This is a genomic window from Campylobacter concisus (assembly GCF_003048615.2).
Classification (GTDB): domain Bacteria; phylum Campylobacterota; class Campylobacteria; order Campylobacterales; family Campylobacteraceae; genus Campylobacter_A; species Campylobacter_A concisus_C.
On sequence record NZ_CP049263.1, the window covers coordinates 574,355 to 805,040 of the forward strand.

Consider the following 230,686-nt stretch of genomic DNA (forward strand, 5'->3'; position numbering starts at 1 on the left):
ATAACGGCGCGCGTAACGCTTTGGTACTCGTTTTTTATCATCGTTATCGTGGCAGCTCTCATTGCTATCTCGGCGGTCGTGGCGGATGAGGTTTTTGAGGACGTGAGCCAAAAAAAGTTAGCCAAATCAGTCACCAAAATAGCCAATGACATGGATGAGTTTGAGCCATACGATGATGGGATATTTTTTATAAAATATAACGCAAAAGGCGATGTGATCGGTGGTTTAGCACCAAAACACTTTCAAATTTCACTTAAAATGAATAGCGGTGCAGTGCGCCTTTTTGAAAACGGCGAAAACCGCTTTTACTACTACGATATCGCAGCTAGAGGCAAAGGGGTCTGGGTCAGAGGCGTGATAAATGCGGAGAAATTTTTTAAAAAAGAGGGGCTATTTTTACTGGCTCTTGGCGTTTTTGTGCCGGTTTTGTTTCTCTTCGTGCTTTACGGCGGCTATAAAACGATAAAAAACGCGATGAAGCCAGTCGCCACGATGTCAAAAACTGCGCTTGAGATAGGTAAAAGCCTGGACTTTTCAAAGCGCATAGACCTGCCTGCTGGCAAAGACGAGCTGCACGCGCTTGCAAGCGTTTTTAACCAGATGCTCGACTCCCTAGAAAAGGTCTATCAAAGCGAGAAACAGCTCACCTCAGACGTCTCGCACGAGCTGCGAACGCCACTATCTGTCATCATGGCTGAGAGCGACTACGCTAAAAATTACTCACAAAATTTGGGTGAGGCCAAGGAGTCGCTGGAGGTCATCTTTAGACAGTCAAGAAAGATAACCTCGCTGATAGATCAAATTTTGGAGCTCTCAAGACTGGAAGCTGGCAGAAATTTGGAGCTAAAGCGCATAAATTTAAGCTCTATCTTGCAAAATTTAGCTACCGACTATGAGAAGTTAGCAAACGCTAGGGGGCTGAATTTTAGCTACTTGATAGCGTCAGATGTCCAAATTTTAGGCAATGAGCTGATGATATCAAGGCTGGTGGATAACTTTTTAAGTAACGCACTAAAATTTGCAGAAGCTAAGATCGAGCTAAATTTAACCCTCACAAAAACGCACGCACTTTTGTCTGTAAAAGACGATGGCTTAGGCATCTCTAAAAAAGATATCGAGCTAATCTGGAATAAATTTTATCAAGTTGAAAGCTCAAGAAACAAAAGCCAAAACAGAGGCAGCGGCCTTGGTCTTGCCATCGCTGCAAATATAGCTAAAATTCACGGCGCAAAGCTAGGTGTAAAAAGCGAAGCAGGAGCTGGAAGCGAATTTTGGGCTGAATTTGAGCTTGTAAATTTAAAGCAAGCATAAATTTAGGTGGTTTGCTAAGACAAAATTTATGCAAGAGCAAAACTAATATAAGAACGAATTTAAATTTCATACAAAACGGCGTCTATTCATAAGCATAAGACTATCAAAGATACAAGATAGATTAAGCTAAAGCATTAAGATGTGTAATTTAATGTCCATTTAAATGGCTTTTAAAAGAGTTTGTAAAATAATGTAAAGAAAATTTCGCTACCTTGTTTTTGAGCAAAACTCACTTCAATTACGAATTAACCACACTTTTCTATGCCTTTTTATAACTTTGCTATCCAACATAACTTTACAAAATTTAACCAAGAGCTGCAAGACACACAAGCCACGAGCCACACAAGAAAAACCAAAGGTCGAAAAACCAAAAAGACACTAAATTTAGTGTCTTTTATCGTTATCTTTCGCTAAGCTTCCCGCATGCATCAGCGCGGCACCTACTGCAGTGCGTCATCTGGTCTATATCGCTAGCTATTGATCTTCGTATGCGGTGGATCTCCTCGGTTGAGGGGGACTTTAAATTTTCAAAAGGGGTGTCATGCACCGGTATCATCGCCATGCAGTTCATTATGTCAGCTCCCCACTGCTTTGCCTTTGCTGAGATGCTTTGGACGTGGTCTATATTGACCCCAGGGATGACTACGGTGTTTATCTTTACTAGCATGCCAGCCTCTTTTAGCTTGCGGATGCCCTCGTCCTGGCGTGCTAGCAGTATCCTAGCAGCCTCTTCGCCGTAGTAGTTTTTACCCTCATATCTCACCCACGAATAGACCTTCGAGCCAACATCTGGCGTCACGGCATTGACCGTCACTGTCACGTGGCTCACGCCAAGGCGCACGATCTCATCCACATGCTCAGGCAGTGCTAGGCCATTAGTCGAGAGGCAAAGCAGGGCGTTTGGGAAGTGGGACTTGCACTTTTCAAAGGTCGCTAGCGTCTTGTCAGCATCGCACATCGGATCGCCAGGTCCAGCGATGCCGATGACTGAGATGTCTTGTCTAAATTTAAAGAGCTTTTCTAAAAATCTCACCGATTCATCTGGTGTTTGCACCTTTGCCGTTACGCCAGGGCGATTTTCATTAGCGCAGTCATATATGCGGTTGCAGAAGTTGCACTGGATGTTGCAGTGAGGTGCTACTGGCAGATGCACGCGTCCGTAGCTAGCGGAGGCCTTTTTGTTAAAGCATGGGTGGTTATCTAGATCAGCTTTAGTGCGAAAGATCATTAGCTCTTTTTCCTTCCAAATTTAATGGCATTTGCATGGCAGACATTGAGGCAGTCTCCGCAGTTTGTGCAGTTTATCTCATCAGGTCTTGTCCCCATTTCGCACTTGCGCAAGCATGCGTCACAGTCGTCACAGGCACTTGTTTTATAGACGCGAAAGATCGAAAATTTACGCAAAATTTCAAGCACGCCACCTGATGGGCAGACGAAGCGGCACCAAAGGTTGGCTATGATTAGCGAGGCTAGCATGACTGAGATGATGACTGCTGTGCGAGTGACCCACTCCCACTCGCCAAAGCGAAGTGACAAAGTAACGGCTGTTAGGTACTCATCGCTCGTTCTTATAGGTATCATCATGCGTGGATTGCCCCAGACGAAATATACCCAAAGGCTGAGCGCTATGGCAATTAGCATGCCTATTTGAGCGATTACCAGCTTTTTGCTGCGAATTTTTAGCTTGAAAAAGGCAAATTTACCAAGCATTTGATTGACAAAGCCTGCTGGACATACCCAGCCACAAAATGCCCTGCCAAAGAGGATGACAAGTGCTGGGATAAATAGCCAAAATCCAAAAAACAGCGATGTGATCCGCCCCCAACAGGTGATGATAGGGCAGTTTTGGCAATTCACAAAAGGCACTACAAAAGGGCATCTAAAAATGCCGTAATACGCCCATTGCCCGATGCCTGCTATAAAGATGAGCTGCACTAGGCGTCTTATCTTTGTTGTGGGTGAGTTTTTGCTTCTCTTTTTTAAATTTACATTGCCGCATGCACTGCTATTAGAGCATGCGCTATTACAGCTACTACACATCTTTTACACCAAACCTTTCTATAAGCTCTAGCCCACGCGCTGAATAAATGGAGGTAAAGCCATGTTTTTCAAAAATTTCTTGTCCTTCGGTGCCGCAAACAAAGTCTGCAAAGTCATTTGCTAGCCTTTCATCTTTTACATATTTCATTATATTTAGCGTAAAAGTGAGCGGTCCAGGTGGGATGAGCTTTTCATCGATGGGCATATACTCGATCTTGTCTTTAAACCTATCGTGCGTTGTTAGGCGCTTTTCGATGATCGAAGCGTCGCCCTTGCCATCAACTAGCTCGCACATCATATTTATGACGCATGATCCATTTGCGACCATGTTTTTCATCACAGCATCAGTTAGGTTTGAGTTTTTTAAGATCCCTTTGACTGGGCCACTGCCAGGGGGCGATGATCTAAGAGGCAGCATCACTCTAACACCTGGCTCTGCAAGGTCTTTTAAGTCACGAATGCCTGCTGGATTGCCTTTTGGCACGACTAGGACGTAGTCGGTAAAGCATAGCGGCCTAAAGTGGAGGCTAAGACCAGCTTTGCGAAGTTTTTTAGAAAGCTCTAAAACCCTTGCTCCAAAGAGCTCGGTCGTGCTTTGAAGTGCTAAAAGCGACTTGCCAAGAGCGCCAGCAAAAGCGCCTGTGTATTGGATGTTGTGCCCTGTTCTTGACTCGTAAATGGCATTTAGCTCGTTAAAAGCTTCAGATAGGCCACCACACGACCAAACTTGAAGCGAGTCAGACTTAAATGGCGTAAAGCCAGCCAGCATCGTTTGTGGCGTGGCAGCAGCAGCTGTGGCTAAAGCACCTTTTAAAAAGCCACGGCGTGATATACCGGTTTGTTTTAATTCCACGAAATCTCCTTTTGGGATTTAAGAAATGTAAATTTGATATTTTCGGCACGCGAAACTTGTGAAATTTGACTTTTGTAATTTGCAAAAATGGTAGTTGAAGATAAATTTATGCAAATGTAAATTGCGACCGCAATCTAGATTTGAGTGATTATAGCCAAATGCTAGCTTAAAAATCGAGATAAATTTAAAAAACGCAGGGGTAAATTTGCTAAAGTAAATTTATCGTTTAAAGAATAATTAAGATTTTAGTCGTCACAAGACTTAAAAAGGTATATAATGCCTTTTGCGATTTAAATGGAATTTATCTTAAAAATGGAGGTTTATCTTGAAAAATAATCTTAGCATTTCTCTTGTTTTATCTAGCATTTTATGTAGTTGCTTAGACGCTCAGGTCATGGATATAGGGACAAATTTTTATAGAGATTACCTTGATCTTGCGCAAAACAAAGGCATCTTTAAAGCCTCAGACGTTCCACTAGAATTTACGCAAAGAAACGGCACTAAATTTACGTTTGATAAGATCCCAAACAACAACGCAAGAAACAATAAAGGCAACTTTACTGCGCTTGGACGAAGTTTTGTAGTTACGGCAAATCACACACTTCTTGCCTCAGCTGCTACAAATTTTAATGAAAATAGAGGCTGGTTTGGCAACACACTTTATGAATACGCGACAAATTCTACGCAAAAGCTTTATGGCGCAGACACAACGTATCTTCGCACTTCAAAATACATAGTCGAAGGGCAGATCGATCCTTTGGATGTGCCAAATTTGGAGATATCTAGCCAAGATCAAGCAAAAGATGAAGCTAATGCAAACAAGATAGAAGATCGTTTTAGAGATATAAAAAATAGCGGCGGAGCTAGTGGCGAGAACATCCTTGCATACGAGGCTGGCACAGGCTCACTTGCCCTTGAAAAGCCAAAAAGCGATTCAGATGGCTTTGCTGAGGTGATGAGTGCTACTGAGTTTGAGAACCAAAATATAGTAAATAACGCACTTGGTGCAAGCGTAAATGAGATAGGAGTGGCGTACTCGGCAGTTTATAAGAGCCATTACTCAAGTGTAAGCAAACCCGGGGTTTATCTATTTATGACTTCAAACAGAGACTTTAGAAATAGGCTTTTGCCAGGAGATAGCGGCTCTGGGTTTTTTGTCTATGACACGGTAGCTCAAAAATGGGTCTTAGTAGGCGTTTTAACCGGAGTTGAGGACAATAAAAACTACGCTTCTATCGTTACTGCAAGAGATTTTAACGACTATAAAAAAGAGTATGAAAACTTAGTAAGTGGCGTAAATGTCCTAGGCAGCGCGCTAGTGCAAAATAAAGATAATATATTTAGCAGCGCAAATGGCTCAAACATCACGCTAAACTCTAATCTAGACTTAGGACATGGCGGTATCGTCGTAAATAGCGGAGATCTTACGCTAAATAGCACAAATGGTAGCAAGATAGCAAAATTTGCAGGTTTTGACATAGCTGGGGGTGCAAGTTTAAATTTAAACGTCGTTTCAGACACAAGCGTGCATAAGCTAGGCAAAGGCAGCTTGATAGTAAGCTCAAGTGGCAACAAACCACTAAGGCTAGGCGAGGGCGTGGTTGAGTTAAGAGCTTTAAATGCCTTTGATAAAATTTATCTAACAAGTGGCAGGGGGCTCTTAAGGCTTGGCGTGAATGAAAATTTAAATGACAAAATTTTCTTTGGCAATGGCGGTGGAGTGCTTGATCTAAATGGCTTTGATCAGACTTTTGACAACATATCAGCCAACTCAAGCGACGCTAAGATAACAAATGAAAACTCGCAAAGAGCGATCCTTAAAATAAACGGCGAGATTGGCAAAGATACGATATTTCACGCAAGCATCGATAAAAATATAGAGCTAAAACATAGCGGGCAGGGCAAGGAGCTTGTTTTTGACGGAGGATTTGACATTGATGGTGCTTTGAGCCTAGAAAATGCCAAAGTTACGCTCCAAGGACATCCAAAGACGCACGCCATTGGCGATGCTAGCGTTTTAACTTCCCTAGCAAAGAGCAAGATAGCCGCAGCTGGCCTAAGTGAGCCAGCCTATATGGATCTCGCTCGCCCATCCACACTCTATCAGCCTGACTGGGACGAGAGAAAATTTAGTGCAAAAGATGGCATAAAGCTTAAATCATCAGAGCTTACCATAGGTAAAGATGCTAAGCTAAATGGTGACATCACGGCTAAAAACTCGGTCATAAATTTAAGTGGCGAGCTAACTCACTATATCGATAAATTTGATGGCTCAAATACCTATGATGACGGCTTAAAGTATCGCCAGGATATTGAGAGTGGAAATTTGCTTGTTAAAGACGTTAAATTTGACAATAAAATCGTCATGGATAGCGATAGTCTGCTAAGAGTAGGAGGCGGCACAACTAAGCTAAAAGAGCTAGTAATAAATGGCAAAGATACGCCTTTAGCTAAAGATGTGCTCTTAGGGGATGGTAAATTTGAGGTAGAAAATTTAGAGATTAGTGGTGCGCAAAAGCTTGGCTTTGAGCCTGATAGTGTCGTAAAAAAGAGCCTAAAGATAAAGAGCTTTGGCAGTGAAAATGAGCCGGTGCTTGACTTTAAAAAGGTCTTAACCCTTGGTGCTGGGATGAAATTTGATGTTGATTTTACTGCGGCACTTAAAGGCGGCATGGCGCTTGATAAAACATATACCTTAGTAAGCGCGCAAAATATCATAAATGAGGGCGCTATCTTTAACAACGAGCAAAAACTTGGGGATTTGTTTATGACTTACGCCATAAGTGACGGCAAGATCGTGATGAAGCTAAGCGACAAAAAGGGAGAAAATCCAGCCGTTTCGTCCAATGTAGTGCAAGAGAGTGTTTCTAAATTTAGCCAAAGAGAAAATAAAATCCTAAGCATGCTAAAAGGCACGCCTGAATTTGTGCAAGCAATCTCAAGCGGTGACGATGAGGCGCTAAGAAAACTAGCACAAAAAGCAGATAAGGATATGAAAGAAATTTCTACTTCTTCGCTCAAAATGAGCATAAAAGCCTTGCAAAACAGCAATGAGCTGATGAACTCTAGGCTATTTCAGGTCACGCAGCTAAGGGCAAAGGCTGATATCTCGCAGTTTAAGCTAGCTGGACTTGAAAGTGACATCATGCCAAGCGCGAAGATGGCTTACGAAGCAGCAGAAGCTAGCAGGGAGAGAAACAACTTTTGGGCAAATGTAAATGGTGCTTATTTTAAAGATAAAAAAAGCGATGGCGACCTTAAATTTTATGGTACAAATATCGGCTATGACAGAGGTTATGACGAGTTTATCTTAGGCGTGAGCACTGGAGTAAGTAAGGCTAAATTTAGCTCAAATGTATTAAAAGATGATGCTAAAATTTATAGTTTTGGTGCGTATGGGCTTTTTGAAAGAGGAGCTCACGAGATACAAAGTAACTTAAATTTTGCCTTTATAAACTCAAAACGCAGCCTAGATGAGGCGCAAAAAGCTAGCGTAAAAGGCAGAGGCATCCTATCAAGCAACTACTATAAATATAAAATTTCACTCTCTAAAAGTGGTGAGTTTGAGCAAAGCATAAAGCCACTACTAGCACTAGAGCTTGGCGCTAACGGCATTGATGGATTTAAAAATGACCGATATGATCAAAAGAGCATCAATGACTTTAATGTGGCTGTAGCAGCGGGAGTAGAATACGCTTTATACAGCGATAAAAACGCATTTAGTGTGCAATTTTTAGTAAAGCAAAGTATATATAACTCAGAAGATAAATCTTATGTTTCGCTTAATAATTCAAGTGAGTATGTTGATTACAAACTTGATAACAATAAGCTAAGCTACAAGCTTACTTTAAACTCAGACACCAAGCTTAGCGAAAATTTAGTTCTCTCTTCTCAGCTAAGCGGGATGCTTGATAATGATAAAAACTACGGCATAAGTGGTGGTTTGAAGATCGAGTATAAATTTTAAATTTATGTCAAAGTGGATTTAAATTTCACTTTGACGTTGGTAAAAAACAGATTGTTTTAAATTTGGTAATTTTGAAATCTAATGAAAAATGGTGAAATTTAAACTTGAAAGTAGGTGGTGGGTTCACCAGGACTATTGTATCAATAATATTCAGCAAATAATAGAGCCTTATGATCTAAAGTAAATATATTATTACTCTATAAAATACTTTTTTATCATCTAATAGGTCTTTATGATATTTACTATATATTAATTATATAAGACTTATAATTAGTTGTTCATTATTGTTAAAAAATATATTACACTTACGAAAGTATAAAGGAAGGGATGCTATTGTCTTTTTGAAAAAAGAGCTAAAAACAATAGACAATAGGTAAACCAAATTTTGCTAAAGCAAAATTTGGACTTTTATTTAAAACATGGGGGCAAGCCCCCAAACCCCAGACAAATAAAGAGAAAATAATTTTTTAAAATCACTCTTCAATATATTTAGGTTGATAGTTCTTAAAAATGTTTATGACGTATCCTAAAATTTCTATTTTATTAAGTTCATTTTGAGAAAGTTCAATATTGGAGAAATCATCTTTGCTTGAAAAAAACTTAAGGTTTTGATTAAAAGGGTTTATACGGCAATACTTAATTAATACCTCATTATTAACTCTTAAAACCAAGAGGGCATTATCTCTTGGGATGTTATCTCTTACAATAATTAAAATATCTCCATCTGTTGCGAATGGAGCTGCCTTATTGTTTGTTACGGTAATAAAATTATAGTCATATGGCTTTGATAGATTAAATAGTTTTGAAAGAATTTTAATACTTTGTAAGTAAGGATCAATGCTTTCTTTTTGGTTTGCAAAATCGTATAGATCATCATAAATTGTGCAAATGCTTTCAGAATTAGCTCTTATTTGAAGCTTACCATTGTCAGTTTCAATATTATATTTGCTAATTGCAGTAGCTATATCGATATCTGTATCAAAGTAGTCAATTCCAAAACCAGTAGCTTCAGCAATCTTGTATTTGACTTGTATGGGAAGTGGGTTTATATTATTTTCATAAGAATTTACCCTAACTCTACTTATTCCGATCTTATCACCAAACTCACTCTGAGTAAGTCCATAGGCATTGCGTAATCTTCTTAGTTTGTCCCCGCATCCATTTGTTTTCATAAATTTCCTTTTTTTATTTATTTTAGCAAATCTAAAATTATTTGTTAATGTATTAAGAGTAGTATAAGGTTGTGAGATATAAAATGATATTAGATTTTTTAGGAGGTTATCTTTTTATGATTGATGTAGTAGATGAAAAAATAGAAAAAAAGAATGAATTTATTACTCCAGAGCAGTTCGAGGAATTATTTGGAATAAGCATAGATAAACAAACTAGGCTTAGATTTAGTGTAAATTATACTGAGAAACGTAAAGCAAAGATCCCTCCTTTACCATATATCAGAATAGGTAAAAGAATATTGTATAGACTAGAGAGTGTAAAAGAATGGTTAATAGAACAGGAAAGAAGATAATGATTTGCAGTAAAAGAAAAAAGGTTGTGATATGAAGCGGAACCACCACCATAGCCATAGCACAACCCACAAAAGCACTGATATTCTATCAAATAAAATCATAAATGTCAAGGAATTCACTGCTTTGGATATTGAAAATACTAATTTTGAATGGCTGATACCGAATTTCCTTTCAAAACAGAGCTTAAACATGGTATATGCTGGCGCTGGTGCAGGCAAGAGCATGTTTGCTATCCATCTTTGTAATTACTTAGTGAAAAACAATGTCAATCTAGATGAAATCGTTTATATGGATGCTGATAATGGCATTGATATATTACAGAGTAGACAAGTCGATAAAATTATGGATAATAGCAGTGGAAAAATAAAATATATTCTCTCTAACAGCTCGCATAGATTTACTATATTCAAAAAGTTAAATAGAGAATTTAAAGCAGGTGAAATAAAAAATCGACTTATTATTATAGATAGTATTAGAAATTTTATAAAAGGTAGTCTAAGTAAAGATGATAATATAACAAGATTTATGGCAGACCTGCAAGGATTGAGAGACAAGGGTGCTACCATTATATTCCTCCACCACCAACCTAAGCAGGGAATGGATAAAAACGATGAGAATTATAAAGGCGCTACAGCCTTTATGGATAGTGTAGATGAAGCTTACTATTTACAAAACGAAAGTGACAGCTCGATTTCTATCAACGACAATGAAATGATTGTTAGCTTAAAACCAAAGAAAAAGAGAAGCCATACAAAAGAGATGGTTGCTTTAATCGATACCAGGGAATTAGATCTAAAATTTATTGAAGATGATTTTATTGGGCTAAGCGACAAAGAAAAGATATCTTTGCAACTGGCACAAGAAATTATTGATCAAAAAGGTGAAATTTGTCAAAGCGATCTTGCAATAGCCATACAAAAACTTGCAAATAAAAACTACTATGAAACGGTTGGACGTAATACGCTTTGGAAATTATTTGACAAATTTGATGGAAAACTTTTTGATATTAAACGATTAAGAGGATATCAAAATTGTAATAAAAAGGTATTTGTGAGCAGAATAATGAATAAAACACCAAAATCAGAACAAGTAAATTTCGACGTTCATAAAGTCGAAGTATCAACCAATTATTTTGAAAGCGCAAAAGTAGCCAATAGCAACCAACTCTCTATAAACAAGAGCAATTTAAAGTTTTTAAACGCCATTCCTGTTAATATTGAGCCTATATCTAATGTTGATCAACATGGGTATTCAACGATACGAGCATCTGTAGGAAGCTATTGTGTAGATATTGAAATAATAAATAACGATCTTGATCCGCTCGTAAATGAGTTAAAACAATGTATAAAGGACTATGATAAGGAAAATTCGTATCCGACGTTTTTTGGCGGCGATGAACTATTAAATATTTTATTAAAGATTAAGACTATTAATGAATTAAAAATAGTTTTAAGAAGTGATGGCTAATGAATGATAGTTGATATCTTTTTTATTGGTTTTCTAATGGTCGTAATAGTATCGTTTTTAACCTTACTTACTTTGGGTTATTTTGATACAAGTAAAGAATAAATCAAGAAGGTTATTTAAAAATGATTAAAATTAGATATTTTTATAAAATATGCTCAACTATTTTATCCATTACTTATTCTTGTCTTGCAGTTTGTGGAATGTTTTTTCTTGTTCAAAAAACAATCAATATATTGGAGATTAAAAAGATATATCAAGAAACTGGACAATACCCTATTGAAGTTATTAATCCAGTAAGCTTGCAGCAGTTACACGATATAGTTAAGGATTTCAACGGAACAATCATATTTTCCGAAAAAGGAAAAATAGTTTTAAATAAATAGTGGATACTTATAAATTTTTTAACAACATTTTTCTTTAACTTCTAAATAATTTAAATTAAGTTCGTGGCATTTTTCAATTAAAGAACAAATCTTTATAATGATGCCTTTTAAATCTAGCATATTACTTATGGCGGTTTCATGGCTTACATTTAAATTTTCTTCTTCTCTCAAAATATTTTTTGCACACTCATTATTGATATTAGTTAGAATCATCTCCTTTTCTTTGTAGATTTTTTCTATATCATCAAAAACCTCTACATGACCTTTAGAAACATATCGCAATAAATAACCAAATTCATGCACAACAAGGTTGTTGACATTAAATCCTCCAAATCCATTAAAATCAATTCTATTATCAGATAGGAATTTTTTTATTTCTCTATATTTTAGAAAATTGTCGACAGAAGTTAACATTGACTCTCCTTTTATTCATTATTTTTTATTCTTTTATTTTTTTCATATTCTACTCTTTCCTTAATTATATCAGTGCATTCTATGAAAAAATTTCCATATGTATTTTTATTTAAATATTTTAAATCAAATAAATCATCTAGCATATAAGAAGGCTTGCTATTTTTCATAATGTTTCCAATATAATAATTTGATGAGTTTAATTTATCATAGTCTTTGCGTTCTAGAACCCTAAGTGATATTTTATGCTCATGTTTTATGTAAAATTTATACAATTCATAAAGATCATAACATTCTGGACCACTCATTATAAAATCTTCTCCTATGCAATAAACATTTTTAAAAATATCAAATTTACCTGTTTGATATTCAACGACTATTTCAGTATATGCTTTATTGTCACTACTATGGATAATGTAAATTTTCTTAAAATCTTCTACTTCTTCACTTAGCTCATCAAGAGTATTGGATTTTATAAACTTTACATCAAAAGGATATCTTTTACCAGTTTTAAGCCATTCGTTATTTATTGTAAAAGTGTTAGAAAATTTGTTCAAAAAGTCAAAATCAGGAATAATCTGTAATTTTAAAATTTTATATAATTTTTCAAAGCTTGTTTCGTTTAATTTTTCGCTTGCCGAAATAGTATTTAAATTAAATTCGTCTAAAATATATTTTATACGCTCAACCAGCATCATTTGGTCATCTTCCCATTTTGATATTATATGAGTGTTTTGGGTATTAAAGGTGCTAATTTTTGAAATTAGTTCGCTAATATCGGATAATAAACTTGATTTATAGTGATCGTCTAATATAAGTTCAAGAGCCAGACGAGTTTTCTTTGGCATTTTATTTTCATTAGCCCAACCATCCAAAGTGGCTTTTGAAATACCTAACATATTGGCAAGTTCGCACTTGGTAATTCCGTATATGTTACAAACATCTTGAAGTAAAGGCATTTTAATAAATCTCCTAAATTTTTTAATTTTACAAGTAAGTATAGTATAAAATTTAATATATTTATGTTTTTTTATATAACATCTTTAATAATTTGTAAAAATCAATAAAAGATTAAAAATATTTGAAAATCTTAACATTGATAAAAATTTAAAATTCTATTCCTATATTGTGTTCTTTGACAAGGTTTAAAAAATCAATTTTAAACTGCTCATTTGTTTCAACTGCTTTTATGATCTTTATACCTATGTCCTTAAATTTTTGCTCTTTTTCTTCTTTGATAGCATTTAATAATTGCTTTCTTTGCTCTGAAAGTTTCTTAAGTTGTTCTTCATTCTTTAGAAGTCTTTCTGCTGCTGTAAGTTTTGACATTGTATAGCTCCTTTTTATGCTTTGATAATTTTTGATGTTTATATTTAAAAACAGAATATCAAATTCATGTATAACCTTTTTCTTCTTATTGGTTATTTTATTTGTCTGATATTTTTTGTTATTATAACATATTCTTGGTATTTTTTGATAAAAGCTGTGTTATAATCTAAAATGAATAAAGAAATAAAAGCAAAAAAAGTTACATAAAATAGTAGATTGCAGGATAGCCTTTTTCTCCTATTTTGTAATACAAAATATTTGAGAAAAAGGCAAATACTCTGCGAGGCTCTTGTAATTTTTGCTTTGCAAAATTTTTGGTAAATAGGAAATGGAGGGTTTTTGAATTATGGCTAAAGAATTAAAAACTTTTAGATTAGATGTTGAGAATTTAAATTTTTTACAAACCTTAAAAGAAAAAATGGGGGTAAAATCATTAAATGAAGCAATCAATTTACTTTTGTTCTTTTTAGAGAGAGATAATAAAATTATTGATGCCGTAAAAGAAAATTATCCACTTTTAAAAATAAAAAGGTCTGAGCTTACTAGAGAAAATATCAAAGAGGTTAAAAATTTTTTTACCGATGTTGAATTTAAAAAATTAAAACAACTTGCAAAGGATAATGGTTTTTCTAGTGTAAATAAGTTTTCAAAATTTTTGGTTTTGAGCCACCTTTACGATGATAAAATTTTAAGTAACGATACAATAAATGAATTTGCAAAAATGAATTATTTGGTTAAACGCATTGGTATAAATTTAAATATTTTTGTAAAAGCAATTCAACAAAATACTTCTGCTTCTTTTGAAAAAGATGCTATTGATAATTTAATAAATAGAATAAATAAACAAGTTCAAGAGACTGACAATTTTATAAAAGAACAAAAAATGTTTTTACAGGCTAAATTAAAATGAGTCATAAATTAAAATCATATTTGGATGATGAAAATTTTTTAAAAGCTAAAAAAATCTGGAGCGAGTTTGAAAAAAAACAGAGAAAATATTTCGCTTCTCCTCAAAGTTTTAAAGATAAGATTTGGAATAAGTATCTTTTAAGCAAAGGTTTTATTTCTCAAAAATTTACTAAAAATGAAAGAGAGCATACAACTAAACTTTTAACTAAAAGACGTGGATATAATTCTCAAGTCTTGATAAAAATTACTGGCAAGGATCAAAATTTTAATCAACTTAAAAGCCATATAAAATATATTAGCCGAGACGGCTTACTTGATGTTTTTATTAATGATCCTTTAGAAAGTGATAATGAAATTTTTATTAATGATATAAATGAAATAGCTGCAACATTCCAAGATGGGGTTTATGATATTCCCAATAAACATGATGTTGAAAAACTAAAATTAAAAGAAAAAAACGAGGTAGTGCATATGGTTTTTTCTATGAAAGGTGAAAATAATATCCCTGTCGAGGAAATTAAAAATGCTGCAATAAAAACCATTAAAGAAAGATTTTTAAATAATCATTTTATATTAGCAGTCCATAATGACACAGATAATCCTCATTGCCATTTGGATTTAAAAAGTGTTGATTGTAATGGAAAAAGAATTAAAATTTCTCCAGCTGATTTGGATATGATGCGTGATGAGTTTGCAAAGAATTTAACCGATTTGGGATATAAAGCAACAAATTTTTCTTATAAAAATAAGAAATTTTCTAAGAATAAATTTCCAGACGTTTGGGATGGACATAAGCCGCATCATTACAAGATAACTGGATATGGTGAAGCAAAATATAATTTTTCACTAGATGAGCATACCGAAGAGTCGTATTATGTTAAATTTGAGACAAGTAAAGGGAAAGAAACTATTCTTTGGGGCAAGCATTTAAGGCAGTTAATGGAAGATTATAATATTACAAATGGAGATTATGCTAGGTTTGCAGTAACTGCTCAGGAACCGATTGTAAAGAAAATTTATGATAAAAAAACTAAACAATGGTGCGAAAAAACTCTTTATAGGAATGTGTGGGATTGTTCTGTAGAAGGAAAGAGAGAAGTTGAATTGACTCCCCTCAGTGAAGCTGAAAAGAAAAAGACTGAATATAAAATTCTTTCCAGAAGTGACACAAAAGTTGTTGCTCCATCCTCGCAAACAAAAGATGTTAATCCAAAACAAAATAAAACTGACTCAAGCAAAGCTCAAATTTTACAAGCCAAACAAAAGGTTGTGGAAAATACAACAAATATTGATAGCAAAAAAGCTAATAGTCTTAATAAAAAAGATTTTAACAGATAGACACATCTGCTTGTTATCTTTGGGGATTGTTTTAATTATCTCTATTTCTTTACGGTATAGCCATAACCTACATGTAGTCATGCTAAAATTTTCAATTTTAGATACCCAGACAAGCTCATAAACTGAGCTTTCGCTTCATTTTCTAGTCTTTCTTTTTCGCTTGGCATAAGATATATTGCAACCGATACCGGTTTTTCACCCACTTTTTTGGGACGTCCAGCATTGCTTTTTTTCTTTTCATTACTATCTGCAGCACCAGAGTTTATAAATTCTTCCACATTGCTACTTGCTGCAATGTTGGCATTGTTTACAAATGCAAATCCATTTTTCTTATCCAATATTCCCATTATCTTTCCTTTTCTTTTGTATTCTTGGTTTCTTTTATTTTTATGACTCCACTTTCTACTTTTTTGACATATGCTATACCAAGTCTAGACAGAACGGCTTTTGAACTATCATTTTGCTGTTTTTGAGATTGTGTTGCATCTCTTTGTATTACTGGCTCTAGTAGAGTATTGATACGCCTTAATACATCTTGAGTATAAGTATCAGTTATGTGAATTTTGTCTTGTGATATAAGTTTATGTTGCAAACTTTCATCTTTTAAAAGTAAATTTAGTTCATCCTCGCCACAGTAAAAGATCTTTTCTCGTATTCCAAAAAGATTTTCTTTGCTAAATTTGTCAGGATAAGTTTGTAGTAGATACCCTAGATCATAAAAATCTCGAATTTTATCTCTGCCACTAAAAGCAACTCCTTTCATTTTTATAAGCTCATCCACACAATAGACGTTAACACCATTTATATTTTCAAAATTTAAAGTCTTGGATCTCAGTAGGTCTTTGTTTCTGCTACTAACTTCTATTTTTAGTGGATAGCTGCCGTAATGAGAGGTTGCACCATAATCTATCATTGCTCTAAAAACAGTGTCGGTATCTTTTTTAATATTTATATTCCAATTACTAAAATCTTTATGGCGCTTTAGCTTGTTTATAAAATTCATATTGTTGGTTGTGCAATCCAAATCAATGTCTTCTGAATATCTATTTAGCCCATAATATAAACTAAGTGCCGTTCCACCTTTTAAAACAAAGGTATCCCCAAGATATGGCAAAATTTCTTTTATAAGTTTAATTCTATCTTTTTGATATTGCTCTAGCATCTTTTATCCTTAAAATATAGCTTTGTTAATTCAAATTTCATAAAATCATCAACTTTTTTGTTTTTATTTATAAGCTTTAAATAGTTGAAAAGTTCGCTTTCCTCGTTATCATCCAAGTAATCTTGCACGCAGTTCTTGAGACCAGCTGTTTCGCCTTTATAGACTAAATCAGCTATCGCTCTTGCATAATTTGCTACATACTCTTCTTTATCAAGCATCTTTACATATCGCCTTTGTATCCCCAAAGAACCTAAAATTTCATTATTCTCGTAAGTTTTTATATTGTTTTTATTGGCAAAATAAAGCAGTGGATGCCAGTCGGCGATTGAACCATCAAGCCTAGGTATATTTAAAGCTTCCCAGCCAGATATGTATGCCATTATTTTTTTCTTCCTTTGATTTTAGCCTTTTAATTCAATATATTATATTATTTTAAACTTTATAAAATAATATAATATTGTTTTTAATTATTAGCAAAATTGACAAGTTCGTTAAAGAAGCCTTCGAAATCAAGCTTTGCGTTTTCGTTATCTTTGCAATATTCGCTCACACCCATTCCTGCTGAAAAGGCATTTCTATATGCCTCACGTTCATAGATTATGCTATTTGCTAGAAAAATATCTTCTAACTTCTTTTCGCTAATATATTCACGTAGTGCTTCTACCTTTTTAGCTAGAAAAGGATTTGGTGAAGCTTTAGAGATAACTATTAGTGCTTTTGAATTCGGATTGTAAATTTTCGCTTGATTAAAAACTAGTATCATTTTGTTCAAAACGGCAATATCAAGATCGCTCGGAATAACTGGGATAATAGCAATATTGCAAACCGCTAACGCTTGTCTCATTTCTTGGCTATCACGTCCACCAGTATCAATTACTACACTATCATACTTTTGCTTTAAGCTTTGTATCTCTTTTAGCATCGATGATCCAAGTTTTGAGACAGCATTAAATAGTAGTGGTAAATTTGCATCAGCTCTAATATCAGTAAAAACATCTATACTTCTTTGAGGATCAGCGTCTACTAAAAGAGTGTCATCTTTCATAAGACCTAATTTTATGGCTAAATTTATAGCAATATTTGTTTTTCCGCTACCACCTTTTTCATTGCAGACTGCTATTACCATTTTTTATCCTTTAGACTATGCTTATTGTTTTTTAGTTCCGTATTTCTCGACTAATTTTTCCCATTTACTTGGTTCATTTCCCCATTTTTGAGTCAACCTTGATTTTCTGTCATATGCAGTTTGGCAGTTTTTCATTTGTGTTGTATTTAAATTTGCATTTTTGTTTAACTCACACCACTGAACCAATTCTACTAGCAATTGTTCATTATCCCTTAAATATTCAAATGTATATTCTTTATCGCCATACTTAGATCCTTCGCCACAACCAATAAGCATGATTGTTGCTGCTGCACCAAGTGCAATTTTGCCTAGTAATCTCATCTTTTTTTCCTTTGTATTAAATTATTTTTTACTATATTAAATTATTTTAAAATTTAATATATTAATAGTCACCATCTGTGACAAACTCATATTCTATTTGCCATTTTCCACCACCAAAGTGTAGATCGTTTTTAACTAATGGACAAGGTAAAAATGCTCCATCCCCTTGTGCTACCATTTCACTAAAACGAGGTAGTTTTTTTTCATCAAAACCATTCTCTAAAGCTTGATTTGAAAACATTAATCCCTCTCTTATTCTTTTTAAGAAATATTTATATCCCAACATATTGTTAAAGCCATGATGACTTAATACCTCATTTTTGGTAGCATTATTTTTTAGCCATTCAATGCTATCCTTTTTAACTAAAATTTGTAACTCAAAAAATTCTTGATACAAGATACCTTCATAAAGAAGTTGTTCTAAATCACTTTTTGCAATTTTTGCGACCTCTTTAAGCGAGTTAGCAAACTTACTGTCGGCAATTTGTCTAAACCATATTAGTGGAATTATCCTACGATTGCCTACGCCTAAAGACTCTTCAATGCCGCCATTACTGCTATAAAAAATTCCCCAAAATATTCTTTGACTAAAAAAATTAGCTAGTGCTTGATCTTGTTTTGCTACTAAGGCTTTTGTTGTGTCAAGCAGTCTTTCGTTTGGATAAAAGCCAAGCTTTTCGATAGCTTCTTCACCGATTTCTTCTATAAGGTGCGTATACCATACTCGAGCTGGAAAACTATTAGGATAATCTTGCGGTTTATTCGGCAGCATCTTTTCTCCTTTGTTTTAAATATAAAAGAATTCTAATATAAAAAAGTTTAAAATAATATTAAATAATATAATATAATTTAATATTGTATATAATTATTTACTTCTAGATTATTGAGAAATTTATTTTTTTTATTGTTTAATACTATATTAAATAATTTATAATTGTATTAAATTATTTAATACAATTATAAAATGTGCCATATTAAAGACTGATGCCAGTATCTATTGATCTGCTTTTTTCTTCTGTTTGTTTGGATAATTTATATTGTGGTTGCGTAAATGCTGGTCGTTCTACTTGATCATTATTGTTTCGCTCTTTTAGCTTTTCAAGCAACTTCTCTTTTTGAATTTTGTCCCAATTTTTATATTCCTCTAGTGCTGAACTTTTAAACTCACTTTTATACTGCCTGTCTACAATCATCTTCTCATTTTCGGAATTACAAATTTCAAGGTCTTTTTGAAGTTTGTTTAAAAGTTCTTGCTTTGGATAAACTTGGTTGCTTGCTAACCATTCTTTTAAAGTAATATTTGATTCTTTTAATTTTTCTAGATCATTTTTATTTTTCTCTAGCCTCTTTTGTAGGGCTTCATCACTTAGGACATTGTTTATTCTTGTAAAAAAGCCTCTAAGGCTAATTTGTTCTCTTGCGCTAATACCTTTTGATATATCGTCATTATATTCAAGAGATCTTGGTTCTAACTCTATATCGTATTCTTTGTTTACGAGCTTAAAAAATATAATATTTCCATTAAATGCTGTATTTGTAACTTCTCCAATAACTTTAAAGCCCTTATATTCTGCAACCTCTCTTGGCGTCTCTTTTTCTGCAAATAGTAAATTTATATTATCTTGCAAGATGTCTGCCATTTGATTTTGCTTTATTTCTATTTCGTTAGTATCTGTGCCATTTTTATCTTTTGGTATATTAAAGTCATGCACTATTGGCTCAAAACCACCAGTTGCAATAGAGGCTTTATATTTGTTCATTTTACAAGTAAAGTTTTCGCTTGTATTTTGTTTTACTATATCTTTAATGATATCTATTTTAGATATTTGTATCTCTATGTTAGCCATTCTAATGTTGTTTTTCTCTTGCTCCTCACCATTAGAAAAAACTTGTTCTTTATATCGTTTGAGCTCATTTCTCTCTTTTTTTATAGCTTCATTTAATTCAAACTCTGTAAAGATGAGAGGATTTTCGCTGGCGACCGCACGTGCCTCATTTGAATTTAATAAATCCTCCTCAAAGCCATTTAAACTACGTTCTCCGACGACACCTCTTCTGAAATTTAATATAGCCTCGTTCTTTTTGCTCTGCAACTCCCAGTTCCTTTCATCAAACGTTCCAGGAGTAATATGTCTAAATTCTTTGATTATAAAGTTTTCTGGGTCGTTCTCATAAAAGAGATTACCTTGTCTAATCGCCCTTCCATTGCTTTGTGTTATATCACTTGGTCTCCATGGACAATCTATGTGGTGAAGTGCTGTGATGCGTCTTTGGACATTTACTCCTGTTCCCATTTTTGCACGGCTGCCCAAAAGAACTCTAACTTCACCATCATTAACTTTTTTAAAAAGATCCGCTTTTTCTTCGTTGCTAACTGCATCATGTATAAATGCTATTTGTTCTCTTGGTATTCCTTTATCAACTAGCTTTTTATAAATATCTCCATAAAGAAAAAATCTACTATCATCAAATTCATCCTTTTTTAGAACCTCTCCATTTTCATCAAGATCATCTACTGATACCTCGCTGTTTTCTAAAGTATCATTTATATTCTCGAATTCATCAACATATTCTGTTTTTTGCTCTTCTCTAGCTAATATCTCGTCTAGTTTTAAGTTAAATGATTTATCACTAGTGCTTTTTGGTGTTCCAACATCTAAGAATACAAGCTGAGTCCCCTTTTTATCACCCCAAGTTTGCCATTCTTTAAATATCTCATCAACCGCGATATTTATTTTAGAATTTGGGTAATCAGGGGCTGTTGGATCTATTAGTCTAAAATCAATACTTGCTTTTTTTGCGTCGTTTGTTACTTTTAGTGGGTTATCGATGCTTGGATCATATCCTCCACCTTCCATACTAATAAGTCGCCCAGTAATTGAGTATCTAGGGTAAATTCCATTTTCATCAGCTTCCCCTATATAATCTGATATACGTTTAGATTTTTCACTTTTTACGTAAATCACTTCTTTATTTGGAACAAATGTCTTTGAAAAGGCTTTAATATCATCATTTGTGATAGTGTCTGTTGTTTGGCTTAGTATATTTGATAGCTCAGGTAAGTTTGTAAGTGATGAAAACCTTGCTTCCATTTTTATGCGACCGCTAGCATCTCTTACAGGGGCAATATCTATACCAGCAAAATTACTAGCCCAATTTGAAAAGCTATCTATGCCTAAATTTTCAAGCTCTTTTGGCTGCAAATATCTCTGCATATTATAAATTTCGCTAAGTGAGTTTGATACTGGAGTTCCAGTTAAAAACATTACTTTACCATCTTTTTTGTCGTTAATATAGGTAGTAAGTGCAAGCATATTTAATGCTCTCTTGCTTGAAGTATTAGCTCCTTTGCCTTTTGCATTCATCGGAGAGATTACGCCTAAATTTTTAAAGTTATGTGCCTCATCAACCACTATACTATCAACACCAAGCATTGAAAAATCCATTGTCTTGGATTTTGCTTTATCGTCAAATAGTTTTTCCACTTTTTTTTCAACTCTAGCTATCATTTTTTCAACTTGACGTGCAGAACGTCTGTTTGTTGATTCATCACGTTCCTCGTAATATCTAAGAGCTTCTTTTAGCTCATAAATTTCTTTGTCAAGTATCTTTTTTTGTGTTTCAAAAGGAACTGGTAGTTTTTCTACTTGTGTATATTTTATAACAACGGCATCCCAGTCATTATTTGCTACTTTAGCCAAAAACTCATCTCTTTCTTTTGGGCTTAAAGAGTTTTCGTCTGCCACTAGCACATTAGCATTAGGAAATGCATCAAAAATACTTTGATCCCATTGGGTTACAAGATTGTTTGGAACGATGATTAGAGGTTTTTTTACAAGCCCAAGCTCTTTTTGCTTCATAACAGCAGCTATTGCTGCATATGTTTTGCCAGCCCCAACTTCGTGATCAAGTAAAATATTTTTTTGAACCATGCTTCTAAAAATAGCATCTTTTTGGTGCTTTCTAAGTTTTATATTGCCATCAAGCCCTAAAATTTCTAAACCATCTCCATTAAATTTGGCTTTAACGTAGCAGTTAAATTTGTCGTTGTAAATACGTTCTAGTTCTTTTGCTCTAGCTCGGTCGCTATATATCCATTCATTAAATTTGCTTTTTAGCATTTCAACTTTCGCATTTGCTTCAGCTGTTTTTTCTGGATTTATTACTTGTTTAAAGACTATGTTACCTTCTTTATCTCTCTTAATATTACCTTCTTTATCTAGCAAAGGCTCATTTGTTTTTTCCATAATCTTTATAGGTGTATTATTTAGAGCACTTTCTATAATGTCATATACGCTTTTATTGTTACCTACATTTTGGTGTATTTCATAATTTCCATTAATTAGTCTTTGTGTGGTAAGTCCTTTGACTTCAACGGAATAGTTATAAGTTGCATATTGTGAAAGATGATATTTATCTCCGTCTATTTGCCAACCCATGGAACCTAAATTTTGAAGTTTCCATGCATCATTATTATAGTTTGATGTCTTTAGCTCGTTCTTTAAAAAATCATCATAGTATTTTATTGGTATCCAAGAACTGCCAAACCTCGTGTCTATATCAACAAAGCTAATATCTTGTGGTATGACCTTGCTAAGTTCTTCTATATTGTTTTGCATTAAGTCCGCATAAATGTCTTGTAGATTTTTTGCTGATTTTAATTTTTCCTTGACATTTCCACTAAGATAAATTGGAGTAAAAATTAGCTCTCTTTCGCCTTTTGATAATTTTTCTGGATCGTAAAAAGCCAGTTTTTCTGCAATAATTTGATCTTCGACTTCGATATTTGATTTTCCTAGTTTTTTTGAAATATAGTTTATATCGATCTTTCCAAACTGATACATGCTTACTAATGCACCATCCTTTTCATTGTCAAACAAAATTTCAGGAGTAAAGCCTATTGTTCGGCGAAGTAAAATATTAGCCTTTTCGCAGCTTTCCTTTATGGCTTCTTTGCCATCTCTTGCACGTTCAGGTTTTTTATAGTTTTTTTCTAGAGCTTTGACTTTGCTAAACTCTACATCTAGATTTTTAAATGATGCTGCCTTATTCCCAGATAAAAATCCTTCGCTAATATGATAGTTGTCTAGTAACAAATTAAGCTGTTCTCTTGTTTGCTTTAGTTTTATATCATCGTCTTTGATATCTGTCTGCTCTAGTGCAATGAGCTCTTTGAGTTTGTCTCTTAAAGGTATATACTTTTTAATTCTATTTTGGATGGTGGGGCTTAAATCTTCAATTTTTGATGCTCTTATTTCTCCGTTTATCGACGAGGTTATTTTGCAAATTTGATCATTATAGATTAAAAGGCTATTTTCTTTTAAATCCTTAACATAGTCATAGGCATCGTCGTAACTTTCTATTGCAAAGTCGATAATAGATGCCGGCTCTCTCCACTTATATACGTTAGCAGGAAGTTGATTTTCTATAAAATTTTCTATTGCTGTATCAAGACTAAAATTTATATCGTCTTTTGGATCATAAAAAATTGCTTTTCCAAATTGCCCATTTCTCAAGACAGGCTTAGCAAGTATGTTTTGGGGATTTTCAATAAAATAATGGTTTATGCTTTGATTTAATTCTGTGCCATCTTGTGCTACTTGAGTTGATTTAATATTGGATATTTCTTTGTTATACTCAGGATGCTTGCCTTTTTGTAGAAAAATGATATCTGTTTCAGCCTCTGTGTGCTTAAAAACATTGTTTGGCAAACGCACTGCACCTAAGAAAGTATGATTTTGCGCTATCTCATCTCTTGCTGAATTGTATTTAGCATCCATAAAGTGACGACTTACTACAAAAGCACTTATTCCATCTTCTTTTAAACTGTATTGTGTGGCTTTTTGTATAAAGAAATTATGGGCTGAACCATATAAATCTTGATGCTTATTATCAAAAAGTGGGACATCTAAAAATGGAGGATTGCCAACAACTGCGTCAAACTGCTCATCATAAGTAAATTTTTCGTAGCCAATGTTATTATTTTTTTGATTCGGATATAAAATTTTGTTCATTTTAATTGTAAGAGGTTCAATATCAAGACCAGTAAAATGAAAATTATCGTTTTTGTTAAACGTAATAAACGAACCATTTCCTACACTAGGCTCTAGAATTTCTTTGTTCAAATCTGCTCTATCGGCATTAATACCAAGTCTTTCGAGACCTTTATACATTGCCGAAACGATATTTTTAGGCGTATAATATGCAGTTAAATTTGAGCGTTTAGCAGCATCATATTCACTTTCGCTAAGTAGCTTCTTGAGCTCTTCTCTTTCATCTTTCCATTTTTCATTGCGTTCATCAAATAGTCCATTTATTCCTCCCCAGCCTGAAAAGTTAGCTATTGTTAGCTGTTGCTCTCTTGTAATATTTAGTTCTATTTCGCCTTTCTTAGCAAGATCTAATTTTGGGTAAATTTCGTTAGTAGTTTTAATTGCTGCAATATTTTTTCTAAATCTATCCTTTTCCCCACCTAGTTCTAGGGCATCGCTTAGTTTTAGGTCCTCAAAGGTATTATTGAATTTTTTTATAGGATTAATTATGGTTTCTTCATTTGGTGTAACATCTGTTGTGTTTATAGTTTCAAATAAGCTATTTTCTATCTCATTTATCTGTGTATCTATATCAATCGTTTTTTCTATAATTGAATTGAGATTACCTCCAAAGTATTCTGGATGAGCATCTGCCATACTAAATAGATCAAGACTATCATATAGATTATTATCATTTTTCTGTTTTGCCATTTAAAATCCTTACAAAAAAATAAAATTTTAAAATAAAATTTTATCTAAATTTATGGCAAATGCCGATTTTTACATACTTTTATAACAATATATTATTATGTGAAATATTAAATATTTTTATACAATATTAAAATATTTAATATTTTTAATAGCCATTCATTTCTTTGTCTTCATTAATAAGCATTCTAATATATGCGGCACGAGTTGGAAAGAATTTTTTATTATAGATATAGTCTAAATATTTTAATTCATCTTCTTCTAAATAAATTACAACCTGTCTTTTCTTTGGTTTATATTGGCTATTATCTTTTTCTTTGTTGTCTGTCATCTATTAATTCCTTGTTTTTTTCCCTCTCCTTGGCACTAAGTTTTAGAAAATCAGTGAAATCAAATCCTTTCTTTAGCTCTTTTTCTAATCCGTTTTGTTTGAGTATCTTTTCCCATTCTATTATTTCTACAACTTTACAAGAGTTATTTAACTGCTCTTTTAAAGCCTTTGCACCATTTTTCCCTGCCTCGTCATAATCATATGCTACAACAATGTAACTATCTTTTAACATATCAATTTGAATTTGTTTTAAATGAGTGGCAGCACTCCCAAAGCTTATAGCCTTATATCCACGTGACAACATATTTAAGCAGTCTTTTTCACCTTCAGCTATGAATATAGGACTATCATCTCTTGTATATTCTTTTAATGCTTGGATATTAAAGGCGCAGCGTGGTCTATTTTTGCTAAAAGTGTATTTGATATTTAAATTTGGATTATATTTCCAAAGCGTTACGATCTTGCCAGTCTCATTTCTTAATGGCATTACCAACCTATCTTCTTCTTTGGAGTAACCTATTTGAAATTTTTGAGCTATTTCTTTACGTTGATTATTGTCGCAAACTGGAAGCAGTTTATGTAAAAGTTCTTGATAGCGTGTAAAATTCTCACGCCTTTCATTTTCGTATTTTTTTACTATGTCGTCATCAAGATAATCTATTGTGGGTTCTTCTTTAATTGGTCTAGCATTTATAGCTTTTTTATGAATAGCAATATTTGTCTTTTGCCCATGATTTAGATCATGATCTATTTTTAAGTTGTCTAGAATGCCTGCTACTTCTAAAAATGCACTTCTTTCGTCGCAATTCTTTATTTCCTTATAAAATGCTATTATATCACCCCTAAAACCACTGCCAAAGTCTTTAATATAGCCATTCTTTGGATCAATAGAAGCAGAAGCGGTATGCTCATCTTCTCGCATCCTGAATTTATAGTGGCTATCCACGTCAAAACCAAGATATTCTAAAAAAGCCCTTGTATCATCTTTGTGTAAGTTCATTTAATTACTCTTCTTGCTTGTTTTAAAGTTCTTAAATTTGCAAAAACTTTACGAGAATATGGATTATTTTCAACTTTTCCGTTATAGCAGTTTAGTGCTTTATAATCCCAACCATGTTTATTAATGCAATTTCTTAGTATCATTGCTCCCATTTGAATGTTTGTTTCTGGCTTATATAGGTCATCAATGCTTAAATTTTTAGCTTTTAACGTTGTTTCATGAATTGAATTAATCTGCATCAACCCATAATCTATTGAGCCATTGTTGTTAATATTCTTTGCATTATTGGTAAAGTTACTCTCTGTTTTTGCTATAGCCCAAAGAAGTATCGGAGGGATATTAAACTCTTTGCCAAATTTATAAAAGAGCTTATTGTATCTACTTTCATTAGCATTGGGTATAGCTGAAACATTTGTCGCTATTATAGATAATGATAATATAATAATAAATAGTTTTTTATAGTATTTTATTATTTTAAATTGTTTTAAAAATTTCATCTATTAGCGCCTAAACTCTTTTGATTTGAGTGTTCCATAACTTTTTCTTTTGGAAGTTTTATTGCACCACTTTTGACCTTTTCTGTGTATGCCTTGCCTAATCTATTTATTACCTCTTTGTTATTTTGTGCTGATACAATATTATTTATATGTTTACCTATACCAGATATGCCAGCAACACGATTTAAATTTTGAGTAAAAGCTGTAATACTTTCATCTCCTATGCTTTCAGCCAATGCTGCAGTTGCTTCTATGCCACCTTTTAAACATTTTTCAAAATTATCAATTGTTGCAGGATTTTTAAAATTTAATCCTTTGCCCCTCTCTTTGCTTTGTTCTTCATTTTGATCTAAAATTAGATCGTTTGTTTCAGTGGATTTTATAAAAATTTTATTAGCTATTTTGCTGACACTACCTATACCACAATCATTGCAACCTATCTTTACCAAATGATCTAAGTCTTTTTGAAAGTGTCCTTCGCCAAGTCTTGCATTGATATGAATAGTTTTTCCATTAATATCAGTAAAGTTAAAGCCTATTTTTTCATGTATAGCTTTAAAATCCTTATTGTTTTCATCCATTAATGCTTTATCCATCATTTTTAGAGTTTGGAATAGGGCGATATTTTCATCTCCTCTAAACTCTTTGTTGGCAGCTAGCAACTTACTAAATTTATCTATTTGATAATTTCCATCTTTGTTTGTATCAATATCAATGCGTGAAGTTATATTTTTAGATAATGTTTTACTAAGAGCTAGTTCGGCTTCGTTGTATACTGATTCATGCTCTATTTTGTTGTAAAGTTCTCCATTGAGTTCTAGAAATTTACTAGCAACATTATCTATTATCTTATCATGAGGTGTATTCTTGTCAAAAATTTGATCATACTTTTCGAAAAAGCTCTCAAGTTGGTAGTTGCTTTGTGCTTTATTGTTCCTATCAATAATACTTGCGATTATGCCACCTTTTATATCCTTAAATTTTTCTTTATTTTCTTTTAAGTATTTTGGATCGAATTCATCCATGTTGTAATCAACATTTGAATACATTTCATTTAAAAATTCTGAAATTTGTTGGTTTTTATCCCCCATTTTTTCAATCTTCGACCTAACCTCATTATTGTAGAGTTCGTTTAGATTTTGATCTAGGTCACTGGCATATTGTTCTTGTAAATTGTTATCTAAATTACTTAATATTGAATTTTTGCTTTCATTGATATATTTTAAATTTTTGTAAGTTGGCATGTTATTCCTTTATTAAGACTCTATGGATGCTGACCTTTGGTGAGTGATACTCTTCTTCGTGATCATTCCAGTGTATACAAGCAAATTTTGTTTTATAGTTCGAGATGTGGTATTTTTTGTCGATAATATTTACAAGCTCTTCTAGTTTTTCGTATTCATCAGCATAGATGTATTGTGAATTTTTATCAAATGCATCAAAATAAATAACATTAGCTTTTATGTTTTCGCAGCCGCATTCATTTATTAATCGTTCTAAAGACAAACTAGCTTCTTCTCTAGTTTGTTCGTTCCTGCAAAGATCATATTTGGAATTTTTTTCTTCAATATTTTTTAGAATATTATTTTGTAATTTATAATAACTATTCCAAAAGCTGTGGCTGTTATCATGAATGCTATTTGGCTTATTGATTAAGAAATCACAATAACATTTGAAATCCTCTGGATCTTTAAAAGTTAATAAAATATCATTAAACCTTACCGTATTGATAATCTTTTTTAGGTCTTTTGCTTGCACTCTACTATCCTTATTTTTTCTCAAAAACCATCTCTTCAAGTTCGCCATTATCGTTTGTCTTAAATTTAGCATTGCACCAATTGCCATTTTTTAACTTGCCGTTACATGCAAAATAATTAAAACCTTTCGCACTGGTTCTAGGTAGTAGCTTACCACTCTTGCATTTTGGACATATAGGTGCATCACTTGGTATTTCTTGTTTTGGTTTGGTTTCAAGCTGTGGCTTGCCATCGTTATCGTAATAAAATGCTTTACAACCTTCACGCCATTGACTGCAACCCCACCAAAATACGCCTTTTTTATTTTGGCTTTCATGTCTTATTAAATATCCATTATTGCAAATAGGGCAAATTTGAGCATTATCTGGTTTTGTTTCAAAATTTCCCATATCGCTATCTTTTACCTTTGCTATCTCTTCCTTTATTTGTTGATTTATTTCTGTTAAAAAGTCATCCAAGCTTAAGTCGCGGCTTTCGATCATTTTTTGTTTTTCAAACCATAAAGCAGTCATATCAACGCAGGTTAAAATTTCAGGTGCAACTGAAATTAAGTCTTTACCTTTTTGTGTTGCATGTATTATTTGCTTTTTGTCATTGCTAACACTGATAAATTCATTATCTATCAAGCTTTTTATATGATTTGATCTAGTAGCTGGGGTTCCGATACCTCCATTTTCTCCTTTTTTGCCTTGATCTTTTTCAAGGAGTAATTTCTTAATGTTCGGATCTTTAGCATATTTGGCTACGCCAGTTAAGTCGGTGAGAAGTGTTGCCATGGTGTAAAATGGCTTTGGTTTAGTTTTTTTTGGCTCAAGTTTAATCTTTAAACACTCAGCCATAGAGCCTTCTATTAAATTATCCAACTTTGAAGTGTTTTCTATTTCATCATCATCATTACCATCTTTTTCATCTTTTTGCGGTTTAAGATAGAAAGTAAAACCTAGATCAGTTGTGGTATTTTGTGAGGCTGTAAATTTATATTCGTTAAGTTCCAAAACTATATTTGTTGACTCATATTCTCTTGCTTTAAAAAATTGCAATGCAAATCTTTTTGCTATAAGTGTAAAAATATTTAATTCATCCTTACTTAGTTCATTTAAACACGCTTTTGCTCCAGTTGGGACAATGCCATGGTGAGCCGAAATATTTGCTGAGTTAAATGCTGCACCTTTTATAGTAAGGTCAGCATTGTCCAAAATCCCTTTTAACTCAATATCGTCAGAATTTTTAAAAATTTCTTTTAGACTTTGTATAATAGCTGGCGACTCATCATACATTGTATCAGGTAGGTATTCGCAATCACTTCTGTTATAAGTTATTAAGTGAAATTTCTCTCTTAAGTTTTGAGTAATAGCAAGAACTTTATCAGGTTTTAAGCCAAATTCTTTTGCGCATTGAGCTTGAAGTTTTAATAAATTGTAAGGAAGTGGTGGTAGCTCTTTCTTTTTTTCGGTTTTCTTGATTGTAATTCTTGCGGATTTGTTTTCGCACTCTTTTAATATGTTTTGAGCTAAATCCTTATCTGTAATTTTATCATCAGTTTTTAGATTTGCACGAAAATCTATGCCATCAAAGCTTTTAAATTCACCACTAATTGCAAAGTATTCCAGACTTTTAAAATTTTCATTTTCTTTATCTCTATTTACCACTAAGGAGAGAATAGGGGTTTGGACACGTCCTAAATTTAAAACACCATTTTGATACCCTTTATTTCTAGCCACAACGGTAAATGCTCTAGTTAAATTTAGTCCGACTATCCAATCAGCCAAGCTTCTTGCAAAACCACGTTGAGAAAGCCCATAAAAGTCATCATTTGACTTTATATTATTTAACTCTTTCTTGATGCCAGCTTCACTAAGGTCATTTATTAACATTCTTTTTACTGGTAACTTATTATTTGCATAAGCTAAAATTTCATCAACTAAAATTTGTCCCTCATCGTCCGCATCACCACAATGAATAACTTCTGTTGTATCTTTTTCTTTTAATAAGTTTAAAATTATTTTAAGTTGATCTTTGCTCTTGTCAATAGGCTTATATTTAAATTTCTCTATTTCAAAGGGTAGATCTTCTAAATTCCATTTTTTATATTTTTCTGCATAATCGTCAGGCTTAAAAAGCTCCAAAATGTGTCCAAAAGCCCAAGTTATGGTATCGTTACCTTTTCTAATGAAGCCATTACCTTTACTTTCATTGCCAATAAGCCCTTTAGCTATTGCACGTGCAAGTTCAGGTTTTTCTGCTATAAATAATCTACCCATTTTGTATCCTTCATTAATTTTTTAAATTGTTTTAAATTGTTTTTTATATTTTTATACATTTTAAAATTATTTTTTATTATAATTTTTGAAGGGCTAAAAGTAGTAGTTTTAGCCCTAAATACAGCAAAAAAGTTGAAGTGAGACTATCTATCAAAACCTTGACTTTTTTGCTCTTGCTTTAATTCGCCATTTAAAATTTCAGCACCTTTGCTTACCGATTTTGTGACTGCTTTCATGGTTTCTGGCAATACGACTATGCCTTGTTGCTTAACAAAGTCATAATTCATTGTTACGGCTGATCTGTCTGGAATTTTATTAACGATTTCCATAAGTTTTGGATTTTTAGCCAATGTCTCATTTTTTTCAGCGACCAGACCCAAGTTAAAGCCTTTGGAAATATTGCTTAAAAATTCTTTCTCGAGGGCACTATCATTTGTAACGTCAAAAGAGTAACCTTTTACGCCATTTCTATTTTTTGTAGCAAAAATTCTCTCTTGCTGTTGAACTATTTCGCCAGCTTCGTTTTTAATCTCTGGGCGAATTGTGATTGCCATTTTATGAAGACTATAAGCTTGACCAGTCTTATCGTTTATGCCATTGTGTATCCAAGTAGATGCCGTATAGAAAGTGTGCTTTTCGTTTTGTAAGCCGCACTCTATTTTTACTGGGTGATTGCGACAATCAACACCATTGAGAAAATTTCTAGCATTTTCTATAGCATAAAATGCTTTTACTGCACCAAGTTCTATTTCTTTTCCATCTTTTTCGTATGGACGCTCCATGCCAAAGCCAATTAATGTTTTGTTTTGTTCTGGTAATTCAGTTTTGCTTATGAAAATTGTTGCAAGGTTCTTTTCGTTGCCGTTTTCTGTTCTGTCAAAATCTGCCATTGTTTTATCCTTTTAATTTAAAATTTTTATAACGCTATTTGATTAAGAAAATAGCGTAACCGATAATTCCACCAAGTGCCAAGCACATCATAAAAAGTAATCCTGTTAGTGCGTATCCTCCTTTTTTTAAATTTTTTAGTATTTTTGTTTCATTTTCTCTAATTTCTTTATACTCAGCTAGATTTACCTCAAAAACTTTTAACTGATTGTTTAAATTAGCGATCATATTCTCACTAAATCTTTTATATTCATCTCCAGTATCATTTAGCCTTATGTTTATCTTGTCCTTAAAAACCTCAATTTTATTTAGCTCTTCTTCAAAGAATTTGTTTTGATTTGCAGCAAAATTATTAAACTGCATAGTCATCTCGTTAAAAGCATTTTCTTGATCTTGCATGGTTACCTTGACTTTAGTGATGTCTGCGATGCTTTCAAATTCTTTATAGTCTTGAGCTATTTTCCTAATAGCAAGTGTATTATTCATAAGAGCCATAAATTCTTTACTAGGAGGATTTAGCATAAATTCATTTAGGTATTCAAAGAGTTGTTTAAGCTTTGCACTCTCATCCATAAGCGATTGAACCATTTTAACGTATCTACTGTAATCTGCATTATTTTCTGTTGCAAATCTTTCAAAGGCTTGTTGAACCAAATTTAGCTCACTATTAAACATGTTGAAACTCATGTCAACTCTTTTTTGGTAGTTGGAATAATCCAAGACAGAGACAACGCCTTTTTCGCTTATTTTCAATCCAGCTTTTTCAAATTTAGAATTTAGCTCTGCCACTTCATTCTTTAAAATATCAGCTGTTGTATTACGCTCATAAACTAGTCTTTCAAGTCTTTCTTGCAATTCTTTTTTGCCTTGCTCTACATCATCTAGCTCGTTTTTGGCATTTTCTGCCTCTTTTTGAAGCCTAGCTATGATTTCATCTTTGCTTTCGAGTTTTCTTATTGGTGCAACTTCAGATGAGCCAGTGCTATCAAATAGATTTTCATTTTCCATCAGTCTACCCAGCATGTTTTACTAAAATACTTCTTCTCAAAGAATAGGTATTGAGATATATGTTGACGACAACTCTGTCGCCAATGGTAACTTTTATTTATGTCGCCACATTTCGAAAATTCTGGATTTGGTTGAATTTCTTTTTTATCGCTACTTAAAGCGTTGTATTGAGCTTGACTTATAGTTTGTAGCTCATATCCTCTTTTCCATATACTCTCGTCATAAAACTTGGTGTCGCAAGTATATTTCAAGTCCTTAATATTTGTATAATTATGACGAGCAAGTCTTTTACAATATTCAGGCATGTTTGGGCTTATTCTAATTTGAGTTTGATATAGTCCTTTCTCACTATCCCAGACACGACGTTTGTCCAAATTCTTGTTAAGATCGCTAGCATCACATCCCCCACCTATCTCTGATATAGTATCAATCAAACTTGCGTAATCTTGGTCTGTTTTTATAGCAGTATCGGTTGGACAAAGCTTTAAGAAATTTTTCCTCTTTTTTGCCGTTTCATGTGCCTTTTTTGCTCTTATTGAAAAGTATTTACTTAAACTTGCCGAACACTCACTTGGTCTTTCGCTACTTGATAGGCACAAAATAGCTTCGCATGCTAGTTTTGTATCCCCAGTAAGCTCGTCAGCCCCATATACGGCACTATTAAAAATCAAACAAGTTAGTAAAGCTTTTGATATAATCTTCATCGTTTTTTCCTTTCATTCCAAAAAATAAGATATTTACGCGTTTTTTAGATTGTCCAATACTATCTACTGGATGAATAGCAATATTCTTACAACCATTGCTTGCCAAGTAATCTTTGTAGTCTTGGGCTATCTTTTTATTTCCAATAACTATGATCTTATCAGCATTGTGTGCTACATAGAATGTTTTAACAATCATATTATTTGGTATATACTCATCGCCACTTTTTTCAAACATTAAGTTATATGTCCAGTTGTTTTGTTTTAAGAATGGGTCTAACGGAATATTGTGCCTTTCTTGCCTAATTAGTTCTTGGTTGATAGTGATTTGGCTACTACTATCAAGTTCTATTGGCTTTGGTATGCTTGAACATCCAAAAAATAAAAAGGATATAGCCGCTATACTTGCTAAACTCGTAAATTTAATCATTTTGTCTCCTTAGAAATTACTTTTGTTCTATGTCTTCTAGCCATTGTTTGATGCTATCAATGTTGTATAAAATACGGTTGCCAATTTTTAAAAATGGCAAAGGTAAATGTTTTTGTCTATTCTCATCCGTATAGTTCTTTTGCATTCGTAACTTATTTTGAAGTCCTCTACTAATGCCAAACATCTCTTCCAGTTGTGCTGGTGTTATATATTTTTCATAAAAGCTTGTATCTTTCATTATCTACTCACTATAGTCTTGTCTTTCATCGTCTAATTCATCAAAATTTGGGCAACTAGCATTTTGAGCCATTAATTCTTCTATGCTATCGCTATCGTTGATTGTTTCTTCTGCTACCGGATCAGTATCGATATTTTCTACACTTTTATTTGCATTACTCGATTGTTCGACTATTTGTTGCTCGTAAAGCTTTTGAGTCTCTTCTTTTATTGCTTCATCTTTATCCCTTTGAAGTCTAAGTTTTTTTTCATATTCTTCTTGAGTCTCATCTATTTCATGAACTATTTCAGGTAAATTTTTATATCTAGAACTTTCATCATTATAAAGCTCTTTAAAGTATGCTTTTATATTTGCTATGTTTTGAATAGGGACTTCTATGTTTGTCTCACCATTTTGAATAGCTTTCTCTAATTGATTGCGATTTGGTATCTTTCCATTTTCTTTCACTTTTATCTTATATTTATCTCCATCGATCGCTCTAAGGCTTGGACTTACTTCTTTGAATTTGTTCATAAAGTAGCGATCTGAGTAGTAAAATGCCTTTTTTGCCATAATAGGCTTGCCATTATCAATCGTAATTAGCTCGTTTTCAAAAGGCATTTCTCGTAATTCTTGCGCAAGCATTAAGGCTCTACTTGTGTCACTTTCACTTCCTCCACCGCCTTGTCCCAGATTTCTACTCCTATTTTTAATGGTTTTTGTTCCTAAAATTTCGCTAATCTTTTTAGCATCCTCTTGTTCTCTTGGTGTATAAAAAATTTGACAAGCATGGTTTGTAAGCAGTGTTTTAGCGCCTTCTCTACCATATCCATCAGGTTGATTTGCTTCAAGTTGTGAGTTTGATTGATAGATCATTAGGCTTCTTAGCCAATATCCAGCTATAAAGCTAATTGACTTTAAATATATTCCTAAAAAGCCTGGTGCAGTAAATTCATCCATTACTAAAAGCACTTTATATTTTAAATCGGGATTAGCTTGCGGTAACTCTTTTGTATTTACCAAGATTAATTGCTGCCAAAATATGTTTAAAATTAGCTTCGCATTTGCCAATTGATCCGGAGTAATACCTACATAAATAGTCATTTTTTCTTTACGAAGATCTCTAAAATCAAAATCATTTGCTGAAGTAGCAAGCCTCATATTGTCATTTCTAAAAATCATCAAAGGAGCATTGAAGCTTGACATAACGCCACTTTTTGTGTTATCGCTATCAATCTTGAAATAGCTTTGGCAACGCATTTGAGCTTTTTTACCAATTAGTCCAAGCTCAGATAAAACATTATATGTATCATCAAATGCCTTGAATATAATTTTTCTATTGCCGTCTATATCAACTTCACCTTTAAAACCTTCGCTCATTTGCAAAATACCATATAGTGTAAAATCTATCTCCATATTTAGTGCTTTTAGGAGCGAAATGCCACCTTTTGAATTTAAAAGATCATGAACGATATAACAAATTCCTATAAATAAGTTTTGAGCTAGTTGGTTAAAAAACTGCGTAGTGCTATCGCCTGTCATGGGATATAAAATATTTGCAAAATCAGTTAGCTGTCCATCTGCATTATCGCTTGCCATATCAATATAAGCTAGTGGATTATATCTATGAGTGCGTTTATTGAACGGATCAAATAAATATACTTTTTGCCCTAGTATTTTTTCTCTATATCCGCTAGTAAAGTCAAAGCACTCTTGTTTAATATCTTGAACAACTGCACTCTCTCTCCAGTCAAGTAAATTTGGAATAACAATACCAACGCCTTTTCCGCTACGTGTTGGAGCGCCAAGCGATACGAACTGCTGACCGCCAAATCTTAAGAGGCGGTTTTGAAATTTACCAATGATTATTCCATCTCCATAAAGATCCATTTTCTTTACATCATTGGCATTTGCAAATCTTGCATCTCCGTGTAGGCTTTGTTTCTTTGGTAAAAATGGTAGTAAAAAAGCTAGAGTGAAACTTATTAAATTTGCAATAAAGTAAGCCAAATATGCTTTTGACCAGCCGTTTATCAGCATATCAAAAGTAAGCCCTAAATACCATATTTCTGGAAGCTTTTTAAAACTGTGATTTAGTCCAAAAAATAATACACTAGCCAAGAAATAGCCTATAATTAAGGCAATTGCAATTAAAAAACCAATCTGCATTTTTTTCATTGCTTAGCGTTCCTTAAGCTAGACTCAACAAAAGCATTACCTTCATTATTTCTTATGAAATATTCGCCATTAGCCAAGTATTCTGTAACTTGACGTTTCTTGCCAAGACGCTTAAAAACTACGATGTAGTCAATTGTATTTGAAACAATATCAAGCAACATATCTTTACCTAGAACTTGGGCTTGAGTATTTTGCATGCTCATCATTACAAGACGATCTATGGCTGACTTAACACTACCAGCATGACAACTTGTCATACTGCCATTATGACCACTTGAAATCACATTTAAAAAATCATATGTTTCACCACCCCTAACTTCTGCTAGTAGAATTCTGCTGGGTTTCATTCTCAAGCAGCTCTTTAAGAGAGTTGTGGCATTTACTAGACTATCGCTTTTTGCCTCACTTGGATAAAAGAGTTGAACAAAATTTTTATGATCCCAAAATTTAATTTCCTCAACATCTTCTATAGTAATAATTCTTTCATCTAATGGTATAAAATCGATAAGTGTTTTCATAAAAGTAGTTTTTCCGCTACCAGTTTCACCACAAATAATAATATTCTTGCCATTTTCGATAGCTATTTTTAGTTCATTTGCCATTTTTGCATCTATTGAACCATTATTAATGTAGTCATCTATCGTATAACGAACCTTACTAGGTTTTCTAATGGTGATTGATATATGATTTTCTTTTGTAGCATTTGGTATAACTATTTGCACTCTCTCTCCAGTTGAGAGAATGCATGATAAAATAGGTTTTTGTCTTTCTATCTTATCGTTTTTATAAGCGGCACATGCATTAGCAAAAGATTGGGCAGCATTAAAGTTTAATTCACTTTCGTGACTAGACCAATTACCGATTATATCTTCAGTCCAAATTAGATTTCCGCCGTTGTAAGCTATTTCATTTATACTTTCATCATCTAGATACTTGCCAAAATACTTTTTGACGTAGCCATCTAGCATAGCAGATTTGTCTAATCCCATTGTGCTCATTTTCTTCTACCTATTGTAAGCTTATACACCTTACTAAAGTCTATATCGCGATTGACGTAAACACCAACTATATCTCCTTGATTTCTATAAAGGACTGGTTTTATTTTTATAAATTCCTCAAGTGCAGTATTTGCCATTTGTTGTGTAGAGTCTCTTGTGTTTTCACTATAGTCATAGCTATTGTCACGTTTGCCATTTGCAGCATAATTAAAAACGTCATCTACCATTGAAAGCAATATGCTAGCACCAAATCTTTTTAGCCATTGATGATCAACGTATCCTTGTAGACCGCTACCGCCTAATTCATCACTAGCACCACTTTGAACTGGAATGTTAATATTGTTTGGTGTTCTGATCTCGCTCCAAATAACAAAAATTCTATTCATTCCATCATTCATCTCTCCGCTTCTGAAGCTGCCAAAGATTTTGCTTCCCTTTTCAATTAAGAGAGTTACGCCATCTTTGCTATATACGTCTTCGCTAGTTGTGCAAGATATTCCGCCTTTAATTTGAGACACAAGTCTAGTGTCGAGCGAACAACCAATATATGTGCCTTTTTGAAGCAAGAGACTAGGGTTAAATTTGTCTTTTACGGCAATTTTTGGAGTGTATGTATTGCCTTCATAATCCTGGTCTTCTTCAAAACGTTTGGCTTGTTCTGCCCAAGATATGTTTTGGTCGGCAACATATATATCTTTTTTGCTTGAACTACTTGTTGCAATCGCCAAACTACTACCAGTTTTAAAAACTTTAGGCTTAAAAATAGTTTTTTGAACTACCGTAATATTTGATAAAGGGTCTGGCTTGCTCGCTACTTGCACAGGCGTTTGTTGTGGTGCTGAAGCAGCTTGAAACTCTTGAAAATTCTTTTGAGACACTTCTTGCTGAGGCAACTCAAAATTTTTATTCTTTACTTCAGTTCCTATTTGTTGAACTTGTGATTTTACAGCATCATTTGCCTCTCTATTTTTCCCTAAAAAACTAAGACCAACCATAACAAAAACAACCAGACATAAAACCATGACCGCAATAACCATTAATTTTTTGCTTGGCTCATTTTCGACTTCTGGATGCTCATATTCAATTCTTTCAACTTGAGACTCTTGATTATTCATATTTTCATTACTTCTATTTTTGCTCATTGTCTATAATCTCTCTTTGAATATTGTCTTTATTAGTGCTGTAGGTTTTATCAAGTGGATTTTGACCATAGCCATTATTTATGATTCCGACTAACTTATTGCCACTTCTTAGTAAAATTTTTTTAGCTGTCTTGTGGATCACAACTACGTCATATTTGCCGTCTTTTTTGATATGAGTATTGAGGATGCTTTCTTTATTAGCATCATCAAAGAGAAAGACACTTGGTATAGTTTTAGTTGAGCTAAAACCAAGATATGTAAAGACACCATCATCATATGCATAATCAGGTGTTATAGTTTCACTATCTTTATTTACATGCATTGCAAAGTTCCAATTTCTAGGTATTGTATTTCTATCGATCTCTTTTTTATATAGTGCCTTTTCTTTTGCTGCTTTTTCGGCGAGTTCTTTTTCGGCTTTCTCTTTTTCTATCTTTTCTTTAGGGGTTGCATAATTAAAAGTTAGTTTGTAATTAATCTTGTTAGTCTCTCCTAGTTCCAAATCAAATGTATAAACTTTATCTTTATTTGTTGTGATGATTAGATTTGTCTTCCAATCAGCTGCATTTGGTTGAATAACCGAACTACCATAAAATTCTATTTGCTCACCACTTTCATTGGTCATATTTTGTTCTTCGGATTTTATGGTGTAACTCTTTGGTTTAATAAATAGATAGTTATCTTTATCCATTACTTCCCAACCATCGCTAAAACCAGTTGCTATATTTACGATGCGTTCATCTTTTTCAAATTCTATAATACTCACAAAACCCTCTTTACACTTAACTAAGACAACGTCATCGGCATTGTATGTTGCATACGTGATGCGTTTGTCAAATTTAGATAGCCTTGGAGTATTTACTGCGTGTAAATTTGCTATTGCTAAGAGTAAAATTATTGCAATATTAAATAATTTTTTATTATTTTTTATCATTTAAAATCTCCCAGTATTGTTTAAATATAAGCCACGATCTAGCTGTAATGTGTTGCTTTTTCTCGCCTTAGAACTTGTTTGTGGTGTTTGTGTAATGACTTGATTACTCTTCATGGGATAGCTTTTTCTTAAACCGTCTATTAGACTATCACAACGTGCTCTCATCGTTTCAAATTGTTTAATAGCTGTATTTATTCGCTCTAATGGCGCCATTTCCTTTAGATATGCTATAAATTCATCATTTTTGCTATCTATAAAAAAGTCATAAATTTCACTATTGCCAAAGACTCGTCTTTGTTTTTTGTCTAACTCATATTCTTCTTGTTGTGCAGTGCGTTGCATATCAAGGATCATGTTGTAAGAATTTTTTGCCATATCTTCTAAATGAAAAATTCTAGCCCTAAGGGCTTTTAGTTTTCTCTCTGCTTCTTGTCTATTTTTAGAACTATTGAAAATAAATTTTAAAAAGCTATGCGTGAGCTCCTTATCTGAGAAGCATTGTTCGGCTTGAGTAAGCAAATCGTGCGTATATGCTGTTTTAAAATCCATTTTTTACTCCGAAATGTCAAATTTTGGTGCAATGGAGTTTGCTGCTGCAATTTCTTCATCTGTTACAAAATCTGGAACAAATTTCTCATATACTTTCAAAACTTGATCACCGATATTTGAAGTCCCTACTACTTCAAACAGATCCTTCTGCTCATATAATGCGAGTTTTCTTTCTAAGGTTTCGACCTCTTGCACCAGTTCTGCAATGTCAGTATTTTTTTGAGCTAAAAGCTCAGTCATAACATCAATTAACTTTGTGAAATCATCATAAGTAATCATTTCTATCTCCTTATTTCGTCATCAACTCTATACGTGCTAACTTTAAATCCAAGTGGGTTTTTAATACGCTCTTCCTCTGTTGTGAGTGTATTTGGTTGGTAGTCATATGAAAGTGTCACAATCTTTGCTTTGTTTGATACAGCTATTTTTTCGCCTTTTTTTCTGGTAATTTGATTAAATCTGATAGTTGCAGTAGGTGCTCCAGCGCTATTTCCCAGTGTAACCGAAACAATATCAACCTCTACTTCGTAGTCATCTTTTAAAACTTTGTCTCTAGAATTTTCACCTTCATAAATTCTCAAATAATCACTGGCAACGCTTGGATAGCTTAAAATTTGAACTAATTCATAGTCGCTTTGCAAAATATCATAATAGTATCCCTCTCTCGCTTTTACATATGTTGTTGCAAAATACTTATCGAGTGCTTCATTACCTGTGAATTCGGCTTTATTTACGCTTGTTATTATGTCAACCATTCCGGTTGTATTATCAACCCTAATAACATAAGGCTCAACCGATTTTAATGGTGTCAATAAGCAAACAGCGATAACGCTGATGATAGCAATAAGTAGAGCCACACCTGATATAAAATAAGCCCTCTTGTTAGCTTGTTCTGCTATGTATCTAATGCTTGCTTCATAGCTAATTGCTACATCATCTGGATTATTAGAAGCCAAAAAATCATTTTTATCATTAGCTCTTTTCATTTTACATTGCCTTTTTTATGCTTTGTTTGAGATCTAAATTTTCTCTATTTTCATTTACTGGCTTGTATTCATTACTATCAAAATAATCTTCCCATTTTTGATTACTGCTATTTTCAAATTTAGGAGAATTATGAGCGGCACAACCGCTCATAAAGCTTGTGCCTACAAGTAAAGATAAAAATATTAAAATATAATTTAATATTTTTTTAAAATATTTTTTATAGTTTAAAATATTATTTAATTTCATTTTATTTCCAACCTTGACCTTTTGTAAAATTGTTAATTTTTGAACCTATGTTTTTCGCTTGGTTAAGTCGTGATCCAACGGCTTGGGCTGCTGAAGAATTTTTAATCGTGTTTATTCCAGAGTTGATGCTTTGACCGAGTTTTGAATTGCCAACTTCTTTTGCTGCAGATGTGGCTGCGCCTAAAAGACGAGAGCCTATAAAACCAGTTGCCTTGCCAGCACCCATTGCCTGAGCACCTCTTACCGCCAACATTGCACCACCTATTGCACCACCCCCAACAGCACCTGCAAGACCCATTGCACGTCCAACGCCTGTTCCTGCTAATCCATCAAGGCTAACATTAGTGAGTTTTTCGGCTATTCCAGTAGCCATACCGCACATTATATTTGCAAGAATTCCATAAAATACCATTGCTAGAGCCAATACAAATACTTCATCCTTAAAATCGTGACTGCTGTTGATTTTTGGAAACATGTAATCAAATAAAATATTTAAGAATAATGATAGGCAGAGCAACGCAATAATATTTGCTAAAACCATTTGGAACCACTGTGCAAATGAATTTTTAGTTGTTTTAAAGATTAAAAAATAAAATGCCAATGGAGCTAAAATCATAAGCAATAGAAATGATAGTGTATTTACAAACAGCGCTCTCAAAATAGGGACTGCACCAATAAAAAAGCCAATAAAAGCTATAATAATTATAAAGATAATGTATGCTAGCTCTAAAGTGCTTGACTGATCCCATACCACATCGTAGTAGTCACCCATAAATCCAGCCCATGTTGCGATTTTTGAGTATAAGCCTTTGCCGTCATATGACAAAAAGGTGTTTGCATATTCTTTTGCACCATTGAATGCTTCAAAAACAAGATTTATCCAGTTTCCAGCATTCATTGCTAAGACTATGAAGACAAACTTAATGGTTGCATCAAAAGCAAAATTTTGAAAAGTTTGTTTGCCATTACCCCAAAGAATTTTATATCCCTCGATCATTATCCAAGCGGTAAGATATACAGCTAGAATATTTCCAGTTGTATTAATTAACGATTGAAGTGCTCCCACTCCGTTTGAATAATTATTTTGAAAGAAACTATCAACATTCTCTGATATATCTATGACTAGATCGTGTAATCCTCGACCTGAATCAGTTGTTACTTTATACATACTATGAGCCTATTTTTGTAAAATTTTAAATGCCGCTCGCTGCCTATCTTTAGTCATCTTAAACTCTGCGTCTTGTAATCTTTTTCTTTCGTTTTCTAACTGATCCATGTCTCTTTGATAGGCACGCCAGTTATTCTCTTGTCTAGCACGCAATAGGGCTATTTGATTTGAAGTATCTATAGAACCTTTTAGATCCTCTTGTTTACCTTTATTTCTAGCTACTTCTTTGCTTATTTTGTCGAGATCGTTAATTTCGTGCTTAAGACGATCAAATTGTCTATTTACGACTTCAAATTCTTTAAAAGCACTTGTGGTATTCTTTTTGCAGATATTTCTATGTGTAATATCACTTATTGATGAACATTGGTCTGTTCCACCAAATTTTAAAAACAAATCCCATGCCCTTTCATCAAAGCTATCGAGACTAAAACCTGTTGCTTGTGTATATATTGAATAACCAGTATCGTAGACTTCATTATAAAGTTCGTTCATTTCTTTTGTAAAATTGACAATATCCCTAATGCCTGTTTTGGTATATAGGTCATTTGCCCATTGCACTCTTTCATCAGCCCATTTTTTAACTTCTTGGACTCTATGCGAAGCTTCTTCGCCCCATACTTTGACTTTTTCAGCGTAGTCCTTCAGTGTTTGCATCCATTCCATCGTAAATGTTGCTTGATTTTGTGCTATAGCAGCACCATCAACTACTGGAATACCAGAGGCTAATAGATTAGATGATAGAATTACTACAGAAGTAGCTATAACCGAAGCTTTCTTTGCTCTATAAACGAGACTATTTTTCATATGTCTTCTCCTTAAAATTTATATAATTTTTTGATGAGTTGGTATTTTTCTTCACGACTGATATCCAAGGCATTAATATTTGTAATTTCATCAACATAGACTTTGGCTGTTGATAAAACTTTTATCATGTTTCCCAGATGTGATAGATTGATCTTGGCAATCGCCCTATAATCAACGCCTTTTCGTATTAAAAATTCATATTTCTCTGGATCTGTTGTTTTAACGAATTGATATTCTGCTTCACTCATACCCAAGGAACCGCAAAAATCAGTTTCTTTTGCTTTTGGGTTGCTTAGTAGCAACACTGTTTCGCTTTGTTCCATGATTGCCGTGCCAATACTAGATTTTGCGATATCTTCGACACTTTGAGTGCCAAGAAACAAAAAGCCGTTTTCTTTTCTAATGGTCTTTTCTTTGTTGAAGACCTCTTTTGACACTACTGGATTTTTGAGCCAATCCCATGCTTCATCGACAAATAAGCCAAACCTGCGTCCATCAACCATATCGATAATTCGCCAAAGAATATAATATGCAACATATGGAGAAATTTCATCGTCTTTTAAGATCGTTGTGCCGTCTATACCATATACAAGAATACTCTCGTCGCTAAAATCTAAAGTATCCATTTCATTGTCGAATACCCATCCAAATTCATTACCGATAGTCCAAGCCATCAATCTAGATTTTAATGAATTTGACTCATTTTCGCCTTCTTGAAGCAATTGCCAAACCCTACTGATGCCATGAGTTCTTTCGCTTTTTTCCAGTCTCATGACGCTATCTACTGCTAGATTGAGTTGCTCTTCTTCTCTAGTTGTTAACATTAAATTATTTTGATTGCCTTTGGTGACTAACATTTTTAAAAGAACCTTCAAGCGACGTATATTTTCAGGTGTTGCGTCACAACTAAAAGGATTAAATCCGGTCGGTTCTCCACTTGTTATGGTTAAATACTTTCCGCCAATGGCAATAATATTGCCGATAGCTCCTTTATCCTTGTCTAAATAGAAATAGGTAGCCTTACGTTTTTCTTTTGGAGTGTTTTCTGCAAAAGTATCTGGCTCATTAAATTTGCAGAGCATATTTAGCGTGAAATTCATTAAAACAGTTTTGCCTCCACCGCTTTGACCTAAAACGAAGGTATTTGCTAAAACATCGTTTTTACCAAATTCGTCTTTATCGAAAATTGTTTGGTGTATGTTAAAAAAATATGGCTGCGCATTTGGCGTTTGCAATATTGCAATGGCATCTCCCCATGGATTGCCATATTGTTTTCCTCGTGGAAAGTTGTGAAGTGCTACAAAACTAGCAAAATTTTTACTCGAAATGGTGTGAAGTCTAGGGCGTAACGTGAAATTTGCTGGAAGCTGTGCAAAATATGTAGCTTCTAGAGCTATATTGGCTTGTGTTGCTAAAAATCCTAAATCTTGCAATACGACCGCAATTTGGTTTGCAATGTGCTCGCACTCGTTTTGTGTATCAGCGTATATGACAATAGAAAAGTGATACTCTCCAAAGATTATGTCATTTTGTAATTCATCTAGAGCGGTGCCAAGTTCTGCAATTTGACTCAATGCATCATCTTCTGCTGCTACTAATCTTTTTTGTTGCTTTGTAAGCTCATCTCTCGCCTCTTTTTTTGAAAGTGGCGTAAAGCTTTGAGTTATGGTATATTCGACATTAGCATACATTAGACTATCAAATATTCCACTAAAACTTACATTTGGATAGTCTTTTAATTCAATTGCTTTTACGAATTTCTTAGTTCCATCATTATAATTTAGCTGTAAAGTATGCTGTGAAGGAAAAATTTCATTTAAGTTACCATTAAGGTAAAAGTCTAGGGGTGCATTTGGAACACGAACTTTTGTAAATTTACCACCTATCAAATAGTTGTAAAATTCTAGTTGAGAGCTAAAAATTACACCATCTTGCTCATATATGCCAAGTCTATGTGGCTTAAAATGGTTTAAATTTTGTTCAATAGTTATGCATTTTTGGTGAAAACTTTTCAAATGAGCTTTGATCTGTTTCTTTTTCGTATCTATGTTTTGATTTCTAAAGTGTAGTTTCTCAGCCTTACTAAATGGTGAATATATCGCAGTTAGATAAAGTCTGTTTTCTTTTAAATTTTCAGAGCTAAAAATCTCATAATACTTTTTTGAGAAACTTTTTAAAAATTCATTTGAAAAATAATCGTTCAAGCCAACTTGTGTATTAATTCTAGCATTGTGAAAATAAAAACTAATATTTTCACCAGCAAATTGCCTAACAAGCATATTAAGCTTGTTTTTCGCAAGATCTATTAATTCGTCATCTTCTACTTCAAAAGCTATACCATCAACTCGCCATGTGGCTAAATAATCTCTATCTTTTGTGATGACAACATTATTTATATATGTTTGATACGGAATTAAATTCTCTAAATTTGCGAATTCACTTAGTCCAACAACGCTAAGTCTTGGATAAAAATTGCGCATAGATTGCTTGGTATATGTCGAATTCGCCATATAACTTTTCCGACCATTATAAAATTTATTAATGGCAGGGGATCTAAAAAATCTAAGTTTCAACCCCCAAAGCCTAAACGCCATATCGTCTTTTTTGACTATAAATTGGAAAACAAAGGTGGTAGGAATAATCATAACTGCTAAGAGCAAATATTCGTTTCCAAATAGCACTTTAGCAAAAATTGCAAATAAAGCCCAACTAAGTGCCATAATCATAAATGGCACCATAGGAACACCAAATACCATAGGAGGACGGGTCAAGGCTTTAAAGATAGGCTCAGGAGTTAACATTGAGTATCTTTTAAAGGAGCATGCCAGCGATCATCGCTGCACCGCCAATAAGAATACCACCAAGAACTATAGGTGTAACTTCCCTAATTGCTTGACCGCCGAACATTACTTTATAGCCTGCAACCATGATCGCACCAGTCATGATCAAGACACCAGCAGCACTCAGCCAACCATTCACAGTTGAAAAAAAGTTATCCACTTTGGTTAAGCCAGTTCCACCAGCAGCAAACAAAAAATTTGGGAAAAAGAATAAAAACAGAAAAGCAGAAAACTGCTTGAAATATGAGATTGAAGTAGAGCTAGATTTTAGAAAGCGATTTTTATTCTCTCTCTCTCTCTCTCTCTCTCTCTCTCTCGACGATTAGAGCGGAAATGTTGTTTGTCATTTTATGTCTCCTTTTAAATATTGACACGCAAGTGTAACATATTTTTGAATAAAATGATATAAAAATATGAAAACTCTAATCAATTTTTTATCAGTAGCCTACAATTCATCCTAGAGCATAGCTAATTTTTTTGAAATTTTGATTTTATGATTTGCAAAGCATTAAAAAACCGATAAAAAACCCATCAAGACGATATTTCAAAGTATTTTTTATCTTTTAGTAATATATTTTTTGCTTAAATGCTCTCTAAGCACCTAAAAATAGACTTTTTTAAGTTAAAAAACCAGTAAAAAACCGAAAGAAATTTTTATATTCTTAAGAGATTTTAGATAAAAATACCTCTTTTTAAACAAAAAATGGTCTTAAAATAGGTTTTTTACCTTAAATAAAAACATGAATTTTTACTTTTTTAATGCCTTAAAATATCGTTATTACCGAGCTTGGAAACGATTTAAGTTTTCTCATACACGCGCTGAAAAAGTTAAAAAACCGAAAAAAATAGCTATGCAAATGGCTATTTAAAGGGCTTTATCGGTTTTTTAAGCTGTATTAAAAAACCAGTAAAAAACCGATGAAATAGCATTAAAAAAACGATATAAATTTTTAAAAAACCGAACCTTTTACTGATGCTTTATATCGTATGACTTTAAGATATTAACTTTTAAACAAATTGAACTAGATTGTTTAGGTAATCTGCATACCATTGCATTAAAATTCTATTTTGATCAATAGTTGCTGTCTGTCTTTCGTAGGCATATTTAACTGCATTGCTTTCTGTGTGCGCTAGAGCATTTTCTATTGTTTTTTCGCTTATGCCCAATTGTGTCAGATCCGTAAGATGTAAAGAGCAAATTGTTTTAAACGTGGCTCTAAAACCATGAGCAGAAGCTTTAGAATTATATTTTTCTCTGCCACCTATATTTCTTATGGCATTACTAATGCTATCTCTGTTAATATGACCTGTTTTTGTAAGAGACGGAAATACAAAATTACTTTCTAATGGTGTATATTGTTTTTGCTCTAGTAAAACTGATAAAGCTTGCTTTGAGAGTGTTATTTGGTGTGCATGCCTCATTTTCATTTGGATAGGCGGAATAGTCCAAATTCCTTTTTTAAGATCTATATCTTTCCATTCAGCACTTACGGTGTTAATGGGACGATTAACGCATAAAATTTGGAGCATTACGGCTCTTTTGACTTGTAGATCTAATTTGCTGTCATTTCGTAAATCAGTCAAAAACTCCTTTAACTCATTTTCATCTGTAATAGCTGGGTATCTTGTGTCGATGCCATTTCTAAGGCTAAAGCTGTTGGAAGTTGGAAATTCATCGTGTAAAGCCTTGCAAGGGTTATAATCTATATATCTATCTTTAATGGCATTTTCATATAGCGAATTTAGCGTATTTATAATTCTGTGTATAGTCTCAAGTCTTGATTTCTTTGGATTATATGGATTAAATAATGGTGTTAATATGGTTTTTAGATCATTAAAATTTATATCTTTAATATCAACATTACCAAATTTAGGCAAGATGTATTTTTTTATCCTAGATTTAATTTTATCTATATAAACCTTGTCTAGCTGGTCTATTTTCTCTTTTTTGTCAATATATCTATCAAATAGCTCTGAAATTCGATATTTATCTTTGGATCTTACAAAACCACTTTCAAATTTTCTTATAATTTCTATCGCATCTCTTCTTGCCTCAGCAACTGAGTAAATTCCCTCCCTAAACTCTTTCAATTTAAAATGTGTAGTGTTTTTATATTGTATAAAAAATGTTTTCATACCACTTGGATACACTTTTATATAAAGTTCTTTTGGGTTGCCCACAGCCTTTTTATATACTTTATTGGCTGGCAACATTGCCCTTATATCTTTATCAAACAAATTTGCGGTAGAAACTCTTGGCATCTTTTACTCCTTTTTTAAAAGTTACCTTTATGCAGTAAGAATTACCTTATATGTAACTAGAATTATCTGGAAGTAATTGTATATAAAAAAGAAGTAAAAAGAATTAGATAGCTACTTTTAGCCCATGAAATCGGAATTATAAAGAAATAAAAAGAATTAAAAAGAAGTATAAGGAATTATAAAAAGCATAAAATGGTGGGTTCACCAGGACTCGAACCTGGGACCATCCGGTTATGAGCCGGATGCTCTAACCAACTGAGCTATGAACCCACAGTTGAAAGAAAATCGTATTATACAAGAAAAAGCTTATCTAAATATAAAAATAGCCTTTTTAGTATGGCGTATAAAACGAACAAAATTTAAAAAGAAAAAGCCCTAAAATAGGGCTTATAAATTATTTATAATTTTTTATCGCAGCGTCTAAAATCTCTTTTGCAGCGTTTGCGTCTTTAAATTCTTTCACCTTTACCCATTTGTTTGGCTCAAGAATTTTATAAGTTTCAAAGAAATTTTTGATCTTATTTAGTGTCGCAGTTGGCAAGTCTTCGTAGCTTTTTATCGCCTCATATCTTGGATCGATCTTTGTAACTGGCACAGCCAAAAGCTTCTCATCCATGCCTGCTTCATCCTCCATCACTAAAACGCCTATCAAACGGCAAGGGATGACGCTACCAGCTTGGAGTGGATACTCGTTTAACACCAAAATATCAGCTGGATCGCCGTCGGCTGCTAGTGTGTTTGGCACAAAGCCGTAGTTTGCTGGGTAGAACATCGCTGAGTAAAGCACGCGATCAACTACGACTGCGCCGCTATCTTTGTCGATCTCGTATTTGATATTTGAGCCATAAGGTATTTCGATTACGGCATTGATTTTATCTGGGTTTGAGCCAAATTTGATCTTTGAAACGTCCATATATTCGTCCTTTTTATTAGAAATTTTCGTGATTTTAGTATTTTTTGCATTAAATACTCGTAAATTTAACTACTTTACAACCTCTACCTCTACGCTATCTACGTCGATCTTCGTTTTTGTAAGGTCTTTATCCACCTCACCTATTATTCTTAAAGGCGTGTCCTCGTTAGCTATTACATTGCCCCACTTGTTATTGTCAATCTCAACAACGATAGTGTCGCCATTTTTATCGGCAAATTCATACTTATCTGATTTGATGTGTGACTTTATCTTGCCCTCAATCACGACTTTGGTGTCGTCATTCAGCTTTAATGCCTCTTTTACGCTTATAACATTTTCGCTTTTGTGCTTTGAGGCAAAGCCTCCAGCCATTGCGATGTTAGCAGCCAGTGAAGCGATGAAGATTTTTTCATTTTTATCCTTTTTGGTTGGTTGTTAAATTTAAAGGATATTACATTTTTGGTGTTAATAAATGGTAAGTTTTAAAACCTTGCACCTTTTGATGCAAGGTCTGTGAATTATATAAGTTTAGCTAGTAAATTTTTGATGTCAGCTACGATCTCGTCGATGCCGCGTTCGCCATTTACCACGTGAAGTAGCTCTTTTTCGCTGTAAAATTTGCGGATAGGTTTGATCGGATCTAGATATACTTTCATGCGGTTGTTAAAGACTTCGTTATTGTCGTCAGCGCCTCTTGCACGGCCAAGTACTCTAGCCCTTGCCACATCTTCGCTAACATCTACTTCGATGACGCCTTTTAGAGAAATTTCATCTTGCTCGCTTAAGACTTTGTCAAGCTCGGTCATTTGCTCAACGCTTCTTGGGTAGCCGTCGATTATGATGTTTGATTTATTTGAGCTTTTGATAGCTGAGACGATCGCATTTACGACAACGTCAAGTGGGACTAAATTTCCTTTTGATATAAAGCCGTCTATAAGCTTGCCAAGCTCGCTACCGCTAGCTACTTCAGCTCTTAAAAGATCGCCAGTTGAAAAGTGTGCAAATTTCTCATCTTGCTGTGCGATGAGTGATGCGTCTGTTGTTTTGCCGCTGCCTGGAGCGCCTATGATTAAAAATAAATTCTTCATTTTTTCCCTTTTATTGCCTTTGTCTTTTGAGCGCTTTTTGTGGAGCTAGTAAAATTTAGCTTGTTGAACTAAGTGTTCTATCTGCGCAAAATTTTACGTCGCAACCACAAAAATCATATCAAACTACTTAGGCAAGTTTTGATTTAATTAGCCACCAAGTCGGAGGCGTCTTTTTATAAATTTAAATTTAGGATGGAATTTTGTCTAAGAAAAATATCTAAAGACAAAATCCCATCTCTTTTTAAAGGCAAATTTTAAGCCTTTTGCTCTTTTTCTCTTATCCTTAGCCCTAGCTCTCTAAGTTGTTCGTTGCTAGCGTAGCTTGGTGCCTTTGTGAGTGGGCACTGAGCGCGCTGCGTTTTAGGGAAGGCTATGACGTCGCGGATCGAGCTTGCTTTATTTACAAGCATATTTAGTCTGTCAAAGCCGATCGCGATACCACCATGTGGAGGCGCACCAAATGTCAAGGCATCAAGCAAGAAACCAAATTTCTCACGCTGCTCGGCTTCATCTATGCCAAGAAGCTTAAAGACTTTTTGTTGGATGTCGTTTTTGTGAATTCTTATACTTCCGCCGCCAAGCTCAAAGCCGTTTAAGACGACGTCGTGAGCGATAGAGAGGATATCTTCAAGATCAGGCTCGTCTATATTTTTTGGCATTGTAAATGGATGGTGCATCGCAGAGTAGCTGCCATCGTCATTTTGCTCAAACATTGGGAAGTCAAGCACCCATAAGAACTCAAGTCTATCTTGATCGATGATACCCATTTGCTCAGCCAAGAAAATTCTAAATCGTCCCATATAATCAAGCACGATCTTTTTCTTGCCAGCACCGAAGAATACGACATCGCCAACTTTTAGCTCACATCTTGAGACGATCTCGTCAAGATCGCTTTGCTCGAAAAATTTGCAAAGTGGGCCTTTTAAGCCATCTTCTTTCATCTGGAAGTAGCCAAGACCTTGTGCGCCAAATTTACGCACAAATTCTTCAAATCTATTCATCTCGCGCTTACTAAAGATGTTGTCGCCATTTGGCACTTTTAGCGCTTTTATGCGGTTTTTCTTCTTATCTTTTGCGATAGAGCTAAAAATTTCATTGCTTGATCGCTCGAAAATATCGATCACATCGATCATTTTTAGATCATATCTGAGGTCTGGCTTGTCTGAGCCGTAAGTCTCAGTCGCCTCTTTGTAGCTCATGCGTCTAAATGGCGTTTTGATGTCGTGTCCGCAGGCTTTAAAGATATCTTTTAGCATCGTCTCAGCCATATTTATGATATCTTCTTGCTCAACAAAGCTCATTTCGATATCTATTTGAGTAAATTCTGGTTGGCGATCAGCCCTTAAGTCCTCGTCGCGGAAGCATTTTGCTATCTGAAAATACTTATCAAAGCCAGAACACATCAAAAGTTGTTTAAATAGCTGTGGGCTTTGTGGAAGCGCATAAAATTGGCCTGGATACACGCGGCTTGGTACTAGGTAGTCTCTCGCACCTTCTGGAGTTGCGCGTGTTAAAACTGGAGTTTCAAACTCGATAAAGCCCATTTTATCTAGGCTGTTTCTAGCTGCGATCGCCGCGCGAGAACGCATTTTAAAGATATTTTGCAAGCGCTCGCTTCTAAGGTCTAAAAAGCGGTATTTCAGCCTGATGTCCTCATTTACGCTCTCATCACCTATCATAAATGGTAGTGGCTCGCTTGGATTTTCGATGATGAGCTCGCTTACTATTACTTCTATCTCGCCAGTTTTTAGCTTTGGATTGGTTAGTCCTTCGCCTCTAGCCCTTACTTTTCCTTTTGCTTTTAAGACATATTCATCTCTTACTTTTGCAGCCACATCGTGTGCTTCTTTGCTGTCAGCAGGGTCACAAACTAATTGTATAAGCCCGCTAACGTCTCTTAAGTCGATGAAAACAACGCCACCGTGGTCTCTATATGTGTTTGCCCAGCCACAAAGTATTACTTCTTTGCCGATATCAGCTTTGCTAAGATCGGTGCAATAATGACTTCGCATAAAATGCTCCTTTGCAATGTTTTTTAGGCAATTATAATCGCTTTTTTCTTTTGAAAAGCTTTGTTAAAATAAAATATGTTACAATCATTTCTATGAAAAATGAACAAAAATTTAATACCACAAACGCCAAAAAAGTGGGACTTATCGCGAAAGATTATCCATTATTTAAGCAGGATTTAGCAAAGCTAGAAAAAATTTTAAAAAAGTATAACGCTGAAATTTTGCTTGAAAAAAACTGTGCAAAACAGGTAGAAAAAAGTGGCTTTGAGCTGATAAAACTAGCCAAAGAGTGCGAATTTCTTATTACGCTTGGCGGTGATGGCACGATCATTTCAACTTGCAGAAAGCTAGCTCACATCTCGCCACTCATCCTTGGCATACACGCTGGCAGACTCGGCTTTTTGACAGATATCACGATAAATGAGAGTGAGAAGTTTTTTAAAGACTTTTTTGATGATAAATTTGAGATAGAAACGCCTTTTATGCTTGATGTTACGCTTCACAAAAATGATGGCAAAACTGAGAAAAAGATAGCATTTAACGATGCAGTCATCGTTAGTAAAAATGGTGGCTCGATGACGCATATCGAGGCACTTTTAAATGAAAAGTATTTTAACTCATATTATGGCGATGGCGTCATAGTGGCAACTCCAGCTGGCACCACGGCATATAACATGAGCGCAAATGGCCCGATCATCTATCCGCTAAGCGAGGTCTTTGCGCTAACTCCCATCTGCTCACACTCGCTCACGCAGCGTCCAGTCGTGCTTACCAAAAATCACACGGTTAAATTTAGAACAAAAAGCGACGCCATTTTGGTTATAGACGGACAAGACCGCTTTGATATGAGTAAAATTTCAGCCGTTAGCATGAGTCTGAGCGAGAAAAAAGCGAGGCTGATACGCCATATTGGTAGGGATTATTTTCAAATTTTAAAAGAGAAACTTCACTGGGGTTATAATGATTGATCGAATTTTGATTAAGGATTATCTAAATTTTAAAAATGTCGAGCTAAATTTCAAAGAGGGTCTTAGCGTATTTACGGGCGTTAGCGGTGCTGGTAAATCGGTACTGATGAGCGCGATAATGGCTGTTTTTGGGCTAAAAGATAGCGAGGCAAGGCTGATAGAAGCTGACGTGGAGCATAAATTTGAGCTTGATGAGTTTGGCATAGAAAACGAAGAGGTCAATATTTTCAAGCTTTTAAAAGATAAGAGCACGAGGTATTTTATAAATCAACAAGCCATCTCAAAGAAAAATTTAGCCCAAGTGGCGCGCGAGCACATCAAATATCTCTCTGCAAAAGAGGCAAATGAATTTGAAAATGAGAAATTTCTAAATTTGCTTGACAGGCTTGAAATTTCAAAAAATGAGAAATTTAAAGAGATAAAGCAGGAATTTGAAGAGGCGTTTTTAGAATTTTCTAAAATTTCAAAAGAGCTAGCCACTATAAAAGAGGAAGAGAAAAAGGTCGAGGAGCTAAAGGAGCTTGCTAGCTTTGAGATCGAGAAGATAAGAAGTGTCGGGCCTAAAAAAGGCGAGTTTGAAGAGCTTATGGAGACTAAAAAAAGGCTTAGTAAAAAGGATAAGATAAATGAGGCGTGGGCTAGGGCTGAGCGGATATTTGAGCTAGAGCACAGCGTAAATGAGGCGCTAAGTATCAGCGATCTTGACAACGGCTTTTTTGAAGATGCGATGAATGAGCTAAGGGTCGCAAGAGATAGCCTAAATATGGAGGAGCTTGACGATATCGACGTGGAGAGCGTGCTTGATAGGATAGAAGCTCTTAATGCCATCATCAGGCGTTATGGCAGCGAAGAGGAGGCATTAGAAGCGCTTGATAAAAAGGAAAAAGAGCTTGCTAGATATGAAAATTTAAGCTTTGAAAAGAGCGAGCTTGAGAAGAAATTTGAAATTTTAAGCAAAAAGGCAAATGAGCTAGCCAGCACTTTAAGCAAGGCAAGGGGCGTAAATTTAAAAGAGCTTGAGGCGATGATAAATTTATACCTAAAAGAGCTTTATATGCCAGATATCACGCTAAGGATTGATGGCAAAAAGCTTGATATTTTGGGAGTTGATGAGGTTTGTTTAAATTTAAATGAGACCTCGCTTAAAAATTTAAGCTCAGGCGAGCTAAACCGCTTAAGGCTGGCCTTCATAGCTGCCTCTAGTGAGATCACAAAAACTGGCGGAGATGTCATCATTTTAGACGAAATAGATGCAAATTTAAGTGGAAAAGAGGCGATGAGTATCGCAAATGTCTTGCTTAAGCTTGCAAATTTCTATCAAATTTTTGCCATTTCGCACCAGCCGCAGCTTAGCTCAAAGGCAAATTCGCATTTTTTAGTAGAGCGTCACGGCGAGAGCTCAGTCGTAAGAGAGCTTGACAAAGAGGAGCGTGTAAATGAGCTTGCACGCATGATAAGCGGCGAGCATATCAGCGAAGAGGCAATAAATTTTGCAAAAGGACTTTTAAAATAGCTTGAAATTTAAGTTTTAAATTTAAGCTTTGTGATTAGGTTTATTTGTTAAAATCCGAGCTAGTTTAATAAAAAATCGCAGGAATAATATGGAAAGAATTCTAGTAGTTGATGATAATAAGGCACTTGCTAAGCTAATCGTCATGCAGATGGAAAAGAGCATTGAGGATATGGCGATCGACGTTGCGTACGATTTTGCCGAAGCCCAGATGCTAATTAGCGAGCACGGCAAAGATTATTTTATGACTATCTTGGATCTAAATTTACCTGACGCACCAAATGGTGAGATCGTTGATTATGTCCTTGCTCAAGGGCTCTGTGCTATCGTTTTAACTGGTAGTATCGATGATAAAACGAAAGAATTTTTTATAAACAAAGACATAGTTGATTACGTCTATAAGGGCAACATGGATGATATCAACTACATCTTTCAAATGATAAACAGACTAAGCAAAAATAGACAATACAAAGTCCTAGTCGTGGAGGATTCACTGCCTTTTAGAAATATGATAAAAAAAATCTTAACTAGCCTTCAGTTTAAGGTTTTAGCAGCGGCTCACGGCGAAGAGGCGATGAGCTATTTTGCTGATAATCCTGATATAAATTTAATCATAACTGACTATAGAATGCCTGTTAAAGATGGTTTAGAAGTCTTAAAAGAGGTGAGAAAAGAGAAAGATAAAAACCACCTTGGCGTGATCGTGATGACATCTCCTAGCGAAAAGACTGATGCTTCGATATTTTTAAAAAATGGAGCTAGCGACTTTATAGCAAAGCCATTTTCAAAAGAAGAGCTCATTTGCCGTGTAAATAACACCATTGAGGCGATGGAAAATATAAATAAGATAGCAAATTTTGCTAACCGCGACTTTTTAACTGGCGCTTACAATAGAAGATTTTTCTATCAAGATATAGAAGAGTACGTTCAAGCAGCTGAAGAGCTTGATGAGCCTTATGCGTTTGCTATGCTTGATATAGATCACTTTAAAAAGATAAATGACACATACGGGCATGATGGTGGTGACAAGATACTAAAATCACTCGCAAAGATACTAATTGACAATACAAAAGGAAGAGATGTAGTCGCTAGGTTTGGTGGTGAGGAATTTTGTGTTGTTCTTAAAAAGATAGCAAAAGAAGAGGCGATTAAATTTTTTGTAAATTTAAGAGCAAAAGTGGCTGAAAATGAGGTAATTATAAAAGATAAGATCATAAGAGTGACTGTCTCTATTGGAGTCTCTTTTGGAAAAGGTCACTGTGAGATAGATGATATGCTTGAAGCTTGTGATTCAGCGCTTTATGTCGCTAAAGAAAATGGTAGAAATAGGGTAGAAATAGCTTTATGATTATAGATACGCATTGTCATTTGGATAGCAAAGTTTATGATTTTGACCTAGAGCAAATTTTATCTGAAGCCAGAAATTTAGGGCTAAAAGGCTTTATTATCCCTGGAGCTGATATTAATGATTTACCAAAAGCGGCTAAAATAGCGCACGAAAAAAGTGATATTTTCTTTGCCGTTGGAGTTCATCCCTATGATAAAGAGAATTTTAATATAGAGACTTTAAGAGAATTTGCCAAAGATAAAAAGTGCGTGGCTATCGGTGAATGTGGGCTTGACTACTACCGCTTGCCAAAAGATGAAGAAGAAAAGCTAAGAGAAAAAGCTGATCAAAAACGTGTTTTTTTAGCTCAACTAGATTTGGCAGTTGAGTTAAAAAAACCCGTTATCCTCCACATCAGAGAGGCTAATGAGGACTCTTTTAACATCTTAAAAGAGTATGCGCCAAAGCTTGAAGCTGGAGCGGTTTTGCATTGTTATAATGCTTCGCCACTTCTTTTGGAGCTTTGCAAATTTGGGAATTTTTACTTTGGCATAGGTGGCGTTTTGACATTTAAAAACGCTAAGAATTTAGTTGAAATTCTGCCAAAAATTCCTTTTGATAGGGTATTGATAGAGACTGACGCCCCTTATCTCACGCCAGAACCAAATCGTGGCAAGAGAAATGAGCCGGCGTTTACGACATTTGTTGCTAAAAAGATAGCTGAAATTTTAAACCTTGAATTTGAAGTAGTTTGTAAAACGACTTCAGATAATGCCAAAAGGTTATTTAAGTGCTTTGCCTAAATTTTGGGCATTGTGCTTGCTTAAGATGCTAGCATCATTAAGCTTTGACACGAAAAAGGATAGAAATGAAAGCAATGCTTAAGATATTTTTATTATTTGCATGTAGCACCTTGCTACTAGCAAACGCCCCTGAGAAGAGCTCTTACGACACTCAGGTTAAAATTTTAAAGGAGCTAGACATCGATGCTAGCTTTATGAAAACTTCTCACTATGCAAAGATGAGACAAGGCATACAAAACTCACAGGTAAGAACATTTACAGATGCCTTGAAAAATGGCTATATGTATATACCAATGATAAAAGAGCAGATCAAAAAATCAGGCGTGCCTGAGTCGTTTTTCTATCTAGCGATGATAGAGTCAGGCTTTTCAAATCACACTGTCTCAAACGCTAAAGCTACTGGTATGTGGCAGTTTATGGAGCAAACAGCAAAAATTCACGGCCTAAAAGTAGGGCAATACACCGATGAGAGAAAAGATCCAGTCGAATCAACTGTCGCAGCTACAAACTATCTAAGATCACTTAAAAATCAATTTGGGAAATGGTACTTGGCGGCAATGGCATATAACTGCGGCGATGGTGCATTAAAAAAAGCTATACAAAAAGCTGGTACAGACGATCTTGTAACACTTCTTGATGCTGAGAAAAAATACCTCCCAGTTGAGACTAGAAATTTCATCATTAAAATTTTAAGAGCGGCATATATAGCAAAAGATGCGGACTTTTTGATATCTAAAGAGTCATCTTTGCTAAACATAAATGGCGGATTAAGACTTACGAAAGTAAAAGTGCCAGGCGGTACAAATTTAGCTCAGATAGGCGACAGCATCGGTCTTAGCACAAAAAAGATGAAAAGTAATAACCCACATTTAAAATTTGTATTTACACCTCCAACTTTAAAAGATTATTACGTTTATATCCCTGAAAATAAAAAGCAACTTTTCTCAGATAATTTCAAGCCATTTAATGGCAAAAATAACTTCTACGCATACACTGTAAAAAAAGGCGAAACCTTACTTTCTATCTCTAAAAAAACAGGCGTTAGCCACAGAGCGATCAAGGACTACAACGAGCTTAGCACAAATGCAGTAAGCTATAATCAAAAACTAATAATCCCTTTTTCTACTCAAAATAAATCTCACAACTACGTAGTTCAAACAGGCGATACAATCGCATCTTTATCAAAGAAATTTAATGTAAGTGAAAAAGATATAAAAGATGCAAATTCTTTGGCTAGTTCAAATTTAAATGTCGGAGCAAATATTGTCATACCGTAAGAGCCTAAATTTCTACTTAGGACTAAGTTTTACACTTCTAATCACTGGCTGTTCTTGGAGTGGGGCTCCATTTACTCCAAGTGGCCCAACTAATGTAAGAGGCAACAACTCCGCCTCAGTTCAAAAAGCAACAATGAGACCATACACCATAAATGGCAAAACATACTATCCGACCGTCGTAAGTGTCGGCGATAAGGCCAGCGGAACGGCAAGTTGGTATGGTCCAAATTTTCACGGCAAAACGACCTCAAATGGTGAAGTTTATAATATGTATAATATGACTGCGGCGCATAAGACTTTGCCGATGAATACAATACTTAAAGTAACAAATTTAAGAAATCAAAAAAGTGTTATCGTGCGCGTAAATGACAGAGGACCTTTTGTGGCTGACAGGGTGCTTGACCTTTCAAAAGCAGCTGCGATGAAGCTTGATGTCATCGGCACCGGCACAGCTCCAGTTAGTATGGAGGTTATCGGCTTTAATGAAGACATTAACGCTGTTACAACCGCTAGCGCGCAACCAACAAAACCAACAAGCACTGGCATAAAAGTGCCAAATCCAGTCTCTCCAACAGCTCCAGTTGGCGGCATCGTGATCTCATCAGAGCAACGCGTTGTGGGTGGAGATTTTATGGTACAAATTGGCTCGTTTAAGAACCTTGAAGGCGCAAATAGATACCAAAGAGAGCACAAAAGCATAGATGGTTATAGATCAGTCGTTAAGACATTTACGATAGATGGCTCAACCATTTATAGGGTATTTTTAAATGGCTTTAGAAGCGAGGACGAGGCTAGGGATTACGCAAGAAGCGGTAAATTCCAAGGTGCATTTATAGTAAGAGGTTAGGGCGTGAGAGAGGAAATTTTAGAACTAACTAGAAACACAAAAGAGACGCAAATTTCAATGAAGCTTAAAATTTACGGCTCTGGGGTTGCAAAGATAAGCACAGGCATTGGCTTTTTTGACCATATGCTTGAAGCTTTTACCAAGCACTCTTTGCTTGATCTTGAAATTTCATGCAAGGGCGACACGCATGTGGATTTTCACCACAGTGTCGAGGATGTAGGCATAGTTTTGGGACAGCTTTTAAAAGAGGCTTTATATCCATTAAGCGGTGTTGAGAGGTTTGGCGAGGCGAGCGTTGTTATGGATGAGGCGGCTGTTTTTTGCGCACTAGATCTTAGCAACAGAGCTTACCTCGTATATGAAAATTTTAATGAAAATGCCAAAGTTGGTGAGTTTGACACTGAGCTTGTGGAGGAGTTTTTTAGAGCAGTTGCCATAAATTCAGCCATCACTCTTCATCTAAATCAAATTCGTGGCAAAAATACTCATCACATCATCGAAGCAACGTTTAAATCATTTGCCGTAGCACTCCGCAGAGCGCTTGCTAAAAACGCAAGGATTGGCACTCCAAGCACTAAGGGCGTTTTATGATAGAAATTATATTTTTAGACGTTGATGGGTGCCTCACTGATGGCAAGATCATCTACAATGTAAACGGCGAAGAGCTTAAATTTTTTGATGTAAAAGATGGCTACGCGATAGAGAGCTGGCTAAAACTTGGCAAGAAAGTGGCTATCATCACTGGCAGAAAGTCGGCTATCGTTGAGCGAAGGGCTGAGGATCTAAAGATAAATCACGTCTATCAAGGCGTTGGCGATAAATTTGAAGTAGCAAGCGAGATATTAAAATTTGAAGGGCTTAGCTTTAAAAACGCAGCAGCTATCGGCGATGACTATAATGACTATAAAATTTTAGACGCAGTTGCTTGGAGCTTTAAGCCAAAAGATGCCATTAAAGAGCTTGATGTAAAGACAAAGCTAAAGCACAAAGGTGGCAATGGCGCTGTTAGAGAGATGATCGAGATGATCATAAAATCAGAAAATTTATATGACGAGTGGTCTAAGCGTTGGTTGTAAAAATTTTCTACTTCGTCGTGGCCATTTTTAGTGCTGTGATGATATTTTTAGCGGCTCAAGACCCATACTTAGCAAACGTGCTAAAGGTTGATACAAAGATATCAAATATGCAGGTAAATGATGTGGTTGATTACGAGATAAACTCGACTAAGATAAGCGGAATTTACGAGGCTGACGAGCTAAACAGATATAGCGACAGGGATGAATTTTTAGACTTTAAAGCGAGAATTTTAAGGGGAAATTTAAGACATTTTCTAAGCTCAGATAAGGCTATCTCGCAAAACGATGAGATAATCTTTCAAAAAAATGCAAACTATGAAAATAATGATAGTTTGAAATTTAAAAGCGATGAAGTTATATATAACACAAAGACAAAAATAGTAAGATCAGAGGCAAATTTCACCATCACTAGAAATGGCGACAAAGTACTAGGCGATAGTGGAAGCTACGATCTAAATAAAAAACAAACGCAGATAAAAGGGTTAAGGGCATGGGTAGAAGAAAAGCAGCGATTTTAGCGATGATTTTGGGCTTTACATTTTTAAATGCAGAGCAGGTTGAGATCACTTCAAACGATTTTTTTGCTGACGAAAACAAGCAGATCAGCGAATTTGTAGGCAATGTAAATATCAAAAAAGGCTCATACGATGAGCTAAAGGCAAACAAAGTCGTTGTGCATTTTGATAAAAAGCGCCAACCAGTAAAATATGTAGCCACAGGCAACGCTAGAGCTAAAATTTTCATGAAAGATAAGCACTATGAAGGCAAGGGCGATACGCTCACATATGAGCCTGCAAAGCAGATATACACAGTAACTGGCAACGGCTATTTGCACGAGGTAGAGACTGATAAAAATGTCTATGGTGACAAGATCGTGGTCAATCAAAAAGATGGCACATATAGCGTAAATAGCGATGAGAAAAAGCCGGTTAAATTTATCTTTCAAATAGAGGATAAAACCAAGTGATAAGAGCTTTGAGCGCTAAATTTATCACTTCAAGCCCAAGCATAAAGGAGGCTCCAAGCTTTGTGACAAGCGAAGTGGTCTTTTTGGGCAGGTCAAATGTGGGTAAAAGTAGCCTCATAAACGCACTTGTAAATCAAAAAAATTTAGCCAAAAGCTCATCAACTCCTGGCAAAACGCAGCTTATAAATTTCTTTGAGGCTGAGTTTTGTGAGGAAAAGGAAGAGAGTGAAAAAGAGAAATTTAAGCTCATCTTGGTCGATCTACCAGGCTTTGGCTACGCAAAAGTTGCAAAGTCAAAACATGACGAGTGGCGCAAAAATTTAGATGAGTTTTTGAAATTTAGAAGCGACATCAGACTTTTTATACATCTAATCGACGCTAGACATTTTGACTTAGACATCGACGTAAACGTGGATTCTTACCTAAAAAGCTTTTTAAGAGCTGATCAGAAAATCTTAAATTTATACACAAAAAGCGACAAGCTAAATCAAAGCCAAAAGAGTGCGATAATAAAATTTGACCCAAGTGGCATTTTGGTCTCGACACTCAGCAAAAGCGGCATCGACAAGGCACGGGAAGCTATCATAAACCACGCTCTTGGTAGGTAAAATGCAAACCATAAGCAGCTTAGACATTAAAATTTTTAAAGGCTTTTGGTGGGTCATTTTTTTGCTCTCTTACGAGATCGCAACTACGCAGTTTGGCTTCTTGCCGCCACTTATTGGCATCTTTTTTACATATATGATTTTGGAGTATTCAAGAAAGCAAAAGCAGTATAATGAGTTTAAGCCCTCGTGGTATTTTTCACTCGTTTTCTTGGTCTTTGCTGAGCAAATTCATGGCTTTTATCTCTTCTCAACCATCATTGCATTTTTGCTATTTTACAACTTCGTGCTGGACTGGCTCTACACGACGATGAAGTGGCGAAACTGCCTGCTTGTAATCTTTGTCGCCTCTGGCTATGTGTTAACCTTTCTTGTAAATAACCTTTTTGCCTACGTCTTAAACGAGCCAAATTTGACTTTTAGCGCAGAGTATCTGTTTTTCATAGCGCTTGAAAGTGTGCTTGCTATAGTGCTTTTTAGGGACAAAGTGCTATGAGGATGCGTATCGTTTTTGGCGTGATCGCTCTTTTTTGGATCATGCTTTTGGGGCGGATTTACCACCTAAGCGTTAATTCAAATACCTACTACAACGAGATCGCCGAGCAAAATGCGATAAAAACTATCTACATCCCGCCAGTTAGAGGCATCATCTTTGATGCGCACGACAAGCCTATGGCGGTCAATCGTCTTGGCTTTTCTATCTATGTAAAGCCGCACCTTAGCGCAAACAAAAAGGTGAAAATTTTAGACGATGAGCTAGCCTATATCGGCTCGCTATTTGGTGATCTAAACGTCACCAAGCTTAAAAATGAATATATCAAAAACGACTCAGCTTACAACCAAGACTTCATAAACGTGGTCGAATTTGTTGATTATGATAAATTTTTGCCATTTTTTGCGCCTCTTTCTCTGCGTGAAAATTTAGAGATAAGACCCGCTTCAAAACGCCACTATCCATACAACGACTTAGCTTCTCACATCATCGGCTATGTCGGCAGGGCAAACCAAAAAGATATGGAAAACGACCCTTTAACAAAGCTCACTAACTACATCGGTAGAAGCGGTGTTGAGCGCTTTTATAACCCGATCTTGCAAGGAATTCAAGGCTTTAAAAAGATCAAGGTAAATGCGCTAAATGAGGAGATCGAGCAGGTGAGCTATCAAGCGCCACAAAGTCAAAACATAAAGCTCGCCGTTGATCTTGAGCTTCAGCAGTTCGTTGCTGACGTCTTTGGTAAGGACGCAGGAAGCGTCATAGTTATGAGCTTAAAAGATGGCGCCATCATCGCAGCAGGAAGCTTTCCTGAGTATGATCTAAATCCGTTTGTGCTTGGAATTTCTCAGGCTGAGTGGGAAGAACTTGTAAAAAACGTCGATCACCCATTTACAAATAAGCTGATAAACGGCCTCTATCCGCCAGGATCTGTCGTAAAAATGGGTATGGCGCTTGCTTTTTTGGACAATGGCATGAACAAATATGATAGCTTTTTTTGTAGTGGATCTTATGAGCTTGGAGGGCGTAAATTTCGCTGCTGGAACTCGCATGGTCATGGCACAGTTAATATGAACACAGCTATTAGAGAGAGCTGTGATGATTATTTTTACAAGGGTAGCCAAAAGATCGGCATAGACGCCATTGTGCCGATACTTGAGCGTATGGGCTTTGGCAGAAAAACAGAGGTTGATTTGCCAAATGAATTTGTGGGGACCTTGCCAAGCAGGGAGTGGAAGATGAGGAAGTATGGCAAGGCGTGGTTTCAAGGCGAGACGCTCATCACCTCTATCGGACAGGGAAATTTCCTAGTCACGCCTATGCAGGTGGCTAAATACACAGCAGGCCTTGCAACTGGGCTAAATGTGACGCCGCATTTTTTAAAGAGCATCGATGGCAAGGATGTTGATTTTACGCCAACAGATGATGCTTTTACGCCGTTTGAGAAGTCGCAGCTACCTGCCATTAGACATGCGATGTATGAGGTGGCAAATCACCCAAGAGGCACGGCAAATAGGCACTTTGTGGGAAGTCTTGTAAAGGTTGCGGCAAAGACTGGAACAGCTCAGGTCGTTGGTATCTCGCAAACTGAAAAGAAGCGCATGAAAGAAGAAGATATGGCGTATCTGCAAAGATCTCATGCGTGGATGACGACCTATGCGCCTTTTGAGGATCCACAGTACGTCATAACGATGGTTGTCGAACACGGTGGTCACGGCGGTAGCGCTGCTGGACCAAAAATCTCTCAAATTTATAACAAGCTAGTTGAAATGGGATATATAAAGCTAGATAAAGTCCAGACTGAGAAAGATAAAAAAGAAGAAGAAAAGAAGTAATAAAATTTGATAAATATGCTAGCAAAGTCGCTAGCATATTATATCTACTCACCTAAGAAGTATTTTAGATCAGCTTGCGCGTCGCCGCTAATTGGTCTAACGTTAAATTTATCCACTAAGAAATTTATGATCTCTTCATTGAAAAATTTAGGCAAGCTAGGTCCTACGTTGATGTTTTTGATACCAAGGCTAAATAGCGCTAGCAAGATGATGACCGCTTTTTGCTCCATCCACATTAGCACGATAGAAACTGGTAGGTCATTTACTGCGATGCCTGTTGCCTCGCTTAGAGCAAGGGCTATTTTAACCGCGCCGTTACTGTCGTTGCACTGGCCAAGGTCGATGTAGCGTGGTAGCTCGGTGCCTGGGACGTTGCCAAAGTCGATGTCGTTAAATCTAAATTTACCGCAGCTTGAAGTAAGTATCACACAGTCTTTTGGAAGGCTAGCAGCTAGCTCTCTATAGTACTCACGTCCCTTGCCAGGCGCGTCACAGCCAGCTATCACGAAAAATCTGCGGATCTTACCAGTCTTAATCGCATCTAAAATTTGTGGGGCTAAAGTTAGTATAGTCTTGTAATGTCCGCCAGTTACTAGGCTCTCGTCGCTATCAAAGCCGCTAACATCGCCACAAGCTAGTGCGCACTCGATAAGTGGTGTGAAGTCGTCGTTTTCTATGTGTTTTACGCCGTTTGTGCCAGCGATCGAGTAGCCAAATAGCCTATCAGCATATGTGCAGTTTGAGCGTAGTGGCACGATGCAGTTTGTTGTCATTAGTATCGCGCCCTTAAATTCGTTAAATAGCTTAGTTTGGTCAAACCACGCCTTGCCGACGTTGCCTTTTAGGTGGCTATACTTGCGTAGTTCTGGGTATCCGTGAGCTGGGAGCATCTCTGAGTGAGTGTAGATGTTGATGCCTTTGTCTTTTGTCGCCTCAAGTAGCGCTTTTAGAGCGTGCAAGTTGTGACCACTTACCAAGATCGCCTTGCCCTCAACCTTATTTTGGCTCACTCTAACTGGTGTTGGGATGCCAAATTTAGCTGTGTGAGCCTCGCTTAATAGGTTCATCACCTCAACGCCAGCACCGCCTACTTCAAGAAGTTGTTTGATGTGCTCGTCGAAGTTAAAATTTGAGTTTGTAAGCGTAAAATAAAGCGTATCAGCCATAACGCGGTCGACATTACTAGTATCAGCGCCAAGCTCGTGTGCGTGATGGCGGTATGCGCTAAGGCCTTTTAAGCCAAAAACCATCGTATCTTGCAAAAGTGCTAGCGTGTCGCTCTTGCCACAGGTGCCCATAGGCTGGCCCTTTGCACCGCATCCATCCTCAGCGCTCATCTCGCACTGATGGCAAAACATCTTCATATCTTTCATCTTTTCTCCTTGTGAATTTAAAAATTTAAGCGGATTTTATCCTAGGTGGCTAGCCATTTTGGTTGATAGCAGTCAAGAAAAGTTAAATTTAAATTTTAGTTATTAAATTTAAGATTTTATGATTATGGATATCAAAATATAAATTTGAAATTTGTCATAAAGAGTTAAAAAAATTTACAAAAAAACGATTTACATTTGAAATTTATTTAAAAGGATGAAAATGAAAAATTTATTACTGGCGATATTTGCCGCCTTTATGCTTTGTGGCTGCGCTCCAAAGGGGGTATTTGTGAGTTTGCCAGACGAGCAAGCACCTTCAAGCATTAGCAAAAAGACAAAAATTTACATCGAAAGCGTCAAAGATGTGAGAGCCTTTGAAAACGACCCAAAACAAGCAAGCACCCCATCTTTATATAAGCACAATGTAAATGAAGTTAGCGCAAAAGAGAAGCAAAAATACATCGGCAGGACGAGAAATGGCTATGGCAAAGGGCTGTGGAACGTTATCTTAGAAAACAACCAAAACGTGAGCTCAGTGCTAAGGTCGCGCATAGAGGAGGCCTTTAAGGAAAACGGCTATCAAGTCGTAAAAGACAAAAGCCTAATCGATGAAAACACGCTCACCGCAAGCGCAAGGGTAGTCAAATTTTGGTCGTACATATCGCTTGGTTTTAGCAAGGTTGGGCTAAATATGGATATAGACACGCTTTTAAGCGTCAAAGACAAAGAGATAAAGACCGATCTTAAGCGCTCTGAGTTTTATTTTCTAGTGACAAATGATGACTTTTCAAACATCATAAAAACGTCTTTAAAAGAGTACAAAGAGAAGCTTGCAAAACAGATAAGCGAGCTAAATTTAGAGTAAATTTTAGGCTAGCTGCTAAATTTATAGTGGCTAGCTTTTAAATTTCAAGGCAAATTTCACTTTTTATAAGGGATCTTATCAACGGCGTTTGCTTTTTTAAAGCCATTTAGCCTTAGCCTGCAGCTATCACAAAGCCCGCACGCCTCATCCTCGCTCTCGTAGCAGCTCCATGTGAGCTCTATTGGTGAGCCAAGCTCAAGCGACTTTGAGACGATATCAGCCTTGCTTAAATTTACAAGCGGCGTGATGATCTCGCAAGAAAAATCAGCCGACGTGCCTAAATTTATTGCCTCATTTATGCTTTTTATAAAGCTCTCTTTGCAGTCAGGATACCCAGAGCTATCCTCCTCGACCACGCCTATGTAGATCGCCTGCGCCCCCTCTTTTTCGGCAAGCGCTGCGGCGATTGAGATAAATACGCCATTTCTAAACGGCACGTAGGTGTTTGGCACGTCCTTGCTAACGCCATCTTTTCTTATATGCATGCTCTTATCGGTTAGCGAATTTCCGCCTATTTGAGCGATGAAGCTAACGTCTAAATTTATCTTTTTAACCACGCCCAGTCGCTCACAGATCTCGTCAAACGCGCGCTTTTCTCGCTTCATAGTCCTTTGGTTATAGTCAAAATGAAGTGCGACCACATCATACCCAGCCCTCTTTGCCATCACAGCGCAAAGCGTGCTATCCATGCCACCGCTCATTATACAAACTGCTTTTTTCATATTTTGCCCTTTAAATTTGCTAAAATTATACAAAAATTTACTAAGGACAAGCCAAAAATGATACTTTGCGAAGAGAGTTATCCAGAAATTTTAGATCAAATTTGCTCATATCTAACGCCTGGAGAAGTTGAGCTTCTCTTTATCAATAAAGATGAGATGAGAGAGTTAAACAGCTCTGAGCGTGGCATAGACAAAACCACTGACGTCTTAAGCTTCCCCCTTGAGCTTGTTATCCACGCCCCACTTGGCTCGGTAGTCATAAACAAAGATATGGTAAAAGAAAAAGCAGCCGAGCTAAATCACAGCGAAGAGGCCGAAACTGCACTACTTTTCACACATGGCTTGCTGCATATCTTAGGATATGATCACGAAAAAGATGATGGACAGATGAGAGAAAAAGAGTGCGAAGTGATAGCTAAATTTGACCTGCCAAAGAGCCTAATTGTAAGAAGTGAAAATGTTAGGCTCATTGATCTAATAAATTCTAATAACAAAGATAATCTAAAAAAGTAAACTTTCTTCAGGTATTTTATGTAGTTCTTCTAAAAGTTCATTTTTTTGACATAGAACTAATATATATATGAAATTTTTTAGTTTTTTTATTTCGCTTAAATTTTTAAAATAGATCGCGTTTTCTATTTTAAGTAGAGAATTTTCTGGTAGACAAAATTTTATTTCACTATGGTTAAAGTTTTTTCTTAAAAATATACTTTGGCTTAGATATAAATCCTCGTCGCTTTCTGTGATTATAGCCCTAAAACTATTTCCAAAATTTGTAGGCATAAAGTTTTTATCTATAAATACTGGATCAAAATGCCCTTGAATTCTTCCTTCGTAGGGCTTAAATGAAATTTTATGAGTATCAAGAAATTTTAAAAGTCCATAAAACATACCAGCAAAAACACGTGGAATATTTAGGTTTTGATAGTAAGTTTGTTTAAAAACTGTGCTTGTGAAAAATATTGAACTCGGATTTATCTCATGGATTGAAGTGTCTGTATAGATCGTGTCAAATAGAGGAGATATGCGCTGGAGAGTCCTGATGTCTTCTCCAAAGAAAGTATCGAAAACTTTTGCATGAAATATTTGATTAAAAAGCTCCGTGATACTTTTTGACATAACGTGCGCATTGGATCCTAATTTTGATTTTTCTAAAAGATCGTTTATAAAAGGATTAACAGCGCAAAATTTCAAATCTTTATGTGTTGATTCAAACCTCATTAGTTTTATCATGGCAGTTTGAAGACTGCTTACTTTTAAAAAGGCTACCTCATTGTCGGTGATAGCCATTTCTTCTTCGCCAATGATGGCATAAGCACCTTGCTTGATCGCTGATTCTATGTCACTATCATTTGCGTTCAAACAGATATAGGCAAAACCTCGCCTCACATGCTTTAGCTCAAATACAAATTCGCTAACACTGGTTATTGTAGGTGTATTTAGCGCCTGAGCATTTATAAGGCGGGTTAAATTTTCTATCGTCATTTAGCCAACGATCGCGCCGTTTTTGACCTTGCCCTGCGTGCCAAGAAGCGTTAGCGAGCCGTCTGATGCGCTTAGAATCATGCCTTGTGAGACATATTTTTTCATCATCGTTCGCTCTTTTAAATTTGCTAAAACGCAAACTTGCTTGCCCACAAGTGAGCTAGGCTCGTAGTATTTGGCGATGCCTGATAAAATTTGACGTGGCTGCTCCTCGCCAAGATCTATCTTAAATTTAAGCAGCTTGTCGCTCCCCTCAACCCTCTCGCACTCGAGAACTTCGCCTACTTTTATCACAATTTTGGCAAAGTCATCGATGCTAATGATATCTTCTTCTTTTTTCTCATCTTTTGGCTCATCTTTTGCCTCTACTTTTGGCCCTTCTTTTAGGTCTCTTGCCTCGCCCATTAGCTCTTTTTCTATCCTTGGGAAGAGTGGCTCAGTAGCTTTTGCAGTAAAATTTGAAATTTCATTTTTTAATACAAGGCTCTCATAAGAGGCCGTATCTATGCTAAAGCCAAGCGTATCAGCTATCTTGGCGCAAGTTTTTGGCATAGCTGGGCTAAGCAGTATCGCCACTTTTGCAAGTAAATTTGCACAAAGTGCCACAAGTGCGTTTGCCTCGTCACTTTTACCAGCTTTTACAAGCGACCATGGCTCATACTTCGCAACGGCTGCGTTTGCAAGCGTTACAACCTTCCAAAGATCCTCTAAATAGCGGTTTGTGGCTAAATTTTCTAAATTTTTAATTGCCTCATCAAGATAGCCCTTCGCCTCATCAAGCTCGGCTTTATGAAATTTGATCACATCTTTTGAGTCGATCTTGTAGTCGCTATACTTTGCGCTCATGCCCACAATTCGGCTTAGTAAGTTGCCAAGTCCGTTGCCAAGCTCTGAGTTTATGCGCTCGATCAAGGCTTTTTGGCTGTAGTCGCCATCTTGTCCAAAAGGTACCTCTCTAAGCAAAAAGTATCTGAAATTTTCAAGTCCATAAGCGTTTGCGACCTCTCTTGGGTTTATGACGTTGCCCTTGCTTTTGCTCATCTTTTCGCCATCTATCGTCCACCAGCCGTGCGCTGCGACGTGTTTTGGTAGTGGCAAGCCAAGGCTCATCAAAAATGCCGGCCAATAAACTGCGTGAAAACGCAAAATGTCTTTGCCAACGATGTGCGTCGTATGCGGCCAAAAGTCCATTCTAGCGTTATCTCTTGAGTATCCTAGCGTTGTTAAGTAGTTTATGAGCGCGTCAAGCCAGACGTACATAACGTGTTTGTCATCGTTTGCGCTCTTTGGTAGCTTTATGCCCCAGTCAAAGCTCGTTCTTGTGACTGAGAGATCTTTTAATCCGCCTTTTACAAAGCTTACGACCTCATTTTTCTTGCCCTTTGGGATGACGCAAAGCTCGTCGTTTTCATACCATTTTAAAAGTGCGTCTTCGTATTTTGAAAGCTTAAAAAAGTAGCTCTCTTCTTTAACCAAAGATGTCACGCGGCCGCAGTCTGGACAGCGGTTGTCTTCAAGCAGGTCTCTTTGGTTGAAAAATGTCTCACAGCTAACGCAGTAAAAGCCCTCGTATTCGCCCTTGTAGATATCGCCGTTTGCTTGCATCTTTTCAAAGACATTTTGCACGGTTTGCTTGTGCTCTTCGTCGGTTGTCCTTATGAAGTGGTTGTAGCTTATCTCAAATTCATCCCAAAGCGATCTAAATTTCGCACTGATCTCGTCTGCGTACTCTTTTGGCGTCTTGCCTCTAGCGCGAGCTGCTTGCTCGATCTTTTGACCATGCTCGTCTGTGCCAGTCATGAAGTAGGTCTCTTTGCCTTGCAAGCGGTTAAATCTAGCAAGCGTATCAGCGATGATAGTCGTGTAGGCGTGGCCGATGTGTGGCACGTCATTTACGTAATAAATCGGAGTAGTTATATAAGCTTTTTCTTTCATATTTTTCCTTTAAATTTAAAAATCAAATCCGCCGTCACTGCCGGTGTTGCCTTTTGACATCGAGTTGTAGCAGCTATTTACATACTCTATCCTCGTCTCGCAGTCAAAAAATGCCTCGCAGTTAAAACAGCTTTTGCGACCTTTTTGCTCTTGGCACTCTTGCATGATTTTAGCCTTTTGTTTTAGGGCTAGCTCAAATGCGTCAAGTGGCTCGTTTACTTGTGCTTCTTGCATTATTTTTGCTCGTAAAATTTATGCAAAAGAGAAATTTCATCACGCGAACCAAAGAAGCATGGCGTAGTTTGGTGAATTTTTTCTATTTTTATATCAAAGAGTGTTTGGTTTTTGCCGTTTGAGGTTGCGCCCTTTGCGTTTTCATATATAAAGGCAAAAGGGAGCACCTCAAAGACAACCCTTAGTTTGCCATTTGGATGATCGCTCGTTGCTGGGTAGCTAAAAAGACCGCCGCCTTTTAGTAAAATTTGATGCAAGTCGCTCACCATCGCACCTGAGTATCTTAGCCTGTAACCCTCGTTAAATAGCTCGTTTATGAAATTTCTATGCGTTTGGCTCCAGCCTTTTTGTGTAGCTCCTGTGGCGTTTAGCTTGCCTTTTTCTTTTAGCTCAAGCTCTTTTACAAATTTAAACTCGCCATCTTTGCCAAGTCTATAAAATTTAGGCAAAGCGCCCTTTTTCTCAGCAATTACTAGCTCAAGCCTTGGACCATAGATGCTGTAAGCTGCGGCTATTAAATTTTCTGGTTTTACCTCGTCTTCGTAGATGCCAAAGATCGAGCCAACGGCGAAATTTACATCAACTAGGCTTGAGCCATCGAGTGGATCGTAAGCGATGATAAATTTAGCGTTTTTATTTATCTCAAGCTCGTCCTCTTTCTCTTCGCTAATTAGCGCTTTTACGCACTCTAAGTCGCTAAATTTAGCCGTAATGATCTCGTCGCTTTTAACATCAAGCTTTAGCTGGGTATCACCAGTCGCGTTTTCGTGAGTTGTGTAGCCAAGATCGGCGTATTTTATGACCTCGCTTATCTCTTTTGCGATATCTTTAATGGTGTTAAAAATTTGGTTTAGTTCTTGCATTATACAGCCTTTGCATTTTTGATTATCCACGCACAAATGGCGTCTATATCGTCTAAATTTAGATTTGTGATCTCGTAGGGGATCTGCTTTTTATAAGTGGCGATCGCGTCTGAAAAGCTAAGATAAGCTTCATCGATCTCGCCTCTAAAGACGCTTAGTCTTGGTAGTGGCAGTGTCTTTAGCCCCTCTACTAAGAGCATGTCAAACTCGCCGATCATCCTTATGACCTCGTCTATGCCTTGCGAGCTTTGTGAAAAATAAGTCGTTCTAGTAGGACTCATCACAACTACGTCAGCTCCTGCCTGAGAAAATTTAAAGCTATCCTTGCCTTCAACGTCAAATTTGGCCTTGTCGCCTGGGTCGTGCTTGACTACAACGACCTTTAGCCCATCATCTATAAATTTTTTTGCGACTTTTAAGATAAGCGTCGTTTTTCCGCTATTTGAAGGGCCAGAAAAAGCAATGGCAAGTCTTTTCATAAGAGCCTTTTTCGTTAAAATTTCTTGCGATTATAGCTCATATTGGCTTTAAAATTTATGAGTGAAATTTAAAAAATAAAATGCTAAAATGCGAGAAAATTTAATATTTTAAGAGTTTTTGATGAGAAAATTTACACTATTTTTTGCATTTATTTTGATGATATTTGGTTGTGCTGATCAAAAAGTGATCGTGCATGAGCCACTAAAAAATGAGCTTTTAGCCTACACAAGCAAGAGCGAGATCATCGATGGCACCGATAGAACGCTCATAATCGCAACCTATCTAAATCCAATATATAACTCAAATTTAGACGAGAGCAAAGAGCACTTTTTAGTAGCTATAAACCCAAAAGAGCATGCGCAAAATTTGAGCAATATAAAGGTAAATGGCGACTCAAATGCCACAAATGCAAGACTGCTTGATGAAAGTGACGAGATGCTTAAATTTGCTGGATTTTCTATGCCTTGGGCGGTCTATTATGAAGTGACCGCACCAAGTAAGCAAAGCGACGATCTCGCGCTTAGTTTCGAAATTTATCAGTCAAAGCCGGTTTTGTTAAATTTTCGAAAAGTTGCGAAATCTTTATACTGGAACCATTAAGCGCCATATAGATCACGTAGTTTGCAAGCACCTTCTTGCCGTAGTTTCTAGTCTCAGCCACTGGGACTAGCTCGATCGATAAAAATGGCTCAAATTTCCCCTCTTTAAACATATCATCTCTTGTGATGACTTTTTTGGTAAAGCCGATACCGCCGTTATACGCGTAGGCCGTAAAGAGCGGATGGTAAAGAAATTTATCAAGGTAGTTTAGGTGGTGATTTGCAAATTTAAAGGCGACATCAGTTTTAAAAAGATCGTCTTGGTCAAAATTTGGGATTTTTAGCTCTTTTTTGCCGATCGCATTTGCAAGAAATGGCATAAACTGCATCATACCAAGGGCGTAAGAGGTAGAAACGACACTTGGGATAAAGAGGCTCTCTTGTCTTGCTAGTGCGTAGATCATCGACTTTCGCTCAGTGCTGATGCCTTCAAGCTCAGGCGAGTTTGGCATCAAAAAGTACTGCTTCTCCCAGCCATGCGCCTTTTGCATGAAGTATGCGTATGCGCCGATGCTCTCGTTTGTGTAAAATTTCATCGCAAATTCGCTTGCTTGCGTGGCGTTCATATCTTTTGCAAGAGCTGCGGTTTTGTTCCATAAAAACGGATCGCTCACGTCAAAATTTTCGATATTTTGCTTGCTAGGTCTTGGCACGATCACCTCAAGTGGCTCGCCACCGACCAAATCTCTTGCGTAAAGTGAGTAGATATTTGCATCTTTGCTAGCACTTAGCTCTTTTAAAAAGCTCTCATCGCCGCTTAGCTCATACTGCCAAAAGGTCGCATTGTCCCTTTGCCAAGCCCTATCAAAGGTGTTTTTGGCTCTTGTGAAAAAGCTAAATGCAACGTCATTTTGACCAAGCAAGATGGCGTTTAGCCCAAGTATAAATGCGTCACTTTTTTCAGTGACAGCTGGGTTTATATTTAGTAAATTTCTTCTAAAGCTTTCGTATTTTTTATTAAATACGACATCGTTTAATAAATTTGTAAAGCCCTTTTGCATGTAGAGCTTGTTCATAAAATTTGCTTCAAAATTTACGCTAAAAAGCGCACTTTTACTTTGCGGGCTTGAAGCGTTAAAAAGCTCCAAAAAGCTCTTTGCATCGTTTGCATTTGCAAAGCTAAGAGCTGGGTTTGGCTCGTTTAAAGTGCGTAAAATTCTAGCTTTTTCTGGATTTGTATTTGCAAGATTTGCCGCTAAAATTTCACGAGTTTTGCTATCAAGTTTTAGAGAAAAGCTCATCGTTGTTAGTAAATTTTGGCAAGCCAAGCTAGCAGTTGTGATGTTGTTTGCGCTTATGCCAGGACACTTGCTAGGGGCTGCTTTGGGAGGTAAAATTTTATTGATTGATTTTTGAACTAAGCCACTTTTTCTAAAAACGTCGCGTGAAAGCTCAGCTATCTGCTCCTTTGTATAGCTGCCCTCGTTTATAAGGCGGTTTATGTAGTAGTCTTTTGCAAGGCTTTTTGGCTCGTTTTTTAGCTCCTCGTAGGTGTAAATTTTAGCTAAAAGAGCAACGCAGGCTAAAGAGAGGATACTAAAGTGACGCAGCAAAAACAAATAAAAGCCTTATTAAAAATTGATCTATGAGTTGAAGTGCTAAAAGCACGATGAGTGGGGCAAAGTCGATGCCGTTAAATTCTGTTTTGATGTAACGTCTGATAAAGCTATAAACAGGATCAGTCAGCCTATAAAGTAGCTGCACGACTGGCGAGCTAGGATCAGGCTTGACCCAGCTAATGAGAGCTGCTGCGATGACGATCCACGTATAGACCGTGATGATAAGGTGCAAAATGTTTGCGACCGCTGAAAATAGGGTGGAAAGTATCATTTTTGCTCCTAGATTAAAATTTTGCCTAGATCATCTTTGATGAGTGGATAGAGTTCGCTAAGCTCAGGGCCGTGAAGGTCGTTTGTAAGAAGCGCACGTAGCGGTATGAAAAAGTTTTTGCCTTTTAAATTTGTAGCACTCATAAGCTCTTTTTTAAACTCATCAAAGCTCTCGCACGGTTTTAAATTATGAGCTGCTTTTTTTATGATCTCAAATTCGCTCTTATACTCATCTGGAGCTATTTTTGGCGAATATATAGCCTCAACTTTTGCCTTTATCTCAGGCACTAGAGAGCTCTCTTGAGTGTAAAATTTAACTAGATCAACCTTGCTCTCATCCACGCCAAAGATCTCTTTTATGCGCTCTTTTGAAGCAAGCTTGATGTGCTCTCTATTTATCTGCTCAAGTTTTTTCACGTCAAATCTAGCAGGTGAGCGTGAAATTTTAGTTATATCAAACCACTTTACCGCATCTTCAATGGTAAAAATTTCAGTTGGAGTTTTGTTGCCAAGAAGTATCAGATAGTTTGCGATTGCCTCAGGTAAAAATCCCTGCTCAAAGAGCCATTTGACGCTTGATTCGTTCTCGCGTTTGCTCATTTTTTTGCCCTCTATATTTAAAAGGATAGGCAAATGCGCGTAGTTCATCTTGCCAGTGTAGCCAAGCCCCTCGCGTATGAGGTCTTGCTTTGGTGTGTTGCTCACGTGATCCTCGCCGCGTATGACAAAGGTCACGCCCTCAAGCATATCATCAACTGCGCAGGCGAAGTTGTAAGTCGGAGTCTTGTCTGCTCTCATGATGACAAAGCTATCAACAGCGTCTGGCTCAAAGCTTAGCTCGCCCTTGATCGCGTCTGTAAAGCTCATCGTGCGTGTTGGTTTTTTCATGCGGATGACAAATGGCTTCTCGCAGTTTAAAACTTCAGCGTCGCTTAGCCTCTCGCAGGTGCCGTCATATCTATATGCCACGCCTTGCTCTTTTGCTTTTTGTTTTTTTGCTTCGAGCTCTTCTTCGGTGCAAAAGCAAGCAAAGGCCTTTTTATCGATGAGAAGCTTTGATGCAAGCTGTCTGTGGAATTTTAAATTTTCACTTTGGATGTAAATTTGCTCTGGTTTTATGCCAAATTTGCTCAAAATTTCTAAGATATCTTTCTCTTTTCCCTCGATATTTCGCTCTTTGTCGGTATCTTCTATGCGTAAAATAAAGCCACTTTTATCTTGCAAAGAACAAATATAGTTAAAAATAGCAGCACGTAAATTTCCTATGTGCATATCTCCTGTTGGAGAGGGTGCAAAACGATACATAAGCTCATTCCTTACGTTAAATTTGAAGTTTGGATTATAACACTAGCTTGATAAATTTAAAGTTATGTAATTTTAAATTTTTAGGCCAAGCAAAGCATATTTTTTATAAAATCCGCACGAAAATTTAACTATTTATAGGAGAAAGAATGAGTTTTATCAGCGAATTTAAAGAATTTGCGATGCGCGGAAATGTCATAGATATGGCAGTTGGTGTTGTTATCGGTGGGGCATTTGGAAAGATCGTTTCATCGCTAGTTGGTGATATTATCATGCCAGTAGTTGGCGCTATAACAGGCGGTGTAAATTTCACTGATCTTAAGCTAACACTAAAAGAAGCAGTTGATAGTGCGCCTGCTGTTACGATAAACTATGGCTCATTTATACAAACAATGGTTGATTTTTTAATCATTGCGTTTTGTATTTTTTGCGTCATCAAAGCTTTAAATACACTTAAAAATAAACTACCAAAAGAAGAAGAGACAGCTCCTGCAGAGCCTGAAACTCCAGCTGATATAGCACTTCTGACTGAGATCAGAGATCTTCTAAAAAAATAAATTTTTTAATCAAAGGGAGAAAGCTCCCTTTGAAATCCGTTAAATTTTGTCCTATTTTTTATGCTAAAATGCTTTTTCATCTTAAAAGCGAGTGAAACATGATAGAACAAATCCCATTTTTTCAAGGTCTTAGCGCCGATGACCTAGCCAAACTTGAAGCCATAAGTGTTGTTAAAAAATATAAAAAAGGCGAGTTTTTATTTATAGAGGGCGAGGAGCCAAAGTGGCTTACATTTTTGATAACTGGCTCGGTTAAACTTTATAAAACTACGGCAAATGGTAAAGAAATTTTTATCCATCAGCTTGCACCTATGAATTTTGTAGCTGAAGTTGTAAATTTTGAAAATATCCCTTATCCAGCGAGCGCCATTTTTACTATCTCTGGCGAGGTTTTAAAGATAAATTATGAAAAATTTGAAGCACAATTTTTAACAAAGCCAGAAATTTGTATGAAATTTCTAAAATCAATGGCTCAAAAGATAAGAATAACTACAAATTTACTCCACCAGGAACTAATACTTAGCTCCGAAGAGAAGGTGGCTAGATTTATTTTAAATCACGAAGATCTATTTAATGAACTAAAGCATACAAAAATTTCATCGATACTCAATATGACTCCAGAAACTTTTTCGAGAATTTTAAATAAATTTAAAACAAATGGTTTGGTTAAACTTGATGAGAAGAACCAAATTTTGGAAAAAGATGTAGATGGCCTACAAGAAATTTATTCTTATTGAAAGTTAATATCAAATAAATATTTTCATTTACTTAAAGAAAAAATTTATATTTTTTTGGATAACATTCACCTAAAATTTTCGTAAAAATTTACGATATATTGATAAATTCAGGAGGAAATTTTGGCTGAAGTTAAGAAGAAATTTTTTGTTTGGTCATCTGTGATAATAGGCATCGTAATCGGCCTTATCGCTTCTATGGGTATAGCTGATGCACTTCATGCAACAGGTAGCGGCTACATCTGTACTATTTGTCACACGATGGATCCTATGAATGCTGCATATCATGAAGATGTACACGGCGGCAATAACAAGCTTGGCATAAAAGCTGAATGTTCAGCCTGTCACCTAAACCATACAAGTGCCTATACCTATGTACTTACAAAACTTAAAGTATCGATAAATGATGGTTATAAGACATTTTTTACAGATACAGACAAGATCGACTGGCGTAAAAAACGCGAGCATGCATCTCACTTTGTCTATGATAGTGGATGTTTGACTTGCCACTCAAATTTAAAAAATGTTATTCAAGCTGGTAAATCATTCTTGCCACATAGAGATTATTTCGTTCTTGGAAATCCTAATAAGAAATCATGTGTTGACTGCCACGAGCATGTTGGTCACAAGAATTTAGGACTACAAATCGATAAATTTGAAGCAATTAAAAAACAAGAAAACAATAAAACCAAGTAAGGAGGAGAGATGTTTAAAAAGTCGCTAATGTTATTAGCCTGTCTAATGTCTTTTGGCTTTGCCGCAAACATGGATGCAAATAAATCTGACGCTTTAAACCTTAATGTTGTAAAAAACATTAAAGTTGCTCACAAAATGTCAGACTTATCAAAAAGCTGTGTTGAGTGCCACGCTAAAGAGACACCCGGCATAGTTGCCGATTGGAAAAATAGTCGCCACGCTCACGTTGGCGTAAGTTGTATGGATTGCCACTCTGTAAATGCAGATAATCCTATGGCTTCAGTTAAGGTGCATCCAAAAGATTCTAACAACCATGTTTCAATGCTAGTTAGCCCAAAAACTTGTGCTAAGTGTCACGAAAATGAGGTTGAAGAATCTGTTAAGAGTGGTCACGCAAGAGGTGCTATGCAAATGTATGCTAACCCTGCGATGGTAAAACTAATGTATCACTATGAAGGTATGGATCATCCAGAATACAAAATGGCTCCAGACGCTACTGGTTGTACACAGTGCCACGGAACCGTCATCAAACTAGACGCTGATCACAAACCTACAAAAGAGACTTGGCCAAACTATGGTATAGGCAATGTTTATCCAGATGGTGGCGTAGGTAACTGTAAATCATGTCACAGCGCGCACACATTTAGCATAGCTGAGGCTAGAAAACCAGCTGCTTGTGCGTCTTGTCACCTTGGACCTGATCACCCAGATATTGAGATCTTTAACAACTCAATGCACGGACATATCTATAATAGCGAAGCTCACAAATGGAATTTTGATGCTGCTCCTGATACATGGGATGTACCAGACTTTAGAGCTCCAACTTGTGCAGCTTGCCACATGAGTGGTGTTGGTGAAACAACAACAACTCACAATGTTTCAAGAAGACTAAAATGGAACCTATGGGGCGTCAGCAGTAAGCTAAGAACAGCTGGTGATGAACAAGCTGCTGTTGTTTACGAAAAAACTGGCAAACTAACCATAGGAACGCCACTTGCAGGTCATCCAAATGGACCAGAAGCAGCAAGAGCTGAGATGAAGCTAGTTTGTAAAGTTTGCCATACATCAACTCATACAGATAACTTCTTCATTATGGGTGATAAGCAAGTAGAGCTTTATAACGTTTACAGTGCTGAAGCAACTAAGATGCTTGAAGAGTTGAAAGCTAAAAACCTACTACTAGAAGATGCTTGGTCAGATGAATTCCAAGATGTCTACTATCATATGTGGCACCATGAAGGTCGTCGTATGAGACAAGGCGCTCTAATGGGTGGTCCTGACTACTCACACTGGCATGGTGTATTCGAAGTTAAGAACGACATTAGAAAACTTCGCAAAATCTATAAAGAAAGAATTGAGTCTGGCAAAGTCCAGTAATTCTTTTTAAGGTGGGAGTTTTCCCACCTTTTTATTTTTAAATTTCAAATTTTATCTTTTAGTTATTATCCCAAAACAAACATTTTTAACGACCATTTCTATAAATTTAAATCATAAAATCATACGGCTTAGCACTACAAATTGTTCTAAATAATTAATAAAATCTATAATGTAAATTTAAAAATATAAAATATAATCTTTGTTTTTAAGGAGATATTTTGGGACTTTTTCGGATCATTATCGGGGCATTTATCTTTAGTGTTCTTACAAATTTATACTCATACAAACGTTTTATCAAAAAGGTATCGTTTTTTACACCGCATCTTAAAAAAATTCGTATATTTTTCTATATTATTAGTGTGCTTGAGTTTGTATTTGTTCTTCAGCTAAGATTTTCTTTTTTAAATATAGAGCTCTATCTGATAGCAGGAACGCTCATTGGTTTTTCACTATTTTTATTTGGCATTAGTTTGTTTTATGATGTTGTTAGATCCATTTGCTCAAAAGCTCATTTTAATCCCACAAGACGAAAATTTATTAAATTTTGCTTTGATGTGACATTTGTTGTTTTTATAGTTGCTTGCTTTTTGAAAGGAATTTTTAATGCACTTACTCCGCCAAAAATTAGACAAATTAGTATAAAAATAAAAAATTTACAAAATGATCTAAAAATAGCCATGATAACTGATGTGCACATTGGCGAGTTTTTGCAAAAGGATTTTGTGGCTGAGCTTGTGAAAGAGATAAATTTAGCTAGACCAGATCTGGTGGTGATAGTTGGCGACTTGGTTGATATGAGAGCTGAGCTTATAGGCGATTTTTTAGATCCATTAAAAAACCTTAAAAGCACCTATGGCACTTTTTATGTCCCTGGCAATCACGAATACTACCACGGAGTTGATGGGATACTAGAAAAAATTCGCACTCTTGGCATTAGGATACTTGGCAATAAAAATGAAAAAATAGCTGGTATAAATTTGGCAGGGGTTTATGATCTAGCTGGCATAAGGTTTAAAAATTTAGAGCCAAATTTAGACGAAGCACTAGCTGGACGCGACCCAAATTTGCCGACCATCCTACTATCTCATCAGCCAAAATTTATAAAAACTATGCAAAAAGATGTTGATCTAGTTCTTTGCGGACACACGCATGCTGGGCAAATTTTTCCTTTTAGTATCCTTGTTTTGCTGGATCAAGGTTTTTTACATGGGCTTTATAAGATTAATGATAAAATGCAAGCTTATGTTAGTAGCGGTGCAGGGTTTTGGGGGCCGCCGGTTAGGATATTTGCTCCAAGTGAGATCGCTATTTTAAATTTAAGCAAGGACTAAAATGAACAAGGACAATCTCTTTTCTCAAATTTTTGGCAAGGTTGCTAAATTAAACTTTTTCAAGCCGCTTCAAGAGCTTATCAACTCCTTTTATGTAAAGCTATTTAAGATCGATATGAGCGAGTTTAAGCCAGCAAGTGAGTATAAAAATTTAAACGAACTTTTCACCAGGGAGCTTTTGAAGCCAAGAGAATTTGACGCAGCAGATGAGATATTTATAAGTCCTGTTGATGGTACCTGCCTTAGTTTTGGCACCACAAAAGAGCTAGAAGCTTTTAGCATAAAAGGCATGAGCTACGGGCTAAAGGAGCTTTTAGGGCAGGGCGAGCTTGAGGGCGAGTTTGACTTTGCCAACATCTATCTTAGCCCAAAAGACTATCATCACTATCATGCGCCTTGTGATATTACGATAAAAAAAGCGGTCTATATCCCTGGCAAGCTTTACAGTGTGGCAGTAAAATGGCTTAGCAAGGTTGATAGTCTTTATACCAAAAACGAGCGTGTGGCGCTACTTTGTGAGATGAAAAATGGCAAAAAACTTTGGCTAGTCTTCGTGGGTGCGCTAAATGTTGGTAAGATGAAATTTTGCTTTGATGAGCGTATCCAGACAAATGCGATGGCAAATTTTACACAAATTTATGAGTATGAAAATTTACACATCAAAAAGGGCGAGCGTCTTGGAAATTTCGAGCTTGGCTCAACTATCGTCATACTTAGCGAAAAAGATGCGATCGAGTACAATCTCTTTGAAAACAAAGAGCTAAAATTTGCTGAAGCGATCGGCAGGATAAAAGAGTAATTATAAGAATTTTACAAGGTAAAAACCTTGTAAAATTTAGACATTAAACCTAAAGTGCATCACGTCGCCATCTTGCACGATGTAGTCTTTACCTTCAAGTCTCATCTTACCAGCCTCTTTGGCTCCGTTTTCGCCGCCATGTGCGATGTAGTCATCATAGCTTATCACTTCAGCTCTGATAAAGCCTCTCTCAAAGTCATTGTGTATGACGCTTGCTGCTTTTGGCGCTTTCCAGCCATTTGTGATCGTCCAAGCCCTTACTTCTACGACGCCAGCGGTGAAATAGCTTATCAAATTTAGCTTAGCAAAAGACGTTTTGATGATCTTCTCAAGTCCGCTCTCGCTCGTGCCAAGAGATGCCAAAAACTCGTGAGCCTCCTCATCGCTTAGACCTATTAGCTCCTCTTCAACCTTGGCGCAAAGCTTGATCACCTCGTGATCTGAGGCTTTAGCATACTCTTTTAACGCTTTTACAAATTTATTATCTTCGCTAAGTCCCTCTTCATCGACATTTGCGCCATAAACTACCTCTTTAGCACTTAGAAGCCTTAGCTCTTTGTTGAGTGCTAAAAACGCCTCACTATCTCTTTGCTCAAAGCTGCTTGCGCTTTTGCCATCATTTAGATGAGCTAAAAGCAAATTTGCTATCTCAAGCGCCTCTTTAGTGCCTTTTGCATTTGCTTTTGCCTCTCTTGTGAGCTTTTCTATCTTTTTATTTAGCTGCTCGATGTCAGCTAGTATCAGCTCGGTTTGGATGATCTCGATGTCTCTTACTGGATCGACGCTACCCTCGACGTGAGTGATGTTTTCGTCTTCAAAGCAGCGAACGATGTGTAAAATAAGCTCGGTTTCTCTGATGTTTGATAGAAATTTATTGCCAAGCCCCTCGCCAGAGCTAGCCCCTTTTACAAGACCTGCGATATCGACAAATTCGATGGTTGAGTATTGAATTTTATTAGGACTTACTATCTTTGCAAGCTCGTTTAGGCGTTTATCAGGCACTGGCACGATGGCTTTGTTTGGCTCGATAGTGCAAAATGGATAGTTCGCGCTCTCAGCATTTTGTGCCTTTGTAAGTGCGTTAAATGTTGTTGATTTGCCCACATTTGGTAGGCCTACTATTCCAACTGAAAGTCCCATCAATTCTCCTTGCTAAGTGCTTGTAAAAAGTATAAATTCATCCTCACACCAGCCCCGCTCGCACCTGCTTGGTTGTATCCCCAAGCCTTTTCGCGGTATGCTGGACCTGCGATATCAAGGTGTAGCCACTTGTCTTTATACTCATCTCTGATAAATTTGGCCAAAAACATGCCAGCTGTGATCGCGCCGCCATATCTGCTTGAGGCGCAGTTGCTAACGTCTGCGATCTGGCTTTTGATGAGCTCGCTAAGATAAGGGTTAAAATCAAGCGTTGTCGCTAGCTCGCCGCTATCTTTTATCTTGCTTTTAAACTCGCTTTTTAGGCTCTCGCTGTTGCCCATGATACCTGTTGTGTATTCGCCAAGTCCCACCACGCAAGCGCCAGTTAAGGTTGCCATGTCGATTAGGATGTCTGGCTTAAAGTCTTGTGCGTAGCTTAGGCAGTCAGCCAGCACCAAACGCCCCTCTGCATCGGTGTTTCTCACCTCTATGCTAACGCCGCTTCTTGAAATAAGCACGTCATCAGGCTTGTAGGCATTTCCACCGATCATATTTTCAGTGGCACCCAAAATGGCGTGAATTTCAAATGGTAAATTTAGCTCCGCTGCACCTTTTATGATGCCAAGAGCTGCTGCTGCGCCGCTTTTGTCTGATTTCATAGTAAGCATATAATCAGCCGGCTTTAAGCTAAGGCCGCCACTATCGTATGTTAGCCCTTTGCCAACAAAGATGATGCGTTTTTTAGATTTTTTAGGCTTGTAGGTTAGGTGGATGAGCCTTGGTTTATGCACGCTTGCGCGATTTACCGCCAAAAATGCATTCATATTCTCTTTAGCTAGAAATTTCTCGTCATAGACCTCGCACTTGATACTTGCGTGGCTTTTGGCTAAATTTTGCGCGTCCTCGGCCATCTTTTGTGGTGTGTAAATTTCTGGGATTTCATTTACGATATCTTTTGTGAAATTTGTAGCACTTGCTATTATCTCTGCCTCTTTAAAGCCCTCATTTGCAGCTTTTAGATCGACCTTTTTGCCAGCAAATTCTTCAGTAGAAAAGATGATCTCCTTAAGGGTGTATTTCTCTTTTTTTTCTTTATACTTGTTAAATTCATAGCTTCCAAGCAAAAAGCCCTCAGCTAGCGCTTCAAAGCCTAGTTTCTGGCACTGCGCTACGTAAGAAGCTAGCTTTATACTCTTAATATTTAGCGATTTTAGCGCATTATAAGCTTTAGCGGCTGCAACTCTGAGCTCGTCAAGATCAAGCTTAGAAAGTGGCACGTAAGCCCTTTTTGACTCGCTTAGGATAAGGACGCTCTCGCCTTTGTAATTGTTAAATTTAATAGCCTCTTTATCGCTTATAAATTTATGTTTTAAGTCCTTATCAACTACGAAAATTAGTTCAATATCAGCTTTTATATCTTTTAATTTTTTATCAACTATTTGAAACTGCATGTCTTCTGTCTCTCCTTTCGTTTAAAATTTTATTTTCGATGCGCTTAAATGCATAGATCAAAAGCCCCATAAATATAGCAACGACTGGGATAGCGACGTACCAGTGCTCTTTTGCTTCTTGCAAAAGCACAAGTATATGCTCGCCAAGTATCCAAGCAGGTATGGTAGTGATCGCCGCCCAGCACCAAGCGCTAATTAAATTTATAAAGGCGTATTTTTTAGCGTCATAGCCGGTAAGTCCTATGCAAAGCGGTATGATTACACGAAAGCCATACATATAGCGTTGCAAAAAGATGATCGGCCAGCCGTATTTTTTCAGCATTATGTGCGCCACTGCAAATTTTCTCCGCTGCGTGTGAAGCCTTTTTGCGATGTATTTTTTATTGTAACGGCCAAGGTAGAAGTAAATTTGATCTCCCACAAAGCCTCCAAGTCCAGCCACAAAGATAGCAAGTGCGATGTGCATGTGCGTGGTGTGAGCGAGAATTCCAGCCATTATTAAGGCCATCTCGCCCTCCATGATACACCAGACAAAAAGTATGATGTAGCCGTACTCTTTAAGCAGTTCTATAAAAAACTCTTCCATTCTAAACCTCTAAAACGCTGTAAATTTTAGTAAGCGACTTTAGCTTTTCGCTACCTTTTAGATCGACTAGATCTATGAGAAAGCACGCTTCTACGCAGGTTGCGTTAGTTTGATTGATAAGCTCAACTGAAGCCTTTGCAGTGCCTCCAGTAGCTATGAGATCGTCCATCAAAAGCACTCTAGCGCCCGCTTTTTCTCCAAAGGCATCGATGTGAATTTGCACTTCATCGACGCCATACTCTAGGCTATATTTTTGAGAAAGCGTGATAAAAGGCAGTTTTTTTGGCTTGCGAATAGGCACAAAAGGCAGCCTTAGCCTTGCTGCAAGCGCCGCGCCAAAGATGAAGCCACGAGACTCGATGCCAGCTATGTAGTCAATCTTTGCGTCCTCATATCTAGCCACCAAATGATCTATCAAAAAGTTAAATGCCTCTTTGTTATTTAGTAGCGTCGTGATGTCGCGAAAGACTATGCCAGGCTTTGGAAAGTCATTTATGCAGCGAATAGAGTTTAGTAAAAATTCTTTGCCTTTTTGATCTAAAATTTTCATAAATTTCCTTAAATTTGAGGTTATAGTAGCGCTTCGATCTTGCCTTCAAGCTCACGAATGCGTTGTCTTAGCTTGTCGTTTTCTAAGCGGTACTGGGAGTTTCTTGTGCGAAGTGAGGTTACGTCGTTTTTAGTTTTGTTTAGCTCGTCTGTCAAGATGTCGATGTTGCCTAGACTTCGTTGGAGTTGGATCTGAAATTTTCTTATGACGACCTCGGTATCTTGGAGATTATTTTTCATAAAATCTTTTGTCGCACGCTCTTTTTTTAGAAGCGTTTTGAAGTAAAAAACCATGACTGTTAGGTAGATCGCAGCACAAACAAGAGCGGTAAAAACGATCCACTCGCCTATCATTTGCCTGCCTCAAGCTCTATTTTTTTGACTCTTCTTTCGTGTCTGCCGCCTGCAAACTCAGTCTTTAAAAATGCTTCAACCGCCGAGATAGCTACACCTGCGCCAATAACCCTTGCGCCAAAAGCGATCACGTTTGCGTCGTTGTGCTCTCTTGCAAGTCTAGCGGTAAATTCGTCGTGGCAAAGGGCACATCTTACGTTTTCGTGCCTGTTTGCAGCTATTGATATGCCTATGCCTGTGCCACAAACTAGCACGCCGTAGCAGTTAGGCTCAAGCTTGCTCGCTAGCAAATGCGCATAATCAGGGTAATCAACGCTATTTTTATCGTTTGTGCCAAGATCAACTACTTCGTATCCAAGCCCTTTAATAGCCTCTTTAAGCTCGTTTTTTAGCTCAAAACCAGCGTGATCGCTAGCTAAGAAAACTTTGTCTATCTTCATGAAAAGTCCGTTAAATTTTTTGTTGATTATAGTCAAAGTTGCATTAAAATAAAATTTTACTCTCAGCCAAAATGAAGCTATAATTTACCAAAAATTTAAAGGAGAAAATGTGAAAAAAGTGCTCTTTTTAGTGGCTTCTACGCTAGCCTTTGCAAATGAAAATCTAATAGAGATCTACACAGATCAAACCATCATCACTCAAAAATTTAGCGACGCAAATAGCTCTTTTAGCGCCTTTGTGCCAGAGGGCGTGCAGAGTGAGAACATCACTATAAACGGGGATTGTGACGCGAATGCTTATCTAAAAAAGATCAGCGAAGAAAATAGCCCAAGTTACATAAAATGGAAGCAAGAAGTTGCAAATTTAAATAACAAGCTTGAGGCGCTAAATGCTAGAGGTAGGTTTATAGAGCAAGCTTTGGTAGGAGAAAATAAAAGTAACGATGTGACAAAAAGAGCTGATGAGTTTTATAAATTTAGCCTAGAAAATATCGAGAAAATTTCAGCTGCTAAAAGTGAGCTTGAAGCGCTTAAAGAAAATGAGCCAAAGAGCGAGATGGCTGGATTTTTGCAGCTTGATATGAAATTTGCTTGCGACCCAAAAGAGGCGACGCTTTCATATATGGATGATGAGGCCCCAAAGACGCTAAATGAAATTTATGCAGACACAAAAAACAAAAATATCTTGATAAAACAAGAAATTTTACTAACCAACCCATTTGCCAGCGATGTTAAAAATTTAAAGCTCGCCATCTATCCGACCAGATATCAAAAGGCGCTTGCTCCAAGCAAGTTTTACCCTTGGTACGAGGAGAGCGAGGCGGAGGCTGATGATGGTTACGGCGCTTCGAAAAATATGCTAAGAGCCGCGAAAGTCGCCGCTGAGGTCGCTGATATGCGTGTGCAAAGAGATGAGAATGAGTTTGCCAAAATTTGGAAGATAGATGGGATAAATTTAGCAAAAGGCGAGAGCAAATATATAACTTACGACACGCAAAAAATGGATGCAAATTTTAGCGTTTTTGCTGATTTTTACGGCTCGCTAAAGGCATATAACGTAGCTAGCTTTAAGCTAAATGATGATCTAACTCCAGCTAAAACGCAGTTTTATGTTAATGGTGTGAGTGTTGGCAGTCCAAGCGAATTTGAGATGAAAGCTAAAGATGAGCCCGTGCAGTTATTTTTAGGACAAAATGAGCTAATCGAGCTTAAAAAAGAGCGCTTAAATAAATTTAAAAAGAGCTCGTTTCTTGGCAAAGAGCGCATAAGCGAAGAGGGCTATGAGATAAGTGTCAAAAATAACTCAAGTAAAAGTGTCGATGTCACCTTGGTCGATCGCGTGCCAGTATCTGCCGACGAGGCAGTAAAGGTCGAGATAAAGGGCTTTGATAAAAAAGATATCGGCAAAGATGGCAAGGTGGAGCTTAAATTTAGCCTTGCGCCAAAAGAGGAATTTAAAAAAGAGTACTCTTATAAGATCACAAAGCCAAAAATTTAGAGCAAATTTGCTCTAAATTTAGCCATTTATAAAGGCGCTTGCGATATCTAAAACGTATCTTGTCGGATAAAAGATAGTATCTTTTAAAGGCGAGACGAGGATGATGATAAGGATGACAAAGCCATATCGCGAGATGCCCTCAAGCTTCTCTGCCAGTGCGTGAAAACCAAAATTTCTAAGCGCGTACTGGGTCGCGTGAAAGCCATCGAGTGGCGGTATCGGATAGAGGTTAAAGATAGCTAACATCAAATTTAAAAGCGCAAGCGTAAATAAAAACTGAAGTAAAATTTCAAAGGTTTCTATATTTAATAAAGCCTTTAGCACAAAAAGTGACAAGATGCCTAAGATGACGTTGTAGCAAATGCCAGCTAGACTTACGTAGATAGCTGCCTTATAGCCGCCATTTCGCACGACTGTGTAGGTATTTACAGGCACTGGTTTTGCCCAGCCAAACATCATACCAGTGCTTAGATAAAGCACCAGTGGCACGATGATAGTGCCAACAAGATCGATGTGTTTTATGGGATTTATGCTAAGTCTGCCAAGATTTTTTGCTGTGTTGTCGCCAAATTTATAAGCGACATATCCGTGCGCGATCTCGTGACCGACTATGGCGATTACTAAAGAGATGACGATAGTGGCGACTTTTATGGGATCAAAATTAGTGAAGTCCATCAACTTCTCCCTCTTTTAGAGCTTGTTTTGTGAAAAACTCATCATTTTCTATCGTATCTACAAAGCGTCCGATACGCTCCCAGCGCACATTGTAGTTATTGTCCCAGCTAAAATATATAAACCAAGGCTGACCGACTATGTCCTTGTAAGCCACGCTTCCCCAAAAACGGCTATCGTTTGAGTGGTCGCGGTTGTCGCCTATCATAAAGTACTCATCTTTTGGCACTTTGACGTAAAAAGCGTTAAAGTTAAAATTTGGATTTTGCGGTAGTGAGCTAATTAGCGCTGGCTTCATAAAGACGTTTGATTTGTTTGTATTTAGCATGAAAACCATCTGCTCAAATAAATTTACATTTTCATCGTAGTGGATGCCGCTAAATCTATATGGCTCTTTTATGAAAAGTTTGCCATCAAGCTCGGCTATATCGCTACATGAGTAACCAAATTTACTCTCTTTGCCATTTAAATTTTCACGGCAGTTTGCCTTTATGAAGCTATCTCCCTCTTTTGGGCGTAGATAGAGGGCTTTTTCAGTAAAAACGATCTCGTCCTCGCTAGTTGCAAAGCAGCGCTTTACAAAGTGAGTTTTATCATCGTTTGGATAGCGAAATACGACTATATCGCCCCTTGCAGGACCATCGCCTGTGATGAGATGCCCATTGTCATTTAGCTCAGGTAAAATTTTTACCTCAAGCCATGGAATTCTTGGTGTTGGTATGCCATAAACATACTTTTTAGCAAATAAAAAATCCCCAACCAAAAGCGTGTTTTTCATCGAACCAGACGGGATCACAAAGGCCTGAGCTACAAAGAAAATGACAAGCAAAACGATGATAACCGTGCCTGTCCAGCTCGAGCAAAAGTCATAAAATTTAGTAAAAGCTCTCTTCATTATCTCACTCTTTAATTTTTAGCTATCTTTGCTTGTGCAGCAAGGATTGTGTTGTTTAAAAGCATGGCTATGGTCATCGGACCAACGCCGCCAGGAACAGGCGTGATATATGAGCATTTTGGTGCGACCTCGTCAAAATCCACATCGCCCACAAGCCTGCCATCATCAAGTCTGTTTATGCCCACATCAACGACTACTGCGCCATCTTTTACCATATCAGCCTTTAAGAAAAATGGCTTACCGATGGCAGCAACGATGAGGTCGGCATTTTTGCAAATTTCTTTTAAATTTTTAGTCTTGCTATGTGTCACAGTAACCGTTGCAGAGGCATTTAGGAGTAAATTTGCCATAGGTTTGCCAACGATGTTGCTTCTGCCGATCACCACCGCATTTAGCCCAGCTACATCTATGCCATACTCTTTTAAAATCTCCATCACGCCAAGGGGTGTGCAAGGCACGAAGCCGTCAAGCCCGCTAACAAGCTTGCCAACATTTACAGCGTGAAAGCCATCTACATCTTTTCGTGGATCGATCGCTGCTAGCACGACGTTTGTGTCGATGTGCTTTGGCAGTGGCAATTGAACCAAGATGCCATGGATGCTATCGTCTAAATTTAGCACGTTTATAAGCGCAAGTAGCTCGTTTTGGGTTGTATTTTCACTTAGACGGTGAGCCACGCTTTTTATGCCGTATTCGTTGCAGGCTTTCTCTTTGGCTCTAACGTATGTTTGAGATGCCTTATCTTCACCGACCAAGACGACGGCTAAGGTTGGCTCGACACCAAATTTCTTTAGCTCATCAGCTCTTACTTTTACGCTTTCTTTGACCTTTAAAGATACGGCTTTTCCGTCTAAAATTTTCATATTCGATCCTTACTTAAAAGCTTTTTTAATCACAAGGGTGGTATCATACCTAAAAATAAATTAAATTTTTAAAAGAGAGGTTTATGAGGTCTGTTTTTTTGATTTTGTTTTTTTGCGTGGCGATTTTTGGAGCTGATTTTATCACAAAGACCGAGTACGCCAAGATGCTCTACCTAAATCCGCGTGGCATAGGCTGTGATAAATGTCACGGCGCAAAGGGCGAGGGCAGCCTAATCTCTAAATACAAGCACTTTGACAAAAAGGCAAACAAAACGGTCGATGATGAGCTTAGAGCGCCAAAGATAAATGATATAGATTTTGAAAGCTTTAAAGCAGCTCTTACAAAGCCAAAAGGCGTCATGCCAAGCTACTTTTTGACAGACGAGGAGACAACCATCCTTTATGAATACATCACAAATCAGATGAAACCTCCTGCAAAAGCGGCAAAAGTAGCACCAAAAAATTTAGCTAAGCCAGCTGCACCTGTCGCTACGCAAAAACAGCCAGAACCTGCCAAAACAGCCCCAAGCGCAAAAGCAGTAGAGCCAGCCAAGAGCGCTCCTGCAAAACCAGCTGAGCCAGCAAAGCCAGCTAGCACGCAGGCACCAAAACCGCCAGTAAAACCAGCAACAAATCAAAAAGATAATCAAAAGACAAATTTAAAAACACAAAATCAAAAGGATAAAAAATGACAAATAAAGAGGCATTTAGTGAAGCTAAAAAATATATCCCAGGCGGCGTAAATTCACCTGTTCGTGCATTTGGTAGCGTTGGAGGCGAGCCTGTGATGATAGATCATGCAAAGGGCGCTTATCTATACGACGTCGAGGGCAAAAAATACCTTGACTTCATCCAAAGCTGGGGTCCGCTCATCTTTGGTCACTGCGAAAAAGATATCGAAGAAGCGATCATCTCTGCTGTAAAACAAGGCGTTTCTTACGGCGCTCCCTCTCCAAAAGAGACCGCTCTAGCAAAGCTAATATGTGATGAGTTTAAACAAATAGATAAAATTCGCTTCGTTAGCTCTGGCACAGAGGCTACTATGAGCGCTATCAGAGTGGCTAGAGGATATGCCAAAAAAGACGGACTTATCAAATTTGAGGGCTGCTACCACGGACACAGCGACGCACTTCTTATCAAGGCAGGAAGTGGTGCTACTACATACGGCAACGCTTCAAGCGGCGGTGTGCCACAGGATGTTGTGAAAAATACATTTTTAGCTATCTACAATGATATAGAGAGTGTAAAAGCCATTTTTGAGAACAATAAAGACAAAATAGGCGTCGTCATAATCGAGCCAATCGCAGGAAATATGGGGCTTGTGCCAGCTGATAAGAAATTTTTACGTGAGCTTAGAGAGCTTTGCGATAAATTTGGCGCCGTACTTATACTTGATGAGGTTATGAGCGGTTTCAGGGCTTCTCGCCTTGGCTCATATCCATTTCACGAAGTAGATGCCGATCTTGTCACATTTGGCAAGGTCATAGGCGGAGGCATGAACGTCGCTGCATTTGGTGGCAAGGCCAAGATAATGGACTGCTTAAGCCCAGATGGTGCTGTCTATCAAGCAGGCACGCTAAGTGGCAACCCAGTGGCGATGAGCGCTGGCATAGCGGCAATTTCAAAGATAAATAGCGACGTAAATTTATACGCTAGACTTGAAAAACTAGCGAAAAGACTAATGGAGGGCTTCAAAGAGGCAGCAAAAAGCGCTGGCATCACTATCCAAACTGAGGTTCGCGGCTCTATGTTTGGCTACTTTTTTACTGATCATGCTGTAAAAAACTACGATGATGCGCTAAAGAGCGACACAAAACTCTTTGCTAAATTTCACCAAGCGATGCTTAGACGCGGAATTTATCTTGCACCTAGCCAGTTTGAGACTGGATTTATCTGCGATGCGATGAGTGAAGCGGATATCGATCTAGCGGTAAATGCAGCTAAAGAAGCATTTTTGGAGATAAAAGCTTAATGGCAAAATTTAAGATAAAAGATATCGTAGCAGGGGCTGAGCAGCTAAGCCTTGGCATTTCAATCGTAGTTGCGATCTTGCTTGGCACTGGGCTAGGCTATCTTGTAAAAAAGGCTACAAATTTCACGCCAGCACTTTGGATAGGCTTTGCTATTGGCATCGCAGCTGCTATTTTAAATGTCTATAAAGCCTATAAAGCGCAGGTTAAAAGCCTAGATGAGCTAAAGGACGAGACTAGATATAAAGGCTACACAAAAGACGATGATGACGAGGACGATTAGCAGGCTTTTTATTTGCTACTTTGCGCTTTGGCTAGCCCTTAGCGTGGTTGGCAAATTTATATCAAATCAATTTTTTATAAGCTCGCAAATTTCATTTTTTGCCTCGCTTATCATCCTAACGGCTAGCTTTTTTGCCTATAAAAATCGCATAAACTCAAGGCTAGAAAATGCAAGAGAGGAAATTTTAGCCAAGATAGAAGAGGACGAAGAAGATGAAGAAATTTTGCCCCAGAATGAGCCAAAAGAATTTAGCCTAAAAGATGAAAAAGCAAGGCTAAAAAAGCAGAAATTTTCATTTAAAGATAGGAGTTTTGTAGCGGCTTTTATGCCATATCGCTTGGTTGCGTATGCGATGCTTTTTTTTGGATTTATATTTTTAAAAAATGAAAATTTACTAAACGTGCCTGGCTTTTTAGTGGGGCTTGCTCCGATGCCAATTGGAGCTTTTATCTTTGGGATAATGCAAAATAATTTGAGAAAGGACGCAGATGGCAAGTAGCTTTAGGATCATTCGCTCGATGGGGCCGCTATTTTTAGGCATGAGCCTACTTTTTATAGGCAATGGCCTAGTCATCGCATCTTGTAGCGCGCTTCTTAAGCAAAATGGCGTAGGCGAGCTTGCGATTGGAGTAATTAACACTGGATTTTTCATAGGAGCGTTAATTAGCACGATCACAGCGCACAGGGTCATCTCAACCACTGGCCACATCAGAGCTTTTGCTATCTTTTCAGCTATATTTGCAGTCTCAGCCATGCTTCACGCCATAAGCCAAAATTTGATCTTTTGGGCGATACTGCGAGCCTTTTTGGGATACTGCTACTACGCACTTTTGATGGTTATAGAGAGCTGGCTAAATGCTAAAATTCCAAACAAGATAAGATCGCGCGTCATCGCCTTTTACGAGTGCGTTTTCTACACGAGCTTTGGACTTGGAATTTTGATCTTAGCGCTTGATCTTAGCGCATTTGAAATTTTCATCATCAGTGCAGCTTTTATCATGCTCTCAAGCATACCTTTAAATTTAATCCGCATCAACCAGCCTCAAATCCCGCAGCGCCAACCCATAAACATCCCTAAAATTTTTGGCATCGTCCCGCTAGCCCTTGTGGGAGCGCTTGTTGCGGGGTTAGCGATAAATGGCTTTTTTTCTATGGCAAGCCTCTTTGTCTTGCTTCAAGGATATAGTGCAAAAGAGGCGTCATTTTTCATGACTATAGCGATGGCTGGAGGCTTTTTGGCTCAAACATTTATCGGAGGCTTTTCAGATAGATATGGCAGACGCCCAGCGCTCTTGCTTTGCAGCGCTGTGGCATTAGTTAGCGCAGCACTCTTTTTGCTAAATGGCTCAAATTTGATCATTCAATACATACTTTCATTTTTCTTTGGCGGCGGAATTTTTTGCACATACGGACTTTCGCTTGCTAGGGCAAATGATGAGATCACAGACAAGACAAAGAGCGTCCAAGTGGCACGCGCGCTACTTTTTAGCTACTCTTTTGCCTCGCTTTTCTCGCCGCTTCTTATGAGCTATGCGATGAAAATTTTTGGCGCATTTGGCTTTATCTATGTCTATTTGGTGCTTTATGTTGGGCTTATTTTGTTTGCACTAACGCAAAAGACCATACCACAGCACATGAGGAAAGAGTACAACGACAGGCTCGTTGCAAGGACGGCTGGCATCGCGACTATTCAGCAAAATGGCAATTTTGCCGATAGAGAAAATAAAAAGTAGAAAATGGACGTAGTAAATTCTCTAAACATATCAAACACCTCGGTTCAAACTGGGCAAAACGCCGCTCAAAACGCGCCTGTCCGTAAAAACGAGGGTTCGCTTTTTAAAAATCAGCCAGCTCAGCCAGCTGGGACGCCAAGCGAGCAAACCGTCTCAAATGCCCTTGATAACGTTGGCAAGCTAGTTGCAAGGGTACTTGATGATCTAAAAAGTGCTTCAAGTCTTAGCAGGGCTGAGCAAATTTTATCTCAGGCAAAAGACACCAAGATCGCTCCAAATTTAGCTAGCGAGCTCTCTGACCTTGCCAAAAGCTTAGAGGCTGAAGCTGCGCAAAACGAAAGCCCTGAGATAAAGAGCCTTGCTCTAAAACTAAAAGAATTTCTAAAACCAATAGCTGATCTTAAAGCTGGCTCACTAAATGATCAGATCAAAAACTCTGGCGTCATGCTTGAAGCAAATTTAAAAGATGCACTTACTCCAGAGAAGCTGCCAAGCTCGATACAAAAGCTACTAAGCGATATAAAAAATCTCTCAAATCAAAATTTACTTAGTCAAATTTTAACCCTAAATGATGAGAGCTTGGATAATCAAAACTCATTTATGAAGCTTACTTCTATGCTTGAAAAAGCGAGCAGTGACGCTAAAAATGTCCTTGATAACTCAAGCATAAAAACACTTTTAAAAGATGTGGATAAGCTTGATAATGTGGCTAAATTTCTTGATAAAAACTTCTCAAAAGAGCAAAGCGGCGATATGATAAAAAACCAGATCGGCAAGATGGATAAATTTATCTCAAATTTAAGCGAGAAGGTAGCAAATTTAGCTAGCGAAAAGCTAAATCAAAGCACGGCTTTTAGCTCAAACCACAAGGAACTAAAAGCTATCCTTGACAGCCTAAAAAACGATCTAAAAATGCTAAATAACATAGGCGATGAAGCTGGGCTTGTAAAGGCGTTTAATGGGGTTAGTGACGTCTCAAAAGAGGGCAGCTTGCAAGATAAGCTCCAAAGTGCTGCAAGACGCCTAGCTCACAGCCTTAGCCTAGCAGACCCAGAAGCAAGCACAGCCAAAAGCGAGCTATCCGAGAGCAAGGCACTTTTAAAGCAGCTAAAACTAGCCACAAGCGACATAAATAACATCACGACAAAGAGCCAGAGTGAAATTTCAAAGGTGCTAAATCAAGATGTAAAAAGCACGCTTTTAAACATAAGCGAAAAGAGCCAAAACGCCCAGACCGTAAATGCTGCAAATAAGATGATCTCGCAAATAGAGATGCACCAGATGGTCTCAAGCTTGCAAGGAGGCATACAAACCTATATGCCTTATATCTGGGACGGCGTTGAGGGCGGAAATGTCGCATTTAAGCAGGGTAAAAAGGATAAATTTTATGCCCAGATCGATCTAAATTTTAAAAAATTTGGGCAGATAAATGTGATGGTTGGACTTGTTGATAAACGCTATATCGATCTATCGGTGGCAACGCAGACAAATGATTTTAAAGAGCTCATAATATCTAGCTCAAGCGAGCTAAAGCAAGCGATCTCAAAGCTTGGACTAATCGTTTCAAATTTTAACATCAAAACCTTGCCAAAGGTGAAGCTAAACGATAGATTTAAAAATTTTGGCGGCCTTGATGTGGGCTTTGATAAGAAAATTTGATGCAAGTAAATAAGAAAAAAGCCGTCGCTCTTGGCTACAACAGATCGCAAGATAACGCTCCAAAGGTGCTTGCAAGCGGTGCTGGCGAGATAGCAAATAAGATAATAAGCCTTGCAAAAGAGCATGACATACCGATCAAAGAGGATCCTGATCTCATTGAAATTTTAAGCAAGGTCGAGGTCGATCAAGAGATACCGCCAAATTTATATAAGGCGGTAGCTGAGATATTTAGCTTTTTATATAAGATCACAAATAAGAAATCATAAAAATACATTAAGCATTCATAAAAAAACACCATGCATTTGCTAATTATTATTGATATTTAGCAGTAAAAATTTATACAAAATAGACGATATAGTAAGCACAAAATAAAATAAAAGGTAATTTGTGGCACAAAAATTAATATTAATTGGTGCATCTACTGGCGGTCCTGGGCATATTAAGAAGCTATTAAAAGACATCAAACTAAATGGCGCTATCGTTGTGATAGCTCAGCATATGAACAAGATGTTTATACATTCTTTCGCAGTACAAATAGGAAAAGAGTGCAATATAAATGTTGAAATTTTGACCGAAAAAACAAATCTGAAAGAAAATATTGTCTATATATGTGAACAAAATACCTTAGTGGCGCCAACTTTGCCAATAAGTGCAAAACCTAATCCTGAAGAAAAGACAATATATACACCAAATGTAGATGTTTTGTTTAGCTCTGGAGTTGGAATTTGTAAAAGCGCAAATGTGCTAGCTATTTTACTAACTGGCATAGGAGATGATGGAGCGGCTGGACTTGATAAGCTTTATAAAGCAGGTGCAAAATGCATAGCTGAAAATGAAGAGAGTGCGATAGTTTATGGTATGCCAAAGCGTGCTAAAGAACTAAATCAAAATTTAAAATCGTTAAATCTAATGATGATAAGAAAAGAATTGGAGGATTTTTTAAATGCTTTTTAACAAAGATACAAAGGGAAGTGAAGCTTTGGAAGTAAAAGCACCAAGCGACATGGATGGATTTAACGAATTTATGAGTACTATAAAGACACTTTGTGGGGTCGATCTAGAGCCAAAGAGAGATATTACACTTCAAAGAATTAGCATTTTTGCTAAAAACCGCCAGATAAAGAGCTTTAAAGATCTAGTTTCGATGATAAGATATGACTCAAATTTGCGCCAAGATATCTTAAATCTAGTAACTGTAAATGAGACATATTTTTACAGAGAGCTGACACAGCTTAAAGATGTTATTTACTATGCTAAAGATCTCGGAGAGGCTAGAATTTTATGTGCGCCATGTTCAACTGGTGATGAGCCATATTCACTAGCTATGCTGGCCTATGAGCTAGGTTTTAAGCAAAATGAAATTTCAATCGTTGGCATCGATATAAACTCAGAAGCTATAACGAGCTGTCAAAAAGGTATTTTTAGTGAAAGAAGTCTAAATAGACTAAGCGATTTTCAAAAAGAGAGATTTTTTACAAAAATTGATGACAAATTCCAGATAAAAAAAGAAATTTTACCAAGGTGTGAGTTTAAAATTTTAAATGTTTTTGATGATGCGATATTTAATCTTGGAAAATTTGATATCGTCCTTTCAAGAAATATGATGATATATTTTGACGATGAATTTAGACTAAAGTGTGTCGAAAGGCTGCACAAGCTACTTAAACCAGAGGGCAGGCTCTACGCAGGACACGCTGATCTTGTGCCTTACACTCCGATTTATGAAAAGTGCTTTTCAAATGGTACCACGTACTATCAGAAAAAATAAAAGCCAATAAGTCGTCTTTAAACAAGGCGACTTAAATCAAATTTTACCTTATCTCATACCTTTTTGAAACTACGTGGTAGTAAAAGGCTCCAACGAAAAAGAGGCTTCCCATAAAGGCTGCGATCATCTCCACGCTTAGTCCAAGCTCGTATAAAAAGCCAATCGCAAATGAGATAAGCGCGCTAAATCCAAGAAAAATCATATCATTATACGCGATCACTCTGCCGTAAAACTCTTTTTGGCAGTTTTGCTGAAGTAGTGTGTAGGTGTAACTCCAAAGGCTTGACGTGCAAAAGCCTGCAAAGATGATGCCAATGAGCGAGAGATAAAAATTTCGCAAAGAGAGCGCCCAGATGATGATGCCAAGACCTTGACCGATGTAGATGTAGATGAGAGTTTTTTTATTCATAAATTTACTAAGCAAGGCCGGTGCAAACATAAGTGAGATCGACCTTGAGGCGTTTAGCAGGCCAATAACCAGCGAGGTTGAGAGTAAATTTGCGTATCTATAGTCAGCCAAAAGTGCGATCAATGCGTCATAGGCAGTGATACCAACAAAGGCGTGCAAAAATATAAGATGCACGATGAGCCTATTTTCTTTTAGGTATTTAAGCCCGTTTTTTAGCATTTTTAGAGGCTTTTCTATAAATTCTGGCTTTAGCTCGTCTAGCTTTAAAAGATATAAAAAGCCAAAACTGCAAAGATAAAGAGCTCCGTCGAGCAAAAAGGCGCTTTTGATGCCAAAAAAATGTATATAAACCCCAGCAAGCCCCATGCCAGCGGTGTATGAAACTGCCCAGATGATCGAGTGGATCTCGTTTGCAAGCTTTAGGTTCTCTTTGCTTAAAATTTTTGGTAGCACGCTCATCTCTACTTGAAAATACATCCCGCCAACGCCGTTTCTGATAAAAATGATAAGCAAAAGCAGCCATAAATAATCAAGCGAATTTATAAAAAGCAGCATAAAAACGCTTATGGTCTCAACCGCCATCATGATCACAAGCATCGGTTTTGGGCTAAATTTATCAACCAAAATGCCACTAAACGGAGCGATGACAACGCCTGGGATAAACGCCATCGCCGCACTTAGTGTAAGCGCCCAAACAGGAGCATCAAGCGAGATAAGTAGCGTAAAGATGCCGGTGTGCGAGAACCACACACCAAAGTAGCACATGAGCTGGACGGTGCTTAAAAGGCGGAAATTTCTCTCGTCCTTTAAAAGCTTAAGATACTCTTTCAAGCTACTGGTTCCACATCAGAGTTATCTGCTCTATTTGCGCCTCGTCTGGGATCTGGCTTAAGTTTGTTATCTCTTGTGCAAGCGGATTTTTAAGCTTTATTAGCATATCGTGGCTATCTATTTTTAGATAGATATTGTTTGCATCGCTTTGAAATTTAGAGATGACAAGGGCGTTTTTTATATCTTTGAAATTTGATTTTAGACTGATGTTTTCTGGAGTTTTAAACTCGTTTGAGTAAATTTCAATGCTTGTGATGATGCCATTTATCAAGGTGTATTCAAAAATTCTCTCGTTTTTGCTTGTGACGATGTAGCTATTTTCTTTTTTAGTATTATCTCTTTTTATGTTTTTTGCGCCATAAAATTTCATCACATCAGCATTTGCTGACTCGTTTGTAAGTTTCGCAAAAAAGCCCTTGCCAAAGAGGCTAGACCTGCCCTTTTCTCTTTTGTAGTGTCCGCTTATGTGAACATTTTTGCAAATTTTATCGTTTGCGATTATGAAGATGTCGTTAGCAGTTTTATGCACGCTTAAAGCCACACCTTTTTCATCCAAAAGGTAAAAAATGCCTTTGTCATAAAGCAGCTCTGAGTTAAATTTACAAAGTGGCGAGCCATCTTTTAGCGATGAGTAAAAGCTTATCTTTGCGCCGTTTTTGCTAGGCACAAGCACAAGCTCTAAAAAGCCATTTTTGTCTTTAAATTTAGAAAATCTAGCAAAAAAACTATCTTTATAAGCCTTATTTACTGGCTCGTAGTTATAAATTTGAGCTAGCACGCCAACTCGCTTATTTTTCTTATCATCAAGCTGAAGAAGTGAGTTTTTGTTTGGCACAAAGTAGCTAAGTGCGCCACTTTCATCTTTTAGCACGATAGCGCTCTCATCGACATCAAATGTGCCACCTTTTTCTACCAAAGTAGCAGCCTTATCCATCGTAAGCATAGTTTTTGTGTAGGTTTTGTCTTTATTTAGAGTTAAGATAGTCTTTATGCCCTCACAGTTTGAGCATGGCAAGGTGGTGTAGTAGCTCGTGTAGATAGAGTTTGAAAGTATTAGTTTTTCTGGTTTTTTGGGTTTTTCGTCTCTAAGAAGAGGTTTTTCTTCTTTTGATTTTTGTGTTTGCTCTTGGTTTTGTGGCTTTAAATTTTCATTTTTCGCGCAGCCAATGATAAAAAATGAGATAAGTATGGCAAAAAGATATTTCATTTGCAACTCCTTAAAAATTGCAAAATTATATCATTTTGCCTTTAAAATTTATTTTACGCGTTTGAAGATGTATTTGTCTTTTAGCTCGCCAGTGACCTCTTTTTGATCCATGTCAAGCATCTTTAGGCTCTCTCCCTCGATCTTATAAAAGCTCTTCTCTTTATACTCATCAACGGTTGTGATAACGCCGTTTTTGACTGAGTATTTGCCCTTGCTAACGGCTTTGTAGTTGTCTTTTGACTTGTAGTTCATTACACTTTCAAATGTGCCGTCTTTTTTAAGTGTAAGGGTTGAGTCTATGCCCATGCAACTAGCGCAAGGTAAAAACGCCTTGTAAGTGCCCTCGACGCTGCTTACTGGAGCCATGCAGCTACCTTTTACTTCACATTTGCCTTGTGGGACGCTTGCGCTTTGGTTTGACGTAGCGCAACCTGCTAAAAGTAGAGCCGCACTTAGTGCAAAGATAAAATTTTTCATGCTGATCCTTTTTGAAAATAAAATTTAAAATGTATTATAATACTTGAGAAAATAACAAATTATAAATTAAAGGAGAGAAGATGCAAGTTGAGACATTTGGCGTTTTAGTCGTTGTTTTGGTTATTTTTGCATTTTTGTTTTTAAAAGCTGGCATCAAGATCGTATCGCAAGCAGATAACTTGCTGATCGAGCGACTTGGTAAATTTCACAAGGTGCTTGACGGAGGATTTCACATTATCATCCCATTTGTCGATCAGATAAGGGCGATCATAACTATAAAAGAGCAGCTTGTTGATATCACAAAACAGCAAGTCATCACAAAAGATAATGTTAATATAAGTGTTGATGGTATCGTCTTTTTAAAGGTATTTGACGCAAAAATGGCGGTTTATAATGTCGATAACTACAAGCGCGCCATTGCAAATTTAGCCATGACAACGCTTCGTGGCGAGATAGGAGCGATGAACCTTGATGATACGCTAAGCTCACGTGACCGCCTAAATGCCGCACTTCAAGTAGCCCTTGGTGACGCTGCTGGCAACTGGGGCGTAAAGATCATGCGTGTGGAAATTTCTGAAATTTCTGTCCCGCTTGGCATCGAAGAGGCGATGAATATGCAGATGAAAGCCGAGCGTGAAAAGCGCGCGATCGAGCTAAAAGCCTTGGCTGAAAAAGAGGCACTAATCCGCAACGCAGAGGCGCTAAAACAAGAAAAAGTGCTTCAAGCAGAGGCGATCGAGCGTATGGCTGATGCGAAAAAATATGAGCAAATCGCCATCGCAACGGCTCAAAAAGAGGCTATGGATATGATAAATGACAGCATGAGTAAAAACGCAAATGCGGCTGAATTTTTGCTTGCGCGTGACAGGGTCGGGGCATTTAGCGAGCTAGCTAAAAATAGCTCAAAAGATAAAATTTTAGTCCCTTATGAGGCGGCTGAACTCATCGGCTCGCTTAGTGTTTTAAAAAATTTCTTAGCTAAGGATAAGGCGTGATAAGTCCTTTTATAATGATAGCCATAGGCGCGCTCTTGTGCGTGGCTGAGCTTATGCTATTTTCATTTTATCTGCTCTTTTTTGGCTTAGCTTTTATCATCGTTGGGGCGATAAATTTTGGCTTTAATTTTGAGTGGCCATATCAAATTTTAGGTGTTGCAGCACTTGCCATTATTTTGCTTGTGCTCTTAAAAGCGCCGTTAAAGAGTAAATTTATGGCTAAAAAAGAGAGCTTTAACGAAGAGTTTTTAGATGAGCCAGGCGTTGGTGAGATCAGAGAAAATATGGTCTATTTTAAAGGCACTCTTTGGAAGTATGACGGAGGGCTAAAAAATGGCGAGAAAGTGCAGGTTTTAGGCACTAAAGGCGACAAAGTTATATTAAAATAAAGTGCCATTTGGCACTTTATCTATTTTGCGTGGGCTGGGCAGCCTGCTGGCATTTGCCCATGCATCGCCCCTTGCATGCCGTGATGAGGGCAGTTTGGCATATTTCCTTGCATCATTTTTTGATGATGAACACATCCGTAGCTTGCACCTTGTGGCTCAGCTGGCTTTGGCTCATTTTTGGTACAACCCACTAAAAATAGGCCTACAACTACGGCTAAAACGATCTTTTTCATATTTACTCCTTCAAAAAAGTATCATATTTTATCTGCTAAAGGTTAAAATTTGGTAACGACATGATTTATCAGATTTAAAAGCATTTTTGGCTAAACTCTCGCCCAAAAATAAGCAAAATAAAAGGTTAAATTTGAAAAGACTTAGTGTAAATGAAGCCATCGATCTTATAGAAAATGCACCGCTTCACGAGCTTGGCAAGATGGCGCTAGCTAGAAAAAAAGAGCTTCATCCAGAAGGCATTACGACCTTTATCGTAGATCGCAACATCAACTATACAAACGTCTGCTGGGTGGATTGTAAATTTTGCGCATTTTACCGCCACGCAAAAGAAGAGGACGCTTATGTGCTAAGTTTTGAGGAGATCGGCAAGAAGATCGAGGAGCTTATAGCCATTGGCGGCACGCAAATTTTATTTCAAGGTGGCGTTCATCCAAAGCTAAAGATCGAGTGGTACGAGGAGCTAGTGAGCTACATCAGCAAGCACTATCCAAGCATCACGATACATGGCTTTTCTGCCGTTGAGATCGACTACATCGCAAGAGTTTCAAAAATTTCTACAAAAGAGGTCTTAAGACGCCTAAACGAAAAGGGCTTATACTCGATGCCAGGGGCTGGAGCGGAGATTTTAAGCGATAGAGTGCGTGACATCATCGCCCCTAAAAAGTGCGACACCGCAGACTGGCTTCGCATACACAAAGAGGCACACGAACTTGGTATGAAGACGACTGCTACGATGATGTTTGGCACGGTTGAGAGCACTCGCGAGATCGTGGAGCACTGGGAGCATATCAGAAATTTACAAGATGAAACGGCTGGATTTAGGGCATTTATACTTTGGAGCTTTCAAGGGCTAAACACAAAGCTCATGCAAGAATTCCCAGAGATCAAAAAGCAAAGCTCAAACGTCTATCTAAGGCTTCTTGCAGTTTCAAGGCTCTTTTTGGATAACTTTAAAAATATCCAAAGCAGCTGGGTCACGCAGGGCAGCTATGTAGGCCAGCTAGCGCTTCTTTTTGGCGCAAACGACCTTGGTAGCACAATGATGGAAGAAAACGTCGTAAAAGCCGCAGGCGCTAGCTTTAGGATGAATCAAGACCAGATGATCGAGCTTATAAAAGATGTCGGAGAAATTCCAGCTAAGCGCAACACAAACTACGATATTTTGGAGAAATTTTAGATGAAAATTTTAGATATCAATGTAAAAAATGTAAAAATCCCAGTCGTTTTTGAAAGCTCAAAAGCGATGCCAGTAGTGAGCCTAAAACTAGTTTTCAAAGCAGCTGGTAGCTCGCAAAATGGCAAGCTAGCAGGCCTTGCAAGGCTAAGTGCAAATTTGCTAAACGAGGGCGACATGAAGCTAGGCTCGGCTAAATTTGCCAAAGAGCTTGAAGTAAGGGCGATCAGCCTAAATGCAAGCTGCGGCTTTGAGACATTTTGCATCGATATAAATTGCTTAAAAGAGCACTTTGCCTTTGCGTGCGGCAAGCTAAAAGAGCTTATAAGCGCTCCAAATTTGACAGAAGAAATTCTAAATAGGTGCAAAACCGTCACACTTGGCGAGATCGCAGCAAATGAAAACGACTTTGACTACGTGGCAAGGCAGGGACTTTTTGAGCTTTTATATCCAAAAAGCGTGCTTTCAGAGCCTAGTATCGGCACTAAAAAGAGCATAAAATCTATCACGCTTGAAGATGTAAGCAAATTTTTAAACGAGCATTTAGACCTTTCAAATTTGCTTTGCGTGCTAGGTGGCGACATCGACGAGAAGCAGGCAAAAGAGCTTGCTAGTGTTTTGGAGATCCTAAAACCTGGCAAGGTGCGAAAACTAGAGCGCTTTAGCCCAAGCAACAAGTGCGAAAGCAGCGAGATCATCAGGCAAAGCGAGCAGGCCTACATCTATTTTGGCGCGCCATTTGATGTAAAACCTGAAGAAAAATACAAGGCCGCGGTGGCGACATTTATCTTAGGCGAGGGTGGCTTTGGCTCGAGGCTCATGGAGGAGATCCGCGTGAAAAGAGGGCTTGCATATAGCGCCTACGCTAGAAATTTGCTAAATCTCTCTTACAACCAGCTATACGGCTACATGCAGACAAAAAATGAGAAAAAAGATGAAGCGATCGCCGTTATAAAAGAGGAAATTTTAAAATTTAGTAAAAAAGGCGTTAGCAAGGCCGAGCTTGAGCAGGCGAAGAAATTTTTACTTGGCTCGTTGCCGCTTAGACTTGAGACGCTATTTAAGCGCCTTGATATCGCGCAGGGCGAGTTTTATGAGCATGGCGAGCTTGGGGCATTTTTGAAGGACCTTGATAAAATTTCAGCCCTTTCGCTAAGCGAGCTAAATAGCTTTATAAAAGCCCACGCAGAGATCAATCAGCTAAGTTTTTGCGTCTTAAAAAATGAAATTTGAAGCAAGCGACAGAGCAAAACTTCTAAAAATAGGCGTGCTTAGCCTGCTTGACCTTGCTCTCGTGCTACCAAAGGGCTTTGAGGATACGACGATCGCTAAGAGCCCAAGAGAGGGGCAGGTCTGCATAAATGTAAAGATCACCTCACTCGCCTCGCGCCCTGGCATGCTAACAGCGCTTGCCTTTTGCGAGCAGTGGCAAAGTAGCGTAAAGATCGTCATTTTTAACGCAAAGTCTTGGCACTACGGCGCTTTTAAGGTGGGCAAAGAGATGGCGATATATGGGCTTTGCTCCTACGCCTTTGGCTCGTGGCAGATCGTAAATCCAAAAATCACCACAAAAATAGGCCAGATCGTGCCTAAATTTAAGACCGAGCTAAAAGATGAGGAGCTAAAAAAACTCATCTTAAAATATCTAAATTTGCAAAATCTACTGGCCGAGGGCTTAAACGAAAAAGAGGCTAAATTTCTAGCTGATCTGCAAAGGCTAGATGAGCAAAGCGTGCAAATTTTATACCGCCTAAAAAACGAGGGCGAGGGCTTAGAAATCTTAAAATTTGTAGAAATTTTTAACTACATAAAAAAGCTAAGTGCTAAAAAAACCTACTTTAAAAGCCCAAAAATCAGGCTTTTTGACATAAGCTCTTGGCTTAATGGCTTGCCATTTACGCCGACAAACGACCAGCTAAACGCCATAAACGACATCAGAGACGACCTTAGCGCCGTGCAGGCAAAAAGGCGCGTCATAATGGGCGATGTGGGAAGTGGCAAGACGCTAGTGATCCTAGCAGCTGCGCTTAGCGTCTATCCGCAAAGTGCCATTTTGATGGCGCCAACAAGCATCTTGAGCGAGCAAATTTATAATGAAGCAAAGAGACTGCTGCCGCCTTTTATGAACGTGATGCTGGTGCGAAGCGGGGAGAAAAAGATAGACTTTAGCGGGGCAAATTTGATCGTTGGCACGCATGCGCTACTCTTTCACGAGCTGCCAAACTCGCCGCTTGTCATGGTCGATGAACAGCACCGCTTTGGCTCAAACCAGCGCAAAAAGATAGAGGAGCTGGCTTCAAGCGAGGACGAGCGAGCAAATTTCGTGCAGTTTTCAGCTACGCCAATACCAAGGACGCTAAGTTTAATCCAGTCTGAGATCGTAAATTTTAGCTTTTTAAAGCAGATGCCGTTTAAGAAAAATATAATGAGCCAAATTTTAGGCGCTAGCGAGTTTGGCTTTTTGCTAACTCACATCAAAAAGCAGCTTGCGGGCGGCTTTCAAGTAGCCATCATCTATCCGCTAGTTGAGAGCAGCGAGAGCTCAAACTACCAAAGTCTAAGCGAGGCGCAGGGCTTTTGGCTAAAGAATTTCAAAAATGTCTTCGTCACGCACGGCAAGGATAAAGAGAAAGAGGAAATTTTAAGGCGGTTTAGAGAAGAGGGCGAAATTTTGCTCTCAACCACCGTTGTTGAGGTGGGTATCTCGCTACCAAGGCTAAATACGATAGTGATCGTGGGCGCTGAGCGGCTAGGGCTTGCCACGCTTCATCAGCTGCGAGGTAGAGTGGGGCGAAATGGCGGCGATGGATACTGCTTTTTATTTACCAAGCTAAAAGAGGCGCCAGCTAGGCTAAAAGAATTTTGCGCGACAAATGACGGCTTTAAGGTGGCTGAACTTGATCTGAAAAACCGCCAAAGCGGCGATATACTAAATGGCTTTTTTCAGCACGGAGCGACCTTTAACTTCTACGACTACGAGGATGATATCACGCAGGCTGCAAAGGCCAGAGTGGCGGAATTTAAAAATAAAGCTCAAATTTGATCTTGTGGGTAGCATTTTAAATCTAGGGTGGATGATTGCTTTTGGCTAAGAGGATTTAAATTTGCGTCAAATTTAAGATGAGGGCGAAAGCTTTTATGGCTAGCTTTAAATTTGATAGAAAATGGCAACTATTATGCGGTTGATTTGGTTTTGTTGCGACTGATCTTGTTTTTTTTAATATCGCTGTTAAAAAAAGGTTGCTAACAAACTTGTCTAGGCTCTGTGGCAAAATGGCTCAGGGTTTTAAAAAGGTCTTTGCTTTTGCGCTATATCTAAATTTATCTTACCTAGCAAAATTTAACCTTTTGCAGGCTCTTTTTAAAATTTACATGAAAATTTGATATGGCAGGATAAATTTGCTCTTTTTATCGCTCACTCCCAAACTCCCATTTTCTCTCTTTTAAACCTTGCTACCATATCCTCATTTCCGCATCGCTCGCTAATGCAAATCCACTCTTTGATATTCTTTGTTAGCCATTCGTTCTCTACCGCGTATCTACACATAAACAGACCCAAATTTGCCAAGTCATTTTCATCACCTTTTGCGTGAAAGGTATTTTTATCAATCTTGATCAAGTTACACTGCTTGGCAAGCTTGTCTAGATATTCATAGATCACGTCTAGCTTATACTTTTTCTCCCTTATAACCTTTTCTTCATCGATCACGATCTTAGTGCCTAGTAGTGGGTAAGCCATTGTTATCCTTTTAAATTTATTTTGCATTTTAGCATTTATGGTTAGCAAATTTAAGTAGAATTTTTTAGATAAAACGAGTGATCTGCCCTTAAAAATTAAGAGCAGATAAATTTATAGTGGATAAGTGAGGCAGCAGTTTCTTTTTACTTCGTCGATGTAGCTCACGTTTAAATTTAGTCCGTAAAGCTTGCTTAAATTTTCGCTTCTAATGATCTCATCAACCGTGCCAAATCCAACCTCGCCATCACCTTTTACAAGTGCCACATATCCGCCAAGAAGCACGGCAAAATCAGGGTTATGAGTGGTTAGCACGACCGAGTAGCCAAGCTCTTTTAGCCATTTGACGGTGCGTAGGAATTTATACTGGTTGCCAAAATCAAGCGCGCTCGTTGGCTCGTCAAATATAATCATCTTTGGCTGCGCAGCCATCGCACGAGCGATCATACACATCTGCTTTTGACCGCCACTCATCTGCGTGATAAAGCGATCCTCAAGATACTCGATCTCAAGCTTTTTTGTGTAAATTCTAGCGATCTCTTCGTCTTCTTTGCTAGGTCTTGCAAAGATGCCAAGGTGCGCCGCGCGTCCCATCGTGATAAACTCAAGTCCGGTGTAGTCATACTCTGTAACCTCGCTTTGAGCCACGTACGCCATGATCTTAGCGCGCTCTTTGTTGCTTAGGCTATCTACGTTTTTGCCATCAAGAAAGATCTCTCCTGAAACTGGCTTTAGCGAGCCGCTTATCAAGCCTAAAGTTGTTGATTTGCCAGCTCCATTTCGACCAAGAATGGTTAAAATCTCACCTGCGCCTATCTTTAAATTTACATTTTCTAGTTTGCCAGCCCCATTTGGGTAGCTAAAGTTTAAATTTCTAACTTCAAGCATCATGCAACCTTTTTATTTCGCCATAAAACCCAGACGAAAAATACCGTGCCGATAAAGCCAGTAAGTACGCCAAGAGGCACTTCGCTCACGCTTATGCTACGCGCTAAGGTATCGACAAATAGCAAAAATATTGCACCCATAAATATGCTTGCAGGCATGCTTTTTATGTTATTTGCGCCAACTAGCATACGCGCTAAGTGAGGCATGAGAAGTCCCACCCAAGCGACTATGCCGCTTATGCAGACGCTGCATGCTGTAAGAAGCGTAGCGCAGATGATGATGACGGCGCGCTCAAAAGCCACATTTACGCCTAGTCTTGCCGCACTCTCGTCGCCAAGAGAGAGCAAATTTATACGCCAGCTCATGGCTATTAGCAAAATGGCGCAGATGATCATCACTGGGGCGATGTATTTTAAGTTGTCACTATCAAGCTTAGCAAGGCTACCAAGCTGCCAATAAACAATGTCAGGTAGCTTTGTCTCAGGGTCTGCGACATATTTTAAAAAGCCGATTATTGAGCCCATGAGGCCACTTACGATGATACCAGAAAGAACTAGCATAAGCGTGCTCGTGCGTCCCATCATCTTAGGTATGGCTAGTGTGATAGCAACGGCTGCTAGGCCAAAGCCAAAGGCAAAAGCCTGCACCCAAAATAGCGATAGATCAAAGATGATAGCAGTGGCTGCTCCCACGCAAGCGCCCGCTGAGACGCCAAGAAGATCAGGACTAACTAGCTGGTTTTTAAAGACGCCTTGATAGGCTGCACCACTCACGCTAAGAGCAGCTCCAACAAGGATGGCTGCGATGATGCGTGGGATGCGTAAATTTTCTATCACATTTGTGATGTTGCTAGCTGCGCCATCTCCAAAACCAAAGCTGTGAGCTAGCACGCTAAAGACGTCGTTAAAAGGTATGTAAAATCTACCAACGCCAAGTGCGACAAAGGCGCAAGCTAGCGTTAGCAAAGCTAAAAAGATAACAACTATTGAAAAATTTGCGTTTTTCATATCTTACTTGCTGCTACCGTCTGGATTTAGACCTTTTATGATATAGCCGTACTCTGTATCGCTAAGATCGTGATTTAAGAACTCTTTATAAAACTCTTTTGTTTTTGCTTTTATATCGACATCTTTAAATAGATCTGGTTGGATAGTCTTTGCTGCCCATAAAATTTGAAGCACGTTTTCAGCGCCGTATCTATCCCAGCTAAATACACCTTTTGGGTTGCCGTAAATTTTGCCGTTTTTAACAGCGTTTGAGCCAGAGAATGCAGGGTGCTCTTTTATCTTTTTGATCTGTGCATCTGTGTCATTGCCGCCAACGATGATGATATCAGGATTTGCATTGATGATCTCTTCTGCGCTAACTTCGATCATTGAACCTTCAGTTTGGATAGCATTTACACCGCCACCTAGCTTGATCCAAGTGTTTTGGATAGTGTTTGTACCATCAATTTTTAGCAAATTCGCTCCGCCAAGAAGGTGAAGTACTTTTGGACGTTTAGCGTCAGGGATGTTTTTTGTTCTTGCTGTTACAAACTCAGAGTTATCGTGGATTTTATTAGCAAGTTTTTCAGCTTTTTTTCTAGCGTCATCAGTGCCTATGACTTCGGCTGTTGCGTAGATGCTTTTCTCCATATCTGGATAGTCTCTAAAGATCAAATTTACCGCGCTAAAGCCGTTTTTGATAAGTTCATCTTGGTAGTTTTTGCTTGATACCACGATAACATCAGGAGCAAGTTTAACAAGCTCTTCGATCTGAAGGTCTTTGCCGTTTAGTGCAGCTGGTAAATTTTTAAGTTTTGGATAGACGTGCTCAAACCACTTGTTGGTTTTGATCAGATCAGTTGTGGCTACAACCTTATCCATACCGCCAAGTGCTAGGATGATCTCGTTGTTTGCATTCCATAATGCAGCGATCTTCTCAACCTTCTCAGGCACGCTTACTTTGACGCCTTTCATATCTGTGATGCTTCTAGCAGACTCAGCTGCGCTTAGGCTAAGAGCTGCAAAAAGTGAAGCAACAAGGCCTATTTTAGCCACTTTGTGCATGAAATTCATTTGCATATTTTTTCCTTTTTTCGTGTGAAATAGTTTGGTTGATATGTTACTGCTATTTACATTAATATTGTGTAAAATTTGCATGTTCATTGTGAAAAAATTGCATATTTTGTAAATTCATATAAAGCTAATAGGATAAATATTCTCCTTTTATTGACATATATCATTAGTCACTATTTTGAAATGAGATAAACTTTCTCCTAAATTTTAAAAAAGGAGAATCAATGCGTGAATACAAAAGATACTGGCTCGTACTTGTTGCTGTGCTGGTGGTTTGCTTTAGTATTTTAGGCTACTACGGCGTTGAGGTTTATAGAAATTCGCCTCCAGTTGTAAATTTCACTGACGAAAATGGCAAGGTCGTGATCGACAAAGAGAGTATCTATAAAGGTCAAGAGGCTTGGCAAAGCATAGGTGGTATGCAAGTTGGCTCTGTTTGGGGGCACGGGGCATATCAAGCGCCTGATTGGAGTGCGGACTGGCTTCACAAAGAGCTAGTTGCCTTTTTAGAGATCAAAGCTGATGAAATTTATCATCTAAAATACGCCGATCTAAACGACGAGCAAAAGGCAAATTTAAAGGTTTTACTTAAAAAAGAGTATAGAGAAAATAGCGTAAAGGACGATAAATTTGTGCTAAGCGCCGATAGGCTAAAAGCGATAAGCCAAGTAGCTAGCGAGTATGCTGCTCTTTTTGGAGATGATCCTAAGTTTAAATCTTTAAGAGAAGCTTATGCGATGAAAGAAAACACGCTCCCAGGTGCAAGCGACAGAGCTGATCTAAACAACTTCTTCTTCTGGTCAGCCTGGGCGACAGCGACAAACAGACCTGGTAGCGAGGCAACCTACACAAACAACTGGCCGCACGAGCCACTAATCGATAACGTGCCAACAAGCGAAAATATCTTTTGGTCGATCGCAAGCGTCGTGATACTTCTAACAGGAGTTGGACTTCTTGTTTGGTTTAGCTCATTTTACGGCAAAAAAGATGACGAAAAGCTTGAGCCTATCAGTGAAGATCCGCTTAAAAAGCTAAATTTAACACCGTCACAAAAGGCGCTTAAAAAGTATCTCTTTGTCACATTAGCTCTTTTTGCGTTTCAAATTTTAATAGGTGGCTTTACGGCTCACTACACAGTCGAAGGACAAGAATTTTATGGCATAAATTTATCAGCCTACATCCCTTATTCGCTTGCTAGAACGTGGCATATACAAGCTAGCATATTTTGGATAGCGACTGGATTTTTAGCGGCTGGACTATTTTTAGCTCCGATCATAAATGGCGGCAAGGATCCAAAATTTCAAAAGCTTGGCGTTGATCTGCTCTTTTATGCGCTACTTATCCTTGTAGTTGGCAGTTTTATGGGTGAGTATCTAGCTATCGCAAACATCATGCCTATAAATTTAAGCTTCTGGCTTGGACATCAAGGCTATGAATACATCGATCTTGGACGTGTTTGGCAGATAATTTTATTTGTCGGTCTTGTCATCTGGATGCTTCTGCTTCTTCGTGGATTTGCAGGTGGGTTTAAAAACAAAGGCGATAAAAATTTACTAGCTATCTTTGCTATGTCAGCGGTTGCAGTTGGCTTATTTTACGGAGCAGGACTATTTTATGGTCAAAGAAGTCCATTGCCAGTGATGGAGTACTGGCGCTGGTGGGTCGTGCATCTTTGGGTTGAGGGCTTTTTTGAGGTATTTGCGACGGCTTCGCTCGCCTTTGTCTTTGTCTCGCTGGGCCTTGTTTCAAAAAGATTTGCGACATTTTCAACGCTTGCAAGTGCGTCACTCTTTATGATAGGCGGCATCCCAGGCACATTTCACCACCTCTACTTTGCAGGCACCACAACTCCTATAATGGCTATTGGTGCAAGCTTTTCAGCGCTTGAGGTCGTGCCTTTGGTGCTTCTTGGCGCTGAGGCGTATGAGCACTACAAACTTCAGTTTGCTCAAAGCTGGGCTAAAACGCTTAAATGGCCGCTTTACTGCTTCATCGCAGTTGCCTTTTGGAATATGCTAGGCGCTGGCGTCTTTGGATTTTTGATAAATCCTCCGATCTCGCTATTTTACATCCAAGGACTAAATACAACGCCAGTTCACGGACACGCAGCGCTATTTGGCGTTTATGGATTTTTGGCACTTGGCTTTGTCTGGCTTGTGGCTACTTATCTATTTAAAGGGCAAGAATTTGATGAAAATTTGATGAAAGTTGGCTTTTGGGGGCTAAATGCAGGACTTATGCTAATGATCGTGCTTTCACTACTTCCAATAGGCATCTATCAGGCATTTGCAAGTCTAGATCAAGGTATGTGGTATGCTAGAAGCGCTGAGTTTTTACAACAGTCGCACTTGCAAAATTTAAGATGGCTAAGGATGCTTGGCGACATGATTTTGATAATCGGCGGCATCTGCTTCTTTGCTCAGCTTTTAAAATTTATGCTTAACAAAAAGGCTTAAATTTATGGGGGCGCTTTGCCCCTTTGTTTAAGCTATCTTTTCATAAAATAGCGCAAATTTAAAGGATAGAAATGATCACATTTATAAAAAGAATTTGCGTTAGTTTTGTCGTGCTTTTGCACCTGTTTTTAGCTCTTGTGGTTGATTATTCATTCCCACACTACGCAAGCGTGCAGATAACTGGTGGCGACGTAAAACGCATGGACAAAGATGGCATCATAGACGCTAAAAACCCAGCCGATGGGCCTGTTAGAGATGTCTATTTTATCTACGCAAAAGATGCGCAAAATGACCAAAAGGTGATGGCTTATAGAAACGAAGATACGGCGTGGGGCTTTCCATTTTATTTTAAATTTAACTCAGCCGACATCCAAGCCATGGCTCAAGGCTTTGCAAATAGCGATAACAACGTCACTATCAAGTACTACGGATATAGAATTTCTATGCTAAATGAGTTTAGAAACGTGATCTCGATAAAAGATAGCGGCACAAACACCAGCTGGCCTATCGCTAGTTACGTGCTTTACTTCATCTTATTTATCTCGCTTGTTATCTGGATAAGAAAGATAAATAAGATTTTTAAACCTAGAATAGATCAAAATAGTGCAGAAAATAAATAGGAAAATATTTTAAGAGAAGGGGTGGGCAAAAGCCCACCGTTTTAGTAAAGACCGAAAGTTCCGTCTGTTCTTTTGTAGATGACGCGCATTTTGGCATCGACATCGTTAAATACGTAAAATTGTTTATCGCTTGATTTTAGTTTATCAAGCGCTTCTTCTACCTCAAGAGGTTTGTAAATTTCAAGCTCCATAGGCACGATCTCTTCGACACCTTCGATCTTTTCTTCGCCTATTCTAGATCGAAATTCTTTATCATCAGCCTTACCTTTTACGGTAAATTTCTTATCGTGCTCTCTTCTTAAAACTTTTGAAGCCTTTTCAATAGCAAGATCGATCGCTGCATAGAGATCTTTATCTTTTTGGCGAACGACTATCGTGTCTTTATGTGCCATATTTAGAGAAAATTCTGCATTAAAGCCCTTTTTACCTTGCTTTTCATCTGCTCCTACTATGCATCTTGCTGAGATGATGTCAAGGTTGTACTTGCCAAGGGTGTCAAAAGCGTCTTGGATGTAGTTTTTGATGGGCTCTGTTAGCTCAAATTGTTTTCCTACAATGCTTATGTTCATCGCAATCTCCTTTATAGAAAGTAAGATGATTATAACACGACGAAACTAAAAGCAAATTAAAGTAAAATCTTTATAAAATTTTAAAGTTTCTGAAGAGTTCGTTTGTGAAAATTTATAGGATTTAGTGCTTTTCCTGGTTTTGATGTTACATAGACATCAAGCATAACATTACCAGTGCTTGCCATGCCACTAGTTCCAGGCATAACAGATGGAGGAGTGCATATGCCAATGTCTCCAAAATATGTTATCTCTACATCAAAATCAAACATATCATTAAACTCGCCGCTTACTTTATCTAAACATTTATTTGAAAAGTTTGTTCTAAAAATTTCATATATAGCGTATTCTGCTGCTGATTGAGCAATGAGTTGCGCTTGCTCTCTTAGATAAATTTCACTACTTTGTCTGGCTGACGTACTAGCTATTGAAAGAGCAAGAGTACCAATAGATGCTGCAACTACCAAAAAAAATATAGCCGCTAGTAATGTAAAACCTTTTCTCATTAGTACACCGCCTTTGATTTGCATATAGTTATCTCTGATTTTTCTGCTTTTACACAAAGTTTAAGTGCTATTACACCATTTTTTTCAGTAAAAACAAATCTAGTCACGCGCTTGGCTAGTGTCGCACTTTCGGCTGTGATGTCTTTAGGCGAGGATCCTCCAAAATTTTTAAAGCTTTCGTTTAGCCATGGTCTATAATTGTAGTAAATTTTAAGATCAAAAACACCATCTTTTTCATCTTGGGTGCTTTGATTGCCTGGTGCTATTGCTATGGCTGTATATGCGAGCTTATACTGCTCTGAGATTTTTTTGTGGGTAGCAAAGTTGCTTGAAATTTTAAGTGTATCGATTGATTTTATACCAACTTTTGCTATATCTAGGTCACTTTCGTGAAAAGTATCTTGATAACCAAAGCTAGAAGAAACTTTATAAAGTATGCCAGAAAATATCGCTACTAACCCGCTATTTTCGTTATTTGCATCTATGCATCTATCATTGCTGGTTATATTGTCATTATCATCGTTATCTTTTTTGCAAGTTAGATCTTTTACGCTATTTTTAAAAGCGTCATTAAATTTACTTCCTGGGCTTTTTAATCCATTTGCGACTGAGCTATTTGCAAGATCAACGTATCCGCTATATAAGCCTTCTTCTACGATATCATTTCCGCTTGCATCAGTCCCTTTATATTCACCTACGCCGTTAAATAGCTCATACGCAGCAGGAATAAACTCCAAAATTTCAAAATCATTGCTTAAATTTACACCACTATCGTTTAGTGCTAGATAGTCCCCATTTTGCTTTCTTGCTATGACACTTTGTTTTATTCTATGGCTAAGAAGTGAGGAAATTTGCTCTAGTGCGATCTCGCTTTGTGTCTCTATGTCGTTTACGGTTTTGCTTTGAAAGTAGTTTTGGTATAGATTCATAAGAGTATTAAAGCTCATAAGTGCGATGATACCAAGGACTGTTATAACTATTATTAGTTCAAGTAGTGTAAAAGCTTTTTTTACTTTTTTCATTGCCACTCTTTCACGCTTAAAGTTCCACTCTCGCCCACGTTAAATGCATATCCATAAAATACATTTTTGATCTCTTCATTGCCTGAGCCGTGTTTAAAAAGAGAAGTGGTGATCTTTATTTCATTTACATCTTTTTGATTTATTGGGTTTGCTGCGTTTATTATAAATTTGTCCGTACCCTCTTTTACTTCAGATTTCATACTTATATCTACGATAAAATCACGATTTTTACGGTCAGAGGTTGTTGAGTTTATAGTTTTAGTACGGCCATCATAGTAAGATTTTATAGTCTTAATGGCTAAATTTGCGCTGGTTGTAGCTTCTGGAAGTGTTGAGTTGGCTGGCTTTTGAGAACATGGAATAGGTGTTGAATGCTGATATGGATAGGCTAGTATCCTGTGTCCATCGCCTTTTATGCCACTGTCGTTAAAAAAATTTGGATTAGCTCCATTGGGCTCACATATGATAAGAGGGTAGGTTATCGCTTCTTCCATATGGGTTGCAGGATTTGCACTTCCTGCAACTAATACTTGCGGCGCAAAAGGCGCTTTTAATATGAGTGACATATATGTTTTTGCGCTCATTACGCCTTCTTGCATCAAGGCTTGCTCGCTTAAATTTGAAGTTGTTTTTATAGCTAGCGGCAGGCTCACACTTACTATGGCTACTACAAGTACTGATAAGATAAGCTCTATCAGTGAAAAGCCACTTCTTTTTACCACTCAATCCTCCTATTTGTCTTATCAACTACATCTAATTGACTGTTGCTATTATTTATCTTGCCTATAAAGCTACCTTCATTACTCTTAGTATTATCTTTATTTAATGTCTTACCAGCCCAGTCACCATTTGGCACTAAGAAATTTAAATTAAAGTTATTCGTTATAGCATTTTCATCAAATTCATTATAAAGTAGCCACTTTGGTGCTTTCATCTTAGTTACATCAGTAACTGCTGATGGATTGCTTACAAATATTATCTGTTCACCATTATTTATAGCACTTACATTATTTCTTAAAACAGTCATACTATAAGTGTTTGTAAAACTAAAATCATTAAATCCAAGAGCTCCTGCACTATGATTAGGATTAGTACTCCAAAAGATTGCGGCTGGGAAATCTTTCCAAAAAGCTCCACTACTATCTTTCATATAGATATTTTTGTTACATCCATCACAATATGCGCCATAGTAAATTTTAGCATTAAATCCACTATAAAGACCTTCATAAAATGGAGCATAAACTCTACCGTAGTAAAATTTAGCTGTTGTTTCATTTGGTGATTTAGTATATATCTTTGATATAGTTGAGTTATCTTCTATACTACTAAAAGCAAAGTCATTACTAGAAACTGTAAAAGGATTTTTAGCATGATTTATCTTTCTTGTAAAGTTGAAATTTACTTCACCCTTTGCTTTGCCATTTACAAAGGTTGATATGCCTACATAAAATCTATTTTTTGAAACACCAGGACCAGTTACTTTTTTAGTGTTTGAGCTAGGAATTTCAAAGAATAATAGCTCTTCATTTGCCTTTGCTAATGTACCAGCATTGCCATTATTATCAGTAAAATTTAAAGGTACTCTATCAAGCTTTATATCAAAGCTAGTGGCTCTTGCATAGCAGCCATCTTTATAGAGCCTTGCAGCTTGATTATTACCAAGCTTTGCTACTACATCAAATGTAAGTTTTGCCTTTTGTACACCTTCGCTATCAAGATATGTTACTTCATCATCTTTTTCTATCTTTAGATTACTTATTTGTATCTCTTTTGGTTTAAAAAGATAATCTTCAACATCTTCTATTTTTATATTACATCCAACTCTTCCTTCAGGATCTTGTGTAGGATCATTGCTGGTTGAACCTCTTACGCAGTCATCTTCTCTTGGAGATGTGTGCTGGTCAGTTGAAGTGTAGCTTTTATCTAATATATAAAAAGAGGTGTCTCCTATGTCTGAATATGAAAAACCTGATATTACACTTCCGCTTGATGTATGGCGTGAAATTTGACCAATTCCATCAGAAAAATTTACACTTAGCTTATTCTCGCTTGCTAAAAAGCTAGGATCACAAGTAGCAGTGCTTGCTGGCTTTAGTGCTATCTCTCCATTAGTACCATCTATATTATGAGTATAGCCTCTTGCTATATGAGTATCATCTGGCTTCATAGCAGCAATGGCTATGTTGTTATAAACTTCTCCGCCAACAAGAGTAAATGATCCAGTTCTTTTTGTGTTACTATCAGTATTCCATAGTCTAAAGTGATGTGGTCTAACTGCAAAGTCATCTAAGTCTTGACATGCTACTTTATTAGTGTTTGATGAAGGATCAAAGTGCGAAATTCTAAGTCTAACACTTTTATATGCTTTATCTATTTTAATATTTGGAATTAAAATTTCACTAATTCCATCAAATCTTATATCTTTAGTAAGTAAAACTTGATCTTGATCAGTAGCAGGAGCTGCACAACTAGTAACTACCTCTACTTTAACATCTACTGGAGTATCAGGTATTCTTTTATTACCATCTGGTCCATAGTTTGTGATATATAGGTTAAATGGCTTAGTAACTATTTGAGTTAAGAGCCTATTTTTATATTTGTTTTTAAAAGTAGGTGAGCCATCATCTTGTTTATTGCTTGGGATGAAGTCGTTGGTAGTGATTGTCGCAGGGATTTTAATGTCATAATTGTAATCACTGCATTTTTTTATAGTAGTATCGTATGGGGCTAGTCCTAGAGCAGAATTTGCAACAGTTGCTTCATAGCTATTTGGTTTATAGTCTGATAACAAAGTGGCTTCAAATGCGGCGTAAGCATAGTTTAGGTTGTTATGAAGCATATTACCGCCTTTATTTGTAGCTGCATTTTCACCTAGATAAAATGTTAAAGTATTTCCACTTAACTGCTGAAGACCAGTGTTGTCGTGATAGTCTTGATATTCAGACATTTCAAGAAGATTGCTAGATATTGAGTTTCTGTTTTGGACTATATAGGTTGTATTTGAGTTATATGTTTGGCTTGGATCGATGGTAGCTTTTAATGCAAAATTTTCAGCGTTTTCGTTTGTATCATTAGTTACTTGAACGACCGTTTTTAACACAGTGTTTTTGTTTAGTTTAACGCTCGTATTTCTTTTTACTTCTCTAAATATCTCCTCTTCTGGTTGTTTGTAGTAAAGAAATTCTTCGTAGCATGCACCTGGCTTATAAACTTCAGTAGAAAAGGCGATCATGCCGATGTTTATTCTATCTCCTTCGTATGTGCCTCCAGTAGGTCTAGAGCCAGTAGCTTCTAGTCGAAGCTCTACGGTCTTTTGTTTATTTGTTAAAAGGTTTGATATATCAAATATATCTAGATCCATTTGATTGTTGTACTTCTTGCTAGCATCAGCATATTGACCAAATCTAGTAATAGATGAGTTAAATTGTTTTCTATCCGGGTTGAGTGGATCTTTGTATACACTTTTAAAGCCATTTTTGTTGATGGCTATGTTTTCTCCTTCTACTTCAGATCTGCCACCAAAGCCAAGAAAACTTAGTGTTGATTTTACCTGGCCGCTTGTTGGAGTAAAAAAATTACTAAATGTTAAATAATAAATTTGCCTACTATCATCTTGTGTAGCTCCAAATTTAGGATTTATATTAACCATACCATCATATAAATTTATGGCCTTCGTTTTGACGCCGTTCGCCTCTCCTTCTTTGCCAAGATCATAAACTACAACTAGACTCCATCCACCAAACTGAGCTACGCCTAAAGCCGAGTTCCACTGCCCATCACCATAAAGCACAGATCCATAAGGCCAAGTAAAAGTTTTTGATGATGTTGGTGAAGCAAAATGTAATGTAAAAGAGTCTTTATATAATGTCTCTATGCTTGAAGCTATCTGACCTACAGTAAATTTACTTTGAGCGATTTTTTTATTAATAAGGCTTGCCTTTACTATCTGAGTTACATCAGCACTTGCTTGATAGACAAAATATAATCCAGCCCTACCACCAGTAGTATGGGAGCCTAATGGAGGAAGGCTATCGCTGGTTATTACATATTCATTTCCGCTAGAAAAGGAGCTGGTCCATTTGACATCATTTACATTGGCGTTTATACTGTGTATCAAGTTATCTGGAGTTTTAAATTTTACGCTTGAGTAACCAGATATTACATCTAAAAATTTATCTACTATTGTGTTTAAATTAGTTTCAGTCCATGGCTTGTATATGCTACCACCCCAATATAGCCTCGCATATACTATATGTTTGCCTTCTGTATCAGTCTGTTCGTGTGTGCTTTTATCATCAAGAGTAAATTTTGCACTTGATGAGTTTTGAAATTTTGATGTAGATGAAAAAAGGGACAGGTCTTCTTGAACAAATTCTTTTTTTGCTAATGGAGAGGCAGTGGTTGTTGGATCAAAGTTGTACCCACCTTGTGTATCTATAGGCTTTATGACACTAGCACCGATGACATCCATATCGCCAACAATGCTTTTGTAGTTTATTCTATTCCTAAGCTCGTTATTGCCTGTATTGTCATCTTTGTATCCTGTTACATTTTCTGTTTGCAGTGGATTTGAACTAGTTATATATAGCATACTTGCTGCTGCAGGGACTTCTTTTATGCAGTGTAAAAATCCATCCGCATCAGTCCTGCTGATATCTGATGGTGCGCATGATCCAAAAATAGATATAAAAGATATAAAAAGCAAGCAAAGCGATCTCAAACTACAATCTCCTTAATGTAACTAGCATAATGGCATCTTGCCAAGGACAAGCAAAGGAGAAAGTATATCCTTTTAGTGCTAAAGCTTTTCTTACTTCTTTTGTATTTTTTAGTGATACTTTTTTAGAGAAAATATCAAACAAAATAGTGCTTAAAGAGAGAGTTAGAGTGCTAGCTATCGCTACCACTCAATCCTCCTATTTGTCTTATCAACTACATCTAATTGACTGTTGCTATTATTTATCTTGCCTATAAAGCTACCTTCATTACTCTTAGTATTATCTTTATTTAATGTCTTACCAGCCCAGTCACCATTTGGCACTAAGAAATTTAAATTAAAGTTATTCGTTATAGCATTTTCATCAAATTCATTATAAAGTAGCCACTTTGGTGCTTTCATCTTAGTTACATCAGTAACTGCTGATGGATTGCTTACAAATATTATCTGTTCACCATTATTTATAGCACTTACATTATTTCTTAAAACAGTCATACTATAAGTGTTTGTAAAACTAAAATCATTAAATCCAAGAGCTCCTGCACTATGATTAGGATTAGTACTCCAAAAGATTGCGGCTGGGAAATCTTTCCAAAAAGCTCCACTACTATCTTTCATATAGATATTTTTGTTACATCCATCACAATATGCGCCATAGTAAATTTTAGCATTAAATCCACTATAAAGACCTTCATAAAATGGAGCATAAACTCTACCGTAGTAAAATTTAGCTGTTGTTTCATTTGGTGATTTAGTATATATCTTTGATATAGTTGAGTTATCTTCTATACTACTAAAAGCAAAGTCATTACTAGAAACTGTAAAAGGATTTTTAGCATGATTTATCTTTCTTGTAAAGTTGAAATTTACTTCACCCTTTGCTTTGCCATTTACAAAGGTTGATATGCCTACATAAAATCTATTTTTTGAAACACCAGGACCAGTTACTTTTTTAGTGTTTGAGCTAGGAATTTCAAAGAATAATAGCTCTTCATTTGCCTTTGCTAATGTACCAGCATTGCCATTATTATCAGTAAAATTTAAAGGTACTCTATCAAGCTTTATATCAAAGCTAGTGGCTCTTGCATAGCAGCCATCTTTATAGAGCCTTGCAGCTTGATTATTACCAAGCTTTGCTACTACATCAAATGTAAGTTTTGCCTTTTGTACACCTTCGCTATCAAGATATGTTACTTCATCATCTTTTTCTATCTTTAGATTACTTATTTGTATCTCTTTTGGTTTAAAAAGATAATCTTCAACATCTTCTATTTTTATATTACATCCAACTCTTCCTTCAGGATCTTGTGTAGGATCATTGCTGGTTGAACCTCTTACGCAGTCATCTTCTCTTGGAGATGTGTGCTGGTCAGTTGAAGTGTAGCTTTTATCTAATATATAAAAAGAGGTGTCTCCTATGTCTGAATATGAAAAACCTGATATTACACTTCCGCTTGATGTATGGCGTGAAATTTGACCAATTCCATCAGAAAAATTTACACTTAGCTTATTCTCGCTTGCTAAAAAGCTAGGATCACAAGTAGCAGTGCTTGCTGGCTTTAGTGCTATCTCTCCATTAGTACCATCTATATTATGAGTATAGCCTCTTGCTATATGAGTATCATCTGGCTTCATAGCAGCAATGGCTATGTTGTTATAAACTTCTCCGCCAACAAGAGTAAATGATCCAGTTCTTTTTGTGTTACTATCAGTATTCCATAGTCTAAAGTGATGTGGTCTAACTGCAAAGTCATCTAAGTCTTGACATGCTACTTTATTAGTGTTTGATGAAGGATCAAAGTGCGAAATTCTAAGTCTAACACTTTTATATGCTTTATCTATTTTAATATTTGGAATTAAAATTTCACTAATTCCATCAAATCTTATATCTTTAGTAAGTAAAACTTGATCTTGATCAGTAGCAGGAGCTGCACAACTAGTAACTACCTCTACTTTAACATCTACTGGAGTATCAGGTATTCTTTTATTACCATCTGGTCCATAGTTTGTGATATATAGGTTAAATGGCTTAGTAACTATTTGAGTTAAGAGCCTATTTTTATATTTGTTTTTAAAAGTAGGTGAGCCATCATCTTGTTTATTGCTTGGGATGAAGTCGTTGGGTCTTAACGGATCGACGCTTATATCATAGTAATAATCACTACACTTGTTAATGTAGGTATCATAAGAGGCTAGGTTTATACTAGAATTTACAATTGTTGCTTTATAACTGTTTTGCTCAAATTTTGATTTAAGAGCTGCTTCATATATAGCATATGCGTAGTTGCCTTTATTGTGTTTTAGCTTGCCACCTATGTTTGTATTGGCATTTTCACCTAGATAAAATGTTAAAGTATTTCCACTTAACTGCTGAAGACCTGTGTTGTCGTTATAGTCTTGTTGCCCAATCATAGTTTCGGAGTAGCTAGATATTGTTGTTGAGCTAATGATCTTTGTCGAATTTGGTTTATATGTTTGGCTTGGATTGATTGTGGTTTTTAGAGCAAATTCGTCAGCATCTTCATTTGTATTATTAACTGCTTGAATAACTGTTTTTAATATGGTATTTCTAGGTACGCTAATAGGCGTATTCTTAGCTACTAGTGTAAAATTGCTTTGTCCAGGCTCTTTTTTGTAGATGTATTCCATATAGCAAGCACCAGGTCTATAAATGCGTGTAGAAAAGCCAACCATAGCTAAATTTACACGGTCTGCGCTCACTATACTTGAGCTGGCATCTTTTTTTGTTGAAACTGTAAATTTCATCTTAATCTCAGCTTTTGTTTTATTAGGCTCTATATTGCTTGATATGTCAAATATGTCTAAGTCAACTTGCGTATTGAAGTCTCTGCCAGGATTTATATTTTGCCCAAATTTCGTCATAGTAGAGTTAAACTGTTCGCCTTGGGCATTATTTGCACTAGTTATGCTTTCATAGTTGGCACCCTTTTTTATCTGTATGTTTTCACCTTTTACTTCTTTCTTGCCGCCAAAAGATAATACTGTAAGTGCAGCATCCATATTCCCAGTCTTTGGAGTGTAGATATTGTCAAATGTGGTTTCTATAGTGGATGATTTTATGGTGCCAGGTGCTTCGTTGATTCTTATCAAGTCCGGGGCAAGCTTTTCGAGACCGTCAAAAATACTAACTAGCTTTGGCTCTATATTATTTGTTATAGCGGTTTCATCGTCAAAGTCATATATAATAACTAAACTCCATGCTGCGTATTGTCCTCCGATAGTTTGTAGCCAGTATCCATTGTTATAGACGTTACTATTTGTGGCTGGACCAAAAAGCAATGTACCCCACACTGGAGCTAGTGTTACATTTACACCGCCAGGTTTAGTAAAATATGCATCACTTGGATCTATAAAATCGGGTTTGGTTGGTATTGTGGTGGCTCTTATGTTTCCAGCATAAAACGTTCTATCTTGTGAAGTAGTGCCAAGAGTGTCTTTTACGATATCAGTTACATCTACACTTGCTGCATAGACGTAGTTTATACCAGCCTTTGCTGGAGTTTGGTGGTCTCCTGATTGGTTATATGCTTCTATTGTCATTGACTTTGGTCTATATTCGCTAAAAGAGCCTAGCCAAAAGACATCTTTTGGATCAGCATCTAGTGTCACAACAGGTCTTCCTGGTGCCTTAAAGTCTATCTTGCTATATCCTTTCATATATTCTAATGCAGTTTTGATAAAATTTGGTCCACTTTGTACTTTCCAATTTTGGTATATAGAGCCACCCCAGTAAAGTCTAGCATAGACTACATTTTCGCCTTTTAAGTGTCCTTGTATAAAAGAGCCTTTATCGCTAAAGTCAAATGTAGATGAGGCGGAATTTTTGCAGTAATTAATATTACTTGGATTATATACATAATCACTTTGGCAAAGAGTGTAATTACTTTGAGCAAAATTTCCATCATTTAAAAATCTTCTATCAGCTGTTACTGTCATTTTATACACATCAGATGAAGTTGGAACAAAGTTATATCCATTATACTTTGGTATCATAACAGTTGCGCCGATCGTTGCCATATCACCATTTACTCTTGTGTTTAGGTTGCCATTTATAACTCTTTGTTTTAACTTAGGTGTTTTGTCGTCTAATACAGTCGTTAATGGTAATGGCGTAGAACCTGAAACGTAGACATGGTAGTGGTCGTACCCTCTATTTACAGTATCTACTGTCCATGTTTTTTGAAATGTTTTTATACAGTGAGGGATATTTTTAGAAGAGCCGTCTTGATACTCTTCCGCATCTATATAACAAGAGTATTGTGCGCCACTACAACTAATAGCAGCAGCTTCGGCAGGAGTGCAATCTCTAGGTGCACAAAAACTAAATACAAAACCAAGACAAAATATAAGCAAATGCCTTAGCATAACTCACCTCCCCCAAAGCCATTGAAAAATGAGAAATGATTTTAAATTTCTTTAACTACTTTTGTATGAAATTTTCTATCATCTCGGCTTGTCCGTATTGTGGATACTTTGTAACGTCAAGCACTACTTGAGATAAAGTCATATTGTCCATATTGCAAACGATAGGAGCCACGAAATTCACGGTTGATTTCTCAAGAGGGAGGGCAACTACGATAATGTTGTAAATTCTAAGTTGTGAGCTCTCTTTAATGTCCATAAGCTCTTCGTAGTAGCTTGGGATGTCAAATTCATAACTTCTTAACGCAAAAGGATTTATCATTGTAAAAGATGTTTCGTCATCTTTACTTGCTAACTTAACAAAAAATTTATCGAGCTCAATCAGTTCCATCGTCTTGATATGCTCAAAGCCTAAAATAGGGCTTTTAACACTAAAAATCATACTAACTCCTGTTTTGTAAAATTGCCTTATTTTAGCATAGTTTTAAAAAATTTATACAAAAATAATGCCAAAAAATGTAAAATAAGCGAATTTAAAATTTTTAAGGAAAAGCATGAAAAAATTTTCTAAATTTCTAGCAGTTGTAGCTCTTTTAGGGCTTTTTAGTGGTTGTGCTGAAAAATACACCGAACTTTACAATCTAACTCCAGACGAGTGGTACGCTCAAGTTATCGCTGACATAAAAGATGGCGATCTGGAGTCAGCTGATAAACACTACGTTTCAATGGCTAGCGAGCACGTTGCAAGCCCGCTTTTGGAGCAAATTTTACTCATCCTTGCCCAAGCTCACGCAAATGACGAAGAGTATCTCATGGCAAATCACTATCTTGATGAATACATCAAAAGATACGGCGATAACGGCCCAAAAACAGAATTTGCTCAATATCTAAAGATAAAAGCAAATTTTGACTCATTTACCCAGCCAAACCGCAACCAAAAGCTAATGGAGGATAGCGTAACTGAAATCGAGAAATTTCTTTATATGTATCCAAATACCGAGTATAAGCCGCTTATTGAGACCATGCTTATCAAATTTAAGCTAGCCCTTTACTTCTTAGACATGCAAATAGCAGATCTTTACAAGAGAACTGGCCGTGACGTTTCGGCTAAAATTTACGAGCAAAAGCTAGAAGAGTCGCCGTTTAAAAACTCAGACCTTATCAAACCTGACGTGGCATGGTATAGAAAACTGTTTGAATAGGAGAAATTTTGCAAATAAACGAAAACAAAGGCTTCCCAACTGAGATACCTATCATAGTTGAGGACGAGCTATTTTTATATCCATTTATGATAACACCGCTTTTTTTAAGCGACGAAGAAAATTTAAAAGCGCTTGAGCTTGCCATACAAGGAGAAACGCCGATCCTTGTCGTGCCTACAAAGCCCCAGCAAGACGGCGCTAGAGACTTTGACGGCATCTATGATGCAGGCGTGATCGGCACGATAATGCGCCGTGTGCCGCTACCTGACGGACGCGTAAAAGTGCTATTTCAGGGCATCGACAAGGGTAAAATTTTAAAACAATCAGGCATAAACCCACTCCGTGGCATCGTCGATATGCTCCACGTAAAGCGCCCATCACAGGTCAAAACTGACGCTCTCATCGTAGTTTTAAGAGAAAAAGTAAGAGAACTTTCGCAGTTTAGCCACTTTTTCCCGCCTGATCTTTTAAAGACGATCGAAGAGAGTGCTGAGGCGATCAGAGTTTGCGACCTAGTCTCAAGCGCGCTTCGCCTAAAAAAACAGATCGCTTATAGCTTTTTTGTCGAAGAAAATTTAGAGCAGCGCCTACTAAAGCTCATCGACTACGTCATCGAAGAGATCGAGGCAAACAAGCTTCAAAAAGAGATCAAAAATAAGGTTCATTCAAAGATCGACAAGACAAACAAAGAGTACTTTTTAAAAGAGCAGCTAAAGCAAATTCAAGCTGAGCTTGGAGCGGATACGAGCCGTGAAGAGGAGCTTGAGGAGTACCGCAAAAAGCTTGATGCGAAGAAGAAATTTATGGCTGAGGACGCCTATAAAGAGATCAAAAAACAAATAGATAAGCTCTCTCGCATGCACCCAGACTCAGCAGACGCGAACACCTTGCAAAGCTACCTTGACTGGGTACTTGAAATTCCATTTGAGAATGTAACTAAGAAAAAGTCATCTATCGCCGAAGTGAGCAAGCACCTAAATGCCGATCACTACAGCTTAGAAAAGCCAAAAGAGCGCATAGAGGAGTATTTTGCCTTGCGTGAGCTTTTGGAGCTTAGAGGTGTTGGTGAAAAGGTAAATAACGGCGCCATTTTATGCTTTGCAGGACCCCCAGGCGTGGGTAAAACAAGCCTTGCAAACTCGATCGCAAAGGCGCTAAAGCGTGAGCTAGTCAGGATCGCTCTTGGCGGACTTGAGGACGTAAACGAGCTAAGAGGCCACCGCCGCACCTATATAGGCGCTATGCCAGGCCGCATCGTGCAAGGGCTCATAGAAGCCAAGCAGATGAATCCAGTGGTTGTTTTAGACGAGATTGACAAAGTTGGCAGAAGCTACAGAGGCGACCCGACTGCTGTTTTACTTGAGATTTTAGACCCAGAGCAAAATAATAAATTTAGAGACTATTACCTAAATTTCAACATTGATCTTAGCAAGATCATCTTCATCGCCACAGCAAATGACGTGAGCATGATACCAGCTGCACTTCGTGACAGGATGGAGTTTATCGAGCTTAGCTCATACACCCCACAAGAGAAATTTGAGATCGCTAAAAAATATCTCTTGCCTCAAGAGCTTAAAAAGCACGGGCTAAAACCAAGTGATGTGAGCATCAGTAAAGAGGCGCTTGAGCTAATCATCAGCGACTACACAAGAGAGAGTGGTGTGCGAAATTTACGCCGCAGGATCGCTGATATACTAAGAAAAGTCGCCAAAAACATCCTTACCAAAAAGAATGAAGGCAAAATCAGCGTCACGGCTAAAAATTTAAAAGAGTTTTTAGAGAAAAAGGTCTATGAGATCGAGCCAGCTGACAAGAAAGACCAGATCGGCTTGGTAAATGGCCTTGCGTGGACGAGTGTCGGTGGCGACGTGCTAAGGATCGAGGCTATCAGGATCCAAGGCAAAGGCAATATGCAGATCACCGGCCAGCTAGGCGACGTGATGAAAGAGAGCGCTCAGATCGCATTTAGCGTCGTAAAAGTGCTGATAGACAACAAAAAGCTAAAAGTGCCGATGGCTATCGTGCCAAAATTTGACGACGACAAGCACAAGCTCGAAGCCAGCGACGTTTATAGACGCTATGACCTTCACTTACACGTGCCAGAAGGTGCGGTGCCAAAAGATGGTCCAAGCGCTGGTATCACGATGGCAACTGCGATCGCATCGATACTAACTGATACAAAAGTCAAACACGACATCGCAATGACTGGCGAGATCACACTAACTGGTAGAGTTTTACCTATCGGAGGACTAAAAGAGAAGCTGATCGCCGCTCACAAAGCTGGCATCAAAACAGCTCTGATACCTCGTAAAAACTATGACCGTGACCTTGTCGATATCCCAGCCGAAGTAAAAGCTGATATGAAGATCATCGCCGTTGATACGATCGATGATGTGCTAAAAAACGCTCTTGTAGCTAAAAAATAATCCCTACTCTAGCCCCATTTTGTCTAACTTGGGGCTAGGAAAAATTTTTACATTTATAATATGTTTATACTAAAAATCAAAAATTAAGTTTATTTGTTTATCTTTTAAGTAAAAAGTTTAAATTTCTAAAAATCTTTTTTTCAAATTTTTATAACTTTACTAACTTACCTTAGTGGACTACTAAAATTAGGTTGCGCTATGTTTAGCGCTAAAATTAGAGCCGTGATATGCTCGCTCATAAATTTTAAAATTTAATGAAAACTTTTGAAGGTCAAATTTAAATTTATAGCTATTTATGCTTTGCTTCGTGCTCTAAAAGCCAAATTTTAGTTGGCAGGCCTTCGCCGCCTGAGTAGCCACCAAGGCCGCTGTGAGAGAGCACTCTGTGGCAAGGGATGATGATAGGCAGTAGGTTTTTGGCATTTGCAGATCCCGCTGCGCGGTAAGCGTTTTTATGACCTGCAGCAAGTGCAAGAGCTGCGTATGTGGTCGTTTCGCCGTATGGCACTTTTTGTAAAATTTCATAAATTTTGGCTCTAAATTTGGTCGTTTTTATATCAAGTCTAACGCTAAATTTTTTAAGCTCGCCTTTAAAATAAGCCTTTAGTTCATCTAAACACAGCTTTAAATTTTCATCTTTTACCGCTACTTTTTCAAATTTATCTACAAAATTTATCTCACAAATTCCATTTTCGCTAGCAACGATCTCTAAAATTCCAATGGGCGATTTTAGGTAGGCTTTTGACACATTTGCTCCTTGAAATTTGAAATTTTGGGCAAATTTTACTTTAGATTGTTTTGCTTTTTGATAAAATGCAAGCAAAATCAGCGATTTTAGACTAAAAACGAGCAAAATCACAAAGGAAATTTATGGGCTTTTTTACCGACTACGAAAAACACGTGAGTGAGCGAGAAAAAGAGGGCGTGCCACCGCTTGCGCTAAATGCCAAGCAAACAAGCGAAATTTGCGAGCTAATGAGACTTGCTGGCAACTCTAGTGGCGATGAGAAGGCGCAAAACGAGCTAAAATTTCTTATAAATTTGCTCACAAATCGCGTAAATCCAGGCGTTGATGACGCGGCAAAGATAAAGGCAGAATTTCTTGGCGAGGTGATAGAAGGTCTTAAGATAGACGGCCTTGACGCGGTTCGTGCCATTAAAATTTTAGGAAAGATGCTTGGCGGATATAACGTGGAAATTTTGGTGCGAGCACTAAAAAATAGCGATGATGTTATCGCGCAAGCTGCGGCAAATGAGCTAAAAAACATTATCTTGGTGCATGAACATTTTGACGAGATCACAAAGCTAGCAAATAGCAATAAATTTGCAAAAGAGGTGCTTGTTTCTTGGGCAAACGCCGAGTGGTTTACGCATAAAAAGCCGCTTGATGAGTGCATAAATGCAGTGGTTTTTAAGGTGCCTGGCGAGACAAATACAGATGATCTAAGTCCTGCAAGCGAAGCCTATACAAGGGCTGACATACCGCTTCACGCAAAGGCGATGCTCGTTAAAAAGATGCCTGAGGGTTTGAAAATTTTACAAGAGCTAAAAAGCCTTGGTAAGAGCGTGGCATATGTTGGCGACGTGGTCGGCACTGGTAGCAGCAGAAAGAGCGGTATAAACTCTATCCAGTGGCACCTTGGCGATGAAATCGAGGGCGTGCCAAACAAAAAAACCGGTGGCATCGTGATCGGCACGACCATAGCTCCGATATTTTTTAACACCGCTGAAGATAGCGGCGCACTGCCGATAGTTGCAAACGTAAATGAGCTAGAAATGGGCGATGAGATAGAAATTTATCCATTTAAAGGCGAAATTTACAAGCTCGCAGGCAACGAAAAAAAGCTCGTGGCAAATTTTAAACTTAGCCCAAACACTCTAAGCGACGAGATAAGAGCAGGCGGCAGGATACCTTTGATGATAGGTAGGCAAGTGACCAAAAAGGCTAGAGAGGCCTTGGGGCTTGGCGAAGAGCAAATTTTCATAAAGCCAGATCAGCCAAAAGAGCTAGGCGGTGGCTATACACTCGCTCAAAAGATGGTCGGCAAGGCTTGTGGCAAGGCTGGCGTGAGAGCTGGGGCATACGTGGAGCCTGAAATTTTGACCGTTGGCTCGCAAGACACTACAGGGCCCATGACTAGAGATGAGATAAAAGAGCTTGCTAGCCTTAGTTTTGGGGCGGATTTTGTCTTGCAAAGCTTTTGCCATACGGCTGCTTATCCAAAGCCAAGCGACCTCGAGATGCAAAAGAGTTTGCCTAAATTTATGACGCTTCGCGGTGGGGTTAGCTTAAAGCCAGGTGATGGCGTCATCCACTCGTGGCTAAACCGCATGGTCTTGCCTGACACGGTGGGCACTGGCGGCGATAGTCACACGAGATTTCCTATTGGCATTAGCTTTCCAGCAGGTAGCGGCCTAGTAGCGTTTGCAGCGGTACTTGGAATGATGCCGCTAAATATGCCAGAGTCAGTTTTGATCAAATTTAAAGGCGAGCTAAAAGAGGGCGTGACGCTTCGTGATCTTGTCAATGCGATACCTTATTTTGCTATCAAAAAAGGGCTTTTAAGCGTTGAAAAGAAAAACAAAAAGAACATTTTTGCGGGCAAAATTTTAGAGATAGAAGGGCTTGAGAGTCTAAAAGTGGAGCAGGCGTTTGAGCTAAGTGACGCTTCGGCTGAGCGCTCGGCGGCTGCTTGCGTGGTAAATTTAAGCATTGATAGCGTCGCGGAGTACGTTCGCTCAAATGTTGCGCTAATTGAGGCGATGATAAAAGCTGGGTATGAGAGCCGTGAAACGCTTGAGAGGCGAAAAGAGAAGATGCAAAAATGGCTAGAAAACCCAACTCTTTTAAGAGCTGACAAGGACGCAAGATATGCTGAAATTTTAGAGATTGATTTATCACAGATAGATGAGCCGATTTTGGCCTGTCCAAACGACCCAGACGACGTGGCGACACTGAGTGAAATTTTAGCTGATAGCAAAAGAGCACACAACATCGACGAGGTCTTTGTGGGTAGCTGTATGACAAATATCGGGCATTACAGGGCGCTTGCTAGAATTTTAGAGCGTGAGAGTAAGCTCACTACTAGACTTTGGATCGCTCCGCCAACAAAGATGGATAAAAAGACGCTTGAAGATGAGGGCGTTTATGAAATTTTTAAAAGGTTAAATGCTAGGACAGAGGTGCCAGGCTGCTCGCTTTGCATGGGTAATCAAGCAAGAGTAAATGACAATGCCGTCGTTTTTTCGACCTCGACTAGAAATTTTGACAACAGAATGGGCATGGGCGCAAAGGTCTATCTAGGAAGTGCCGAGCTAGCTGCTGTATGCGCGCTATTAGGGCGTTTGCCAAGCGTTAGCGAGTATAAAAAAATAGTAAGAGATAGTCTTAGTTTAAATAAAGATCAAATTTATAAATACCTAAATTTTAATGAAATAAGCGAGTTTAGTATATAAATTTGTTACAATATCGCGAAATTTTAAGGAGCTTTGATGAAAAAAGTAGCTTTTTTTCTCTTTTTTAGCAGTTTTCTTTTTGTAAATTTACATGCATTAGAGTGCAGTGACCTTGCTAAAAAAGAGAGCTTTAAAACTACTCCAAACGAGCTTGCTTATGCGAATGAGGGGCTATTTTATTGCGATGGCTCGCTTTTAAATTTAAAAGAGGTAAAAGAGCTTTTTGATGCGAGTGTGGCTGTTAGAAGCGAGTCTCAAAGCTGCGTTGGCGAGGGCGTTTATAGAGAAAATTTAAATAAATTTAGATGGATCTTGCTAAAAGCCTCGTTTGCTCCTGAAATCTACCAAAAAGAGCTTGCAAAGCCAGAAGCGGCCGAGGCTCAAAAAGACGCTCAGATGGAGTACTTTAGATACTGGGCGAATGAGAGCCTGTTTAATTTCTTAAAATATAAAAAATTCAGCGAAGCTTATAAAAACGCTCAAACTCCGCTGGTTAAATTTTATGAGGCTTTAGGTGTTGATAGTGCAAGTGCCGCTTACTACGCAACTAGCGTGATAAATGAGTTTTTAAGCTTTAGCGTTGGCAAAAAGGTAAATAAGGCTAAGGCCCTAACTTCTGAGCAAAAGATGATGGCTCAAAAGCTAAGCCAAGACGAGCTTGCAAATTTGCTTTATTCTAAAAATTTCACCACCGCAGAGCTTACAAATTTACTTGATATAGCGCTACTAAATGACAAAAGTAGCGAGATAATAGAAGAGATCATAAGGCGCGGGGCGGATCTAAATTTAGGCGATGAGACACCGCTATTTTTTGCTCTTAAAAATTTAGAAAATGTAAAAATTTTGCTTAAAAATAGAGCCGATGTAAATCACAAAAATTTCTTTGGCAAAAGTGCGCTTTTTTATGCTGTGCAGTTTGAGGATGCGCCTCTTTGCGAGCTTTTGCTAAAAAGCGGGGCAAATGCAAACGAGAGCTACATCGACGAGCAATCTAAGATGAATATGATAAATTTAGGCATGATGCAAGTAGAGGATACGTGTGGCCTAGAGCATACAAACAGAAGCGTTTTCATGCACGCAGCAGCTCACGCGACGCCTGAAATTTTAAAGCTTTTGATAGATAACGGCGCTGATATGAACGCCACTGATGATGCGGGATTTAACGCGCTTGATTATGCGATCAAAGATAAAAACGAAAAAAATATTAAATTTTTAGAAGAGTTTGGTTTAAAGCCAAATTTTAATTAGGAAGAGATATGAAAAAGACAGCTTTTGTGACAGGCGCGACATCTGGCTTTGGCGAGGCGATCGCTAGACGACTTTCTAAAGAGGGCTACAAGATAGTAGCTCTTGCAAGGCGCGAAGATAGGCTAAAAAAGCTAGCAAGTGAGCTTGGCGATACGCATATCATCGTAGCTGACATACGTGATAAAAAGGCTGTTTTTGACGCAGTTGATAGCCTGCCTGATAAATTTAAAGATATCGAAGTACTTGTAAATAACGCTGGACTTGCCTTAGGACAAGAAAAGACGATAGATGCGAAGGTAGAGGACTTTGAGACGATGATAGACACAAATGTAAAGGGTCTTATCTACTCTACAAAGGCCGTTTTGCCGCTACTTTACAAGCAAGAAAAGGGCTATATATTTAATCTTGGCTCAACAGCTGGCTCGTGGCCATATCCTGGTAGCAACGTTTATGGCGCTACAAAGGCCTTTGTAAAGCAGTTTAGTCTAAATTTGAGAAACGATCTAGTTGGCACAAATATCAGAGTGACAAACATCGAGCCAGGGCTTTGCAAGACTGAATTTAGCGAGGTTAGATTTAAGGGCGATAAGGCAAAGGCTGATAGCATCTATGATCATACAAATTTCATCACGTCTGAGGATATCGCGACTATTTTGGTAAATTGTCTAAATATGCCTGGAAGTGTCAATATAAACAGGGTCGAAGTCATGGCAAATACGCAGACTTGGGCTGGACTTGCGATAGAAAAATTTTAAGGAGTTTATGTGAGACAAATTTTATTGTTACTATTTTTTAGTGTCGCGCTTTTTGGCGTTGATCCAGAAGTCGCCAAAAGAAATGCACAAATTTACGGCGTTTTCACGCTGATACCGCCAGTTGTGGCCATAGCGCTTGCTTTTATCACAAAAGACGTTATATTGTCGCTATTTATCGGTGTTTTTAGCGGAACATTTCTTATAAATATCGTTAATGAAAATGTATTTATGGGCATCATCAAAGGCTTTACAGGCATCGTTTCAAGAGTGGTTGAGTCAATGGCTGATAGCACCGATGCTGGCATCTTGCTTCAAGTGCTTTGTATAGGCGGCGTGGTCGCACTTATCACAAAGATGGGCGGCACAAAAGCAGTTGCTCTTTGGCTTAGCAAAAAGGCAAAAACTGGCGTCTCAGCTCAAATTTCAACTTGGCTTATGGGTATCTTTGTATTTTTCGATGACTACGCAAACGCCCTAATCGTTGGTCCTATCATGAGACCAATAAGCGATAAATTTAAAATCAGCCGCGAAAAGCTAGCCTTCATCATCGACGCCACTGCAGCACCGATTGCAGGTATTGCTATCATCTCTACATGGGTCGGACTTGAGGTTTCGCTCATTGAAAAGGGCTACGAGCTTATCGGCGAGACTGGCATAAACGCTTATTCTATATTTATCGAGACCATTCCATATAGATTTTACAACCTCTTTATCTTGTTTTTCATCGTCTGCACAGCCTTGATGCAACGCGAGTATGGCCCTATGCTAGCAGCCGAAAGACGCGCTAGAAAGGGCGAGCTTCACTCTGGCAAAACTCAAATTCAAGACCTTGAAGACAAGACTCTTGAGCCAAAAGAGGGTGTAAAACTAAGCGCTTCAAATGCGATAGTGCCGCTTCTTGTGCTAGTTATCGGCGCATTTACTAGCTTTTATTTTAGTGGTCTTGCTGCACTTGAGGGCGATACTCTTAAAAATGCACTTGCAAATCCGCTTTCATTTTCAACATTTAAAGATACTTTTGGCGCAGCTGACTCTGCTACATCGCTATTTCAAGCAGCATTGCTCGCTAGCATAGTAGCTATCACGATGGGCGTTTGGCGCAAAATTTTTGATGTAAAAGAGGCTATTAGCACGTGGGTAAAAGGCTGGAAAACTATGATCATCACGGTCGTCATCTTGCTTCTTGCTTGGAGCCTTAGTGCGGTTATCAAAGAGCTTGGCACTTCAAGATATTTGGTTGATCTACTAAGTGATTCAACGCCTAAATTTATCTTGCCAGTGGCTGTTTTCATTCTTGGCTCATTTATTAGCTTCTCAACTGGCACCAGCTACGGCACGATGGGCATTTTGATGCCTCTTGCTATCCCACTAGCTTACGCAGTGGGCAAAAACTACGGCTTAGATGGCGATGCGATGCATGCTTATATGATCGTAAATATCTCAAGCGTTCTAACTGGCGCTATCTTTGGTGATCACTGCTCGCCGATATCAGACACTACAATACTTTCATCAATGGGCGCAGGATGTAGCCACATCGATCACGTCTCAACGCAGATGATCTACGCACTTAGCGTTTGTGCGGTTTGTGTGCTTGTTGGCTACTTGCCGGTCGCACTTGGTCTTAGCGTTTGGATCGCACTTCCTTGCGGATTTTTAGCGATCTGGGCTTTGGTTAGATTTGTCGGTAAAAAAGTAGAAGAGAAAGCGGCATAAATTTGGACTGCAAATACCTAAAAGAGTGCGGATCATGCACTCTTTTTACCCCTTATAGTGAGCAAATTTCATTTAAAACTGATCTTATCAAGCAAAATTTTTCCCACTTTTATGAGGGTAAATTTGATCTTTTTAGCTCAAGCCCAAAGCACTACCGCACGAGGGCTGAGTTTGGCATCTGGCACGAGGGTAGCAAGCTTAGCTATACGATGCACGCAAGCGAGAAGGGCAAAAAGGTCTTTATAGATGAGTGCCCAAAGGTTTGCGAGCAAATTTCACATCTCATGCCAAGGCTACTTGAGAGCTTGCAAGATGATGAAAATTTACGCACAAAGCTCTTTGGAGTGGAGTTTATAGCCTGTAAAAGCGGCACTTTAGTCACGCTTCTTTATCACAAAAAGCTTGGTAGTGAGTTTGAAACGGCTATGAAAATTATAGCTAGCAAGCTTGATGTGATGATCCTAGCTAGATCACGTGGTCAAAAGCTGCTAAGTGGTGAGCTAAATTTGGTTGATGAGCTAAATGTTGATGGGCAAATTTATAAATTTAGCCTAAGTGAAAATGCCTTTATCCAGCCAAATAAAGCGGTAAATGAGAAGATGATAGCTTGGGCAAAAGAGTGCGTTGAGGGTGGCGCTGACCTGCTGGAGCTCTACTGCGGACATGGGAATTTTACGATCCCACTTTCGTTTAAATTTAAAAACGTTCTTGCCACTGAAATTTCAAAAAGCTCGATCGCAAATGCCCTTAAAAACTGCGAGCTAAATGGGGCAGAAAATATCAAATTTTTGCGAATGGACGCTGATGAGCTGATGAGCGCATTTGCTGGCGTTAGGGAGTTTAATAGGCTAAAAGATATAAGCTTAAACGACTTTAATTTCTCGCACGTCCTTGTCGATCCGCCACGCGCTGGGCTAAGTGAAAGTGTCATAAATTTCATTAGAAATTTCAAAAACATCATCTACATCTCGTGCAACCCAGATACGCTAAAAGAAAATCTAAATGAGCTTACTAAAAGCCATAAAGTGATAAAATTTGCGCTCTTTGATCAGTTTGCCAACACTCATCACATCGAGTGTGGCGTGCTACTAGAGGCAAAAGATAAATTTTAAAAGGAAAGTTGAAAATGGTTTCATTAAACAAAATAATCCAAGCAAAGATAACGATCGGTCACTTTGTAAATAAAACTCCGTTTGCGCTAAGTGCAAAACTTAGCAAAATTTTGGGCGCAAATGTCTATCTAAAAGAAGAAAATTTACAACGAACCGGAGCTTACAAGATAAGAGGCGCTTACAATAAAATAGCTAGCCTAAGCGAGGAGGAGCGAAAACGTGGCGTCGTGGCTGCAAGCGCTGGCAATCACGCTCAAGGCGTGGCGATAAGCGCAAAAGAATTTGGCGTGCATGCTTGCATCGTCATGCCAGAATCAACCCCACTTCTAAAGGTAGCTGGCACGAAGGATCTTGGCGCTGAAGTGATCTTAAAAGGTGATAACTTTGATGAGGCGTATGAATTTGCAGTAAATTACGCCAAAGAAAAAGATATGACCTTTGTTCATCCATTTAACGATGAGTACGTCATGGCAGGGCAGGGCACTGTGGGTCTTGAGATGCTTGATGAGATAAGCGACCTTGATATGGTTGTAGTGCCAGTTGGCGGTGGTGGCTTAGCTAGCGGCGTGGCAAGCTGTATAAAGCAAGTCAATCCAAAAACCAAAGTCGTTTGCGTCGGTGCAAAGGGCGCTCCAGCGATGTTTAATAGCTATGGCGCTAAAAAGAGCATAAACTCAAAGTCGGTTCGCACCATAGCTGATGGTATCGCTGTGCGTGATGCGAGTGAGATCACGCTTAAAAATATTGTTGAGTGCGTGGATGAGTTTGTTCAGGTCGATGATGAGGAGATCGCAACTGCGATTTTGTTCTTGCTAGAGACGCAAAAGATCGTCGTTGAAGGAGCTGGCGCAGCTGGCGTGGCAGCACTTATGCATGATAAGATCAAATTTAAAAAAGGCGCAAAGATAGGCGTGGTGCTAAGTGGTGGAAATATCGATGTTCAGGTGCTTTCTATCATCATCGAAAAGGGTCTTATCAAGTCTCACCGCAAGATGACCTTACAAATCACACTTGTAGATAAGCCAGGAGCGCTCATGAGCCTAACTGATAGCTTAAAATCAGCAAATGCAAATATCGTCAAGATCGACTACGACCGCTTCTCTACTAAGCTTGACTACGGCGATGCAAGCATCACTATCACGCTTGAGACAAAGGGCCTTGAGCATCAAGAAAAGATCAAAGATACGCTTAATAAAAACGGCTTTTCTTTCACTCAACTCTTCTAAATTTACAAGCTCGCTACCTTTAAAGTAGCGAGCATTTCTAACTAAAACAATATCTCAAATTTAGCATTTACGCTGTTTGATCTTACATCTTTAGCAAAAGCTCCAGTGTAAGAAAGGCCTAAATTTACATTTTTATAGACATTTGCTTTTATGCCAAGGCTAGCTGTGCCAAGGTTTTTAACCTCTTTGCCCTCTAGCTCTAGATATCCAGCATTTGCGACATTTACGCCGATTGTTGGTTTTGTGTCGCCAACTAGTCTGTTGTATGCTAGATCAGCTTCAAATTTCATCTTAGTGCTACCTAGACTAAATGGTACGCTAGGGTTTAGACCAAGGCTAAAAATGCCTAAATTTCTAGTTTTTTCATCAACATCCATCTTAAAAATTCCTACATTTTGGCTTGTGCTATCAGTTTTCATGCGTAGATAGCTTGCACCCACATAAGGGTTTAGCGAGAAATTTTCTGTGTTAAAGCTAGTTAGGGCTAAATTTGCATAAGCATTAAGCGCTTTTTCTTTGCTTTTTATATGATCGTTTGAGTAAAAGCTTGCGATTGTTGCACCATTTTGAGTTTTGCGCTTAGCATCTGTGTATAGGACGCCAAGGTCTAGTTTTGTGCTAGCGATCTCACTTTTGCCGTAGATGCCGATGCTTTTGCCTTTTGTCTTATAGGCATCATCGCCGTCTTCTTTTACTTTTTCTGTGCTAGCACCAAGAACACCGCCAAGTACAAATGCGTCATTTACACTGCCGTCAAATCCAAAAAGCTGTGTCATAGAGTTTGTTTTGATGTCATTAAATTTCATAGCGTCAAACATGGTATTTGACCAAAATTTCATACCGTTTGAGTCGCTTGCTCTTATGCCAAATGGGTCAGATTCGTGGTTGATAACTGCATTTTTAAGAATGATATTTTCTAGTAAAAATGCATTGTGCTGAGCTAAATTTGCCTCATTTGCAAAGGTTTTTAGAGTTTGTTTTGCCTCTTTTGGTGTAGTGTAGATGAAGTGTCTATAAAGATCGCTTGTGATAACTGCTGGTCTGCTTCTAAATGGTGAAGGAAGTAGCGCTGGCTGGCTTGCTGTGCTTTCTATGAGCTGTGCAACTTTCTTTTGGTTGTCATTAGCTGCGATGCTTGTCATTGTATTTTTTGATTTTTTAAGGGTAAGCTCTAGCTTGTCATCACTATAGTTTTTTCCAAGATCAAAAAATGCATACTCTTTTGAAAGGGTATCTTCATAGCCTTTGAAATTTCCAGTTGCAGTAAATGTCTTTGATTTTGTGCTGTCGTTATAGAGCCTTTGCATGATCTCTAAGCTTGGCTCACTTATGTTTATAAATGAGTTTTTCTCAAAGTTTAGATCTAAATTTGAAGCGCCGTTTGAGACGATGTAGCTACCGCCTGATTTTATAGTGGCTTTTACTACGTCATTTGAGCTTTTTTTGGTCACTTCTCCTAAAGATAGTTGCAAGGTAAATTTATTTCTACTAACCTTTGGCACGCTCATTTGTTTTACAATTTCTAGTGCGCCGCCATTTTCTACTATCACATCGCTTGATTTTAAAGATTGATTAAGAGCTGTGATCTTGCCGCCTTTTATCATGGTCTTGCCAGTGTAAGAGTTGTCTCCTGCTAGGCTTAGTGTGCCTTGACCTCTTTTTATAAGAGTACCTTCATAGCCCTCGCTTGCTCTTAGCTCTCTTGCTCTTTCTCTAGCATTACCTATCTCAAGTTCAGCTTTTTGCTCTGGTGTTAAATTTGTTATTTTCTCTAGCTCAGCCTTGCGCTTGGTCCAAATTTTAGCCTCTGCATCATCTTCTGTTTTTCTAAATTTGATAGCCACATCGCTTATGTTGTTTGAGTAGATATCATCACTATTTAAATTTACATCAAATACTCCTAGAAGCTGACCTGGTCCAAACATCGCCTTATATAGATCCACTACGCCCCAGCCCCAGCGCTCATCAGGCACTCCAAGCGCAGCAGTAAAGCCTGAAATTTTTCTAGTATCAGCTGGCTCTTTGAAATCATCATGAATCTGCCTTGCAGTAGTTAGTAGCACCTCTCTTATCTGGGCGTTATTCATATATGGATATCTTTGCATGATGACACCAAGCGCGCCAGTGACGTGTGGAGCTGCCATTGATGTGCCGCCTTTTGTGCCGTAGTCTGCTTTGCCAGTTTTTAGATCAACGACGGTTGAGTATATAGGTTTTGCAGGTGCTGCCACGCTCCACCATTTTGAGTGGCCAGGTGTGTTGTAGCGCTGCGTGTCGCCCTCTAGCTGACCAGTGACATTTAGCCAGTACTTCTCAGCATCAGGTCTAAAGTATGGAAGCATCGCTCTTGTATATGACTCTTTCATCCCGTCTCTGTTGCCAGCAGTAAAAATTTGGATGACGCCATATCTTGTAGCGACCTCATAGGCTGCATCTAAGAAATTTTTGCCATTTACTACAAATGGATAGTAGCTTTTATAGGCAGCATCAAGATCTTTTATATCTAGGTTGTTGCCACCATCATATCCAGTAGCACCTTCATAGGCTTTGTAAAATTTGCGGTTTGAACCCCAGCTGTTATTTATCGCTCTAGCTCCACTCTTTGCTAGTCCTTCGTAGGATTTTAAAAAGAAGTTGTAGTCTTGATTTGGACCATATGTCATGCCGTCAGTGCCGCCAGTATTGCCCATTATAAGCCTTGAGTCAAATGCTACGCCGTGCATGCCAACGCCATCTCTTGAAGCAGCTATGCTGCCAGCTACGTGAGTGCCGTGAGAGTCATTTACTCCAGCTATCCAGTCACCATCTATGCTAAATTCCTCGCCTTTTTTAAAGTCACCAAAGTTTTTTTTATTTTTATCTCCGCTGCCTTTTCCAACTAATGGTGAGTTGCCATACTCGGTGTCAGGGTATCTTTGACCATCTTTGTAGTAGCTACCAGAAACCTTTAGCGCACTTACTCTGCCATCACTAAATTCTGGATGGCTAAGTAGCACTCCAGAGTCCATCACACCAAGCGTTACTCCTTTGCCAGTTGCTCCAAGAGCATACGCAACGGCTGCGTTCATACTCACTAAACCCCAGTCAGCTTTGTATTCATCGCTTTGCCAGCTTTTTATATCGCCAAATTTACCTCTGTTTTGCTCACTGGCACTTAGTTGATTAGCAAGCAAAAGAGTGCAGCAAGCAACGCTTAAAAGGATGCACTTTTTGCTTGAAACAGATCTTTTCATATCTCGTCCTTTACATAAAATTTAAACCAATTCTAAAATTCTTAAAATAAATTATTAATTAAAATAATAATAATTTAATAAAAAATCGTAGGCTAAATTTACGAAAATATACGTTATTTACGCTATTTTTACATTTAGCTAGATATTTTTATAAAAGAGTTCATCTAAAATTAGTTATTTAAATATAATTTTTTTTGTATCTATTTTTAAAACTATTATTTATATATTTTTTTAAAGGATTATTATTTTTCATTAAATTTACAGGACTAAAATTTCGCAAATTTATTCAAGGATGAGATATGAAAAAGAGTTTATTAAGCCTTGCGTTGTTTTGCACTTTAGCTTTTTGTGCCGATGATGAGGTGGTTGGCAAACAAAATGATCAAGTATGGATAGGAGCTATGGGCGGATGCAAGCTTTATGTATTTTCACTAAAGACGACTGACGCGCCAGTAGATAAGCTAATAGCCAAAGATGAGGCGCAAAAAGAGCTTGTGGCAAATACTAAAAATTTACCAAACAAACACAACGTAATGTTTGCAAAGTGCGAGGACTATACGGCACTCATAGATAGCGGCTATGAAGATAGCTTGAAAAATTTAAAGTATGATCTGCAAACTTTTGGCAATATAAAGCCAGAGGACCTAACCTACGTCATCATCACGCACGCTCATCCTGATCACATAGGTGGGCTCATAGATGGAGGCAAAAAGACATTTAAAAACGCCAAGCTTCTTATAGATGAAAAGGAGTGGGACTACTGGATGAAGGGCAAAGATGAGAGGATAAAAGAAATTTTATCGCTTTATAAGGATGATAAGAGCTTTTTTGATCATAAAAAGCCGCTATTTGACGGGGCGCTAAAGATCATGGCTATCCCAGCCTACGGCCACACTCCAGGGCACAACATGATAAGCTTTGAGTCAGATAACGACAAGATCATCTTTATAGCCGACCTTCTTCACGTCCTAGCAGTGCAAGAGGTCGAGCCAAGCATATCTATCACTTATGATATAGATCCAGTGCAAGCTGCTAAAACGAGAGAAAAGGTGCTTGATGGCTTGGAGGACGAGACTACAAAGATAGTGGGAGCTCACATGCCTTATAATAGCCCCATCACCTTGCCTGAGTGAGTAAATTTCTTTTGCTTTACAAATTTAGGATAAAATGCGGGCTTTAAAGGAGAAAATATGAGCGAATACGCAAATTTGATATTAGCTATCTTGCTAGCTATTTTGGCATTTGCATTTTATAGGTCAAACAAGGCGCTAAAAAAGGCAAAAGACGATAGCGAAAATGTCTCAGTCAGCACTGAAATTTCGCAGCTTAAAAGCATCGGTGAGCTATCTGTCTTTCAGGTCTATAGCAAAGAGATCGTCACAAAGACAGATCATGCGTTTGGAAATTTTGGCAAAGAGTATCTAAGGTGGCTAGTAAGCGAGAAGAAGCTTTCGATGATATTTGAATTTGAGATAAATTTCATCTACGATCTAACCAGCCCTAGACTTGAGATCATGCAGATCGCAAACTCTAGCTACAAGATAAAAATGCCTCCATGTAAGTATAAATTTTCAATCGCAGATATGAAATTTTATGACGAGAAAAATGGCAAATTTATACCATTTTTGCTGCCTGACTCGCTAAATGGCTTTTTTGGTAGCACTTTTACAGAAGAAGATAAAAATAGGCTAATAGAAGAGGCTAGAAACGAGGTTAAAAAGATGAGCGTTCGCCTTATCTCGCAGCTTCAAAGTAAAATCCACAAATCAGCTCGCGACACGCTTGAAGCGATAGCTAAGAGCTTTGGCGCAAACAAGGTCGAGTTTGTCTTTGACGATAGCGACGAGCAGATCAACGAGCAACTAAATTTAGAAAATATCGCATAAAAACAAAATTTAAAGGAGAAAAAATGAGTGTAAATTCACAAGAGGTCACACAAGCACCTGGCAACAACACAGTCTTTCAAACATGGGTTTTAAAAGGCGACAAAAAGGCATGTAAAGAGGGCTTTGCTAAGCTTTGTGCTTTGGTTGTAAATTTAAACAAAACTGCTAAAGTTAGATTTGGCGCAAATGAAAATGTAAATTGCGTCCTTGGCGTGGGTCATGATGCTTGGAAAAAGCTTGGAATTTCAAAAGAATTACCAAAAGAGCTTGTAAATTTTAAAGCGATCAAAGGCGACAAACACGAGGCTGTTAGCACAAAGGGCGATATCCACATCCACATCCGCGCGCTAAATGCGGCTGACTGCTTTGACATGGCGCAAAATATCAAAGAAGTTTTGTTTAAATTTGCAGAGCTTACAGATGAGACTCAAGGCTTTAAGTACCACGACGGCAGGGCTATCATCGGCTTTGTAGATGGCACTGAAAACCCTGATGGCGAAGATAGAGACCTTTTTGCAAAAGTCGGCAAAGAGGACGCTAAATTTAAAGGTGGTAGCTACGTTTTTGTCCAAAAATACTTCCACAAAATGAAAGAGTGGAACGCCACAAGCGTAAGCGAGCAAGAAAAGGTTATAGGCCGCTCAAAAGAGTATGACATCGAGATGGACGAGAGCGTAAAACCTACAAATTCACACTCAGCTGCTGCAAATGTCGGCGACGATAAAAAGGTCGTGCGCGGCAATATGCCATTTACTGAAGGCAGCAAAACAGGCACTTATTTCATCGCTTATGCAAGCACATTTTCAACGGTTGAGCTTATGCTTAAAAAGATGTTTATCGGCGAGCCAAAAGGCAACTCAGATAGACTACTTGACTTTAGTACGCCAGTAACTGGGGCTTTATATTTTGCTCCTACGCTTGATATGCTTGGTGACTACGAGGGATAAATTTAGCTTGGGGCGAAGCAAATTTGCCCCTTTAAATTTATAAGGATAAAGATGCCAGAGTGGTTTATCTACGCAGCTCTTTCGGCTGTTTTTGCTGCACTTACAGCGATCTTTGCAAAGCTAGGCGTAAAGGACATCGACAGCGATTTTGCGACATTTATAAGAACGGTCGTTGTCATTTTGATGCTTGTTTTGCTTTTAAGTGTGGCTAAAAAATGGCAACCGCTAAGCTCGCTAAGTCTCAAAAACTGGCTCTTTCTTATACTAAGTGGCATGGCGACTGGGCTTTCATGGCTTATGTATTTTAAAGCGATGCAAGCAGGCAAGGTCTATCAGGTAGCACTGGTTGATAAATTTAGTGTTGTGCTGGCTATCATTTTGGCTGTCATATTTCTTGGTGAGAGGCTAAATTTAAAAGAAATTTTAGCCGTTTGCCTTATCGTATCTGGCGTGTTTCTACTCATTTTTAAATAAATTTTTCTGCGTTATTCTTAAAGTATATTTTTAATTTTAATTTGTAATTAATCAAAAAGCCTCTAGAATTTGACAATTTCATTTTGAAGTGAGAAATATGAAAAAAATTATTCTATCAGCCATTGTGGCTTGTGCTGCATTTGGTGCAGGCATGAACTACACAGATGTCGTAAAGGACGTATATGCTGACGCAAACTCAGCTAAGAGCATAGGCAGGCTGCTACCAACCAACGCAGTTGAAATTTTACAAACTAGCGGCGACAGAGCGCAGATCAAAGTAAAAGGCTATCAAAACCCAGCCGTTAGCAACGTAGTTTATTTTGCTGATGGCGCGAGGATCATCTCAGTAGCATTTGCAAAAACTGCACCTTTTGATATCAAAGTGACAAAAGAGGGCAAAAACGGCAAATGGAACGAGGTAGAAACCACAGTTTTTGTTCAAAAAGATGGCTTTAGCACTGATGTAAATGCGATGTTTGCAAAAGCTGATAAGATGTATAAAGAGAGCTGTGGCGTTTGCCATGCGTTGCCTCAAACTACGCACTTTAACGCAAATCAATGGCCGTCACTTCTAAAATCAATGATCGGCAGAACCGCAATAGAGAAAAAAGACGAGTGGCTAGTTATCGAGTACCTACAAAAACACTCATCTGACGTAAATTTAGGCAAATAAGGAGAAAAAATGAACGAGAACAGACGAGATTTTCTAAAAAAAGGTGCAACAGCGATTGCAGCTACACCTTTGCTTTCAGGCGTAACAGCTTCAAATTTGTTTGCTGATGAGGTTAAAAAGGGCGTTGTAAAAAATGGCGAAACTCTTACAGCTGCTCACTGGGGCATGCTAAAAGTTACAACTAAAAACGGCATCGCTGTAAAGTCAGAGCCTATCCAAAAGACAAGTGAAATTTACAACCCACTTCAACACTACACACCAGATATGATCTATAAAAGTCGTATCAAGCACACAATGGTAAGAAAGAGCTACTTGCAAAACCCAGATAGCCCAAAACCAGAGCTTCGCGGCATCGATGAGTGGGTCGAAGTGCCTTACGAAGAAGCGATCAAACTAGTTGCTAAGGAGCTTAAAAAAACAAGAGCTCAAAAAGGTTTAGAGAGCGTTTTTGCAGGTAGCTACGGCTGGAAATCAAGCGGCAATGTGCATAACTCAATAATTTTACTTCATAGATTTATGAACCTTAGTGGCGGCTTTGTTGGCTCGCTAGGCGACTACTCAACAGGCGCTAGTCAGATCATCATGCCTCACGTTGTAGGTAGTATCGAGGTTTATGAGCAGCAAACTAGCTGGCCAGTCGTGCTAGAAAACTCAAAAGTCGTAGTCATCTGGGGCGCAAACCCACTTGCGACACTTCGCATAGCTTGGACAGCGACTGATGAGCAAGGCTTTAAATACTTTGAAGAGCTAAAAAACAAAAAAGATATCAAAGTAATCGTGATCGATCCTATCAGGTCTGAAACAGCGCAATACTTCGACAAAGCTCAGTGGATCGCTCCAGTGCCAAACACCGACACAGCGATGATGCTAGGCATGATGCACTACCTATATGAAAGCGGCAAATACGATAAAGAATTTATCGAAAACTACACTTATGGCTTTGATAAATTCCTCCCATATCTACTAGGCAAGACAGACAACACTCCTAAAAATTTAGAGTGGGCGAGCAAAATTTGTGGTATCGACAAAGATACTTTAAAAGAGCTAGCTGATACATTTGTAAGCAACCGCACGATGCTAATGAGTGGTTGGGGTATGCAGCGCGCTCACCACGGCGAGCAACCACACTGGGCGATGGTAACACTTGCTGCTATGATCGGTCAGATAGGCATACCAGGCGGAGGCTTTGGCTTAAGCTACCACTACTCAAACGGCGGCGCACCAACATGCAAAGGCGCAGTCATCGGCGGTGTAAATAGCGCAAGTGTGGGTAAATTTAACGAAAAAGGCGAGTTTATCGGCACCGATACAGGCGAGTTCGACAAACACGGTCGCTTCGTCGCAAAAGCAGCCGCAGTAGCAGGCACAGGTCAAAGCTGGCTACAAAAAGCAACCAACTACGCTTTCCCAGTAGCTCGTATCGCTGATGCGTTGCTTCACCCTGGCAAAGTGATCGATCACGACGGCAAAAAGATCACCTATCCAGACATCGACTTTATCTACTGGGTCGGCGGCAACCCACTTGTTCACCACCAAGATACTAATACAAATTTAAAAGCGTGGAGAAAGCCAAGAACCGTTGTCGTTCACGAAGCTTACTGGACACCGACAGCAAAGATGGCTGATATCGTCTTTCCAGTCACAACAGAGTATGAGAGAAACGACATCACGATGACTGGGGACTACTCAAACATGAACATCGTACCAATGAAGCAAGTCGTTGAAAAATACCGCGAAGCAAAAGATGACTATCAAATTTTCACTGACCTTTGCAAGGCTTATGCTAAAAATTTAGTCGTTGCCTACACAGATAACGGCAAAGACGAGTTTGACTGGATCAAAGAGTACTATGACGCAGCCTACGCTCAAGTAAAGGCAGTCCCTGAGCTTGCAAGCGACATGAAGCCATTTGAAGAGTTTTGGAGTGAAAACAAACCAGTCACATTTGCCTCATCTCAAGATAGTGATAGTTGGGTAAGACTTGGTGAGTTTAGAGAAGATCCTGTGCTAAACGCTCTTGGAACGCCTAGCGGTCTTATCGAAATTTACTCAGATACGATCGAGAAAATGGGCTATGATGACTGCAAAGCGCACCCAACTTGGTTTGAGCCGATCGAGTGGCTAGGCATGAAAGATAAACCTGCAAAATACCACATGATAAGCGCTCACCCAACTGACCGCTTGCACTCACAGCTAAGCCAAACTTCACTTCGTGAGAAGTATGCTATCGCTAACCGCGAGCCAGTGTGGATAAACGAAAATGATGCAAAAGAGCTTGGCGTAAAAACAGGCGATTTGGTGTGTGTATTTAACGCTCGTGGCGAGGTTTTGGCAGGTGCTTATGTGACTAAAAACATAAAAGAGGGCGTTGTAAAACTAGCTGAGGGCGCTTGGTATGACGGCTTTGACAGCGGCATCTGCAAAAACGGCTCTGCAAACGTGCTAACCATAGATATCCCAACAAGTAAGCTAGCAAACGGCAACATCAGCCATACAGCTCTTGTAAATATCAGAAAATATCAAGGTGATGAAGCACCAAAACTTACAGCGTTTTCTGAGCCAAAATTTTCTAAATAATTTCAAAGCAGGGGAGTGATCTCCTGCTTTCATACTTAAAATTCTAAAGTAAATTTTCTATTTACAAAAAGCTTAAATTTATATTTGAAGTCCTATAATTCCGTAAATTTTATTTCACAAGGAGTGTTGAGATGAGGTACAAGGCAAACTACAACTATTTAAAAGACAAGGTTGTCGAGCTAATTATTCAAAATCAAGACCATATTTCAAAAACATTATGTCGGTAATTTTACTGATCTAATTTGCAAAATTTATACAAAAATTAAAAACAGCAGGAAGGGACAAATTTAAGGGATGAACAGGTTAAGTATAAAATTTAAGATATCTTTGATATCTTTTTTAGGTTTAGTTTTTTTAGTAGTTGCAAGTGTATATATTCTAAATGGACTTTTAAACACTAGAAATGCAGCTTCAAAAAGTGTTGAAATGGTTGAGAATATTACTCTACAAGGAGAGTTTATACATGAACTTCAAAAGGAGCGTGGATATAGTGGAGGATTCATTAGCAAAGCACCAGGTTCAGCTGATGTTTTAAAAACTCAAAGAGAAAAAGTTGATGCTATTATGCCTAGGCTTATCAACAAAGATGAGGTAATGCAAAAAGTAGTTGATACAAGATCAAAAATAGATGCTGGTGGTGATGCTTCATTACTTAAAAATTTCAATGAAGTTATTGCACTTACACTTATAAATGCAAATGCTCAAAGTGAACAAGCACAACCCGATCTAAAAGATGAATTAACAAGAATTTTGACTATTTCAAAAATAAAAGAGTATTTTGGTATCACAAGAGCCATGATGAATGTAGTGTTTATCAAAAAAAGCATGAATGAAAATGCTTATGTAAATTTAGTTTCATATCATGCAATAATCTCTAACTTGATAAATGATTTCGAGAAATTTAATCCTAAGTCTTATCCGAAATTTAAAGAGAGTGTGCTTGATACAAATGAATATAAAAGCATTGATGACATAATCAGTAGTGCTATTGCAAATAAAGACGAAACTGTTGCAAAGATAGATGCAAAAGCTTGGTTTGGTACTATTACTACACTTATAGATGAATTTAGAGATTATGAACTTTATTTGTTAAATAATATGAAAGCCACAGCTATACAAGATAAAACAGCAGCTGAACAAAGAGCCGTATTTGTCGGTATTTTGCTTGGCATTGCTATTTTGATTTTGCTTGTTATATCATTTGTTGTTGGTAAAAATATAATAAGAGGCATTGACCTAACTAAAAATTCATTAAAAGATTTCTTTGACTTTTTAAATAATAAGACAAATAGTGCGCATCTTTTAAACATTAAAGGTAAAGATGAAATTTCTCAGATGGCAGCTTTAATAGATGAAAATATTGAAAAGATTAGAACAGCTAAAGAAAATGAAAATGCTTTCATCCAAAAAGCCAACACCTTTGTAAATGAGATAAAAGATGGCAACTATGAAGCAAGCTTAGAAGCAGATACTAATAACCCAGCTCTAAATCAACTAAAAAGCACATTTAAAGATCTACAACTTGCTCTTAAAAATGCAATCTCAAGTAACGGCAAAGATGTTCTTGATCTACTAAACACTTATAAAAACCAAGACTTTACAAAAAGACTTGATGATGAAGGTAAGATAGCAAGTGGTATAAACTCTCTAGGCATAGAGATATCTAAAATGCTAAATGACAATCTAAATAAAGCACAAATACTTGAAGAAAAAGCAAAACTTTTGTCTGACTCAGTCTCACAAGTAGCTAACTCAGCTAGCATCCAAGCAAATAGCTTGCAAGAATCAGCTGCTGCAGTAGAGCAAATGTCTAGCTCAATGAATGCAATAAGTCAAAAAGCAGAAGATGTAACAAGACAATCTGAAGAGATAAAAAATATCATCGTAATAATAAGAGATATAGCAGATCAAACAAATTTACTTGCTCTTAATGCTGCTATTGAAGCAGCACGTGCAGGAGAACATGGACGTGGCTTTGCAGTTGTTGCTGATGAAGTTAGAAAACTAGCTGAACGTACTCAAAAATCTCTAGGTGAGATAGAAGCAAATGCAAACGTACTTGCTCAATCAATAAATGAGATGAGTGAGTCTATAAGAGAGCAAACTGATGGAATTAATATGATCAATCAATCAGTTGCTCAAATAGATCACTTAACAAAAGAAAATGTATCCATAGCTAATCAAGCAAACGAAGTCACATCAGAGGTTGATAACATGGCTAAGACAATAGTAAGTGAAGTAAGAAAGAATAAATTTTAATCACTTTTTTTGAATAACCAATCCCTCAAGTTTATGCTTGAGGGAGACTTTAAATTTAATTTATAAAAATAATTAAGATATTTAATAAAATTTACTTCATTTACTAAATAAAACATAATTTCTATCCTATTACATGTGTTACTTTTCTACTCAACTATTTAAATAAATTTATAATTTATTTTTTTAAGATTTACTTGTAAAATCCCAATAAATATGCAAAAAAATTGCTTTAAACTATCGTATCATCTCTTTTATCAAGGGCTATTTATATAAATTTTCTTAAACTAATATGTAATTTTATGTTTTAAGTTTATTAAAAATTTTATCTATGTAAATCAGGGGTAAATAAGTTTAATGAGAGTAATATTTCTTAAATTTGTTTAAATCTTTTAAGGAGAAAAAATGAATCGACGAGATTTCATCAAAAGTGCTGCAGCTAGTGCTGCTTGTGCTAGTGCCGGTATCGCTGTGCCAAGCTCGCTAAGTGCGGCAAACGAAGCTGAAAAAGGCTGGCGTTGGGATAAGGCTGCCTGTAGATTTTGTGGAACTGGATGTGGCATCATGGTTGCTACAAAAGAGGGCAAGATAGTAGCTGTAAAAGGCGATCCAGAAGCACCAGTAAACCGCGGTCTAAACTGTATCAAAGGCTACTTTAACGCTAAGATCATGTACGGCGAAGATAGGATCACTCATCCACTTTTACGTGTAAATGAAAAGGGCGAATTTGACAAAAAAGGTAAATTTAAGCAAGTAAGCTGGAAACAAGCGTTTGACGTGATGGAAGCTCAGTTTAGAAAGACTTATGATGAGCTTGGACCTCACGGCGTTGGCGTGCTTGGCTCTGGTCAATACACAATCCCAGAGGGCTACGCAGCAGTTAAGCTTATGAAAGGTGGCTTTAGAAGCAACAGCATCGATCCAAACGCAAGACACTGTATGGCAAGTGCGGTTCTTGGCTTTATGCAAGTTTTTGGTATTGATGAGCCATCAGGCTGCTTTGATGACATCGAGCTAACAGATACTGTCATAGCTTGGGGCGCAAATATGGCTGAGATGCACCCGATCCTTTGGGCGCGCGTGAGCGATAGAAAGCTTAGTGATCCTGATAGAGTAAAGGTAGTAAATTTAAGCACCTACTCAACTAGAACATCAAATTTAGCCGATATCGAGATCATTTTTGCTCCGTCATCTGACCTTGCTATATGGAACTACATCGCTCGTGAGATAGTCTATAACCACCCTGAGATGATCGATGAAGAATTTGTTAAAAAACACTGCGTCTTCACAGCTGGCCCAGTTGATATCGGATATGGTCTTCGCCCAGACATCCATCACAAAAAATATGCTCCAAGCGAGCTAGACACAGCTGCGACTGAGAAGTCAAAGGTGTTAAGCGAGGCTGAGGGTGTTACGCTTTCTTATCTTGGTTTAAAAGCTGGTGATACACTTGAAAATAAAAACGCTGCAAAAGCTGGCGATCACTGGCAAATAACATTTGAAGAGTTTAAAAAAGCTCTTGCACCTTACACACTTGACTTTACAGCTAAGGTAGCAAAGGGCGATTCAAACGAAGATATCAATGAATTTAAGAAAAAACTAAAAGCACTTGCTGATCTTTACATCGAGAAAAACCGCAAAGTCGTTAGCTTCTGGACTATGGGCTTTAACCAACACCAACGCGGCACATGGGTAAATGAGCAAGCTTATATGGTGCATTTCTTGCTCGGCAAGCAAGCACTCCCAGGCTCAGGCGCCTTTTCTCTAACTGGCCAACCAAGTGCGTGCGGAACTGCAAGAGAGGTTGGAACATTCGTTCACCGCTTACCAGCTGATATGGTTGTCGGCAATCCAAAACACAGAGAGATCACTGAAAAACTTTGGAAACTACCTGCTGGCACGCTAAATGCTGTACCAGGCTCACACTACGTAAAGATGATGCGTGATCTTGAAGATGGCAAGGTTAAATTTATCTGGGTTCAAGTAAATAACCCATGGCAAAACACTGCAAACGCAAACCACTGGATCAAAGCAGCTCGCGAAATGGACAACTTCATCGTCGTAAGTGACCCTTATCCAGGAATTTCTGCAAAAGTAGCTGACCTTATTCTCCCAACTGCGATGATTTACGAAAAATGGGGCGCATACGGTAATGCCGAGAGAAGGACGCAGCACTGGAGACAGCAAGTGCTCCCTGTTGGCGAAGCGATGCCTGATATCTGGCAGATGCTTGAGTTTAGTAAGCGCTTTAAGCTAAAAGACGTTTGGGGCGAGAAAAAACTAAATGACAAAGTGACACTTCCAAGCGTGCTTGAAGCTGCAAAAGCTATGGGATATAGTGAAGAAGATACGCTATTTGACGTGCTTTTTGCAAATGAAGATGCTAAGAAATTTAGCGCAAACGATCCGATCATGGAAAACTATGACAATACAGAAGTCTTTGGCGACAGCAGAAAAGTTATCGGCTCTGATGGTAAAGAATTTAAAGGATATGGATTTTTCATCCACAAATATCTTTGGGAAGAGTATAGAAAATTTGGCGTTGGACACGGTCACGACCTAGCTGACTTTGACACTTACCACAGAGTAAGAGGTCTTAGATGGCCAGTTGTCGATGGTAAAGAGACTCAGTGGAGATTTAACACCAAATTTGACCCATACGCTAAAAAAGCTGCTCCAAATGATAAATTTGCATTCTACGGCAACAAAAACGCAGCCCTTCCAACAGGCGATCTAAAAGGCGTAAAAAATCAAGAGAAAACTCCTCTTGCAAACAAAGCAAAAATTTTCTTCCGCCCTTACATGGATCCATGCGAGATGCCAAGCAAAGATTATCCATTCTGGCTATGTACTGGCCGTGTCCTAGAGCACTGGCATACAGGTACGATGACTATGCGTGTTCCTGAGCTTTATAGAGCCGTCCCAGAGGCACTTTGCTACATGCATGAAGATGACGCTAAAAAACTTGGCGTGCTTCAAAATGAGATCGTTTGGGTCGAGTCACGCCGCGGCAAGGTAAAAGCAAGAGTAGATCTAAAAGGTAGAAATAAGCCGCCAGTAGGTCTTGTTTATGTGCCTTTCTTTGACGAAAACGTATTTATAAATAAAGTCTGCCTTGACGCTACTTGCCCGATCTCAAAAGAGACAGACTATAAAAAGTGCGCGGTTAAAATTTACAAGGCATAAAAGTGGCTGATATGGAATTTTCAAGTAGGCGTGAAGCTTTGAAATTTGGAGCTAAGGCGGCGATCTTAGCTCTTGGCGGAGGCTTTATATGGTCACTTAGTGCCAAAGCCTCACCGCTTGTACTTCTTAGACCGCCTGGTGCGAAAGCGGAGAAGCAGTTTTTAAAGAGCTGTATTAGATGCGGGCTTTGTGTAGAGGCCTGTCCATTTGATACGCTAAAACTCGCTACTCTTGAAGATGGTATAAGTGTCGGTACGCCTTATTTTGAGCCTAGAAAAATTCCTTGTCATATGTGCGAGCATATCCCTTGCGTGCCAGCCTGTCCGACTGGTGCGCTGGATGCAAATTTAGTAAGCACAGCTGGCAAACTAGACATAAATAAAGCCAAAATGGGCGTTGCAGTGGTCGATATGAAAAACTGCGTGGCATACTGGGGCATACAGTGCGATGCTTGCTACAGATCCTGTCCGCTCATAGATAAGGCCTTGTATCTTGAGTATCGCCGCAACGAAAGGACGCAAAAGCATGCGTTTTTACTCCCAGTAGTTGATAGCGATATCTGCACAGGATGCGGCGTGTGCGAGCGAGCCTGTATCACCGAAAAAGCAGCCATTACCGTGCTAAACCGCGAAGTTGTGCTTGGCAAAGTTGGCGATAACTACGTCAAAGGCTGGATAAAAGAAGATGAAAGGCGCGTGGATGATGCCGACAGCAAGATAAAGCTCGACATCAAAAAGGCGACTGACTATCTAAATGGTGGTGAGCTATGAAATTTTTAATCTTAAGACGAATAACTCAAATTTCTATCCTAGTGCTATTTATCCTAGGAAATGTTTATGGAGTTAAGATACTTAGCGGAAATTTAAGCTCATCTTTGCTTTTTGGACAAATTCCACTAAGCGATCCATTTGCGGTGCTTCAAATTTTACTAGCAGGCTTTAGCGTAGGCATAAATGCAATAATTGGCGCGATCATCGTCTTTGCATTCTACGCGCTCATCGCTCCTAGGGCATTTTGCTCGTGGGTTTGCCCAGTAAATTTACTAACCGACATTGCTTACAAGCTAAGAGAGAAATTTGGCTTTAAGGGTGAGAAAATTTTAAACGTAAGTAAAAATTTGCGCTACTACTTGCTAGCGCTTGCTCTTATCTTAAGCCTTGCTCTGTCAATGCCAGCTTTTGAGAGCATTAGCTTTGTTGGTATCATACAGCGTGGCATCATCTACGGCTCAGTTAGCGCCATTGGTATCGCCCTTGGCATAGTTGCCTTTGATATGTTCGTGCTAAAGCGCGGAATTTGCTCACATGTCTGCCCACTTGGTGCATTTTACGCGGTGATATCAAAATTTGCACTCATCAGAGTAAAGCACGACGCAAATGCCTGCACAAAGTGCATGAAGTGCAAGCTCGTCTGCCCAGAGGTGCAAGTGCTAGATATGATCGGTAAAGAGAGCCGCGCGGTTAGTTCAAGCGAGTGCATAAGCTGCGGTAGATGCATCGACGTTTGCGGCGACGGGGCGTTAAATTTTAGTATTAGAAATTTAAGGAGAGAAAAATGAAAATGAAAATAATGGCGCTTGGAGCACTATGCGCTGCCTTTTTAGCGGCATGTGCATTGAATAATCCAAGCATTAGTGATTCGCAAATCGGCCTTAGAAATGTTGATTTGTTAGATGATAAAGACGTTGTTTTAAAAGACATCAACTATACAAAAGAGCCAGCAGGTATGGCAAAGAGATTTGATAGATCTTTTGAAAATGCACCTCCATTTATCCCACACGACACTGAGGGTTTGGTGCCTATCACAAAAGATTCAAATATGTGCGTAACCTGCCACATGCCTGAGTTTGCAAAAGATAGCGGAGCAACTCCGATCCCTGCTTCTCACCTTTATGACATCAGAAACAAAAAAGATCTTGCAGGCAAGCTTGATGATGAGAGATATAACTGCACAACTTGCCACGTCGAGCAACAAAATGGCGTAACTCAGCTTGTTGGCAATAAATTTAAGCCTGACTTTAGAGATAAAAACGGCTCACATAAGTCAAATTTACTAGACGTTTTAAATGACGGCGTTAAGTAATGCAAAGCAGGCGAGAGCTAATTAGTAAAATTTTGGGGGCAAAACCTGCTCCCAAATTTATAGATCCACCATTTTTTAGTGGCGAATTTGACTGCGCAGGATGCGATGCTAGCTGCGTAAGTGCCTGTGAAAAAGAGCTTCTTAGCCTTGAAAATGAAAGAGTTGTTTTTAAAGTTAAAAAGCTAGGCTGCGACTTTTGCGAAGAGTGTGCGAAAGCTTGTCAAAGTAGCGCTCACGTGACACTAAGCTTAAACTCACCAAAGAGCATAAACGCTAAAGTTAGCATCAACGTCGCTAGCTGCCTAGCGTGGAATGACACGATTTGCTACAACTGTCTTGATGCTTGTAAATTTAAAGCAGTTGAGTTTCTTGGTGTTTTTCGCCCTATAATCAATCAAAATTGCGTCAGCTGCGGCGAGTGCTTTGATGTTTGTTTTAAAAATTCGCTTGAGATGGAGGCTTTATGAGAGTTTTATTTTTTCTTTTTTGCTTGTTAAATCTTGTCTTTGCAAATGAGATCACAACACCTATTAAAGAGATAGAAGCTAGTGCAAATGTGCTTGGCACCACGCTGATAAATGGCAAACTTTTTATCGCAACTGATGGTGGCACGGTTGAAATTTACGATCCAAAAGAGTCTAAATTTGATGAGATCATCAAAATGGATGATATAAAAACCTACGTTAGCGACCATGAAAGGCCAAAAATTTTAAATGTCGATGAACTAAATGGCAAGATACTCATCCTAAGCGAGGGCGACTACGCTACAAAGGTGCTTTATATAAGAGAAAATGGGCAGATGAGAAGCATAAAAATGGCTAATCAAGCGACAAAAAAGGCACTATTTTTAGATGATGAGCATATAGCACTTGCCTCAATCAGCAATGAAATTTACTTTTTAAACCTAAAAAGTGGCGAAATTTATGATAGTTTTAAGATCTCTATCGCAATGCTCTCAGACATGGAGATAAGCGAAGATAGAGGCACATTAGCGATCGCTTGTGAGAGTGGCAAGGTCTATTTTTACAACGTTCATACTAAAAAGATGGACAAAATTTTAGATATCCACACTGATAATATCTACGACATCGCCTATAAAAATGGCGTCATGATCAGCGGAGGCACCGACAGGATCGCTGGCATCTTCTCAGCTGGGACGCTAAAAAAGATAAATACTGGCTTTTTGGTTTATGGCGTGGGGCTTAGTAGTGACGGCAAGATCGCAGCTTATATGAGCGATGAGATGAGCGATGTAAATTTGGTTGATAGCGTCACTTTGGATAAGATCGCGATGCTAAAAACAGGTCAAAGCACGATAAATAGCATAGTTTTCATAAGCGACAACGAGGTCGTAACCTCTGCTTATGAGAAGAAAATTTTATTTTGGAGAGTTAGATGAATATTTCAAGCCTGATAGTCTATACAGATAATAAAAATGAGAGCGTAAAAGGCGAGATAAGCAAGCTAAAAGAGTGCGAGATCATCACTGACGCAGAAGATAGGATCGTGGTGGTCGTTAGCTCAGAGAGTATTGAAGATGAGATCAGAGTTTTTAAGATGATAGAGGGCATTAGCGGCGTGGTAAGCGTTGCGATGGTTTATAGCTATCAAGAAGACGCTCAAGAGAATAGAGAGAGGCTTGAAGCAAACGGCAAGATAAGTGAAATTTTAACAAGCGATGACGTAAAAGCCGAAGATATCGCATATGGTGGTAGCGTGCATTATAAGGTGAGATGAAATTTAACTCCATTTTGAATAAAAAAGAAATTTAAAAATTTAATCAAACTATATTTGCAAATTTTAAACTTTCATTCACTCCTAAGAATTGACTACTAAAATTTGGCTTCGCTTGCAGCTTAGCTCAAATTTTAGAGCCGAAATTACTCGCTCATAAAATTTTAAAATTTAATAGATAATTCTTGAGTATTAAATTTGAAATTTATAGATAAGCACAAAGATTAAATTTAAGACTTAGAATTTAAAAATATACAAATTCCAACCCAGTCTAAACCAGGTTGAAATTTATGAAGATTTATGAAGTAGTTTGATTAAAATTTATTCTTTCTTACTTCACTTACTATTGTCTTAGCCATGTTATCAACATCGCTTGTTACTTCATTAGCTCTATTAGCAATTACAACATTTTCTTTTGTTAAGTGATCTATTTGAGCAACTGATTGATTTATCATATTGATGCCTTCACTTTGCTCTTTGATTGATTCACTCATCTCATTTATTGATTGAGCTAGGACATTTGTATTTGCTTCTATCTCACCAAGAGATTTTTGAGTACGTTCAGCTAGTTTTCTAACTTCATCAGCCACGACGGCAAATCCTCTGCCGTGTTCTCCTGCACGTGCAGCTTCAATTGCAGCATTAAGAGCTAGAAGGTTTGTTTGATCTGCTATATCTCTAATGATAGTTATAATGTTTTTGATCTCATCACTTTGTCTTATGACATCAGCTGTCTTTTGAGAGATGGCATTCATTGAGCTAGACATTTGCTCAACTGCAGCTGCTGATTCTTGAAGTGAGCTTGCTTGAGTGCTAGCACCTTGTGTAAGCTCTTTCATAGCTGAAGCCAAGGTTGTAGCCTTTTCTTCAAGCATCTTGGCATCATTTAAATTTGAGTTTAGCATAGAGCAAATTACTTCACCCATATTAGATACTCCAAGTATCATAGCCTTTAGATCGGCCTCTAGCTCATCATTTATCTCAACCTTTGCCGTAAAGTCATTTTTAGTATATGAGCTAAGAACGTTTGTTATGCCCTTTAAATTTGCTGAGATAGATGTAAAGAATTTATTTAGTAGCTCTTTTAGCTCATTTAGCGATGGGTTGTTTGGAGTTGAGCCTATCTTTGCTCCAAGGTTGCCTTTGATCATTAAATTTGCTACCTTATTTAGCTCATCTATCATAGTGCTATCTTTTTTGATACCAGCTACGACTTTATCGATGTTTTCATTTATAGCTTTACTCATCTCACCAAATTCATCATTTGATCTTACCTCTAGCTTGCTTGGTGCTTTTGCTTCGTAAGTTACAAATCTAAATAGATCATCAAGCTTAGACTGGATAGTTTTTATAGGGTTAAGAGACTTTTTAAGTAAGAAATAGACAAATGCTGAGAGGATAACGATAAATAGCACTGCTAGGATTAGCTGGATCTTTAGGAGGGGCATAGTATTTGTGGTAAATACATCTTTTTGCATAGCAGATATAGCCAGCCAGCCACGATCATTTAGCTCTATAAAGTCAGCATATAAGTCTTCACCTTTTAAATTTTTATATAGTATAAGACCATTCTCGTCAAAATCCTTTGCTTTGTATCGCTCGATTAACTTTTTGGTTAGTTCAGGGGCTGTATTTATTATATTTTTATCAGGGTGGATGATGATCTTACCATCTTTATCTGCAACAAAAGCATAGCTATAATCAGTCTTGCTGATACTCATGATCTCTTTGCTTAGCTCTTCGATACTAACATTTGTAGCTGCAACGCCGGCATCTTTTATAGGAGCAACGAAGCTTATTACCATTTGTTTTAAAGAAGAAGATATATACGGATCAGTAAAGGTAATGCCATTTTTTTCTTTAGCTAGTTTATACCAGTCTCTAGCCCTTGGATCATAGCCATCTTTTGGGGTTTCGTTTTTGCCATTTGAGCGGTACATCGCACCGTCATTATAGCCAGCATAAACAAGTCCAACTTCTTTATTTGACATCGATTTGCCTTGAGCTAAGATGGCGTCGATACCGTTGCGGTTTTCATCTAGCTTAGACAGGATAGAAGACATACTATCCACGATATGAAGATTGTTATTAAAAAATATATCCATTGCATTTTTAACATCTTTTAGAATTTGGCGCTGAGCTTGTGTGACTAGCTCGGTTGTCTTGTTCTGAGCGGTGTAGTAACTAGCGGCTGACATAGCCACAAACGAAATACATAGAGCAACTATTAACATTAGCGCTATTTTATTGGTGATTGACTTCACACGAATTCCTTTACATATGATTTTATGTTGTCTATATCGGCTAGTTTAAAAAGAGCTATATAGCTTTTGAGATATTTTTAGCGGAAAAATGTAATTTTTTGTCTAAATTTAAGGTCGCTCTTTTATCAAATTTAAAAGATTTTCTCTGATATTTTCACTAGTTAAATTTGAAATTTCACTGTAAAAATTTCCCTCTTTATCTAGCAGATAGATAGCGGAGCTGTGAGCGACAGAGTAGCCCATAGCAGAGTTTTTAAGATGCACTTTTTGGTATTTTACGCCGTAGTTTTTAGCGACTTTTGGTAGATCATTCATCTTTAGTCCGTCTGCATCTTTGTAGAAATTTTTTGCCATTAGGGTTAAATTTTCAGGCGTGTCACGATCAGGATCAAGAGTGATGAAAAGTAGCTCAAAGTCGTCTCTTTTTAGTTTATTTAGCTCATCACCCACAAGAGAGAGCGTAGTAGGGCAGACATCGGGGCAGTAAAGATAACCAAAATATATCGCTTTATACTTGCCGTTATAGTTTTTAAGGCTCACTTCGCCATGCTCTGAAAGCGCCTTAAAATCATACTTGTTAGGCTTTATAAAAAGCATCGCAAGACCTGCGCATATTAAGATTATTATTAAGCCCCAAAGTGTCTTTTTCATCATTTGCCCTTACATTTTTAGATCAAGATCGACAAAAAATCCAGTCTCTTTTTCGCCATCAAGCAGCTTAAATCTATACCTCATAAGATCGACCACGCAAGCACTTAGCACGACTTGTGCTATTAGATTATCGCCTCTTTGATCAAGCCTTGCCTTTATAGAACCCATGTTCATGTTTATGCCATCGATTACAAGGTTTGGATCTTTTAGCCCTAAATTTTTGCCATTAATGATCTTAAAGCTAAACGGCCTCATCGCAAAGATCGGTCTTGGCGAGATGTCTATCTTTAGCTTAACGCCATTAAATTTCACCTCGCAAGCATCTTTGTTTAGATCACATTTTAGAGGATCAAGCGATGTATTTACATCGGCAAATTCAGGCGGATCCTCTTTGCTGACCATAAATTTATGACCTATCCAAAAAGCGCCTGCTACGATAAATATGAGTGAAAAAATGATTAGAATTTTTTTCATTATTTAAAGTTTTTAGTTACTCCGATATTATCAAGTTTGATGCTCTCGCCATTGCTAAATTTAAGCTCCAGATCAACCTTGTCGCCATCTTTTACGGGTTTGTTTAGATCCATAAGCATGATGTGAAGACCGCCAGGCGCTAGCTTTGTCTCACCATTTTTTGGGATAACAGCGTCCTCAACTTGAACCATAGCCATCATGCCATTTTCCATCTTGTGAGTGTGAATTTCAGTGCTTTTACAAACACTTGAATGAACGCCAACTAGCTTTACATCGGTATTTGAAGCATTTTTGATATTCATGAAAATAGCGCTGTTGTTTGTGCCAGGCTTTGTGTCTCTTGCTCTGACATTTTCTAGGCTGATGTCAGCTGCCATTAGTGTAGAAGCCGCAAGCAATGCACCAAAAACAAGTTTTTTCATATTTTTCCTTTATGGTAAATTAATAATGGTTTTCAGATTATACATATAAAGAAACTAAAATTCCCTTTAAAATTTAAAAATTGAAATTTTTTAGGTTATAATTACGCACTAAATTTTACTTTTTGGGACACTTCACTTGAAAAAGATACTATTTTTCTTCATCGCGTTAGCGCCTTGTCTTTTTGCCCAAAATTACGAAGAAATTTACTTAAAAAATGGCCCATCTGCTGTCATAGAAGCCATTGAGAAGAACATTTTAAGTAAGGACTACTGGCTAAACAAGCTCAAAGACAAGGACGTTAGATACGGATATTACGACAACGAGATACTTCTAAGCGTGGTTGATAAGACTGACAAAGAGCTTGAGGTCATCTCTTATAAAGACGGAGTTACAAAAAAACTCTTTAACTCAAGCGTCATCGTTGGCAAAAACGGCGACAAACTGCTTGAGGGCGACCTAAAAACGCCAGTTGGTGTCTATCAGCTCACACGTAGATTTACGCCAAATGACAGATATCTTGGCCCACTTGCTTTTTCTCTTTCATATCCAAATTTACTTGATAAACTTGCAAAACGTAATGGCAGCGGCATCTGGATACATGGCTATCCACTCGATGGTCAAAGGACAGATGAGCTAAAGACAAAAGGCTGCGTGGCTATGCAAAATGACATCTTGATGAAATTTGACGAAGTTATAGACCACAAAAGAACGCTCGCATTTATCTACGAGGACAAGCGCCCAGAAGCAAGCGTGAACGACATAGCGGTGATCATCTCTGGAATTCTTAACTGGAAGAAGACTTGGAGCGAGAGTGACATTGATAGCTATTTGAAATTTTATGATAAAGACTTTGAGCGATATGACGGTATGAGCTTAGAAAATTTTAAAAATATGAAACGAGCGATCTTTTCTAAAAAAGAGAAAAAACATATCGCATTTTCAAATTTTCTCATCACGCCTTATCCAAACCTTAAAAACGACAAGCTCTTTCGCGTGAGTTTTTATGAGGATTATGCTGCTGATACGCATAAATTTGCAGGTCAAAAGACCCTTTATGTCAAGCTTTATGGCGATGAGATGAAAATTTTTATAGAGGAGTAGAAGTGGAAAAATCTCAAGAAGTAAAAGAGAAGATAGAGAAAATTTTAGAGGCGAGGTCTGCATTTTTTGCTGAGCTAGACCGCCAAGTACCAAAGAAAAATGGCACTGACGTCTTTGACTTTAGCAAGGTCAAAGAGGCTGATCTAAAAGAAATTTACGCTAAATTTTATGCATTTGACTACAACGTAAGAAAGCTCTTGCCTGACGTTTATAAAGCTTATGATGTGAATTTCAATGTCTGAGATACGCTTAAACAAAGCAGCTTACATCCACAATCTAACTAAAATTTGTGATAAGGCTGGCGGAAAAGAAAAAGTGATCGTCGTGCTAAAAGATAACGCTTATGGACACGGCGCAAGGCTCATAGCTAGCGAGGCTAAGAAATTTGGCATAAAAAACTGCGCTGTAAAGAGCGAATTTGAAGCAAATGAGATCGCTGATATCTTTGAAAATATCTTGATCCTCTCACACATCCCAACAGGCGATGAGAGCGCTAAATTTATCTACGCTATAAACGACATAGACGCGCTTTTAAAGATAAAAGAAAATACAAAAATCAACCTCGCCATCGACACTGGCATGCATAGAAATGGGCTTGATATAAGCGAGCTTGATTATGCATTTGAAATTTTAGCCAGAAGAAATTTAGAGCTTCTTGGTGCTTATACTCACTTTCGCGCAAGTGATGAGCTAAATGCTGATTATTTCGTGCAAAGAGAAAACTTTAACGCCGCAAAAGAGAAAATTTTAGCTCTTTGCGATGAGTTTGGTATAAAAAAACCGATCTTTCACTCTCACAACTCAGCCGCCCTTGAAAGAGCTAGCGCGGTTGAAGATGAGATGGTGCGCGTGGGCATCGCTCAGTATGGATATGCTCAGTTTAACGGCTCATTGGAGCTAAAGCCAGTGCTTTCACTTTGGGCAAAGCGCGTTAGCAGACGCGTTTTAAAAAGTGGTCAAAGCGTGGGATATGGTGCTAAATTTATAGCAAAAGATGATATAAACGTCGCTACTTACGACCTTGGATATGGCGACGGACTGCTAAGATATAGTGGAGAGGGCGAGCTAAGGCTTGCAAGCGGCGAGCTGATACTTGGCAAAATTTCGATGGATAGCTTTAGCTGCAAAGATAGTGGCGAGTGGGTCTGTGTTTTTGAGGACGCAAATGTCTGGGCTAACTTTTTTGGCACGATAAACTACGACATCTTGGTCAAACTCTCGCCAAATATCACTAGAAAATTTATATAAAGGTAATATGTGAAAAAGATCGTTTTATTAGCTCTTGCAAGCCTTGCTTTTGGTGTGCAAGAGAGTGAGTTTAAAGTTTATGAGCAGATACTAAATCAGCTTGATACAAAGCAGATCCCAGCCTTTGTCGTCCAAACTGCAAAGCCAAATTTACCAAGCAGGGTCGATGAGATGATCACGCTAAAAGATGTAAGCAGTGACGGGCTAAACATACATGGCGAGTTTGTCTTAAATGAGACCAAGACAAAGAAACTAAAAGGCTATAACAAGGCTCAAATTTCGGCTTTAAAAGATGAATTTTATCAAAACGGAAAAGAGGCGCTTTGCAACTCAGGCATGACAAGAGCTGCGCTAAATCGCGGCATCACGCTAAGTGGTAGCTACGGCTTTGAGGGCAGACATCTTTTTGATTTGAAGCTGGATAAGAGTAGTTGCGAGTAGCCATTTTTGCTCTGGTTTTTTGCTCGCTTGCTCTGGCTCTTACGCCAGATATGGCAGCGAAAAGTCACGCAACATACTACAAAAAAAAGCTCCCATTTATCTGCACGCCGACGCTAACGCTTAACGATATCTTAAACGTTGGCGACACGCTCATCTACAGATACGCCGTTAAACACTCAAGAAAGCAAGAGATCAAAAGGCTTGAAGAAAAAGAGCTTTTGGAATTTATCGAGGCTATAAAAAAAGAGAATTTAAGAACCGCTTGCAAGGACAAAGAAATTTTAAATATGCTAAGCATCGGCGTTAGTTTGGATGAAATTTTCTACTCAGAAAACGGCGAACTAATCTTTGAATACACCATAGAAGATCGTGACTGTAGGATATTACAGTGATATGCTTCCAAATAAAACAATCCATTCTAATGTATAAGATATTTTTAAGCATCCAATAGCCAAAGAAGATTTATAATTTAACGCTACAAGATCGTTTTTAAAAGAAGGACTAAGATGAAAGTCTCAAATATCGCTTGTGCCTTACTTCTTGGCAGTTGTTTTATTGTTAGTGATCTGTTTGCTACGCCGTTAAGCGATTATGAAGATGCATTAAGAGCAAAAGAAGATGCAATAGCGCTTAATAAAAAGATACAAAGAAAAAAAGAAAATGCTCTAAATAGCGCAGTAGAGCAGATGAAATTTTTGCTAAGCGTTAAAGAGCTAAAAGAGTGGGATGGTTATGCTACAAATCCAGACCCTCAAAAGGCTAAAATTTATAAAAAGATGTATGATGCTTCACAAGAGATAGGTAATGCATTATATGTGCTAAAGCCAACTGGTAGCCCTATTGTTATAAAAGCAGATGATCAAGTCTCTATACTATCTGTACTTCCAACTGGAGATATTATGGTGAGCATAAAAAGCAATGGTGGTTCTCAGGTATATACTGGTGATATGTATATCAATCCTTTCTATCCAATGTTTATTACACCTAGTGATATGGCTTTTATATTTCACGATAAAAATATAAAAGTTTGGTGGCAATTTTTAAAAGGTTTTGATAAAAAGCATGCTGAGCTTGTAAATGAGCGCGAAAAAGCCCTAAGCGATAATATAAAGAATACACTTGATCCAGCCATAAAAGAGAAAGCTTTAGCTCTTGCAAATCTTGGCATAACAACTACTGATCCAAAATACAGCGAAGGTGTTGTAAAAAATTTTGACGCACTTGATGATACTCTGAGAAAAGATATTTCAGAGAAAGAAGATGCTCTTGATAGAGTAAATAAAAAAGTGGATCAAAAGATATCTGAGATAGATAGATCAAAAGTAATTTTAGAGAAAAAAGATCTTGAAGGCATAAAAGCACAAGAAGCAAAAATAGATGCAGCTAAGGCTAGAGTAGATAGTATTCTTACAACATCCTCTGATAAAAGAGAAGCATTGCTAGATGCCATAAAAGCTGGAATTCCAGTTGTTAAAGACGGCAAAAGATTGACGCAAGATGACGTCAAAGATAGTACAAAACTTGCTGATAGTGATCTAGACGGTGTGATCACTACTACAAGAAGTGCCGCAGCTGATGCCAAGAGTGAAGTATCGGCAGTAACAACCCTAGAGGCTAGCGATGTTCTACCTGCTAAAGCGGCATTAGAAAGCGCAAAAGAGACATTAGTAAATTTTGAAAAAAAGATAGCAAATGATACCAAAAAGATCGCTAAGGACGAGTTAAAAGCATATAAAGATAGTATCGATCCGCATAAAACAGGTAGTGAGGCCGAAGCAATAGCTAATGCTAAAGTAGCTAAAAAAGTGGCTGACCAGATATTTGCTACCAGTATAGATTCTTTTCAAATAGGTCCAGATAAGGATAAGGTGGTTCTTTTAGGTGCTAGCGCGGAGGCTATCGTAAAGCAGTTTTCAGATATAACTAATGCAAAAAATGCCTTATCCACAGCAGCATACGCTGGCAGTGATGCTAAAAGAGATGCTATAAAAAAGGCAATTGAAGCTGGCGTGCCAGTAGAGCATGCAGGCAAAAAGTTAAGTATAGGAGACGTAGAAAATCTTAGTATAGCTGATCTTAATGCGCTTATAACTACTTCTACATCAAAGGCAAATGACGCTCAAACAGCACTTAGTGCAGTAAATGCAAGTGCTGTTGTGGTGGTAGCACAAGATACTATTATAAAAAATGCTATAAAGGCTATCGCTGATCAAAGGGATAGAGTGAAGCAAACTTCAAATGTTAGAGCTAAATCCATCGCAAGATCAAATAGTTTTGGAAGTGGTGAGAGCGACGTACTAATAGCTCTATCTGATATATTAGATAGTAATGATAAAGTGGCTAATATCTTTATAAATGAAGATAGTGGTGAGATAGCTGGTGGAGCAAAAGATCTTCACTCAACACTTGAACATACAATAAAGTATTTAAATAGAGGAGATATTGCTGAAATTTTATTATTTAATGCCGACCTAGCCACAAATACTCGTCTCGCAAAACTTTCAAACCCATATAATGAAAATTTAGCCCTTGCTTATGCGATTAAAAATATGAACGGAGAGAAATTTGTGGATAACAGCGATGAAACGTTAAGCTCATTGGTAAAAGAGCATGCAAATAGCTATAAATACGACCATAATTTATGGGGTAGTACCTTTGGGGGTAAGGTTAAATCAAAAGATAGTGCAAACACTGATACTTACGGCTTTACACTCGGTTATGATAAAGCATTTGATAATGCGATTGTTGGTAGCTTTTTATTGATGGCAAGATCAAAATCCAACGAAGATAATATGAAAAATGATGCTAATAGCTATGGTTTTGGGGTATATGCTAGGAGATACCTTGACCAAAAAGAGCTAAACGCAAAATTTCTTTACGGATTTACAAGAAATACACTTGCTACAAGCTCAAGCTTAATAGGCGGCAATGATGGAAAATATGGCAACAAATTCTTTGATATTTCAGTTGATTATGGTTATGTGTTTGACCTTGAAGATGCTAAGTTTATAAAGCCAATGCTTGGGATAGAATGTACAAATCTTAAAAATGATAGTTTTACTACTGGTGGAGCTGTGGATATAAATTTTGCAAGAACAAATGTTAGGACACTTAGTGTTAAAGCTGCAACAGAATTTAGAGTTTATACTAATGAGGGTGATTATTTTTATATTACTCCTGGTATTCAGAGCGAGATAAACAAAAGTGCTGACGATGGTCTTATAAATTTTGCTGATTCAAGAGATGTTACCTTTGATATAGATAAAAGAAGATATACATATTTTACGCTAAAAACGGGTGCTGAGTTTAGACTAACTAATGCTCTTAATATAAATATAAATTTTGGAGCAAAGGCTGGTTCAAAAACTCAGCTGTATAATGGTGCTTTTGGGCTTTCATATAAATTTTAAATAATAAATTCTTAGCACTATTTGCTAAGAATTTAAAACTCTACATATCTCTTTTGATCTCGCGCTCTAGTCTTTGAAGTTCAGCGATCCTATCGCTAGTGCTAGGATGTGTTCTAAAAAGCACACCAAGCTTACTAGTTAGCGAACCAAATGGATTTACGATAAACATATGCGCGCTTTGCTCGCTTGCGTTTTGCATGACGTAAGAATTTGAGTAGTTTTCAAGCTTTCTTAGTGCGCTGGCTAGCCACTCTGGGTGCCCTGTTAGATAGGCTGCGCCTTTGTCTGCCTTGTACTCGCGCTCCCTTGAGATCGCCATTTGGATGATCGTAGCAGCTAGAGGCATCACAACGGCGATGATTAGCATAATTACTGGGTTGGCGTTTCGCTGCGAGTTTTGATTTTGCCCGGCTACGGTGCCTATCTTGGCAAAATTTGCGACCATCGCGATAGCCCCAGCTAGTATGGCAGCGACTGAGCCAGTTAGGATGTCGTAGTGCCTTACGTGACTTAGCTCGTGAGCTAGCACGCCCTCGATCTCGTTTTCATTTAAAATTTTTAAAAGCCCCTCGGTTACTGCAACGGCTGCGTGACTTGGGTTGCGGCCTGTGGCAAAGGCATTTGGTACCTCTTCTGGGATGATGTAAATTTTTGGCATCGGCAAATTCGCCTTTTGTGTGAGGCGAGAGACGATCTCGTAAAGGCCGTGAGCGTTGCTCTCATCGACTGGGATGGCGTTATATCTTTTTAGCACGAGCTTGTCGCTGAAAAAATAAGAAAATAGGTTCATGCCAGCTGCCATCAAAAAGGCGATCATCATGCCTTGCTCGCCACCCACGTAGCCGCCAACAGCGATAAAAACTAGCATTAAAGCAACCATTAAAAAAGCGGTTTTGAAAATTTCCATTTTTGTCCTTATTCTTTTATAGCATTTGGCAGGATCGCCGCGTCGATCTCAAATTTCGCAAGCTCGCAAAGGCTTGTTTCACTCTGGATCAAAACAGCGATAAGCGCGTCAAATAGGTAGTTTTGCGCAACTTTTGCCAGATCTTTTGCTAGCGTAATATCGGCAATAATAAATTTTGCTCCAGCGGCATTTGCGATGATAGCTTCGTTGATGTCATTTGCGATGATGCTAAAGCTTGCTCCAGCCTCTAACGCTCTTTTTATAAAATTTCTATCAAATTTAAAGAGATTTTGCCTGCCGTTTGAAATTTCATCTTCGCTTTTGCAAAGAAATAGCGGTTCAAATTTGATCAGCTCGTCACCCAAAATTTTCATCTCTCACCCTTTATGCATTCTTTACAGATGTATTTTCCGTCCCTTAGCACCATTTGGTCGATGTCGCTAAAGACACCGCATTTGCTGCACTCCTCGAAGTTGCTGGTGCTTATCTTGTCGCTTTTTTTTCTATTTTTAAAAAATATGATGTAAATAGCAACCAAAATCGCTACAAAAAGCAAGTATTTCAACGTATATCCCCTTGGTTTTTGAAATTAAAATATATGTAATTTCTGTTTTTATCATTATAAATTTGCGCGTCGATGCCTGAAATTTCCTCCATGACGCTTGAGCCCTTGTAGATGAGAAATTTAGTATTTTCATCATAAAATCCCTCACAAATTTTTATAAGCTCTTTTGTCTTGCTAAGCGCCCTTGAGGTGATGAGATCAGCTGTAAATTTATCTGCAAGCTCGATCTTTTGGCTATGAACTTCTAAATTTTGCAAGTCAAGCTCGATCTTAGCGTAGCTTAGAAATGATGACTTTTTGGCTATCGGCTCAAAAAGGTGCCACTTGGTTTGAGGCATCGCAAGGGCTAAAAATATAGCTGGAAAGCCAGCCCCACTGCCCACATCGATCGCCGTTTTGGCACTTAGGTCAAAAATCTCAAGCGGCTTTATGCTATCAAGCACCTGCTCGCTTATGTCTTTATAATTGCTTAAGCTATGAACCTTGTTAAATTTAGCAAAAATTTGAGCGTAAGCCTTTACTTTTTCGTCAAATTCTGCCGGCAAGCAAAGCTCATTTTTCATCACAAGATGTGCCCCATTTGCTCTTTTTTGACCTTTAAGTAGCCTTCGTTAAATTTGTTTGGTTTGATGACGATAGGCACGCGTTTTACGATCTTTACTGAGCTTAGTCCGTGAAGTTTTAAAGGGTTGTTTGTGAGTAAATTTACCTCTTTTATGCCGTAGTGATTTAGGATAAAATCAACCACTTCGTATGTCCTCTCATCAGCCTTAAAACCTAGCTGGTGATTGGCTTCTATCGTGTCAAAGCCCTTATCTTGGAGGCTATAAGCGTTTATCTTGTTTAAAAGCCCGATATTTCTACCCTCTTGACGCAGGTAGATGACCATACCGCCATTTTCTTCGATATATTTTAGGCTCGCTTCTAGCTGGTCGCGGCAGTCGCACTTTAGGCTCCCGATCGCATCGCCAGTTAGGCATTCGGAGTGAATTCTAAGATTTACGACTTCGCTTAGAGGCTCTTTGTAGATCACGAGGTGCTCTTTTGCCCCTTCTTTAAAGGCTTGAACCTTATAAGTGCCAAATCTTGAGGGTAGATTTGCGGCGTTTGAAATTTCTATTTTCATTTTAAATTTACTCCAACTGTGCTAAACTAGCTAAAAATCACGCATTTTAACAAAGAAAAGGCAAAAATATGTTTAAACGTTTTAGAAGATTAAGAATAAATCCAGCTTTAAGAGACATGGTAAGAGAGACTAGCCTTAGCGTAAATGACTTCATCTATCCGCTCTTTGTAGTCGAGGGCAAAGGCGTTAAAAACGAGATCGCTTCGATGCCAGGCGTCTATCAAATGAGTATCGATGAAATTTTAAAAGAGTGCGAAGAGATAGTAAATTTAGGCATAAAATCGATCATTTTATTTGGCATACCAAGCCTAAAAGATAGCGTTGGCAGCGACGCACTAAGCAACGACGGCATCATCGCAACTGCGCTTCGTGCCATAAAAGATAAATTCCCAAATTTAGTAGTCGTCACCGATCTTTGCTTTTGCGAATACACAGACCACGGCCACTGCGGCATAATCGACCACGTGCATAACACCATCGACAACGATGCAACGCTTGAAATTTCAGCCAAACAAGCCTTAGTGCACGCTCAAAATGGCGCCGACATGATCGCACCAAGCGGCATGATGGATGGCATCATCGCAACACTAAGAGAGGCGCTTGATAACAATGGCTTTGAAAATTTACCAGTGATGGCGTACTCGACTAAATTTGCCTCAGCCTACTACGGACCATTTCGTGACGTGGCGCAAAGCGCACCAAGCTTTGGCGATAGAAAGAGCTATCAAATGGACAGCGCAAACCGCTTGGAGGCTATAAATGAGAGCTTGCAAGACGAGGCGCAAGGCGCTGATATCTTGATGGTAAAGCCAGCGCTTGCTTATCTTGACGTCGTTAGAGAGCTAAGAAATTTAACACTTCTGCCGCTTTGCGTCTATAACGTAAGCGGCGAGTACGCACTGCTAAAAGCTGGCGCAAAAGCTGGCATCATCGACTACGAGCGCGTCATGATGGAGACATTAATCGGCTTTAAAAGAGCAGGGGCAAATTTGATCATCACCTATCATGCAAAAGAAGCAGCTAAAATTTTAAGGGGCTAAGATGAGGCACTTTTTGACGCTAAATGACTTTAGCAAAGATGAAATCGAGCAGATGATAAATTTAGCCCGCAAGATCAAAAAAGAGGCGAAGGCTAGAGATTTTAAGCCTTATCTAAAAGATCAAAAGCTTGCGATGATATTTGAAAAAAGCTCAACTAGAACTAGAGTGAGCTTTGATGTGGGCATGCATGAGCTTGGCGGATATGCGCTATTTTTAAGCAAAAATGATATACAAATAGGACGTGGTGAGCCTATACGTGACACTGCTAGAGTGATAAGCAGGATGTGTGATATGGCTATGCTAAGGGTCGATAAGCACGAGACGCTAGAAGAATTTGCTAAATTTTCAAGCGTACCAGTGATAAACGGCTTAAGCGATAAATTTCACCCAGTGCAGCTCATGGCGGACTATCTAACCATGCTTGAATTTAGCGCAGGCGAGAAGGTCGCGTACGTAGGAGATGGCAACAACATGACTCACTCGTGGCTCATGTTAGCTAGCAAGCTTGGCCTTGAGCTAAGGGTCGCCACGCCAAAAGGCTATGAGGTGGATGCTGAAATTTTAAAAATAGCTAATGAAAACGCAAAAATTTCAGGTGCGAAAATTTTTATCACAAATGATATAAAAGAAGCGGTAAATGGTGCCGATGTAGTGACTACGGACACTTGGGTATCGATGGGGCAAGAGGCCGAGAAAGAAAAGAGGCTAAAAGACTTTGCTGGATACTGCGTGGATGAAAATTTGATGAGTTTAGCTAAAAAAGATGCGATATTTTTGCACTGCTTGCCAGCTTACAGAGGCTACGAGGTAAGCGAGGCGGTCTTTGAGAGGCACGCGGATGAAATTTTTAGCGAGGCAGAAAATAGACTTCATGCACAAAAGGGCGTGATGGTCTGGCTGGATGAGAGAAGAAGATGAGTGAAGAGAAAAATATATATGATGAGATAGATGAGATCGGTAATAACCTTGGGCTAAGCGAGCCTGAAAAAACGGTCTTTGAGATAGTTTCAACGAAAAATCCAAACGAGCACATTTTAAATTTAAAAAGTGGCTCTTGGGACTCGAAAGAGCCGTGGTTTGGCATTGATGAAAATCAAAATTTACACACGGTCATTTCTGTACAATCGCTCTCAGCTTTGATAGAGGCCTTAAAAGAGTCGCAAAAAGAGAATTTTGACCTAAGGCTTGAAAAGACGATCTGGCAAAATATCCCAGTTGATTTTAGCGATGTTTGGGTGGTTGCGATGGATGAGATCAAAAAGATCGCTCACGATAAAAAGAGCAGGCAGTTTAACATCGACCTTGATAAGCTGGTAAAAAATATCAAAAAAGAGCATCCAAATTTATTTGTAGATATAAAAGAGATGATCCAAATGGCAAGGAGCAGGGCAGATGATTGATTTTAGTGCGTATGTGAAGTATTCAAGGCCAGGGCCAAGATATACGAGCTATCCGACAGCACCGGAGTTTAGCGATAAATTTAGCTACGAGGCTTATATAAAAGAGCTTGAAAACCGCGATAAAAAAAGGCCGCTTTCGCTTTATTTGCACTTGCCATTTTGCAGGAGTGCTTGCTATTTTTGTGGCTGTAACGTCATCTACACGAGCAAAGAGGACCGCAAAGAGAGATATATAAGATATATAGAAAAAGAGCTTGAAATTTTAGCTCGCCACCTAGATACAAGCACCGAGGTCTTGCAGATGCACTTTGGTGGCGGTACACCGACATTTTATAATGCCGAGCAACTTGATGAGATCATTAAACTTATCAAGGCTAAATTTAAAAATTTCTCAAAAGAGGCTGAGATAAGCTGCGAGATAGACCCGAGATTTTTGACAAATGAGCAGCTTGATGTGCTCATATCTCACGGCTTTAACCGTATAAGCTACGGCGTGCAAGACTTCGATGAGAAAGTGCAAAAAGAAATTCATAGAATTCAGCCCTACGAGATCACTCAAAATGCCGTAAAAATGGCCAGAGAAAAGGGCATAAAATCAATAAATATGGACCTGATCTACGGCCTGCCATATCAAAGTCTGGAGAGCTTTAAAAAGACGCTTGAGCTTGCTCTTACACTTGATCCAGATAGGCTTGCAGTATTTAATTACGCTCATGTGCCTTGGATAAAAAAGTCGATGCGTAAATTTGATGAGACAACCCTGCCAAATCCAGAAGTGAAGCTTGAAATTTTAAAATTTACAGCTGAGTTTTTAACTAAAAATGGCTACAAAATGATAGGAATGGATCACTTTGCAAAGCCAAATGATGAGCTTTTTGGCGCTTTGGCAAATGGCACTTTGCATAGAAATTTCCAAGGCTATACGACAAAAGGTGGCGCTGATCTTATCGGTATAGGCATTACAAGTATCGGTGAGTGCAAAAGACACTATGCGCAAAATCATAAAGATATGGATGAGTATGAAAAAGCGATCGATAGTGGAAAGTTGCCATACGCAAAGGGAATTTATCTAAGTGATGAAGACTTGCTTAGAAAAAGTGTGATCATGAGTTTGATGAGTAATTTTGGGCTTAATATCAAGGCAGTCGAGGATGAATTTCATATAAATTTCTTTGAACATTTCAAAAATGAGCTTGAAGAGCTAAAGAATTTAAGTGAATTTGTCGATGTTACGACAGATAAAATCAGTGTAAATGAGACAGGAACGCTGATAATACGAAATATTGCAATGTGTTTTGATGAGTATCTTAAGAAAATTCCTGAAAATTTAAGGCGATTTTCTAAGACAATATAAAAATTATTTTTTTGTCATAAGATATTTAAAATACGTTTAATATTTCTTGGTGTATAATTCGCACCAAAAGTCAAGCAAAAGTTTGGCAATAAAAGGTAAAAGGATCTAGTTATGAAAAAGATGTTAGCAATTAGTGCTTTGGCTGCAGCAACACTGTTGTCTGCTCAAGATGTCCCTTATAGGATTTTTCTAGCTTCATTCGCTCAAGATGATAGCGCTGCTAGAATCGATAGTGCTGTTAGTAAAGTAAACAGCAAAATATCAGATAGCAGACTAACTACTGGCGTTTATGAAGTTGGTGGAAGAAAGTTTTTATATGTTGATACAGCTCCAGTTTCTGAAAATGAAGCTAATGAGTTACTTGCAAAAGTTCAAAATGAGTCAGGTTATAAAGATGCTTTAATGAGAGCTAAGTCACCTGTAACAAATGCTCAGTCAGCTAAAAAATCTAATATAGAGCAAACTATATCAGCAGAGCCTAAAGCAGTAGCTACAGCACAAGCTGATGATAGCGTATTGACTTTGGATCAAGTTGTAAAAACTATTTTAAATGAAAACCCAAGCTTAAAAGCTACAGAATTTAACTACTTACAAGTAGGCAAAGACCTAAAAATAGCTAAAAATGCTTACTATCCAACACTTGATGCAGCTGCTAGAGTAGGATATGAGAGAAAACGTCTTGATGATGGTCTTACAACAAGAAGAGGTGATGGCAGAGTATCTGGCGCATCTTTAACTTTAGTTGAAAACCTCTATAATGGTGGTGCTGATAAAAACAGAATCAACTCTCAAAGTGCAAGACTTGACTCAGCTGCTTACACAGTAGCTCAAGCTGCAGATAGACTAACACTAAGCGCTGCAAATGCTTACCTACAAGTTCTTCAAACAAAGAGAATTCTTGACATTGAAGAAGAAAACGTAAAAAGCCATGAAGAAATTTATAGCCAAATCAAAGATAGAGCAAGATCAGGTTACGGCGTAGCTTCTGAAGAGAGACAAGCTGGATCACGTTATACTTTGGCTCAATCAAACTATATAGCTGCAAAAAATAACTATGAAGACGCACTTTCTACATTTGAAAAACTATATGGAAGAAAAGTTGCTGCTAAAAACCTAGTAATGCCTGAATTTAACCTGCCATTACCAAGCACTAAAGAGGCTGTTTATGACAAAGCTGTTCTTTGTAACCCAACACTTCTAGTTCAAAGATCAAACATTGCTATGGCAGAGTCTGTTGTAAAAGAGTCAAATGCGCCATTTTTGCCAAAACTAGATCTTGTTGTGTCAGGTGCTTATGATCACTCAAATGTTTTATATGATGATTATGAAGAGCAAACATTTGACGCTCTTTTAAGACTAAACTATAACCTTTACAACAAAGGCAATGATAAGCTAAATAAAGAGAAGAGCCAACTTGCTGTTCAACAAGAGCAACAAACTATGGACAACCTTGTAAGAGAGCTTAAAGAGTCTTTAGAATTCTCATGGCAAAACTATGTTCTTAACCAAGAGAAAATGGGATATCTAAATCAACACGTTGAGTATGCAAAAGCTACACTTGATGCTTACCAAGATGAGTTTAGAATCGGTCGCCGTGACCTTATCAACCTACTTGATGCAGAAAATGAGTACAACACAGCTTTAAAAGAGATCGCTACAACTGAGACTGCACTATCTTATGCAAAATATAGATTGCTAGATAACATGGGTATGGTTTCAGATAGTTTTGAGCCAGGCTTTGCTAAGAGATATATTCAAGGCGCTTGCAGTATTCAAAACGACTTAAGATAAAAATTTAAAAAGTGATGACCATGAGGGTCAAAGCAAAATTCTGGACGCTTACTTTAAGCGTCCTTTTTTCGTTATTAGCATTAAATGCTGTCGGGGATTTTATAAAACAAACAACGATAGCAAAGGTGGCTAAAATTTATGGAGAAGATGCAAGAAGAAGGGCATCGGCATTAAATTCTTTAATGACTTCATTGCAAGATGCAACCGAACAAGAGAAATTAATAAAAGTAAATGATTTTTTTAACTCTTTTAGGTGGGTTGATGATATGCAACTTTGGCATAAAAAAGATTACTGGGCTACCAGAATGGAATTTGTAGGAAAAGGCGCTGGTGACTGCGAAGACTACGTTATCGCAAAGTATTTCACCCTAAAGCAACTTGGAATTCCAACTCAAAAATTATACTTCACATACGTTAAAGCCTTAAGATACAACCAAGCACATATGGTTTTGGCATATTATGATACACCAAAGTCTATTCCATTAATTTTAGACAACATAAATGGTAAAATAAAAATCGCAACTCAAAGAACAGACCTTGTGCCAGTTTATAGTTTCAACGGTGATTCGCTATACTTGGCAAAACAAGAAGGTCTTGGTCAGGCAATACCAGGTGGAAATAAAAAACAAAATCCTAAGTGGATGGAACTAATAGATAGGATAGGAAAAGAGGATTTATGACGCTATTTAAACAGATTATGATCGCTGTGATAGCTTTTGGCATCGTGATTTTTATGGCTGTTGGCTACTTAAATTTTAAGAGCCTAAATGGATACATCAACGACCAGCTCGGTGAAAACGCAAGGCACACAGCAAACTCACTTGGACTTGCTTTAAAGCCGATAGTTGATCCTGAGGATATGTCTCTGGCACAAACGATGATAAATTCTATGTTTGATAGCGGCAGATACAAGCTCATTAAACTTGAAGATGTCGATGGTAAGGTGCTCATAGAAAATTCTCAACAAACTATCGTTAAAGATATCCCTGAGTGGTTTTATAAGATCGCTAAATTTGAAGCACCTGTTGCAACTAGCGAGATCATGACTGGCTGGGCTAAATTTGGCACACTCTATGTTCAAGGTAGCACAGCACTTGCTTACAACGAGCTTTACTCAAACTCAAAAAATATTTTTAACTTTCTAGCTTTAATGATCATCATCGCTCTTGTCGTGGCGTTTTTTGCTCTTAAGGCGATATTTAGACCACTTGTTAAGGTGCAGGATCAAGCTGAAGCGATACTTGATAATAAATTTATCATCCAAAAGAGAATTCCATTCACAACAGACCTTAAAAAGATGGTGCTCGCCATGAACTCGATGGTTAGCAAGGTTCAAGACATATTTGAAAGAGAGGCGGCTACGCTTAGCAAGTATCAAGAGCTTTTATATAAAGACTCTATGAGCGGTACTTACAATAGAAGATTTTTCCAAACTAAATTTAGCGAGTATTTAGCAAGTGAAGAGTATTCAAGCGGTGTTGCTTCGCTTGTTAGCTTTAAAGATCTAGCAGGGCTAAAAGGCGTTCTTGGCTTTGAAAAATGGCAAAGTGTCATCATAAAAATAGCCCAAATTTTACAAGAAAAATCAACCGAAAATGACCAAAATGCGATCGTTGCAAGGCTAAATGACAACGATTTTATCTTGCTTTCTTACGGTAAAAACTCATCAAATTTCTCAGCTTTAGACGATAAGATCATGGCTGAGTTTAAAAAACTCTATGCAAATTTCTCTATAAATGATAGCGAATGCCCAGTCAATGCTGCTATTGTCGAGTACTCGCCAAGCACTGACATGAGGACACTACTTACATCAGCTGACGTTACTTTGGCTAGCGCAAGACTAGCCGGCTGCTTTACTTGCAAAGAATTTAATGCAAATCAAAACACCTTAGTCATCGGCAAAGAGAAATACAAAGAGCTTATTTTTGACTCTATAAAAGAGGATAAATTTAAATTTGCAGCTCAAAAAGTAGTTGGTTTTGACTCAAACTTTGAGCAGTATGAACTTTATCTAAGGCTCGTTGATAGCGAGGGCAAATGGCGTATGGCATCATACTTTATGCCAATGGTAAATGAGCTAAATTTAGGTGCGATGCTCGATCTTCATATCCTAAATAGGATCGCTAGAATTTTGCCTGAAAATATCTTACCTCAAGGAAGCTTAGCGATAAATTTGGGTAAAGAGATACTAAGCTCGGATGAAAATTTCTCAAAACTTGAAGCTACTCTTAAGAAAATCGCTCAAATTTCAAAATCTAAAAACTATATAGAAATTCCAAACAAAGACGATATTAGTATCGAAAGTATAGTTAGACTTACTAAAAAATTAAAAGAACTCGGCTTTGGTTTTGGATTTGATCACTTTGATCTTAATGCAAAAGGCATTGAGAAGCTAAAAGAATTTAATCCAGACTACGTAAAGATCCAGTCAAGCGTCTTAATCGACTTTTTAAGTGATAAATCAGGAGCAAACACAAAACAATCACTAGATGTTGTTTTAAGCTCAAAAGATATCATTTTGATTGCGATTGGTGTTGAGAGTGAAGAGCAAAAGAGTAAGCTAATTGAGCTTGGCATTAAAAATATGCAAGGAATTTACATAGATGAAATCAAAAATATTGGATGATAGATGCATAGCGATAAGATAAAAGACGAACTGCTTCAATGTTTGGTGATCTTTACCAAACTTCATAACAACCCATATAGTGCCGATGCTTTGACTATCGGTCTGCCTGTAAAAGATGGCGAAGAGATCGAGCTTTTTTCACTAAAGAGCTCGAAGTCTTTATTTTCTCGTGCAGCTTCACGTGCTGGCTTTGCATCAACGCTTGTCAGAAAAGACCTTGATCAAATTTCGCCTTTAGTTTTGCCTTGTATCTTGATGCTTAGAGGCAAAAAAGCTTGCATCTTGCAATCTTTCAGCGAAGACAAAAAGATGGCAAACATCATCACGCCCGATCTTTCAACTGGTACTAGCACGATAGAAACAAGCAAGCTAAAAGATGAGTATCTAGGCTATGCTTACTACCTAAAACGTGAATTTGTCCCAGAAGATACAAGCTCGACAAAGCTTATCGACGCTGGTAATGATCACTGGTTTTGGGGCACTTTAAAGCGCTCTAAGAAAATTTACTTTGACGTCGTGATAGCAAGTTTTATCATAAACTTATTTGTCCTTGCAAGCCCACTCTTTACTATGAACGTCTATGACCGCGTTGTGCCAAATAACGCAGTTGAGACACTTTGGGTTCTAGCGCTTGGCGTGAGCGTCGTTTATGGCATCGATCTATTTTTAAAATTTGTTCGTTCGTATTTTCTTGAGATCGCAGGCAAGAAGAGCGATATCATTATGAGCTCGATCTTGTTTGAGCGCGTCATGGATATGAAATTTAGCAATAAGCCAAAGTCGGTTGGTTCATTTGCTAGCAACTTAAAAGAATTTGACACAGTTAGAAATTTCTTCTCATCTGCGTCACTTGCTGCCATTGTTGATCTACCATTTGCGTTAATCTTCTTGATAGTTACCTACTTTATAGGAAGCTACCTTGTGCTTGTGCCTATCGTTATCATGATAGCTATTTTGTGCTACACATTTTTTATAAAAGACCCACTTCAAAACGCGATCAAAAGCACATTTGAGGCTTCAGCTATGAAAAATGGAATTTTGATAGAGAGCCTTAGCAGCTTAGAGACCATTAAAACTCTTGGTGCTAGCGGACACGTGCAGTGGAACTGGGAGGAGGCGACTGGCGAGATAGCAAACAGAAGTATCAAATCAAAAATAATCACTACTTCGATCACAACCGTGACTTCATTTTTGGTGCAGTTAAACACTATCGCTATCATCGTTCTTGGCGTTTATATGATACAAGATACGCACCTTACTATGGGTGGTTTGATCGCTGCTGTTATGCTTAGTTCTCGTGCGATCGCCCCTATGGGTCAAGTAGCCTCACTAGCTGCAAATTTCGAGCAGACAAAGACAGCTTATCAAAGCCTTAGTAAGATCATGCAGATGCCAGTTGAAAGGCCTGAGGGCAAGAAATTTGTTAGAAGAAATTCTTTTGAGGGCAAGATAGAGTTTAAAAACGTTAGCTTTACATATCCAGATACTACAAAAGGCTCACTTGATAGGATAAATTTTGTCATTCAGCCAGGTGAGAAAGTAGGCATCATCGGTAGAAATGGCTCTGGTAAGACAACACTGCAAAAGATAATCCTAGGCCTTTATGCACCGACTGAAGGCTCAGTGCTAATCGATGGTATAGATATCAACCAGATCGACCCAGCTGACCTTAGAAGAAATATCGGCTACGTACCACAAGATGTTGTGCTATTTAAAGGAACAGTTAGAGAAAATATCGTGCAAAAAGCTCCATACGTTGATGATATGCAGATCATCAAGGCTGCAAAAGTGAGCGGCGTGGACGAGTATGTAAATGCTCACCCGCTTGGATTTGACATGCCAGTATTTGAAAGAGGCGATGGCATAAGTGGTGGTCAGCGCCAAAGTATAGCTGTGGCAAGGGCATTTTTGCTTGATAGTCCTATCATCTTGCTTGATGAGCCTACAAATTCACTAGACAACACAGTTGAGAGCAAGCTAAAAGCAAATTTAAAGGTAAATACCGTAAATAAAACTATGATTTTAGTAACTCACAGAACATCGATGCTCGATCTTGTTGATAGGCTCATAGTGATGGATAACGGCAAAATTTTACTAGATGGTCCAAGAGACGAAGTTTTAGCTAGACTTAGTGGGAAGTGATTATGCAAGAAGATATAAAAAATCAACAAAATGAAAATTTAAAGCCAGACGAAAAGCCAGTTCAAAAAAGCGACATAAAAGATCAAGAGAGCGCTGGAGATCAAATTTTAAATAGCGTAGATGGCATCAAGTCAAACATCCAAGCAAAAAACTACGATGCTTATGACTTGAAATTTATGTCAAGCCTCTCAGAAGCAGTTTTGGCAAAAGCTCCATCAACCTCAAAAAAGATACTTTATGCAGTTAGCATAACTGTATTTTGGCTACTTCTTTGGGCTTCGTGGGCGCAGATAGATGAGATAACAAGAGGTAGTGGCAAGATCATCCCATCAGGCAAAAACCAAGCGATACAAAACCTTGAGGGTGGTATCGTAGATCAAATTTTTGTAAAAGAGGGCGATGAGGTTAAAAAAGATCAAATTTTAATCAGGCTTGATAATAAAAACTTTACAAGTAGCTACGGCGAGTCAAAGCTAAGACTTGATGAGCTTCAGGCTAAATTTATGAGGCTTGATGCTGAAGCAAATGATAAAGAATTTGACTACAACGAAACAAGAGATGCGAACAATAGCAAGGCTGTAAGATACGAGATAAGCTTGCATAACTCAAACATCGATCACCTAAATGAGCAAATAGGAATTCTAACAGAGCAGATCCATCAACGCCAAAGTGAGCTAAATGAGCTTAGAAATAAAATTTCTCAAACTCAAAATAGCTACAACCTTGTTTTAAAAGAAAAAGCTATCATGGAGCCTATCTTTAAAAAAGGCCTTGTTAGTGAGGTCGAGTATATCCAGCTTCAAAGACGTGTAAATGACCTAAAGGGCGAGCTTGACGCATCTGTGCTTGCTGTACCAAGGGTCGAATCAACCATAAAAGAGGCAAAAAATAAGATAGAAGAGGCAAAGCTGGCATTTAAAAATAATGCAAAAAAAGAGCTGAACGAAGTCTCTGCTGAGATCGCAAGGATAAACGAGTCGCAAATCAGCCTAAGCGACAGGGTTGAAAGAACCTATGTAAGATCTCCGGTAAATGGTATCGTTAGTAAGATGATGGTGCATACAGTCTCTGGCGTTATCAAGCCTGGTGAAAACATAGCTGAGATCGTCCCACTAGAAGATAAGCTCATCGCTGAGGTAAAGGTCAAGCCAGCTGACGTTGCATTCTTAAGACCTGGACTTGATACGATGGTTAAATTTACGGCGTATGATTTTAGTATTTATGGCGGCTTAAAAGGCAAAGTAACGCAGATCAGTGCCGATACTGAGACAAATGAAAAAACAGGCGAGAGCTACTATCTAGTCAGGATAGAAACTGAGAAAAACTATCTTGGCAGCGAAGAGAAGCCACTTAGGATCAAGGTTGGTATGATAGTTTCAGCCGATATCATCACCGGTAAAAAGACAATACTTGACTATCTGCTAAAACCTATCTTAAAAGCAAAACAAAACGCTTTAACGGAGCGATAATGCAAAAATCAGCTAGCTTTGAGCGAAATTTTAGCGAATATCAAATTTCAAGAGCAAAGCTGGCTGAGGAATTTGTCATTTTAAATGATGGCAAAATATGCGATCTAATCGGAAGAGAGGTCGTTAAATTTCTCTTTAAAGACTGTGAAAAAAGCTTTGATGAGATGATAAATTTAAAAAAAGAAGAGCACATCAGCTTAGCTGGGCTAAAGATAGAGGATGAGCTAGTAAGCAGCATCAAGATATCAATTAGCGGCTACGATGAAAACAGCGACAGCTTGGACTTTGATCTAAATTTACTATCTCTTAGCGTGCCATATAGATACGCCATATCAAATGGTTGTTTTGAGATGAGTATCTTTTTAAAAGAAGACAAAGAAGTGGTTGAGAAATTCTTATCCACTTTTAGTTATAAATTTGAGGCAAATAGTGGCAAGGAACGCTACTTGATCGTTTTCGTAAATGAGTCAAAAATTTACGAGCAAACCTATATGTGACATAAGGAAATATGGTTATGAATGTGGTTTTTTTTACTCAAAATGGTTCGCTTAATAATCTTTGGCGAGGGTATTTTTCAGATGACGATGTGAAATTTACTCATAATAAAAAGGATTTTTTTGCAAATTTAAACGACGAGGTCGATATCGTCGGTATCGATACAAATGCTTTTAAAGATAGCCTTGATGAAAATATAAAAACCATTCATGAAAGTTTTCCAAATATAAAATGTCTAATCCTTGCAAACGAACCAAAATTTAGTGAAGGCAAACATCTGCTGGCTCTTGGTGTCAAAGGATATGCAAACTCACACATGAGAAAGACACACTTTGAAGATGCCTTTGAGACGATTTTAAATGGCAAAGTTTGGCTTTATCCAGAATTTATCCAAGCGATGATCGGAGAACTAACTGGCTCATATATAAATAATGAAAGTGAAACTTTAGAGAAAAAGTCTGATCTAAGCGAGCTTAGCTCACGCGAAAAAGAGATCGCAAACTTAATCTACCAAGGTCTAACAAACAATGAAATTTCAGAGCAAACAGGCATTACTTTAAGGACGGTAAAGGCGCACACTACGTCGATTTACAGCAAGCTAAATGTGAAAGATAGAATAGGTCTTGTGCTTTTAATGAAGCAGCTGCATGTGTAAAATTTTGCTTCTTTTCTTTTTTGTTTCTTCTCTTTTTGCAAATAATTTTGAAATTTCTCCAAAAAATATATCTCAATGTAAAAATCAAATTTGTAAAAATATCCTAAACCACTATGCAAATTTTATGAAAAAAATAGAACACGAAAGCTTTATAAGAAAGCTGGAGCTCATAAATTCATACCTAAATTCTTTGATGCCAAGATATGATGATTTTTACAATACAAATGTCGATGTGTGGAGCACTAGGGGTGAGTTTTTAAGGCGAGGTGGCGGAGACTGCGAAGAGTACGCGATATCAAAGCGCGATAGCCTAAAAGATCTTGGCGTGGATAATCAAAAATGCCTTCTGGTTGTTCAAGAAAAAAATACAAAAAAATATCATATGGTGCTAGCTGTTTGGGAAAATTTACACAAAGAGCCTTTGATACTAGATAATCTAAGCTTTAGAGTTTTGCCACTTTCGAAGCGCTATGACTTGGTGCCAGAGTATTGCTTGATGGATGGGAAATATTTTAAGATAAAAAAAGATGGTATAAATTTAGAGCCAGTGAATATAAGAATGCAAACTTACGAAAATTTGATAAAAAAGGAAAAAGAAGAGAAATTTTGGAAGAATTAATCTTCCAAGTCGATGTCTATTTTTTCAACATTTGTTGTAATATCTTTAGTATTTTTCTCAATGTTGTGTTTATTTTTCTCGATTAGTGATCTGTTTTGACCTATAAGGTCTCTATTTTCTTTAATACCATCACTGTTTTGCTCGATCATTTTGCTTAGCGTTGCTATCTTTTTTTCATAGCGGATCATTAAGAAATAGATCACGTAAATTAGCAGTAAAATTACCGCCCAAGGTAAAAATTGCATATTAAATCCTTTGTAATTTTTCGTAATTATAGAAATTTTAGCTTTTAAAAAAAATAAAACTATGAAAATATGAAATTTTGTATATGTAAAATTTATTTTTTATTTTTGTTAAAAATGGCTCAGTCTAGCGGGTGTTTTTGAAATTTTTTATAAATTCTATAGATTTTTGATTACAAAAAATTAGATAAAATATTTTTCAAAATCTCCTTGACTTTTATTTTATTTTGGGCTATAATTGCCACTTCACAAAACAGGTGCTGGTGTAGCTCAGTTGGTAGAGCTACTGCCTTGTAAGCAGTGGGTCGGCGGTTCAAGTCCGTTCACCAGCTCCATTTTGTAACAGTGTTTGACCAGAAAATACCAAAATAACTTATTAATGTTTAAGGTGAGATACTCAAGCGGCCAACGAGGGCAGACTGTAAATCTGCTGACTATGTCTTCCGTGGTTCGAATCCACGTCTCACCACCATGTTATGCGGGAGTAGCTCAGTTGGCTAGAGCATCAGCCTTCCAAGCTGAGGGTCGCGGGTTCGAGCCCCGTTTCCCGCTCCAAAATTTGGGAAAGTAAACTGGGAGCTGTATCTAGATTTTACTAAACACAGTTATTCCATCTTTATTTTCATGAATTTTTAGTTGTTTGTATGTTGATTAAAATCATCTCAGCCAAGCGTTTTTCGCTCATATGGCTCAGAGGTAGAGCACTTCCTTGGTAAGGAAGAGGTCGCGGGTTCAAGTCCCGCTATGAGCTCCACTGGTTTATATGATTTTATATTACTATACGAATTTGAATTTAGATAAAGACACATATCATAACGGAGGAAAAGATGGCTAAAGAAAAATTTTCACGCAACAAGCCACACGTAAACATAGGCACTATCGGTCACGTTGACCATGGTAAAACTACTTTAACAGCTGCAATATCTGCTGTTCTTTCACGCAAAGGTCTTGCTGAGCTAAAAGATTATGATAATATTGATAATGCTCCAGAAGAGAAAGAGCGTGGTATTACAATTGCTACTTCACACATTGAGTATGAGACAGAAAAACGTCACTATGCTCACGTTGACTGCCCAGGCCACGCCGACTATGTAAAAAACATGATTACTGGTGCTGCCCAAATGGACGGCGCTATTCTAGTTGTTTCTGCAGCAGACGGCCCAATGCCACAAACAAGAGAGCACATCTTGCTATCTCGCCAAGTTGGTGTTCCTTATATCGTTGTTTTCATGAACAAAGCAGATATGGTTGATGACGCTGAGTTACTTGAACTAGTTGAAATGGAAATTCGCGAACTACTTAACGAGTACAACTTCCCAGGTGATGATACTCCAATAGTTTCTGGTTCAGCACTTAAAGCTCTTGAAGAGGCAAAAGCTGGACAAGATGGTGAATGGTCAGCAAAAATTATGGAACTAATGGATGCGGTTGATAGCTATATCCCAACTCCAGTTCGTGCTACGGACAAAGATCTTCTTATGCCAATCGAAGATGTTTTCTCAATTTCAGGTCGTGGTACAGTTGTAACAGGTAGAATTGAGAAAGGTGTTGTTAAAGTTGGTGACACAATAGAAATCGTTGGTATCAAACCTACGCAAACAACAACAGTTACTGGTGTTGAGATGTTTAGAAAAGAGATGGATCAAGGTGAAGCTGGCGATAACGTTGGTGTTCTTCTTCGTGGTACTAAAAAAGAAGACGTTGAACGTGGTATGGTTCTTTGCAAACCTAAATCAATTACTCCTCACACAAAATTTGAGGGTGAGGTTTATATCCTAACTAAAGAAGAGGGCGGTCGCCATACTCCTTTCTTTAACAACTATAGACCACAATTCTATGTAAGAACAACTGACGTTACTGGTTCTATTACATTACCAGAAGGCACAGAGATGGTTATGCCAGGTGATAACGTAAGAATTTCTGTTGAGCTTATCGCTCCAGTTGCACTTGAAGAGGGTACTCGTTTTGCTATCCGTGAAGGTGGTAGAACTGTTGGTTCAGGTGTTGTTTCAAAAATACTTGGTTAATTTATAAAATTATGCCAAAGGGGAAAACCCTTTGGCTTTCTATAAGGAATATATATATGAGAATTAAAATCGGTTTAAAATGCTCTGAGTGTGGTGATATCAATTATACTACTACAAAAAACAGTAAAACCACTACAGATAAGGTTGAGCTCAAAAAATATTGCCCAAGATTAAAAAAACATACTGTTCATAAAGAAGTTAAGTTAAAAAGCTAATTAAGAATAAGTAGCTATTAGGGCAATAGCTCCAACGGTAGAGCGCTGGATTCCAAATCCAATGGTTGGGGGTTCGAATCCCTCTTGCCCTGCCACAATTAAGGTTAAGATTATGGAAAAATTTATAAATTATATAAAGCTATCTAAATTGGAAATAATGAAAGTTATCTTTCCTACTAAAGAACAAATTAGAAATGCTTTTATTGCAGTTTTTATCGTGGTCGCTGTTGTTTCACTTTTTTTAGCTCTTGTTGATGTTATTATGTCCTTTGTTCTTTCTAAAGTTATATAGGATAAGGAAAAATAATGTCACATAAATGGTATGCTATACAAACTTACGCTGGTAGCGAAATGGCAGTAAAAAGAGGAATTGAAAATTTAGTTAGAGATCATGGTATCGAAGATCAACTAAAAGAAGTTATCGTTCCTACAGAAGACGTAATAGAGATAAAAAACGGTAAGCAAAAAATTAATGAAAGAACTCTTTACCCTGGATATGCTTTTGCATGTTTAGATCTTGATACAGCTCTTTGGCATAAGATTCAGTCTTTGCCAAAGGTTGGACGTTTTATCGGTGAGGCTAAAAAGCCTACACCGTTGACTGAAAAAGATATAAATACTATCTTGGAGAAAGTTCAAAAAAGAGCGGCACCAAAACCTAAAATATTTTTTGAGGATGGTGAAAGCGTTCGCATAACAGAAGGTCCTTTTGCTAACTTTACAGGTATCGTTGAAGAATACGATATGATACATGGTAAGCTTAGACTCAATGTTTCTATTTTTGGTAGAAGTACCCCTGTTGATATTTTGTATTCACAAGTTGAGAAGATAATTTAAGGAGCAAGAAATGGCTAAAAAAGTTATAGGTGAAATAAAATTACAAATTGCCGCAACAAAAGCAAATCCTAGCCCGCCAGTTGGTCCAGCATTAGGACAAAAGGGCGTTAATATTATGGAATTTTGTAAAGCCTTTAATGAAAAAACAAAAGATATGGTTGGATTTAATATCCCAGTTGTTATTACTGTTTATGCTGATAAAAGTTTTACATTTATCACAAAGCAACCACCTGCTACGGACCTTATTAAAAAGGCTGCAGGTATAACAAAAGGAACAGATAATCCTTTAAAAAATAAGGTAGGTAAATTGACAAAAGCTCAAGTTTTAGAAATTGTTGAGAAAAAACTTGTTGATTTAAATACAAATGATAAAGAGCAAGCAGCTAAGATTATTGCTGGTTCAGCTCGTTCAATGGGTGTCGAAGTAGTAGACTAAAACCTTTACCGTCAGGTTGATTTTCAAAAGACGGAAGCAATTTATATGCGGAGAAATTTATGGGAAAAACTAGTAAGAGATTTCAAGAATTGCTCAAAAAAGTAGAGCAAGATAAAATTTATAACCTTAGCGAGGCTATCGATACAGTTAAAACTCTAGCTTCTGCTAAATTTAATGAGACAGTTGAGATTGCGTTAAAATTAAACGTTGATCCAAGACATGCAGATCAAATGGTTCGTGGTTCTGTTGTTTTGCCAGCTGGTACAGGCAAAGTTGTAAGAGTTGCTGTTATAGCAAAAGACGCTAAAGCTGATGAGGCAAAAGCTGCTGGAGCTGACATGGTTGGTGCTGATGATCTAGTTGAGGATATCCAAAAGGGTATAATGAACTTCGATGTTCTTATAGCTACTCCAAATTTAATGGGTCTTGTAGGTAAAGTTGGTAGAATTTTAGGACCTAAAGGTTTAATGCCAAATCCAAAAACTGGAACAGTTACAATGGATGTTGCACAAGCTGTTAATAATGCAAAAAGTGGACAAGTAAATTTCCGTGTTGATAAGCAAGGAAATATACATGCAGGTCTTGGCAAGGTCAATTTTACTAAAGAACAATTAAATGAAAATATTTCAACATTTATTAAAGCTATTAATAAACATAAACCTGCGACTGCAAAAGGTAGATATGTAAAAAATGCTTCATTGTCTTTAACAATGAGCCCTTCTGTAACTCTTGATACTCAAGAAGTTATGGATTTAAAATAATAATTTAGAGAAATTTATATCTTAGATTGGAGATAGCCGAGGCCATTGGGCTTAATTGATTCGACCCGCTCTGCTTGAAATTACCGGTCGGAAAGGAGAAAAAGTGACACGTAACGAAAAAACTGAAGTTGTTGCAAAATTAGAGAGTGAATTTAAAACTGCTGAAGCTATTGTAGTTTGTGACTATCGTGGTCTTTCAGTTAAAAAACTTGAAGTTTTAAGAAATTCTGCTAAAGAACAAAATGTAAAAGTTCAAGTTATTAAAAATACTCTTGCGAATATTGCTCTTAAAAATTCTGATAAAGTCGGAATGGAACTCAAAGATACAAACATCTATCTTTGGAGTGAAGATCAGTTAGCAGTAACTAAAGTAGCCGCAAAATTTGAAGAGTCAAATTCTGATCTTTTCAAAATTAAAACAGCTTATATTGATGGCGAAGTTGCAAGCGTTGATAAAGTTAAAGCTCTATCTAAAATGCCTAGCCGTGATGAGCTTATTGCGATGCTTTTGCAAGTTTGGAATGCGCCAATTCAAAATTTCACAATTGGTTTGAATGCGCTTAAAGAGAAAAAAGAACAATCAGCTTAATTAAATTAAAAAAATAATAAGGATTAAAAATGGCAATTACAAAAGAAGACGTATTAGAGTTTATATCTAATCTTTCTGTACTTGAACTTAGCGAACTTGTAAAAGAGTTTGAAGAGAAATTTGGTGTTAGCGCAGCTCCTGTAATGGTAGCTGGTGGTGCAGTTGCTGCTGGTGGTGCAGCTGCTGCTGAAGAGAAAACAGAATTTAACATCGTTCTTGTTGATTCTGGTGATAAGAAAATCAACGTTATTAAGGTTGTTAGAGCACTTACAGGTCTTGGTCTTAAAGAGGCTAAAGACGCAGTTGAAGGAACTCCATCTGTTCTTAAAGAAGGCGTTAGCAAAGACGAAGCTGAAGCAGCTAAAAAAGAGCTTGAAGAGGCTGGTGCTAAGGTTGAACTTAAATAATTTTTTATTATTTAGGCTTAATATTTCAAGAGAGAGCAGAGGCTCTCTCTTTTTTAAATTTTAGATGCCTTGTTAAAAGGCTATACTTTTCTTTCAAAATTACCACGAGGTAGATGCAATGTTAAATAGCTTATACTCAGGAAATCGTCTTAGAGTTGACTTCTCTAATGTCGTTAAAGAGATAGACGTTCCGAACCTACTACAACTACAAAAAAAGAGCTTTGATAATTTTTTAAATCTAAATAACAATCAGACAGAAAGCGGTATCGAAAAAGTTTTTAAGTCGATTTTCCCTATACATGATCCGCAAAATCGTTTGACTTTAGAATATGTTAGCTCAGAGATTGGAAAACCAAAATATACAATTAGAGAGTGTATAGAAAGAGGTCTTACATACTCTGTAAATTTAAAAATGAAAATACGCCTTATTGTCCATGAAAAAGACGATAAGACTGGTGATAAAGTTGGCGTTAAAGATATAAAAGAGCAAGAAATTTTTATACGTGAAATTCCGTTGATGACAGATAGAATTTCATTTATTATAAATGGCGTTGAGCGTGTTGTTGTAAATCAACTTCATAGAAGCCCTGGCGTTATCTTTAAACAAGAGGAGAGTGCAACTGTTGCAAATAAACTTATCTATACAGCTCAAATAATCCCAGATCGCGGATCTTGGTTGCACTTTGAATATGATACAAAAGATATTTTATATGTCAGGATAAATAAGCGCAGAAAAGTGCCTGTAACTATCTTGTTTAGGGCATTAGGATATAAAAAGCAAGACATTATTAAGCTATTTTATCCGATACAAAATTTGGTTATTAAAAATAATAAATTTTTAACTCTTTTCAATCCAGAGGATTATCTAGGAAGAGTTGAGTATGATATAAAAAATGAAGATGGAGAGATTCTTCACCAAGCTGGCAAGCGTCTAACAAAGAAAAAAGCTGATAAATTAATCGAAGATGGCGTTAAATTTGTCGAGTATCCGATCGAAGCACTTATAGGTAGATATTTGGCAAACCCTGTGATAAACACAGAAAGTGGCGAAATTTTATATGACACACTATCTGCTCTTGATGAGAATAAACTTGCAAAAATTTTAGCTGAGCATGAAAGTATCGAGATCATAAACAACTCTGCTGCCGGTGTTGACGACGCTATCATAAATTCATTTATCGCTGACAACGATATGCTTAAAGTTTTAAAACAAACTGAGGGCGTTGATGATGAAAATGATCTTGCTGCGATTAGAATTTACAAGGTCATGAGACCTGGCGAGCCGGTAGTTAAAGAGGCTGCAAAAAGCTTTGTAAATGATATATTGTTTAACCCTGAAAGATATGACCTAACAAAAGTTGGTCGTATGAAGATGAACCACAAGCTCTCGCTTGATGTGCCAGAGTATGTTACCTTGCTAACTAGTGAAGATATCATCAAAACTGCAAAATATCTTATAAAAGTTAAAAATGGACAAGGTCACATTGACGACCGCGATCACCTTGGTAACCGCCGTATAAGATCTATCGGTGAGCTACTTGCTAGTGAGCTACACCTTGGTTTTGTTAAGATGCAAAAGGCTATCCGTGATAAATTTACAAGCCTGAGCAACAATACTGACGAGATCATGCCGTATGATCTTATCAATCCAAAAATGATCACAGCGACAATTATGGAATTTTTCACTGGCGGTCAGCTAAGTCAGTTTATGGATCAGACAAACCCACTTAGTGAGGTTACACACAAGCGCCGTCTATCTGCACTTGGCGAGGGTGGCTTAGTAAAAGAGCGTGCCGGCTTTGAGGTGCGTGACGTTCACCCAACTCACTACGGCAGAATTTGTCCGGTTGAGACCCCAGAAGGTCAAAATATCGGTCTTATAAACACTCTTTCAACTTATGCAAAAGTAAATGACCTTGGCTTTGTTGAAGCGCCATATAAAAGGGTTGTCGATGGCAAGGTGACTGATGAGATAGTCTATCTAACTGCAACTCAAGAAGAGGGCAATGTTATCGCTCCAGCATCAACTAAACTTGATGAAAACGGACATATCGTTGAGGACTTGATCGAGGTTAGAAAAGAGGGCGAGATGATGCTTGCTCGTAGAGAAGATGTTACCTTGATCGACCTTTGCTCTGGTATGATAGCTGGTGTTGCAGCTTCACTTATCCCATTCCTAGAGCACGACGACGCTAACCGTGCGCTTATGGGTTCTAACATGCAGCGTCAAGCTGTGCCACTACTTCGTTCAACTGCCCCTATCGTTGGAACAGGTATGGAGAGTGTTATTGCAAGAGATGCTTGGGAGAGTGTAAAAGCAAAACGAGGCGGCGTGGTTGAAAAGGTTGATAATAAAAACATCTTTATCCTTGGTGAAGATGAAGCTGGTCCATATATCGATCACTACTCTTTAGAGAAAAATTTAAGAACAAACCAGAATACGACATTTTCACAACACCCGATCGTTAAAAAAGGTGATGAGATCGTTGCTAATCAAATCATAGCTGATGGTCCAAGTATGGAAAAAGGCGAGCTAGCTATCGGTAAAAACGCGCTAATCGCATTTATGCCTTGGAACGGATACAACTACGAGGACGCGATCGTTATTAGTGAAAAAATGATACGTGAAGATGCCTTTACAAGCGTTCATATCTACGAAAAAGAGATTGAGGCTCGTGAGCTAAAAGACGGCGTTGAAGAGATAACAAAAGATATACCAAACGTCAAAGAAGAGGAGCTTATGCACCTTGATGAAAGCGGTATCGTTAAAATCGGTACAGAGATCAAGCCTGGCATGATCCTTGTTGGCAAAGTATCTCCAAAAGGCGAGGTTAAGCCAACTCCAGAAGAAAGACTACTACGTGCGATCTTTGGTGAAAAAGCTGGTCACGTGGTAAATAAATCGCTCTATGCTTCTGCTTCAATGGAAGGCGTGGTTGTTGATGTTAAAATTTTCACTAAAAAAGGCTATGAAAAAGATAGCAGAACAAACAAGGCTTATGAAGAAGAGAAGACACTTTTAGAAAAAGAGCACCACGATAGACTGCTTATGCTAGACCGTGAAGAGATGCTAAAAGTTACAGCACTTCTTTCTAAAAACCCGCTAGCGAGCGATCAAGAGGTAAATAAAAAAGAGTATAAAAAAGGCTCAAAGATCAACAAAGCTGACTTTGAGAATATCAATAGATTTACCCTAAATGCTATCGTAAAGAGCTTTTCAAAAGATATTCAAAAGAAATATGATGAGCTAAAAAATTACTTCCAAAATGAGAAGAAAAAGCTCAAAGAAGAGCACGACGCTAAGATAGAAATTTTAGAAAAAGATGACATTTTACCAAGCGGCGTTGTAAAACTTGTAAAAGTTTATATAGCTACAAAACGCAAACTAAAAGTTGGCGATAAGATGGCTGGACGTCACGGTAACAAAGGTATCGTTTCAAATATAGTAAGAGAAGTCGATATGCCGTATCTTCCAAGCGGTCAGATCGTTGATATAGTGCTAAACCCACTAGGCGTTCCAAGCCGTATGAACATCGGTCAAATTTTGGAGAGCCACCTTGGTCTTGTTGGCTACCGCTTAGGCGAGCAGATCAATGAAATTTTTGAGACCAAAAAAGGCGAGTGGATAAAAGAGCTAAGAGCTAAGATGATAGAGATCGCAAGCGTCGCTAAGCTAATGGACGCTAAAAAAGCTCTTGGTAAGATGAGCGATGAGAAGCTTCTTGAGTATGCAAAAGATTGGAGCAATGGCGTAAGATTTGCAACTCCGATTTTTGAAGGCGTTAAAGCTGACGAATTTGCAAAACTATTTGAGATGGCAAAGATAGATAGCGACGGCAAAACTGAGCTATATGACGGACGCACAGGCTCAAAGATAAGAGAACGCGTTAATGTTGGTTGTATGTATATGCTAAAACTTCACCACTTGGTTGATGAAAAAGTTCACGCAAGAAGTACTGGACCATACAGCCTTGTTACACAACAACCAGTCGGTGGTAAGGCGCTATTTGGTGGTCAAAGGTTTGGTGAGATGGAGGTTTGGGCACTTGAGGCTTATGGTGCTGCTCATACACTAAGAGAGATGCTAACTGTAAAATCAGACGATGTTGAGGGAAGACTCTCTGCTTACAAAGCTTTAACAAGAGGTGAAAACGTTCCTGAGACTGGTATCCCTGAGACGTTCTTTGTTCTAACAAACGAGCTAAAATCACTAGCTCTTGATGTGGAAGTATATGATGAGGATGAGACAAATGAAACTAACTAATTTAAAACCAGTTGAGATAAAAGAAGAGCATAGACCTCGTGATTTTGAAGCTTTCCAACTTCGTTTAGCAAGTCCTGAGAAGATAAAATCTTGGAGTTATGGCGAGGTTAAAAAACCAGAAACTATCAACTACCGCACGCTAAAACCTGAGCGTGACGGCTTGTTTTGTGCCAAAATTTTCGGACCGATCCGTGATTATGAGTGTCTTTGTGGTAAATATAAAAAGATGCGCTACAAAGGTATCAAGTGCGAAAAGTGCGGCGTTGAAGTAACAACATCTAAAGTTCGTCGTTCTCGCATGGGTCACATCGAGCTTGTAACTCCAGTGGCTCATATCTGGTATGTAAATTTCTTGCCAAGCCGTATAGGTGCGCTTCTTGGTATCAAGATGAAAGACCTTGAACGCGTACTTTACTATGAAGCATACATTGTTGATAATGCTGGCGAGGCTTATTATGACAATGAAAATTCTAAAAAAGTTGAAAAATATGACGTTTTAAACGAGGAGCAATATCAAAGCCTAGCTTCAAGATATGAAGAAACTGGCTTTAGCGCTAGAATGGGTGGCGAGGTCATTTATGATATGCTAGCTGAGCTTGATCTAACTCAAATTTTAAATCAGCTACAAGAAGAGATGGAGGCTACAAATTCTGAGGCCAAGAAAAAGACTATCGTAAAACGTTTAAAGGTTATCGAGAGCTTTTTAAATTCAGGCAACCGCCCAGAATGGATGATGATAACAAATTTACCAGTTCTTCCGCCTGATCTTAGACCTCTTGTTAATCTTGATGGTGGTAAATTTGCTGTTTCAGACGTAAATGATCTATATCGCCGTGTAATAAATAGAAATAGCCGTCTAAAACGCTTACTTGAGCTTGACGCACCTGAGATCATTATCAGAAACGAAAAGAGAATGCTTCAAGAGGCTGTTGATGCGCTATTTGACAATGGCCGTAGAGCAAATGCGGTAAAAGGTGCAAATAAACGACCACTAAAATCACTAAGTGAGATCATCAAAGGTAAGCAAGGCCGCTTCCGTCAGAATTTGCTAGGCAAGCGTGTTGATTTCTCTGGACGTTCTGTTATCGTCGTTGGTCCAAAGCTTAAAATGGATCAGTGCGGTCTTCCAAAGAAGATGGCTTTAGAGCTATTTAAGCCACATTTGCTTGCTCGCCTTGAAGAAAAAGGCTATGCGACAACTGTTAAGCAAGCTAAAAAGATGATAGAAGATAAGACAAATGAGGTTTGGGAGTGCTTAGAAGAGGTCGTTAAAGACTATCCAGTTATGCTAAACCGTGCTCCGACACTTCACAAGCTTTCTATCCAGGCGTTTCACCCAGTTCTTGTTGAGGGCAAGGCGATCCAGCTTCACCCACTAGTTTGTGCGGCGTTCAACGCTGACTTCGACGGTGACCAAATGGCTGTTCACGTGCCACTATCTCAAGAGGCTATCGCTGAGTGCAAAATTTTGATGCTTAGCTCAATGAACATCTTGCTTCCTGCAAGTGGTAAGGCCATCACAGTCCCTTCACAAGATATGGTTTTAGGAATTTATTACCTAAGCTTAGAGAGAAACGATGAAAAAGGTGCAAATAAAATTTTCTCAAGCGTCGATGAAGTAATGATCGCTGAAGAGGCTAATACACTTGGCCTTCACGCTAAAATCAAAACAATGGTTGATAACAAGATCATCTTTACAACAGCTGGTCGCTTGATCTTAAGAGCGATACTTCCTGATTTTGTCCCTGAAAATATGTGGAATAAGATCATGAAGAAAAAAGATATTGCAAATTTGGTTGATTATGTTTATAGAAATGGCGGCCTTGAAGTAACGGCTGACTTCCTTGATAAGCTTAAAAATTTAGGCTTTAGATATGCTACAAAAGCGGGAATTTCTATCTCTATCGCAGACATCATCGTGCCAGATAGCAAGCAAAAATATATCGATGAAGCTAAGAAAAAAGTTCGTGAAATTCAAAAGCAATATGGCGCTGGTCTTTTAACAGATAGTGAGAGATACAACAAGATTATCGATATCTGGACAGATACAAACAATAGCGTTGCAAGCGAGATGATGAAGCTTATCCAAAGTGATAAAGGTGGATTTAACTCAATTTATATGATGGCAGACTCAGGTGCAAGAGGTAGTGCAGCGCAAATTCGCCAGCTAGCTGGTATGCGTGGTCTTATGGCAAAACCAGACGGCTCGATTATCGAAACACCGATCATTTCAAACTTCCGTGAAGGTCTAAACATAATGGAGTACTTCAACTCAACCCACGGAGCTAGAAAAGGTCTTGCTGATACCGCGCTAAAAACTGCCAACGCTGGTTACCTAACAAGAAAGCTAATCGACGTTGCTCAAAACGTTAAAGTCACAATGCACGACTGCGGTACGCACGAGGGTGTTGAGATCACAGATATCACAGAGAGCGGCGAGCTAATCGAAAGCCTTGAAGAGAGGGTACTAGGCCGTGTTTTAGCAGATGATGTGATCGATCCTATAACAAATGAAATTTTGTTTAGTGAAGGCACATTGCTTGATGAGGAGAAAGCTAAGGCAATAACAGAAGCTGGCATAAAATCAGTAAGCATTAGAACACCTATCACGTGCAAGGCGCCAAAAGGCGTTTGCGCAAAATGCTACGGCTTAAATTTGGGCGAGGGCAAACTTGTAAAACCAGGCGAGGCTGTCGGTATCATCTCAGCTCAATCAATCGGTGAGCCAGGTACTCAGCTAACGCTAAGAACGTTCCACATTGGTGGTACGGCTTCTACTGAGCAGCAAGATCGTCAAGTCATTGCTCAAAAAGAGGGCTTTATTAGGTATTACAACCTTAGTACATACGAGAACAACGGCAAGAAAATCGTTGCAAACAGAAGAAGTGCGGCTGTACTACTTGTTGAGCCAAAGATAAAATCAACAATCGATGGTAAAATCGAGATCGAATATGCTCACGAAGACGTAAATATCGTTATCAAGGGCAAAAAAGAAGAGATCAAATATACCATCAGAAGAAACGACCTTGCTAAGCCAAACGAACTAGCTGGCGTTAGCGGCAAGATCGAAGGCAAGATGTATATCCCTTATGCAAATGGCGATAAGGTAAAAGAGAATGAGAGTATCGTTGAGATAATAAAAGAGGGTTGGAACATTCCAAATCGTATCCCATATGCTAGTGAGCTTAAAATTTCAGATGGCGATCCAGTAACTAGAAAGATCACAGCAGATGCAAATGGTGTGGTTAAATTTTTCATACTAAAAGGTGACTTCCTTGATAGGCTAAAAGATATCAAAAAAGGTCACAAAGTAACTGAAAAAGGCTTCTTTGTTGTCGTTTCTGACAAGGATGGACGTGAGGCAGTTCGCCACTACATCCCAAGAAATTCTATCATCCAAGTATCAGACAATGATGCGGTAGAAAGAGCGACAGTAGTCTCACTACCTGAAAAAGATGACAAGCTAATAATCGCTGAGTGGGATCCATACTCAACTCCAACTATTGCAGAAGAGGCTGGTGTGGTTAGCTTTGAAGATGTCGAGCCAGGATATAGTGCGACTGAGCAAGCTGACGAGGCAACTGGTCAAAGACGTCTTGTTATCAACGAATATTTGCCAAGTGGCGTAAAACCAGCGATCATTATCACTACAAAGAGCGGACATTTGATCAAGTATCCACTTGATCCAAAAACTGCGATCTTTGTTTCAAGTGGCGATGAAGTAGCCCAAGCTGACATTTTGGCTAAGACTCCAAAAGCTGTTGCTAAGTCAAAAGATATCACCGGTGGTCTTCCAAGAGTTAGTGAGCTATTTGAGGCAAGACGCCCTAAAAATACAGCCATCGTTGCTGAGATCGACGGCGTTGTTAGATTTGACAAGCCACTTCGCTCAAAAGAGCGCATCATCATCCAAGCAGAAGATGGCACGACAGCTGAGTATTTGATCGAGAAGAGCCGCCAGATCCAAGTAAGAGACGGCGAATTTGTTCATGCTGGTGAGAAACTAACAGACGGACTTATCTCAAGCCATGATATCTTAAGAATTCTTGGTGAAAAGGCACTTCACTACTATTTGATCAGCGAAATTCAGCAAGTTTATCGTCGCCAAGGTGTTGCGATCGCTGATAAGCACATCGAGATCATCGTCTCTCAAATGCTTCGCCAAGTCAAAATCGTCGATAGCGGAAATACAAATTTCATCGTTGGCGACATGGTTTCAAGAAACAAATTTAAAGAAGAGAACGAGCGCATCATGAAAATGGGTGGCGAGCCAGCTATCGCTGAACCGATCCTTCTTGGTGTTACAAGAGCAGCTATCGGAAGTGATAGTGTGATCTCTGCTGCGTCATTCCAAGAGACAACTAAGGTCTTAACAGAAGCGTCAATCGCTGCTAAATTTGACTATCTTGAAGATCTAAAAGAGAACGTCATCCTTGGACGTATGATCCCAGTTGGTACTGGTTTTTACAAAGATAAAAAGATAAAGATCAAAGAAAACTAATATATTAAGCCCCGCATCTGGGGCTTAATTCTCTTATAAATTTACCCACTTAAATTTACAAAATTTCAAAATTTACAAGCCGTTAATCAATATTAAATAAAATCCATAACTAAAAATATGTAACGGAGATATTATGAAAAATGTCGATCTTGGACTTTTATTTCTGCGCTTAGGCCTTGGAATTTGCCTTTTTATGCACGGCTTTGGCAAAATTTTACACGGAGTTGGCGGCGTAAAGAGCATTTTAGTTGATGCTGGACTACCTAGTTTTCTGGCGTATTTTGCCTATCTTAGCGAGGTTTTAGCCCCTATAATGATTGCTGTTGGTTTTTACTCAAGGCTTGGCGCGCTCCTAGTTTTTGGCTCTAGTCTTGTCATTTTGTATTCATATTTTGGCTTGTCAAATTTACTTGAGCTAACTAATGTAAATGGCTTTAAAGCAGAGCTTATATATCTTTATATCGCTATGTCACTTTGCATCATCTCGACTGGTAGCGGTAAATACGCTATCAAACAAGATTGATCTAAATTTAGCACATATCAGATGTGCTAAATTTTCACACGTTTTATTTAAATTTTAATTTTATTTTATTTTTTTATAACAATTTAAGTTTGTAGCCTTTAAATTCAAAAATATCTCAAATTTAAAGGACACATGATGAACTCTATAAAAAAAGAGCCTTCGTTTCTGCTGGCCCTTACGCCTATCTTGGTTATGATCGTAGGCCTTGCGCTTGGCGTTGGTTATATGAAGCTAAAGGTTGAGCCGATCATTTTGATAGCAGCCCTTGTGGCTGGTGGCATCGCTTGGAGGCTAGGATATAGTTGGAGTGAGCTTCAAGAGGGAGTGATAGAGAAAATTTCAAGCTCATTGCCAGCGCTTATGATACTTTGGGCAGTCGGTCTGCTTATTGGCTCGTGGGTATTTTCAGGCACTATCCCTATGATCATCTACTACGGTGTAGATCTTATAAGTCCGCAGTATCTAGTCCTAACAGCTTTTGTCATCGCTGCTATCATCTCAACCGTGACTGGCACGTCTTGGGGTTCTGCTGGCACAGTCGGTGTCGCCATCATGGGTATAGCTCAAGGTCTTGATGTAAATTTAGCAGCAACTGCTGGTGCGGTAGTCGCAGGAGCATACTTTGGCGACAAGCTCTCTCCGCTCTCAGACACGACAAACCTAGCTCCAATAGCTGCTGGCTCAGAGCTTTATGAACACATCAGACATATGTTTTATACGACTATCCCAGCAACTATCGTTGCGATAGCAGCTTATCTATTTTTTGGTAGTGAGGCGGCAAGTAGTGGTGCAAATGTTTCAGAGTCGGTTTTGGCGCTTCAAGGTCAGCTTGATAAAATTTTTCACTGGAACATCATCTTGCTTTTGCCTGTGCTTTTTGTCTTGGCTGGCTCGGTGCTAAAGTGGCCAACGATACCTGTCATGATCATAGCCTCGCTATTTTCAGTGCTTCTTGGTGTTATAGTTCAAGATTTTAGCTTTAAAAATGGCTTTATCTCAGTGATGACTGGTTTTAACGTCACGATGAGTGGCATTAATATGGAGTTTTCAAAAGATATCACTAAGCTTCTAAATAGAGGCGGCGTGAGCTCTGTAAATTCAACCACTATCCTAGTCATCTGCGCTATGGGCTTTGCTGGCATCATCTCAAAAACTGGCATGCTTACAAAGGTACTTCACACCATCATGGCAAGGGTTAAATCAACAGCAGGCGTCATCATCTCGACTATCGGCTCATGCCTAACTGTCGCATTTGTCACAGGTAGCTCATATCTTTCCATCCTCATCCCTGGCGAGATGTTTAAAGACTTTTATAAAGAGAAAAATTTAGCAGCCAAAAACCTCTCAAGAACGCTTGAAGACTCTGGCACCGTGATCGTCCCACTCATCCCTTGGTCAGCAGCAGGCGCATATATGACAGCCACACTTGGTGTGCCAACGGTAGAGTACTTGCCATGGGCGATACTAAACTACATGGGCGTTGTCTTTGCTATCATTTTAGCTCTTACTGGCATCGGCATAGCTAAGATAAACAAGGATGCCAAATGATACTTATAAAAAATGCCAAAATTTACTCGCCAAAATTTCTTGGCAAAAAAGATATATTTATATGTAATGGCAAGATCGTCTGCATAGCTGAAAATTTAGAGCCAAATTTGCCAAATGTAAAGGTGATCGACGCTTCAAATTTAGTAGCCATACCAGGTCTTATTGATAAGCACGTGCATATCACTGGAGGCGGCGGAGAGGGTGGCTTTAAGACTAGAGTGCCTGAGATCATGCTTTCAAATTTAATAGAAGCTGGCATAACGACGGCTGTTGGCCTACTTGGAACTGACAGCACGACAAGAAGCGTTGAAAATTTAGTCGCAAAAGCACACGCGCTAAACGACGAGGGCATCACATGCTACGCTCACACCGGCGCATACAGCTCTAAAACGCCAACTATAACTGGAGAGATCGAAAAAGATATTGTCTTTGTTGATCCGATAATCGGCACCAAGCTAGCCATAAGCGACCACCGCTCATCAAGCGTGAGCAAAGATGAGCTCGCTCACATAGTCTCTGCTGGCAGGGTGGCTGGTATGATCAGCTCGAAGTCAGGACACACCACACTTCACATGGGCGACGGCAAAAAGGGCTTAAATTTGATCTATGAAGTGCTAAATGAGTATGACATGCCGATCACGCTATTTCAGCCAACGCACGTAAATAGAAACGAGGAGCTTTTTAAGCAAAGCTTTAAATTTATAAAAGATGGCGGCTATATCGACTTTACCTGTATGCCAGGACTTACGCCACTTGAGGCTGTAAAGCGTATCAAAAAAGAAAATTTACCGACAAATAAGATAACAATTAGCTCAGATGGCTTTGGTAGCTACTCTAGCTATGATAGTGACGGAAATTTACTAAAAATAGGCATTGCTAGCGTCAAGAGCTTATATGAAGAGTTTATAAATTTTGTAAAAGATGGTTTTAGTATCGAAGAGGCGTTGCCGTATTTTACGACAAATGTTGCAAGAAGTGTAGCCTTGCAAAATAAAAAAGGCGAGATAAAAGAAAATTTCGATGCAGATATTTTGCTAATCGATGATAAATTTGAGATTAAATTTGTCGTTGCAAAGGGTGAAATTTTAAAAGATGACAGCGGTTTTATAAAAAAAGGAACATATGAATAAATCTAACTTATTAACCGTTATTTAAGCTTTTTTTAAATAAAATTAGGTCTTTTTAATAAATTTAGTTGAAAGGAATTATTGTGCCAACCATAAATCAATTGGTCAGAAATGAACGCAAGAAAGTGACTGTTAAGTCAAAATCTCCAGCGTTAAAAGAGTGCCCTCAAAGAAGAGGAGTTTGCACTAGGGTTTATACTACAACTCCTAAAAAACCAAACTCAGCTTTGAGGAAAGTTGCCAAAGTTAGGCTTACAAGCGGTTTTGAAGTCATCAGCTATATCGGCGGTGAAGGTCACAACCTACAAGAACACAGTATCGTTTTAGTTCGCGGCGGTAGGGTTAAAGACTTACCAGGTGTTAAGTATCACATCGTTCGTGGTGCACTTGATACTGCTGGTGTTGCAAAAAGAACAGTTTCTCGTTCTAAATATGGTGCAAAACGCCCTAAAGCTGGCGCTGCTGCTCCAAAAAAGTAAAAAATTAGGTTCGCAGACGTTGCTTAAATTTGCAAACGTTTGAGTAAAATTTCATAAAAATTTGAAGGAAAAATCAAAATGAGAAGAAGAAAAGCTCCTGTAAGGGAAGTTTTACCTGATCCGATTTACGGAAATAAAATAATCACTAAATTTATTAATTCTCTTATGTATGATGGCAAAAAAAGCGTCGCTACAGAGATAATGTATGGTGCTATTAAAGCTATCGAAAAGAAAAATGCTGAGGTTAAAGGCATTGACGTTTTTAACGACGCTATTGAAAATGTAAAACCTATTTTAGAAGTTAAATCACGCCGTGTTGGTGGCGCTACTTATCAAGTACCAGTTGAGGTTCGCCCAGCTCGCCAACAAGCTCTTGCTATCCGCTGGCTTATAACTTTTGCTAGAAAAAGAAGCGAAAGAACAATGGTTGATAAACTAGCAAATGAGCTTTTAGATGCGGCAAATTCAAAAGGTGCATCTTTCAAGAAGAAGGAAGATACTTACAAGATGGCAGAGGCTAATAAAGCATTTGCTCACTACCGCTGGTAAGAAAGAATTAGTATGGCAGAGAGAAAAACGCCTTTACATAAGGTAAGAAATATCGGTATTGCGGCTCACATTGATGCTGGAAAAACAACTACTAGTGAGAGAATTTTGTTCTTCACTGGTATGAGCCATAAGATAGGTGAGGTTCATGATGGTGCTGCTACTATGGACTGGATGGAGCAAGAAAAAGAGCGTGGTATTACTATTACATCAGCTGCAACTACAGCGTTTTGGAAGGGCTACCAAGTAAACCTAATCGACACTCCGGGACACGTTGACTTCACTATTGAGGTTGAGCGTTCTATGCGTGTTCTTGACGGCGCTGTTGCGGTATTTTGTTCTGTTGGTGGTGTTCAGCCACAGTCTGAAACTGTTTGGAGACAAGCAAATAAATATCACGTACCAAGAATTGTTTTTGTTAATAAAATGGATAGAATTGGTGCAAATTTCTTTAGAGTTGAAGAGCAGATTAGAGAAAGATTAAAAGCAAATCCAGTGCCTATCCAAATTCCTATCGGTGCAGAGGATAACTTTAAAGGTGTGGTTGATCTTGTAAGAATGAAAGCATACGTTTGGAATGACGAGAAAAAGCCAACTGACTATGTAGAAGAAGAAATTCCAGCTGAAGTTAAAGATAAAGCTGAAGAATACCGCGCAAAACTAATCGAAGCTGTTTCTGAAACAGATGATAGTTTGATGGAGAAATTCTTTGCAGGCGAAGAACTAACTGAAGAAGAGATCAAAAAAGGTATAAAAGCAGGCTGCTTAAGAATGACTATCACACCTATGCTTTGCGGAACTGCGTTTAAAAACAAAGGTATCCAACCTCTGCTTGACGCAGTAGTTGATTATCTACCAGCTCCAGATGAGATTGCAGCGATAAATGGTGTTTATGAAGATGGCACTGAAGTGACTGTTGAAAGTACAGATGATGGCGAATTTGCCGCTCTTGCGTTTAAAATTATGACTGACCCATTTGTTGGACAGCTAACATTTATCCGTGTTTATAGAGGAAGCCTTGAAAGCGGTAGCTATGCTTACAACACAGTTCAAGACTGCAAAGAGAGAATCGGCCGCTTACTAAAAATGCACTCAAATAAACGTGAAGAGATTACTGAGCTTTTTGCTGGTGAAATTGGCGCTGTTGTTGGTCTAAAAAATACTCTAACAGGCGATACTCTTGCAAGTGAAAAAGATAAAGTTATCCTTGAGAGAATGGACTTCCCAGAGCCAGTTATCAGTGTTGCGGTTGAACCAAAAACAAAAGCAGATCAAGAAAAAATGGCGATCGCTCTTCAAAAACTAGCTCAAGAAGATCCAAGCTTTAGAGTTAGCACTGATGAAGAGAGCGGACAAACTATCATTAGTGGTATGGGTGAGCTTCACCTAGAGATCATTGTTGATCGTATGCTTCGTGAATTTAAAGTTGATGCTGAAGTTGGTCAGCCGCAAGTTGCATACCGTGAGACTATCCGTAAGGCAGTTGAACAAGAGTACAAGTATGCTAAACAATCAGGTGGTCGTGGTCAATATGGTCACGTGTTCTTACGCATCGAGCCACTTCCAGCTGCTAGCGGATTTGAATTCGTTAACGACATCAAAGGTGGTGTTGTTCCAAAAGAGTACATCCCAGCTGTTGAAAAAGGTTGTAAAGAAGCGCTTCAAAGCGGTGTTCTTGCAGGATACCCAGTTGAAGATGTTAAAGTTACACTTTTTGATGGTAGCTACCACGAAGTTGACTCATCTGAAATGGCATTTAAACTTGCTGCTTCAATGGGCTTTAAAGAGGGCGCTAGAAAAGCAGGTGCAGTTATACTTGAGCCTATGATGAAAGTTGAAGTTGAGACTCCAGAAGAGTATATGGGTGATGTTATTGGTGACCTTAATAAGCGCCGTGGCCAAGTAAATTCAATGGATGATAGAAATGGTGTAAAAATCATTGCTGCTTATTGTCCACTTGCTCAAATGTTTGGCTACTCAACAGATCTTCGCTCAATGACTCAAGGTCGTGCGACTTACTCTATGGAATTTGATCACTACGAAGAAGTTCCTAAAAACGTAAGTGAAGAGATTATTAAAAAGAGAAATGGCTAATTAGCCAAAATAGGGCAGAGTGATCTGCCCTTTAAAATTTAACTACTTGAGTAAAAATTTAAACTAACTTGTAAATTTGTCCTCATAGCTCAGCTGGATAGAGCGCAGAATTCCTAATTCTGAGGTCGTGAGTTCGAACCTCGCTGGGGACACCACTCCTGCTTTAAATACCGTGCAATAACAATCTTTTATAGAGTGCTTTTAATCATTTATATTTAGAATTCTTATTTTTATAAGTAGTTGTGTTTGATATATAAATAAATTTATTTTTTTAATGAATTATTTGTATGACCTCACTATCAATAAAATTTATCAACAAAAATTTTATATATTTAATAATCCATGCTAACATTTCAAAAATTTATTTAAGGAGAGTAGATGAAAAAAATTTTACTTTTAGGAGCCGTTTGTTGTATGTTGTCAGCTGATGTTAAAACTGTTAATATAAGCCCAGATGAGATCAAAAAATATGACCAGATTGTTGATATTAGAACTCCATCTGAATGGCAAGAGACTGGCATCATAACTGGTGCGAAGACCATCACTTTTGATCCAAGTAACAAGAGTGCATTTTTAGATGAGCTTTCAAAGGCGGTTGATATCAAAAAGCCTATCGCTCTTGTTTGTAGAAGTGGTAGAAGAAGCACAGCAGCAGCTGCAGCGATAGATAGCACAGATCTTAAGATTATAAATTTAGATGGTGGCATGAGTAGTTTGATCGAGCAAGGTTACAAAACTACACCTTATAAAAAATAGACAAATCTCTAAAATCTACATTTGACTACAAGATAAATTTATTTTGTAGTCAAAATTTATACTAAATAATAAATTTTATTATTTGATTAACCAGTGATTAACTCTAAGTCAATATAATTTCATCACATTTAAACAATAAAGAAGGAGACAAAATGTCAAAAGTTATTTTACAGTTAAACACAATTCAGGCTGATGCAAATGCACTTTATATCAAATTTCACGATCTTCACTGGAATGTAAAAGGCCTTCAGTTTTTTAGCGTCCACGAGTATACTGAAAAAGCTTATGAGGATATGAGTGAGATTTTTGATGACGCAGCTGAGAGAGCTCTTATGCTTGGTGGCAGACCTATTGTTAAGGCCGAAGAGTTAGCAAAAGTCGCTCACATAAAACACGAGCCAAAAGAGAGCTACACTCCGACTGAAGTTTTGGATATTGTTTTGGCTGATTACAAGCACCTTTTGGGCGAGTTTAAAAAGCTTGATGAGCTTGCAGAAGGCGACACAACAACTCAGATGTACGCACAAGATCAAATAGCTAAATTTGAAAAAGCCATCTGGATGCTAAACGCAACACTTGGCAAATAATTACAGCGGGAGCTCTCCCGCTTTACCCTAAATAAATTCCACCTTTTGGCGATATAGTTTTTATAAACTTATAGGAGCCAAATATGCAAATCAGTCAAATCGTAAGCTCATACAACACTTCAAGTATAAAAGAAAATGTAAAATCAGAAATTTCGCTTCATAAAGATGAAAAAGAGGTTTCTAAAAAGCAGCCCGAGATTTCAAATTTAAGCGCAAAAGAGATATCAAATAGCTACTTTTTGCAGTATCAAAAAGATATTACTCAAAATACTAGTTCAAATTTACTAGCTCAAGGTGGTCTAAGCTTTAGTGTGCCTGAAAATTTATCAGACATTTTAGCTGGACTTGATCTAGCAGGCATAGGCTACAACGGCAAAGCTCTAGGAGAGCTAAGTAGCGATGAGGCGAGCGAGCTAGTTAGTGAAAATGGCTTTTTTGGCATCGCAAATACAGCTGATAGGATAGCCGGCTTTGTGCTAAATGGTGCAGGCGATGATGTAGAGAAGCTAAAAGCTGGTAGAGATGGCGTGGCAAAGGGCTTTGAGGATGCAAAGAAAATTTGGGGTGGTGAACTTCCTGAAATTTCACAAAAGACTATCGAAAAGACCCTTGAGACGCTCGATAAAAAGATCGCCGAACTTGGCGGTAATGTTTTAAACGTATCAGCCTAAATTTCTTGGGGTCTCTCCCAAGAAATTTATATATTAATGTAAGTACAAAACTCAAATTTTAAAATTCGCAAATTTTATTTAATCTTAAAAGCTATACTTTGCTCTTTATATTAAGGAGAAAAGATGAAAGCTAAAATTTTACTTCCTCTAGCAGTAGCTACTATGTTTTTGGGATGCTCATTTTTTGATGACAATCCACCAGTCCGCAAGCAACCAAGGCAAGCTACTAAAACTATACCTGCAAAAAGCTCAATCAAAGGCTTCATAAAAGATGTTAGCTATAAAGATTCGAAATACTGCTACGAGATAGTAGCCAGCGATGCGAAAAATCACAAACTAAACAAAGCAAATTTTTGTGCAAACAGATATTATTACGATAAAGGCGATCTTGTCTATGCGACTTTTTACGCAGATAAGCTCATAGACATGCTTCTTATAAAAGAGGGCGGCTCTAGAGGCGCATATAATGGCATAAGAAAACCACAAAATGAAGTGGTTGTTAAAAGAAAAAATATAAAAACAAATATCGAAGTACCAAAAGAGGAGAAAATTTCTTTTTAGATTACCGTTGATTTACTGCTAGCGTATATAATTTCATCAGCAATCAAAACTAGAACTCCTTTTAAGGGGCAAAGCAACGGCCCCTTTTTCTTTTTACCCCCCCCCCTTTTTTTTTAAAGTCTCATTTGTAAAAGTTAAATTATCAAAATATACCTCTTTTTGGTCAAAATCGGTAAACGATCGGTAACAAAAATGCAAAATTTTATGATTTTTTAAGCTTCATCTTAAAATTTATTGATTATAATCGTCGACACAAAAACCTTAAAAGGAGAAAAAATGAAACTAACAAAAATTAGTTTAGCCGCTTTGGTTGCTTTAGGCGCATTCTCAAGTGTAGCAAGTGCTACTCCACTTGAAGAAGCTATAAAAAATGTTGATCTTTCTGGTATGGCAAGATATAGATATACTCATACGCATCAGTATAATAAGAAACAAAAAGACGTTTTTAAAGAAAATGGAACTAATGATGGTGATGGTCATGGCTTTAAAATGATCACAAATTTTAAAGCTGCTATCGACGATAACTTCTTTGGTGTTATCGGTTTAAGATATAGCAAAACTGATGGATCAGGTGATAATGCTGGTAATGGTACAGATAAGACAGATACAACTACAGGATTTGGTGTTCACCAATTCTATCTAGGCTATAAGATCGGTGGTACTACTATAACAGCTGGTAAACAAGAGATTGGCTCATACTTTACTGATGATGCTATCGGTACTGGTGTAAGAGTAGTAAATGAAGATATCGAAGGTCTTACTCTAACAGCTTTAGCTTTTGATGCTCTTGAAGGCAATGGCGAGAGCGATGGCAAATTATATGATGCAGCTGTAACTAATAAATTAAATAGCTATGACGTTGGTAACTTATATGCAGCTGGTATTGCTGGTTCATTTAATCCAGTTAGCTTCCAACTATGGTATGGCACATTAACTAATCTAGCTGATGTACTTGCAGCTGACGTTTCAGCTAAATTCGACATCACTAATGACTTTGCCCTAGGTGCAAGACTTAACTATGCAAATAGCATAGCTGATAAAGAAGCTAAAAACATCCTTGGCTACAATGATGGTAACTTCTATGCTGGCGAACTTTCAACTTCACTATTTGGTTTTGATCTAGCTGCTGGTTATATCGGCTGGAAAGCTCAAGATAAAGGTGTGTCAGCATTTACATTTGAAGATCAAGGTGGCCTAATAACTGCTGGTGAAGATGTATTTGACTGGACATATGCAGAGGGTAAAGGTAACTTCTTCTATGCAACAAGTGCATATACATTTGATAAATTCACAGTTGGTTTAGATTATGTTAAAGGTACTCAAAAAACTTCAGCTGGCGCTGGTAACCCAGATGTAAAAGATAAAGTTGAGGAATTTGTTCCAAGATTTGCTTACCAATACAACAAAAAGCTAACATTTAGCTCATTTTATTCTTTCCAAACTCACAAACTACCTAATGATGTGAAGACAAAAGATGACAAATTTAGATTTGAAGCTAAATACTCATTCTAATTCATAGCTCGTTAATCAACTTATGATATAATCCCGGGTCGGAGCAATCTGATCCGGGATTTTTAAATTTAGAGCAAAATTTCAAGGAAACTTATGAAAAATATCAAAATTTCTTTTTTGGCGTGTTTTTTGGTGGCAAATGCCTTTGCAGCTTCTCAGGTTTATTATATAGAAGCTCGTGGTGAGTTTGGTAAAGAGCTTGCTGAAATGGCAAAAAAGCAGGCTAATGACAGAAATGAAAAAGTAAATGTCTATGTCGATGAAGATCCAAGACGCTATAAAGACAATAGAATTTTAAAATTTGGCGTTGATAGAAAAGGTAGATATAGCGTCTCTTTAGGAAAAGAGCTTTATGAGAAACAATGCGCTAGCTGCCATGGTGAAAGTGCGGAGAAAAGACCATTTGGCTCAACACCACTTAAAAACATGGATGCTAAAGATATAGAAGATAGCATCATCTCTTATAGAAGTGACTCAAGCTTTGGTGGTAGTGGTAAAAACGTGATGCAAAACCAAGCTAAGATCGTTTCAAACAATGATCTAGGTGCAATACTTGCTTATCTAAAAGGTAAAGATGCACTTGCAGATCAAGATACAAACGAAAATAAACCAGTTTCAACCGAAACAAAGCAGGGCAGTTATTTAAGATAAATTTCACTTCGGTAGCTTTGCCACAATATAAATAAAAGGAAGCAGATGTTAAATCCAAAAACATTATTTTTAAGTATGGGCTCAGCTATCGTTTTGATGATAATCTTTGCCGTAGCTAGTGGAGCCGCCACAATAATTGAGAGCAAAACCAGCACTGAAGCAGCTTGGTACTATGTTTATGGTGCTAGCTGGTTTGCGCTCATCCAACTACTTCTTGGTATAAATTTAGCCTTCAATATCTTTAGATACAACCTAATCGATCCCAAAAAACTCCCATCTCTCATCTTTCACTTAGGTTTTATCGTCATCTTAATCGGTGCTGGCATCACAAGATATCTTGGTTTTGAAGCTGATATGCATATACGTGAAAACACCGCTTCAAACGTTGTTAGTACAAAGGTTTCGTATATAAATTTAACAGCGCTTAACGACAAAGGCGAAGAGATCAGCTCGGCTATGCCTTTGGGACTTGCTGATGTGAAGAAGGGCTTTGATCTAAAGCTAAAAACAGCAGACGGTGAGGCTAGTTTAAAATTTAAAGAATTTGTGCCAAATGCAAGTTATAAATTTGTAAATGATGATAGCGGAAAGCCTGTCGTTGAATTTGTAGTATCAAACGAGAGCGAAAGCGAAGAGATATTTTTACTTGAAGAAGAAGAGGCAAGGGTTGGAGATATCAGCTTTATCTTTAATGCAAAACCAGATGAAAATAAAAAATACGTTCTTTTTAGGCTAAATGATGGAAAATTCACTGTTACTTCAAATGCCGATCTTTCAAAATTTACTATGGCGGATAGCTCTAAAACTGAGCTAAAAGCTGGCAGTGTGAATGAATTTGGCACGGGCAGCTTATATACTATCTCAAATATAAATTTCGCTCCAAGACTAGTCTCAGCGCACGCTTCAAGAAAGCTAGTTAGCTCAAAGGATAGCGAGTTTAATGCGTTGATAGCTGAGCTAAACTACAAAGGTGAGAGTAAAGAGATGCATGTATTTTACAACCTAATGGAGCCTTCACGTATCGCCGTGGCTGGACAGAAATTTAATGCCTCATGGGGAGCTCAGCAGATAAAACTCCCATTTAGCCTCTATCTAAAAGACTTTGAGCTAAAAAGATATCCTGGCTCAAATTCGCCTATGAGCTACTCAAGTGAGGTTGTGGTAAAAGACGGCACGAATGATCCTGGGTTTGATTATAGAATTTATATGAACCACGTGCTTGATTATGATGGATATAGATTTTTCCAAAGCTCATACGATACTGACGAGAAAGGTACGATCCTCTCTGTCAATAAAGACCCAGGCAAGATCCCGACATATATCGGCTACTTTTTGCTAGGACTTGGCTTCTTGTTAAATGTCATAAACCCTAACAGCCGCTTTAGAAAGCTTGCAAAACTAATAGATAATGAATCAACAAAAGGCGGTAAAAAAGTGGCTGCGCTCATAGCGGTCTTACTTTTGGGCTTAAATTTTAGCTCGCTAAAGGCTGAGGACTTCTTGCCACATATCAGTAAAGAGCATGCTGACAAGCTTGCTAGACTCATCGTGCAAAGTCCAGATGGCAGGATGAAGCCATTTGATACGCTTAGTAAAGAGGTTTTAAACAAAATTCACAGAGGCGAGAGCATAGGTAGTCTAAATTCAAACCAAGCGATGCTTTCTATAATGGTAACGCCTGATTTTTGGCGAAATGAGAAGATCATCGCGCTTGGTCAGAGCAAGGAGCTAAAAAAAGAGCTAGGTGTCGATGAGAATGCAAGATACGCAAGCTTTGATGAATTTTTTAAAGCGACAAAAGATGGTGGAAGCGAGTATAAACTAACAAAATTTGCCGAGATAGCAAACCGCAAACACCCAGGCTCACGCAATACATTTGACAAAGATGTGATAAAGATCGACGAGAGACTAAATGTATTTTATATGATATTTATCGGTGAAATTTTCAAAATTTTCCCAAAACAAGATGATCCATCAAATTCTTGGTATTCGCCTGCTAGCGCGATGATGTACTTCTCGCCAAAAGAGGCTGAGCTAGTCGTTGGCATGATGAGAGATTACTTCTCAGCTGTTGATGCAGCCTCAAAGGATAATGACTGGAGCAAGGCAGATGCGGCGCTTGAGAAAATTTCAGCCTATCAACACAAATACGGTGCTGCAGTCATGCCAAGCGAGAAAAAGATAGATATAGAAATTTTATTTAATAAATTTCAAGTATTTGACCGCTTGACACCGATATATCTTTTGGCTGGACTTGCGCTTTTGCTATTTGTTTTTGTCAAGATGCTAGCGCCAAAAGTGCAGATAAATGGCATAGTTAAAGCTGTATATATTATAAATTTACTAGCTTTTCTTGCGCACACAGCTGGACTTGGTCTTCGCTGGTACATCGCTGAGCACGCCCCTTGGAGTAATGCCTACGAGTCGATGGTTTATATCGCTTGGGCGCTTGGTCTATCTGGCATCATCTTTGCAAAACGCAGTCCGATCGCACTTGCGCTTACATCTATATTAGCTGGTGTTACGCTATTTGTCGCGCACCTTAGCTGGATGGATCCGCAGATCACGACGCTTGTGCCTGTGCTTCAGAGCTACTGGCTAACTATCCACGTCTCTATCATAACTGCAAGTTATGGATTTTTAGGCCTTTGTGCGTTGCTTGGTGGATTTACTTTGCTGCTTATCATCTTGCAAAATAAGAAAAAGCCAAATGCAGAGATCGCACGCAATATCACTGAAGCGACACGTATAAATGAGATGGCGATGATACTTGGCCTTAGCTTACTTACGCTTGGAAACTTTTTAGGTGGCGTCTGGGCAAATGAGAGCTGGGGTAGATACTGGGGTTGGGACAGCAAGGAGACTTGGGCGCTAGTTTCGATCCTCGTCTATGCGGCAGTGCTTCACATGAGATTTATACCAAAGCTTAATAATCAATACGCATTTGCCGTTGCATCATTTTTTGCCTATTGGTCGATCATAATGACCTATTTTGGGGTAAATTTCTATCTAGCTGGCATGCACTCATACGCAGCTGGAGATCCGCTTCCGGTGCCTGATTTTGTCTGGATAAGCATCGTAGTGATGATAGCGATGAGCGTTCTTGCATTTACAAAACGCTCTCTTTGCACAAGGCTATAGATGCTTCTTAAAGGCTTGATAGTCTTTTTTGTCTTTTTGCTTATAGTAGCCATTTGCGCGCTAGTCTATCTTTTGCTAAAAAACAAAGATCATCAAGTCTTAACAAGAGGACTAGAAGCTGAGGGCGAAGAAGAGATCACGATCGAAAAGCTTGAAGAGCTTGCTAGCGATAAAACTCTAAGCAAAAACGAGCTTTTCGAGCTTATACAAATTTTTGGAGAGAAATTTATAATACCAGCGAAAAAAAATCAGGTCGCTCCAAAAGAAGCTAGCAACTACATAAATTTTATAATCCTCATCTGCTCTCACCAAAATGCCGATGCAAAGCTTATTAACTTTTTAGACAAAGAGGCTAAAAAGAAAAATCCAAGCTATGTTGCAGAGATCGAAGATAGCGAGAGGATAGGCATAGAAAACCGCAAAAATCGCAGGTAAATTATGCTACTCTGTTTAAGGATGTTATAAATATATTAATCTAACGCTGGTTTTTGCTTTGCTTTGTCGTTTTTGAGCTTATCTTTTTTAGCTTCAAACTCAGCTATGACATTAGGATCTGGGAATAAATAGCCATCTTCAACCATTAGATCAACGGCCTTTTTAAATGTCGGCAACGCACTTTGCGCACCAAAGTAGTAGTAAGGCTTTTTAGGATCTCTTGCTAAAACGCCTATGGTGTAGCTGTTGCCTCTTGTGTCGTTTACGAAACCAAAAAATGAGCCGTTATAGGTGTTGCTATATCCGCCTTTGCCAGAAGCGATGTGTGCGGTGCCAGTTTTACCGCCTATCTCAAGACCTGGCGTAAATGCCTTTAAACCAGTGCCTTTTTCAACTGTTTTTATCAAAATTCTCTTCATTATCTTTGCGGTCTCTTGCGAGATGACCTGTGCTGGCTCTGCTTTTGGCAGATCGTAGCGCTTGCCGTTTCGCTCAAGATATGCCACCATGTGCGGTGTCACCTCGATGCCTTTGTTATTAAAGGTGTTATAGGCTTTTAAAAGCTGCATAAATGTCGCTTGAAGGCCGTATCCGTAGCTAACTGTCGCTTTATAGGTCGATGAGTTTAGTTTGGTAACCGTTGGCATCATGCCTACTTGCTCGTATGGCAGGTCGATGCCAGTCTTTCTTGAAAAGCCAAAATTTAAAAGCCCTTGATAAATTTGCGGACCATTTAGGCGTTCTACTAGCTGGATCATGCCGATGTTTGAGCTGTGCACGATGATGTCTTCAGCGCTCATAAAAGGCTCTGGGTGGGTATCTTTGATGATTCTTTTGCCTAGCTGATAGCGGCCGTTATAGGTATTTACTAGCTCAAAAGGATTTACCTTTTTTTCTTGAAGTAGTATGGAGAAGATAAATGGTTTAAAAACCGATCCAACCTCGTATGCATACTCGCTTGCGCTTGAATTTAGCGCGCTGTAATCTTGCTTTCTTATATTTGATGGATCATATCTTGAGCTAGAAGCTAGGGCTAGAATTTCGCCATTTTTGCTATTCATTATGCAGATGATTAGCTCTTTTGCATCTAGAAATTCACGCTTTTCATCTAAAATTTGCTCTAGCTTGGTTTGAAATTTAAGCGGTACAGAAAGCACTGCGTTGTAGCCATCAACCCTCGTTGCTAAATTTGAATCGCTAGTTAAGATTATATTGTTGCCGATATCACGCGGGCCAAGGATTTTGGCGTTTTGTATCGGAGCTAAGTAGTCCTCGTAGTATCTCTCAAGCCCTTTTACGCCTTTGCTTTTGGTAAGTGCGTCGCTCTCTGTTTTGCTCACGTAGCCAATAGCTGGCGTTAGGGCGTCTTTTGACATAAATTTGCGGTTTTGACCGCTCTCCATTACGCGCATACCTTGAAATGAGGCAAGCCCAGTCTTTGGATCAAGGTATGAGATCAAAATGCCCTTGCGGTTTAGCTTTCTAGAGAGCTCCTGAAGATAGGTAGCGCCCTTTGCGTCGATGCTGTAAGAGAGCGTGACAAGGCCTTTTGTGCCATTTATGATCTTTCTTACTTTGTTTGGATCGTCGCCGCTGTAAAGCGAGTAGAGCTTAATGAACATCTCTTTTTTGTTTGGATCGATGTTTCTAGTGTCAAGCATCACTTTGTAGAGTTTTTGGCTTGATGAGATGCTAAAGCCGTCTTTCGTGACGATGTTGCCGCGGATTGCGGTATTTACGTCGCTTGTTTGAAGCTTAGGAAGCTTTCGCTCGATGCTTGCTCTGTAAAATATAACAAGCACAAAGATTGAAATTCCAAAAGTAATTAATAAAAAAAGTATGGTTATTTTTGATTTTCTGGAATTCATTCAATGGCTTAAATTTGCGTTCTTGAAATTTCTTTGTATGCGCTTAGCGCTTTGTTGCGAATTTCTAGCATAAGCTTCATGCTAGTCTCTGCCTTGCCTATCGCGATAGCTGCTTGGTGCAGGTCTTTTACCTCGCCAGTTGCAAGATCAGCTATGGCTTTATCGGCGTTTATTTGAACCTTGTTTAGCTCTTTTAAAGAGTCGTTTAGTGCGTTTTCAAAGCCGCCTTCTTCGCTCGCTTTTGCTATTTTGCTTGAATTTTCGTTTTTGTTTAACTTATCTAAATTTATGCTATTTATCATTATGCTTGTCCTGAAATGAGTGATATCGCACTTTGTGCTATTGTTTTTGCGTTTTGAAATGACGCTACATTTGCTTGATAAGCCCTTGTTGCCTCGAGCAAGTCAGCCATTTCGATGACTGGGTTTATATTTGGAAATGCGACGTAGCCATTTGCATTTGCGTCTGGGTGGCTTGGGTCGTATTTTAGCTGAAAGTCCTTGTCATCGCGCACTACTTTATCTACGATCACGCTAGTTAGGGCAGGGTGAGCGTTTTTAGGTGAGCTTGGATCATCGAGTGGATTTTCATACTCAAGCAGACTTTGTGAGTTTTTAAGCTGATCGTTTAAAATTTTATCAAAGTTCATCTCTTTAAAGATGACCTCTTGTCTTCTGTAAGGACCGCCCTCAGCCGTTCTTGTGGTTTGAGCGTTTGCTATGTTTGAGCTGATGACGTTCATCCTGAAGCGTTGTGCGCTTAGTCCGTATCCGCTAATATCAAAATCATTTAAGTATGACATCATCTCTCCTAGTTCTTAGCACTTGCGTCTATTACGCTTTTAAAGATATTGCCCTGAGCCTTGTAAGCGCTATCAAGGGCGTTTATCATAACTGTATTTTTGCCCATTTCTGTTGTCTCAACATCAAGATCGACTGTGTTTTCATCGTTTCTAGCCATGTGGCCATCGCGCAAGAAAATTTGAGCTGTGTCGCTTTTTGGAAAATCAACCGCAGCCATGTGTGCTTCGTTTGTTTTAGCTAAATTTAGTTTTTTGCTCTCTGAAACGTTGTAAATTTCATTTGCTTTTTCTCTTAAAACATCTTCAAATCTTACATCTCTAGCCTTGTAAAATGGCGTATCAACATTTGCAAGGTTACCAGAGATGAGCTTTTGGCGTAGTTCTCTGCCTGCAAGGGCTGATTCGACGAGTGGGCTAGATTTTGATCTATCTAAAACAAACATTTAAAGTCCTTATAAAATTTCACACATTTATAAGCAAATGATGTTCCAAATATAAGGCAAATTTATTTTGTTTCATAGATTTTTGCCAAATCTTCTTTCATTTTTGTGACTTTTATGCCGCCAAGATAGTATTTAACTCCGTATTGTCCGCTATCTACGTCTGTTAAAATTTGATATTCGCCGTTTTTTATTACCACTTTAAAAGGCAGTGCGATCTCATGTTTGTATTCGATATCTCTTACGATTTGCTCGGCAAGCCTGTCATTTATCTTTTGATCATTTGTTATGAAGTAGTAGGCATTAAATTTTTGCATAAATTCATGCAAAACATACTCATTTGTGACATTTTCAAAGTGAGTTAGTCCGATTAGCGTAAATTTATCTTTGTTTTCAAGCTGATATTTTGTAAGCTCGGCTGCCTCTTTTTGGCAAGGTGGGCAAAATGTGCCAAAAATGTCGATCATTAAAACCTTATTTTCATCATTTTTGATAGCAAAGCCATGATCTTTTCGAACTAAAGTAAGCTCCTTGCCGCTTACATCTACAAGCTTAATCTCTTCATTTGGACTAAATTCTTTAAAATTTGCACTGCTGCTCTCATCTTCGCCACAACCAAAAAAAGCAAATAAAGCGATTATTAAAACAAGTAAATTCTTCATCTTATCCCTTAAACATATCTTTTTATGGCAGCTCTTGCCTCTTTGTCTGCCTCGCGTCTTTTTAAAGTCTCGCGCTTATCGTGTAAATTTTTACCTTTTGCAAGGGCTAACCTTGCTTTTACGATGTTTTTATCGCTTAGATAAAGTGCTAAAACAACTAGAGCAAGCCCATCTTGTGAGACTTGACCGAAAATTTTATCGATCTGCTTTCTGTGCATCAAAAGTTTTCTGGCTGCTCGCTCGTTTGGACGAAATGCGCTGTGTGTGGTTTCAAGATAGCTAATATGGGCGTTTAGTAAGAAAAGCTCGCCCTTTATGACGCGCACAAAGCTATCTTTTAAATTTGCTCTGCCAGCCCTTAGAGCCTTGACCTCGCTACCTTTTAAAACGATACCAGCCTCAAAGGTCTCAAGTATGCTAAAGTCGTGCAAAGCTTTTTTGTTTTTTGCTAGATCTTTTATCAAAATTTTACCTTTTATTTTACGCTAAATACGCTACTGCCACTGCCGCTTAGAAATTTATCCCTAAACTCATTCATCTGTGGATAGAGCTTAAAGCATGGGGCAAAAAGATCGTTTAGCTCCTCGTTTTTATAAATTTCAAGTAACTCTTTGCTCTTTAAATTTTGCATCTTTTTTGCAGCATTAACGTCTATGTATTGTAAGAAATTGCTTCTAAATTCTTGATAAACCATCGGTGTGGAGCAAAAAACATTTGGCGTGAAGATATTTAAATTTGGTACTTCATCGTCAAATTCTTCTATGATCTCGCCTATGCCGCTTACATTTGCTGCCTTGTAACCACTTACAAAAAAGGCCACATCTGCGCCGATTTTGGAGGCTATTTGCATCAAATTTTCGCGTTTTATATTTAAATTTAGCTCGTCATTTACCATAAGTAAAAAGGTGGCAGCGTTTGAACTGCCTCCTCCTAGACCAGCACCTATTGGGATTTGTTTGTTGATGATGATTTTATGAGAGCTAAAAAACTCATCTAACTCGTTTGAAAAGCCAGCTCTTTTTAGCTCGTCCATCGCTTTTTGGATGATGTTTTCTTTTATCTCTTTGTTGTCGCATTCGATAGCAAAAGAATTTGATTTTTCAAAATAAATTTCATCAAAAAGCTGCTCGCAAAGAACAAAACGTGACAAAATTTCGTGGTAGTTGCCTCTGGTGCCAACTACCTTCAAAAATACGTTGATCTTTGCAAAGCTTTTCATTTCTCGATTTTTTTCGCAAGCTCGTGGATATCGGCTTCGCTTGCTTTTTTGGTGGCGTGGATATTTTCGTTTTTGATATCGTTTGCCAGCTCGCTTCTTAGTATCATTGTGTTGCGCGGGGCTTCGATACCAAGCTTAACGGTGCTTTTTGAGATACTTACTACGACGACTTTTATGTCGTTACCTAGTAAAATTTCTTCGTTTTCTTTTCTTGCTAAGATTAACATTTTTCTACCTTGTTTAAAGTGTAATTTATAGTATCATCCATGATTTGGATTACGCTCATAAATTTATCATAATTTAGCAAATAAATTCCTTGTGTTTGTGTTTCAAAATCGTTAATTTTTAATTTCTTACCATAAAGTATGTTATTAATATCCCCAAAATACGTATTTTGCTCAATATTTAAAAAATTGCAAATATTTAAAAATTTTTCATTTTCATAGCGAAATTTACCCTCGCTTACCCTCTTTAATGAGCTTAAAGTTACATTATAACCAACTTTTTGCCCAAAAATTTCTGCATAAGAGCGGATGTAACTCCCCTCACTTACACTTAAACGAAGTGTCAAAAAAGGGTGTGAATAATTCAAAATTTCACTCTCATAAATTTCCATTATCTCTGGCTTTAGCTCAAATTCTTCGCCGCTTCTTGCTAGCTTATAAGCTCTTGTGCCATTTACATGTTTGGCGCTAAATTTTGGCGGGATATAGCTTATCTTGCCAGTTAGCTCGCCTCTTATGGCTTCAAGTTTTTCTAAATTTAGCTCTTTTACATTTAAAATTTCAGTGATATTTTCATTATCCATGCTAGGACTGCTAGCCCCAAGCCAGATCGTCGCCTCATAGACCTTTGGGCTTTTGTCTAAAAATCTAAAAAATTTCGTATATGAGCCAAAAGCGACTATCAGACAGCCACTCGCAAATGGATCAAGCGTGCCCGAAAATCCAGCCTTTTTGACACCATATTTTCTCTTTAGTCGCCCTAAAAAGTGGTTTGAGCTCATGCCAGCTGGCTTGTTTGCCACGAAAATGGCGTTCATACGGCCTTTTCCACGAAGCTTGACATTATCTCTCTTACATTGCCACCAAAATTTATAGTCAGTTTAAACTCTTTTTTGATCTTGCTAACCGCGCTTACTCTGCCGATACCAAAAATTTTATGTTTAACAAGGTCGCCTTTTTTAAATTCATTGCTCTGTTCGATAACGAGCGAGCCATGCGTGATACCGCTCTCGCTTAAAAATCTACTCTTATTTAGCCTAGTGCGCTGACCTTTGTAAAAGCGAGAATTTGCAAAGCTTAGACTAAGTGTCCTTTTGGCCCTTGTTATCGCCACGTAAGCGAGCCTGCGCTCCTCTTCGATGTCGCTACCATCGCCAATGAGTGGGAAAAATCCCTCTTCAAGGCCGATCACAAAAAGGTGCTCAAACTCAAGACCCTTGCTCGCATGCACGCTCATGATGCTAATAGCCTCGTCGCTAATGCCGTCTTGCTCGCTTGTTAGCGTGATCTCGTTTAAAAACTCCTCCAGATCAAAGCTTGGATTTTGCTTGATCTGATCTTTTAAAACAGCGTAAAACTCGTCGATATTCGCCGCTCTTTCAGCACCATCTGGCAAGCTCTCGTAGTATTTTTTCACGCCAAATTTAGCTTCAAATTTATCTATGAGGTCAAAAACTGAGCTGCTTTCTTGAAGCTCTTTTAGGTTGTTTGCAAACTCAAGAAGGGCTGATTTTACCTTTTTACTAAAGGCTTCATCGTTATCAGAGATGTTTGAGATCGCCTCGAAAATGGAAATTTTGCCCTCAAATGCCATCTTTTCAAGCTTATCAAGGCTTACTTTACCAAGGCCGCGTTTTGGGCGGTTGATAATGCGTCTTATTGAAAAGTCATCGTTTGGATTGTTTATCAGCCTTAGGTAGCTTATGATATCTTTGATCTCGGCTCTTTCATAAAATTTAACGCCACCTACCATTTTATAGGCGATCTGCTCTTTGTTTAGCCCATCTTCAAGCGAGCGCGAGAGAGCGTTTATGCGGTATAAGATAGCGATATCTTTTGCCTGCACGCCTTTGCTTAAAAGCTCTTTTATATTCTTTGCGATCTTGCCAGCCTCGACGCTCTCATCAAAGCTTTCTATTAAATTTACAGCTTCGCCTTCGCCCTTTGTGCCTACAAGCTTCTTGCCAAGGCGGTTGCGGTTATGATCTATCAGCTCGTTTGCAGCCTTTAGTATCGCCTCGCTCGAGCGGTAGTTGTGCTCAAGTCTGATGATCTTTACGTTGCTAAACTGATCTTTGAAATTTAAGATATTATCGATCTTCGCACCGCGCCAGCCATAAATACTTTGGTCATCATCGCCCACCACGCAGATGTTTTCGTGGCATAGGCAGAGTTTTTTTAGGAGCTTATACTGAAGATCGTTTGTGTCTTGATACTCATCGACCATTATGTATTTGTAGCGGTTTGAAATTTCTCTAGCAAGATCTTCGTTTTCATCTAAAATTTTATATGTAAGTCCTAGTAAATCGTCAAAATCAACAAGGTTATTTGCCTTTAAATAGTCTTCATATTTTTCATAAATTTGCGCTGCTTGCTTATAAAAGTTGTCCTTGCTTTTGTCAAATGAAGAGAAATTTGCATTTTTATAGACCTCTTCGACGCTTAAAAGTGAGTTTTTGTAGTTTGAAATTTCACTTGACAAAATCGCCGTAGCGACTGGACTTTCAAAGCTTTTGATGATGCGTTTTTTATCGTCTGTGTCGATTATTACGAAGTTGTTTTTTCTGTCAAGCTTTTCTATGTAGAGCTTTAAAAACAAAAGTCCAAATTTGTGAAATGTGCAAAGCAGCGGCGAGTAGTTTTTGCCACTTTGGCTTAGCATCGCCATGGCTCTGCTGCGCATCTCGTTGGCGGCTTTGTTTGTAAAAGTAAGAGTTAGCGTGTTTGCCGCGTCTATGCCGACCTCGCCGATGAGATAGGCAAGCCTAGTCGTGATAGTCTTTGTCTTGCCGCTGCCAGCACCTGCTAGTATGAGCATTGCACCGTCTATGTGGGTGGCTGCTTCGCGCTGGGCTTCGTTTAAATTTGATAGTAAATTTTCCATTTTTCGCTTTTTAAATTTTCTTTTGATTTTAGCCAAAAATGCTTAAAATTACTATTTTTTCTTAAATATATCTTTATTTTTTGGGTTTTGTAAAAAGACTGAGGCTGATTTTTTAGCGTGATCGACTTGCTTCTCTTTTGGCTTGTAAATGGAGAAATTTACAAGGATCGGGCTATTTTCAACCAAAATTTGAACCACCGCGCCAAGCGGAAACGATACCACTGAGGCAAAATTCTCACTACCAAAGCCAGCCTCAAAACTTAGCTCATCTTGCGTTAGCCTAGCACTTTCAAGCGTGTAGCCACCAAGTGAGAACATAATGACTGGCATGCTAAAGCTGCCACTTATCTCATCTGGCAAGCTAGGCTCAAAGCTAACTAGCGGCAAATTTGCCATAACTGAGAAATTTAGCCCCTTTTCAAGTAAAAAATCAATGCACTCATAGACGTGCATCTTCATCAAAAGCGCAAATTTCTCATCGTCTAAAATTTCGTCTAACATCTTAATCCTTTGAAATTTCTAAAAACTCATCTACTAGCTTTATAACCTCGTTTATACCGATCTGCCAGAAATTTTTATCATCTATGTCAAAGCCAAATTTACCCACAAGCTCCCTTGGGCTAAGACTCCCGCCAAGGCTCAAAAACTCGGTGTAAATTTCAACGAAATTTTCGCATTTACCGCTTTTGTAAAGCCCAAAAAGTGCAAGCACAAGAAGCTGCGCGTAAGAGTAGGCGTAGCAGTAAAATGGCGTGTGGATGAAGTGCGGGATGTAGCTCCACCAAATTTTGTAGTAGTCATTTAGTGTGACGCTTTTGCCAAACATCTTTTTGCTCTCTCTTAGCCAAATTTTATTTAGCTCATCTAGGCTGATCTCGCCCTCGTGTGCGTGCACAGCCCTTTCAAAGGTGGTGAAATTTATCTGGCGGTAAAGCGTGGCAAATATATCCTCGATCTTGCCAGCGAGCAGTGAAATTTTCTCTTTTTTGCTAAGGCCATCTTTTACGTGGTCAAAAACTAGCATCTCGCAAAAGACTGAAGCCGTCTCAGCCGTGGTTAGTGGGGTGTCTGAGTTTAGGTAGCTTACATTATAAGAGAGCTTTTGATGCACAGCGTGGCCAAGCTCGTGGGCTAGCGTGAAAAGATCTCTTCGCTGGTTTGTGTGATTTAGCAAAACATAAGGATGTGTGTCGCTTGATCCTGAGTGAGAAAATGCTCCACCTCGCTTGTTTGGCGCTGGATAAACGTCGATCCAGCCGTCACTAAAAGCGCTTTTAGCTATATCTCCAAATTTAGGTGAAAATGTCCCAAACGCCTTTAAAACTATCTTTTTGCACTCATCAAATTTATACTCGCCCTCACTGCTAAGAGGCGCGTATCTATCGTAATCATAAAGCTTTTTAAGGCCTAAAATCTTTCTTTTTCGCTCGTAAAATTTAGAGACTAAATCGAAATTTTTCTCAGTTACAGCGATGAGCGAATCAACGCTTTTTTTAGTGATTTGATTTTCAAGGTGTCTTGGCTCTTCAGGAAGCTTGAAATTTCGTAGCTCGCAGCTTGTTTTTAGATCAGTTTTTATCATATTATATATGTAGCCAAGAAGGTGCTGGTGCTTGCTAAGCTCGTTTGAAAGGCTTTTAGCAGCCAGTTTTCGCACGCTTTGGTCGCTCTCATGAAGCTTGGCTAAAATCTCTTCTTCATTTAAAAGCTCGCCTTTAAATTTAAACCTCATCTTGCTCATGCTCTCATCAAAAAGCCTTGAAAAGCCCTCAGCTCCAGTGCTTGCTGTGCGAAGTAGCACTCTCTCTTCTGCAACGCTTAGCTGGTGCGGTTTTGCTTTGGCGAGGTTGCTTAGATAGTAGCCATATTTTTTAGAGCTTTTGATGATCTCTTCTTGTTTTTTAGGGCTAAATTCATTAAATTTGATCTCAAAAAATATCAAATTTTCATTTGCTTTTGTCGCTATCTCATCGATCTTTGCGTAAAATGCGCCCTTGCTTGTATCTTTGGCAAAATTTAAAAAAGCATAAGTCATTACTTTTGAAATTTTAGCTATCAAGCTTTCATATTCGCCAAATGCTTTTAAAAACTCGTCTGTTTTTAAATTTTCATAAATTTCAAGGTATTTATCTTTAAATTTCTCGCACTCTTTTTGTAAATTTAGTGCGTTTTGCTCGCACTCTTTTTCGTTTGCAAAAAGTGCTTTTAGATCCCAAATTTGCATATTTATCCTTTAAATTTTTGGGACATTTTACAAAAAAATGGATAAAAGTAAAATTTCAGCCAAAATTTAGCTGAAATTTTACTGAGGATTATTCTGAAGTCTCTGAGGCTACGGCTGTAAAAAGCACGTCTGATGAGCTATTTAACGCAGTTTCAACTGAATCTTGGATGACGCCTATCGTAAAGCCAACTGTTACAAATTGCATAGCGATGTCATTGCCGATACCAAAAAGTCCGCACGCTAATGGCACTAGAAGCAGTGAGCCGCCAGCCACGCCAGATGCGCCGCATGCGCCAAGGGCTGAGATGAAGCATAGAAGTAGTGCATCGCCAAATGTAACTGTGATAGATGGGATAGAATTTACCGCAGTAAGCGCTAAGATACTAATAGTAACTGCCGCACCGCCCATGTTTATGGTGGCTCCTAGTGGGATAGAGATCGAGTAGAGCTCCTCTTTTAGTCCAAGCTTTTTGCAAAGCGCCATATTTACTGGGATGTTTGCAGCTGAACTTCTTGTAAAAAACGCTGAGATCGCGCTCTCTTTTAGGCAGATCATAACAAGTGGATAAGGATTTTTCTTAGTTAGTGCAAAAACCATCGCTGGATAGACGATAAATGCCACAACAAGCATCGCTCCAACAAGAACTAAGATCAGTTTTAGATATCCTGCAAGTGCCTCAAATCCAGTATCATGAATGCTGATAGCAACCATACCAAAGATACCAAACGGAGCTAGTCTAATTATAAATTTAACGATATGAGTTACGCCGTCGCTTATATCTTTAAATACTTTTTTGGTCTCAGGTGTAGCATATCTCATAGCGATACCACCACCTATCGCCCAAGTGATGATGCCTATATAGTTTCCGTTTGCTAGAGCGGTTATCGGATTTTCGACCATTTTATAGATAAGGTCTTTTAGCACATTTGTGATGCCTTGAGGTGCTGACATATCAGCGCTTTGCAGACCTTTTAGCGGTATCTCGATAGGAAATAAAAAGCTTGCAATAACCGCCACAACAGCTGCTAAAAATGTGCCCACAAGATAGAGTGTGATGATCTTTTGCATGCCTTTTGTATGACCAAAATCTTTTAAAATGATAGAGGTTGCAACTAGGACAAAAACAAGAATAGGTGCGATCGCTTTTAAAGCGCCTTTAAACAAATCTCCTAAAACTGAGACTGAAGCAGCGATAGAATCAGCCGAACTAGCCTTTTCTTTGGCCTCATCAAGCTGTTTTGCTTCATCTTGGCTAAGGCGAGTTTTTATGACTTCATCTACGCTTAAGCCACTCTCTTTTTGGATGGTTTGAATTTTAGCTGAGATTTGGTTGTAAGGGGTTGCTTGATAATGTGTGTAAAAGCCAACTAGGGCACCTAGGATGATACCAACTAAAATTTGAACGATCAAATTTCCATCGGCGTATCTTCTTGCAATGTTTTTAAACATATTCATTTGACACCTTAATAAATTAGTTTTTTGTTGATTCTAGCTAAATGATTTTTAAATATAAAGAAATTTAAAAAGATTAATTCGCTTTTTATATAGATTTGTTACAATTGCACGAAAATTTAACCAAGGAAAAGGACGAAAATGTATCTATTTACTTCTGAAGTTGTAAGTCCAGGTCATCCAGATAAATGCGCTGATATTATTGCTGATAGTATTGTTGATACTATCTTAACGCAAGATCCAAATGGACGCGTCGCAAGCGAAGTTTTTGTAGCTGGAAAAAATATAGTAATAGGTGGAGAGATAAACTCAAAGGTAAAACTCTCTTATAAAGACTATGAAAAGATCGTAAAAGACGCTCTTGCGCATATTGGATATGACGGAAAGAGCAACTTTACAAAAGAGCAGTGCTTGCATCCAGACGATATCGAGGTCAAAGTTTGCTTAAATCAACAAAGTCCAGATATAAATCAAGGCGTTGATCAAAGTGACGGCGAGATCGGAGCAGGTGATCAAGGCATCATGTTTGGCTTTGCAAGTTGCGAGGCGAAAGAATTTATGCCAGCAGCTATAACTTACGCAAGAATGCTTTGTGAAAAAGTATATAAATTTGCCAAAGCAAACCCTGATAAACTTGGTGTTGATATAAAAACTCAAGTTACGATTGATTACGGCAGTAAAGACAACTTTGAAAACTGCAAACCTCAAAGCATCCACACTATCGTCGTATCTGCTCCTTGCGTGGAGAGCATGAAGATAGAAGAGCTTCGCGCACTAATACAAAATTTAATAGACGAAACTGGCCTTCCAAAAGAGCTATATAATAAAGAAAAAACGATCATCTATATAAATCCAACAGGCAGATATGTAAATCACAGCTCACTTCACGATAGTGGCCTAACAGGCAGAAAACTAATCGTCGATAGCTTTGGCGGATATAGCCCAATAGGTGGCGGCGCTCAGTCAAGTAAGGACTACACAAAGGTTGATCGCAGCGGACTTTACGCAGCGCGCTGGATAGCTAAAAACATAGTCGCAGCTGGCCTTGCTAAAAAATGTATCGTTCAGATAAGCTATGCAATAGGCGTTGCAAAGCCAACTTCAGTTAGTGTTGATACTATGGGAACTCACGCAAACGGCGTAAATGACGATATGCTTTCAAATTTTGTAAGCGAGCATTTTTCTCTAACACCTCGCTGGATAACAAATAAATTTGGTCTTGATAAACCAAGTAAAGAGACATTTTTATATGCAAAAGTAGCTGCAAAAGGTCAAGTGGGAAATGCAAAATACCCTTGGGAAAAGCTTGATGCGGTTGATACTTTCAAGGCTTTACTAAAAAAATAATCAAAAAAGTGGCTTTATCTAAAAGCCACTTTAAAATTTCTTTTAAAACTCATCCCAAAACGCTTTTTTAGGCTTTATGATCTCACTTTTTGAACCATTTACGCTGTGATAGACTGCTTTATTATACTTTGTAACAAGGTGTTTTATAAGTACTCTTTGAAGCACAGGCTCGCTACTTGGCACAAACCAGCCGTTGTTTGTGATAGCAACGACCACGTCAAATTCGCCCTTATAAAGCTCCTCTCTTGTTGCCTCGTAGCAGATGGCGTTTCTGATCTTAACTCTGTCTATCTCATAGTCACTAAAATTTTCAGCTTTTTTAAAGTCACTAGCTCCGCCAAAAAATAGCTTATTTACGGCATCTTGCATAAATTTTGGCAGAGGAATTTCTTCTCCAAATGGCACTAAAAATTTCTTATCCATTCGCCTTAGAGTGCCATCTTGAAACAAAAATGCAGAGTTATAAATTTGCTTATTTTCATAGGCAAGTGCGCCAGCTACGATGGTTATCTTTTTTGAAAGCTCTTTTAGCTCATCAACAAGCAGTGGCTCGTTTGTCATAAATAATGGAAATGCGCTCTCGGGCAGCACGATGAGGCGTTTTTGCTCGGCGATAGCACTATTGATGAGGTCTAAATTTTCATTTGTAAATTTCATACGCAAGCTTTTATCCCAGCGCACTCTTTGAGCGACATCGGTATTTACTAGCTCCACGTCAAATGGCAGAGTTTTTGCCTCGCTACTTTTAAACTGCAAAGCGGCGATCAGGCAGATAAAAGCTAGGATAAATTTAAAAATTTTGCCTTTTAAACTCAAAGAAATAGCCGTTAAAAATATAAATATAAGCCCTCTAGTATTTGGCTCAAAAGCCCCTAAAACAAGCGTTGCCTCAAGGTTAAACCAGTTAAAACCAAATGGATGCACGTAGCTTATTAAAAATAGTAAAACGGCTCTTAGTGCTACAAAGCTTGGAAAAGAGGCTATCCAAAATAAAAGCCCATAAACAAGGGCTATAAAGAGGATGACAAATGGTATAAGCCAGACTAGTTCGTAGTAGATAAAGCTAAAGCCGATCCAGTAAAACCACAAAATTCCAGTGAAAAATCCAGCCGCAAAAAAGCCAGCTCTGCTTAAATTTATGATGACGAAAATTCCAGCTAGCGTGAGAAAAGGTGAGATGAAATTTAAAATTTGATTTTCAGCCATAGCTAAAAAAATGAAATTAGAAAGCAAAAAAGCACCGACAAAGGCTTTTATTATAATTTTAGTGCTAAAATGTCCGTTTAAAAATCTTACAAATAAGGAAATCCATGCAAAACGCTGATTTTTTAACATCATTACTACCTCTTGTTGTGCTTTTCGCCATATTTTACTTTTTGGTTATCAGACCTCAACAAAAACAACAAAAAGCTCACGCAGCAATGCTTGCAGCTCTTGACAAAGGCGATAAGATAGTAACTAATGGCGGACTTATATGCGAAGTGATTAAAGCCGAAAATGATTTTATCAAAGTTAAACTTAACGATGATGTAATCGTTCGTATAGCACGTGAGTTTGTAGCTAAAAAGATCGAAGATAAATAATGCGTAACGCAAGAGTTACATATAGGCTGATTATTCTACTATTGGCCTTAGTTTTTGGTTTTGGCTTTTCGGTGCCATCTTTTTTTCAGACTCAAAGCGGAGCTAAAATTTCGCTAGGACTTGACCTTCAAGGTGGTCTTCATATGCTTCTTGGTGTTGAAACTAACGAAGCCATCCACTCTAAGATCAAGTCAATCGCTGGAAGCATAAATTATTATGCCAAAAAAGAAGATGTGCTCATTGATAAATTTAAGATAAAAGAAGATAGTGTTGATTTTGCGCTACTTGATAGTGACGAGGCTCCAAAGGTTGATAAGGCTTTGGCTGAGATAAAAGGGCTTGATATCAAAAAAGATGGTCTAAACTATCATATCACTCTTACAGAGCAAGAGAGGCTTGATACGATCGAGTATGCGATCTCACAAGCTGTTGAGACTATTAGAAATAGGCTTGATCAGTTTGGCCTAGCTGAACCAACAGTCGCTAGACAAGGCAAAGATAATATCCTAGTCGAGCTTCCTGGCATAAAGACTGAAGAAGACGAGCAAAGGGCGAGAGATCTTATCGCAAAGGCTGCTCACTTGCAGCTTATGGCAGTTGATGATAAAAGACAAGATCAAGCTAATACCATGAGCGAGGCCGAGGCCGAAAGCTATGGTGACGTGATCTTTAAAGATGCTAAAAATGACCGCGTAAAATACGTCGTTAAAAATATCCCTGTGCTTGATGGCTCGATGCTAACTGACGCAAAGGTCGCATTTTCTCAGCAAAATAACTTACCGATCATAAATTTCACACTAAATTCAGAAGGTGCTAGAATTTTTGGTGATTTTACTGGTGCAAATGTCGGCAAAAGGCTTGCTATCGTGCTTGATGGTAAGGTCTATTCAGCTCCAGTTATAAATGAAAGAATAGGTGGCGGCAGCGGTCAGATCAGCGGTGGCTTTACACTTGACGAGGCTCACGACGTAGCGATCGCGCTTAGAAGTGGCGCACTTTTAGCACCTGTTAAGATGCTAGAAAAAAGAAGTGTTGGTCCATCTCTAGGCCAAGAGAGTATAAACCAAAGCATGGTAGCTCTTGCTGCTGGATCTATTTTAGTAGTGCTATTTATGCTAGTTTATTATGGAATTTCTGGAATTTTTGCAAATATCGCGTTAGTTGCAGACGTTGTTATATTAGTAGCCGTCATGGCGCTTTTTGGAGCGACGCTTACCTTGCCTGGTATGGCTGGTATCGTGCTAACTATCGGTATGGCGGTTGATGCAAACGTCATCATAAATGAGCGTATACGTGAGCTTTTACGTGAAGGCGTGGCGATAAGAACGGCCGTGCAAAAGGGCTATGAACACGCTATGAGTGCGATCATCGACTCAAACTTAACTACTATTATCACAGTTGCAGTGCTTTATGCTTATGGTACTGGCCCAGTTAAAGGCTTTGCTGTGACAATGGCGATAGGTATCATGGCTTCGATGCTAACGGCCATTTTAGGCACACATGGCATGTTTGATGCAGTCATGGATAAGATAGAAAAAAGCGGAAATACCAGACTTTGGTTTGGTTATAAAAGGAGCTAGATATGCAAATTTTTACTAAGGCAAAAGTTTATGATTTTATGCGGTTTAGATTTGCTTCATTGGCACTTTCTATATTTTTATTTGTTGGTTCGATCTTTTTGCTTGCAACAAAGGGTCTAAACTACGGCATCGACTTCTCTGGCGGTACGCTTATCCAGTTAAAATACGACACCAAAGCGCCACTTGATAAAATTCGCGACGCTTTTGGCACAAATGAAGTGCTTAAAAACGCCTCTGTTACTGAGTTTGGAAGCGAAGATGAGGCTGTTATTAGATTTTCAGGATCAAGTTCAAATTTAACTGGTGACATCGGCACTGAGATAAAGCAAATTTTAAAAGATACTGGAAATTTTGAAGTAAGACGTGTTGATATCGTTGGTCCAAAGGTTGGTGACGAGCTTAGGCAAAAGGGCTTGATGGCTCTTGGAATTTCACTAATTGGCGTGCTTCTTTATATCACATTTAGATTTGAGTGGAGATTTGCGCTTGCTGCGATCGCAACTGAAATTCACGATATCGTTATAACTGTTGGTGCTATTTCACTATTTGACATTGATGTAAATTTGGACACGCTGGCGGCTGTATTAACGGTGCTTGGCTACTCGCTCAACGATACTATCATCATTTTTGATAGGATCAGAGAAGGCATAAAAGAGAGTAAGAGAACTGATATCGAGGGCGTTATCAACGAGTCAGTCTCAGCCACACTTTCAAGAACTATCCTGACTTCAGCCACTACGATGATGACTGTTGTTGTGTTGTTTTTATTCGGTGGAGATATGATACATGGATTTTCATTTATCCTTATCGTTGGTATCGTTATAGGAACGATCAGCTCGATCTACATCTCATCGCCATTTCTTATCTGGTTTAAATTTAGCATCGAGCATTTTAGAGCTAGAGAAGCTGAGAAGCAAAGGATCAAAAAAGAGCGTGATAAAGAGCGTGCTATGTTTGAAAAAGGCGTTGTGTAAGGAGGGATAATGAACTGGGGAAAAGTTATCTACATATTTTTTGCGCTGATGAGTCTTACGACTACGGCGGAGTTTTTATATGATAAAAACGAGATCGCCCTTTTTGTGGCAGCTAGTATAAATTTGGTTTCAACTTTACTTAAGATCGGTGTTAAAAATTTACTTTCAGCTGAGCTTTTTGCTAGCTCGCTGGTTGCTGATTTACACCTTATACCAGCTTTTGTTATTTTGCAAGTATCTGAAAATGCAACGCTTAGCTACTCTTTAGCTATTGGCGCAGTCATTGCAAATATATTTTCACTAGCCTTGGTACTAATAGAATCAAGCAAATCACAAGAAGAATTTTAGGAGAAAAAATGGCTGAGAAGAGAAAATATGAGCCTTTAAAGATAGAAAAAAAGTGGCAAGAAATTTGGGATAAAAATGAAGAATTTGAACCAAAAGACGATCTAAGCTTGCCAAAAAAATATATCCTAAGTATGTTTCCATATCCAAGCGGACGCATACATATGGGGCATGTGAGAAACTACTCTATCGGCGATGCGCTGGCTAGATCATATAGAAAAAGCGGCTACAACGTGCTTCATCCTATCGGATTTGATAGCTTTGGTATGCCAGCTGAAAACGCAGCCATAAAACATAAAATTCACCCTAAAATTTGGACTTACGAAAACATCGACTATATGAAAAAGGAGCTTGCAAGCCTTGGCTTTTCATTCTCTAAAAAGAGAATTTTAGCTACATCTGACCCGCTTTACACAAAGTGGGAGCAAAGCTTTTTTATAAAGATGTTTGAAAAAGGGCTTGTTTATAGAAAAAATGCCATCGTAAATTGGTGTGAATACGATCAAACTGTGCTTGCAAACGAGCAGGTTGAAGACGGTAAATGCTGGAGATGCGGTAATGATGTTGTGCAAAAAGAGCTTCCAGGATACTACTTCAATATCACAAAATACGCTAGCGAACTACTTGAAGATCTAAAACTTCTTGAAGGCAAATGGCCAAATCAAGTCATCACAATGCAAGAAAACTGGATCGGCAGAAGCTACGGCCTAGAGTTTAAATTTAACCTTGATGAGGCTTCAAAAGAGACTTTAGGTGGTAAATTTGATGGCTTTGAGGTATTTACTACAAGACCTGATACGATTTATGGCGTTAGCTACACAGCTCTTGCACCAGAGCATCCTATTGTAAAAGCTCTTCTTGAAAGTGATAAATTTGATGAAAGCAAAAAAACAAAGATAAAAACAATACTTAATCAAAGCCCAAGAGAGCGTCAAGCAAGCGATAAAGATGGAGAATTTTTAGGAATTTACATCGTTCATCCACTTACAAATGAAAAGATCCCAGTTTGGGTTGCAAATTTCATCCTAGCTGACTATGGCAGTGGCGCTATCATGGCTGTTCCTGCTCATGATCAAAGAGACTTCGAGTTTGCAAGTAAATTTAATCTACCTATAAAACCAGTTGTAAAGCCGCTTGAGGGTGAGAGTGACGACTCTAAAGCGTACTCAGAATACGGAGTTGCTATAAATTCTGAGCTTATAAATGGCCTTAGCTCAGAGGATGCCAAAAGCTTTATAATAGAGAAATTTGAAAAAGATGGTCTTGGCAAAAGGATCACAAACTACAAACTAAGAGACTGGGGAATCTCCCGCCAAAGATACTGGGGTGCTCCGATACCAGTCGTGCACTGCAAATGCTGCGGCGTAGTGCCAGAAAAAGAGGAAAATTTACCTATCGCACTGCCTGAAGATGTCAAGATCACAGGCGAGGGCAACCCTTTGGATAAACATCCAACTTGGAAATTTACAAAGTGTCCAAAATGCGGCAAAGACGCGATCAGAGAGACTGATACGATGGATACATTCGTAGAGAGTAGCTGGTATTTTGCTAGATTTGCAAGCGATGAGAAGAGTTGGGAGCAAAAAGCGCTTGATGAAAAAAGTGTGAATTATTGGATGAATGTAGATCAGTACATCGGCGGTATCGAGCATGCGATCTTGCACCTTTTGTATGCTAGATTTTTCCAAAAGGTCTTAAGAGACCTTGGCTATCTAAGAGACGATGAGCCGTTTGAAAATTTACTAACTCAAGGCATGGTCTTAAAAGATGGCAAAAAGATGAGTAAAAGTAAGGGCAATGTCGTAGATCCTGATGATATCATAAATAGATACGGCGCCGATACGGCAAGGCTTTTTATCCTTTTTGCTGCTCCTCCTCAAAAAGAGCTTGAGTGGAACGACAGCGCAGTTGAGGGTGCATTTAGGTTTTTAAATAGGCTTTGGGAGAAGGCGCAAACTATCAAAAAGATAGATAAATTGCCTGAGATAGATCACGAAAGCTTAAATAAAGATGAGAAATTTGCAAGGCTTAAAATTTATGAAGCACTTAAAAAATCAACCGAGGTTTTTGGCGATACATTTGCTTTTAACACTTTAATCGCTGCTTGTATGGAGGCACTAAACGCTATAAATGCGCAGGATAATGACGACGTAAATGCTGAGGGCTTTTTCATCATCTTAAATTTACTAGAGCCTATCGTGCCGCATATCGCAAATGAGCTTAGCGAAGAGCTTTTTGGCAGAAAAAATTTCACAAAGATAGCTGTGAA

The 230,686-nt window shown here is 38.1% G+C and carries 217 protein-coding genes, 7 tRNA genes and 4 pseudogenes (2 of these 228 cut by a window edge); 123 read left to right on the top strand and 105 right to left on the bottom strand.

Features of this window, described 5'->3' with window-relative positions; all coding sequences use genetic code 11:
- A protein-coding gene (locus CVS89_RS02965; protein ID WP_107848172.1) for a sensor histidine kinase crosses the window boundary here: on the top strand, positions 1 to 1,311 show its 3' portion. Its footprint begins 39 nt before the window's first position; only the last 1,311 of its 1,350 coding nucleotides appear in the window; the start codon falls outside the window, past its left edge; it ends in the stop codon at positions 1,309 to 1,311.
- A 400-nt stretch (positions 1,312 to 1,711) separates the two neighbouring features.
- Here the strand turns inward: CVS89_RS02965 and nifB are convergent, their stop codons facing one another.
- Genes nifB through CVS89_RS02980 form a run of 3 tightly spaced genes read right to left on the bottom strand, consistent with a single transcriptional unit; the run spans position 1,712 to position 4,204 of the window.
- Entirely contained in the window at positions 1,712 to 2,539 is an 828-nt protein-coding gene (gene nifB, locus CVS89_RS02970; RefSeq protein WP_107848173.1) for a nitrogenase cofactor biosynthesis protein NifB, read from the bottom strand.
- The gene (locus CVS89_RS02975) at positions 2,539 to 3,351 is read right to left on the bottom strand and encodes a 4Fe-4S binding protein (protein WP_107848174.1); all 813 of its coding nucleotides are present in this window, start codon (positions 3,349 to 3,351) and stop codon (positions 2,539 to 2,541) included. The genes nifB and CVS89_RS02975 overlap by 1 nt, the downstream gene beginning before the upstream one ends.
- Positions 3,344 to 4,204 carry a substrate-binding domain-containing protein gene (locus CVS89_RS02980; protein ID WP_021087798.1) on the bottom strand — a complete coding sequence of 287 codons (861 nt, stop codon included), beginning with the start codon at positions 4,202 to 4,204 and terminating at the stop codon, positions 3,344 to 3,346. Before CVS89_RS02980 ends, CVS89_RS02975 begins: the two co-directional genes overlap by 8 nt.
- 325 nt (positions 4,205 to 4,529) lie before the next feature.
- Here CVS89_RS02980 and CVS89_RS02985 point away from each other — a divergent pair, with 325 nt between their 5' ends.
- A complete protein-coding gene (locus CVS89_RS02985) occupies positions 4,530 to 8,171 on the top strand; it encodes a S6 family peptidase (RefSeq protein WP_107848175.1) in 3,642 nt (1,213 codons plus the stop codon).
- A gap of 473 nt (positions 8,172 to 8,644) precedes the next feature.
- On the opposite strand, the gene CVS89_RS02990 is transcribed toward CVS89_RS02985, so the two are convergent.
- A complete protein-coding gene (locus tag CVS89_RS02990; protein WP_103567047.1) occupies positions 8,645 to 9,343 on the bottom strand; it encodes a helix-turn-helix domain-containing protein in 699 nt (232 codons plus the stop codon).
- Positions 9,344 to 9,459: 116 nt separating this feature from the next.
- Here CVS89_RS02990 and CVS89_RS02995 point away from each other — a divergent pair, with 116 nt between their 5' ends.
- From CVS89_RS02995 to CVS89_RS03005, 3 genes are all read left to right on the top strand, one after another.
- Positions 9,460 to 9,696 (top strand): DNA-binding protein, encoded by a 237-nt coding sequence (locus CVS89_RS02995; protein WP_103567046.1) that lies wholly within the window; start codon positions 9,460 to 9,462, stop codon positions 9,694 to 9,696.
- Positions 9,697 to 9,727: 31 nt separating this feature from the next.
- Positions 9,728 to 11,164, top strand: a complete 1,437-nt coding sequence (locus tag CVS89_RS03000; RefSeq protein WP_103567045.1) for an AAA family ATPase — start codon at positions 9,728 to 9,730, stop codon at positions 11,162 to 11,164.
- Between the two features lie 122 nt (positions 11,165 to 11,286).
- Positions 11,287 to 11,547: a hypothetical protein gene (locus tag CVS89_RS03005; RefSeq protein ID WP_103567044.1), complete on the top strand. Its 261-nt coding sequence runs from the start codon at positions 11,287 to 11,289 to the stop codon at positions 11,545 to 11,547.
- A gap of 18 nt (positions 11,548 to 11,565) precedes the next feature.
- Here CVS89_RS03005 and CVS89_RS03010 read toward each other — a convergent pair whose 3' ends face one another.
- The 3 genes from CVS89_RS03010 to CVS89_RS03020 form a co-directional block, all read right to left on the bottom strand.
- The gene (locus tag CVS89_RS03010) at positions 11,566 to 11,961 is read right to left on the bottom strand and encodes a hypothetical protein (protein WP_103610249.1); all 396 of its coding nucleotides are present in this window, start codon (positions 11,959 to 11,961) and stop codon (positions 11,566 to 11,568) included.
- Positions 11,962 to 11,972: 11 nt separating this feature from the next.
- The gene (locus tag CVS89_RS03015; protein WP_103567784.1) at positions 11,973 to 12,917 is read right to left on the bottom strand and encodes a helix-turn-helix domain-containing protein; all 945 of its coding nucleotides are present in this window, start codon (positions 12,915 to 12,917) and stop codon (positions 11,973 to 11,975) included.
- A gap of 148 nt (positions 12,918 to 13,065) precedes the next feature.
- The gene (locus CVS89_RS03020) at positions 13,066 to 13,287 is read right to left on the bottom strand and encodes a hypothetical protein (RefSeq protein WP_103567783.1); all 222 of its coding nucleotides are present in this window, start codon (positions 13,285 to 13,287) and stop codon (positions 13,066 to 13,068) included.
- A gap of 346 nt (positions 13,288 to 13,633) precedes the next feature.
- Between CVS89_RS03020 and CVS89_RS03025 the strand changes: the two genes are divergently transcribed.
- Both CVS89_RS03025 and CVS89_RS03030 read left to right on the top strand, forming a co-directional pair.
- Positions 13,634 to 14,197 (top strand): hypothetical protein, encoded by a 564-nt coding sequence (locus CVS89_RS03025; protein ID WP_103588996.1) that lies wholly within the window; start codon positions 13,634 to 13,636, stop codon positions 14,195 to 14,197.
- Positions 14,198 to 14,217: 20 nt separating this feature from the next.
- Positions 14,218 to 15,534 (top strand): relaxase/mobilization nuclease domain-containing protein, encoded by a 1,317-nt coding sequence (locus CVS89_RS03030; protein ID WP_233091262.1) that lies wholly within the window; start codon positions 14,218 to 14,220, stop codon positions 15,532 to 15,534.
- Positions 15,535 to 15,611: 77 nt separating this feature from the next.
- Here the strand turns inward: CVS89_RS03030 and CVS89_RS03035 are convergent, their stop codons facing one another.
- The 36 genes and pseudogenes from CVS89_RS03035 to aspS form a co-directional block, all read right to left on the bottom strand.
- Positions 15,612 to 15,881 carry a hypothetical protein gene (locus CVS89_RS03035; protein ID WP_103588998.1) on the bottom strand — a complete coding sequence of 90 codons (270 nt, stop codon included), beginning with the start codon at positions 15,879 to 15,881 and terminating at the stop codon, positions 15,612 to 15,614.
- Entirely contained in the window at positions 15,881 to 16,696 is an 816-nt protein-coding gene (locus tag CVS89_RS03040; RefSeq protein ID WP_107848176.1) for a nucleotidyl transferase AbiEii/AbiGii toxin family protein, read from the bottom strand. The genes CVS89_RS03035 and CVS89_RS03040 overlap by 1 nt, the downstream gene beginning before the upstream one ends.
- A complete protein-coding gene (locus CVS89_RS09995; protein ID WP_103568039.1) occupies positions 16,690 to 17,076 on the bottom strand; it encodes a hypothetical protein in 387 nt (128 codons plus the stop codon). The genes CVS89_RS03040 and CVS89_RS09995 overlap by 7 nt, the downstream gene beginning before the upstream one ends.
- Before the next feature lie 83 nt (positions 17,077 to 17,159).
- Positions 17,160 to 17,822, bottom strand: a complete 663-nt coding sequence (locus CVS89_RS03050) for an AAA family ATPase (protein WP_103568038.1) — start codon at positions 17,820 to 17,822, stop codon at positions 17,160 to 17,162.
- Between the two features lie 21 nt (positions 17,823 to 17,843).
- Positions 17,844 to 18,143, bottom strand: coding sequence for a hypothetical protein (locus tag CVS89_RS03055; protein ID WP_103568037.1), 300 nt, complete (start codon positions 18,141 to 18,143; stop codon positions 17,844 to 17,846).
- A gap of 61 nt (positions 18,144 to 18,204) precedes the next feature.
- A complete protein-coding gene (locus tag CVS89_RS03060; protein ID WP_103610254.1) occupies positions 18,205 to 18,915 on the bottom strand; it encodes a hypothetical protein in 711 nt (236 codons plus the stop codon).
- A 202-nt stretch (positions 18,916 to 19,117) separates the two neighbouring features.
- A complete protein-coding gene (locus CVS89_RS03065; protein WP_107848177.1) occupies positions 19,118 to 24,886 on the bottom strand; it encodes an N-6 DNA methylase in 5,769 nt (1,922 codons plus the stop codon).
- Between the two features lie 145 nt (positions 24,887 to 25,031).
- A complete protein-coding gene (locus tag CVS89_RS03070; protein WP_103568034.1) occupies positions 25,032 to 25,214 on the bottom strand; it encodes a hypothetical protein in 183 nt (60 codons plus the stop codon).
- On the bottom strand, positions 25,189 to 26,136 hold the full coding sequence (locus CVS89_RS03075) for a toprim domain-containing protein (protein WP_233091263.1): 948 nt from the start codon (positions 26,134 to 26,136) through the stop codon (positions 25,189 to 25,191). The genes CVS89_RS03070 and CVS89_RS03075 overlap by 26 nt, the downstream gene beginning before the upstream one ends.
- Positions 26,137 to 26,210: 74 nt before the next feature.
- Entirely contained in the window at positions 26,211 to 26,711 is a 501-nt protein-coding gene (locus tag CVS89_RS03080; protein ID WP_103589002.1) for a lytic transglycosylase domain-containing protein, read from the bottom strand.
- Entirely contained in the window at positions 26,708 to 27,955 is a 1,248-nt protein-coding gene (locus tag CVS89_RS03085) for a hypothetical protein (RefSeq protein WP_103610257.1), read from the bottom strand. The genes CVS89_RS03080 and CVS89_RS03085 overlap by 4 nt, the downstream gene beginning before the upstream one ends.
- Position 27,956: 1 nt before the next feature.
- Positions 27,957 to 28,469, bottom strand: a complete 513-nt coding sequence (locus tag CVS89_RS03090; RefSeq protein ID WP_103589004.1) for a hypothetical protein — start codon at positions 28,467 to 28,469, stop codon at positions 27,957 to 27,959.
- A 10-nt stretch (positions 28,470 to 28,479) separates the two neighbouring features.
- Positions 28,480 to 30,729, bottom strand: a complete 2,250-nt coding sequence (gene topB, locus CVS89_RS03095; protein WP_103610259.1) for a DNA topoisomerase III — start codon at positions 30,727 to 30,729, stop codon at positions 28,480 to 28,482.
- Between the two features lie 143 nt (positions 30,730 to 30,872).
- Positions 30,873 to 31,619 carry a hypothetical protein gene (locus CVS89_RS03100; RefSeq protein ID WP_103568028.1) on the bottom strand — a complete coding sequence of 249 codons (747 nt, stop codon included), beginning with the start codon at positions 31,617 to 31,619 and terminating at the stop codon, positions 30,873 to 30,875.
- 34 nt (positions 31,620 to 31,653) lie between these two features.
- Positions 31,654 to 32,625: a hypothetical protein gene (locus CVS89_RS03105; protein WP_103589006.1), complete on the bottom strand. Its 972-nt coding sequence runs from the start codon at positions 32,623 to 32,625 to the stop codon at positions 31,654 to 31,656.
- Positions 32,625 to 33,329, bottom strand: coding sequence for a TrbM/KikA/MpfK family conjugal transfer protein (locus CVS89_RS03110; protein ID WP_103568026.1), 705 nt, complete (start codon positions 33,327 to 33,329; stop codon positions 32,625 to 32,627). Before CVS89_RS03110 ends, CVS89_RS03105 begins: the two co-directional genes overlap by 1 nt.
- Positions 33,286 to 33,756 carry a cag pathogenicity island Cag12 family protein gene (locus tag CVS89_RS03115; protein WP_103589007.1) on the bottom strand — a complete coding sequence of 157 codons (471 nt, stop codon included), beginning with the start codon at positions 33,754 to 33,756 and terminating at the stop codon, positions 33,286 to 33,288. Before CVS89_RS03115 ends, CVS89_RS03110 begins: the two co-directional genes overlap by 44 nt.
- A 16-nt stretch (positions 33,757 to 33,772) precedes the next feature.
- Positions 33,773 to 33,994, bottom strand: a complete 222-nt coding sequence (locus CVS89_RS03120; RefSeq protein ID WP_103568025.1) for a DNA-binding protein — start codon at positions 33,992 to 33,994, stop codon at positions 33,773 to 33,775.
- Between the two features lie 363 nt (positions 33,995 to 34,357).
- A pseudogene (locus CVS89_RS03125) lies at positions 34,358 to 36,151 on the bottom strand (type IV secretory system conjugative DNA transfer family protein); the annotation flags it as partial.
- Positions 36,148 to 37,149, bottom strand: a complete 1,002-nt coding sequence (locus tag CVS89_RS03130; RefSeq protein ID WP_103594655.1) for an ATPase, T2SS/T4P/T4SS family — start codon at positions 37,147 to 37,149, stop codon at positions 36,148 to 36,150. The gene CVS89_RS03130 and the pseudogene CVS89_RS03125, both read right to left, overlap by 4 nt.
- Positions 37,146 to 38,291 (bottom strand): type IV secretion system protein VirB10, encoded by a 1,146-nt coding sequence (gene virB10, locus CVS89_RS03135; protein ID WP_233091264.1) that lies wholly within the window; start codon positions 38,289 to 38,291, stop codon positions 37,146 to 37,148. Before virB10 ends, CVS89_RS03130 begins: the two co-directional genes overlap by 4 nt.
- Entirely contained in the window at positions 38,278 to 39,225 is a 948-nt protein-coding gene (virB9, locus tag CVS89_RS03140; RefSeq protein WP_103610262.1) for a P-type conjugative transfer protein VirB9, read from the bottom strand. The genes virB10 and virB9 overlap by 14 nt, the downstream gene beginning before the upstream one ends.
- Positions 39,226 to 39,774: a hypothetical protein gene (locus CVS89_RS03145; RefSeq protein ID WP_103610263.1), complete on the bottom strand. Its 549-nt coding sequence runs from the start codon at positions 39,772 to 39,774 to the stop codon at positions 39,226 to 39,228.
- 3 nt (positions 39,775 to 39,777) lie between these two features.
- Positions 39,778 to 40,053: a hypothetical protein gene (locus CVS89_RS03150; protein ID WP_103568020.1), complete on the bottom strand. Its 276-nt coding sequence runs from the start codon at positions 40,051 to 40,053 to the stop codon at positions 39,778 to 39,780.
- A gap of 2 nt (positions 40,054 to 40,055) precedes the next feature.
- Positions 40,056 to 40,760: a virB8 family protein gene (locus tag CVS89_RS03155; RefSeq protein ID WP_103568019.1), complete on the bottom strand. Its 705-nt coding sequence runs from the start codon at positions 40,758 to 40,760 to the stop codon at positions 40,056 to 40,058.
- A 1-nt stretch (position 40,761) separates the two neighbouring features.
- Positions 40,762 to 41,007, bottom strand: a complete 246-nt coding sequence (locus CVS89_RS03160) for a hypothetical protein (protein WP_103568018.1) — start codon at positions 41,005 to 41,007, stop codon at positions 40,762 to 40,764.
- A 1-nt stretch (position 41,008) separates the two neighbouring features.
- Positions 41,009 to 42,175: a type IV secretion system protein gene (locus CVS89_RS03165; protein ID WP_103568017.1), complete on the bottom strand. Its 1,167-nt coding sequence runs from the start codon at positions 42,173 to 42,175 to the stop codon at positions 41,009 to 41,011.
- Positions 42,176 to 42,184: 9 nt separating this feature from the next.
- Positions 42,185 to 42,979 (bottom strand): type IV secretion system protein, encoded by a 795-nt coding sequence (locus tag CVS89_RS03170; protein WP_103594650.1) that lies wholly within the window; start codon positions 42,977 to 42,979, stop codon positions 42,185 to 42,187.
- 11 nt (positions 42,980 to 42,990) lie between these two features.
- Complete coding sequence (locus CVS89_RS03175) at positions 42,991 to 45,780, bottom strand: VirB3 family type IV secretion system protein (protein ID WP_103610264.1); 2,790 nt, start codon at positions 45,778 to 45,780, stop codon at positions 42,991 to 42,993.
- A gap of 10 nt (positions 45,781 to 45,790) precedes the next feature.
- Positions 45,791 to 46,069, bottom strand: a complete 279-nt coding sequence (locus tag CVS89_RS03180) for a TrbC/VirB2 family protein (protein WP_103568014.1) — start codon at positions 46,067 to 46,069, stop codon at positions 45,791 to 45,793.
- A gap of 758 nt (positions 46,070 to 46,827) precedes the next feature.
- The gene (locus CVS89_RS03185) at positions 46,828 to 48,081 is read right to left on the bottom strand and encodes a tyrosine-type recombinase/integrase (protein ID WP_103653477.1); all 1,254 of its coding nucleotides are present in this window, start codon (positions 48,079 to 48,081) and stop codon (positions 46,828 to 46,830) included.
- Between the two features lie 193 nt (positions 48,082 to 48,274).
- A tRNA-Ile gene (locus CVS89_RS03190) sits at positions 48,275 to 48,351 on the bottom strand.
- A 124-nt stretch (positions 48,352 to 48,475) separates the two neighbouring features.
- Complete coding sequence (ppa, locus tag CVS89_RS03195; protein ID WP_009294194.1) at positions 48,476 to 48,994, bottom strand: inorganic diphosphatase; 519 nt, start codon at positions 48,992 to 48,994, stop codon at positions 48,476 to 48,478.
- A 69-nt stretch (positions 48,995 to 49,063) separates the two neighbouring features.
- Entirely contained in the window at positions 49,064 to 49,399 is a 336-nt protein-coding gene (locus CVS89_RS03200; protein ID WP_410369182.1) for a NirD/YgiW/YdeI family stress tolerance protein, read from the bottom strand.
- Positions 49,400 to 49,512: 113 nt separating this feature from the next.
- A complete protein-coding gene (locus CVS89_RS03205) occupies positions 49,513 to 50,082 on the bottom strand; it encodes an adenylate kinase (protein ID WP_103634618.1) in 570 nt (189 codons plus the stop codon).
- 254 nt (positions 50,083 to 50,336) lie between these two features.
- Positions 50,337 to 52,094: an aspartate--tRNA ligase gene (aspS, locus tag CVS89_RS03210; RefSeq protein ID WP_012140086.1), complete on the bottom strand. Its 1,758-nt coding sequence runs from the start codon at positions 52,092 to 52,094 to the stop codon at positions 50,337 to 50,339.
- A 92-nt stretch (positions 52,095 to 52,186) separates the two neighbouring features.
- Between aspS and CVS89_RS03215 the strand changes: the two genes are divergently transcribed.
- The 13 genes from CVS89_RS03215 to mrdA all read left to right on the top strand — a co-directional run bounded on the left by CVS89_RS03215 (position 52,187) and on the right by mrdA (position 63,802).
- Positions 52,187 to 53,062 (top strand): NAD(+) kinase, encoded by an 876-nt coding sequence (locus tag CVS89_RS03215; protein WP_107848181.1) that lies wholly within the window; start codon positions 52,187 to 52,189, stop codon positions 53,060 to 53,062.
- Positions 53,055 to 54,575: an AAA family ATPase gene (locus CVS89_RS03220; protein ID WP_196376819.1), complete on the top strand. Its 1,521-nt coding sequence runs from the start codon at positions 53,055 to 53,057 to the stop codon at positions 54,573 to 54,575. Before CVS89_RS03215 ends, CVS89_RS03220 begins: the two co-directional genes overlap by 8 nt.
- Positions 54,576 to 54,663: 88 nt before the next feature.
- Entirely contained in the window at positions 54,664 to 55,920 is a 1,257-nt protein-coding gene (locus CVS89_RS03225) for a diguanylate cyclase (protein ID WP_103581151.1), read from the top strand.
- Positions 55,917 to 56,702 (top strand): TatD family hydrolase, encoded by a 786-nt coding sequence (locus CVS89_RS03230; protein ID WP_103578772.1) that lies wholly within the window; start codon positions 55,917 to 55,919, stop codon positions 56,700 to 56,702. The genes CVS89_RS03225 and CVS89_RS03230 overlap by 4 nt, the downstream gene beginning before the upstream one ends.
- A gap of 65 nt (positions 56,703 to 56,767) precedes the next feature.
- Positions 56,768 to 57,979, top strand: coding sequence for a lytic transglycosylase domain-containing protein (locus CVS89_RS03235; RefSeq protein ID WP_107848182.1), 1,212 nt, complete (start codon positions 56,768 to 56,770; stop codon positions 57,977 to 57,979).
- Positions 57,966 to 58,826, top strand: coding sequence for a septal ring lytic transglycosylase RlpA family protein (locus tag CVS89_RS03240; RefSeq protein WP_009294185.1), 861 nt, complete (start codon positions 57,966 to 57,968; stop codon positions 58,824 to 58,826). The genes CVS89_RS03235 and CVS89_RS03240 overlap by 14 nt, the downstream gene beginning before the upstream one ends.
- 15 nt (positions 58,827 to 58,841) lie before the next feature.
- Positions 58,842 to 59,417: an imidazoleglycerol-phosphate dehydratase HisB gene (gene hisB / locus CVS89_RS03245; protein WP_035142991.1), complete on the top strand. Its 576-nt coding sequence runs from the start codon at positions 58,842 to 58,844 to the stop codon at positions 59,415 to 59,417.
- Entirely contained in the window at positions 59,414 to 59,902 is a 489-nt protein-coding gene (locus CVS89_RS03250; RefSeq protein ID WP_107848183.1) for a KdsC family phosphatase, read from the top strand. The genes hisB and CVS89_RS03250 overlap by 4 nt, the downstream gene beginning before the upstream one ends.
- The gene (lptC, locus tag CVS89_RS03255) at positions 59,893 to 60,420 is read left to right on the top strand and encodes an LPS export ABC transporter periplasmic protein LptC (RefSeq protein WP_012140079.1); all 528 of its coding nucleotides are present in this window, start codon (positions 59,893 to 59,895) and stop codon (positions 60,418 to 60,420) included. The genes CVS89_RS03250 and lptC overlap by 10 nt, the downstream gene beginning before the upstream one ends.
- Complete coding sequence (lptA, locus tag CVS89_RS03260) at positions 60,393 to 60,869, top strand: lipopolysaccharide transport periplasmic protein LptA (RefSeq protein ID WP_103602926.1); 477 nt, start codon at positions 60,393 to 60,395, stop codon at positions 60,867 to 60,869. Before lptC ends, lptA begins: the two co-directional genes overlap by 28 nt.
- Entirely contained in the window at positions 60,866 to 61,477 is a 612-nt protein-coding gene (yihA, locus tag CVS89_RS03265) for a ribosome biogenesis GTP-binding protein YihA/YsxC (protein WP_021086403.1), read from the top strand. Before lptA ends, yihA begins: the two co-directional genes overlap by 4 nt.
- 1 nt (position 61,478) lies before the next feature.
- Positions 61,479 to 61,970, top strand: a complete 492-nt coding sequence (locus CVS89_RS03270) for a hypothetical protein (RefSeq protein ID WP_107848237.1) — start codon at positions 61,479 to 61,481, stop codon at positions 61,968 to 61,970.
- A complete protein-coding gene (mrdA, locus tag CVS89_RS03275; RefSeq protein WP_107848184.1) occupies positions 61,967 to 63,802 on the top strand; it encodes a penicillin-binding protein 2 in 1,836 nt (611 codons plus the stop codon). The genes CVS89_RS03270 and mrdA overlap by 4 nt, the downstream gene beginning before the upstream one ends.
- A gap of 44 nt (positions 63,803 to 63,846) precedes the next feature.
- Here mrdA and hcp read toward each other — a convergent pair whose 3' ends face one another.
- On the bottom strand, positions 63,847 to 65,175 hold the full coding sequence (hcp, locus tag CVS89_RS03280; protein ID WP_002940097.1) for a hydroxylamine reductase: 1,329 nt from the start codon (positions 65,173 to 65,175) through the stop codon (positions 63,847 to 63,849).
- A gap of 220 nt (positions 65,176 to 65,395) precedes the next feature.
- Here hcp and CVS89_RS03285 point away from each other — a divergent pair, with 220 nt between their 5' ends.
- On the top strand, positions 65,396 to 66,040 hold the full coding sequence (locus CVS89_RS03285; protein ID WP_107848185.1) for a flagellar biosynthesis protein: 645 nt from the start codon (positions 65,396 to 65,398) through the stop codon (positions 66,038 to 66,040).
- Between the two features lie 56 nt (positions 66,041 to 66,096).
- Here CVS89_RS03285 and queC read toward each other — a convergent pair whose 3' ends face one another.
- Positions 66,097 to 66,795: a 7-cyano-7-deazaguanine synthase QueC gene (queC, locus tag CVS89_RS03290; RefSeq protein WP_107848186.1), complete on the bottom strand. Its 699-nt coding sequence runs from the start codon at positions 66,793 to 66,795 to the stop codon at positions 66,097 to 66,099.
- Between the two features lie 24 nt (positions 66,796 to 66,819).
- Here queC and ybeY point away from each other — a divergent pair, with 24 nt between their 5' ends.
- On the top strand, positions 66,820 to 67,275 hold the full coding sequence (ybeY, locus tag CVS89_RS03295) for an rRNA maturation RNase YbeY (RefSeq protein ID WP_107848187.1): 456 nt from the start codon (positions 66,820 to 66,822) through the stop codon (positions 67,273 to 67,275).
- Here ybeY and CVS89_RS03300 read toward each other — a convergent pair.
- From CVS89_RS03300 to mobB, 5 genes are read right to left on the bottom strand one after another with little or no spacing between them, the layout of a single operon-like run.
- Complete coding sequence (locus tag CVS89_RS03300) at positions 67,264 to 68,247, bottom strand: ferrochelatase (RefSeq protein WP_103606245.1); 984 nt, start codon at positions 68,245 to 68,247, stop codon at positions 67,264 to 67,266. The genes ybeY and CVS89_RS03300 overlap by 12 nt on opposite strands.
- A complete protein-coding gene (gene metG / locus CVS89_RS03305) occupies positions 68,248 to 70,182 on the bottom strand; it encodes a methionine--tRNA ligase (RefSeq protein WP_107848188.1) in 1,935 nt (644 codons plus the stop codon).
- Between the two features lie 15 nt (positions 70,183 to 70,197).
- Positions 70,198 to 70,416 (bottom strand): hypothetical protein, encoded by a 219-nt coding sequence (locus tag CVS89_RS03310; RefSeq protein ID WP_103590829.1) that lies wholly within the window; start codon positions 70,414 to 70,416, stop codon positions 70,198 to 70,200.
- Positions 70,416 to 71,279 (bottom strand): class 1 fructose-bisphosphatase, encoded by an 864-nt coding sequence (locus CVS89_RS03315; protein WP_233091265.1) that lies wholly within the window; start codon positions 71,277 to 71,279, stop codon positions 70,416 to 70,418. Before CVS89_RS03315 ends, CVS89_RS03310 begins: the two co-directional genes overlap by 1 nt.
- A complete protein-coding gene (gene mobB, locus CVS89_RS03320; protein ID WP_021092954.1) occupies positions 71,279 to 71,758 on the bottom strand; it encodes a molybdopterin-guanine dinucleotide biosynthesis protein B in 480 nt (159 codons plus the stop codon). The genes CVS89_RS03315 and mobB overlap by 1 nt, the downstream gene beginning before the upstream one ends.
- A gap of 121 nt (positions 71,759 to 71,879) precedes the next feature.
- On the opposite strand from mobB, the gene CVS89_RS03325 reads away from it, so the two are divergent.
- Positions 71,880 to 72,359, top strand: a complete 480-nt coding sequence (locus tag CVS89_RS03325; protein WP_103614936.1) for a hypothetical protein — start codon at positions 71,880 to 71,882, stop codon at positions 72,357 to 72,359.
- Here CVS89_RS03325 and CVS89_RS03330 read toward each other — a convergent pair.
- From CVS89_RS03330 to gltX, 3 genes are read right to left on the bottom strand one after another with little or no spacing between them, the layout of a single operon-like run.
- Positions 72,280 to 73,917 (bottom strand): lytic transglycosylase domain-containing protein, encoded by a 1,638-nt coding sequence (locus tag CVS89_RS03330; RefSeq protein ID WP_107848190.1) that lies wholly within the window; start codon positions 73,915 to 73,917, stop codon positions 72,280 to 72,282. The two genes, CVS89_RS03325 and CVS89_RS03330, sit on opposite strands and share 80 nt — an antisense overlap.
- Positions 73,895 to 74,188, bottom strand: a complete 294-nt coding sequence (locus CVS89_RS03335; protein ID WP_021084756.1) for a YggT family protein — start codon at positions 74,186 to 74,188, stop codon at positions 73,895 to 73,897. Before CVS89_RS03335 ends, CVS89_RS03330 begins: the two co-directional genes overlap by 23 nt.
- Before the next feature lie 8 nt (positions 74,189 to 74,196).
- Positions 74,197 to 75,492: a glutamate--tRNA ligase gene (gltX, locus tag CVS89_RS03340; protein WP_107848191.1), complete on the bottom strand. Its 1,296-nt coding sequence runs from the start codon at positions 75,490 to 75,492 to the stop codon at positions 74,197 to 74,199.
- A 146-nt stretch (positions 75,493 to 75,638) separates the two neighbouring features.
- Between gltX and mscL the strand changes: the two genes are divergently transcribed.
- The 6 genes from mscL (at position 75,639) to CVS89_RS03370 (ending at position 80,983) form a co-directional block, all read left to right on the top strand.
- Positions 75,639 to 76,046, top strand: coding sequence for a large-conductance mechanosensitive channel protein MscL (gene mscL, locus CVS89_RS03345; RefSeq protein WP_107848192.1), 408 nt, complete (start codon positions 75,639 to 75,641; stop codon positions 76,044 to 76,046).
- A gap of 98 nt (positions 76,047 to 76,144) precedes the next feature.
- Complete coding sequence (locus CVS89_RS03350; RefSeq protein WP_103607958.1) at positions 76,145 to 76,783, top strand: Crp/Fnr family transcriptional regulator; 639 nt, start codon at positions 76,145 to 76,147, stop codon at positions 76,781 to 76,783.
- 120 nt (positions 76,784 to 76,903) lie between these two features.
- A complete protein-coding gene (locus CVS89_RS03355) occupies positions 76,904 to 77,476 on the top strand; it encodes a cytochrome c3 family protein (protein WP_009294580.1) in 573 nt (190 codons plus the stop codon).
- Between the two features lie 9 nt (positions 77,477 to 77,485).
- Positions 77,486 to 78,853, top strand: a complete 1,368-nt coding sequence (locus CVS89_RS03360) for a multiheme c-type cytochrome (RefSeq protein ID WP_107796616.1) — start codon at positions 77,486 to 77,488, stop codon at positions 78,851 to 78,853.
- A 218-nt stretch (positions 78,854 to 79,071) separates the two neighbouring features.
- Entirely contained in the window at positions 79,072 to 80,184 is a 1,113-nt protein-coding gene (locus CVS89_RS03365) for a metallophosphoesterase (RefSeq protein ID WP_107848193.1), read from the top strand.
- A 1-nt stretch (position 80,185) separates the two neighbouring features.
- Entirely contained in the window at positions 80,186 to 80,983 is a 798-nt protein-coding gene (locus tag CVS89_RS03370) for a phosphatidylserine decarboxylase (RefSeq protein ID WP_107848194.1), read from the top strand.
- 36 nt (positions 80,984 to 81,019) lie between these two features.
- Here the strand turns inward: CVS89_RS03370 and ychF are convergent, their stop codons facing one another.
- From ychF to rpiB, 6 genes are read right to left on the bottom strand one after another with little or no spacing between them, the layout of a single operon-like run.
- On the bottom strand, positions 81,020 to 82,123 hold the full coding sequence (gene ychF / locus CVS89_RS03375; protein ID WP_107848195.1) for a redox-regulated ATPase YchF: 1,104 nt from the start codon (positions 82,121 to 82,123) through the stop codon (positions 81,020 to 81,022).
- Positions 82,123 to 83,574 (bottom strand): leucyl aminopeptidase, encoded by a 1,452-nt coding sequence (locus CVS89_RS03380; protein WP_107848196.1) that lies wholly within the window; start codon positions 83,572 to 83,574, stop codon positions 82,123 to 82,125. The genes ychF and CVS89_RS03380 overlap by 1 nt, the downstream gene beginning before the upstream one ends.
- Positions 83,555 to 84,160: a DedA family protein gene (locus CVS89_RS03385; RefSeq protein ID WP_054196332.1), complete on the bottom strand. Its 606-nt coding sequence runs from the start codon at positions 84,158 to 84,160 to the stop codon at positions 83,555 to 83,557. Before CVS89_RS03385 ends, CVS89_RS03380 begins: the two co-directional genes overlap by 20 nt.
- 1 nt (position 84,161) lies before the next feature.
- A complete protein-coding gene (apt, locus tag CVS89_RS03390; protein ID WP_087581040.1) occupies positions 84,162 to 84,710 on the bottom strand; it encodes an adenine phosphoribosyltransferase in 549 nt (182 codons plus the stop codon).
- Positions 84,711 to 84,730: 20 nt separating this feature from the next.
- Positions 84,731 to 85,063 (bottom strand): hypothetical protein, encoded by a 333-nt coding sequence (locus tag CVS89_RS03395; protein WP_002939538.1) that lies wholly within the window; start codon positions 85,061 to 85,063, stop codon positions 84,731 to 84,733.
- Positions 85,060 to 85,503 (bottom strand): ribose 5-phosphate isomerase B, encoded by a 444-nt coding sequence (gene rpiB, locus CVS89_RS03400; protein ID WP_021086444.1) that lies wholly within the window; start codon positions 85,501 to 85,503, stop codon positions 85,060 to 85,062. Before rpiB ends, CVS89_RS03395 begins: the two co-directional genes overlap by 4 nt.
- 109 nt (positions 85,504 to 85,612) lie before the next feature.
- Between rpiB and CVS89_RS03405 the strand changes: the two genes are divergently transcribed.
- Positions 85,613 to 87,001: a DUF4139 domain-containing protein gene (locus tag CVS89_RS03405; protein WP_107848197.1), complete on the top strand. Its 1,389-nt coding sequence runs from the start codon at positions 85,613 to 85,615 to the stop codon at positions 86,999 to 87,001.
- A gap of 18 nt (positions 87,002 to 87,019) precedes the next feature.
- Here the strand turns inward: CVS89_RS03405 and CVS89_RS03410 are convergent, their stop codons facing one another.
- Genes CVS89_RS03410 through folD form a run of 3 tightly spaced genes read right to left on the bottom strand, consistent with a single transcriptional unit; the run spans position 87,020 to position 89,431 of the window.
- A complete protein-coding gene (locus CVS89_RS03410) occupies positions 87,020 to 87,676 on the bottom strand; it encodes a site-2 protease family protein (RefSeq protein ID WP_107848198.1) in 657 nt (218 codons plus the stop codon).
- Positions 87,663 to 88,568 (bottom strand): signal peptidase I, encoded by a 906-nt coding sequence (gene lepB / locus CVS89_RS03415; RefSeq protein ID WP_103603636.1) that lies wholly within the window; start codon positions 88,566 to 88,568, stop codon positions 87,663 to 87,665. Before lepB ends, CVS89_RS03410 begins: the two co-directional genes overlap by 14 nt.
- A gap of 11 nt (positions 88,569 to 88,579) precedes the next feature.
- Entirely contained in the window at positions 88,580 to 89,431 is an 852-nt protein-coding gene (folD, locus tag CVS89_RS03420) for a bifunctional methylenetetrahydrofolate dehydrogenase/methenyltetrahydrofolate cyclohydrolase FolD (RefSeq protein WP_087582593.1), read from the bottom strand.
- Between the two features lie 83 nt (positions 89,432 to 89,514).
- On the opposite strand from folD, the pseudogene CVS89_RS03425 reads away from it, so the two are divergent.
- The 9 genes and pseudogenes from CVS89_RS03425 to CVS89_RS03465 all read left to right on the top strand — a co-directional run.
- Positions 89,515 to 89,850: pseudogene (locus tag CVS89_RS03425) on the top strand (c-type cytochrome); the annotation flags it as partial.
- Between the two features lie 269 nt (positions 89,851 to 90,119).
- Complete coding sequence (gene hemL / locus CVS89_RS03430) at positions 90,120 to 91,403, top strand: glutamate-1-semialdehyde 2,1-aminomutase (RefSeq protein WP_107848200.1); 1,284 nt, start codon at positions 90,120 to 90,122, stop codon at positions 91,401 to 91,403.
- On the top strand, positions 91,403 to 91,684 hold the full coding sequence (locus tag CVS89_RS03435; protein WP_107848201.1) for an AtpZ/AtpI family protein: 282 nt from the start codon (positions 91,403 to 91,405) through the stop codon (positions 91,682 to 91,684). Before hemL ends, CVS89_RS03435 begins: the two co-directional genes overlap by 1 nt.
- Positions 91,668 to 92,183 (top strand): hypothetical protein, encoded by a 516-nt coding sequence (locus CVS89_RS03440; protein ID WP_233091266.1) that lies wholly within the window; start codon positions 91,668 to 91,670, stop codon positions 92,181 to 92,183. The genes CVS89_RS03435 and CVS89_RS03440 overlap by 17 nt, the downstream gene beginning before the upstream one ends.
- The gene (locus CVS89_RS03445) at positions 92,173 to 93,417 is read left to right on the top strand and encodes an MFS transporter (protein ID WP_107848203.1); all 1,245 of its coding nucleotides are present in this window, start codon (positions 92,173 to 92,175) and stop codon (positions 93,415 to 93,417) included. Before CVS89_RS03440 ends, CVS89_RS03445 begins: the two co-directional genes overlap by 11 nt.
- 3 nt (positions 93,418 to 93,420) lie before the next feature.
- Positions 93,421 to 95,076 (top strand): flagellar hook-length control protein FliK, encoded by a 1,656-nt coding sequence (locus tag CVS89_RS03450; protein WP_107848204.1) that lies wholly within the window; start codon positions 93,421 to 93,423, stop codon positions 95,074 to 95,076.
- Positions 95,073 to 95,342 (top strand): FlhB-like flagellar biosynthesis protein, encoded by a 270-nt coding sequence (locus CVS89_RS03455; protein WP_223154848.1) that lies wholly within the window; start codon positions 95,073 to 95,075, stop codon positions 95,340 to 95,342. The genes CVS89_RS03450 and CVS89_RS03455 overlap by 4 nt, the downstream gene beginning before the upstream one ends.
- A gap of 121 nt (positions 95,343 to 95,463) precedes the next feature.
- The gene (locus CVS89_RS03460; protein ID WP_021083603.1) at positions 95,464 to 96,030 is read left to right on the top strand and encodes a CheB methylesterase domain-containing protein; all 567 of its coding nucleotides are present in this window, start codon (positions 95,464 to 95,466) and stop codon (positions 96,028 to 96,030) included.
- Positions 96,020 to 96,844, top strand: coding sequence for a CheR family methyltransferase (locus CVS89_RS03465; RefSeq protein WP_021086396.1), 825 nt, complete (start codon positions 96,020 to 96,022; stop codon positions 96,842 to 96,844). The genes CVS89_RS03460 and CVS89_RS03465 overlap by 11 nt, the downstream gene beginning before the upstream one ends.
- A 43-nt stretch (positions 96,845 to 96,887) precedes the next feature.
- On the opposite strand, the gene CVS89_RS03470 is transcribed toward CVS89_RS03465, so the two are convergent.
- From CVS89_RS03470 to CVS89_RS03480, 3 genes are read right to left on the bottom strand one after another with little or no spacing between them, the layout of a single operon-like run.
- Positions 96,888 to 98,084, bottom strand: coding sequence for an MFS transporter (locus CVS89_RS03470; protein WP_103639352.1), 1,197 nt, complete (start codon positions 98,082 to 98,084; stop codon positions 96,888 to 96,890).
- Position 98,085: 1 nt separating this feature from the next.
- Positions 98,086 to 99,291, bottom strand: a complete 1,206-nt coding sequence (locus CVS89_RS03475; protein ID WP_107848205.1) for a copper resistance protein NlpE — start codon at positions 99,289 to 99,291, stop codon at positions 98,086 to 98,088.
- A 48-nt stretch (positions 99,292 to 99,339) separates the two neighbouring features.
- The gene (locus tag CVS89_RS03480) at positions 99,340 to 99,768 is read right to left on the bottom strand and encodes a copper resistance protein NlpE (RefSeq protein ID WP_021086417.1); all 429 of its coding nucleotides are present in this window, start codon (positions 99,766 to 99,768) and stop codon (positions 99,340 to 99,342) included.
- Positions 99,769 to 99,848: 80 nt separating this feature from the next.
- Between CVS89_RS03480 and CVS89_RS03485 the strand changes: the two genes are divergently transcribed.
- Together CVS89_RS03485 and CVS89_RS03490 are read left to right on the top strand one after the other, a co-directional pair.
- Positions 99,849 to 100,763 (top strand): SPFH domain-containing protein, encoded by a 915-nt coding sequence (locus CVS89_RS03485; protein WP_021089647.1) that lies wholly within the window; start codon positions 99,849 to 99,851, stop codon positions 100,761 to 100,763.
- On the top strand, positions 100,760 to 101,152 hold the full coding sequence (locus tag CVS89_RS03490) for an NfeD family protein (RefSeq protein ID WP_107848206.1): 393 nt from the start codon (positions 100,760 to 100,762) through the stop codon (positions 101,150 to 101,152). Before CVS89_RS03485 ends, CVS89_RS03490 begins: the two co-directional genes overlap by 4 nt.
- Positions 101,153 to 101,172: 20 nt before the next feature.
- On the opposite strand, the gene CVS89_RS03495 is transcribed toward CVS89_RS03490, so the two are convergent.
- Positions 101,173 to 101,385 (bottom strand): hypothetical protein, encoded by a 213-nt coding sequence (locus CVS89_RS03495; RefSeq protein ID WP_107848207.1) that lies wholly within the window; start codon positions 101,383 to 101,385, stop codon positions 101,173 to 101,175.
- Positions 101,386 to 101,516: 131 nt separating this feature from the next.
- Between CVS89_RS03495 and CVS89_RS03500 the strand changes: the two genes are divergently transcribed.
- From CVS89_RS03500 to recG, 3 genes are read left to right on the top strand one after another with little or no spacing between them, the layout of a single operon-like run.
- On the top strand, positions 101,517 to 102,563 hold the full coding sequence (locus CVS89_RS03500; RefSeq protein ID WP_035145231.1) for a dehypoxanthine futalosine cyclase: 1,047 nt from the start codon (positions 101,517 to 101,519) through the stop codon (positions 102,561 to 102,563).
- The gene (locus CVS89_RS03505) at positions 102,564 to 103,793 is read left to right on the top strand and encodes a M16 family metallopeptidase (protein ID WP_107848208.1); all 1,230 of its coding nucleotides are present in this window, start codon (positions 102,564 to 102,566) and stop codon (positions 103,791 to 103,793) included.
- Complete coding sequence (gene recG / locus CVS89_RS03510; RefSeq protein WP_107848209.1) at positions 103,783 to 105,603, top strand: ATP-dependent DNA helicase RecG; 1,821 nt, start codon at positions 103,783 to 103,785, stop codon at positions 105,601 to 105,603. Before CVS89_RS03505 ends, recG begins: the two co-directional genes overlap by 11 nt.
- Positions 105,604 to 105,975: 372 nt before the next feature.
- Here the strand turns inward: recG and CVS89_RS03515 are convergent, their stop codons facing one another.
- The 4 genes from CVS89_RS03515 to CVS89_RS03530 form a co-directional block, all read right to left on the bottom strand.
- A complete protein-coding gene (locus CVS89_RS03515; RefSeq protein WP_107848210.1) occupies positions 105,976 to 106,299 on the bottom strand; it encodes a hypothetical protein in 324 nt (107 codons plus the stop codon).
- 111 nt (positions 106,300 to 106,410) lie between these two features.
- The gene (locus CVS89_RS03520) at positions 106,411 to 107,184 is read right to left on the bottom strand and encodes an ABC transporter ATP-binding protein (RefSeq protein ID WP_012001386.1); all 774 of its coding nucleotides are present in this window, start codon (positions 107,182 to 107,184) and stop codon (positions 106,411 to 106,413) included.
- A complete protein-coding gene (locus CVS89_RS03525; RefSeq protein WP_107848211.1) occupies positions 107,184 to 108,191 on the bottom strand; it encodes a FecCD family ABC transporter permease in 1,008 nt (335 codons plus the stop codon). The genes CVS89_RS03520 and CVS89_RS03525 overlap by 1 nt, the downstream gene beginning before the upstream one ends.
- A 3-nt stretch (positions 108,192 to 108,194) precedes the next feature.
- Positions 108,195 to 109,250, bottom strand: a complete 1,056-nt coding sequence (locus tag CVS89_RS03530) for an ABC transporter substrate-binding protein (RefSeq protein WP_103594629.1) — start codon at positions 109,248 to 109,250, stop codon at positions 108,195 to 108,197.
- A 218-nt stretch (positions 109,251 to 109,468) separates the two neighbouring features.
- Here CVS89_RS03530 and CVS89_RS03535 point away from each other — a divergent pair, with 218 nt between their 5' ends.
- Positions 109,469 to 111,700 (top strand): nitric-oxide reductase large subunit, encoded by a 2,232-nt coding sequence (locus tag CVS89_RS03535; protein ID WP_107848212.1) that lies wholly within the window; start codon positions 109,469 to 109,471, stop codon positions 111,698 to 111,700.
- A gap of 71 nt (positions 111,701 to 111,771) precedes the next feature.
- Positions 111,772 to 112,320 (top strand): DUF1523 family protein, encoded by a 549-nt coding sequence (locus CVS89_RS03540; RefSeq protein ID WP_107848213.1) that lies wholly within the window; start codon positions 111,772 to 111,774, stop codon positions 112,318 to 112,320.
- Between the two features lie 41 nt (positions 112,321 to 112,361).
- Here the strand turns inward: CVS89_RS03540 and hpf are convergent, their stop codons facing one another.
- From hpf to fliW, 8 genes are all read right to left on the bottom strand, one after another.
- On the bottom strand, positions 112,362 to 112,889 hold the full coding sequence (hpf, locus tag CVS89_RS03545; protein WP_021086441.1) for a ribosome hibernation-promoting factor, HPF/YfiA family: 528 nt from the start codon (positions 112,887 to 112,889) through the stop codon (positions 112,362 to 112,364).
- 80 nt (positions 112,890 to 112,969) lie between these two features.
- Positions 112,970 to 113,392, bottom strand: a complete 423-nt coding sequence (locus tag CVS89_RS03550; RefSeq protein WP_107848214.1) for a type II secretion system protein — start codon at positions 113,390 to 113,392, stop codon at positions 112,970 to 112,972.
- Entirely contained in the window at positions 113,392 to 114,414 is a 1,023-nt protein-coding gene (locus CVS89_RS03555) for a type II secretion system protein (RefSeq protein ID WP_103571296.1), read from the bottom strand. Before CVS89_RS03555 ends, CVS89_RS03550 begins: the two co-directional genes overlap by 1 nt.
- Complete coding sequence (locus CVS89_RS03560; protein ID WP_107848215.1) at positions 114,411 to 115,136, bottom strand: type II secretion system protein; 726 nt, start codon at positions 115,134 to 115,136, stop codon at positions 114,411 to 114,413. The genes CVS89_RS03555 and CVS89_RS03560 overlap by 4 nt, the downstream gene beginning before the upstream one ends.
- Positions 115,130 to 119,134, bottom strand: a complete 4,005-nt coding sequence (locus CVS89_RS03565) for a hypothetical protein (RefSeq protein WP_107848216.1) — start codon at positions 119,132 to 119,134, stop codon at positions 115,130 to 115,132. The genes CVS89_RS03560 and CVS89_RS03565 overlap by 7 nt, the downstream gene beginning before the upstream one ends.
- A 1-nt stretch (position 119,135) precedes the next feature.
- The gene (locus tag CVS89_RS03570) at positions 119,136 to 119,321 is read right to left on the bottom strand and encodes a hypothetical protein (protein ID WP_103590794.1); all 186 of its coding nucleotides are present in this window, start codon (positions 119,319 to 119,321) and stop codon (positions 119,136 to 119,138) included.
- Entirely contained in the window at positions 119,315 to 123,517 is a 4,203-nt protein-coding gene (locus CVS89_RS03575; RefSeq protein WP_107848217.1) for a hypothetical protein, read from the bottom strand. The genes CVS89_RS03570 and CVS89_RS03575 overlap by 7 nt, the downstream gene beginning before the upstream one ends.
- Positions 123,518 to 123,572: 55 nt before the next feature.
- Positions 123,573 to 123,956: a flagellar assembly protein FliW gene (gene fliW, locus CVS89_RS03580; RefSeq protein ID WP_012140104.1), complete on the bottom strand. Its 384-nt coding sequence runs from the start codon at positions 123,954 to 123,956 to the stop codon at positions 123,573 to 123,575.
- A 112-nt stretch (positions 123,957 to 124,068) separates the two neighbouring features.
- On the opposite strand from fliW, the gene CVS89_RS03585 reads away from it, so the two are divergent.
- Positions 124,069 to 124,716, top strand: coding sequence for an outer membrane protein assembly factor BamD (locus CVS89_RS03585; RefSeq protein ID WP_021084369.1), 648 nt, complete (start codon positions 124,069 to 124,071; stop codon positions 124,714 to 124,716).
- A gap of 8 nt (positions 124,717 to 124,724) precedes the next feature.
- The gene (gene lon / locus CVS89_RS03590) at positions 124,725 to 127,142 is read left to right on the top strand and encodes an endopeptidase La (protein ID WP_107848218.1); all 2,418 of its coding nucleotides are present in this window, start codon (positions 124,725 to 124,727) and stop codon (positions 127,140 to 127,142) included.
- A gap of 289 nt (positions 127,143 to 127,431) precedes the next feature.
- Here the strand turns inward: lon and CVS89_RS03595 are convergent, their stop codons facing one another.
- Positions 127,432 to 127,890, bottom strand: a complete 459-nt coding sequence (locus tag CVS89_RS03595) for a methylated-DNA--[protein]-cysteine S-methyltransferase (RefSeq protein WP_107848238.1) — start codon at positions 127,888 to 127,890, stop codon at positions 127,432 to 127,434.
- Between the two features lie 122 nt (positions 127,891 to 128,012).
- Between CVS89_RS03595 and CVS89_RS03600 the strand changes: the two genes are divergently transcribed.
- Genes CVS89_RS03600 through ilvA form a run of 6 tightly spaced genes read left to right on the top strand, consistent with a single transcriptional unit; the run spans position 128,013 to position 136,652 of the window.
- The gene (locus tag CVS89_RS03600) at positions 128,013 to 130,598 is read left to right on the top strand and encodes a bifunctional aconitate hydratase 2/2-methylisocitrate dehydratase (RefSeq protein ID WP_107848219.1); all 2,586 of its coding nucleotides are present in this window, start codon (positions 128,013 to 128,015) and stop codon (positions 130,596 to 130,598) included.
- Positions 130,599 to 130,634: 36 nt separating this feature from the next.
- Positions 130,635 to 131,846: an ankyrin repeat domain-containing protein gene (locus CVS89_RS03605; RefSeq protein ID WP_107848220.1), complete on the top strand. Its 1,212-nt coding sequence runs from the start codon at positions 130,635 to 130,637 to the stop codon at positions 131,844 to 131,846.
- Positions 131,847 to 131,854: 8 nt separating this feature from the next.
- Positions 131,855 to 132,601: an SDR family NAD(P)-dependent oxidoreductase gene (locus CVS89_RS03610; RefSeq protein ID WP_107848221.1), complete on the top strand. Its 747-nt coding sequence runs from the start codon at positions 131,855 to 131,857 to the stop codon at positions 132,599 to 132,601.
- A gap of 9 nt (positions 132,602 to 132,610) precedes the next feature.
- On the top strand, positions 132,611 to 134,314 hold the full coding sequence (locus tag CVS89_RS03615) for a Na+/H+ antiporter NhaC family protein (RefSeq protein ID WP_107848222.1): 1,704 nt from the start codon (positions 132,611 to 132,613) through the stop codon (positions 134,312 to 134,314).
- Positions 134,315 to 134,316: 2 nt separating this feature from the next.
- Positions 134,317 to 135,426, top strand: coding sequence for a tRNA (uridine(54)-C5)-methyltransferase TrmA (gene trmA / locus CVS89_RS03620; protein WP_107848223.1), 1,110 nt, complete (start codon positions 134,317 to 134,319; stop codon positions 135,424 to 135,426).
- Between the two features lie 14 nt (positions 135,427 to 135,440).
- Positions 135,441 to 136,652 (top strand): threonine ammonia-lyase, encoded by a 1,212-nt coding sequence (ilvA, locus tag CVS89_RS03625; RefSeq protein ID WP_009293964.1) that lies wholly within the window; start codon positions 135,441 to 135,443, stop codon positions 136,650 to 136,652.
- Between the two features lie 41 nt (positions 136,653 to 136,693).
- On the opposite strand, the gene CVS89_RS03630 is transcribed toward ilvA, so the two are convergent.
- The gene (locus tag CVS89_RS03630) at positions 136,694 to 139,885 is read right to left on the bottom strand and encodes a S8 family peptidase (RefSeq protein ID WP_107848224.1); all 3,192 of its coding nucleotides are present in this window, start codon (positions 139,883 to 139,885) and stop codon (positions 136,694 to 136,696) included.
- A gap of 299 nt (positions 139,886 to 140,184) precedes the next feature.
- Between CVS89_RS03630 and CVS89_RS03635 the strand changes: the two genes are divergently transcribed.
- From CVS89_RS03635 to CVS89_RS03700, 15 genes and pseudogenes are all read left to right on the top strand, one after another.
- Positions 140,185 to 141,018 carry an MBL fold metallo-hydrolase gene (locus CVS89_RS03635; protein WP_107848225.1) on the top strand — a complete coding sequence of 278 codons (834 nt, stop codon included), beginning with the start codon at positions 140,185 to 140,187 and terminating at the stop codon, positions 141,016 to 141,018.
- A gap of 57 nt (positions 141,019 to 141,075) precedes the next feature.
- Positions 141,076 to 141,771: a DUF4230 domain-containing protein gene (locus CVS89_RS03640; protein WP_087582318.1), complete on the top strand. Its 696-nt coding sequence runs from the start codon at positions 141,076 to 141,078 to the stop codon at positions 141,769 to 141,771.
- Between the two features lie 23 nt (positions 141,772 to 141,794).
- On the top strand, positions 141,795 to 142,718 hold the full coding sequence (locus CVS89_RS03645) for a Dyp-type peroxidase (RefSeq protein ID WP_107848226.1): 924 nt from the start codon (positions 141,795 to 141,797) through the stop codon (positions 142,716 to 142,718).
- 51 nt (positions 142,719 to 142,769) lie between these two features.
- Positions 142,770 to 143,192, top strand: a complete 423-nt coding sequence (locus tag CVS89_RS03650) for an EamA family transporter (protein WP_107848227.1) — start codon at positions 142,770 to 142,772, stop codon at positions 143,190 to 143,192.
- Positions 143,193 to 143,289: 97 nt separating this feature from the next.
- Positions 143,290 to 143,865 carry a cytochrome C gene (locus tag CVS89_RS03655; protein ID WP_107848228.1) on the top strand — a complete coding sequence of 192 codons (576 nt, stop codon included), beginning with the start codon at positions 143,290 to 143,292 and terminating at the stop codon, positions 143,863 to 143,865.
- Between the two features lie 9 nt (positions 143,866 to 143,874).
- Positions 143,875 to 146,442 (top strand): molybdopterin-dependent oxidoreductase, encoded by a 2,568-nt coding sequence (locus tag CVS89_RS03660; protein WP_107848229.1) that lies wholly within the window; start codon positions 143,875 to 143,877, stop codon positions 146,440 to 146,442.
- A gap of 426 nt (positions 146,443 to 146,868) precedes the next feature.
- Positions 146,869 to 147,531: pseudogene (locus CVS89_RS10275) on the top strand (nitrate- and nitrite sensing domain-containing protein); the annotation flags it as partial.
- A 579-nt stretch (positions 147,532 to 148,110) separates the two neighbouring features.
- Positions 148,111 to 148,701, top strand: a complete 591-nt coding sequence (locus CVS89_RS10280) for a methyl-accepting chemotaxis protein (protein WP_233091269.1) — start codon at positions 148,111 to 148,113, stop codon at positions 148,699 to 148,701.
- A 402-nt stretch (positions 148,702 to 149,103) separates the two neighbouring features.
- Complete coding sequence (gene napA, locus CVS89_RS03670; protein ID WP_107848231.1) at positions 149,104 to 151,884, top strand: nitrate reductase catalytic subunit NapA; 2,781 nt, start codon at positions 149,104 to 149,106, stop codon at positions 151,882 to 151,884.
- A gap of 11 nt (positions 151,885 to 151,895) precedes the next feature.
- Positions 151,896 to 152,654, top strand: coding sequence for a ferredoxin-type protein NapG (gene napG / locus CVS89_RS03675; protein WP_035143078.1), 759 nt, complete (start codon positions 151,896 to 151,898; stop codon positions 152,652 to 152,654).
- Complete coding sequence (gene napH, locus CVS89_RS03680; protein WP_107848232.1) at positions 152,651 to 153,442, top strand: quinol dehydrogenase ferredoxin subunit NapH; 792 nt, start codon at positions 152,651 to 152,653, stop codon at positions 153,440 to 153,442. Before napG ends, napH begins: the two co-directional genes overlap by 4 nt.
- Complete coding sequence (locus CVS89_RS03685; protein ID WP_012001478.1) at positions 153,439 to 153,966, top strand: nitrate reductase cytochrome c-type subunit; 528 nt, start codon at positions 153,439 to 153,441, stop codon at positions 153,964 to 153,966. Before napH ends, CVS89_RS03685 begins: the two co-directional genes overlap by 4 nt.
- Positions 153,966 to 154,433 (top strand): 4Fe-4S ferredoxin, encoded by a 468-nt coding sequence (locus CVS89_RS03690; RefSeq protein ID WP_107848233.1) that lies wholly within the window; start codon positions 153,966 to 153,968, stop codon positions 154,431 to 154,433. The genes CVS89_RS03685 and CVS89_RS03690 overlap by 1 nt, the downstream gene beginning before the upstream one ends.
- The gene (locus tag CVS89_RS03695; protein WP_107848234.1) at positions 154,430 to 155,365 is read left to right on the top strand and encodes a WD40 repeat domain-containing protein; all 936 of its coding nucleotides are present in this window, start codon (positions 154,430 to 154,432) and stop codon (positions 155,363 to 155,365) included. Before CVS89_RS03690 ends, CVS89_RS03695 begins: the two co-directional genes overlap by 4 nt.
- Positions 155,362 to 155,703, top strand: a complete 342-nt coding sequence (locus CVS89_RS03700) for a chaperone NapD (protein ID WP_002939660.1) — start codon at positions 155,362 to 155,364, stop codon at positions 155,701 to 155,703. Before CVS89_RS03695 ends, CVS89_RS03700 begins: the two co-directional genes overlap by 4 nt.
- A gap of 311 nt (positions 155,704 to 156,014) precedes the next feature.
- On the opposite strand, the gene CVS89_RS10285 is transcribed toward CVS89_RS03700, so the two are convergent.
- From CVS89_RS10285 to CVS89_RS03720, 5 genes and pseudogenes are all read right to left on the bottom strand, one after another.
- On the bottom strand, positions 156,015 to 157,178 hold the full coding sequence (locus CVS89_RS10285) for a methyl-accepting chemotaxis protein (protein ID WP_430393991.1): 1,164 nt from the start codon (positions 157,176 to 157,178) through the stop codon (positions 156,015 to 156,017).
- 117 nt (positions 157,179 to 157,295) lie between these two features.
- Positions 157,296 to 157,934 (bottom strand): annotated as a pseudogene (locus tag CVS89_RS10290) (cache domain-containing protein); the annotation flags it as partial.
- Positions 157,935 to 158,072: 138 nt separating this feature from the next.
- A complete protein-coding gene (locus CVS89_RS03710) occupies positions 158,073 to 158,615 on the bottom strand; it encodes an SCO family protein (RefSeq protein WP_107847735.1) in 543 nt (180 codons plus the stop codon).
- Positions 158,616 to 158,624: 9 nt separating this feature from the next.
- The gene (locus tag CVS89_RS03715; RefSeq protein WP_103611157.1) at positions 158,625 to 159,089 is read right to left on the bottom strand and encodes a hypothetical protein; all 465 of its coding nucleotides are present in this window, start codon (positions 159,087 to 159,089) and stop codon (positions 158,625 to 158,627) included.
- Positions 159,089 to 159,511, bottom strand: a complete 423-nt coding sequence (locus CVS89_RS03720; RefSeq protein WP_107847736.1) for a copper chaperone PCu(A)C — start codon at positions 159,509 to 159,511, stop codon at positions 159,089 to 159,091. Before CVS89_RS03720 ends, CVS89_RS03715 begins: the two co-directional genes overlap by 1 nt.
- A 136-nt stretch (positions 159,512 to 159,647) precedes the next feature.
- Between CVS89_RS03720 and CVS89_RS03725 the strand changes: the two genes are divergently transcribed.
- The 6 genes from CVS89_RS03725 (at position 159,648) to CVS89_RS03750 (ending at position 165,712) form a co-directional block, all read left to right on the top strand.
- Positions 159,648 to 160,613, top strand: coding sequence for a L,D-transpeptidase family protein (locus CVS89_RS03725; RefSeq protein ID WP_107847737.1), 966 nt, complete (start codon positions 159,648 to 159,650; stop codon positions 160,611 to 160,613).
- Positions 160,614 to 160,615: 2 nt separating this feature from the next.
- Positions 160,616 to 160,855 carry a CmeU family protein gene (gene cmeU / locus CVS89_RS03730; RefSeq protein ID WP_009294264.1) on the top strand — a complete coding sequence of 80 codons (240 nt, stop codon included), beginning with the start codon at positions 160,616 to 160,618 and terminating at the stop codon, positions 160,853 to 160,855.
- Positions 160,848 to 161,861, top strand: coding sequence for an alanine racemase (locus CVS89_RS03735; RefSeq protein WP_107847738.1), 1,014 nt, complete (start codon positions 160,848 to 160,850; stop codon positions 161,859 to 161,861). Before cmeU ends, CVS89_RS03735 begins: the two co-directional genes overlap by 8 nt.
- A gap of 9 nt (positions 161,862 to 161,870) precedes the next feature.
- Positions 161,871 to 162,302, top strand: a complete 432-nt coding sequence (locus CVS89_RS03740; protein WP_107847739.1) for a peptide deformylase — start codon at positions 161,871 to 161,873, stop codon at positions 162,300 to 162,302.
- A gap of 50 nt (positions 162,303 to 162,352) precedes the next feature.
- Positions 162,353 to 162,694 (top strand): hypothetical protein, encoded by a 342-nt coding sequence (locus CVS89_RS03745; RefSeq protein ID WP_196088154.1) that lies wholly within the window; start codon positions 162,353 to 162,355, stop codon positions 162,692 to 162,694.
- A 114-nt stretch (positions 162,695 to 162,808) separates the two neighbouring features.
- Positions 162,809 to 165,712: an autotransporter domain-containing protein gene (locus CVS89_RS03750; protein WP_107847741.1), complete on the top strand. Its 2,904-nt coding sequence runs from the start codon at positions 162,809 to 162,811 to the stop codon at positions 165,710 to 165,712.
- Positions 165,713 to 165,752: 40 nt separating this feature from the next.
- Here CVS89_RS03750 and htpX read toward each other — a convergent pair whose 3' ends face one another.
- From htpX to ribA, 5 genes are read right to left on the bottom strand one after another with little or no spacing between them, the layout of a single operon-like run.
- Positions 165,753 to 166,619 carry a zinc metalloprotease HtpX gene (gene htpX / locus CVS89_RS03755; protein WP_107847742.1) on the bottom strand — a complete coding sequence of 289 codons (867 nt, stop codon included), beginning with the start codon at positions 166,617 to 166,619 and terminating at the stop codon, positions 165,753 to 165,755.
- Between the two features lie 8 nt (positions 166,620 to 166,627).
- Positions 166,628 to 166,993: a hypothetical protein gene (locus CVS89_RS03760; protein WP_107847743.1), complete on the bottom strand. Its 366-nt coding sequence runs from the start codon at positions 166,991 to 166,993 to the stop codon at positions 166,628 to 166,630.
- The gene (locus CVS89_RS03765; protein WP_009294554.1) at positions 166,990 to 167,184 is read right to left on the bottom strand and encodes a hypothetical protein; all 195 of its coding nucleotides are present in this window, start codon (positions 167,182 to 167,184) and stop codon (positions 166,990 to 166,992) included. Before CVS89_RS03765 ends, CVS89_RS03760 begins: the two co-directional genes overlap by 4 nt.
- Positions 167,181 to 167,747 (bottom strand): 16S rRNA (guanine(527)-N(7))-methyltransferase RsmG, encoded by a 567-nt coding sequence (gene rsmG / locus CVS89_RS03770; protein ID WP_107847744.1) that lies wholly within the window; start codon positions 167,745 to 167,747, stop codon positions 167,181 to 167,183. The genes CVS89_RS03765 and rsmG overlap by 4 nt, the downstream gene beginning before the upstream one ends.
- The gene (ribA, locus tag CVS89_RS03775; protein ID WP_012001491.1) at positions 167,747 to 168,310 is read right to left on the bottom strand and encodes a GTP cyclohydrolase II; all 564 of its coding nucleotides are present in this window, start codon (positions 168,308 to 168,310) and stop codon (positions 167,747 to 167,749) included. Before ribA ends, rsmG begins: the two co-directional genes overlap by 1 nt.
- A gap of 68 nt (positions 168,311 to 168,378) precedes the next feature.
- Here ribA and hemB point away from each other — a divergent pair, with 68 nt between their 5' ends.
- The 12 genes from hemB to CVS89_RS03835 all read left to right on the top strand — a co-directional run bounded on the left by hemB (position 168,379) and on the right by CVS89_RS03835 (position 181,902).
- A complete protein-coding gene (hemB, locus tag CVS89_RS03780) occupies positions 168,379 to 169,350 on the top strand; it encodes a porphobilinogen synthase (RefSeq protein ID WP_107847745.1) in 972 nt (323 codons plus the stop codon).
- 1 nt (position 169,351) lies between these two features.
- Positions 169,352 to 170,269 (top strand): ornithine carbamoyltransferase, encoded by a 918-nt coding sequence (gene argF, locus CVS89_RS03785; RefSeq protein ID WP_107847746.1) that lies wholly within the window; start codon positions 169,352 to 169,354, stop codon positions 170,267 to 170,269.
- On the top strand, positions 170,266 to 170,751 hold the full coding sequence (locus CVS89_RS03790; RefSeq protein WP_012001494.1) for a DUF2603 domain-containing protein: 486 nt from the start codon (positions 170,266 to 170,268) through the stop codon (positions 170,749 to 170,751). Before argF ends, CVS89_RS03790 begins: the two co-directional genes overlap by 4 nt.
- Complete coding sequence (hemN, locus tag CVS89_RS03795) at positions 170,744 to 172,105, top strand: oxygen-independent coproporphyrinogen III oxidase (RefSeq protein ID WP_107847747.1); 1,362 nt, start codon at positions 170,744 to 170,746, stop codon at positions 172,103 to 172,105. Before CVS89_RS03790 ends, hemN begins: the two co-directional genes overlap by 8 nt.
- A 111-nt stretch (positions 172,106 to 172,216) precedes the next feature.
- On the top strand, positions 172,217 to 173,896 hold the full coding sequence (locus tag CVS89_RS03800) for a TolC family outer membrane protein (protein ID WP_107847748.1): 1,680 nt from the start codon (positions 172,217 to 172,219) through the stop codon (positions 173,894 to 173,896).
- Positions 173,897 to 173,916: 20 nt separating this feature from the next.
- On the top strand, positions 173,917 to 174,576 hold the full coding sequence (locus tag CVS89_RS03805) for a transglutaminase-like cysteine peptidase (protein ID WP_012001497.1): 660 nt from the start codon (positions 173,917 to 173,919) through the stop codon (positions 174,574 to 174,576).
- Positions 174,573 to 176,522: a bifunctional diguanylate cyclase/phosphodiesterase gene (locus CVS89_RS03810; protein WP_012001498.1), complete on the top strand. Its 1,950-nt coding sequence runs from the start codon at positions 174,573 to 174,575 to the stop codon at positions 176,520 to 176,522. Before CVS89_RS03805 ends, CVS89_RS03810 begins: the two co-directional genes overlap by 4 nt.
- A 3-nt stretch (positions 176,523 to 176,525) precedes the next feature.
- Entirely contained in the window at positions 176,526 to 178,664 is a 2,139-nt protein-coding gene (locus tag CVS89_RS03815) for a type I secretion system permease/ATPase (protein WP_002941147.1), read from the top strand.
- 2 nt (positions 178,665 to 178,666) lie between these two features.
- Positions 178,667 to 180,133 carry an HlyD family type I secretion periplasmic adaptor subunit gene (locus CVS89_RS03820; protein WP_021085491.1) on the top strand — a complete coding sequence of 489 codons (1,467 nt, stop codon included), beginning with the start codon at positions 178,667 to 178,669 and terminating at the stop codon, positions 180,131 to 180,133.
- Complete coding sequence (locus tag CVS89_RS03825; RefSeq protein WP_107847749.1) at positions 180,133 to 180,630, top strand: DUF5416 family protein; 498 nt, start codon at positions 180,133 to 180,135, stop codon at positions 180,628 to 180,630. Before CVS89_RS03820 ends, CVS89_RS03825 begins: the two co-directional genes overlap by 1 nt.
- 17 nt (positions 180,631 to 180,647) lie before the next feature.
- Positions 180,648 to 181,283 carry a response regulator transcription factor gene (locus tag CVS89_RS03830; protein ID WP_103614743.1) on the top strand — a complete coding sequence of 212 codons (636 nt, stop codon included), beginning with the start codon at positions 180,648 to 180,650 and terminating at the stop codon, positions 181,281 to 181,283.
- Between the two features lie 124 nt (positions 181,284 to 181,407).
- The gene (locus tag CVS89_RS03835) at positions 181,408 to 181,902 is read left to right on the top strand and encodes a transglutaminase-like cysteine peptidase (protein WP_223227820.1); all 495 of its coding nucleotides are present in this window, start codon (positions 181,408 to 181,410) and stop codon (positions 181,900 to 181,902) included.
- Here the strand turns inward: CVS89_RS03835 and CVS89_RS03840 are convergent.
- Entirely contained in the window at positions 181,899 to 182,147 is a 249-nt protein-coding gene (locus CVS89_RS03840; RefSeq protein ID WP_002941090.1) for a hypothetical protein, read from the bottom strand. The two genes, CVS89_RS03835 and CVS89_RS03840, sit on opposite strands and share 4 nt — an antisense overlap.
- A 256-nt stretch (positions 182,148 to 182,403) precedes the next feature.
- On the opposite strand from CVS89_RS03840, the gene CVS89_RS03845 reads away from it, so the two are divergent.
- From CVS89_RS03845 to CVS89_RS03990, 30 genes are all read left to right on the top strand, one after another.
- Positions 182,404 to 182,479: transfer RNA gene (locus CVS89_RS03845), tRNA-Thr, on the top strand.
- A 52-nt stretch (positions 182,480 to 182,531) separates the two neighbouring features.
- Positions 182,532 to 182,616: transfer RNA gene (locus CVS89_RS03850), tRNA-Tyr, on the top strand.
- A gap of 6 nt (positions 182,617 to 182,622) precedes the next feature.
- Positions 182,623 to 182,699, top strand: a tRNA-Gly gene (locus CVS89_RS03855).
- Positions 182,700 to 182,823: 124 nt separating this feature from the next.
- Positions 182,824 to 182,898: transfer RNA gene (locus CVS89_RS03860), tRNA-Thr, on the top strand.
- 73 nt (positions 182,899 to 182,971) lie between these two features.
- Positions 182,972 to 184,171 carry an elongation factor Tu gene (tuf, locus tag CVS89_RS03865; RefSeq protein ID WP_002941132.1) on the top strand — a complete coding sequence of 400 codons (1,200 nt, stop codon included), beginning with the start codon at positions 182,972 to 182,974 and terminating at the stop codon, positions 184,169 to 184,171.
- 56 nt (positions 184,172 to 184,227) lie between these two features.
- A complete protein-coding gene (gene rpmG / locus CVS89_RS03870) occupies positions 184,228 to 184,386 on the top strand; it encodes a 50S ribosomal protein L33 (protein WP_002941157.1) in 159 nt (52 codons plus the stop codon).
- Positions 184,387 to 184,405: 19 nt separating this feature from the next.
- Positions 184,406 to 184,481 (top strand) — tRNA-Trp (locus CVS89_RS03875).
- 17 nt (positions 184,482 to 184,498) lie between these two features.
- Positions 184,499 to 184,678 (top strand): preprotein translocase subunit SecE, encoded by a 180-nt coding sequence (gene secE, locus CVS89_RS03880; RefSeq protein WP_002941070.1) that lies wholly within the window; start codon positions 184,499 to 184,501, stop codon positions 184,676 to 184,678.
- Between the two features lie 11 nt (positions 184,679 to 184,689).
- Entirely contained in the window at positions 184,690 to 185,223 is a 534-nt protein-coding gene (nusG, locus tag CVS89_RS03885) for a transcription termination/antitermination protein NusG (protein WP_180385147.1), read from the top strand.
- Positions 185,224 to 185,233: 10 nt separating this feature from the next.
- Positions 185,234 to 185,659: a 50S ribosomal protein L11 gene (gene rplK / locus CVS89_RS03890; protein ID WP_002941145.1), complete on the top strand. Its 426-nt coding sequence runs from the start codon at positions 185,234 to 185,236 to the stop codon at positions 185,657 to 185,659.
- 59 nt (positions 185,660 to 185,718) lie between these two features.
- The gene (gene rplA, locus CVS89_RS03895) at positions 185,719 to 186,420 is read left to right on the top strand and encodes a 50S ribosomal protein L1 (RefSeq protein WP_103633136.1); all 702 of its coding nucleotides are present in this window, start codon (positions 185,719 to 185,721) and stop codon (positions 186,418 to 186,420) included.
- 103 nt (positions 186,421 to 186,523) lie between these two features.
- Positions 186,524 to 187,009, top strand: coding sequence for a 50S ribosomal protein L10 (rplJ, locus tag CVS89_RS03900; protein WP_009294520.1), 486 nt, complete (start codon positions 186,524 to 186,526; stop codon positions 187,007 to 187,009).
- A gap of 29 nt (positions 187,010 to 187,038) precedes the next feature.
- Positions 187,039 to 187,416 carry a 50S ribosomal protein L7/L12 gene (rplL, locus tag CVS89_RS03905; RefSeq protein WP_012001504.1) on the top strand — a complete coding sequence of 126 codons (378 nt, stop codon included), beginning with the start codon at positions 187,039 to 187,041 and terminating at the stop codon, positions 187,414 to 187,416.
- Between the two features lie 118 nt (positions 187,417 to 187,534).
- Positions 187,535 to 191,680, top strand: a complete 4,146-nt coding sequence (gene rpoB / locus CVS89_RS03910; protein WP_107847750.1) for a DNA-directed RNA polymerase subunit beta — start codon at positions 187,535 to 187,537, stop codon at positions 191,678 to 191,680.
- The gene (gene rpoC / locus CVS89_RS03915; RefSeq protein WP_002941087.1) at positions 191,667 to 196,181 is read left to right on the top strand and encodes a DNA-directed RNA polymerase subunit beta'; all 4,515 of its coding nucleotides are present in this window, start codon (positions 191,667 to 191,669) and stop codon (positions 196,179 to 196,181) included. Before rpoB ends, rpoC begins: the two co-directional genes overlap by 14 nt.
- A 133-nt stretch (positions 196,182 to 196,314) precedes the next feature.
- Positions 196,315 to 196,704: a DoxX family protein gene (locus tag CVS89_RS03920; protein WP_009294512.1), complete on the top strand. Its 390-nt coding sequence runs from the start codon at positions 196,315 to 196,317 to the stop codon at positions 196,702 to 196,704.
- Positions 196,705 to 196,839: 135 nt separating this feature from the next.
- A complete protein-coding gene (gene nhaC, locus CVS89_RS03925) occupies positions 196,840 to 198,252 on the top strand; it encodes a Na+/H+ antiporter NhaC (RefSeq protein WP_021085501.1) in 1,413 nt (470 codons plus the stop codon).
- The gene (iadA, locus tag CVS89_RS03930) at positions 198,249 to 199,382 is read left to right on the top strand and encodes a beta-aspartyl-peptidase (RefSeq protein WP_107847751.1); all 1,134 of its coding nucleotides are present in this window, start codon (positions 198,249 to 198,251) and stop codon (positions 199,380 to 199,382) included. The genes nhaC and iadA overlap by 4 nt, the downstream gene beginning before the upstream one ends.
- Positions 199,383 to 199,462: 80 nt before the next feature.
- On the top strand, positions 199,463 to 199,858 hold the full coding sequence (gene rpsL, locus CVS89_RS03935; RefSeq protein ID WP_002941121.1) for a 30S ribosomal protein S12: 396 nt from the start codon (positions 199,463 to 199,465) through the stop codon (positions 199,856 to 199,858).
- Positions 199,859 to 199,936: 78 nt separating this feature from the next.
- A complete protein-coding gene (gene rpsG / locus CVS89_RS03940) occupies positions 199,937 to 200,407 on the top strand; it encodes a 30S ribosomal protein S7 (protein ID WP_002941142.1) in 471 nt (156 codons plus the stop codon).
- Positions 200,408 to 200,419: 12 nt separating this feature from the next.
- Positions 200,420 to 202,498, top strand: coding sequence for an elongation factor G (gene fusA / locus CVS89_RS03945; RefSeq protein WP_021090006.1), 2,079 nt, complete (start codon positions 200,420 to 200,422; stop codon positions 202,496 to 202,498).
- Between the two features lie 78 nt (positions 202,499 to 202,576).
- Positions 202,577 to 202,653 (top strand) — tRNA-Arg (locus CVS89_RS03950).
- A 223-nt stretch (positions 202,654 to 202,876) separates the two neighbouring features.
- Positions 202,877 to 203,254, top strand: coding sequence for a rhodanese-like domain-containing protein (locus CVS89_RS03955; protein ID WP_107847752.1), 378 nt, complete (start codon positions 202,877 to 202,879; stop codon positions 203,252 to 203,254).
- Positions 203,255 to 203,406: 152 nt separating this feature from the next.
- The gene (locus CVS89_RS03960) at positions 203,407 to 203,841 is read left to right on the top strand and encodes a Dps family protein (RefSeq protein WP_107847753.1); all 435 of its coding nucleotides are present in this window, start codon (positions 203,407 to 203,409) and stop codon (positions 203,839 to 203,841) included.
- Positions 203,842 to 203,924: 83 nt separating this feature from the next.
- Positions 203,925 to 204,512 (top strand): hydrogenase-4 component G, encoded by a 588-nt coding sequence (locus CVS89_RS03965; RefSeq protein WP_107847754.1) that lies wholly within the window; start codon positions 203,925 to 203,927, stop codon positions 204,510 to 204,512.
- A gap of 123 nt (positions 204,513 to 204,635) precedes the next feature.
- Positions 204,636 to 205,073, top strand: a complete 438-nt coding sequence (locus CVS89_RS03970) for a hypothetical protein (RefSeq protein WP_107847755.1) — start codon at positions 204,636 to 204,638, stop codon at positions 205,071 to 205,073.
- 276 nt (positions 205,074 to 205,349) lie between these two features.
- Positions 205,350 to 206,585 (top strand): major outer membrane protein, encoded by a 1,236-nt coding sequence (locus CVS89_RS03975; RefSeq protein ID WP_107847756.1) that lies wholly within the window; start codon positions 205,350 to 205,352, stop codon positions 206,583 to 206,585.
- Between the two features lie 93 nt (positions 206,586 to 206,678).
- A complete protein-coding gene (locus CVS89_RS03980) occupies positions 206,679 to 207,236 on the top strand; it encodes a c-type cytochrome (protein ID WP_103572180.1) in 558 nt (185 codons plus the stop codon).
- Positions 207,237 to 207,281: 45 nt separating this feature from the next.
- Positions 207,282 to 210,377 (top strand): cytochrome c biogenesis protein CcsA, encoded by a 3,096-nt coding sequence (ccsA, locus tag CVS89_RS03985; RefSeq protein WP_107847757.1) that lies wholly within the window; start codon positions 207,282 to 207,284, stop codon positions 210,375 to 210,377.
- A complete protein-coding gene (locus CVS89_RS03990; RefSeq protein ID WP_107847758.1) occupies positions 210,378 to 210,812 on the top strand; it encodes a fatty-acid--CoA ligase in 435 nt (144 codons plus the stop codon).
- Positions 210,813 to 210,847: 35 nt separating this feature from the next.
- Here the strand turns inward: CVS89_RS03990 and CVS89_RS03995 are convergent, their stop codons facing one another.
- The 13 genes from CVS89_RS03995 to sstT all read right to left on the bottom strand — a co-directional run bounded on the left by CVS89_RS03995 (position 210,848) and on the right by sstT (position 222,591).
- On the bottom strand, positions 210,848 to 212,680 hold the full coding sequence (locus tag CVS89_RS03995; RefSeq protein WP_021085499.1) for a peptidoglycan D,D-transpeptidase FtsI family protein: 1,833 nt from the start codon (positions 212,678 to 212,680) through the stop codon (positions 210,848 to 210,850).
- 8 nt (positions 212,681 to 212,688) lie between these two features.
- Positions 212,689 to 212,982, bottom strand: a complete 294-nt coding sequence (gene fliE / locus CVS89_RS04000; protein WP_107847759.1) for a flagellar hook-basal body complex protein FliE — start codon at positions 212,980 to 212,982, stop codon at positions 212,689 to 212,691.
- Positions 212,982 to 213,482, bottom strand: a complete 501-nt coding sequence (gene flgC / locus CVS89_RS04005; protein WP_009294076.1) for a flagellar basal body rod protein FlgC — start codon at positions 213,480 to 213,482, stop codon at positions 212,982 to 212,984. The genes fliE and flgC overlap by 1 nt, the downstream gene beginning before the upstream one ends.
- A gap of 8 nt (positions 213,483 to 213,490) precedes the next feature.
- The gene (gene flgB / locus CVS89_RS04010; RefSeq protein WP_107847760.1) at positions 213,491 to 213,925 is read right to left on the bottom strand and encodes a flagellar basal body rod protein FlgB; all 435 of its coding nucleotides are present in this window, start codon (positions 213,923 to 213,925) and stop codon (positions 213,491 to 213,493) included.
- Between the two features lie 62 nt (positions 213,926 to 213,987).
- Positions 213,988 to 214,584: a thioredoxin gene (locus CVS89_RS04015; RefSeq protein WP_107847761.1), complete on the bottom strand. Its 597-nt coding sequence runs from the start codon at positions 214,582 to 214,584 to the stop codon at positions 213,988 to 213,990.
- Positions 214,585 to 214,592: 8 nt separating this feature from the next.
- Positions 214,593 to 215,045, bottom strand: coding sequence for an SsrA-binding protein SmpB (gene smpB / locus CVS89_RS04020; RefSeq protein ID WP_035170093.1), 453 nt, complete (start codon positions 215,043 to 215,045; stop codon positions 214,593 to 214,595).
- Between the two features lie 14 nt (positions 215,046 to 215,059).
- Positions 215,060 to 215,803 (bottom strand): 4-(cytidine 5'-diphospho)-2-C-methyl-D-erythritol kinase, encoded by a 744-nt coding sequence (locus CVS89_RS04025; protein ID WP_107847762.1) that lies wholly within the window; start codon positions 215,801 to 215,803, stop codon positions 215,060 to 215,062.
- Complete coding sequence (gene csrA / locus CVS89_RS04030) at positions 215,800 to 216,030, bottom strand: carbon storage regulator CsrA (RefSeq protein WP_002941828.1); 231 nt, start codon at positions 216,028 to 216,030, stop codon at positions 215,800 to 215,802. Before csrA ends, CVS89_RS04025 begins: the two co-directional genes overlap by 4 nt.
- Positions 216,024 to 216,845, bottom strand: coding sequence for a tRNA pseudouridine(55) synthase TruB (gene truB / locus CVS89_RS04035; RefSeq protein ID WP_107847763.1), 822 nt, complete (start codon positions 216,843 to 216,845; stop codon positions 216,024 to 216,026). The genes csrA and truB overlap by 7 nt, the downstream gene beginning before the upstream one ends.
- Complete coding sequence (locus CVS89_RS04040; RefSeq protein ID WP_107847764.1) at positions 216,842 to 218,911, bottom strand: ATP-dependent helicase; 2,070 nt, start codon at positions 218,909 to 218,911, stop codon at positions 216,842 to 216,844. The genes truB and CVS89_RS04040 overlap by 4 nt, the downstream gene beginning before the upstream one ends.
- A 51-nt stretch (positions 218,912 to 218,962) precedes the next feature.
- On the bottom strand, positions 218,963 to 219,412 hold the full coding sequence (locus CVS89_RS04045) for a hypothetical protein (protein WP_021084337.1): 450 nt from the start codon (positions 219,410 to 219,412) through the stop codon (positions 218,963 to 218,965).
- Between the two features lies 1 nt (position 219,413).
- Positions 219,414 to 221,135: a M3 family oligoendopeptidase gene (locus tag CVS89_RS04050; protein WP_107847765.1), complete on the bottom strand. Its 1,722-nt coding sequence runs from the start codon at positions 221,133 to 221,135 to the stop codon at positions 219,414 to 219,416.
- An 88-nt stretch (positions 221,136 to 221,223) separates the two neighbouring features.
- The gene (gene sstT / locus CVS89_RS04055; protein WP_430393989.1) at positions 221,224 to 222,591 is read right to left on the bottom strand and encodes a serine/threonine transporter SstT; all 1,368 of its coding nucleotides are present in this window, start codon (positions 222,589 to 222,591) and stop codon (positions 221,224 to 221,226) included.
- A gap of 138 nt (positions 222,592 to 222,729) precedes the next feature.
- On the opposite strand from sstT, the gene metK reads away from it, so the two are divergent.
- The gene (metK, locus tag CVS89_RS04060; RefSeq protein WP_021084435.1) at positions 222,730 to 223,935 is read left to right on the top strand and encodes a methionine adenosyltransferase; all 1,206 of its coding nucleotides are present in this window, start codon (positions 222,730 to 222,732) and stop codon (positions 223,933 to 223,935) included.
- A 42-nt stretch (positions 223,936 to 223,977) separates the two neighbouring features.
- Here the strand turns inward: metK and CVS89_RS04065 are convergent, their stop codons facing one another.
- On the bottom strand, positions 223,978 to 225,270 hold the full coding sequence (locus tag CVS89_RS04065; protein ID WP_196376821.1) for an apolipoprotein N-acyltransferase: 1,293 nt from the start codon (positions 225,268 to 225,270) through the stop codon (positions 223,978 to 223,980).
- On the opposite strand from CVS89_RS04065, the gene yajC reads away from it, so the two are divergent.
- The 5 genes in view from yajC to leuS are tightly spaced (at most 9 nt apart) and all read left to right on the top strand, a layout consistent with a single transcriptional unit that may run on beyond the window.
- On the top strand, positions 225,246 to 225,518 hold the full coding sequence (gene yajC / locus CVS89_RS04070; protein WP_002941849.1) for a preprotein translocase subunit YajC: 273 nt from the start codon (positions 225,246 to 225,248) through the stop codon (positions 225,516 to 225,518). The genes CVS89_RS04065 and yajC overlap by 25 nt on opposite strands.
- Positions 225,518 to 227,098 carry a protein translocase subunit SecD gene (secD, locus tag CVS89_RS04075; RefSeq protein WP_107847767.1) on the top strand — a complete coding sequence of 527 codons (1,581 nt, stop codon included), beginning with the start codon at positions 225,518 to 225,520 and terminating at the stop codon, positions 227,096 to 227,098. Before yajC ends, secD begins: the two co-directional genes overlap by 1 nt.
- Positions 227,099 to 227,100: 2 nt before the next feature.
- Complete coding sequence (gene secF / locus CVS89_RS04080) at positions 227,101 to 228,072, top strand: protein translocase subunit SecF (protein ID WP_021092267.1); 972 nt, start codon at positions 227,101 to 227,103, stop codon at positions 228,070 to 228,072.
- 9 nt (positions 228,073 to 228,081) lie between these two features.
- The gene (locus CVS89_RS04085; RefSeq protein ID WP_002942000.1) at positions 228,082 to 228,420 is read left to right on the top strand and encodes a DUF6394 family protein; all 339 of its coding nucleotides are present in this window, start codon (positions 228,082 to 228,084) and stop codon (positions 228,418 to 228,420) included.
- Between the two features lie 8 nt (positions 228,421 to 228,428).
- On the top strand, positions 228,429 to 230,686 hold the 5' portion of the coding sequence (gene leuS / locus CVS89_RS04090; protein WP_107847768.1) for a leucine--tRNA ligase. Its footprint extends 208 nt past the window's final position; the window shows 2,258 of its 2,466 coding nt (coding positions 1–2,258); it begins with the start codon at positions 228,429 to 228,431; its stop codon lies off the right edge, out of view.

Coding starts and splice junctions, on each gene's coding strand:
- nifB (WP_107848173.1), bottom strand. CDS start 2,539: ATGATCTTTCGCACTAAAGCTGATCTAGATAACCACCCATGCTTTAAC.
- CVS89_RS02975 (WP_107848174.1), bottom strand. CDS start 3,351: ATGTGTAGTAGCTGTAATAGCGCATGCTCTAATAGCAGTGCATGCGGC.
- CVS89_RS02990 (WP_103567047.1), bottom strand. CDS start 9,343: ATGAAAACAAATGGATGCGGGGACAAACTAAGAAGATTACGCAATGCC.
- CVS89_RS02995 (WP_103567046.1), top strand. CDS start 9,460: ATGATTGATGTAGTAGATGAAAAAATAGAAAAAAAGAATGAATTTATT.
- CVS89_RS03000 (WP_103567045.1), top strand. CDS start 9,728: ATGAAGCGGAACCACCACCATAGCCATAGCACAACCCACAAAAGCACT.
- CVS89_RS03005 (WP_103567044.1), top strand. CDS start 11,287: ATGATTAAAATTAGATATTTTTATAAAATATGCTCAACTATTTTATCC.
- CVS89_RS03010 (WP_103610249.1), bottom strand. CDS start 11,961: ATGTTAACTTCTGTCGACAATTTTCTAAAATATAGAGAAATAAAAAAA.
- CVS89_RS03015 (WP_103567784.1), bottom strand. CDS start 12,917: ATGCCTTTACTTCAAGATGTTTGTAACATATACGGAATTACCAAGTGC.
- CVS89_RS03020 (WP_103567783.1), bottom strand. CDS start 13,287: ATGTCAAAACTTACAGCAGCAGAAAGACTTCTAAAGAATGAAGAACAA.
- CVS89_RS03025 (WP_103588996.1), top strand. CDS start 13,634: ATGGCTAAAGAATTAAAAACTTTTAGATTAGATGTTGAGAATTTAAAT.
- CVS89_RS03035 (WP_103588998.1), bottom strand. CDS start 15,881: ATGGGAATATTGGATAAGAAAAATGGATTTGCATTTGTAAACAATGCC.
- CVS89_RS03040 (WP_107848176.1), bottom strand. CDS start 16,696: ATGCTAGAGCAATATCAAAAAGATAGAATTAAACTTATAAAAGAAATT.
- CVS89_RS09995 (WP_103568039.1), bottom strand. CDS start 17,076: ATGGCATACATATCTGGCTGGGAAGCTTTAAATATACCTAGGCTTGAT.
- CVS89_RS03050 (WP_103568038.1), bottom strand. CDS start 17,822: ATGGTAATAGCAGTCTGCAATGAAAAAGGTGGTAGCGGAAAAACAAAT.
- CVS89_RS03055 (WP_103568037.1), bottom strand. CDS start 18,143: ATGAGATTACTAGGCAAAATTGCACTTGGTGCAGCAGCAACAATCATG.
- CVS89_RS03060 (WP_103610254.1), bottom strand. CDS start 18,915: ATGCTGCCGAATAAACCGCAAGATTATCCTAATAGTTTTCCAGCTCGA.
- CVS89_RS03065 (WP_107848177.1), bottom strand. CDS start 24,886: ATGGCAAAACAGAAAAATGATAATAATCTATATGATAGTCTTGATCTA.
- CVS89_RS03070 (WP_103568034.1), bottom strand. CDS start 25,214: ATGACAGACAACAAAGAAAAAGATAATAGCCAATATAAACCAAAGAAA.
- CVS89_RS03075 (WP_233091263.1), bottom strand. CDS start 26,136: ATGCGAGAAGATGAGCATACCGCTTCTGCTTCTATTGATCCAAAGAAT.
- CVS89_RS03080 (WP_103589002.1), bottom strand. CDS start 26,711: ATGAAATTTTTAAAACAATTTAAAATAATAAAATACTATAAAAAACTA.
- CVS89_RS03085 (WP_103610257.1), bottom strand. CDS start 27,955: ATGCCAACTTACAAAAATTTAAAATATATCAATGAAAGCAAAAATTCA.
- topB (WP_103610259.1), bottom strand. CDS start 30,729: ATGGGTAGATTATTTATAGCAGAAAAACCTGAACTTGCACGTGCAATA.
- CVS89_RS03100 (WP_103568028.1), bottom strand. CDS start 31,619: ATGGCAGATTTTGACAGAACAGAAAACGGCAACGAAAAGAACCTTGCA.
- CVS89_RS03105 (WP_103589006.1), bottom strand. CDS start 32,625: ATGGAAAATGAAAATCTATTTGATAGCACTGGCTCATCTGAAGTTGCA.
- CVS89_RS03110 (WP_103568026.1), bottom strand. CDS start 33,329: ATGAAGATTATATCAAAAGCTTTACTAACTTGTTTGATTTTTAATAGT.
- CVS89_RS03115 (WP_103589007.1), bottom strand. CDS start 33,756: ATGATTAAATTTACGAGTTTAGCAAGTATAGCGGCTATATCCTTTTTA.
- CVS89_RS03120 (WP_103568025.1), bottom strand. CDS start 33,994: ATGAAAGATACAAGCTTTTATGAAAAATATATAACACCAGCACAACTG.
- CVS89_RS03130 (WP_103594655.1), bottom strand. CDS start 37,149: ATGAGCACAATGGGATTAGACAAATCTGCTATGCTAGATGGCTACGTC.
- virB10 (WP_233091264.1), bottom strand. CDS start 38,291: ATGAGCAAAAATAGAAGTAATGAAAATATGAATAATCAAGAGTCTCAA.
- virB9 (WP_103610262.1), bottom strand. CDS start 39,225: ATGATAAAAAATAATAAAAAATTATTTAATATTGCAATAATTTTACTC.
- CVS89_RS03145 (WP_103610263.1), bottom strand. CDS start 39,774: ATGGATTTTAAAACAGCATATACGCACGATTTGCTTACTCAAGCCGAA.
- CVS89_RS03150 (WP_103568020.1), bottom strand. CDS start 40,053: ATGATTACTTATGATGATTTCACAAAGTTAATTGATGTTATGACTGAG.
- CVS89_RS03155 (WP_103568019.1), bottom strand. CDS start 40,760: ATGAAAAGAGCTAATGATAAAAATGATTTTTTGGCTTCTAATAATCCA.
- CVS89_RS03160 (WP_103568018.1), bottom strand. CDS start 41,007: ATGAAATTAAATAATATTTTAAACTATAAAAAATATTTTAAAAAAATA.
- CVS89_RS03165 (WP_103568017.1), bottom strand. CDS start 42,175: ATGTATAAAGTAACAACTGATTCAGGTCGAGGATTACACGATCTAGTC.
- CVS89_RS03170 (WP_103594650.1), bottom strand. CDS start 42,979: ATGAAAAATAGTCTCGTTTATAGAGCAAAGAAAGCTTCGGTTATAGCT.
- CVS89_RS03175 (WP_103610264.1), bottom strand. CDS start 45,780: ATGTTAACTCCTGAGCCTATCTTTAAAGCCTTGACCCGTCCTCCTATG.
- CVS89_RS03185 (WP_103653477.1), bottom strand. CDS start 48,081: ATGCCAAGAGTTTCTACCGCAAATTTGTTTGATAAAGATATAAGGGCA.
- ppa (WP_009294194.1), bottom strand. CDS start 48,994: ATGGACGTTTCAAAGATCAAATTTGGCTCAAACCCAGATAAAATCAAT.
- CVS89_RS03205 (WP_103634618.1), bottom strand. CDS start 50,082: ATGAAGAATTTATTTTTAATCATAGGCGCTCCAGGCAGCGGCAAAACA.
- aspS (WP_012140086.1), bottom strand. CDS start 52,094: ATGCGAAGTCATTATTGCACCGATCTTAGCAAAGCTGATATCGGCAAA.
- CVS89_RS03215 (WP_107848181.1), top strand. CDS start 52,187: ATGAAAAATGAACAAAAATTTAATACCACAAACGCCAAAAAAGTGGGA.
- CVS89_RS03220 (WP_196376819.1), top strand. CDS start 53,055: ATGATTGATCGAATTTTGATTAAGGATTATCTAAATTTTAAAAATGTC.
- CVS89_RS03225 (WP_103581151.1), top strand. CDS start 54,664: ATGGAAAGAATTCTAGTAGTTGATGATAATAAGGCACTTGCTAAGCTA.
- CVS89_RS03230 (WP_103578772.1), top strand. CDS start 55,917: ATGATTATAGATACGCATTGTCATTTGGATAGCAAAGTTTATGATTTT.
- CVS89_RS03235 (WP_107848182.1), top strand. CDS start 56,768: ATGAAAGCAATGCTTAAGATATTTTTATTATTTGCATGTAGCACCTTG.
- CVS89_RS03250 (WP_107848183.1), top strand. CDS start 59,414: ATGATAGAAATTATATTTTTAGACGTTGATGGGTGCCTCACTGATGGC.
- lptA (WP_103602926.1), top strand. CDS start 60,393: ATGGGTAGAAGAAAAGCAGCGATTTTAGCGATGATTTTGGGCTTTACA.
- CVS89_RS03270 (WP_107848237.1), top strand. CDS start 61,479: ATGCAAACCATAAGCAGCTTAGACATTAAAATTTTTAAAGGCTTTTGG.
- mrdA (WP_107848184.1), top strand. CDS start 61,967: ATGAGGATGCGTATCGTTTTTGGCGTGATCGCTCTTTTTTGGATCATG.
- hcp (WP_002940097.1), bottom strand. CDS start 65,175: ATGAAAGATATGAAGATGTTTTGCCATCAGTGCGAGATGAGCGCTGAG.
- CVS89_RS03285 (WP_107848185.1), top strand. CDS start 65,396: ATGAAAAATTTATTACTGGCGATATTTGCCGCCTTTATGCTTTGTGGC.
- ybeY (WP_107848187.1), top strand. CDS start 66,820: ATGATACTTTGCGAAGAGAGTTATCCAGAAATTTTAGATCAAATTTGC.
- CVS89_RS03300 (WP_103606245.1), bottom strand. CDS start 68,247: ATGACGATAGAAAATTTAACCCGCCTTATAAATGCTCAGGCGCTAAAT.
- metG (WP_107848188.1), bottom strand. CDS start 70,182: ATGAAAGAAAAAGCTTATATAACTACTCCGATTTATTACGTAAATGAC.
- CVS89_RS03310 (WP_103590829.1), bottom strand. CDS start 70,416: ATGCAAGAAGCACAAGTAAACGAGCCACTTGACGCATTTGAGCTAGCC.
- CVS89_RS03315 (WP_233091265.1), bottom strand. CDS start 71,279: ATGCAAGAACTAAACCAAATTTTTAACACCATTAAAGATATCGCAAAA.
- mobB (WP_021092954.1), bottom strand. CDS start 71,758: ATGAAAAGACTTGCCATTGCTTTTTCTGGCCCTTCAAATAGCGGAAAA.
- CVS89_RS03325 (WP_103614936.1), top strand. CDS start 71,880: ATGAGAAAATTTACACTATTTTTTGCATTTATTTTGATGATATTTGGT.
- CVS89_RS03335 (WP_021084756.1), bottom strand. CDS start 74,188: ATGATACTTTCCACCCTATTTTCAGCGGTCGCAAACATTTTGCACCTT.
- gltX (WP_107848191.1), bottom strand. CDS start 75,492: ATGTATCGTTTTGCACCCTCTCCAACAGGAGATATGCACATAGGAAAT.
- mscL (WP_107848192.1), top strand. CDS start 75,639: ATGAGTTTTATCAGCGAATTTAAAGAATTTGCGATGCGCGGAAATGTC.
- CVS89_RS03350 (WP_103607958.1), top strand. CDS start 76,145: ATGATAGAACAAATCCCATTTTTTCAAGGTCTTAGCGCCGATGACCTA.
- CVS89_RS03360 (WP_107796616.1), top strand. CDS start 77,486: ATGTTTAAAAAGTCGCTAATGTTATTAGCCTGTCTAATGTCTTTTGGC.
- CVS89_RS03370 (WP_107848194.1), top strand. CDS start 80,186: ATGAACAAGGACAATCTCTTTTCTCAAATTTTTGGCAAGGTTGCTAAA.
- ychF (WP_107848195.1), bottom strand. CDS start 82,123: ATGGGACTTTCAGTTGGAATAGTAGGCCTACCAAATGTGGGCAAATCA.
- CVS89_RS03380 (WP_107848196.1), bottom strand. CDS start 83,574: ATGCAGTTTCAAATAGTTGATAAAAAATTAAAAGATATAAAAGCTGAT.
- CVS89_RS03385 (WP_054196332.1), bottom strand. CDS start 84,160: ATGGAAGAGTTTTTTATAGAACTGCTTAAAGAGTACGGCTACATCATA.
- apt (WP_087581040.1), bottom strand. CDS start 84,710: ATGAAAATTTTAGATCAAAAAGGCAAAGAATTTTTACTAAACTCTATT.
- CVS89_RS03395 (WP_002939538.1), bottom strand. CDS start 85,063: ATGATAGGCGAGTGGATCGTTTTTACCGCTCTTGTTTGTGCTGCGATC.
- rpiB (WP_021086444.1), bottom strand. CDS start 85,503: ATGAAGATAGACAAAGTTTTCTTAGCTAGCGATCACGCTGGTTTTGAG.
- CVS89_RS03410 (WP_107848198.1), bottom strand. CDS start 87,676: ATGGACTTCACTAATTTTGATCCCATAAAAGTCGCCACTATCGTCATC.
- lepB (WP_103603636.1), bottom strand. CDS start 88,568: ATGAAGAGAGCTTTTACTAAATTTTATGACTTTTGCTCGAGCTGGACA.
- folD (WP_087582593.1), bottom strand. CDS start 89,431: ATGAAAATTTTAGACGGAAAAGCCGTATCTTTAAAGGTCAAAGAAAGC.
- hemL (WP_107848200.1), top strand. CDS start 90,120: ATGACAAATAAAGAGGCATTTAGTGAAGCTAAAAAATATATCCCAGGC.
- CVS89_RS03435 (WP_107848201.1), top strand. CDS start 91,403: ATGGCAAAATTTAAGATAAAAGATATCGTAGCAGGGGCTGAGCAGCTA.
- CVS89_RS03440 (WP_233091266.1), top strand. CDS start 91,668: ATGACGAGGACGATTAGCAGGCTTTTTATTTGCTACTTTGCGCTTTGG.
- CVS89_RS03445 (WP_107848203.1), top strand. CDS start 92,173: ATGGCAAGTAGCTTTAGGATCATTCGCTCGATGGGGCCGCTATTTTTA.
- CVS89_RS03450 (WP_107848204.1), top strand. CDS start 93,421: ATGGACGTAGTAAATTCTCTAAACATATCAAACACCTCGGTTCAAACT.
- CVS89_RS03465 (WP_021086396.1), top strand. CDS start 96,020: ATGCTTTTTAACAAAGATACAAAGGGAAGTGAAGCTTTGGAAGTAAAA.
- CVS89_RS03475 (WP_107848205.1), bottom strand. CDS start 99,291: ATGAAATATCTTTTTGCCATACTTATCTCATTTTTTATCATTGGCTGC.
- CVS89_RS03480 (WP_021086417.1), bottom strand. CDS start 99,768: ATGAAAAATTTTATCTTTGCACTAAGTGCGGCTCTACTTTTAGCAGGT.
- CVS89_RS03485 (WP_021089647.1), top strand. CDS start 99,849: ATGCAAGTTGAGACATTTGGCGTTTTAGTCGTTGTTTTGGTTATTTTT.
- CVS89_RS03495 (WP_107848207.1), bottom strand. CDS start 101,385: ATGAAAAAGATCGTTTTAGCCGTAGTTGTAGGCCTATTTTTAGTGGGT.
- CVS89_RS03505 (WP_107848208.1), top strand. CDS start 102,564: ATGAAAATTTTAGATATCAATGTAAAAAATGTAAAAATCCCAGTCGTT.
- recG (WP_107848209.1), top strand. CDS start 103,783: ATGAAATTTGAAGCAAGCGACAGAGCAAAACTTCTAAAAATAGGCGTG.
- CVS89_RS03515 (WP_107848210.1), bottom strand. CDS start 106,299: ATGGCTTACCCACTACTAGGCACTAAGATCGTGATCGATGAAGAAAAG.
- CVS89_RS03520 (WP_012001386.1), bottom strand. CDS start 107,184: ATGCTTGAAGTTAGAAATTTAAACTTTAGCTACCCAAATGGGGCTGGC.
- CVS89_RS03525 (WP_107848211.1), bottom strand. CDS start 108,191: ATGAAAAACGCAAATTTTTCAATAGTTGTTATCTTTTTAGCTTTGCTA.
- CVS89_RS03530 (WP_103594629.1), bottom strand. CDS start 109,250: ATGCAAATGAATTTCATGCACAAAGTGGCTAAAATAGGCCTTGTTGCT.
- CVS89_RS03535 (WP_107848212.1), top strand. CDS start 109,469: ATGCGTGAATACAAAAGATACTGGCTCGTACTTGTTGCTGTGCTGGTG.
- CVS89_RS03540 (WP_107848213.1), top strand. CDS start 111,772: ATGATCACATTTATAAAAAGAATTTGCGTTAGTTTTGTCGTGCTTTTG.
- hpf (WP_021086441.1), bottom strand. CDS start 112,889: ATGAACATAAGCATTGTAGGAAAACAATTTGAGCTAACAGAGCCCATC.
- CVS89_RS03550 (WP_107848214.1), bottom strand. CDS start 113,392: ATGAGAAAAGGTTTTACATTACTAGCGGCTATATTTTTTTTGGTAGTT.
- CVS89_RS03555 (WP_103571296.1), bottom strand. CDS start 114,414: ATGAAAAAAGTAAAAAAAGCTTTTACACTACTTGAACTAATAATAGTT.
- CVS89_RS03575 (WP_107848217.1), bottom strand. CDS start 123,517: ATGCTAAGGCATTTGCTTATATTTTGTCTTGGTTTTGTATTTAGTTTT.
- fliW (WP_012140104.1), bottom strand. CDS start 123,956: ATGATTTTTAGTGTTAAAAGCCCTATTTTAGGCTTTGAGCATATCAAG.
- CVS89_RS03585 (WP_021084369.1), top strand. CDS start 124,069: ATGAAAAAATTTTCTAAATTTCTAGCAGTTGTAGCTCTTTTAGGGCTT.
- CVS89_RS03600 (WP_107848219.1), top strand. CDS start 128,013: ATGGGCTTTTTTACCGACTACGAAAAACACGTGAGTGAGCGAGAAAAA.
- CVS89_RS03605 (WP_107848220.1), top strand. CDS start 130,635: ATGAAAAAAGTAGCTTTTTTTCTCTTTTTTAGCAGTTTTCTTTTTGTA.
- CVS89_RS03610 (WP_107848221.1), top strand. CDS start 131,855: ATGAAAAAGACAGCTTTTGTGACAGGCGCGACATCTGGCTTTGGCGAG.
- ilvA (WP_009293964.1), top strand. CDS start 135,441: ATGGTTTCATTAAACAAAATAATCCAAGCAAAGATAACGATCGGTCAC.
- CVS89_RS03630 (WP_107848224.1), bottom strand. CDS start 139,885: ATGAAAAGATCTGTTTCAAGCAAAAAGTGCATCCTTTTAAGCGTTGCT.
- CVS89_RS03635 (WP_107848225.1), top strand. CDS start 140,185: ATGAAAAAGAGTTTATTAAGCCTTGCGTTGTTTTGCACTTTAGCTTTT.
- CVS89_RS03640 (WP_087582318.1), top strand. CDS start 141,076: ATGAGCGAATACGCAAATTTGATATTAGCTATCTTGCTAGCTATTTTG.
- CVS89_RS03645 (WP_107848226.1), top strand. CDS start 141,795: ATGAGTGTAAATTCACAAGAGGTCACACAAGCACCTGGCAACAACACA.
- CVS89_RS03650 (WP_107848227.1), top strand. CDS start 142,770: ATGCCAGAGTGGTTTATCTACGCAGCTCTTTCGGCTGTTTTTGCTGCA.
- CVS89_RS03655 (WP_107848228.1), top strand. CDS start 143,290: ATGAAAAAAATTATTCTATCAGCCATTGTGGCTTGTGCTGCATTTGGT.
- CVS89_RS03660 (WP_107848229.1), top strand. CDS start 143,875: ATGAACGAGAACAGACGAGATTTTCTAAAAAAAGGTGCAACAGCGATT.
- CVS89_RS10280 (WP_233091269.1), top strand. CDS start 148,111: ATGCTAAATGACAATCTAAATAAAGCACAAATACTTGAAGAAAAAGCA.
- napA (WP_107848231.1), top strand. CDS start 149,104: ATGAATCGACGAGATTTCATCAAAAGTGCTGCAGCTAGTGCTGCTTGT.
- napG (WP_035143078.1), top strand. CDS start 151,896: ATGGAATTTTCAAGTAGGCGTGAAGCTTTGAAATTTGGAGCTAAGGCG.
- napH (WP_107848232.1), top strand. CDS start 152,651: ATGAAATTTTTAATCTTAAGACGAATAACTCAAATTTCTATCCTAGTG.
- CVS89_RS03685 (WP_012001478.1), top strand. CDS start 153,439: ATGAAAATGAAAATAATGGCGCTTGGAGCACTATGCGCTGCCTTTTTA.
- CVS89_RS03690 (WP_107848233.1), top strand. CDS start 153,966: ATGCAAAGCAGGCGAGAGCTAATTAGTAAAATTTTGGGGGCAAAACCT.
- CVS89_RS03695 (WP_107848234.1), top strand. CDS start 154,430: ATGAGAGTTTTATTTTTTCTTTTTTGCTTGTTAAATCTTGTCTTTGCA.
- CVS89_RS03700 (WP_002939660.1), top strand. CDS start 155,362: ATGAATATTTCAAGCCTGATAGTCTATACAGATAATAAAAATGAGAGC.
- CVS89_RS10285 (WP_430393991.1), bottom strand. CDS start 157,178: ATGCAAAAAGATGTATTTACCACAAATACTATGCCCCTCCTAAAGATC.
- CVS89_RS03710 (WP_107847735.1), bottom strand. CDS start 158,615: ATGAAAAAGACACTTTGGGGCTTAATAATAATCTTAATATGCGCAGGT.
- CVS89_RS03715 (WP_103611157.1), bottom strand. CDS start 159,089: ATGAAAAAAATTCTAATCATTTTTTCACTCATATTTATCGTAGCAGGC.
- CVS89_RS03720 (WP_107847736.1), bottom strand. CDS start 159,511: ATGAAAAAACTTGTTTTTGGTGCATTGCTTGCGGCTTCTACACTAATG.
- CVS89_RS03735 (WP_107847738.1), top strand. CDS start 160,848: ATGTCTGAGATACGCTTAAACAAAGCAGCTTACATCCACAATCTAACT.
- CVS89_RS03745 (WP_196088154.1), top strand. CDS start 162,353: ATGGCAGCGAAAAGTCACGCAACATACTACAAAAAAAAGCTCCCATTT.
- CVS89_RS03750 (WP_107847741.1), top strand. CDS start 162,809: ATGAAAGTCTCAAATATCGCTTGTGCCTTACTTCTTGGCAGTTGTTTT.
- htpX (WP_107847742.1), bottom strand. CDS start 166,619: ATGGAAATTTTCAAAACCGCTTTTTTAATGGTTGCTTTAATGCTAGTT.
- CVS89_RS03760 (WP_107847743.1), bottom strand. CDS start 166,993: ATGAAAATTTTGGGTGACGAGCTGATCAAATTTGAACCGCTATTTCTT.
- rsmG (WP_107847744.1), bottom strand. CDS start 167,747: ATGAAAAATGAGCTTTGCTTGCCGGCAGAATTTGACGAAAAAGTAAAG.
- ribA (WP_012001491.1), bottom strand. CDS start 168,310: ATGAAAATAGAAATTTCAAACGCCGCAAATCTACCCTCAAGATTTGGC.
- hemB (WP_107847745.1), top strand. CDS start 168,379: ATGTTTAAACGTTTTAGAAGATTAAGAATAAATCCAGCTTTAAGAGAC.
- argF (WP_107847746.1), top strand. CDS start 169,352: ATGAGGCACTTTTTGACGCTAAATGACTTTAGCAAAGATGAAATCGAG.
- CVS89_RS03790 (WP_012001494.1), top strand. CDS start 170,266: ATGAGTGAAGAGAAAAATATATATGATGAGATAGATGAGATCGGTAAT.
- hemN (WP_107847747.1), top strand. CDS start 170,744: ATGATTGATTTTAGTGCGTATGTGAAGTATTCAAGGCCAGGGCCAAGA.
- CVS89_RS03800 (WP_107847748.1), top strand. CDS start 172,217: ATGAAAAAGATGTTAGCAATTAGTGCTTTGGCTGCAGCAACACTGTTG.
- CVS89_RS03805 (WP_012001497.1), top strand. CDS start 173,917: ATGAGGGTCAAAGCAAAATTCTGGACGCTTACTTTAAGCGTCCTTTTT.
- CVS89_RS03810 (WP_012001498.1), top strand. CDS start 174,573: ATGACGCTATTTAAACAGATTATGATCGCTGTGATAGCTTTTGGCATC.
- CVS89_RS03815 (WP_002941147.1), top strand. CDS start 176,526: ATGCATAGCGATAAGATAAAAGACGAACTGCTTCAATGTTTGGTGATC.
- CVS89_RS03820 (WP_021085491.1), top strand. CDS start 178,667: ATGCAAGAAGATATAAAAAATCAACAAAATGAAAATTTAAAGCCAGAC.
- CVS89_RS03825 (WP_107847749.1), top strand. CDS start 180,133: ATGCAAAAATCAGCTAGCTTTGAGCGAAATTTTAGCGAATATCAAATT.
- CVS89_RS03830 (WP_103614743.1), top strand. CDS start 180,648: ATGAATGTGGTTTTTTTTACTCAAAATGGTTCGCTTAATAATCTTTGG.
- CVS89_RS03835 (WP_223227820.1), top strand. CDS start 181,408: ATGAAAAAAATAGAACACGAAAGCTTTATAAGAAAGCTGGAGCTCATA.
- CVS89_RS03840 (WP_002941090.1), bottom strand. CDS start 182,147: ATGCAATTTTTACCTTGGGCGGTAATTTTACTGCTAATTTACGTGATC.
- tuf (WP_002941132.1), top strand. CDS start 182,972: ATGGCTAAAGAAAAATTTTCACGCAACAAGCCACACGTAAACATAGGC.
- rpmG (WP_002941157.1), top strand. CDS start 184,228: ATGAGAATTAAAATCGGTTTAAAATGCTCTGAGTGTGGTGATATCAAT.
- secE (WP_002941070.1), top strand. CDS start 184,499: ATGGAAAAATTTATAAATTATATAAAGCTATCTAAATTGGAAATAATG.
- rplK (WP_002941145.1), top strand. CDS start 185,234: ATGGCTAAAAAAGTTATAGGTGAAATAAAATTACAAATTGCCGCAACA.
- rplA (WP_103633136.1), top strand. CDS start 185,719: ATGGGAAAAACTAGTAAGAGATTTCAAGAATTGCTCAAAAAAGTAGAG.
- rplL (WP_012001504.1), top strand. CDS start 187,039: ATGGCAATTACAAAAGAAGACGTATTAGAGTTTATATCTAATCTTTCT.
- rpoB (WP_107847750.1), top strand. CDS start 187,535: ATGTTAAATAGCTTATACTCAGGAAATCGTCTTAGAGTTGACTTCTCT.
- rpoC (WP_002941087.1), top strand. CDS start 191,667: ATGAAACTAACTAATTTAAAACCAGTTGAGATAAAAGAAGAGCATAGA.
- CVS89_RS03920 (WP_009294512.1), top strand. CDS start 196,315: ATGAAAAATGTCGATCTTGGACTTTTATTTCTGCGCTTAGGCCTTGGA.
- nhaC (WP_021085501.1), top strand. CDS start 196,840: ATGAACTCTATAAAAAAAGAGCCTTCGTTTCTGCTGGCCCTTACGCCT.
- iadA (WP_107847751.1), top strand. CDS start 198,249: ATGATACTTATAAAAAATGCCAAAATTTACTCGCCAAAATTTCTTGGC.
- rpsG (WP_002941142.1), top strand. CDS start 199,937: ATGAGAAGAAGAAAAGCTCCTGTAAGGGAAGTTTTACCTGATCCGATT.
- fusA (WP_021090006.1), top strand. CDS start 200,420: ATGGCAGAGAGAAAAACGCCTTTACATAAGGTAAGAAATATCGGTATT.
- CVS89_RS03955 (WP_107847752.1), top strand. CDS start 202,877: ATGAAAAAAATTTTACTTTTAGGAGCCGTTTGTTGTATGTTGTCAGCT.
- CVS89_RS03960 (WP_107847753.1), top strand. CDS start 203,407: ATGTCAAAAGTTATTTTACAGTTAAACACAATTCAGGCTGATGCAAAT.
- CVS89_RS03965 (WP_107847754.1), top strand. CDS start 203,925: ATGCAAATCAGTCAAATCGTAAGCTCATACAACACTTCAAGTATAAAA.
- CVS89_RS03970 (WP_107847755.1), top strand. CDS start 204,636: ATGAAAGCTAAAATTTTACTTCCTCTAGCAGTAGCTACTATGTTTTTG.
- CVS89_RS03975 (WP_107847756.1), top strand. CDS start 205,350: ATGAAACTAACAAAAATTAGTTTAGCCGCTTTGGTTGCTTTAGGCGCA.
- CVS89_RS03980 (WP_103572180.1), top strand. CDS start 206,679: ATGAAAAATATCAAAATTTCTTTTTTGGCGTGTTTTTTGGTGGCAAAT.
- ccsA (WP_107847757.1), top strand. CDS start 207,282: ATGTTAAATCCAAAAACATTATTTTTAAGTATGGGCTCAGCTATCGTT.
- CVS89_RS03990 (WP_107847758.1), top strand. CDS start 210,378: ATGCTTCTTAAAGGCTTGATAGTCTTTTTTGTCTTTTTGCTTATAGTA.
- CVS89_RS03995 (WP_021085499.1), bottom strand. CDS start 212,680: ATGAATTCCAGAAAATCAAAAATAACCATACTTTTTTTATTAATTACT.
- fliE (WP_107847759.1), bottom strand. CDS start 212,982: ATGATAAATAGCATAAATTTAGATAAGTTAAACAAAAACGAAAATTCA.
- flgC (WP_009294076.1), bottom strand. CDS start 213,482: ATGTCATACTTAAATGATTTTGATATTAGCGGATACGGACTAAGCGCA.
- flgB (WP_107847760.1), bottom strand. CDS start 213,925: ATGTTTGTTTTAGATAGATCAAAATCTAGCCCACTCGTCGAATCAGCC.
- CVS89_RS04015 (WP_107847761.1), bottom strand. CDS start 214,584: ATGAAGAATTTACTTGTTTTAATAATCGCTTTATTTGCTTTTTTTGGT.
- CVS89_RS04025 (WP_107847762.1), bottom strand. CDS start 215,803: ATGAAAAGCTTTGCAAAGATCAACGTATTTTTGAAGGTAGTTGGCACC.
- csrA (WP_002941828.1), bottom strand. CDS start 216,030: ATGTTAATCTTAGCAAGAAAAGAAAACGAAGAAATTTTACTAGGTAAC.
- truB (WP_107847763.1), bottom strand. CDS start 216,845: ATGAACGCCATTTTCGTGGCAAACAAGCCAGCTGGCATGAGCTCAAAC.
- CVS89_RS04040 (WP_107847764.1), bottom strand. CDS start 218,911: ATGGAAAATTTACTATCAAATTTAAACGAAGCCCAGCGCGAAGCAGCC.
- CVS89_RS04045 (WP_021084337.1), bottom strand. CDS start 219,412: ATGTTAGACGAAATTTTAGACGATGAGAAATTTGCGCTTTTGATGAAG.
- CVS89_RS04050 (WP_107847765.1), bottom strand. CDS start 221,135: ATGCAAATTTGGGATCTAAAAGCACTTTTTGCAAACGAAAAAGAGTGC.
- sstT (WP_430393989.1), bottom strand. CDS start 222,591: ATGAATATGTTTAAAAACATTGCAAGAAGATACGCCGATGGAAATTTG.
- metK (WP_021084435.1), top strand. CDS start 222,730: ATGTATCTATTTACTTCTGAAGTTGTAAGTCCAGGTCATCCAGATAAA.
- yajC (WP_002941849.1), top strand. CDS start 225,246: ATGCAAAACGCTGATTTTTTAACATCATTACTACCTCTTGTTGTGCTT.
- CVS89_RS04065 (WP_196376821.1), bottom strand. CDS start 225,270: ATGTTAAAAAATCAGCGTTTTGCATGGATTTCCTTATTTGTAAGATTT.
- secD (WP_107847767.1), top strand. CDS start 225,518: ATGCGTAACGCAAGAGTTACATATAGGCTGATTATTCTACTATTGGCC.
- secF (WP_021092267.1), top strand. CDS start 227,101: ATGCAAATTTTTACTAAGGCAAAAGTTTATGATTTTATGCGGTTTAGA.
- CVS89_RS04085 (WP_002942000.1), top strand. CDS start 228,082: ATGAACTGGGGAAAAGTTATCTACATATTTTTTGCGCTGATGAGTCTT.